Source organism: Nostoc sp. DedVER02 (assembly GCF_034530675.2).
Lineage (GTDB): Bacteria > Cyanobacteriota > Cyanobacteriia > Cyanobacteriales > Nostocaceae > Nostoc.
Map to the genome: position 1 here is coordinate 57,672 of NZ_JAVRCP020000005.1, position 199,213 is coordinate 256,884.

Genomic DNA, 199,213 nt, shown 5'->3' on the forward strand with positions numbered 1-199,213 from the left:
TATTTACTAACAGACGAAAAAGGCACTCGTCCCTTCAAAACTTCTGATAATTTAGCAGAAGATTTAAAAGCAGCAGATATTGTCTCAGACAAAGAAAAACTCAATCTAGTTTTAGAGATTTTAGTTGGTTCGGGACTGGTGTTAAATATCCCTGAAGACCCTGCTAATTTATATCAACTGGTTCATGATTATCTAGTATCTTTTATCCGACAGTCACAACAAGCAAGAAAACTAGAAGAACAGAAAAAGGAAAAAGAACAACGACAACACGCTGAAGCAGAACTCAACCGCGTTCTCAAACGACAACGCAATGATGCAAAACGACAACTAAATTTTGCGATCGCAGGAGTCACTATAATGTCTATTCTGGCAGTTATAGCAGTAGGATTGGGGGTACGGGCAGAATCTGAAAGGCAAAAAACAGAACAAGCTGAGACAACTGCTATTACTAAAGCTTCGGAAGCCCTTTTCGCCTCAAATCAAAAGTTTGAAGCACTTAAAGAAGCCATTAAAGCAGCTAGAAAACTCCAAGCTACAGACTGGGGAAAAAGCGATTCGGAAATTCGTACCCAAGTTATAGCGGCATTACAAAAATCAGTTTACTGGATAGTGGAGCGCGATCGCCTGGAAGGACACACGGCGCTAATCTGGGGTGTGACTTTCTCACATAATGGTCGGTTGATTGCCTCAACTAGTTATGACCATACGATAAAACTCTGGAATCTAGATGGTAGCGTGTATAAGACGCTCGAAGGGCATAAAGATAAAGTCTTGGGTCTAAGTTTTTCACCTGACGATCAAACAATCGTCTCAGGCGATTTCCAGGGCATCATCAAATTTTGGAAGCGAGACGGCACTTTATTAAAAACCCTACCAGCATATCAAGATCGAGTCAATACTGGCGAGAATAAGGGAGTTTATAGTATCGATTTCTCACCTAATGGTAAGACAATGGCTACAGGAAGTCGGGACGGTACACTTAAACTCTGGAAGCCAGATGGTACTTTATTAAAAACCATACCAGCGCATCAAGATGGAGTGAATAGTGTCGCTTTCTCGCCAAACGGTAAGATGATTGCCACTGGTGGCCGGGACAAAACTGTGAAACTCTGGACAGATGATGGTAAGCTTTCAAAAACTATAAAAGGCTATGACGACTTTGTTTGGGACGTTTCTTGGTCAAGTGATAGCCAGACAATTGCAGCTGTGGCTGGTGGTGCTGCTGCTACTGGTAATGACAACAGGGTAAAACTCTGGAATCGAAAGGGCACTCCTTTAAAAGATTTTAAAGCGCATAAAGATGGAATCAATAGTGTGGCTTTCTCACCAGACAGAAAGATGATTGCTACAGCTAGTGACGACAAAACTGTAAAGCTTTGGAAGCCTGATGGTACTTTACTCACAACCTTATCAGGACATACTAATGGGGTTTATGCTGTCAGGTTTTCACCTGACTGTAAGACCCTAGTTTCTGCCAGTGCTGACGGTACAATCAAACTTTGGCAAGTTAGTAATAATAGTTGCTTACGCAATGGCAGAATTCCTACTTCTCCTAGCGCTGACAGCACGATGAAGATTCAGTATGGTAGTGGCGTGGTAAGTATTCTTAATGGTCATAGCGATCGGGTTAATCAGGTACATTTCTCGCCTAATGACAAAATAATTGCCTCAGCCAGCCGTGACAAGACAGTGAAACTTTGGAAGCGCGATGGTACTTTATATACAACTCTTGAGGGGTATAGCGATAACGTAAGTTTCTCACCTGATGGTCAAACAATTGCTACCGCTAGTGATGATAACACAGTAAAACTCTGGAACCGTGACGGTAAATTACTGAGAACCTTTGATCCGCAAAGCGATAAGATATTAGACTTGAATTTCTCACCCAACAATCAGTTCCTTGCTTTGGGTAGCATGGACAACAAAGTGATAATATTGCGGCTAGATAGCAACAAGTCTCATATTCTCAACAAGCATCAAGACTGGGTAAGGGCTGTAACTTGGTCGCCAAACGGTCAAATGCTTGCCTCAGCTAGTGATGACAACACGGTGAAACTTTGGAAGCAAGACAACAAAGGCGAGTTTCATATTTACAAGACTCTCGCAGGCGAAAACGGTCATAATAGTTGGGTTTTGAGCGTCAAGTTCTCACCTACTGGCGATACGATTGCCACAAGTAGTAATGATAAGACGGTAATACTTTGGAAGCAGGATGATCAGGGGGAGTATCGCTGGTATAAGAAGCTGAAAGGGCACACCGATCAGGTTAATAGCGTGAGTTTTTCACCAAACGGTAAGATGATTGCTACCGCTAGTGATGATAAAACTGTAAAACTCTGGACGCACGATGGTAATTTAATTACAACTCTGACTGGGCATAGCGATTACTTATTAAGCGCGAATTTCTCAGCCGATGGCAAGATTCTTGCTTTGGGCAGTGCTGATGGGGCTATAATTCTCTGGAATTTAGATGAGCTAAATCATCTCCAAAATCTAGATAGCTTACTGGCGCGCGGTTGTGATTGGCTGCATGATTATTTGAAGAATAACCCAAATGTGAGTCCGAGCGATCGCTATCTCTGCGACGATATCAAGTAAAAGTTAAGCATTGGTACTCTCTCAAATTATCTTGTGCGATCGTTTAGCACAACTATACACATCTCTAGATGCATATAATAAAGCTGATAGGCAAAACAGAGCGAAAAATTATGCATCGCCGGATTAACATCACCTTGCCAGATGAGACAATTGAACTAATTAATCAAGTCATTGAAAAAGGCGATTCTCCAGAGGAAACGCTACGCGAACGCAGTCGATTCATCAATGAAGCTGTACAATATTATATTGCTGAAAAAGCCTTAGTCAATCTTAGAGAACAGTTAAAAAAGGGAGCCATCCAACGGGCGGAACGCGATTTGGGGTTAGCGGAAGAATGGTTTGACTTGGAAGAAGAATTGTGGAACAAGAACGAAAAGTAAACTACCCCAAACGCGGTGAAATATACTTAGTCAATTTCGAGCCAACTATTGGTGCAGAGATTAAAAAAACACGCCCAGCTTTAATTTTACAAAATGATGTTTCTAATAAACACAGTCCAATCACAGTTGTAGCTGCCATCACCTCAAAGTTTACAGAACCTTTGTATCCTACTGAAGTGCTGATTAAAGTACCAGAAGGCGGTTTGAAGGTTGATTCCGTTGTACTTCTCAATCAGATTCGCTCAATTGACAAGCAAAGGCTGATTAAACGTCTGGGAATTTTGGGGACAGAAGCAATGGCACAGGTAGATAGAGCAATTCAAATCAGCCTGGGTATAGTGAAACTTTGAGGTGAGGTCGCGTCAACGCTCTCTTAAATTATCTCAGGCGATCGCCATCTCTTCTCTTGTTTAACCCTTTTCTCTTCTGCTGGGACGATGAAGTAAATTATTTGCCATGTCATCATCAATGAAACAAAACGTCAGTTGAGGTTTTTCATGGCATTAGAGGGCGTGATTTTAGATGTTGATGGCACACTGGTTTTAAGTAATGATGCTCATGCAAATTCCTGGGTAGAGGCATTTGCAGCTTATGACTTAGAAGTGCCACTTGAAACACTCAGACCACTTATGGGCATGGGTGGAGATCAACTAATTCCCAAAGTAGTGCCAGAATTAAATGATGAAGAAGGAACTGGCAAAGCGATCGCTAAACTACGCAAAGAACTATTATTTGACAAATATATACCGCAAATTGCTGCTGCAAATGGGAGCAGAAACTTAATATTAAAGATGCAAAAATCGGGATTGCATCTAATTGTTGCTAGTTCAGCAAGTTCTGAAGAACTTGATATCATGCTCAAAATTGCCCAAGTAGATGATTTGCTATCAGAAGTAACTACCTCCGATGATGCCGAAGCATCTAAACCTGCTCCTGACATTGTAGAAGCCGCCTTGAACAAAGGGAAAATGACACCCGAAAAAGTAGTGATGCTAGGAGATTCCCCCTACGATATTGAGTCTGCCGGCAAAGCAGGGGTAGGTGTGATTGCTTTGCGTTGCGGTGGCTTTAGCGATGAACAACTGTCGGGAGCGATCGCAATTTACAACGATCCAGAAGATTTGCTACAGCACTATGATTCTTCTATCTTGGGCGGAAATGCTTAAATACTAGCGTCAACGCACTTTCTAGAATTATTGCAGGCGATCGCAAACCATACACTACTAAACTAGAAAGTAAAGATGTTCAGGATAGGTTATGGACGCTGTTACAACCACGTTCCCTTGTACACTGAAATTGAAAATCGATTTAACTGACGAGCAGTTTTTCCAGATGTGTCAGAAAAACCGCGATTATCGATTTGAGCGTACAGCATCAGGGGAATTATTAATTATGCCACCTACAGGTAGTGATACTGGCAGACGTAATGTTAAGATTACCACTCAATTAGCTATTTGGAATTCAGAAAGTAATTTAGGCGAAGTTTTTGATTCTTCAACTGGCTTCACGCTACCCAATGGTGCAGAACGTTCTCCTGATGCTTCTTGGGTAAAAATTGAACGGTGGAACGCTTTAACCCCAGAACAACAAGAAAAATTTGCCCCTATTTGTCCTGATTTTGTAATAGAGTTGCGTTCTCGTACTGATTCTTTGAAAGAGTTACGGGAGAAAATGCAGGAATATATCGAAAATGGTGTTCAACTAGGATGGTTAATTGATAGGAAAAACCAGCGAGTAGAAATTTATCGTCCAGGGAAAGATGTAGAAATATTAGACAATCCAGCTAGTTTATCAGGAGAAAATGTCTTACCTAGATTTGTGTTGAATTTACAGTATATTATGTAGCTTTATCGATTCGGATATACATGGCGCATCTCAAAGCGACTTTGTTCCCAAAGTGGTAGCACAGCCTGTTTAGCAGCATTTAATTGAGCTTGCGAGAAAGAAATTTTTCCATTTTCTATAATCCAAATAAATGTTCGAGTTATTAAATCTGCATTTAAACTATTCTCGTATTCACAATTATTTATTCTTGCTACTTGCTTATCTAAGCAGTCAATAGCATGTTTAAAAGTCAAGTTTTTCCAATCTGTGATGTTCGACATTCCTTCTGGTGTATTTTTCCATTCAATCCGACGCAAATTTCCTACAATATAGTCTATACCTGTTATGGAAGAATCAGTATTACGCACCAAATTCGTATAGGCTTGATAATATACTTTCAATAGAGAAGCAGCAATGTTTTCTATATATATATGTAGCCAAGATTGGATATCACGAAGATAAGGTGCAAAATCTTTAATATTATCAATTTCTGAAATAAGCACGCGATCGCTTGTATAATTTGTTATTTTTGCTAGCCATTCGGCTTCAGATATCTGAGACTCTTGTGAGTAATAATTAATCACTTTGGGAATATATTTCTCTAATAGCCACTGCTTAGTATATCTAGCCGTCCAAGTTCCCCGGACTCCAATATCTTGCTGCCATGAGGTAAATTTCTCTCTATCAATGGATTGTAAATTAACATCATTTAGCTCATAAATTATATTAATTTGATTGTTAGGTAATAACGAAGAATTTATATCAATTTTAGAAAAGATAAATGTATGATCGCGAATTCCTCCACTCACTCGAATTGACATATTATTTCTATGAAACAGATGCCATTCTGACTTGCCTTTAGTATAATCAAATTCATTAGCAAACTGCTGCATTAAATTCCATAGTTCTTGTCTTACAGAAAAAAGGATAAAACCTCGACTCCCTGAGAAATTTACAAATTCAAAATTCCATGTTTCTAAACTATTTTCAAATTCAATGATTAAATTTTTATATTCTTGACAAACACCATCAATACATAAACATAATTCTGCTGTTTCTTTATCTGATAAAATTAGAGTTGTTTGACCTAAATATACCTCAAAATTATTTCTATCTAACTGTTTAAAAAACCGACGACATCCCCAATTTGGTTGGGTGTGCAATCCAGTCATTAATTGACCTAAAATATCTTGATGATTTAAGTAAATTTTTAAACCTTTCAAAATAAGGCTGCTGAACTCTATTTCACAACTACCCTCTCCAAAAGCCTTGGGTAAATTACATGCGATCGCTACTTTCTTCTTCACAACAACTAAGCGGTAGCCTTCTTTAGTAGAATAAGGCTCAAAATCACATTTTTCTAAAACATCCTGTAACTTAGGATATTGTCTGAGGAATCTTTCGATTAAATTATATTTATTAGCAGTTAAAACACTTACCGTATTCTTATCAAGCTTTTTAACAAAATTAAAGTTTAGTTTATTATAAAAATTTAATGCAATATCATGATTTTTTAGCACATCTATATTTATATCAAATATTAGCTTTTGATCACAACACGACCGTTGAAAAACCTTTATTTCATATCCGTTAGTAATAATAAAAAATAATGTATTAAAATACTCACTATAAAATTTAGCTTGGTCAGCAGGATCATCTAATTTGTTTTTTTGTGGTTCTCTAAGTTCAATAAAAACAAGGGAAGTATCTGTATTTTGTTGCTCAAGCTCATCTGTAGCATAATAAATCTGAGCAATTTCGGAAGTTTTGCCGTACTTTCCTAATTTAGATGTTTTTAAAGGGTATTCACGATAACATTTCTCTGGATAACAGAGATGGTGAAACATTGGCAAAATAAGCTTTTCTTTTACATCAGCTTCATTCTGTAAAAGATGATGGTCAAAACCTTGTATCCATCTGATAAATTTTTTAATTGGCTCTGGAATAATCATCAGATAATCTACCCGCTATTATAATTTGCTATGGCTTATTTTGTTTGTGTAATTAGCAATTTATCAACTCAGGTTAGATAGGATAGTCATTTTCAATACCATAATGAAAGTAAAGTATTGAGCGAAGAGAATTTTCTACTAAGTAAGTAGGCGTAATTAAATATAAGATCAAACCTCACCCTCAATCCCTCTCCAAAGTATCGAAAAGGGAAGCTGGAGGCAGGGTGAGGTATTTAATTTGACCTACTTACATAAAATTACTTTAGCTACGCCAAAAACATGAAAAACTAACCCACGTTTGCCCTTAGCATTCCCGCAGGCTAGTGGGTAAAATCTCGTATAGCCAAGACTTCTAGGAGCTAAATTAGACTTTTGAAGCAATCTCTAAGAGAGAAAATAAAAAACCACTAATTCCACTAATTAAGCAAAGGCAAAAATTTGCGAATTAACCCAATTGTGACTGCCGGTACTTCCAACTGTGGTGTTAACCCTACATTTTCCAATTGTTGAAAAAATCGGATTGCTTGGGGATTCATTTCGGCGAGGCGGCGACCAATTGATGGCCCTGTAAATTCTGACTTTTGTCCCCAAATAATTGCAGTAGGCGTGGTCAACTGTTGAATGTAAAGAGATAAATCAAAGCATAAATCGCCACGGACAAATGACAGTGCTGCATACTCAGCATTCGGCTGTTGGGCGGATTGTAAATAAGCATCTACAATTTCTTCATACACTCGATTAGATTGAGCAAATTGCCGTTGCTCTAAGAAACTGCGAATACCTCCACTGGTAGCTACTCCAGTGCTGTAAATTAAACGGTCAACAACGGGAACGCTGACTAACTGGGCAAAAAAGCTACGCGAGTAGTTTTCGCCAAAGTCTGAAAGTCCAGCAGGGGTAGTGAGAATTAAAGACTTGAATAAATCAGGATTAGCTGCTGCTACCCTAATTGTAAAGGCTGCGGTCAAAGAAGAAGCGATCGCAGTTACTGGCCCAGTACAAGTCTGCTCAAAAAACTCCCGAATCGTGGTTAAATAATCATCAATATTATAATTCCGTACCGGATGCTCAGACCTACCCCAGCCAATTAAATCGGGCGCAATGACTCGATATTCAGCAGCAAAAGCCGGATAAACTTTCGACCACTCATAAGCAGAAGATCCACCACCAAAGCCGTGCAGAAATACCAAAGTTTCCCGCTCCTCGTTGGCAGTTATATTGTCCTGCCAAGGCGATCCAGAGGCAGTATAATATACCATCCTACCTAGTGAGGTATTTATCGAGCTTTGGTTAAATCCTACTGGTTGAAACATAATTATTTTTTGTTGATTGTAGTAATTAATTGCACAAGTAACACAATAGACCTGTGAATGCGGGGACACTGAGAGAGGATTTGATCGTTGCCTTGCCTCACCGCATCTTCTTTGGTCATTCCAGAATACTTACTTATTTAGTTCAAACTCCTCACTCCTATTATCAGCGAACCAACCACTCTAGAGCTTCTCGCTCTCGTTAGATTAAGTAAATATAAAATTATTGGATTACTTATAAAGATTTGGTGATTTTTTTTAGCAACAAAAAGTAAATCAACGTTGTAACTACTGTTTTATAGGCATTTTATCTGGTAGCGAGGATCACTAAACCGTGAATAAAACATAAGTTTTTATGGTAGTCTATCAGAAAACTCATAGATTATTTTGAGCATCAAGAAAACTCAAAATGCTTATCTTCACAAGCTATTAATTCTAGTTTTGTATATAGAAACAGTAGTTTTTGATATATTACTAAATCTGATTATTCATTTAATTAATTGTAAAGGCGGGATGTCATGGGAAAGCAGGCTACTCTTCAATCAACTAAACTACTAATGATTGAAGACGCTCAATTTGCGCTTGACAAGTTTAATATACAAAATGAAATTAAAGCTTCAGCTTGGGCAAATCAGGGCGAGTCAGCTATTGATGATGTCAGTGTGGCTGTACCTACTTGTATTTGTTTAGACTTAGAAGACTTGAAGTGTTTTGAAGCAGTAGAGCGCCAGTATGAACACTGGGGAGTAATCTTTCACAATTCTCTGGCCATACAGCCATCAAATCCAGCATTTCCCAGCTATTCAGGGCTAACAGTCTTAATGGGAGCGCCCAAAAGCGGATTTTTAGAAGCTACTTTTTTACGTCCGGTGAACTCGGTTAGCGCCTTTGTAACGAGTTCGCAACGGCTAGTACTTTCCGCCTACGATCGCGATCGCCAACTCCTCGGACAATCTGCACTACCAACCGCTAATCTTGCCAATTCAGACTCCGCAATTTCCCCCAATACCTTATTATCTATAAATGTGAATAACATCTACAGCGTTACCTTCTGTGCTTTTGATGGTCAATTCACCCTTGATAACTTTCGTTTTTGTCTGTAAAAAGCTTTGATCGTAAGTCAAAGGGTTTAATACCTAAGACCCATCTGCTATACGTAGTCTTACTTACCCTACGATGATCTTGCTACAGTTAAAGTTTAAATCCGCGTCTGTTTGCGATCGCGTAGCGTAGGCAAAATGTCTTTAATTTTGAATTTTGAATTGTTAAGCCCTTGCTTTGAGCCATTTTAAATGGTATCTTTATTTGCGCCATGCTGTACTAGTCTACTATCCGTCGATAAAAACCGGATATTTCGTAGTTTGGGTCTTCACCCTTGCTTCATTTCTAGTCAAACTTAGACAATATGTAATTTCGTAATCAAGTAGGTAAACACTTTGGCACAGGCTTCGTCTTATTGGCAGCAATTGATCAACCAAATCCCCAACTGGAACTGGTCGCATCCATTGTTCAAGACAAAGGGAGCTACAAAGCAACAATTGAAGCGTTTCTCTGGGCCTGGGGGCTTTCTTGGGTTCCTGACAATTTTTGTTGCAATGTTCTTGTGGAACTGGATGCTGCTATTGGCTCTCTTAATGGGCATTGGGGTAATGGTATTGGTTTACTCAATGCAGAAGTGGGACTGGCAATTGCACTGGTCTAAAATACGTAAGTTCTTAAATAGTTCAAATCGTCGATTAGTTTTAGCAGTTATTAGTGGTGGTCTTGCGACTGTTATCACTTACATGGCCGCGGCAATTTGGATCGACTCTCGCAGTTCTTGGATCGCTGCTGGTGCTATCGTCCAAGGTGTAGGAACCCTATTAACTTTAATTTTATTGGTATGGCAATTTGTCAACTTCTATGAAAATCGAGAAGAAGACCACCTAGATCGGTTGTTGGTGAATTTAACAGACAAAGATCCATTGAAACGATTGATTGCCCTACGTCAACTAACTAAATTCATCAGCCGTCAGCGAGTTGATCCTTCAGTGCAGCAAGATGTAGTTGAATGCTTACAACTCTTACTAAGTCGAGAAGAGGAAGTTGCAATCCGAGACGCAGCTTTTAAGAGTTTACAAGCTTGCGATCAACAGGATGCGATCGCAGACCATCGCCTACAAGCACTCCCCTTGAAAACAGCAGTACCTTTTGTACCCATATCACCAAAAGTTAAACATCACGTTTATTAGTCATTTGTCATTTGTCATTTGTCATTTGTCATTTGTCATTTGTTGAATGATGAGTCCTAATTAATTCCCAATTCCCCAATCCCCAATCCCCAATCCCCAATCCCCAATCCCCAATCCCCAATACTTATTTTCGAGACAGCAGTCCATTACGAACTTGCACTACCGGATGATTGCACCGCCGCACTAATTGTTCATCATGGGTGGTAACAATTACCGTAGCGCCAAAGGAATTTAACTTCTGGAGGATTTGGATCACTTGCCAGGAATTATCTGGATCGAGATTTCCAGTCGGCTCATCTGCCAACAGCAGGGGCGGTGTACCAACGATCGCCCTAGCAATACTCACCCGTTGTTGCTCTCCTCCAGACAGTTGATCTGGGAAGCAGTCAGCTTTACTCAGCAAACCCACTAGCTTTAAGGTTGGTTCTAAACGTCGTTGAATTTCTTTACGGGTATACCCTTGAGCTTGCAGTACAAAAGTTACATTTTCTGCGACTGTTCGTTGGCTAATCAGTTTGTAATCTTGAAACACAATGCCAATGCGTCGCCGGAATAATGACAAGCGATCGCCCCGTAAACCCGCTATATTACACTCATCAACAATTACTTCCCCCTCTGTAGGCAACTCCTGGCCATACAACATTTTCAAGAGCGTAGATTTACCAGAACCACTTGGCCCAGTAATAAACAGAAATTCTCCCTTTTTTACCTCAAGGTTTGCATTCAACAAGGCGTGAGTGCCATTAGCATAGGTCTTGCTTACAGATTGTAATGTTACCTTTGCAATAGTATTACTACCGTGCTGTTGAGTTTTACAGTTCTCTCTATGAACGGATTTGTTTGTCTTAACTTGAGTCGTTAATACTGGCATTGTTAAATTTTCCTTATACCCACAACTAAACAGCTAGTCAGCTTAGATGTGACATTCCTCTCAAAAATAAGGATTCCCAGGTTTCGCCTGGGAATTTAAAATTCAACAAAGAAAATTTAAAATTTTTACAGCCTTTAAGATTAACCAAGTAATAACACTTAGAATTGGGAATTGGGCATTGGGAATAGTTATTCTCCTTGCTCCCCTGCTCCCTGCTCCCTGCTCCCCTGCTTCTTACCCATGCCCCACTCTTAACTAATTGCCCCTTTTGCCGTCAACCGATAAACAAACGATTTCATTGCAAAAGCTGGCAAAGCCAACATTCGCCGCCAACGCCAAGGTTCTTGATAAAGGCGATACAACCATTCCAAATTATTATTTCCTAACCAGGCGGGAGCGCGAGTTTTAGTTCCTGACCAAATATCAAGACTACCACCAACCCCAATCCAAATTGCTTGGGGACACAAATGGCGGTTTTCGGCAATCCATAACTCTTGACGTGGCACTCCCAAACCGACAAAAATCACTTGCGGCTGCAATTGAGCGAGAGTTTGTTTCAATTGTGCTTCTTCTTCTGGGGAATGGTAGCCTGAATGAGTGCCTACTATATTCAAATCTGGAATTTGCTGCCGCCAAAAATCTGCCGCACTTGAGGCTACTCCAGGCGCTGCTCCATAAAAAAATACCTTTGCCCCTGTCTTCTGTTGTCCAAGTTCTTGCAAAAGTTTTTCTGCTAATTCAATCCCCGGAAAACGCTGCACTTTTTGCCATAATAACCATCGCAAATACAGAACAACCCCGGCTCCATCTGGAATTACTAGTTCAGCATTTTTAATGATCTGGGCGAGGAGTTGATTCTGCTCTGCCTGCATAGTCATTTCTGCATTGAGCGTTACTACATGAATTCCTCTGCCTTGCTGGAGACATTCTAACAACCAGGCTGGATAGTTAGCCATCACATGAACTGGTATTCCCAATACTGAAAATGCTTGATTGCCTTTAGACATAGCCTATTGTTGAGTAACTCTCACACCAGATTTCCTTGAACGTTAAGTTTATCAAATTTTTTTTTAGGTTAGAACTCAACTACAGAAAGATCCCTATTACCCTGCAAGAATAGAAAACTTCACATCCTCTCCAACTTAAGATTTAACTCTACAAGCCTGCGGTTGTAGAAGTGAGAATTCCTCAGAACCCTTGTGGTTATGCTAAATCAGTGCAAATTTTACTATCAAGGTGTAATATTCACTCAGTATAAAACGTTAAACTCACAACTCTGGTTTCGGGAACAGAAGTCTCCACTATACTGCTTGCAGTGAGTGTGGAAGTATGTCACGAAACTAGACTTTATGGTTAAGGTAGTGTAACGGGCTGAAGTTGGCTATGAGTAAAATTCGTATTGTTTTGATTGAAGATCATGACCTCACTCGTGTAGGTATTCGGACAGCGTTAATCCAAAAGGATGAACTTGAAGTTGTAGGTGAAGCTGCTAATGCTGTTGAGGGACTAAAAATGTTAAAAATGCTACAACCAGATATTGCTATTGTAGATATTGGTTTACCAGATAAAGATGGCATTGAGTTAACACGGGAGGTAAAATCTACTACTAATGGACAGCAGCTAGCCACAAAGGTGTTAATTTTGACGCTGCGGGATAATAAAGAAGCTGTTTTGGCAGCTTTTGCTGCTGGTGCAGACTCTTACTGTATGAAAGATATCAAATTTGAGAATTTGCTGGAAGCAGTGAGAGTAACTTACAATGGCAACGCCTGGATCGATCCAGCGATCGCTCGAATTGTATTACAACAAGCTCAACAAAATCCTCAAAAGTTGGAATCAGCTTTTGTAGATAACAAGACTATTGCTTCTAACCCGGATGATGTCGAGAATCTGGAAGGAATTCAACCTTACACCCTGACAGAAAGGGAATTAGAAGTGCTACAGTTGATTGTCGAAGGTTGTAGTAATGCACTAATTGCCGAAAGACTTTATATCACTGTTGGGACTGTTAAAACTCACGTTCGCAATATTTTGAATAAACTATGTGCCGATGACCGTACCCAAGCAGCAGTCCGCGCCTTGCGTTCTGGGTTAGTTGGGTAAAGGTAATTTTGATGTGGAGCAATTGAGAACGATCTAGAGAAACTCACAACTTTGAGAAAGCGATTTTTTGAAAGTGAATGACTTCTCTAATTTTCTATGATTTATTAGGTGGGATAAACATCACACTATATCGCCATTCAAACATCTGAAAACTAAAGTCTAATATGGCTGAGACAGGGGTCGAAAAACTTAAGCTCATGGTGGTAGATGATGAGCCAGATAACCTAGATTTACTCTACCGTACTTTTAGAAGAGATTTTCAAGTATATAAAGCCAATCATGCCTTTGGCGCTCTGGAAATCTTAGACCAATTTGGCGAAATGGCCGTAATTATTTCTGACCAAAGAATGCCAGAAATGAATGGCACCGAATTTTTTAGTCGAACAGTGGAGCGCTTTCCAGACACGATTCGGATTTTGTTAACTGGTTTTACTGATGTCGAAGATTTGGTGGATGCTATTAACTCTGGTCAGGTATTTAAGTATATTACCAAACCCTGGAATCCAGATAAACTCAGGGCATTAGTTGAGCAAGCTACCGATACCTATCGCGTAGTCAAAAAGCGCACACAAGAGTTGCGTCGGGCTTTACGGCGAGAATCTTTGTTTAATGCCGTAACAACCGCAATTCGGGAGTCTTTAGATTACGATAGTATGCTGCAAAAGATTGTAGCAACCATTGGACAAACATTTGATGCTAGCAGTTGCTTGCTCAGACCAGTAGAGGGCGATCGCCTGATCCAAGACGAGTTTTCATACCGCGACCCTAAATCCAATGTATCAGATTGCTTCTTCGACCCCAGTGTTTTAATTGAAAAAGTGCTGGAAACGGGTCATTATCAACTTACTCAAGAAATATACGAGGGCAACCCCTGTCACCATTTGGTTGTGCCACTTAGCTACCAACAGCATTTGTTGGCTGTGCTAGCTCTCCATCAATGGGGACGCGATCGCCCCTGGCAAGATGAAGACATCCAACTCATTGCAGGTGTTGCCGAACAAGCAGCCTTAGCCCTCTCTCAAGCAAAACTCTACCAGCGCCTTCAAGAAAAGCAACAGCAGATTCATAATGAATTGGAAGTGGCTCGGCAAATTCAATACAACCTGCTGCGCCAAACTTTACCTGACATCAAAGGTGTGAAAGTGCAAGCCTGCTGTTATCCGGCGCGGGAAGTAGGAGGCGATTTATTTGAAGTGTTTGTTCATCCCAAAGGCGATTTATGGTTAGCAGTGGGTGATGTCTCTGGGAAAGGTGTGCCAGCCGCTTTATTTATGGCTAGTATTATTTCAGTTTTGCGCCGGGAATTATCTCAAGAAACACCAGCCGAGCCGAATGTGGTTATGCAAAACCTCAATCACGCTCTGAGTGAAGATTTAATTAGCAACAATTATTTCGTCACTCTTGTGTTAGCTTGTTATACCCCTAGCACTAAGGAACTAGTCTACACTAATGCCGGTCATATCTATCCACTGCTATGGTCACGCAAAGACGCTTTAGCCAACAATCCTAATTACCTCAAAGTCCGCAGCGTTCCTTTGGGAATCTTACCCAAGTGGCAGGCACAGTCTGGTCGTTTGGTTCTCGCTGCCGGAGATACATTGTTACTAGCCAGTGATGGAATTACAGAAGCAATGATCTCAAATGATTCTGATTTAACAGTAAAAACCGGGTCTGGTGGTGAGGACGTGAACCGTTCTATGTTAAATCAAGATGGTCTTTGGCAACTTTTACAACAAGAGGAACAACCGCTTTCTCTCAACCATTTACTAGCTCGCATCCAGGCAGATAACCACATTCAAGAAGACGATCAAACTATACTTTCACTGGAGATTTTGTAAGTGATGAAAAGTGAGCTTCATGTACCAAGTGACTTGAGTTTTCTGAATATTGTCGAAAACTGGTTGCTGGGATGTTTGAAAATCCAGCTAGGAGAATCTGTAGATTGGTCGAGGCAATCAAGTCGTTTGAGATTGGCTTTGGTGGAAGCCTACTCAAATGCAGTCCGTCATGCCCACAAAGATAAACCAAATTTACCAATCTTACTACGTTTGGAAGTGCAAGACCGGGATCTGGCTCTAGAAGTTTGGGACTACGGCGAAGGTTTTGATATGTCTAACTATTACGCTCCAAACCCTCTGGAAAAACAAGAAGGTGGTTATGGATGGCTAATTATGAATCGTCTCATGGATAAAGTAGATTACCAGTTGCAAATTGATGGTGCAAACTGTCTTAAATTACAAGCTACTTTACCCGAATTAGTCAAATAGACAAAAGTTATTTATAGGAATTTTTGATGCCTAGATTTGAATTTGGGTAGTATCAAACATTTCCTAACAGATTATAATTATTTGCTATTTTTCCTGACGTAAAGAAAGTAGTTCTTGGGGAGAAGCTAAAAGTTTGATTCGAGTATAGGAAATTTGCCGTTGTTGGTTGAGGATAAATAGCCACAAGACATTGACACTACACCAGGAAGTTTGGGCTTTACCCGTCACCTGGATTTGAATCTCGCCAGTGTCTAAAGTCTCGGCTATTCCTGTGCTGGGGTAAGCTTTAATGTTTTGCCCTTCTTGTTTTAAGTAGGTTGCGATCGCATCTGTCCCCACAATATCAGATTCAAATGGTGGACGCATCACACCATCTACCGCAAACAAGGCGGCAGTTTCCTCAAATTCTCCAGCATTTAAGGTTTCAAAATAACGCAGTACGCTGGTTTCCGTAATTCCCTCGATCTGGAATTCTTCTTTTAACTGCGCTGGCGATATAAATTCAGCAGAGGTCACGTCGCTTCGCTCCGAATTCAAAATTCAAAATTCAAAATTAATGATCCCCATAAATAAATTTAGGGGTTTCTATTCTTTGCATTTTCGATCATAAAATTATCTAGATTATGCTAGCTAAATATTAATTTCACTACAAAAATTGCTAAAAAGAAAGCTGCTGTTGAGGTAGATTACTATATACTGGTAAATCTTCCTCACGATAGAAGTAGAGGTGTTGCATTGCAATAATAGGTCTTACGCAACAGTATACCTGGTAGGGGCAATTCATGAATTGCCCTTACTAGAAATCAAAGTTTGGGCTATTTTTTGTGTAAGTCCTGAATAAATAAAATTTATATCTAGAGAAAGTAACAAATATTAATTAAAGCTATTGACTAGGCAATGTATAATAATCAAGCCTTGATTTAGGCAAGATCCAAATAAAAAAATGAGTCAGTATTCCGTAACAAGCAGCAATGTAGTGAAAGAAAAAGCCAGCGAGTTGGGCTTTCACAAAGTTGGAATTGCTGCTGTAGATAGTATAGATGCTACAGAAGCGCAGAGGTTACAAGCATGGATTGAACTGGGTTATCACGCCGATATGAAATGGATGGCTAACCCAAAACGTCAGGATATCCGTTTAGTTATGCCAGAAGCGCGATCGCTAATAAGTGTGGCGTTAAATTACTACACACCACATCAACGTCCCAAAGGCAAGGCTTATGCCAAAATCTCCCGCTATGGTTGGGGAAGGGACTATCACAGAGTGATGCATAAAAAACTCAAGCAGCTATCGACATGGCTGGAATCGCTAGATGAAAGTGTAAGAGTTCGTTATTATGCAGACACTGGCCCGGTGCAAGATAAAGTGTTAGCTCAACAAGCCGGAATAGGTTGGATTGCCAAAAATGGTAATGTGATTACACGGGAATATGGCTCTTGGGTATTTTTGGGAGAAGTGTTGACCAATTTGGAACTAGAGAGCGATCGCCCGCACACAGAACACTGCGGTAGCTGTACTCGTTGTCTTCAAGCTTGTCCTACAGGTGCAATTACTCAGCCTTTTGTGGTCGATGCTAATCGCTGCATCGCTTATCATACAATTGAAAATCGGGATGACAAACTGCCAAAGACACTCACACCCCATTTGCAAGGCTGGGTTGCTGGTTGTGATATTTGCCAAGATGTTTGTCCTTGGAATCAACGTTTTGCCCAAACAACTGATATTTCAGAGTTTCAACCAAATCCAGTGAATATTGCTCCCAAGCTGCTAGAATTAGCCCAAATCTCAGATCGGGAGTGGGATAACAGATTTCCAGCATCTGCCTTGCGGCGGATTAAGCCAGAAATGTTACGACGCAACGCCCTAGCTAATCTTGACGCATCCAGGCAAATAATGACCCCGAAAGTAATTATTTTTGATTTTGATGGCACTATTGCTGATACCGTAGATGCCCTTGTAAGTATTGCTAATCGTCTAGCTGTAGACTTTGGTTATAGGCATATCAGCCCAGAGCAATTAGGCTTCCTTAAAAACTTAACATCTAGGGAAATTATTAAGTATTCAGGAGTTTCTCTATTTAAAATACCTTTTCTAGTTAAAAAAGTTAAAGGAGAATTAAAAAATAAAATCCCAGAATTAAAGCCAATTCCGGGAATTAAAGAAGCACTAATAGAACTACAAAATCAAGGATATAAACTAGGAATTATCACTTCTAACTCTAAAGAAAATGTTACACAATTTCTCACAATTAATGATTTAAATCACCTCTTTGATTTTATCTACTCAGGAATTACAATTTTTGGTAAAACAACCATAATTAATAATGTACTGAGGCAAAATCAACTCCAACCTCAAGAAGTTATTTATGTTGGAGATGAAACTAGAGATATAGAAGCATCAAGGAAAGCAAATATTCAAGTAATTGCAGTAACTTGGGGTTTTAACTCACCTGAAGTACTAGCCAAACAAAATCCAGATTATTTAATTAAGCAACCTAGTGAACTATTAGAAGTGATGAATAGTCATTAATTAGTTAATATTAAAAATTCGATAGTCCAAATTTTTACTATCGATTTTATTTATCGAGCAAAACAGTAGGGCGGGACATGTCTACCAATACCGAAAATTTCAATTTTAATACCTGTGAGATTGCCCACCCTACAAAATAGCAAGATATCAGAAAAACTTAATTTTTCCGTTCGCCTTTTTCCAAAGCTTCTTTTACTAGATCGTCACTGACATTAGCTACACCCTCAGTCTTAGAAGTCCCAACTTCTTTAGCTAACTCGACATAATCATCAGGATTACCAGTTGACTGCGCTTGAGTTTTTGTGTCTACTGGTGTAGAGGTTTGATATTTAGGTGCAGTAGCTGCTTCAGCGGCGTTTGCACCTTCACCTGTGCGATCGACTTCACTCACGCTGAATTTTTGTGCAGCTGCATAATCAGCATCAAAATTGACACTTGGCGCTTTTTCTTCACCACTAGCTATGTTTTCGGCAGCTAATTGGGCATCATGAGTGGGAGCTTCATTAACATTGGGCTTTACTTCATCAGGCATAATTAAATTCCTTAAGTTAAATTTTTATTGCTTACTAGAAAAAGCATAACAAGATAATTGGCTCTTTCCCTGCTCCTTTAGGAGAGACTTTACCTCTATTAAAAGACACATTAAAGCCGTAATTTGCAATTAATATAACTCTTTCTCTCGATAGTAGAAGCTGATACTCAAACTTTGGTAGTCCTTAGTTTGGCATGTAAAATTTCTTTGGAAATACAATTATGACTGCAAGTTACGATAAAACTATTTCTCAAGCCCAGAGCAATGAAACTCAAAAATTGGTAGATGCCTTTAACAATTTAGATACCGATGCAAAGTTAGCTTGGTTCTATTTGGTTTATAAAAAAATGGGTGATTCTATTACCCCAGCGGCTCCTGCTGCTGCTGAACCTGAGTTAGCACCGCTTCTGCTGGGAGATTATTTTGAGTTATCTGATGAGCAGCAACTAGATATTATGCGGGATATTGTTAACCGCAAAGATACAGAATATTCTCGTGCTTATGGGGCGATAAAAGAAAATAACCAGCTGTTAGTTTGGTATGCTTGGGCAGTAGCTATGGGCGATAAGGTGGTTGACTTACCAGCTAGCTACGAGCCGAGTCAGGCAATTAACGATTTGCTTTCTCAGATTGAAGGATTAGATTTTGATGAGCAAATTTCGATTTTTCGGACAATATCTGGTGAAGTAGGTTACACCGATGTTAAGCCGATCGCAACGCAAGCAGAAACTGGAAAAACACCGAGTTTGTAAGCTCATCCCATCTCTAAAAGAGATTTCATGTTGACTGTTGAGTGTTACCTGTTAAGCATGAAGAGTGCTGAGTACTGAGTACTTTTTTTCTTACTCAGCATTCAGCACTCAAAAGCTTAATCAGGACATTGCCAGCTGAGTTAAGTCAGATGGAGTTAGGTTAGAGTGTACCACTTGACCATCGCGGAACCAAACGATGCGCTGAGTTTGACGGGCAACTTCTGGCTCATGTGTCACCATGACAACGGTGATTCCAGTGGTATTGAGTTCGCTAAAGATATCTAAGACTTCTTGGGTTGTACGTGAATCAAGTGCGCCGGTGGGTTCATCGGCTAGGAGGACTACAGGACGATTGACAATTGCTCGAGCGATCGCTACTCTTTGTTGTTGTCCACCAGATAGTTGAGTGGGTTTGTTGTTGAGGCGATTTGCTAAACCCACTCGCGTCAATGCTTCGGTGGCGCGATCGCTTCTTTCTTTTGGATTTACGCCAGCATACAACATTGGCAGAATCACATTTTCTAATGCTGTTAGTTGGGGTAATAAATGGAATTGTTGGAAGACAAACCCCAGCTTTTTATTGCGAATGTGCGCTAAGGAGCGATCGTCCATTTGGGCCACATCAATATTATCTAAGTAATAATGTCCGCCTGTGGGTCGGTCTAGACAGCCGATAATATTCATAGCTGTAGATTTACCTGAACCAGAAGGCCCCATAATTGAACAATATTCGCCTTGGTGGATAGTCAAATTTACATCGTTGAGTGCTTTGACTTCGGTTTCACCAATACCATAAATTTTAAAGATATTCTCTAAACGAATAATTGTTGATTTAGGGACGTGATTGGGAACTAGAGAATCGGTAATTGAAATAGTGTTTGCCATAAGGATTTTAGTTATTAGTTGGTAGAGATGTGATTATAGCGATCGCTAACGTATTTTAATCAAGTAATGTCTTAGATTTAGCGCACTGTAGTAAAATACAAGTTCCGGAGATAGAACAGCAGATTCGCACATTATCCATCGCTCAACTAGAAGATTTAGCTGAGGCGCTGTTGGATTTTAATAGTCAAAATGATTTAGTGAATTACCTAACAAATATCTCTTTACGTCAATCTAATCAGGAAGATTAATTATCGCCATCAAGCACTTCTCAAAGCCACAATGGGGTCGAGTTTAGCAGCGCGACGTGCAGGAACAACGCCAAAGAATAAACCAATACCACCAGAAACACCAACTGCCATACTAATCGCTACAGGAGAAAGACTTGCTTCTAAAGGTGTCAAAGCTCCAACTAATAGGATGCCGCTGATACCAACCGCAGTCCCAACTAAGCCGCCAGCTGCGGAAACTATCACTGCTTCAATGATGAACTGGAGCAAAATATCTTGCTCAGTTGCGCCGATCGCTTTTCTCAATCCGATTTCTTGGGTGCGTTCGGTAACGGAGACTAGCATAATATTCATAATCCCAATGCCGCCGACAAACAATGATATACCTGCGATCGCAGCTAGCATAATTGTCAATGCACCTGTAATTTGACCAACAGTTTGCAAGGCATCCTTTTGAGAGCGAAGGGTGAAATCATCTTCACCATTAATTTTGTGCCGTAGACGCAGCAAATTAGTAATTTGAAACTCTGCTGCATCCACGCTCTCTGAATCACGAGCGGCTGCAACGAGGTAATCTAAAGAAATACCATAGGGAGAATTCTTTCCTACAAGTCGGTTTGCTGAAGTTGTAATCGGTATTAAAGCAGCGTCATCATAATCTGCTCCTACACTAGAACCTTTGGCTGTTAACGTCCCGATCACTTGAAAGCTGGTATTTCCAACTCGCAATTGCTGACCAATCGGGTTACTATTACCGAATAGTTTTTCTGCTAAGTCTCCACCTAGCACCACGACTTGATTGCTGCGTTTGATGTCTACCTCAGAGAAAAACCGACCCTTAGCAGTTTCAAAATCCCGCACTGATATGAAACTGGGAGTTGTACCAATGATGTTGACATCAGTGTTTCTATTGCGATATGTAACTACCTGTCTTCTATTTAGTTCTGGTGCAACTCCTACTACTGTTGGAACTTGAGAAGCGATCGCTTCCGCATCTTGTAACACCAGAGTTTTTGGTACTTCAAAGGAGATGCGCTGAGTTTCTTGATTACCTGGCAGTACAAACAGCACATTTGGCCCTAATGACTCCAACTGTTTATTAACGTACTTTTGCCCACCTTCACCAATGCCAATCATGGCAATTACTGAGGCGTTACCAATAACGATACCCAACATAGTGAGGGCACTACGCAATTTATTTGATAACAGGGTTTTCCCTGCCATTTGGACACTTTCTAAAAAATTCATCTTTTAATAATTACGAATTACTCTTTTCTTTTGCCTTTTCGATTTTGTAGTCTTTGGGTGGATTAACAAAAATGCGATCGCCTTCTTTAAGCCCTTCTAATATCTGAGTTTGATCTTGGATTTGTGCCCCAACTGTAATTTCACGGAACTGGGGTTTATTATTTGCATCTGGTACAAGTACGCCAGTTTTGCCTTTTTCAGTGACAATTGACACCGTTGGTAAGACTAAAGCATTATTAACGCGATCGCCTAAAAAAGTCAGATCCACATTTAAGCCAGAACGCAGTTTATCAGTACCAGTATCTAGAGCAACCCGCACCTGAAAGGATGTCACACCTTGTTCTACCACTGCTTCTGGAGCAATCAGCCGGACATGACCTTTAAAAACTCGATCGGGATAAGCATCAGCGACAATTTCCACTTGCTGCCTTTGTTTAATTCTGCCAATATCAGCTTCGGGAACTTGAGCTAATATTTCTAATCCGCGTGCTACGGCGACAATTGAACTAGAAGTTGCCGACGCACTCGTAGAAGCAGAAGTTGTAGGTGTGACAAAGGCTCCCGGTTCGGCATACTTTTGCGTCACAATTCCCGAAAGCGGGGCGCGAATAATTGTATCTTCCAACTGGACTTGCACGCCCTTCAATTGAGCTTCAGCACTGGCAACAGCTGCTTGGCGCTGAACAATTTCTTCAGAGCGAGTGCCATCTTGTAATAGTATCAATGCAGCCCGGGCTTCATTTACAGCAGCTTGGCGTTGATCGATTTCCTCAGTCCGAGTGCCACTTTGGACTAATGACAATCGTTTTTTAATTTCTTCTAAACTGGCTTTAGCACTTTTGTCTTCGCTGATAGCTTGATCGAGTAATTGTTTTTTCTCTGCTCCCTCTTTATATAGATATTGGTAACGCTTTACCTGTTCGCTGGTGTAGTTCACCTTTGCTTGAGCCGCATCCACTTGGGATTGAGATTGGGCAATCTCTTGGGGACGATTACCGGCTCTGGCTGCGGCTAGCTGGGCTTGAGCTTGTGCTAACCGCGCCTTTGCTTGAGCGATTTCTTGAGGACGACTACCAGCAAGGGCTTCGGCTAGTTGTGCTTGACTTTGGGCTAAGTTAGCTCGGTACTGACTCCTCTGGGCTTCAATGCTGGCACTATCCATGCGGGCGAGGATTTGCCCTTGTTCAATGCGATCGCCTTGTTCTACATATAATTGCGATAACACTCCAGGGTTCTTGGGACTAATATTTACGCTCTGAACTGGTACGACTTTACCACTAGCTGTAATCCGCAAGGTGACGTTTTGCGCTGCCACTGGCACAGTTAATTGAGCAATATCGTCTTTGTTTGTTGCTTGATTTATCAGGGTGTAGGTTGTGACTGTACCAACAACCAAAGCACCGCCTGCTATCACCCCAATTAGCCAGCGTAATGGATACTTAACTTTGCCAATAACTGGAATTTCTATGTGAGTAGCCATAGTATTTTATAGAAGCCTGTAAATATTGCTGTGTACTAGTACCTTTTAGTTAAAGGGCAAGTGTAGAATAGCGAGTTGGTATTTTGGGATTAAATTTTTATTACTAAACTAATAACTAGACGTATAATTAAGCTTCATGGTTGCTTAATATTCCTTTATCCTATGTATTAGTATTTGTGTATGTCTTCACCTGAATGGGTGACTTTAGGGACTAGTGAGTAACATCTAAAGATTACTATTTGATTTTTGAACGAAATTAGATATTGTAGAGGAGCCAGTGCGTTGCGGAGGTTCCCGACGCTCAATGACTCGCTAACGCTGCGCTATCCGTTGTAGCAACTGGCGTTGTGTTAGAACGGAGTTCGTAACGCACTATTATCATGGGTTTGATGCCGTACTCTTTGCGCTCACATCCTACGGATATTTTCTTCAAATCAAACCGGATTCCTATAGTTTGATTTACTTTCCAGCGATCATCCCAGATCCGCGACTTTTTGCAGAAGTCGCGGATCTTTTTATTCGTAGATTTTGCGTAGTTAAATTAAAGAGGTATTTTAATTAAGCCTTTTCAGTTTTTCAAAACTACATTGAAGGAATTTAAATACCCAGTAATAGTTTTAGCTAATGTTTTTTGCTGTTTTTTTGTAGTTATTGCCATTACTTGATATAGTCTTCCTTGGGCAATATACATTCTATTTATAGTGATTTTCCCTCCAGAATTGATGTACTTAATTTCTTTACCAGGATGATTATTATAACTACGAATATTTCGTTGACTAATTAAATTGCTTTTCGTAGTCTTTAAAGCCATATCCCTGGCATTATTAAGTACAGCTTGGGGGTCAGTTATTTGACCATAACTATAAGGAAAATCATTGTAAGCAACTATGTATGCTACTTCCTGTTTTGGCGGTTGGGCGGCAAATATTTCTAAAGTAATTTCCCCCATGTAAGTTTTTTGGTATTCGGTATTTCTGTTGGGTCTTCCCGGCATCAAAATAGTAAAGCGCCCATCTGGAGCCGTGTATACTTTCCATTGTGGCTGCACGGGTTTCGAGACGGTTGGCTTAGGTTTAACAACAGCCGAGGGAGGTTTGGGTTGACGCGCTTCCACGAGAACAGAACCACCACAGATAAGGGTGGCGGCGATTAATGGTAACAGACTTTTAACTGTCATAAGTTTTACCTTTTGAGATACCAATCTCACTGATGATGCTAGCTGTTATAACCTAGCAGCGCATAAAGCAGCACCTATTAGCCCCACTTGCGGGTTGAGAATAATATACACGGGTATCTCTTCGAGGAGGCGGCGCATCCTGCCTTTTTGGGTGAAGTTTAACAAGAAACCGTTATTTTGGATTAAGGGGAGAATTTTGGGCGCAATCCCACCAGCGATGTATAAACCACCATAAGGTAGGAGTTTAAGGGCGAGATTGCCGGCTTCTGCACCATAAGCCTCGATAAATAATTGCAAGGTTTGTTCGCAAAGGCGATCGCGCCCTTCTAGTGCGGCTGTACCAATTACAGCACCAGGATCGACACTTTTCTCTTCTTGTCCGGCTTCTTGTTCCCAAGTTCTGACGACTTGGGCAATATCTGGTGATTCTGTGGCAAATTTGCGATCGCGCAAAAATTGGTAAATTGCCACAATTCCCATTCCAGAAACTACCCGTTCCACAGAAAGGCGCTGGATATCATGTTTACCCAGCAGGTATCTCAACAGTTGAAACTCGATCTCGTTCCGAGGGGCGAAGTCAGCGTGTCCACCTTCTGATGGAAAAACTTGATAGTAGTTTCCCTGTCTAATTAAAAATCCTTGTCCTAAGCCAGTACCAGCACCAATAATCCCAATGGGGGCTTCAGGTTGAGATTTACCAACTTGCAACGTCAGCAAGTCTTGTTCTTGTAAACCTGAAATGCCATAGCCAATGGCGGCGAAGTCGTTAATCAAAGAAATATGCGGGATACCCAATTCTTCTTGTAGACGTTCGGTATCTAGAAACCAGGCTAAATTGGTCAGCTTGGCAGTATTTTTGACAATGGGGCCTGCGATCGCAAAACAAGCCTTTTCTGGTATTTGTGTATTAGCTTTGACCAAAAACTGCTGCACTATCGGTACTAAATCGGGAAAATCAGCACTGTGGTAACTTTCCTGATAAATAGGATGTAAAGCTGGTGAATCTGATGTTTCAACCAATCGCAGAATAGTTTTCGTACCGCCGATGTCTCCTGCTAGTAACAATGTCATAGAACTTATTCGGGGATTAATTACTTGATTTGTGGGATATACCCAAAGTAGCAGAAGCTATGAACACAAATATCTATCAGAGGTTTAGGCAAATCGAATCACTTCCTCTATGTGGGTTAAATGGGAAGTATCTCCCTTTAGTTCCAATAACCATTCTGGATCTTCGCGTACCACTTTTACCAACGAACACAAAGAAGCCTTAACTTCTGTTTTGGCAATTTCCCCCACTAGCCCCATTGCTCCCCCCAATACAGATGCCCCATGTGCTACAAGCAGGATATCTTCTGGGAAGAACTCAGTAGCTAAACATCTGGCAGTTTGCCCAGAACGTTCTCGCACTTTTTCATGAGTTTCAGGATATTTGGCGGCGATGCGCGAAGTATAGCTGGTGTCAATTCTGGGGAATAATTTTGCTAAAGCTGGAGTTGAGAGTCTTTCGGGTTCTTCTGTCATCCAAACTGGATTTAGCCATTCACTCAAGCCTGTTTCTAATTTAATTGGCAGGTTAAGCACTTCTGCAACTGCATTTGCCGTTTGTACGGTTCGCAGGAAAGGCGAAGCGAAAATATGGCCAATATTTTCTCTTTTCAATCGTTTAGCTAAATGTTGTGCCTGCACTATGCCATCATCAGACAAGGGCGGATCGTAGCGTCGTTCGGCTGTGAGAAACCAGTCGGGGTTTACAAAATCGAGGCGGTTGGCGTGTCTTGCGATCCAGACTATTTGACTCATAGGTTTGATTATTCCGGTGAATAGAATTCGCCGCTAAACAAATATATAGATATCTGCAAGGAGGGCTGCAAATATTAATATATGACAAAAATCGTAATAATATTTAATAATACTAATGATTTGGAAAACTTATAAATGTTGTCAATATAGTTTTACTTAAAGCCTTTTTAGCCAAGTATCTAAAGCAATATCGACTATAGTAATCTGCTGAAATGTTTAAGATTGCAATAGTAATACTTTTGCTATAGCCTTTTTCGCCATTTTTCTAAAGCTAAATCAACTAATCCATTTAGAGAATCATAGCGATCAAATTTATATGTGTTAAGTCTTCCACCCCCGATAACCAAAGTAAATTCATTTGCATCAATTTCTAGTAACTGCCTTTCCTCATGTGTTAAAGGTTCTAAGTTATTAAGTTTTCTCGTTATCCTGTTTCTATCCTTAGAATATTGGCTAAAATATTTATTTGTTCGATAAAGTGAATTTTTATTTACTGCTATTTCATTCATGATTTCTACTCTATTTGAAAGTGTTTTCTTGTATGAATTCATCTTTGCTCCAATTCCAATGGCTACATATCCTTCTAACAAAGCATTACCTTGCCAATCTGTCCAAATTCTTGCTCGACTTATGCGATCGCTACTATTATTTTTTAAACCTAACCATAAAAATATGATTGGTATTCCTTTACTATCAAAGTAAAATTCAACACAAAACTTACTTGTTTTACTATTACCATTCCCATATTTAAAACTAACACCAGAAGCTATTTCTTCCATCCGTTTATCAAAGCTAAGAACCTTTTGACGAATTTTCAATATTCCTTCTTGTTGTTCAGAAGAGCATTTAGCTAGACGGTTAATCAGCCCTCTAGAAGGTGAAGGTATATTTTCATTTCTCTCTCTGTCCTGATGAGAAATTTCTATTTTGGAAACTTTTTCATTATGTAAATCCAAATTTCTTATCTGGAAATAATAGTTAAATTCCTCTGCTAAAATAGTGAATTCAAAAAAATCGATAGATAAATTATGATATTTTTTATCTATAAAGTTATCTCTATGGAAACTAGGCTTGATTGCTATTAAGCTTATAGGTTGTTGATAGTCTATTTCGTCTTCTAAAGGTTTTACTTCCAGTAAAGCGTCATAATATCGAGTTAGCTGCTGAACAATATATCTATCTTCAGAATTTTTCAATTCCAACACTACTAACTGTTTATTTTCCCTCAATGCTAAAATAAAATATCGCAAATTTGACCTTTAACATAATATTGTCGCTTTAGCGGGATTAATCCGAAAAGCTCTTTTAAATTCGCCCAGACAAAATCTTCTAAATCAGCTTCAGTTGCAAATTCCCAACTATCACCCGTTTTTCTTAAATTTACGAAATCCATTATCTCGCTCTAACTTCGGTAAATTACTACTTTTAGTATTCCCAAAGCAAGATATGATTGATACAACTGTTTATAACTTAAGCCATCCAAATAATTGCCCTACAGTTAACTGAAACCCGCTAACTAAATCTGGAACTGGTAATATTTATTGTTCTTCTTGTAAAAGTTCTGGTTGCTGCTTTGGTGGATAGACTAAAACAGAACGCTCATCTAGATCAATCAGCCAACCGAAGCGACTACCATGTTTTAAGCAATGTAGAATATTTCCGGTTACTTTAGTCTGGCTTTGATCTTGCGAAAGAATCTCAATCGTCCAGTCTGGATAAGTATTGAAGACATTAGCAACATCTCCATGTTCATCTATGGGAATCCGTTCCCAAGCAAACACAGCTACATCTGGCACAATTGAACGTCCGCCAAATGTACACCGCAATTCTGGGAAAGCAAAGGCAGTTTTTCGACTTTCAACTAGTTCATTGATAGCACTAAATAACTCACCCCGTAATTTGCTATGTTTTCCTTGTGGCATTGGTTTTTGAATAATTTTACCGTTGATGTATTCTAAACTAGGCTTTGTTTATGGTAGTTTCAAAAACTCTTCTAAGGTTAAAGTTTTAGTTGGTGATTTTACCATTTACTTGTACCTTCCAAATTATCATTTAATTATCCTAAATAAGCTTTTTTAACTCGCTCATCACTAATTAATTCTGATGCTGCGCCTGTTAAAGTAATAGAACCAGCTTCTAAAACATAACCGCGATCGGCAATTTGCAATGCCAGATTAGCGTTTTGTTCAACTAACAAAATAGTCACCCCTGTATCACGGAGATTTTGAATAATTGAGAAGATTTCCCGGACGATCGCAGGGGCTAAACCTAAGCTAGGCTCGTCTAAAAGTAAGAGTTGTGGTTTACTCATTACAGCACGAGCGATCGCTAACATTTGTTGTTCGCCACCGCTAAGAGTTCCTGCTAGTTGATTGCGTCTTTGTGACAAACGTGGAAATAGCTCAAACTGTCGCTGAATATCTGCTTTGATCTCAGCTTGATTGGAGCGAATATAAGCACCCAAAAGTAAATTATCAAATACTGTTTGTCGTGCTAATACTCTACGTCCTTCAGGACAATGGGCAATACCAAGTTGTACAACTTCGTGAGTTTGGCGGCGGGTAATATTATGTCCATTATAGATAATTTCACCACTCTTAGGATTAACTACTTTACTTATGGCACGGAGTGTAGTGGTTTTACCAGCACCATTAGCACCAATTAGAGTAACTACTTCACCTTTTTGAATAATTAAATCAATCTTTTTTAGAGCTTGAATACCGCCATAGTTAACATCAAGTTCTTGAACTTCTAGAATTGTATAGTTTGGTCTACTATCGGCTTTCATCGGCGGTTTACATCCAGAAATGTTGATTCAAAACCTAACATACATCAATCATACATTTCTTAAAACAGTGTATCACTGTACCCCATCGTAGACATTGCTTCAACTTAAAAAAAACGCCAGAATACTGCAATCTTTATGATGTACTATTAATTACTGATAAATATATCAAGCGTCCTGTGGCAAAAGCAGCAGATATTGGTAGCAAGGGACTAATTAATTTAGCTCCCGATGCATGGGTACAGTGGGTAACACAGCGTCCTGAAGTCGTGGCGAAAGAAATTTTGGGTTCTGAGTTTCACTGGATTAGTCGGGAGACAGATGTGTTGGTGAAGGCATACAGTGCCACCCACGGGGATTTTCTAGTATTAAATGAACTACAACTGCGTTACACAACACAGATGCCTCTAAGGATGAGAGCATACACAGCCCTAGCACAAGAACGCTACCGCTTGCCAACTTACCCAGTACTGATCAACATTTTACCGCCTTCATCTACCTTAACTATTGTCAACAGTTACGAACAGGAATTTTTGGGATTACGTGCCATCCAAGATTATCGCGTGATTAATTTGTGGGAAATCGATGCTGAAATAGTGTTTCAGCAACCACTACCGTCGTTGTTACCCTTTGTGCCAATTCTGCGAGGAGGGGGAGAGGTATCAGTTGTGCAACGCGCATTACAGGCGCTACGAGCAGATAGACAGTTGAACGAATTAGAATCATTGCTGGCATTTTTTGCTAGCTTTGTTCTAGACACGCCTTTAGTGCAACAAATGATGAGATGGGATATGGCAGTATTGCGAGAATCGCCTTGGTATCACGAGATTGAGCAAAGAGGTATTCAAGAGGGGGCGCGACGGCAGTTAATCCGAGTATTGGAACAACGCTTTGGCGAAATTTCTCATGAGGTAGAAGTAAGGCTTGAGGGCAAGAATGTGGAACAATTAGAAATTTTAATGGATAGCGCGATCGCTGTAAATTCTTTAGATGAATTTGTGCAAATTTTGTCTACATGAATTCCATCTAAGATTTCAAGTTACCATAAATCTCACTTACTGAGTGCATCTATACCTTAATGACGCAGCCTGCTGATGTTAGTACCAAAAAATTAATCAGTCTCGCACCTAATAACTGGGCAAGATGGGTAACACAAATTCCTGATATTGTTGCTGGGGAAATTCTCAATAGTGAATTTCAGTGGATTAGCCGGGAAAGTGATGTTTTAATCCGTGTCAGTAGTCTCCAACATGGAGAATTTTTGCTTCTCAACGAATTGCAATTACGCTATAAATCCCAAATGCCGCGTCGGATGCGTGCTTATGCTGCACTTGCGGAAGAAAAATATAACTTACCAATATATCCCGTTCTGGTCAATATTCTGAAAACTGGTAACAACGAAATACCCACAAGCTTTACATCAAATATTGCCGGATTACGGGCAATACAAGATTATCGGGTGATTAATCTGTGGGAAATTGATGTCAATATTGCTTTTCAACAACCCTTACCATCCTTACTGCCATTTGTACCTATCCTCAAAGGTGGTGAAAATGAATCTATTATTAGAGAAGCATTGCAAATTCTCCGTGCTGATGAAGAACTCAACCAACTGGAAACAGTTCTAGCTTTTTTTGCTACGTTTGTTTTAGAGAATACACTCGTTCAAGAAATCATGAGGTGGGATATGACGGTATTACGTGAGTCACCTTGGTATCAAGAAATTTTACGCGAAGGGGAAGCACGCGGAGAAGCACGCGGAGAAGCACGCGGGGAACTGCAAGGAATACTTTCTGCGATTGAAATTAATTTAGAGTTGAAATTTGGCGATCGCGGCTTAAGCTTAATGCTACAAATTAACCAGATTCAGGATTTAGAGCGTTTGAAGACAATTTTACGAAATATTGTAACTGCAAATACTATTGAGGAATTGCAACAGATTTTGTAATTCTCAAGTTAGCTATCAATCATTTCCCAAATAAGCTTCAATCACAGCCGGATCGTTTCTAACTACAGATGGTTCACCCAATGCAATCAATTGCCCAAAATCTAACACGGCAATGCGATCGCACAAACCCATAACCAAGGGTACATGGTGTTCAATCAAGATGATCGTCAAATTAAACTGTTCTCGCAGACTACGGATAAATTCACTTAGCTGCTGCTTTTCGTTGGGGTTCATCCCCGCCGCAGGTTCATCGAGGAGTAAGATTTGCGGTTCTAAGGCTAAAGCGCGGGCAATTTCCAGCCGACGCTGATCGCCGTAAGCAAAGCTTTTGGCTTTTTCGTCAGCGCGATCGCTCAATCCCACCATTTCTAATAATTGTAAAGCTTTTCGCCTGCTTTTTTTCTCTTCCCGACGGGCTGGTGGTAATCCCAAAACTCCTGTTAATAGATTACTTTTATTATCCAAATGTCGGGCAATTATGACATTTTCTAATGCTGATAATTCACCAAATAAGCGAATATTTTGAAAAGTCCGAGCAATACCTAAACCTGCAATTTGATGCGGGCGTAGCTGGGAAATATTAGCACCTTGATAGCGTAATTCTCCACTAGAAAGGGGAATAAAAGCTGTAATCAAATTAAACAGTGTTGTTTTACCAGCACCGTTAGGGCCAATTAATCCAAAAATCTCATATTGATTGACTGTAAAAGATACATTATTCACCGCCACTAAACCCCCAAAGCGGCGAGTTAGTGATTTGGCTTCTAAAACAATATTATTTGTCATTTGTCATTTGTCATTTTAGTCCTGGCTTTTGTGTTTATTAAGTTGTCTGTTTGGATATTTTTGAAATTAACTTTATCAATACAATTTTACACTTTTTTAAAATATCTGGAGTTACAAATCCTTGGGGGAAAAATATAGTTCCTAAAACTATTAATATACCATAAATAATTAATCTTCCATCTCGGAAGAATTGGGATAACCAATTGGGTAATCCCGCTATATCGGCTATTCTTCGTAAAACGATTTCTAATAATATTTTCAATACAATAGCACCGACAACCGAACCTAAAAAAGTTCTAGAACCACCGATTAGCACAATTGTTAAATAGGTAATACTGGCATCAAAAGTACCTTGTCTAGCATTCCAGGTATTGAGAAAATGAGCGCTGATGACACCTACAATTCCGGCAAGAATTGCTCCGAGAGTAAAAGCTAAAACTTTGTAATAAGTGGGGTTAATTCCCATTGCACTGGCAGCCAATTCATCTTCGCGGATAGCAATGAATGCCCTACCTGCGCGAATGCGTTCTAAACGGTAAAATAACACCATACTAATTAATAGTAATGGTATGGCAATCCACAAATATTCTATTTGGCTTTGGAATGGTTGAGGAATACCAAAAATCCCGACAGCACCGCCTGTAATATCTAAATTTAAGGATACAACTCGTAAAACTTCTACAAAAGCAATAGTTGCGATCGCTAAATAAATTCCCCGTAACCTTAATGCCGGAATTCCCACTATTACAGCTAATATACCGGAGATTAAACCAGCAATCAACATTTCTAATAAAAGTAATGGAATCGGAAATAAATTATTACTAGATGGGAAAACTTTTGTAGATAAAATCGCGGCAATATATCCACCTAAAGCATAAAATCCTGGACTTGCCAAAGATAGTTGTCCAGCCATTAGTGGTAAATAAAGCGATAATCCTAATAAAGCCTCCAATACCATGTAGACTAATGGTGATTCATAAGTAGAGAAAAATTCAGCCATTGTAAAATATTTTGATTAAGCTGTTAATATTTGCTCTGCTGTTAACGCCAGTTCAGGAAAAGTTCGTGACACGATTCGTTCAGAACCTCTAAAATATGTGCGTTGATATTTACCCTCAGCATCTAATACAAAAACAAACACAGTCGGAACTTTGGGATTTCCCAAATACTCTCTATAACCAATTGCCAAATAATCTACAATCCAATATTCTGTAATACCTAACCGTTGATATTCATCCAATTTATCAATGTAGTCATCTTCCCAATTAGTTGATGTTACCTCGATAGCTAACTGGATGGGTTCTTCAAGTGCAGAATAAGCAGAACGATTTGAGCGCCATACATCTTTATCTATAACACTTACATCAGGCTTGCGTCCTTGTTCGATTCCATTGGCAGTTACAGTTCTAAAAACTGCTGTGTTATTAACTACATAATTGAGGTTGAGTCGTCTAATTTCATCATTTAAACCAAACAACATAAAATTGGCGACATCATCATGATTTCTAGTTGCACGCACTTCTACAATTTCTCCATCTACAAGTTCATACAAGCCTTCTTCTGGGCACTGTTCCAAAAAATCATCAAAAGTTAATTTTTGTTTGGTGTATGTTTTCATCGCGCTACGTCTCTTTAAACTTTTTGAATAAACCGACGACCTAGCAAGCCTTGGGGTCTAACTAACAACATGATAAATAATATTCCGTAGGCTACGGCTTCTTTGTAACCGGAATATTCTGCCGGCACAAAAGCTTCAACTAACCCAATGAGTAATCCTCCTAAAACTGCGCCGGGAATACTACCTAAACCGCCTAAGACAATTACTGCTAAACCCCGCAATCCAAATGCAATACCGAAATATGGGCCAGCAATACTAACACTAGAAGCAACTAAAGTCCCTGCTAATCCTGCTAAGAAACTGCTGATGAAGAATGTGAGGATGATAAAGCGATCGCTATTAATCCCTAATAAACTAGCTGTAGTTGGATCTTCTGCGATCGCTTGCATTGCTTTACCATACTTAGTTCGATTTATAAAGTAGGTAATAATTGCCACAATCGCAACAGATACAGCAAAAATTATTATTTGAACGGTGCGAATAGGAATTTCCTTTTCTGGAGTACCAAAGTTAATCGAAGGTGGTAAATTACCATAAGTATCTGCGGGATATGTGTAACTTTCTGCGCCTATTAAATACTGAATTAAGTTCACAATTACCACTGCTACCCCCAAACTGGAAACAACAGTTAGTAAGGGATCAGATCCTTGACGGCGTAAAGGTTGAAAAGCAACCCGTTCCATCACAACCCCGATCAATCCTGCTAAAGTACTTCCTAAAATCAAGGCTATAGCAAATGGTAATTTAATCGGCAAGGCTGCATTCGCTAGTAAGCCATTAAATCCAAAGCTACCACCCATGAGAGCATAGGTAAAATATGCGCCCAAAGTGAAAATCGCACCATGAGCTAAATTAATGATGCCTAAAATAGAATAGACTAAGGTATATCCCAATGCAAAAATTGCATAGATACTACCAATAGATAATCCGTTTAAAAATTGCTGCAAAAATAGAGTTATATCCATGTTGCAACTATTTTATAAATACGAATTTTCCAGTGTTTCCATCTTTATCCATCTTAATTTGGGCGACATAAAATTCACTTTGAACCACATCACCTACTGGTGTAAAACCAATCTTACCTAAAGGAGTATCATACTCTCCAGAGATGATTTGCTTGTTCAATTCTGTCCGCAGTTTATCAAGAGGTAATGTGCTAACTTTGGTCTTTTTATCCAACTCTTTAAGAGCTTCAACATATACCTGCACCGCCGCAAAAGCTTGACCTGTAAATTGGGCTGGTTCTTTCTTATATTGCTCAATGTAAGTTTGGCGAAATACCTTATTAATCTCACCAGGATATTCAGGACTATAAGCTTGAGCAATCAGCACGCCATCGCAAAGGGCTTTACACACTGATAAAACATTGGGTGTATTCAGACCGTTACCACCAATAATTATACCTTTATAACCCAGTTCTCGCAGTTGCCGCACTAAGTTACCACCATCAGCAGCTAGTCCCGAAATAATTACTAAATCTGGTTTTAAGTTAATTGCATTGGTAGCTTGGGCTTGAAAATCTGTATCAGTAGTTTGGAACTTTTGAACTGTTACTAGTTCTAGCCCTTGTTCTTTAACTGCTTGTTGAAAAATCTCCGTTTCTGATTTGTTAAAAGCATCATTTTGGGCGTAAAAAACTGCTACTTTTTTAATTTGAGGATTCTGCTTGAGTGCAGCTTTCAACGAATTAGGGGCAACTTTAGAAACGGGGGCAGATACACGAGCTACATAATCACCAATTTCTGGAATTCCGTTTGCGGTATTCGATGCTCCAATAACTGGAACTTTAGCACGCTCGGCGATGGGATCAGCACTAAAAGCTTGCTGTGATAAAGTGGGGCCAACAATCCCGACAACTTTATCTTTGTTAATTAAAGTTTGAAAAGCGTTAATTGCTCCAGCTTCATCACCGCTAGTATCTTGGGCTATTAATTTAATTGGAGTGCCATTAATGCCACCTTTGCTATTGAAATACTTTTCGGCAATCCTAGCTCCTACAAATCCCTCTTGACCAAGTAATGCTACGTTGCTAGTTTGTGCTAGAGCGATACCAATGGGAATAGCACCCGATGTAGTTGTTGTCTGAGCAGTGTTAGTTGTAGTGTTACTTGTAGTACTGTTTGGAGTATTAGTTACAGAGCCACCGCCACCACCACAGCCTGTTAGTAGCAAAGCGCAAGTTGATATTAATGCTGTTGTCTGAGCGATCGCGTTATTCATCGTTAAATAATCATGCAGTTATTAGATGTTCTGCAAAAATCAATAAGGTCTGCAAACTAAATTAGGCAGATTTATATTTTTGCAAGAATTTTATTTTATTAAATCATTTTTATTTGATTATGCAAATAAAAAGATTCCAAGTATTTGTCATTCAATTTATTATAATTAATAATAATTTAACTATTCACAGCTACAAAAGAAGGATGCATTACAGCTATAGGAATCATATTTGATTTCTGAAAAATCTAAGTATTTGTAGGATATGTTAGGCGTAAGCCGCAACGCACCAAAGCCTTAAGAATTGTGCGTTACGCTGTCGCTAACGCAACGCCAGTGACGCTCCTGCGTCGCTACCGCTACGTTAACACTCAAGTCGTGAAACCCGCCCACGCGACTGGCTCCCCTACGTATCTTTTCAAAAATCAAAAAGTAGTCCTATATGTAAATATTTTATGTTTAAGATGGTAAAAATTAGTACAGAAATTAAAAGCAAAAAATACTTAATATTGCAAGCTTTTTACCTATTTCAGATAGTAGGCTTATTTCCGCCATGATGTACTCTACAATGTAAGATTTACTTTAAAAATCATGTCCTAAAGAATGTTTAAGAATTCCTTTTATCGGTATCAAAAATTTTAGATTTATCTAAATTTCTCACTTTAACTAAAGTTCATTGACAAGGGAATTAAGGAAGATATAAAGGTGCTTAAAGTCACAGTTAAATTTTTTTAAAACAACCTCTTAAAAAATTATGTGCTTGATGGAAAAAGTAAGTTGATAATCCCTTAGAGAATGTTTGAAAAGTAGTGTTATTAACAGCAACTTTTGAAACTTACCCTGATGTTCAAGTTTTTTTTATTTCTCCCTAATCCTCTTATTTTAGGAGAGGATTAGAGAAAAGTTTTTGTTGATGAATGGGGGTTTCAAAGCCTCTCACTTGTGAGAAATTTAGGTTGGAGAGGGGTGATATTATACTTTACAACTTTTACAACTTTTCAAACACCGTCTTCTGATTACTTAACCTTGTGTGTAATTTTATTATCATTCATGCAGTCAATGTTTCCGTATTGACTATTAAATAATCCTAAACGCTGTTTGATTACCAAGTAAATCAAAGCAGGATTACCAAAGATATAACGCTTCCACAAGCGTCGAGGCTCTGTTAAAAGTCGAAATAACCACTCCAGACCTACTTTTTGCATCCAAACTGGCGATCTTTTCACCATATTGCTAACTAGTTCAAAGCTGACACCAATACCGACAGAAATCGGTATACCTAAATGCAAATAATTAGCAGCTATCCATTTCTCTTGTTTAGGCGCTCCCAAACCAACAAATAAAAGATCGGGAGATGCCTCTGCAATTTTTGAGTTGATTGAAGCTAATATTGTTGGCTGAGATTCAAACCCGTAGGGAGGACAGTAAGTACCTACAATCTGCAAGCCTGTCTGGCAACAAGAATTTCTTGAGCTTTTTCGGCAGCACCAGGGCGACCTCCTAACAAAAAGACCTTTAATCCTTTTTCAGCAGCAATCGCGCATAGTTTCTCGAACAAATCTGTACCATTAACTCTACCATTAAGGGGAGTTTGTAAGAACTTGGCTGCCCACAGGAGCGACACCCCATCTGGTACTACTAAAAAAGCCTTGCGATAAATTTCTCGAAAATTGGCATCTTCCTGTAATGCCAAAATATGCATAGCATTAGGAGTAACTACATATTCTGGCTTACCCTTAGATAGTATATGTTTGACAATTCTCTCTACAACTTCATCAAAATTGTAGTTATCAATTTCAACCCCGCAAATGTCGATTTTCATTAGTATTTCCAGCTTAATTCACTTTTGATAAGGAACGATAGATATCTGCTAAACGCATGGAATAGTTTTTAATATCAAATGGTTCAACACTTTTTCTTGCAGCACTCCCCAGAGAGAGCCTTAAAGTTTCATTTTCAATCAATAATTGAATAGCTTCTGACAATTGTTGAATCTTTCCTTCTGTAACTAGCAGACCATTCTGATTTGAAATCACTAATTCAGGAATGCCTCCTACGGGGGTTGAAATCACGGGTAATCCCCAACCCATAGCTTCCAGAATCGCCATAGGCAAACCTTCATTGTAAGAAGGCAAAATAAACACATCTGCTTTTGACAACACTTCATCCCGTTTTTCAGAATTAATCCATCCCAAAAAAGTTATATTAGTTATTAGGTTGAGGCTCACAGCTAATTGCTGCGCTTTTTCGATTTCACCATCTCCTGCTAGAATTAGCTGGGCAGATTTTTTTTGATTGTCTGGTAGGTTAGCAAATGCCTGAATTAAATCAAATGCGCCTTTGCGTTGCCCGACTCGCCCACAAAATACCAATATGATTTGAGTCCGATTTTGGCGATCGGGAAGCTGTATAGGTAATTCGCAGGGGTTAGGCAAGATAATGACTTGCTTCGGATTTAAACCCAGATTTAAGACATAGTAATCATGCCAAGTTTTTGAGAGAACAATAAATCCTTGGCAACGCTGAAATACTTTATTTAAAAGTTTTTGCGCTAGTTGAGGTAGTTTAGCGTAGGTTACTTGAAATTCTGCACCATGAGCGTGTATCAAGAAGGGCTTATTAAATATCAAGGCAAAAACACAAAAAATAGCTTTTCTCAGAACACTACCACCATCAGACATGTGAATATGTACAGCATCTATTTTTTGAGTAAGCATTATCCTTAAGAATTTTGCTAAAGCTTTAGCAAAAACAATTATTCTGTGGTATACCGATCCTTCGTCATGAGTGGTGATATGCTGAATTTCAATATCGTGAATAATATGCTGAATTATCAGTTTTTCAACTGATGCTATTCCTCCATTTTGTTCTAGACTAGCCCCTAACATCAATATCTGCATTTGGTTCATTCACATTAACCTATGTAATTCTTAAGTAATAATTCAGGTCTAAAGCAAAAGAATTCAAAATATAGCAGGTTGAAAATCGCTAATAATGTCTTGAATAGCCTGTTAAAACAAGTTAATCATGGAACCTCGCTGATGACATAGGCTTATAGTAATCTAAATTACTCAGTATAGCGGCTGTAAGACCTTAAGAATTTTACTATTTTTTACAAATTTCTACAAGTTTTTACACAAGTACCATCCATCCTTAATCTTTTACCTGTATAAATTTGTCAATGATGGCTCTTAAGGCTATTTTATATCTCTGAGAAAAGAAAAATAAGATTCTGTTCTTGAATATTTTTCAAAGCCTTGCTCAATTGCCAAAGCTAAAGAAATCTTGTTTGGAGCCAAGCACCCAGAAACAAGTTTTAAAATACTAAACCCCCTCCAGAATTATTTTATGGTAAGTAGAACCTTTTTAGCTTGCTTCAATTGACATCTGCGATATAAGCACAGAAAAATCTCTCAAATAGAGAGCTAACTAACTTAGGATTTTTTCAATCTACAAAAATTGCTTGCAAGATGTATATTATTTAATGACAGTAATATAAAAAGCGTTAAAGCTTATTTTCATTGCCAGCTAATTCTTTTGGTTCGTAGTGACGGCAACCGTTACACGGGCCGTCAGGATTGACAGCACAACGCATGTAGCCAGATCGAGCATTAAATTTGCAGCTGATGTCGCCAATCAGATAACCCACCCCTTCTAAATAATAGCGATCGCTCTCAACTGGTCTAAGATTTTGCCGTCCCTGCACCACTGAAAAATTCATGGCTGCTTGCCTCATCCGTAAGCGCGATCGCGTATGGGTTTTACGGATCGCCCACAGAGAAATCAGGGACGGTAAGAAACCAACGGCAATTACTAAAAGTGTCTTTAACACCTTCTTTTTACCTCTTCTGTGCGCTGATTGATTCTCCCTGATATTGCACTTTGGTTTACGGAAGTGCAAATATCAGGGCAGTTTTGTCTAATTGCAACCATAGTTGGTGGCCATTAGCAATGGCAGTGTAGTATCTAGCAATTTTAACGAAGAAGTTCCTTCTGCCACTTCAATCAGCATAACTGTTACAACCCCAGGCGTGAACTGCCGTTGAATGTTGATAATTTTAAGATTTGTTGTCAGAATTCAGGAGTCAGAAGAGTTTAAGAATCAGGTGGAGATTTGATATATCAATATCTTACTTGATACCAGAATCAGTATAAATTCTGACTTCTGACTCCTGAGTGCTGAATTCTTACGATTTGTTGATTAATGCCTTTTTGCACAAGTGTCTTGTGTCAGCTTCCGCCCCACTCTTGTTTTTTCTATTTCGCTGCGATGCTAATCTTTTTTTGGTTTGTTGACGAAGTTGCTGTGCTAACAGTGCAGCTTCCCTTTCGGCTCGGAATAAATCAACTTTTCGCGTTGTCAAAATAAATGATTCATCAGGCTTTCGTTTTATCCAAGGGACGCTAACTGCGAAATACTGACAAATGTGTTTGCCTATCTCTTTCTTCAATAGTGGGTAACGTTTTTGACTATTCAGTGTGTTAGCGATCGCTTTTAACTCCAATATTGCTGCTTCTAACTCTCGCGCCATCTGATTGATGCGCTCGACTTGTGTTATTAAACGCTCCCGTTCACTGATAATTTTTTCCTGTTGGGGTTGCAGTGGGACTATTGCAGTAGTTACAGGTGGAGGCTGCAATAACGAAACTTTCAGCAAAATGGGCTTTTTGTCCGTGTCTAGAATTTTTTTCATACTACCTCAAGTAAGGCTAGCTGACTTTTAAGGCATTTTAACAGCAATTTAGTATATTTGTACTATATGTATATATATGAGCTTTAAACTGAGGAATTATGCGTGCTACTTGCGTAAAACTATACAGTTTCTAAGATAATTTACTTAGAGGCAAAGCGGTATTTCTTTTAACGTATTATTTGCGTAATTTCTGCTGCTGTATAAAGGCAAAGGACTCACCAGCACTGATAATATTTCTATAGAATTCATATTTAGTTTTAAAAAAATGAGATTAAGAATATACGAAATAGCTGATACTGAAGAAATTATGAAATTGTTCTACGACACTATTCATGAAGTAAATATTCACGATTACACAAAAGAACAAGTAGATGCTTGGGCATCAGCAAATATGGATATTGACCTTTGGATTAAAAGTTTAGGAAGTAAGTTTACTTATGTAGCAGAGGAGCAGGGTAGAATTATTGGTTTTGGGGAATTAGAAGCTAATGGACATATTGACCGTTTTTACTGCCATAAAGATTTTCAAAGAAAAGGGGTTGGTAAAAAAATCTTAGAACAGCTTGAATCGAAAGCAAAAACTTTAGGGATTGAAAAGTTATTTACAGAAGCTAGTATTACAGCTAAACCGTTTTTTGAAAACCAGAATTTTACTGTTGTGAAACAGCAAGAGGTAGAACGTAGAGGGCAAAAGCTGATAAATTTTATTATGGAAAAATCAATTTAATCATTAATAAATTTGGTAGGTTCGCCCATTTAAAAAATTAGAAGAGGAATTAATGCGCTGTAAAGGGCTTAAAAAGCTCTATATGCGATCGCTACCATTTTGCTTATCATCTACCAACTGACACAAAACTGGTAGAAAAACTTGGTGTATGCGGCTATCTAAAACAAAATATAGGATTACTATTTGATTTTTGAACGAAATTAGGTATTGTAGCGTGTGTTAGAACGGAGTTCGTAACGCACTATTATCGCGGGTTTGGTGCCGTACTCTTTGCGCTCACATCCTACGGATATTTTCTCAAAATCAAACCGGATTCCTATAGCAGGACTGATATCAGAAGTATTTAACTCCGTTATTCTTTAACGAAGTACTTATGAGTATTGCATAGCCGCGACTTGACTTACTCTGACACAGAAACCGTAACAGAAAACAATGGCTAAACCAACATAATTGGTATAGTGCTTGCAACTGTGTGTCAGTTTTTATGTCAGAAGGCTTTACTGCTGTAATGTATGCCAGGAACCGGACTTGAACCGGTGACACGAGGATTTTCAGTCCTCTGCTCTACCAACTGAGCTATCCCGGCTGGGGCTTTTGTGAGCCACGATTAATAAATGTAGCAAACATCCCAAAATATAGCAAGCCCTTGGAGAAAAAAGATTTATGCAGCTTTTAAATTCAGCTTAAACCAGATGAAAACGGCTATAAATAGCAGGAATTGGACAAGAACAATACTTGGGCCAGAAGCAAAGTTGAAAATACCTGAGACAATGATGCCAGCAATGCTGCTCATGGAACCAACTATCACGGACATGATTAAAAAGCGGCTAAAGTGGTGACTCATCAGCTTGGCGGTGGAGGCGGGAATAACCAAAAAGGCGTTCACCAGTAAAACGCCGACAGCTTTAATCGCTACAGCAACGGCCAGTGAGAGCAAAACCACAAACACGTAGCGGTACAATTGGACGGGAACACCTTGAACTTGGGCTACATCGGGATTAAGGGTCAATAAAATTTGCTGACGCATGGTTGATAGTAAAAATATGCTACCTCCCACAAGTACTAGCAGCGTCAATATTAAATCTGTGGTATCGATCGCTAGAATATCGCCGAACAACACAGCCATCAAGCTGCCACGATACCCTTTAATTAGACTTGTAAGAATTACACCGATCGCTAGTGCCCCAGATAGTACTATGCTAAGGACGCTATCGCTACCTAAGTCGGTTTTATCGATAAAGTAGAGGACAATAACCCCGAAAACCAAGGTAAAAGGTAACAGCATCCAAGTAGGATTTATTTGTAGCAGCACACCTAACGCCACACCTACTAATGCTGCATGACCAACGGCGTGGCTAAAAAAGGACAACTGGCGCAAGGTGACAAAACTACCCAACATCCCGCCAAGTATTCCCATTAACACAGCACCAACGATCGCACGCTGCATAAAGGGAAATTCTAACAACTTTATCAAGTCATTACTACTAGCGATCGCAAGCCCCGCTATCTGACAATCATTGAAAAAATAATCCATACTTATGGGCATTAACTAATTCTGGAAATTGAATTACGAATTACCGTAGCGAGTCCGCGAACGTCATTAAGAATTACGAATTACGAATTACGAACTACGAATTATCTTAATGTTGGTGCTGGTAGCGACTGAAACCTGGGCCGTAGGTTGCTAACAGGTTTTGCGGTGAGAGGGCAATTTCTGGCTTCCCAGTACAAACAATGCTTTGGTTGAGGCAAAGCACGCGATCGCAATGGCGATTTACCATATCAATATCATGGGAAACTTGCAATACCGTCCAACCTTCCTCCCGCTTTAATTCATTTAGTAAAGCGTAAAAATCTGCTGAACCTTGGACATCAACGCCAGCAAAGGCTTCATCTAATACCAATAGTTTTCGAGGCATTACCAAACAATAAGCCAACAACACCCGCTTGAGTTGACCGCCGCTAAGAGTACCAATAGCTTGATGCTGTAAATGATAAGCATCGGTTCGCCGTAAAGCTTCTACTACTGCGGCTGATTTTTCTCTGTCTTGTCTCCACAGTTTGGAGAAAAATAAATCTCCTTTTTTTCTTTCCTTGACCCATCCTAGTCCGACTAATTCGCTGACAGAAATAGGAAAGCCTCGGTCAAAGATGAAATTTTGCGGCATATAGCCCAACAAATCACGTAAGCGCCCCAGCCTTGAAATTGGGCGACCAAACATTTCAATCGTACCAGCACTTCGAGGTATCAAATCTAAAACTGCTTTTACCAAGGTACTTTTTCCAGCACCATTAGGGCCAACAATGGCTGTATCTGTTCCTGGCAATAATTCAAAGGAAACGTCTCGAACAGCTAGATAGCTGCCTTGATAGACAGTTAATCCTTCCACTTTCAAAATAGCAATGTCATTAGGCATTGGAAATTGGGAATTGGGAATTGGGAATTACAAATTACAAATTACAAATTACAAACTTATTTACATGAAGTTTCCAGAATTTGTAGGTTAGCTTTCATCGCCTTAAGGTAGTGTTGTGGATCTGTTTCGCCAGTTTCCAGGGAATCCAGAGGACGCAAAGTTAAATTTAAGTCTTTCGAGAGACTAGTTAAGAGTTTGTTATCTACTCCTGGTTCACTAAATAAAGCTTTAACTTTATACTTTTTTACTGCATTGATTGCATTTTGCACATCCGTTGGTGAAAGTTGATCTTCGGGAATTTGCACTACAGCAACTTGCTTGAGGTTATAGCGTTTGGCTAAATAGGGAAATGCATCATGAAAGGTAATAAAGGTGCAACTAGGAGTTTTTTGTAAAGTCTGTTGAAATTCACTATTTAAACTTTCTAATTCTTTAATATAAGCCGCAGCATTGGCTTCATAAGTAGCTTTATTTGCAGGGTCGGCAGCAATTAATCCATCTCGAATATTTGTTACCTCTTGTTTTGCCAAAACTGGATCTAACCATACGTGAGGATTACCTTGGGCGTGGTCGTGGTCTTCTTCCTCTTTCGCTGTTTTCACAACAGGCGAAATTTTATTTAATGGTTTAATACCAATGCTGGCATCAATTTCAACTAACTTGGTATTTTCGGCATTTTTGACAGTATTTTCCAGAAATCCCTCCAAACCTAAACCATTTTTTACTAACACATTCGCAGTTGCGATCGCTTTGACATTTTCTGGTGTCGCTTGGTATTCATGTACCTCCGTACCAGGTGGGACTAGAATTTCTACATCTGCTACATTTCCGGCTACTGCCTTAGTAAACAAATATATCGGCAAAAATGTCGTCACAACTTTAGTTTTTCCTAACTGCGCTACTGGGGTGGATACAGCCCCCTGTGCTGGCGGCGACTGTTCAGGTATTGTTCCCTGATTCGGATTCGATTGGCTACAGCCAGCAATCATTGACAACGTTAGCAGAGTCATCATGGACAAGATGCCGCTTTGTCTGCCTGTTATTAGCCCTCTGTAATTCGTCACCAGGGTGTTTTCTCCTCAAAATGGATGCAAGTTTATGAGACTTATTCTAAGCTCTAGACTATAATAATTCTCATTCTCATTCAAAACACATGATATCATTCCCAGTTTCCTGTGTAATGAGTAACAACAAAATTTTGTCAAGTGGTACAGCCTTTGCAATTTAGTTTTCCCTAACTAATTAGGATTTCCTGACTTTTTTTGTTAAAAAGGTTGCTTATTCCTGATAAGATTGCTGACAAATATTTGCATGAAATAGACGTTAAATAAGCGTGCTTTAGGTGTGAATTGGAGATCAGTGTGAGGAGAAAAATGCAACAATTCTGTAAATATCTGCTAGTTAGTCCAGCAGTCTGCTGTGCAATGCTATTTTTAAATACTGCTGTATTTGCAGGTGAAATATCCGGTGCTTCAGAAATTAATCAACCGCAAGTTTCAGCTAATCCAGACACACAAACTCAGATAACGGGGCAAGTTACTTCCGTATCTCAATTTTCTGATGTACAACCTACTGATTGGGCATTCCAAGCATTGCAGTCTTTGGTTGAGCGCTATGGCTGTATTGCCGGCTACCCAAATAGCACTTATCGCGGTAATCGGGCGTTAACGCGATATGAGTTTGCTGCTGGTTTGAATGCTTGTCTCGATCGGGTTAACGAACTGATTGCTACAGCTACAAGCGATTTAGTTAGCAAACAAGATTTAGCCACATTACAAAAGCTGCAAGCAGATTTTTCCGCAGAACTGGCGACACTCCGAGGTCGTGTAGATGCAGTAGAAGCAAAAACTGCTGAGTTGGAAGCAAATCAGTTCTCAACCACAACCAAACTGCAAGGACAAGTTGTTGCTGTGGTTAGCGATGTTTTGTCAGGAAATACAGTTAACGGTGCAGAAATTACAGATAAAAATACAACTTTAGGGGCACGAGCGCGAATAGAACTTGTGACCAGTTTCACTGGGAAAGATACGTTGTTTACCAGAATCCAGGTTAATAATATTCTTACCCCTGACATTGGTACACCAGAGGGCAATTTATTTTTTGCTGGTGAGGATGGTACTACTGATGCTTCTATAGATGCATTGTTATACAGATTTCCGTTGGGCCAAAAAACAGAGGTTGTTGCGATCGCCAATGCAGGTGCAGCAGACGATCTTACCACCACTGTTAATATCTTTGATGGTGATGGCGCTTTTGGTGCTTTGTCTACCTTTGGTACACGCAACCCAATTTACAACCAAATAAACGGCGCGGGTTTGGGAGTAAACTATGAGTTCAGTGATAAATTGGCACTCAGTTTAGGGTATTTGAGCGGTACAGCTAACGATCCTACGCCTAGTAATGGGTTATTTAATGGTTCTTATGGTGCGTTGGCACAGTTGACAGTTAAACCAAGCGATCGCATTACCATTGGTTTTACTTATATCAATTCTTACAACCAACCACTACTCACAGGTAGCAATGCAGCAACTTTCGCGCCCTTAGATACAAATGGCGATGGTACACTAGATTCACGATTTTCTAGTAATTCTTACGGTGTTCAAGCATCCATTGGCATTACTGATAAAATCGTCTTGGGTGGTTGGGCTGGATACACCAACAGCCAAATATTGAATGGGAATCGTGGAGATGTTGACATTTGGAACTATGCCGTTACCCTCGGCTTTCCCGACCTTGGGAAAGAAGGTAACTTAGCAGGTATTATCGCTGGTGTAGAGCCTAGATTAACCAGTTCTAATATTGCCGGATTAGATAGAGATCAGGATACATCCTATCATCTTGAGGCGTTCTACCAGTACAAGGTGACTGACAATATCACCATTACCCCAGGAGTCATTTGGCTAACATCCCCAGATCATAATAATGACAATGATGATGTTGTAATTGGCGCACTGAGAACTACATTCAGTTTCTAAGTTTCAAAATCTTCAAAAAAGACGCAAATTTATCTTTTGCGTCTTTTTTTGTGTGCGGGCTAAAAAGTAAAATCCAGCATTAAGGGAACACATCGCAATACTGCTCGCTTTGTGCATTTTTAACTCGGAATTGGAAAAGGGGAAAAGGTTAAAGGGTAAAGGGTAAAGGTTAAAGGTTTTTTCTTTTCCTTTTCCCCAAAACCCGACAAGTAGTGGAACACATCGTTGTGTCCCCTTAGTTAGCAGTAAAAGTATCCCTCAATCTGCCTTTTGATGTCAGTACTTTCTAAGCTAACAACGTCCTTAGAGGATGTTTTAAAAGTAGTTAGCCGTGATTTGAATCGAATTATTACCCCCCTTAATCCCCCCTTATAAAGGGGGGAAACCGGAAAATTTTGTTCCCTCTCCTTTATAAGGAGAGGGATTGAGGGTGAGGTAAATGTATGTTATTTAATTCTTATCCCTCAAGTAAAGCTAACTTGTAGCGTATAAGAAATAGGATCGAAGCCACTACTAGAGAAAGTTCCGCCATTTTGGGGGAAGGCAGGAAAGTCGCTTACTGAAATTGAGTAAGTACCTGCACTTAGGAAAGTGCTGATTAATGACGAATTGCCACCGCCACCATCGTCGTTACTAGTTACTAAATTCCCCGCACTGTTAAACAATCCGAGAATTGTATCTCCCGATGTCACTGTTCTAATATTGACAGTTCCTGAATTTGTTAGGGTAAATTTAAAAAAGTCAAAATCCTCATTATTCCCCGATTGAACTGTTGCTAACTGAGCTTCGATATTAATGTTTGAGCCTGATGACAAAGAACCCAACCCTTCCGCGCTGCTCAGTGTATTATTTATACCTTCTCCAGCATTTTCTAGTTCACCGAAAAGAAAGTCATCACTATCAAGTCTGAGATTAGTTTTCCCCTGTAAAATACCTATGAGTTCATCTGGCTCTGTTCCTGGTTTGTCTACGAATATTCGTGTATTGCTACCAACAACTTGCAGGCGGTAGTCTTGAGGCGCTCCTTTTAGTCGAATTAAATCTTGGCTAGAGTCGAAGTCAGTAATAGTACTGTAGTCGTCCAAACCAGGATTTGCACTATTATTATCGTCGTAGAAAATATTTACAAGGTCTCCTAAGATAAACCTATCTGCCCCAGTCCCACCAGTGAGGGTATCGGTTTCTTTCAATCCAGGTGGAAGCAGGTTCTCAGGGAAAACACCGATGAGAATGTCGTCTCCAGCCCCCCCATTGAGTATGTCATTGTCTGGCCCACCCTGTAGACTATCATTGCCGTCGCCACCATTGAGGATATCATTGCCTAAATTACCATCTAGGGTGTCATTGCCTTCTAAGCCATTCAAAGTGTTGTTAGCAGTATTACCAAAGAGAAAGTTGTTAAGAGTATTACCTGTCCCACCGATGAGGCTAGTTCCTGTCAGTGTCAGGTTTTCCACATTTGTACCGAGTGTGTAGCTGATAGAAGACCGAACAATATCTGTGCCTGAATTAGCAGCCTCGATAATAGTATCACCAGCACTGGTAATGATGTAAGTATCGTTGCCTGCTGCCCCATTCAATGTATCAGTACCCGTACCTCCATCAAGTGTATCACTGCCATTTCCACCGTTTAAACTATCGTTGCCACCATTACCAAACAATTGGTTATTTTGGTCGTCACCAATAATAATGTCATTTGCATTTGTACCTTTGACATTATCAAAATTGACTACACTAAATGTTAATGTTCCTAAATTAGGAACATTATTTGCAGATAAACTTTGGGTTTGCAAGTTAACAGTAATCGATACTCCAGATGAAGAATCGGATGCATCTATGGTGTTGTTAGCAACATTAGCATTAGCAACAATTTTTTCTACTCTAAAGAGCGTGTCTTGCCCCAAACCGCCAGCTTTTTGAAGCTTTCCAACACTTGACAAGGTAATAGCTTGACTTAATTGGCTATAGTCTGCGGTATCAAAGCCATCTCCACCGATTAGACTGTCGTTACCCTGACCACCTTTCAAGGTGTCGTTTTCTATGCCTCCATCAAGTGTGTCACTGCCATCTCCACCAATTAGACTGTCATTTCCTCTCCCACCAGCGATGGAATCGTTACCACCTTCACCATTCAAGGTGTCATTACCAGATGTAGTAGTGGCATCACCACCAAAAGCCCAACCAACTATTGTGTCACTTCCTGAACTGCCAGAGAGACTGTCAGGACTTGTACTGCCAAAAATAAATGCCATTTTATTTCTCTTGAATTTCTCACTAAGTTAAGTTCAGTCTTAGCCAATAAACTATTTATCAGTTAAATGTAGATTACTTATCATTTGAGTAATCCTCTTTATAAATCCATTAATTACTAATTGAATTAAGAAGGTTCAAATAAAAAATATCTAACTTTTTTAGGCTAGCTCGAAAATTCCTGCTGTGATTACGGACAGACAAGATATCTACTTTACACAATTAGATAATTTATTCTCTGAAAATTCTTGGATGGATTCATCAAATGATAAGTAACTAAGTTTAAATATTTTGAGCGAACAGTATTTAAACTTAGTTATTAATTACTTAATTATCATAAAGTAAACAGCGTATCAATTTATTTATCAAATCTTTAAAATCTCAATAAATGCAATTTGTAATACATTGAATTATTTTTGTAAGGTAGTGATTCAATATATTTTCAAAACTACTTATTTTTTAGTCCATATTGCAACTATTTTCAGCTTAAGACAGTTTTGGTGATGAAATTAGGTTTCAGTATGAGACTTTTTGGTAAACAAATATTATCTCTAGATAAAAAAAATACTTTTGTATTAAGGAGATTTATTTCACAATACATAAGTTAAATTTATGTCTTAATCCATAGAACTTTAGTACTTAATAAGACTGAACTTTACATAAATTTTATATATAGCAAGGGACTGGGGACTGGGGACTGGGGACTGGGTGAAAAGTCCTTTTGCATCTAAGTTTCACCATCTGTTGATGTCCTAAACACCAAGGCTTTTGCTATGACTCCTTTAGAAAGCACCTCAATGAAAAACTCCACGCCACTTGCGGGATGGAGTTTTTGGGCATTGGGCATTGGGCATTGGGCATTGGGAAGAAGTTAGTAATGCCCTGTTTTGTTTGGCTAATGCTCCAGGCTATCCCTCTCCACCGATCTTTTAACTCAGCACTCTGAACTCAGCACTCAGGACTTTTCACGCCTATCTACTTACGCTTTTCGATTCACCTGTAACCAAATTTCTAAACTCACAAGTAACCAAAGTTTTACGCCATAACGACTCCAAGTATCTCCTTGATAGTTTAACCAATTACGAATTGGTAACTGGTTCAAATAAGGAGTGATAGCTGCATTCTGATTTAGCAATAAATCTCTGGCTTGTTGCTGCCAATATTTCTTAAATCCTAATTGCACAGGAACCATCATGCCGCTTTTGGGACGATGGATAATTGCCTTTGGTAAAATATCTGCGTTTGCTTGCTTTAAAACTGCTTTTTCTTCCACTCCAGAAAGCTTATACTCTGGAGGAATTTTCATGCTTAAGTCTACTACTCGTTGGTCAAATAGAGGAGAACGACCTTGTAAAAGGGCTGCTTGAGTCAAGTTACTAACTTTAGTCAGAATTTGGTCAGCGCCTTTAAATTTGATGTTCATTGCCATCAAACGATTGAGATAGCTGGCTTCGGAGTATAAATCTTCTTCAAAAACCCAAGGTGCTGTTTGTACTGCTTGCCAAACTTCTGGCTTTAAAAGTTGCGGCAAGTCAGTAGCACACTTTTGAAAGGAAATTAAATAAGCTTGTAATGCATCTTGATTGGTGACAGAACCATATAAACTATTAATTAGCATTGGCTGATTTTTTGGCCCACCAAAACAGGGATCGCCACCTTCACCATTTAAAACTACTTCTACACTTTCTCTCGCCAGTCGCCCTAGTAAAAGGTTGGGAACAGTTAGTGGGTCGCCAATGGGGTCATCTAAATAGGCCATTGTAGACTGTAGGTGTTCCCACATATTCTTAAAAGTAATTTCTAAAATGTGGTGCTGCGTCTGACAATGGGATGCAACAAGACTGGAAAATTCTAATTCATTGGGACATTCGGAACCAAAATGAATCGAGAAGGTGTGAACTGGTGCTTGATGAAATTTCGCTGCTAAAGCCGCGATCGCGCTAGAGTCCAAACCGCCAGAAAGAAAAACACCCACGGGTTCATTTGCTGGTGGTAAATATTCTTGAACAACTTGGTCTAGGAGTTCTCGCAAGCGATCGCCATGCCATGATAAAGGTTGATCTATAGCTGTAATCTCTTCTTGAAGCTGCCAATAAGCCTCAACTTTGTAGTCGGGAAATTCTAAAACAGTTCCAGGTCGCAGTTCGCGCACCTGTTCCCAAAGGGTTCGTTCGCCTGGAATAAAGGCACAACAGAGATAATCTCGCAACGCCACCAAATCTAAATCAGATGAACGATGAGGTGATAAAGTTCTCAATTGAGGCGCAATCCAACGAACCGAACCAGTGGTAGTGTAATAGATAGTACGAACACCGATGCGATCGCGGACTAACCTCAACACCTGTTTTTCTCTATCCCAAACCACTAGCGCAAACATCCCTACAAGTTGGCTAAGACTTTCATTGCCCCATCGTTCCCAAAGATAAGCAATTAGTTGTAAAGAATTTCCTTGAAAGCTATGTGGTTCAATTCCCAACTTTTGCAGTAAATGCACTCTGTTAGTTAACCAAATATCACCAACAACAACAAATCGTCCTCCAGGACTGATTGCTAATTTTTCAGTCTGAAATTCAGAATCGGTGCGTGGTAAAATTACAGAAAATTTTTCATCTCGCCAAGCAATATTTTCATAATTTGCATTAGCCGTTCCCCAAGCTACGCGCCAAGTTGGGTTAGTTTCAACGAATTCGATTTTAGGAGATTTACGTTTTTTAAACGCATCAAATAGCATAGAATATTTTCAACGCCTAAAGGACAACTGAAACAATATTTAGCTTAACTTTTAATTTTTAATTTATTCTCCAACCAGCCAATTGCATAGTCAGCCAGTAATGCAATTACCGTCGCCGGAACTGCACCAGCTAAAATTAACTGATTATTCACTACTGATATGCCGCTAAAAATAAAGACTCCCAAACCGCCAGCACCAATTGCGGCTGCAATGGTTGCAATACCAATTGCAATTACCGTTGCTACTCGCACACCTGCCAAAATTACTCCCATAGCCAAGGGGATTTCAACTTTTAATAACAATTGTCTATCAGTCATTCCCATACCTCTGCCAGCTTCCCGAATCGCTGGATCTACACTAGTAATACCTGTATAAGTATTACGAATTATCGGCAGCAAAGAATATATAGTTAGAGCAATGATTGCTGGAACTGTACCAATTCCGCCAATTAGAGGAATAGGAATGAGTAAGCCAAAAACTGCTAAACTCGGAATAGTTTGGAAAATATTGGCTATGCCAAGAATTGGTTGGCGAAGAGAAGTTTTCCGTGTAATTAAAATACCTAAAGGAATGCCTATGATTATGGCAATTCCAATAGCAATACCTACTAAAAATAGGTGTTCTAGAGTATGCTGAAGAATTTCTGGAGCATACTTAACGAGAAAGAAGTCTTTCATAAAAAGCAGAGGGTAGGGGGCAATATTTGTCGGTTAAAGGGAAAAGGGAAAGGGGAAAAGGGAAAGAAAAAACCTTTAACCTTTACCCTTTAACCTTTACCCCAAATCCAATTCCCAATTCCCAAGTCATAAATTTTCTTGGAAAGGACGCAGACATTCAAGAAAAGCTAGGCTTTCTGGGTGTTGCGATCGCATAAATTCATCTGTTGTCCCTAATACTACTAACTCTCCGCCATCCATTAAACCAATTCTCGATGCCAAAACTAAAGCTTCTTGAATATCGTGGGTGACAAACACAACTGTTTTGCCTAATTCTTGTTGCAAACGCCGAAACTCTTGTTGCAATTCTAGGCGCGTAATCGGATCGAGTGCGCCAAAGGGTTCATCCATCAATAGTACTGGTGGATCTGCTGCCAAAGCCCTGGCGACACCGATTCTTTGCCTTTGTCCGCCCGAAAGTTCGTGCGGGTAACGCCCTGCAAATTGTGCTGGTTCTAAACCCACTAATTTTAACAACTCATAAACCCGCGTTTTAATTTGTTTCGGTTGCCAACCTTCCAAAGCCGGGACTAAACCCACATTGCGTTCTACAGTGAAATGGGGAAATAAACCAATTTCTTGAATTACATAACCAATTTTTCGCCGCAGTTTAATTTCATCCCATTGAGTTGTGGGAATGTTATCAAAAAAAACTTCGCCTTGTGTAGGTGTAAATAGGCGATTAATTAATTTCATTGTTGTAGTTTTGCCGCTACCACTGCGTCCAAGTAATACCAGCGCTTCTCCTTGGCTGATGGTGAAATTGAGATTTGACACCAAGGGGCGATGATTGCGGCTAAAAGTGACATCGCGGAATTCGACAGCAGTTTTTTGGTTATTTTGCGGCATGAGTAACTTTTAGTGGACGCTAGCTATATGTATAAGAATAATATTTGATTTTTGAACAAATCTAAGTATAGTAGGGTGTGTTACGGCTTCCGTAACGCACCAGAAGCTTAGAATGGCGCGTTACGCTGTCGCTAACACACCCTACGTATCTTTTCAAAAATCAAATACTAGTCCTATATTGTATTATCTGCTGATTTTGCTAGGCTGCTAACGTCCAATTTTTTGTTCATAATTAGTTTAAACCATTTATCGTAAATAAAAGATTTTAAGGCTTCTACCTCTATACAGCACTTTCTGCTGCTATGAGGTACAGATACTTGGAATGCTATTAGTCAAGCTAGTAATTAAAAGTTTGTAGTAAGCACTTTAGTGCTTACTACAAACTTTCTTACCCATCAATTTAAACTTGACAGACTATTAACACAGACAAACAATAATTCGAGCAATTAATGTACCTTATAACTTCGGGAAGTGCTGTAAGTAGCCTTAATAATTTTTAATTTTTAATTTTTAATTGTTAATTGTTAAGTGTGGCTCTAGCTTGACGCACCGCAATATACCATAAAAAAGGTGCGTTAGCTTTTGGCTAACACACCATATTATACTTTTATGCAGTTTTAGCATTTTCATCTAATGCTTGTTCTACAACATTTTTTAAGCGGCTCGACCTAACTTTGCGGGCGCGATCGCTATTGCGAACACCACCCGCCATCTCATACTCACGGCTGTCTTTACCGTATTTGATCGCAACCACCATCAGCATTTTTTCAGAAAGCTGACTTAAGTTTTTTTCCATTTCATCAATTTCAGTTTTAGAAGAGTCAACTACAGAAAGAGCAGTGTTATAAACATCAATTTTGTTCCGCAATTGCTCGATTGACTCAATTAGTTTTTCCAGATTATAATCTTCATCAAATTTGATCTTTGGAACAATCGATTTCATTCCAGCCGATCTTAACTCAGCTTTTTCTAAAACACGCGATGTCCGTTTTGGGCGGGGCATAATATTCTCCTTTAAGATGCTGCTATAGCTAGCTTGCCTCAATTAAAGAGTCTTCCGGTTCAGCAGAATTCGCAATTTTATCTTATTAAATTTTCAGTTTATATCGGTAATTTTTCGGTATTTGAAGGGTAAAGGTAAGAGGATATTTAAGGAGCAGGGGAGCAGGGGAGAGTTCAAATACCAAGTTCTTTCCCCTCTTGCCCCTTTGCCCCTCTGCTCCATCAAACGCCTGAAGCTTGTGAGAAATGCGGGCCAGTACCGCAAGGCGGAATTAAAAATTAAAAATTAAAAATTAAAAAAAGCCTTTCAACATGAGTGGAGTTGCTCCCGTCATGAGTGAAGTTGCTCCCGTTATGAGTGGAGTCGCTCCCGTCATGATTGGAGTCGCTTCCGTCATGATTGGAGTCGCTTCCGTCATGATTGGAGTCGCTCCCGTTATGAGTGGAGTCGCTCCCGTCATGAGTGAAGTTGCTCCCGTCATGATTGGAGTCGCTCCCGTCATGATTGGAGTCGCTCCCGTCATGATTGGAGTCGCTCCCGTCATGAGTGATACCGTAAACGCAAAGCAAAATGGGCGGTTAGAAACCAATGCAGTTCAGATAAGACCAAAACACTTGTAGAGACGGCGATTTATCGCGTCTCAAAAAACCAAAATTTTTTACCAATAGTCTTTAACTGAACCGTATTGGGTTAGAAACCGCGTCTACACAAACAAAACCCACTTCTGTGGGTTAAAAGCATTTTTTTTCCATTAGTCTGCTTTCTAATAAGGTGTGATGTTAAGATACGCCATACTTCTTAAACCAAGCTAAAAGACGTTTCCATCCATCTTTAGCTTCTTTCTCGCGGTAGGAGGGGCGATAATCGGCAAAAAAAGCATGGGGTGCATCGGGATAGACGATGATTTGAGATTTGCTGCTGCTGGATTTTAAGCGATCGCGCATTTGCTCTACTGTATTAACAGGAATACCTGTATCTTTGCCGCCGTAGAGTCCGAGAATGGGGACTGTCAGTTTTGATGCAATATCGACGGGATATTTGGGCTGAAGTTTGGTAGCATCGCCTACGAGTCGCCCGTACCAAGCTACACCTGCTTTCACTTTGGGATTGTGTGCTGCATACAACCAGGTAATACGTCCGCCCCAGCAAAAGCCTGTAATTGCTAATTTATCGGCATTCCCTTTTGCTGATTTTACAGCCCATTTCACTGTGGCATCGAGATCGGATAACACTTGGGTATCTGGTACTTTGGCAACAATTGGGCGAATTTCGTCTATACTACTTAACTTAGTGACATCCCCTTGACGGATAAATAATTCTGGTGCGATCGCTAAGTATCCCAACTGAGCAAAGCGACGAGCAACATCTTGAATATGCTCGTGTACACCAAAGATTTCTTGAATTACCAAGACAATTGGGAAATTTTCACCAGTGGCAGGTACTGCTCTATATGCAGGAATTTCGCCATCTTTGACGGGAATTTTCACTGCACCAGCTACCAATCCCTTAGCGTTGGTGGTGGTGACTTGAGCAGAAATGGGTTGTACCGCCAAAGCAAAACCCGTCGCCAAGGTGGTTGTAGCGATAAATTTGCGGCGTGTTATTTCTTTCATTATCTTTACCTTAAATTGGCGGAAACTTTATTGTTGGTTATCAGTACAGTAGTACAACAAGAAATATTACAATTTATGAATCAGTTTACCGTATTATTTATTCGGTTGCTGTTTAAGCGTTCTTTCTGTGGAACTGTTGTCAAGAAAAAGTCGCACGTTCAGGCACATAATAATTAATTTCTTGTGTGTCAAATGCGCGGAAGGGTAGGTGTACAATTTACCCAGCCCCAAAAAAGTGCTTTTATCCCAGTTCCAGTAAGGCTTTTAACCCATTAATTATCCGATCCTCATCCGCGCAATCTCTGAAATGCCGATCAAAACACGGTTTCAGCTTTGAAATTTTCCTGGCACTCTTTTCAAACAAATTCTGTAATGCTATGATTGCTCTTAAGTCGCGCAACTGCACCTTGAAAACTAAATACAGCTTAAGTTTCAGCCTGCCGCTATTGCAATTCATCTAAATCCCTATTAGGGATTGAAACGGTTAAATTTTCCTTGTATTTTTTGACCCATTGAAATTGCAATTCATCTAAATCCCTATTAGGGATTGAAACGCTGGAAAAAAGGAAGTGGTGGAAGAACCGGAACCATTGCAATTCATCTAAATCCCTATTAGGGATTGAAACACCTACATTGAGGGAAAGCGCGATTTTTCAGAAGAATTGCAATTCATCTAAATCCCTATTAGGGATTGAAACTAATTTCAGCATCATTTTGAATAGTTGAAATTTGAATTGCAATTCATCTAAATCCCTATTAGGGATTGAAACTTAGCCACGCAAAACTTACCGCATCAGTTCCCGAAATTGCAATTCATCTAAATCCCTATTAGGGATTGAAACTTGCCTCAGCAGTTCCAGCTAGAGCTAGAGCAGTTATTGCAATTCATCTAAATCCCTATTAGGGATTGAAACGCAGCAGAAGTATATGGATCACCTGCTTGAAGATAAAATTGCAATTCATCTAAATCCCTATTAGGGATTGAAACATGTCGATTGAAAGTATGAAAAGAGCGATCGCTGATTGCAATTCATCTAAATCCCTATTAGGGATTGAAACCTTCATCATAAATAAAACCCTGGAATATTGGACTAATTGCAATTCATCTAAATCCCTATTAGGGATTGAAACCCAATGGTGACATCTTGACATTTAGCGGGAACTCATTGCAATTCATCTAAATCCCTATTAGGGATTGAAACTACTGAAACTTCCTGATCTCCTATACGTTCAGCAATTGCAATTCATCTAAATCCCTATTAGGGATTGAAACAGTAAGTCAAGCGTAACTTGTCATATTTTAACACAAATTGCAATTCATCTAAATCCCTATTAGGGATTGAAACATCGAGCGCCGCCTTGCTCAAATTCGGCAAGATAATTGCAATTCATCTAAATCCCTATTAGGGATTGAAACACAATCCTTGTGTGGTGGTGATAAGCTAAGATTAAAAATTGCAATTCATCTAAATCCCTATTAGGGATTGAAACCCTATCAAGGAAATAATGCCAGAGTATTCCTCATTATATTGCAATTCATCTAAATCCCTATTAGGGATTGAAACAGAGCGACTTCTATCATTTTCTTATTTTGCTATGATTGCAATTCATCTAAATCCCTATTAGGGATTGAAACAGAGTCTTCTGCAATATGTGTGTTATAGGTAAAGAAATTGCAATTCATCTAAATCCCTATTAGGGATTGAAACATACGACTGACCACTTGAGATAGATGACTCATTTTATTGCAATTCATCTAAATCCCTATTAGGGATTGAAACTAGTAACTAAATCTGCTGAAAGTACAGGTAAATTAATTGCAATTCATCTAAATCCCTATTAGGGATTGAAACAAAGTTTGGAGTACCTTATGTACTTCCTGTACTAGAATTGCAATTCATCTAAATCCCTATTAGGGATTGAAACGCAAACCTGTTGTATCCGTGAGACAGGAAGTAGTCAATATTGCAATTCATCTAAATCCCTATTAGGGATTGAAACATAAGCGCTAATCCCACTAAAGATGCAGCCGCAGATTGCAATTCATCTAAATCCCTATTAGGGATTGAAACTTATGAAAACTACCATATAGAATTAGTAGTCAAAAAATTGCAATTCATCTAAATCCCTATTAGGGATTGAAACCTCTCAATCCGCAACCTTGACTAAAAGCGTCTACGATTGCAATTCATCTAAATCCCTATTAGGGATTGAAACAAAGTTGATACTGCATTGTTTGTTGATAATCTCATTGCAATTCATCTAAATCCCTATTAGGGATTGAAACAAAGATAATTTAGACCTTGAACAACGTAAAAAAATTGCAATTCATCTAAATCCCTATTAGGGATTGAAACACAGAATTGATTTGTTCTGGTATTGAATATACATATTGCAATTCATCTAAATCCCTATTAGGGATTGAAACGAGAAACTATCAGGGAATGCTTGAGTAACATCCAATTGCAATTCATCTAAATCCCTATTAGGGATTGAAACAGCTAAAGCTCCGAGTAAAAATGCTATGATTCCAGTTATTGTAATTCATCTAAATCGCTATTAAGGATTGAAACCTTGCCATGAGGGTGTCGGCGGTGGGTATCCTGAAATTGTAATTCATCTAGATTACAGCACTGTGAAGTTTTTATATCCATAATCAGGATGAAATAATGATTCAATCACTAAAAAAACTATTTACATTTGATGAATATTTAGAGTTTTTAGAAACACAACGGGAAAACATTCGTTATGAATTATACGATGGAGATATTATTCAAATGCCGCCACCATCAGGTAAACACGAGCAAATAGTAGCATTTTTAACAATGATGTTAGGGCATGAGTGTCTTCGTCTTAAACTTTATTACGGCATACCTAAAACCGCGACAGTGAAGCCAGAAAATAAAATGTCAGGGTACTATCCTGATGTTTTACTAATGAATTTTTCTAACTTGAGTAATGAACCATTATGGGAGAAACAATCTATCCTTAGTAAGCCAAATTCAATTCCATTGGTGATTGAAGTAGTGAGTCAGTGCGTTGCGCGGGTTCCCCGCGTTGAAGCAACTGACGAACCCGTAAGGGTGAGTACTAATTGGAGAGATGATTATCATAAAAAGTTTGCTGACTATGAAGAAATGGGTATTCAAGAATATTGGATTGTGGATTATGCTGCTTTGGGTAGCAAGGAATTGATAGGCGACCCCAAACAGCCAACAATCACAATTTACTTTTTAAGTGATGAGGGTGAATATCGTGGTAAACAGTTTAGAGGAGATGACCGTATAGAGTCCCCAACATTTCCAGATTTAAATCTAACTGTTGAGCAAATTTTTTCAGTGCGTTATTAATAAATTAGACAGCAACCGCCATAAATAACTTTATCTCACTGTACAAGTAGCGCTCAGATGCGCGAAGTCATGCTTTAAAAAAATTTTCCCTGTCCCCAATCCCTCATACATAATTTGTTCGTACACATCACTACTATCAACACTGCTCGGTTAAGATAAGAGACGCGATGAATCGCCGTCTCTACAATAATCAGACGCGATGAATCGCCGTCTCTACCAGTGTTTTGGTCTTATCTGAACTGTATTGTATTATAGCCCCCTCCTCGCTTGCGGGGAGGGGGTTGGGGGTGGGGTTCTCATATCTCACTAGACCGGAAAACGCTATATTATCACCACTATTGAATCAAAATTATGCAAGATTGAACTTTGTTAGAAAGGCTTTTTTGAAGCCCTTGCTCAACTTTAACAATCAGTTTGTCAAAAGCCTCTCGATCTGCTGTGAGTTGTTCTTGAATAACTTTCTCTAACTCCGGCTTTATTTGCTCACACATATCCTCAATTTTTTTGTCACTTAAAAAACTAGAACGAACCCAACTAGGTACATCCACATTTGTCTTGATTACATCTTGAACACCTTTGCGATTTAGCTCCATTCCTGCTGCCATAACCGAAGCCCCATATACTAATGCAATAGGCCAGGTTAAATGTCCAGTTAAAATTAGAGTGATGATGCTAGCTACAGTACCTCCACCAATTACTACATTGACAATAAATGCCACTGTTTCAGCAAGGATCGCATCTCCAATTCTTAGTTCGGGGTTAACAAAATTTGGGTCAATGCTATCCTGAAACCTTAAGCTACTTCTCGGTATCTGAAACTTTCGACAGATTGGATCGGTTTGTGCGGCTAAATCTGGTTGGATTTTATTGCTAAACCAAAAAGCACATTGATTATTAATTATCTGCACAGCAAGTTCGCTTTTGAGCCACTGTTCTGCACGAGTAATCAAAGATGTTTCCAAATCTGCTAAAGTTCGTATTTTGTTTTTTTGCCAATCTTTTAAACCTGGTTTAACTGCGTTGACAATCAAACCATCTGTCAAAGGCTTTGTTAGCGATTTGATTAACTCCGGGATATGCCTCTCAATCAAACTTTTAAGCTGATTGGAGGTAAATAGTTTGTTGACTTCTTGCTTAAAAGCAGCAGCACGCAGATCCCATCTTCCCACTCGTGCTAAACCCAGTGCAATGCACCGTTCCGGTTCAGGATCGGGACGAAGTAGGGTTTCTGGTTCGGGAAACATTTCCTGACAAAGAATGTGCGTAAATTTCATCCGAGATGCACCACCTGTCATCAGCACAAGTTTCGGCACAATTCCAAGTTGTTTTAACTTTTCTTGCGCCTCATTTAAAGAGTCGCTAAAAGTTTTAATCCAACTCTGAAACCCCAATTCAGCTAAGGGTTGATTTAAAATTTCCTCCATCAGCAATTTATTTACTTGGGGAATAAAATAAATCTGTTCGTTGATCGACTCGAACCCACGCGCAAAGGATTCAGGATCGCTGTATAGCTGTTCGTTAGAAAAATAATCTTCTTTGGCTTTGCGACAAGCAAGTTCACAACGAGCCTGGTGATGGGGATATTCTTTAAATACTTTTTCGAGTAATGTTTTTTGTTCGTGGTTGGCGAGAGTCTGGGCAAAAATAGCTTTGTCTATTAGAGATGCACCTAAAGTATTACTCCCGAAATCTATGGGAATCTCTTCTAAATTCTTAACCAGAGTAAAATCTGTGGTTGAAGAACCAATATCGACAATTAGCACCGATGCAACAAGTTTGTCATATTCGAGCTTCCCGGCTTCCTTGGCTTGCATGAAAGCAGCCCGCGATTCTGGTACAACATTTATTTGAGAAATGCCAGCTTCTTGGAGTAGCTTTTGGTATTCTGTGCGATCGCTAACTGACCATCCTGAAGGACAACCAATGTAAAAATAGCTACTTTCCCCACTCTCAATTTGTTTGCTTTCTTTCAAAAGGCGGTAGTAGGTGGCGACAAAAGTGCTAATTGTTTCCCGATATTTGGGATCGTTGTTGGGTTTTTGCTTGAAAGAAATTGTCAGTTGAGTAACACCAGCTTGAATTAATGCTTGTTCCCCCACAAGATAACCAAGTTTAGGATGCCAACCAAGAGCCGTAATTTGGTTCTTTCTGTTATTAATCTCCAGCATTTGGGGGGGTTCGATGCTTTCCACTACAGCTTTTGCTAAAGCCGTCTCACCGTGCCCCAAATCAAAACCGATTGTTTCTAAAATTTCCATAGCCTTATTATCTATTATTCTCTAGAAGCGGAATATGCAGGCTCAATTACCCTACCGCGCCTGAGTAAGCGATCGCCTTTTAACAAAGCCGGAGTTAGAGTGACATGATCTTTGGTATCGGGGTCAATACTTGGCTCAAAGTCAAAATATTTGCGATCGCTATCAGGGTCATTTGGTCGGTAAACTTGAGCGTTAATTCCCTGAGACATTAAAATCTGTGGCAAGAGTTTCGCCAGTTCATAAGCCATTTGGGGTTTATCAAGTTTTGATGCGCCCATTAGTCTTTGCAGAAAATTTAATAGTTCTGGCAGTTCTTCTATTGCTAAATCGCCTTCATGTTTATTCGATTCTTCTACTCTAGCCACTGCTAAGTCAATCGTGTTAAGAGCATCGCCAAGGCAATCTAAAAATACTTGACTATCAACCTTAAGAATAGGTTGAGGTAATTGTAATAGTTCTAAAGACATAGAATTTTGCTGATTTTTTAAGTCAAGTTGCAGCACAACTTCTAGCCCCAGAAGTATAAAGGTTAACAAGATCGCCATCCATGCACCTGGGGTATTTTTAGTTAGAGAGAACAACAAACTTAAGATACCTATATAAATGAGTCCTCGGAGGAATTTCAAAATTACTCTGCTAGTAAAAAAACTTGTACCTGGGTTCGTAATTTGTCCTTTTTCTGTGGGAACAACTTGAGAATAGTTAGCCGCCGCAAGAGTGGCAATAGATTGTCGCAGCGTATCTAGAAAAAAGGAAGCTAGACGAACTTGAGCCAGATTAAGTTTTTCAATGTAAATTCTTTCAAAACCATCGAGTCGGTTTTGAACCAGTTTAACTGTCTCCTCAATATTGGTTGTGTTCTCAATATCTGTCTGAAGTTGGTTGCGTTCTTCGCTAAAAAGTGAAATTATTGTTTTCATTGCGTTGGCTAAGACTTGAACGTTACAAATAGCAGTAAAAGGAACAAACAACTGTTAAAATTAATTCTGAATTCTGACTCCTGACTCCTGAATTCTATTTCAATAATTATGATTATGAATTAAGTTGATTGCAAACTACTAGCTAAAGAAGGAGAAGCAGAATGTTTATCTGCGTCATTGCAGACTACGGTACAGGAGATCCGGCATTTACAGAAGTTACACAACGTTTGCTGATAGCTTTTCCTGATGCCCAAATTCATTTGCTTTCGGTTCCAGCATTTAGTACCTTAGCAACAGGATTCTGGATTGCTCAACTTGGACTTAACTCAGGCCCTAGCGATCGCTTAATTTATCACAATTGTGCCCCTCGCCAAGACGATCCCGAAGCCCGTCGAGACAATGAAGGTGAAGGGCTAACTTATGCCCTTTTATCCAATGGTGTAAAAGTAGTAGGTGTGAATGCAGGCTACACCCTCTCTTTTATCAAAGACTATACAAAAGAGTTGCGAGTGGTTAACGTTTCTCGTGGTGGTTCGCAGTTTCGCTCACGAGATGTTTTTCCTCCGGCGGCGGCGGCCATTATGAATGAAGACTTTAGCGTTCTGGGAGATAACCTTAAGAGTGAGCAAATCCCAGATGTTCCACCAGATAGAATTGCCTGGATTGATGGCTACGGTAACATCAAAACCACTATTGGGGCGCATACGCTTAACTTGGAGCCTCAAAGCAAAATTGTGATTCGGATTGGAGATGTAGTGAGCGATGCAGTGTATTCTGATGGCAGCTTTAAAGTATCTGAAGGAACTTTAGCCTTTGCTCCTGGGAGTTCCGGTTGGCCAAGAGGCGAATCAGCACCATTACGCTTCTTAGAATTGTTTCTGCGCGGAGGGAGTGCTTGGGAGCGCTTTGGCCGTCCCCGTGTGAATCAGCAAGTAACTCGAATCGCGTGACAAGAGACGATGGAAATTTTAGTCCATAAATTCTTTTTTAACCTCTTCTCTCTGTGTTCTCTGTGCCTCTGCGGTTAAATAAAATACTTTTTAACCGCAGAGACACAGAGAACGCTGAGAAAAAGAAGAATTGTAAACGTCAAATACTATTAACGCTCCTTGTTTTCATTTAAAGAAGATAACTTAACCCGCCGACTTTCACGTGAGAGTGGTACTAAAAGTGGGGCTTGACTTTGAAGATTGCTTTGTTTAAAGCTTTCCACTATCTTAGAAATTTGTGCAATTGTCGGTGCTTCAAATACGCTACGCAAAGGTAACTCTATATGCAAGGTATCGCGCACTCTAGAGACAAGCTGAGTTGCTAGTAATGAATGACCACCTAATTCAAAAAAATTATCATAAATTCCTATCTGCTTAACTCCCAAAACCTCAGCAAAAATTTTCACCAACACCTGTTCAACAGGAGTGCGAGGTGCGATGTAATTTTCAGACAATTGGGGTTTAGTTGCATAATACAATGCTCTTAAAGCGCGACGATTGACTTTACCATTAGCTATTAGAGGCAAAGATTCTAATATTACAAAAGCTGATGGCATCATGTACTCAGGCAGTTTTTGGGCTACGTCAGTCTGCAACTGCGGCACTAAATTACGCGCAGCTTTGGCTTGTAAGGGATTATTAGCGTAAGATTGCCAAGGACGCGAGTGAGTCGTGCTATGTGCAAGAATAGTTCTCTTTCCTATTTCCTCTTGCCGTACAAAAAGCACATCATAGTATCCTTGAATATTTGCATCTGACCAAGTAATCTCAACTCTGTAAGGTACATCCAATATATAAAAATCTTCTGGCTCTACTCCTAAAGATTCAAGTCCTTGCAAAGCCTTACGCATTTGACCTACAGTTTTAAAACCTTCTACATCTGATAGCCATTCTGCGGTTTTAACTGCTGCCATCACCCGCGCATTAGGTACATTTTTAATACATAATATTTCTGGTTTATTCTCAATTAATAACTCACGCACTGCTGACACGGTTAAATTATCTTCAGACCAGTTCAACACTGAAGAAATTTCAGTATTATTAATTTCATCACCAATATTAAGAATCACATTATACCGAAATTGAGTTAACTCGTTGCATTCCCGGCCTCGCAGCAGTTGAATTTGTACATGGCTAATTTGGGGAAAGCTTTGCTTAATTGCACTAAAAAAAGCTGGGTCAATTACCAACTCTGTTTCTTGGAAAATTTGCATTTGAACCCGTTGCTGTAACTCAGAGCGGGTAAGGGAAGGTTCAGCTTGGTACAACTGCACTGATGCATGGAAAGCTTGCAATAATGGCAAAGAACGCACATCTCCTATGAAAATAAAGCCACCTGGAGCAGTTGCTTTCACAGCACCTTCTAATACATTAATCAGATAATCAATGGTAGGAAAATATTGTACAACTGAGTTGAGAATTACTGTATCAAAAGCTGCTGTTTCTACTTTCTCAAAGTCAGTAGCCATTTGCTCATACAGCGTTACCTGCGGCATTTCTTGTTTTTCTAACTGCTGCTGAATGTAGTTAAGTGAAACCGGGGAAAAATCTGTTCCACAATATTTAGTGCAGTGAGGTGCAATTCTGAATAAAATTAAACCTGTTCCACAACCAATTTCTAACACTCGCTTGGGTTGTAAAGCCAAAATCTGCTCAACTTGGTTATTCACCCACTCATGCATCTGCTCTGCTGGAATCGGCTGATTTGTGTAACTACTGTTCCAGCCGATAAAATTGGATATTGCATCGGAATCAGCAGCAGGCTGATTATAAGTTTCGTTATAGAGCATCTGCCATTGCAAAACCTGCTCATTCTGCAATTTGCTTAATTGCAGATTCTCTTGCTCGCTGCTGTATTCAGCTTTAGGTACTACATAAGCTACTAGCCGCTTTTCTTCTTCATGCTCATTAATTATGACTACAGTTTGCTGTACTGCTGGATGCTGATTCAGTACTGCTTCAATTTCGCCCAATTCAATGCGGTAGCCACGAATTTTTACCTGCTCATCAAGGCGGGTTAAAAACTCAATGTTACCATCTACTCGATAGCGGACTAAATCACCTGTTTTATAAAGTCGTGGTTTTAAATTATTAGTAAAATGATGACAACTAAAGCATTCAGCAGTTAAATCAGGACGGTTTAAATAACCTCTTGCTAATCCATCACCACTTATATATAACTCTCCTGAAACGCCAATGGGTACAGGTTGTAAATGTTTATCTAGTATGTAAACTTGGGTATTGGCAATCGGACGACCAATTGTAGGTACTACATCGTTATTCTTCACAGAAATATAACCGGAAGTTGTCACGACTGTATTTTCTGTAGGCCCATAATTATTAATTACCTGGAAAGAATGGGAAGCTAAAGGATATTGATTTAGTTTATCTCCACCTATAAGTAACATTCGTAAAGCTGCATCTTGAGGAAAATCTAATAATAAAAACTTTTCTGCTAGAGGTGTTGGTAAGAAAGAAATTGTGATTTCTTGTGAGATTAACCAATCTCGGAGATATTCAGGCGATCGCCTGATTTCATCATCTACAATATAGATACTTGCTCCAGCACTAAGATAAGGCCAAATTTCCCAGCCACAAGCATCAAATCCAACACTAGCTATTTGTGTTACTCGGTCAAGAGGTGAAACTGTAAATACTTTTTGATGCCAAAAAAGTAGATTGAGCAATCCTCTATGTTCAATTTGTACACCTTTAGGCTTTCCAGTTGATCCAGAGGTATAAATGACATAAGCAAGGTTATCTGCTGCTACTTCACTAGGAAGATTATCTTCAAATTGTTGAGCAATGATTTCATAATCTTTATCTAAACAAATAATTTTTGCATTATTGTTTCCCAAAGGTTCAAGCCATTGCTCGTGAGTTAATAAAACTGAGACTTGAGCATCTTCCAGCATAAAATTCAAGCGCTCAGATGGATAACTAGGATCTAAAGGCAGATAAGCTCCACCTGCTTTGAGAATGCCCAACATCCCGATTACCATATCAAAAGAGCGTTCTACACACAGCCCTACTAAAACTTCGGTTTTAACTCCTAGTTTTTTGAGATAATGTGCAAGTTGGTTACTACGTATATTTAAATCTTTATAGCTGAGTTGCTTATTACCAAATACTAGTGCAGTTGCATCAGGGTTCTGTTCTGCAATGCTCTCAAATAACTGATGGATACACTTATCTTGAGGATAATCTAGCTGAGTATTATTCCATTCAAATAATAAGTTATTTAGCTCAGATTCACTTAATATCGGTAATTGTGCAATTCGTTGTTCTGGATTTACAACTATACCCTCAAGCAATACTTGAAAGTTTCCTAACATCCTAGTTATAGTAGCATCATCAAATAAATCAGTGCTGTAAATTACAAAACCACTAATTCCTTCTGAGCTATCTACCCATAAACCATTTTGAGTATTTGGTTCCCACAGGTGGAACTCCAAATCAAAGCGTGTGGTTTCCGTATCAAATGGTAGCGGGCTTAAAGTTAAACCAGTCAACTCCAATGCTGACATCGGCGCATTTTGCAGAGCAAATACTACTTGAAAGAGTGGGTTTTGATTCAAATTACGCTCTGGATGTAGTTCTTCTACAAGTTTCTCAAAAGGCAAATCTTGATGAGTGTATGCTCCTAAAGCTACCTCTTTGACTCGATTCAATAATTCTCGAAAACTTGGGTTTCCAGTTAAGTCGGTACGCAGGACTAAGCTATTGACAAAAAAACCAATTAATCCCTCAATTTCACTCCGGTTTCGATTGGCAATTGGTGAACCAATCGCAATATCTTCTTGTTGTGTGTAGCGGTAAAGTAAAACTTTAAATGCTGCTAAGAGGGTTATAAACAAAGTTACCCCTTCTTGCTGTCCGAGAGCTAAAAGTGCTTTGCTCAAACTTTTTGATAATTGTAGAGGTAGCCTTGCACCCTGGTAAGTTTGAACGGCTAGTTTTGGTCTATCGGTTGGCAGATTTAACATACAAATGCCGTCTAATTGCTTCTGCCAGTAACCAAGTTGCTTTTGTAATACTTCCCCTTGTAACCATTGACGTTGCCAGTACGCAAAGTCTGCATATTGGATTGTAAGTTCTGGTAGAGGAGAAGGCTGATTATTAGCAAAGGCTGTGTAGAGTGCTGCTATTTCTTGAATTAACACCCCAATAGACCAACCATCGGAGACAATATGATGCATATTCAGCAACAGGATGTATTCTGTCTCATCCAACCGCAGCAATTTTATTTGCAACAATGAATCAGTTGATAAATTGAAAGGACGTTGAGCTTCTTGGTTAGTGAATTGTCGTGCTTTTATTTCTCGTTCGGATTGTGGCAGTTGCCGTAAATCTATTATTGGTAAAGGTATTGTTAGCGTCGGATTAATTATCTGAACTGGTTGCCCTGGCTGGATAACAAAAGTAGTGCGTAAAGCTTCATGTCGCCGCACAATTTCGTTAAAAGTTTGCTCTAGCGCGGTTAAATGTAGCGAACCTGTTAAATGTAAAGCTACTGGAATGTTATAGAAAGGATTATTAGGGATTAATTGGTCAAGAAACCACAATCGTTGTTGAGCAAAGGAGAGGGGAAGATTTTCTGACCGCGAAATAGGTAGGAGAGGTTTAAAACTGTGGTTGTTAGTATGATTATTTACTTTTAAAAATTCAATAATTTCTGCTTTCCGCTCTTGAATTTCTGCACGTAGTTCTGCTGTCAGAATTCCTTCAGGTGCGTTACAACGAAACTTTTCACTATCAATAAAAACTTGAATATCTAAGTTGCGAAGATAAGATAAAAACTCAACCGTATTCAAAATTTCACCTCTTCACAACTGTTTTTACTTTGTAGTTATTAACTCAAGACTTACGCACAGGTAACGGAAAATCGAACCGCAGAGGACGCAGAGGGCACGGAGAAATAAGAGTTTCAGAGAGTTTTTGCGTAAATATTATAACTAACCCAGCATTTTTATCATGCTTACAACACTATATAAATCATACTTGGGAGTGAAAGTTGGATGATTCTAATTATGGTATCAAGCTAAAAGACAACGCAGTTAACAAGGTCTTGCAAGGTTTAGGCTTATGATATTCATGCCTCATAATTTTCTATTTGTATGGCTGGTTCAACTGTTGTCTGTTGGAGTACTTGGCGGAGGAATTTACATTCTTTATGAGTGGTACGAACGAGAACTTGTAGGAACTTCTTACTTAGTGGCTGGATTAGTAATGGTTCTGTGGACTTTTGGCGGCCGTTTTATTAGTTTGCCACTGCTGCGCCGTCCTGGAAGGGAGGAACCCAAGTTTATGCGTAGCGAAACCGTGCAGCGCTTGCCACGTCCAGATGGGAGCGTGTTGCAAGTAGAGTTTTTTGGCCCTGAAGATGGTCAACCAATTATTTTGTCACACGGTTGGGGGCCAAACAGTACTGTATGGTATTATGCTAAACGACAATTAAGCGATCGCTTCCGAGTAATTGTTTGGGATTTACCAGGATTAGGAAAATCCGCCAAACCCAAAAACAACGATCACTCTATAGAAAAATATGCCCGTGACTTAGAAGCTGTTGTTGCTATAGCAGGGGATAAACCAGTCATCTTGTTGGGGCACAGCATGGGTGGAATGATTAACCTGACATTCTGCCGTCTGTTTCCAGAGCAATTGGGGAGTCGGGTGGCTGGCTTAATTCTTGTGGATACGACTTACACCAATCCGGTAAAAACTTGCATCTTTAGCAATCTGGTGCGTAAATTGCAGAAACCGCTACTCGAACCTGTGTTGTACCTGACTATCTTGCTGTGGCCGATTTTTTGGTTGATGACTTGGCTTTCGTATTTCAATGGTTCGCTGTATATCACCGTTGAACTATCTGGATTTACGGGTACTGAAACCCGCGGTCAACTAAGTTTTGCAGGTCTATTATCAGCATTGGGTTCGCCTGGTGTTCTGGCTCGTGGCACGCTGGGAATGTTGAAGTTTGACGAAGCCCAAACACTTGCAACTATTAACGTACCTGTATTGGTCATGTGTGGCGCTTCAGATATCGCAACTAAACCTGTGGCGAGCGATCGCATGAAAGCAGAATTGCCTTACTCTGAAAGAGTGACCATCAAACCAGGTGGACACATGGCATTGATGGAACAAAATCAGCAGTTTAGCGAAGCAGTCAGTACGTTTTGCGCTAGCTGCTCATATCCTTAAAATTCAACGTCTTCTCGCTCTTGTCCTGTAGTTTCAATTTTATCAGCACCTTTTGCTGCCCAACACATAGTATCAATGCACTTAGCAAGTTGTTCAATAGTTGGTGCTTCAAATAAATTGCGTACAGTTACATCTATTTGAAAGGTATCTCGGATTCGGGAAATTAACTGAGTCGCTAGTAGAGAATGACCGCCCAATTCAAAGAAATTATCATGAACGCCTATCTGCTCTTTTAGCAAGACTTTAGCCCAAATTTCTGTAAGTAACTCTTCAACTTGCGATCGCGGTGCTACATAATCATATTTATCGATTACTATATCGGGTCTAGGTAAAGCGCGACGGTTTACTTTACCATTAGCTGTTAATGGTATTGATTCTAATAATACATAAGCTGTTGGCACCATGTATTCTGGTAACTTTTCTTTCAAAAATTTACATAGCATAGATGCCAAATTTGATACTTCTACTACATTAAGAATAATATAAGCCACCAAATACTTATTATCAGCTATATCCTCATCAGCAATGATCACTGCTTCTTTTACTGCTGGATGTTCGCTCAACACCGCTTCAATCTCTGATAATTCAATGCGGAAGCCACGAATTTTTACTTGATTGTCAATCCGTCCTAAAAATTCAATATTGCCATCTGGTAAATAGCGGGCTAAATCGCCAGTTTTGTAAAGACGTGTTTGGGATTTATGACTAAATTTTGTAATAAAGCGTTCAGCAGTTAATTCTGGGCGATTGAGATATTCTCGCGCCAGACCATCACCACCAATATATAATTCGCCAAAAACGCCAATAGGCAAAGGCTGTAAATGGGGATCTAATATATAAATTTGTGTATTATTTATCGGGCAACCAATGGGAATAAATGTAGTTGATTCTGGCAAGTCTTGTATATGATAATAAGATGAAAATGTTGTATTTTCAGTAGGCCCATAAACATGAATTAAATGCTTTGGCGCACCATATTTTATAATTTTTTTAACCCATCTTATATTAACAGCCTCGCCACCGAATAATAAATATCGCAAAGAACCAAAAGCTTGCGGAACATCTCTAGTAATCTGTTGAAATAAAGCTGTTGTCAAAAACAAGACACTAATGCCTTTCTGTTGTAGATATAATGCCAACTCGTGAGGCGAAAGGATTACATCTTTGCTAACACCCACGAGTTGAGCGCCGTTAAGTAGCGCTCCCCAAATCTCGAATGTTGCTGCATCAAAAGAAGTGTTTGAGGCTTGGGCGATTTTATCTGAGGGTGACAATTTTATATAATTTGTATTGCACACTAGCCGATTTACAGCTTTGTGAGTTATAGCCACTCCTTTAGGTTTTCCTGTAGAACCAGAAGTGTAAATAACATAAGCTAAATTGTCAGACGTAACGCTACTTTTAAGGTTATTTTTGTTTTCTTGAGTAATAAGTTCCCAGTTTGTATCTATGCAAACAATTGGATTTAAGAACCATTCAAAAGACTTGAGCAAATTTTCTTCTGTTAGCAGTAATGAAACCTGTGCATCTTCCAGCATAAACTTTAGGCGTTCTTCAGGATAGCTAGAATCTAAAGGAAGATATGCTCCCCCTGCTTTCAGAATGCCTAATAAACCAACTATCATTTCTATAGATTGAGAAATACAAATTCCTACCAATATTTCTGAACCTACCCCGACTTTTTGTAAGTATTGTGCTAGTTTATTGCTGCGATTATTCAACTCTTGATAAGTGAGTTGCTCGTTCCCAAAAATTAATGCTATAGAATTAGGATGATACTGTACCTGTTCTTCAAACAATTGATGAATACACTTATGATGAGGATAATTTACCTTAGTATTATTCCATTCCACTAATACCTGATGTAGCTGTGTTTCATTTAATAGCGGTAAATTTGCAATACGTTGTTCTGGATTTGCGACAATACTTGACAATAGAGTTTTAAAATGTTCCAGCATCCGGCTAATAGTAGCTTGCTCAAACACATCTGTGTTATAAACTATTACGCCACGGAGTCCTTCAGAATATTCCCAGTTTGCACCCCATAAACTCCTAAAATCGTCAGAACACTTCCATAAATGTAGTTCTAAATCAAAACGGGTTTTTTTTAAGTCAATATTCATAAAGCTAGGCACTAATCCAGATAGCTCTAGTGCCGACATTGGCGCATTCTGGAAACTAAACACTACTTGAAACAACGGATGATAGCTCAAGTTACGCTCTGGATGCAGTTCTTCAACTAGCTTGTCAAATGGCAAATCTTGCTGGCTATAAGCTCCTAATGTTACTTCTCTAACTCTACCTAACAGTTCTCGAAAAGTTGGGTTTCCAGATAAGTTGCTGCGTAGGACTAAACTATTGACAAAAAACCCAATAAGACCTTCAACTTCGCTACGGTTACGATTAGCAATTGGCGAACCTACCGCAATATCTTCTTGATGTGTATAGCGATAGAGTAAAGTTTTGAATGCTGCCAGCAACGTCATAAAAAAAGTGACTTCTTCTTGCTGTGAAAGCTTTTCTAGTGCATCAGTTAACTTTTTTGGTAACTCAAAAAATTCTGTTGTTCCTTGATAGCTTTGTATCGCTGGTCTTGGTTTATCGGTAGGTAAATGCAGCATAGAAATACCATTTAATTGCTGCTGCCAATAAGTTAATTGCGTTTGCAGCACTTCTCCTTGTAGCCACTCACGTTGCCAGTGGGCAAAGTCGGCATATTGAAGAGGCAATTCTGATAGCAGCGCAGTCTGGTTCTGTGCAAAAGCTGTGTACAGCGTTCCTAATTCCCGAATCAGCACCCCAATAGACCAATCATCGCAGATAATATGATGCATATTCAGTAATAGAATATGTTCTGTGTTAGAAAGCACAAGCAACTTCACCCGCAGCAATGCCCCGGAGGATAAATCGAAGGGATGTTCTATCTCTGCGTTAACAATCCTCCTTGCTTCAACCTCCCTTTCACCATCTGGCAGTAGTTGGAGGTCTAACACAGAAATAGGTATCGTCAAGCTGGGTGCGTTAGCGCAGCTTTCCGCAGGAATCGCCTGTAGAGGTTGCCCATCCAATACTACAAAGGTAGTACGTAGGCTTTCATGGCGGCGCACAATTTCATTAAAAGTCTGCTCCAGTGCCGTTAAATTAAGCGAACCTGTTAAGCGAATTACTGTCGGCACATTATAAATAGTATTGTTAGGAATCAACTGGTCAAGGAACCATAACCGTTGTTGGGCAAAAGAGATTGGAAAGACGAAAACCTCTTCAGAAGACATATAAAATCCTAAATCATCCGTGAAAATCTCTCTTTATTCTCTCTGCGTTCTCTGTGCCTCTGCGGTTCGTTATAAAAAATTATTTTTCACAAATCACATAGGATCGCCTAAAATTTGTGCCTCCTCAATACAGCCTCTTAACTCTGCGGCAAGAACCTGGATATGGGGTTTTCTAAGCATAGTTAAGTGATTGCCAGGAATATGATGAATTTCCGTTCCTCCCACAGCTAGCCGATCCCAACCCATACTCGACTCCTCCTCGGCAACATTTAACTGAACTTTTGTTCTAAAAAGATTAATTCGCTTAGGGTAGACTTGCGGAACGTAATTGAGAACTGCTTGGCTATTGGCATAAAAAACACGAAGCATAGGAACAATTGCTGACTCACTTAAAAGTCTTAACTTTGATTCTTCAGATATAAGGTCGGCTGTGACATCCTCCTTTTGGATGAACTGCGAGAACAGATTTGTTTTTAGCGATCGCATCAGCTTCTTAAAATTAGTTAATCCAGAAGTTAAACTGTTATCCCGGTTCTTACTAGGAGCAGTAATTAGACGCAAATAATCGAGGAAAAATGGCCACATATATGGTACTACTGTAGTAAAAATAAACTTAAAAGTATTACTCAAAGAAGGTAGATTGCTCTTAATTGGTGCTACAGTGTCAAGCACAGCAACCAAAGCTACCTCTTCCCCAGAATTTTGGAGTTGTTGAGCCATCTCAAAAGCAACCCATCCTCCAAAAGACCAACCCCCAATAAAATAAGGGCCTTTCGGTTGTACTGAGCGCAACGCTTCAATATAGTGGCTAGCCATATCCTCAATGCGGTTTAGTGGAGTTTCCCCATCAAGTCCAATAGGCTGTAGTCCATAAAATGGTTGATTATTGCCTAATTGATGAGCTAATTCATAATAAGGAAAGACAACCCCAAATATTGGATGAACGCAAAAAAAAGGTGGATTTGAACCATTCGGTTGAATCGGAACCAAAGGAGAACACGTCAGATAATCTATTTTTGAAGATAGAGCAATTGCTAAACTTTCAATCGTTTGATTTAAAAACAGGTTAGATAAGGGTAGATCGCGCTCAAACTCTTTGTTTATCTGGTCTAATAAACGGACAGCTAGCAGCGAATTACCTCCCAAATCGAAGAAATTGTCATGAATACCTATATTCTCAACGTTAAGGACTTCAGCCCAGATTTTTGCCAAGGTTGACTCAGTTGGAGTCCGAGGAGGAATAAAAATTTTATCTATTGAGCGGCTCCGAATATTAACTGCTTTTAGTGCAGAACGATCTACTTTACCATTAGCTGTTAGCGGCAGAGAATCCAGAATTACAAAAGCTTTTGGTATTATGTATTCTGGTAATTTTTCTTTTAAAAATTCACGTAGTTCAATAATTGTTTGCTCTTGCGGTGATTTAGAAACAATATAAGCTACTAAATACTTATTTTCAGATAGATTCCCTTGAGAAATTACAATTGCTTTTTGTATATTTTTATGCTGAATTATAACTGTTTCAATCTCGGACAACTCAATGCGGAAGCCGGTAATTTTTACTTGATTATCGATGCGTCCTAAAAATTCGATATTACCGTCTGGTCGATATTTGGCTAAATCACCTGTCTTGTAAAATCTTGCTCCCTTTTTATCATTAAAAAGATTGGTAATAAACTTTTCAGCAGTTAATTCAGGACAATTAAGATAGCCTCGTGCTAGCCCATCACCACCGATATATAATTCGCCTAGAATACCAATTGGTACAGGTTGTAAATGCTTATCTAATATATAAATTTCAGTGTTGGCAATTGGGCAACCAATGGGAGGTTTTTCACTCACAGATTTAACTTCTGTAACAGTTGACCAAACGGTTGCTTCAGTAGGGCCGTAAGCATTAAAAAACTTCCGGCTAGAACTCCACCAACGTTTTACTATATCCTCGGAACATGATTCGCCTGCACTAATAATAGTTTGTAATTCGGGGAGTGATTCTGTAGGTAAGACTGCCAAAACCGCAGGTGGGAGAGTAACGTGAGTAATAGCTTTTTCGCGTAATAGTTGGAGTAAAGCTTTTCCAGGTAGAAGGCATTCTTGATCTGCCAAATAAAGAGTTGCTCCTTTTTGCAATGCCATCACAATCTCAAAAATTGAGGCATCGAAACTCAATGATGCAAATTGCAGAATGCGGTTACTCGGTTGTAAGTTAAAAACCTCAATTTGTGCTGCCAAATTAGACAGCCCTCGGTGTTCTATCAAAACGCCTTTTGGCTGCCCTGTTGAGCCAGAAGTGTAGATGACATAAGCTAAATTTTCAAGTGTTACATAACTCTTTGGGTTTTCTCGGCTATGTTGTGTAATAGTTACCCAATCTTTATCTATACTAATAATTGGTTTTGAGAATTCTGTAAAATGCTGAAGTAATTTTTCTTGTGTTAGCAATACTGAAACTTGTGCATCTTCCAACATGAAGTTAAGACGCTCTTGAGGATAACTAGGATCTAAAGGTAGGTATGCACCGCCAGCTTTCAGGATAGCTAATAACCCAATTATCATCTTTGGCGATCGCTCTATACAAATGCCAACTAAAGATTCAATTGTTACACCTATCTTTCTGAGATAATGTGCAAGTTGATTGCTGCGTATATTTAACTCTTTGTAGCTGAGTTGTTGATTACCAAATCCAATTGCAATTGCATCTGGATTTTTCTCTACCTGTGCTTCAAATAACTGGTGAAAACATTTATTATCTGAGTAATTTTTTTTAGTGTTGTTCCAATCAATTAATAACTGCTGTCGTTCTTCTTTAGTAAGCAAAGGCAAATCTGAAAGACGCTGTTTGGGATTGACAACAATACCTTCTAACAGTATTTGGTAATGTCCTAGCATTCGCGTAATAGTGCTTCGATCGAATAAATCGGTGCTATATACCACTTCTCCTTTAAGAGTTTCCAAGTCTCGCCACAGATGAAACTCTAAATCAATCTTTGCAATTTTGCTGTCGAAGTCGAATAGCGAAAGCTTTAGTCCAGGTAATTCTAGCGCTTCAATGGGAGTATTTTGCAGGCTAAATACAACTTGAAATAATGGATGACGGCTCAAATCTCGCTCTGGGTGAAGTTCCTCTACCAGTTTTTCAAAAGGCAAATCCTGATGGGTGTATGCTCCTAAAGTTACCTCTCGCACTCGATTTAATAATTCTTGAAACGTCGGGTTCCCTGAAAAATCTGTACGTAGCACCAAACTATTGACAAAAAAACCAATCAACCCTTCTAGTTCGCTCCGGTTGCGATTAGCGATCGCAGAACCAACTGCAATATCCTCTTGCTGCGTGTAGCGATAAAGTAAAGTTTGGAAGGCAGCCAGCATTGTCATGAACAACGTAACATTTTCTTGGTAGCTAAGTGCTTCTAAGCCTTGAGTTAAGGACTGTGGTAGCTCTAAAAATTGTTTTGCACCCCTGTAGGTTGGAACTGCTGGTCTTAGTCGATCGGTGGGGAGATTTAGCGCTGAAATTCCGTCTAATTGCTTTTGCCAATAAGCTAACTGTGTTTGTAGAGGTGAATACCCGTTTCCCCCTAAGCCTTGTAGCCACTCCCGTTGCCATTGGGCAAAATCTGCGTACTGAATGGGTAGTTCTGGCAGAGGCGTAGACATTAGACATCGCTGATCTTCTACAAAAGCTTTGTATAGTACCCCCAATTCTCTAATTAACACTCCAATTGACCAGCCATCGGCAACAATATGATGCAGATTTAGCAGCAGCACATATTCTGCTTCATCTAGTTGTAGCAGTTTCACTCGCAGCAATAGCCCAATAGCGAGATTGAAAGGATATTGAGCCTCTGCGGTTGCGATTCGCTGCACTTGTGTCTCACGTTCTTGGCTCTCGAAATTGCGTATATCTATTAGGGGAAAAGGTATAGTTAAGCTGGGTGCATTAGGGCAGCTTTGTGCAGCGATCGCCTGTACTGGTTCTTGGTCTACCATCAGAAACCTAGTGCGTAAGATTTCGTGGCGACGGACAATTTCATTGAATGTCTGCTTCAAGGCGGTGAAGTTCAGAGAACCTGTCAGACGAAGTGCTGTTGACACATTATAAAATGGATTGCCCGGTGCTAACCGATCGAGAAACCACAATCGTTGCTGGGCGAAAGAAGTGGGGAAGATAAAAACCTCTGCATCTTCAGAAAAATTAAGTTCATCATCTGTAAGGCTACTAAAAATATACTTGCTCATCAGAATATCTTCCCCAAAAAAAGAGCATGAAGAGAGAAGGATGGTTAAAAAAAGTTAACTAAAATTTAGCGCAGCTTTAGAAAAAAAATCACCCACTACACCGTTAGGTTAGCGGGTGATTGTCAACTATCGGATTCAAGGGGCAGGGGGCAGGGGGCAGGGGGAGGGAAAGTCTTACTGAAGTTCAGAAATTGGATAATTTATTTTTTGGAGTTCCTCAAACGGAAATATCTAATCGTTTTGCCAAATCTAATGCCGATATTCCAGAGAAAGTTCTGCCATGATTTTCTTGCTCCTTGATGAGAAGTGCGATCGTATCGTTTATCGGTGCAGACAATCCGTTCTTTTTCGCTAACGTCACTATCTCCCCGTTAAGATAATCAATTTCTGTTTCTCGACCTCGTTGCACATCTTCCCACATAGAGGAACGGGCCTGCGGATCGATTTTAATCATGCTGGAAGCAACTCGAAAGAACAAAAAGTTGGGAAGTTGCAAAACAATAGGAACAATACTTGGAATCATGCTGCCAGACCTAAGAGGGCGAATGCCACTCTGCTTTAACACCGATAACGCTTCAGACATCGTGGCAGCAAGGATTTTACGGTAAAGAGGTTGTGAAAGTTCCTCACGTAAGGGAATGCCAGATAAAGCATTGATGGAATTATTCAGATTAAAGATCAGCTTCCCCCAGAGGATACCGGGAAGATTTGAATGAGTTTTAGCGGCTAGCCCAGCCAATTGTAATCCTGAAAGCACAGCCTGGGAAATAGTATTCTGCTCCTCTACAAGCAAAGCACCACTGGTTCCACAATGAAAATGCGCCTTGGCATTTCGTACCACATTATAAGGAACCATTCCAGCTAGAACATGCTTTTCTGGCAAGATAGACCTCAGCTTCTCTGCATTACGTACTCCGTTCTGGAAACTAACGATGATTTTTCCAACTGGCAAGACTGTATTCAAACGATGTGCTGCGGCTTCCGTTGCCAGACTTTTGAGAGTTACCAATACAATATCCCGGTCAGCCAGAGACTCTGTTTCAGTTGTATAGCGGATTTGATCTGGTTGCAGATGGAAGTCTGTTCCTGTGAAATCTGTAATCCGTATACCGTTTTCCCGAATCTCTTGCGCCAGGTTTTCGCGTCCTACCAATATAGTATCGATTCCCGCACGAATAAGATGTGCGCCGATATAGCAACCAATGTTCCCAGCACCCAGAATACCGAACTTGAGTTTGCTTTCCATCATGGATGTTCTAGTGGTTCAAGTGATACCAATTTTGGATTTTGGATTGAATACCTTGATTTATCGTCTATTCCAGCCGTTTGAATCAAGATAGCCTATCCCATTTTGGTGTGAGTTGAAATCCTCCCACGGGCGCAATTAATACTCCCGCAAAATATGAAATAAACACAACTAGTAGTCTGCCAATCCAAAAATGCGCTTGTGAGGGCTGGGGAAAGGGGAAAGGGAAAAGGGTAAGGGATTTAAACCTTTCCCCCTTTCCCCTTACCCTTTACCCCGCCAAGTCACGAAAGCGTACTACTAGTGTTTCACCATATCGTTCCAAGGCACAAAGGCATTGTCTAGACCGTACAGTGCCGGGGCGAGTTCTGGATGGTGGCGACGCAGGATCGAGAGCAAACTGTTATCATTGACCCACTCGATCCCTTCGGGCGTGAAAATATTGGCGTTAAAGCCCGCAGCCATGAAGCGATCGCTTTTAATCCGGCGTGATGCCATCAGAATAAACACTCGAAACGCGGTGTCGCTAAAGCCAAAGCCTTCGGGTGGCACTTCAGCGAACATACCGACCATGAGATCGAGTGCGTCTACATTATCTTTGCCGTTGGTTTGACCGTAAATAGCGCGGAGTTGTTCGGGAAGTCCCTGATGGGGAGAATTGCGGAATTCGTCAAAACTCTCGATCGGTTTGAGATGGAACAACTCACGGAACCGATTGTATCGAGGCACACCACGTTCGCGATCGCGGAGGATATCGATAGTGGCTAAATCGATAGTTTCGGTGTTAATTTCCCGCTTTCCATCAGGTTTGGTTAGCCCTGGAGTCTCGCGCGTCAGATCGCGCATATAGTTCGGGTAATTGTGTAGGGTAATTGCCCCAGGGTTTGCTCTGCCGAAGGAGTACCAGAGATTGTTTTGCCATTGTCGCTCGGTTATCCGATCTGGCATTTGCACCTTTGGATGACCCAGGTGGATCAAGTCTCCTTGTGCGCCGATGATTCCCTCAATCCCGTTCTTCTGTGTCAAGTCGAAGTTTTGTAAGAGATTTCCATCTTGAATATTCAGAATCTCTAAGTTGTCGGGCATCAAAGGATGTAAGCGGTACACCGAAACGAATTCCTCGGTTAGCGTGAAATCTACCTTGTGATGATCTACGCCGGAGTTGGGAATTCCGCTAAAGGCTTCCGTGGGGCTGATGCGTCCAAAGGTCTTGGTAAAATTCTCGGTTAACAATCCCCACCAGTTGGCTTTCATCCCGATCTGCAAGGCGGGATTTTGCAAAATCGCTGGTGTCCACTCGACCGTATGGATTTTCGCGATCAAGGCACTGTTGATCGTGCGAGCTTTGGCAAAGAGTTCGTCGTCAGAGAAAGACGGATACAACTGAGCCAAGCGATCGCAAATCGCGTTATGTTCTTTAACGAAAAGCGCGTGCAATAAGCTCAAACCCAGCCACCAGTTACCGACGAAGCCAGAAACGGCTAGTCCTTCCGGGTCGCCTGGATCGTAGGGAATATTTCCTTGTGCATCAATGTATAGTTTACCTCCGGGGACAAGTTGCTTGGTGGTGGGGTCGGTTCTTAAAATCTGGCAGGCTTGGAAATTGTTTCCATATATCTGGGAAGCATCCCACCAATGGGATTCCGAATTGACGTAAGTCTGCGGATATTGTAGCTGACCGTCAGCAGACTGCTGTCGCTCTCGTTCGTAATCGCGGGTGGGATCGGGACGAGTCCGACCTACAGACATTTTCTCTTGATTCCAACTGTCTCCTTCCGGTAAGGGAATATTGATCGGATTGGTGCGATCCGGTTCACCATGATTGAACCAGTCGTGGGTTTGGAATTGAATCCACGCCGCCGCGATTAGGTTTAAGGTTGTTGCCGGAATAAACTTTTCACGGGACAACAATTCTCGGCTGATCCTTCGTGGGTTGGGAGTCAGTAAGTTTTTCTGATCGGGAAAAGCGTCTTTCAGGGGCACATTTCTGCCGAACCGCGCACAGGGATGAGAACGGTTATGCAACATTGCGTCTCCCGATGGGTCAGTAGTCTCGCTACCGCGTCCCATACTGGGTTTTTCGAGATCGTTGTAACAGCCGTCGTCACGCCGTTCTATCAGGTCACGGGGGTGTGGGAGTGGATCTTGTCCATTGTCGATCAAACCACTGGGATTGGTAACTGGAATTTGCTCAGTTCCATGTAAGTTCTTAGCCCGTAGAACTTCTCGAACCGCACCCAAGTTGATGACACCGAACCAAGTCGGCAACTCGTACCACTTGAAAAATCGGTTCAGTAGCGAGAACGCGCCCATATAGAGCTTGCCGGAGAGGGATTCGGCGTAAAACTGTCGTAACAAAACTCGTGCTACTAAAGCCAACAAGGTAGATATCGCAAAGATATAACCTAAAACGCGCACAAGTCCATGCCCCTGCGGGATTGAGGCAACTACCCAGGCTACATACATAATCAGATGCAATAAGCCCCGTTCCCAGCGCACAAAAGAAAAAGAATCTGAGAATGGTTCGACATGAGGCGTTTGATCTCTGAGGGAAACGGGCTGTGGGGTTCCTAATCCGTTGATTCTGCCTGGGAACCAAGCAATAACAATATCTAATGTCCACCACAAAGTCACTAAGAGATCGAAGCGCGGACTACTGAGGAGATCCGGGGAATGGAAGATTGCCCGCTCTAGAGTCTCCCAAGTCCAAACATTGGCCGTAAATCCTTGCTGTTCCAAGAGAAGCTGTATAGACCAGTACAAATGGGTAGCGTAGGCTACGTAGCTCATCGTCCAAAAAGCTCGCCATAGTGAAGACGGCCCTTGTCGATGTTGTAAGAGAAACAGCCAGTAAGCGGGAATCAGCAAAAAGAGAGAGACTGCGGTAGCCAGAAAGGTACGCTCGTAAGTGACATTCGAGAGCAGGCGGGCGATCGTGGGTTGTTGTTGGGCGACACCAGGAGCCACTATATAGGCCACTGCCAACAAAACCAACCCTAATAGACCAACGATCAAAAATTGAAAGACCCACTTCGGTTTGGGTTGCGTAGATAGTTGATGATTGTTAACCATGATTGCCTTCGATAAATCGAGGAATAGAAATGTTGAGCGCTCGACTTGGGAATATTTGTTTAGGGACTTCCAGAAAATCCAGAAAATAAATTATCCAATTTACTCAGATAATATTTTTCTTTCTCCCCCTGTCCCTAATACGGTTCGGATAAGCACAATGAACTTTCCTTGTGGTCTGGGAAAAGGTTACTGGGTTTGGGGTAAAGGATTTATTTAAAACCTTTCCCCTTTCCCCTTTCCCCTTTAACCGAACCGTATTGCCCCTGCCCCCTGCTTCCCTGCCTACACAGTGATGGGATATTTGTTAGAAGTCCCTTAGTCATGTTATTGATGCGGTTCATCATGCCAGTGCGCTTGATGTTCTCGTTGTGTATTCGTGTAGCCGACTCCAGAGGCGAATAGGTCGTCGTAATAAGAAAGGTCTAGGTGGTGCGCCTGTAACCAAATACCTGGCACGAACAAACCATCGGCATGGGCGGGTAAACGTCCGTGGGTTTTCATCAAGTAACGGCAAATGTCCTTAGCACACTCGATGACTTCGGGGCGATAGGGGGGAACTTCTCGAATGTAGGTGTTCTCTTTTCCGTCGCGGAAAATGTGACTGAATAAGGTGCGATCGCTGTAAAGTTCGTGCTTCTCTTTGACAATAGTATCTACGGCTTCCTCGACAGTGTAATTCGGCGGGCATAAACACTTAATCAGCCAGTCATCCTCGGTAGCTGATTTTGGGTCTACTCCGGGACGCAACAGACCGCAAGGATTCGCTCTCATCGCCGGTTTCGGGGTTGCCCAACGCAACAAATCGACGGTGAATTGCTGTAGTAATGTCCGTTGGGGAATTTCCCATCGCACGTTCAGCACTCCTTGGGTTTCGGGGGAGGCGAAGGGATCTCCCAAAAGATACGGGGGGCCAATCGAGGCATGAATCCAGCCCCCTAATCCCATAGCTTGTAGGCACAGTGCTAGATTCTGCAAGAGAAAATAGGACTCGTACTCGGTTCGCATATTGCCGAGTTTGCCTAGCGGTAACTTCAGGTTTTTGTTGAGGGCGAATTCGTCTTCTTTAATATCTGATGGGTCTTTTATCCACTTCTTGACTCCCGCCGGTTGGTAGAAATTGCGATCGTCTACGAAGGTCGGACGTGCAAGTGGGTCTTCGGTTAACACGTACATTAAGGCGTTGATGTACTGCCGGGACAAATCTACAATCGGCAACAACACCGTGCTACCAGGTACGTTGGATAAAAAGCGGTTTGAGTCGAGATAGAAGGGAAAACGCCGATATTTTTCCGAGGAGAAAATTCTTTCGTCGCTAATCTTAACTTTTGCCGCTTTAGCCCGCAATATTAATGATTCTGGAGAGAATAAAGTATTTTCTGGTTCTGGGTCGAGGTGCTTAAGAAAGTATGTGCCAGTGTCGTTGAGCAACAGAAAGTAGGTTGGCTGGGAGTTATCGGTGCTTCCAGCAGCACGACCTTTGAAATTTAAATTGGGTGTTCCAAGAATCGGTTTTCCCTTTGGTGCTGGCGCGTCTTCAAAGGGGCGGTCTGGAAACGTTATTCCAGTCGCGCCCGTGGCGGCGATGAGTAATGCTTCTTCCAATTCGCTCAGGGGTTGCACGCGATCGAATGGAGGACGCGGGCTGTGTGAAAGCGAACCAGCGTTGATTGATGGTAAGCCGGATGAAATCCGCCGGGAGCGACGATGAAAAATGGCATCTAATAAGGGGTATTTACTTACAGACTCAAATCCTAAGTGTTCTGATCCCATATTCCAACCTCAGTCTTAATACAGGTTTTTGGTATTTCTGCATACAGTTTAATAGGGGGAAATATGTAATGGGGACTAACGCAAAGAGTTCTTAATAATTGACGTAAAAATCGCTGTGTTGCAAAAATTTCTGTCGAGATAGAGCTTATATTAACTGGCGTTGCATAAATGTGGAATGAATTAGCGGTTGAAACCATTGAAAATTCGTTCAAAATTGACTTAAATCATCCTAATGATTTAGCAACGCCCTTTTATTAACAGATTATGAGAGGAGTTGTTGACACAGTTCGTCCCACTCGCGTTTACTCATTGCTCCAATAATCTCGTCTGCTAGGTCTTCTAAATTCTTGATATTTTGAAGGTCTGTGACATCGATATTATCATTACCCTTACCCTTATCTAAGAATCCTTGAAAGCGATAGTATTGTGAGGGTTTATCCTGAGCTTTTGGTAGCAATTGTTCTAGTTGCACAGCTACCGATTCACTTGAACCATCAAGGGTAATATTGAGAAGCGGCTCTAACCATCCAAGTAATCCCCAATTTTTTGCCTGCTCGTAAGGGAATCTACGGGTAAGGGAACCAGTACCTACTGAGACAACTAAAATCTCATCCAAGTCTATTTTTTCCCCGACTTTTTTCTTGTCAATTATAACTTCCATAATTGCTAGTGAAGCCGGATTATTCGCAAAGACACCACCATCAACTAACACATAGAAACCATTGGTATCTGGGTGATTTGTGGGTACTTGGTAAGGTTCAAAGTAAGTTGGAGCGGCAGAAGATGCCATTGTTGCTTGTTTCATCTTAAAGCCGGTAGATATCTTGCGGAAAAATCTAGATTTCTGTTCTTCTTTGGATACTTTACTTGTAAAGAAGACAGGCAGCCGTAGTGTAATATCGTAACTAGTGATGAACAATTCCGTTAACGCTTCTTCGATGTGAATGTCTCCAAAATATTTTGTTAAAACCTCATCTCTACCCTTTGAAGAATACTTTGGTCTGATGATGTCGTCTACTTTAGTCAAACGCTCTAGAAAAGGTTCGTAGAAAATATCTTTTCCATCTTGTCCTCGAAATATCTCGACTAGCTGTTCAGCAGTGTAAGCAGGTTCTTGAGGATTATTTGGATTTGGCTTAGTTAGACCGGCAGCTAACAAACTTCCTGATGAAGTACCAGCGATTAGATCAAACATTTGGGAAATTTTCTTCCCTGTCAATTCCTCAATCTTCGCTAAAATCTTTGCAGATATTAACCCGCGAATACCGCCACCATCAATTGATAAAATCTTAGATTTATAAGGCATATCAATCTCCTTATTTTTTGTCAGACTCTAACTTGAATAGGACTTACGCACGAGTGACGGAATAACGAACCGCAGAGGCACAGAGAAGCCAGTGCGTTGGGCGGGTTCCCCGACTTGAAGCAACTGGCGCGGCGCAGAGAAATCAGAAGTTGAGAGATATTTTGCGTAAGTCCTATTGAAAATTCGATACATTTACTAGTGCTTGTTTACAAACTACAAAAGTAATGATTTCTCATATCTTGTAGCAGTTTATTTTTGACAAAATAACAGTCTGAAAAGCTGACTATTGTGTAGATTGGGTATTGCCCATTCCATGCTTATTGAGAATAATTTTGAGCTTGTGAATATTACTTCACAGCTCAAAGTTTCTTCATCAATCTTCATCTTCTACAATTTTATGGTTTGGATTAGCCTGATTTCAAATTATCAGACCTGTCCGAAAATTAAATTTACATAAAGATAGGATATAAAATTAAAATATTATTAATTTTGATATTTCTCCTATCTAGCTTTTGCCGACCATATAGCATAATAAATCCTATTAAAACACAAAATTTGAAAATCCTATTTTTGTTTATAAAATATAACTAATTATGTCAAAGCCTTATTTATAGGTTAATTTAAGACATATAGGCAGCGTTGAAAACCCTTGTATAGACTGGGTTATAAGTTTATAGACAAGTCTATTTAGAAGGTTCAAGATATCAGCCCCCAACTAGCGCAGGGACGCAAAGCGCAAAAAATATGAATGAAGCACATTCTTATAATATTTATAAAACCTTATATATAAGGGGTTTAAAATGTGCAAGTTAAAACTGTTCCACTGGCAGCGATCGCTACTCGTTACTGATGTAGAAAAACTTGTATCTCAGAACAGCTTTTTCCCTAATATTAACAGTGGTAATAAATTTACGATAATAGATAAGCTAAAAAAAATCTAAAGAAATTGATTGCTCTTAAAAACTTGTTGTTTCCTGAAAAACTCGTGGTTTTCACCTTTTCCCAATATCTTCACCCACGGGCAATAATATAGCCAAACCCTCGGCTGCTCGCAATACCTGATGAGGCTGTGGAGTGATTACTCCAGCCGATACATATAGCCAAGCGATCGCGCTCTGATTTATCCCTACAAATATACAATTTTGGATAATTTATTTTTTGGAAGTTCCTAAGAACATCAAACTTGATGTTCTTAGATTACATCTTCAGCATCTTTTTTGCTTAAGTTGACAGCAATACACAGATGTGAATCCCTACGGAAAATCTATCTGTCTCAAGATTTTAGAGAAATGGTATTATGCTGTCGCCTTACCACACCCCAAGAAATAATTTATTTTTTGGAAGTCCCCAAATCTAAAATCTCGAATTGGTATATCGAATCAAACTTTACTCAACCACTCATTTTCTTCTGGATCTTTGAACAGTGAGGTGCTAAGGTAGCGTTCGCCGAAGCTAGGCTGCACCATGACGATTAAACGACCTGCATTTTCTGGACGTTGTGCTACTTGAATAGCCGCGTATAAAGCAGCGCCAGTAGAAATCCCCGATAATAATCCCTCTTCTTTTGCTAGACGACGGCTGTAAGCGATCGCTTGCTCATCCGCTACCTGAATCACTTCATCCACTAGTTCTGAACGGTAAATTGCTGGGACAAATCCCGCACCGATACCCTGAATTTTGTGAGGCCCTGATTTCCCACCTGCTAATACTGGGCTATTGCTTGGTTCAACTGCGATCGCTTGAAAACTCGGTTTCCGTTTTTTAATAACTTCTGAAACTCCCGTAATTGTCCCACCAGTACCCACTCCCGCTATCAAAATATCCACCTCTCCATCGGTATCATTCCAGATTTCTTCTGCGGTGGTTTCGGCGTGAACTTTCGGGTTAGCTGGGTTGCGGAACTGCTGCAACATATAAGCATTGGGCGTTTTAGCTACAATCTCCTCTGCATGAGCGATCGCTCCTCGCATCCCTTCTACCCCTGGCGTTAACTCTAATTGAGCGCCATAAGCTTTGAGCATCGATCGTCTTTCGTGGCTCATTGTGTCAGGCATCGTTAGAATGAGATGGTACCCTTTAGCGGCCGCCACCATCGCTAGCGCAATTCCTGTATTCCCAGAAGTCGGCTCTACTAAAACAGTTTTTCCGGGGTGAATCAAGCCTGCTTCTTCCGCCACTTCCACCATACTCGCGCCAATCCGATCTTTCACAGAAGATGCTGGATTCATGCTTTCTAGCTTCACCACAATCCGAGCAACCGCTCCTGAAGCTTGGGGAATTTTGTTTAATTGAACTAAAGGAGTCCGTCCGATTAACTCTGTGATATCTTTTGCTATCCGCATGTGAATACTCCGTCGTGTCTAAATATAATACATCGGGCTTTGCTGTGCGCGAGTTTCTCTTTCCTGGCACAAGTCTTGGAGTGTATAGCGACCCAAAACCTCAATTGAGGCAGCGTTAGCTTGCTCCCAAACTTCATAAACCAGAGTCTTTTCTAGAGTCTGAGAGTCAGAAGTATCTTTCTCTTTCCGCTCGCCTTCAACAAAAGTGACAATTTCTAGTAGTGTAATCTGCCAAGGTTCACGAGCTAAAACAAAACCTCCTTTCGAGCCGCGTTGACTCTGCACCACACCAGCCCGCCGGAGGTTGGTCAAAATTTGTTCCAGGTAGCGTTCAGGTATGGGTTGTTTGGCAGTGATCTCGCTCATGGTTAGAGGAAGTTTTTTTCCGTGGTGGCTTGCCAGTTCTAAGAGTGCCAGCAGCGCGTATTCCACTTTGGAAGACAGATCCAAGAGAGCGTAGTTTTGGCTATTCAAGACTGTACTCAACATACTACGGTGAATTGGGGGACTTATCGCAGTTAATGCGAAATTAATTTTTCTTAAAGTGTGGAATGTGATAGCATCCCACTTAGTAGCCACAAAAGCACTATATTCTATCGACTTACCGTAGTTTATTATCCTACACAATTCCCATAAATGACTCGATTTTTTTGTGGGAATTATCCTGAGTTTCTGTTTTCAGAGCCTCACTTACCAACGAAAATCTCAAAAGAGTATGTTACTAACTGATTTGCGAACCATTTTTGAGCGCGATCCAGCAGCCCGTAATTGGCTAGAAGTATTGTTCTGTTACCCTGGACTTCAAGCTCTAATATTCCATCGATTGGCACACTGGCTGTACAAAATTGGAATTCCCTTTATACCTCGCTTCATCTCTCATATTAGTAGATTTTTAACTGGGATTGAAATCCATCCTGGAGCATTAATTGGCCAGGGAGTGTTTATCGATCACGGTATGGGAGTTGTGATTGGTGAGACTGCGATCGTGGGCGACTATGCCCTGATTTATCAAGGTGTTACCCTTGGCGGGACTGGGAAAGAAAGCGGCAAACGCCATCCAACTTTAGGCTCTCATGTAGTTGTGGGAGCGGGTGCGAAGGTATTGGGAAATATTGAAATTGGCGATCGCGTCCGTATTGGAGCCGGTTCTGTGGTGCTGCGAGATGTACCCAGTAATACTACTGTCGTTGGGATTCCAGGACGTGTGACTCGTCAGAACAACTCGTCTACCAATGTTCTGGATCATAATAAAGTCCGCGACGTGGAAGCTGAAGTCATCCGCGCTTTATTTGAGCGCGTCAAGGCTCTAGAGAAAGAGTTTGAGCAGTTGCAACAATCAAGTTTGTCTCCAACTGAGCTTGGCGAGGAAGAAACATCTTCTAAGAACAATAATTCTGATGGGATGATTGAAGATTTTCTTGATGGTGCAGGAATTTAATTTTGGGAATTGGGAATTGGGCATTGGGAATGGGGAATTGGCTATTGGGTATTCCTCCTCATCTCCCTCATCCCCCTATTCTCCACTCCCTATTTAAAATGCCCAGATGCTCTTAGAACCTGATATAAATATAATACTACGGTTAATTTATCGGAGAATAGTTATATAAGTATGGTATCTTTATATGCGAATTTAACTAGCTTAAACAGTAATAATACTAAAGAAATTTTTGCCCGGAGGTCATTTCTGCCAGAGCATCAAAATAGTCTTTGGAAAATTGAAACGGGTTTTGTCAGGACTTTCACCTATTTGGAAGATGGTACAACCGTCGCTTTGGGATTGTGGGGGCCTGGAGATATAGTTGGTAAGTCTTTGTCAAAATTAGAACCTTATCAGATGGAATGCCTAACTAAAGTGGAGGCGACAGTCTTACCTTTAGAGGAGTGGACTCAACTAACAGAAACTCTACTTACTCATATCCAACAGGCTCAAGAATTAATGGTTATTCGTAGCCATAAAAAAGTTGATACCATGCTAATCAAGTTGTTGGCATGGTTATCTAAAAAGTTTGGTTCGGAAGTTGAGAAGGGACGTTTAATAGATATGCGTCTGACTCACGAAGACTTAGCAGAAATGCTTGGTTCCACTCGTGTGACTATCACTCGTGTTCTTGGACAGTTTGAGCAAGAGGGCTTGATTGCTCGTCTCTCTCTGCATCGAATTGTGGTGCGAGAAGAAGAAATTTGGTACTACGAAATTTAGATGATTTCTGAATTCTGACTCCTGTTAGCGGATAGCTAAGGTTTAGCCCATTCTGAATTCTTCCCTTAGCGATCGCTATAAACGCTAGACAAATCCAGCCAAATTGGTAATCCCAGCTTTTCTAAATAACTCAGACTAGAGTAAAGTTGCTTTGTTCTCCCCCACAAATCTAAGTCAAACCAGCCGTCATCTTCCGTATCGGGTTGAAGTGTTGCACTGGTAATATTTACTGTGAGTCCATAACGAGAAACTAACTCGGAAATTACTGGCTCTTTGTAATAAGATTTTAAAATGCACAGTTGCAGGCGTACCCGATTAGTTTGACCCAGAGAAATCCATTGCTGGAATTGTTCTTGCCATTGATTTGTCAGCAATGCAGAATCTTTTGGACTCAATTTGCTAACTGGGTTTGGGAAAGGTAAAGAGTGCTGTTTGGGTTGAATGTGGTTTGCGATCGCAAATTCCAGTAAATTTACTCCCAATCCTTGCAAGTAAGATAGGCTATTTGTCAATTTTTGGGGATTTCCCGAAAGTTCCAAATCAAACCAGCCATCGCTGTCACTGTCGGATGTCAGGGATGCGGCTTTGATATTGACGGTTAAACCATAACGAGACACTAATCGAGAAATAACAGGTTGCCTGTGATACCTCTGAGGTACGAGAATGCGGCTTTGGACTGAAGCCGGTTCTACAGATTTACTCTGAGACATCAGATTAATCCCCAATAGCGGTTGCAATTTTTGGGTTCGGTAGAGAATCTTGGTATACCGTAACCCTAAAACTCAACTTTGCCTGGTTGAATGTCAGCCTCATAGAGATTTTCATCTTTTTGGCTTTTATAAACTACTTTAACTTGGTGTAGATACTGTATTTAATTGTTATGTAGAGGAACATATCATAAAGACTGCAAATAAACAACAAGTAAATTTACTTAGATTTAGCTCAATGAGCGATCGCACTTCTAAGCACTAACGCACTTTTATCTTGCCACTAACCAAGCTTGTAAATCAGCCAAGCTGGTAAAATCTAACACTGCTTCGCTCAAATCTTCCAAAACAGGTAGGGATAAGCTAGCAATTGAGGAGTGTATTTCTTCAGAGAGTTCTCCTAACCGCTTAGTCAAAAGTCGGATAATAAGGTTAGCAGCCTCTTCTCTTCGCCCTTCTTCTCGTCCTTCTTCCTTAATTTCGCGGTAAACCCTTGTTTCCTTGAGCGTGATTCCTAGCATAGACTCTACCTCTATCCGGCTTAATTGTTCAAATCTGTACACCATTATCGTCGTCACTAATTCCATTATGACGCTACTTGATGGTTGAGGTTGTTCTTGGCGCGATCGCTCAAGTAAATATCTAGCTTCTTGTGGTGCTTGTTCTTCTTCGAGGGTAGTTAACACCATCAAAGCTACCCATAAAGGTAATTCACGAATATTCCCCAATTCATCTAAATACACCCGATGTATTTGGTTACTGTTAAGCAATCCACGATGAGGGTAGATGTTACTTTGTTCAATATTGCGAGATGGATAAATTATTACTGCTTGCCAGTCGCTAAATCTGGTACAGTTGCGGTAGAAATATAGTGAAGATTCTGCAAATACTCTTTCATAAAGCTGTTCATCTCTTTGAAACTGTACTTCACAGAAATATACAACTCCTGCGCTTTCATTTTCTGGTGGGAGAAACACTCCGTCTATCTCAAATTTAGGTTCTTTGACAGCTACCGAATCAAATCGATATGCATTTGCATTGGTGGGCGGATTTGTCAATAATTCAAATAATAAAGTAGGAGATTGTTGAAAGAGTTTATAAAAAATCGAGTCTCGACGCATGAAGCATTATGCTTAATTTATTCAACGTGCAATACATTTAATCACATATCTCCTTACATATAGCAAGTCTAAATCATTCGTGAAAAGTTATATCCCCGACTTATTTGATAAATCGGGGATCTGGATACCTCGGATTTTTATAAATCAGATAGGATTGCTATAGCTATTCCCTAAACCTGATAATAAGTTTTTAAGCGGACACGATATTATTAAATGTTCATCCCGCTAGCCGATACACAATCACTTTTCCTTTCCAGTTTTCTTCCACAAATACCAGATACTCTCCATCTGAACGACGAAAAGCGCGGATACCGTAAGGTATATCAATCCAGCCACTTTCACTGCCAACTTCTGGGCCTGGTTTTAACAGTTGTACTTGCACTCCCGTCTTGGCATTATAGACATATACCTCTGCGGTTTTGACTGTCACGGCAAATACGCGATCGCCCGCCACACTCATGGCTGCTGTAGACACTTCGCGTTTACCAGTGGTGTCATAGGGAATCAGAATTCGCCAACGGGGAGTACGATTACCTTTACTCCAATTATCAAAACGGGCAATTTCAGATCCAGCAACTCCAGTATCATCACCGAATGCGGGATGATCTGCTGTGAAACCTGACAAATACATACTATCTGTTTCGGGAAAATATTCGATCCGTCGCAAGTCGTTAAACATGCTGGGAGTAGCTTGCTTTTCCATCGAACTATAGTTGTAGATGGGGTTGCCTTTAGGATCTATTCCCTTTAAAGGATAGTGGCGAATGCCATCTTCTGTTCGCAAAGCTTTCCAAACATCTCCTTTGCTGTCTACCCACCATCCCCCGATATAGGGATAATCTTTGCTGGTATCATATTCGTCATTTTCAAATTTGCCATTACCGTTGCGATCGCGCCAAATCCACTCACCTTTTTGTGGTTGATTAGGCGGCCAATTTCCGGCGAGAAATGGTTTATCTGCGCCATTGCTACCAACAAACATTCCGGCTGGGATAGCAACTTTACCATCCGTGGCTGGATTGAAACGATATATTTGCAGGAAGCTGTTATACATATCTGTGAAGAACAAAAACGGCTTCCCTTGGATGCGGCGAACAAAGGTTCCATCGGGTGATGTATGCAGTCGGGGATCTTGAGGATATTTGAAAGGATTTAAGGTGTAGGCTTTGTAAGTCCACTGCTTACCAGCAGGCTTACCATAATCCATGAGATAGTGTTCTTGTTTGGTGAATAAATCTACACCATCAGTTTTAGGATCGGCATCTGCATTATCAACGAATATCAATCCTAGCGATCGCCATATTAGTTTTCCCGATGGCGAAAATTTCCGCAAATCTGTTCCCGATTTATTGAAACCATTACTATTTATATAGATATTACCTGAAGCATCTTTACCAACTCCGGTAAGTCCATAAAGTTTTAAATCTCGAACTTCACCAGCAATTCCTGTATAGATACCGCCTTTACAGCCAAAACTACCCACTTCCACTGGTTTATCTTTGATGTCATAAACCAACATTTGCTGACGCGGCCCATTTTCTGCCACTAACAGCTTACCTTCACGATCGATTGCGATCGCAGTTGGTTCAACGATATCTGCAATCTGTTGGGGCAATTGCTTTCCATTTTGGGAATAATGTAAAATTTTGGCAGGTTTACTACCATTTTTATTTTGAATAATCCACAGATTTTTCTGTGAATCAATAGTTATTGCTCCCGGATTGTTAACAGTAAAGCTGCGTATTTCCTTCATTGTCTCAGTATCGTAGACACGAATGCGGTTAGCGGCAAAATCACTCACATACAACTCACTTCCTACAGTTGCTAATCCAGTAACTTCACTTTTAGTACTGGTAATTAACATACTTTTATCCCAGCCACGCCCTTCAGGAAACGGTGCAGGTTTTCCCGACAAATCATAGCGTCTAACGCAGTGCCAAGTTGTACCTTCAGGAGGGTAATCTTCATCAGTTTTACCCTTCGATCCCTGAGTCATGGCAAGGTAAATATATTTACTATTTGCGGTTACAGCTATACCACCTCCACGACTCCAGCCGTGAGTATCTCCAATAGCACCAATAACCTTACCATCTTTATATATCGCTGCTTCCATTCCCGCTTCATCCCAATGGCTGTTGGTATAAACTGTGCCATCAGGAGAAACATACATTGCCTCAATATTGTTTTGTACTCGCAGATTTCCACTGCCAATTGTGTTACCTATCCACGATGTTTTGTATGTAAGCGTGGAGGTTCCAGTTGTCGCCCAGTCTGTTGTAATTCCAATAGTAGTAACAATGACTCCAACAGCGACACTGAGTAACAAATTAAAGGTTTTACTCTTTTGCAAATATCGAGTTTTAAATAATTTTTTGATGTGCTGATTCAGTTTTTGACGTAATTTTCGTAACCGCACCAGTAATTTATTTTTCATATAGTTTTAAGCTTTTAATTATTTATATACATTCATTTTTTGGGAAATCAGTAAAAAATATAATTATTATAAATGAGCAATATTTTTACACTATCTTTACAAAAATCCTTTTATTATTTAATTTTTCAACTAATATAGTTTCAAAGTATTAATAGTTACTCGTTGACAGACAAAAATGGTAAACACTAATACATAATATTTCTATAATTCTCAATTTATAGGGAGCATTGACTCTCTCTATCTAGCTTTTGCCCTTTTTAATTGACAAGTATCATATATACCCCATCAGTATTATGTAGTTAATAAAAACACCATCTCTCGTCCCTTATTGACGTTGGCATATAAATAGTTTATAAATTGGTGTTCTATATAAATATATTATTGAAAATGTGTATTTAAAAATACTAATAATTCATCTTTAGAACATACCGTAGGGTCTTACAGTTATAAGTTTCCACTGTTTTAATATATTTATAGGACAATACAGTTCAGTTAAGCAATTTTTTCCTTCTCTTTCTTCTCTCTGCGTCCTCTGCGCCAACTCTTGGAGACGCTGCGCGTTGGCGTAAGCCTCTCGTAGAGATGGCGGTTCGTTAAAAAATTGACTTGATAACAGAGTTTTAGCCTTAACTGAACCGTATTGATTTACAGGAGACATATTAGTGAAAAACAAACCAGAAAATTTCGCTTCATCATCTGCATCTATTCTCACCTTGGGATTAGGTTGGTTTCCCAAAACTCCGGGAGGATTGGAAAGATATATTTATGAATTAACTCATAAATTAGCAGCAAATAAAGACCAGGTTGAATTGTGTGGAGTTGGTCTACCAGAGACAGAAATAAATTTGCCAATTAAGCTGACTAATTTAGCTTCTCCCGATAGTGCTATTTGGCAAAGATTATGGTCAATTCGCACTAACTTTCAAAAAACGAGAACAAACAAACCAGATGCTATTAATTTGCACTTTGCATTATACAGCTTTCCTCTTTTAGATATTTTGCCAAAGGGAGTTCCAGTTACTTTTAACTTTCATGGCCCTTGGGCTTCGGAAAGTCAGCAAGAGGTAGTTAATAAAAACCTCAGTCTTTTAATTAAGCATCAGCTAATAGAAAAAAATACTTATAATCGCTGCGATCGCTTCATTGTTTTAAGTCAAGCTTTTGGTAAAATTCTACACGATAAATATCAAGTACCGTGGAGCAAAATTAATATTATTCCTGGTGGAGTTGATATTAACTGGTTTCAACCAAATTTATCACCCCAAGAGGCTTGTAAACATCTAGGCTGGCCAAATGATCGCCGGATAATATTTACATCCCGCCGTTTAGTGCATCGAACAGGAGTTGACAAATTATTGGAGGCTTTGGCTATAATTAAGCCCAGAATACCAGATGTTTGGCTAGCGATCGCAGGTCGTGGTCACATCCAAGCTGCACTACAACAACAGGCTACAGAATTAGGACTAGATGACAACGTTAAATTTTTAGGTTTTCTCCCTGATGAGCAATTACCTATAGCTTACCAAGCTGCGGAACTGACTATAATGCCTAGTCAATCTTTTGAAGGGTTCGGATTAGTAATAGTGGAATCTCTGTCCTGTGGTACTCCTGTGATATGTACCCCAGTTGGAGGAATGCCAGAAATTTTATCAGAATTTTCACCCGATTTAATTACAACTTCAACAGAAGCCTCAGCTATTGCTGAAAAATTAGAACAAGCACTTTTAGAAAATATCCCCATACCTTCACGATCGGATTGTCGCCAGTATGCCACTACACACTACGACTGGAATCAAATTGCCCAAAAAGTACGGAATGTTTTACTAGCTTAAACAAGCGATTGTAATGATATTAGGGGTGCTGTATGGATCAAATTAGATAACAAAATATAAACTTTATGAGAATTTTTTTCTTAGACCAAAGCGGTAAACCAGGCGGTGCAGAATTATGTTTAATAGATATTGCTAAACCATACTGTAATCGCGCTTTAGTAGGTTTGTTCGCAGATGGCCCATTTAAAGAATTACTACAGCAAAATGATATTCTTGTAGAAATTCTTGCAACTCAAGCAATTCAAGTTCATAAAGAAAGCAGTTTAGTGCAAGGATTAAAAAGTGTCAGACAACTTGCACCTTTGATTACTAAGGTAATTAAAAAAGCGCGTGAATATGATTTAATTTATGCTAATACTCAAAAAGCACTAGTTGTAGGAGCATTAGCAAGTTTTTTTAGTCATCGTCCTTTGGTTTATCATTTACACGATATTCTTTCCAAAGAACATTTTAGCCAAACGAATCTTCGCATTGCCATTAACTTAGCTAATCGTTTTGCCTCATTAGTAATTGCTAATTCCCAAGCTAGTAAAACAGCCTTTATCCAAGCGGGAGGACGGCCAGATATAATCGAAGTTGTTTATAATGGCTTCGATCCAAAAATATATCAGATTGATAAATCTGATATTAATAAATTGCAAGAAAACTTAGGATTACAAGGTAAATTTGTAGTTGGGCACTTTAGCCGTCTTGCACCTTGGAAAGGACAACATATTTTAATTGATGCCCTTGCCCAATGTCCGCAAGAGGTGACAGCGATTTTAGTGGGTGATGCCCTATTTGGCGAACAAGATTATGTCAAACAATTACACCAACAAGTTGCGGATCTCGGACTAGAAAACCGCGTCAAATTTTTAGGATTTCGTTCAGATATTCCTCAGTTAATGGCAGCTTGTGATTTAGTTGCACATACTTCTACTTCCCCAGAACCCTTTGGTAGAGTGATTGTAGAGGCAATGCTATGTGAAAAACCTATAGTTGCAGCCAAAGCTGGGGGTGTAATGGAATTGGTAGAACATGGACTTAATGGTTTTTTGGTGACACCAGGAGAACCCCAGGAACTTGCACAAGTAATTACCACCTGTCTTCAGGAGACGGAAATAACTGCAACTATAGCTAATAATGCTAGGACTACTGCTACTAGGCGTTTTGATATTGCAACTATTAATCAGCAAATTGCTCAACTGCTGTCTGACAGATTTTAGTACACTGTGGCAGAATTAGGGGATCTTGGGCAAGATCCCCTACAAATAATTTTGGATAATTTATTTTTTTCCAAGCGATCGCATTAAGCCGCTTCCCGCAGTTGTGGTTGTGACGGCACACTCACCTCTGGAAACGAAAGTGAGAGTTGTTCTGCTTGAGGAACTGCGGCTTGCTGCAAAACTTGAACTTCGATATTCACGCTTACCAAATAACTGCCTGTATCAGCACCAACCGCTTCAGCAATTAATTTGGCGATATCTGGGCGTTTGGCAGTCAACGGATCGCGTAAAATACACCGATCCCATTCATGCTTGGCAGTCGGATTGAGGTTGAGAATATAATGCTTCATCATCGAACTAACCCTTAAATCCATCTTCCAGAAGGTTGTCACACAGCCGTTAGGTATTTCATTAGGCTTTGTGGACGCTATCCATATTATAGTATATTTGTACTAAAAATGGTGATGTTTGAGTAAAAAAGTAGTGCAGATAGACTATTCGTAGCAGTACACCTGTGTCAATACTTGTCGGGTTTTGGGGAAAAGGTTAAAGGGTAAAGGTTTTTCTTTCTCCTTTTCCCCTTTCCCTTTCCCCTTTAACCGAAAAGTATTGCCCTATCTGCTACTCAAAACCTGTAGCTTTAAACTTCATCCAAAGAAAAACTGCTGTATCTATTCCCTTGTTCTCCAATTTGGTGGTGCATCTGAATCTTTAATCATTAATTTCAGAAAATATGCCCATTAGGTAATGCTAATAAAAAGCTATTGCAATTAAGCTTACAAAGCAACGCCTAATTTTATACAAATCGCTATATGCCAGATATCTATATTATTGACCTATTTGTAATTGGTCTACTGCTGCTGATGGTAACATTAGGGTCAGGTTGGATTGCTCGCCTACCTCTTTCTTTTGCCATTATCTATCTCATAGTTGGTATTTTTCTAGGCCCTTATGGCTTTGGGCTGATTCAATTACGTCGAGATGAAGTTTTTAATGCTGAAGTGCTGGAAAGAATAACAGAACTTGTAGTAGTTATTTCTGTGTTTAGCTGTGGCTTAAGAATTGTTCGTCCTCTAAGGTTGGAGACTTGGGCTATTACAGCCCGATTAATTGCATTTCTGATGCCAATTTCAATTTTTGCTTTGGCTGTTGTAGGTAAATTGTTTTTAGGGATGAATTGGGGAGAAGCAATTTTATTAGGGGCAATTCTTGCACCTACCGATCCAGTATTAGCATCAGAAGTACAGCTAACCGATATAAACGACCAAGATGAGTTGAGATTTGGTTTAACTTCTGAAGGTGGCTTAAATGATGCTTTAGCTTTTCCCTTCGTTTATTTTGGTCTTCATGCGTTAAAAGATGACAACTGGGGTAATTGGTTTAAACAGTGGATTACAGTTGATTTAATTTGGGCGATCGCAGCTGGCATTGTTATGGGATTTGTGGTTGCCAAATCTATAGTTTGGATTGAAAAGAAAATTCAAAAACGCCGTCGTGCTGATGAGTTAATGGAAGATTTCATTGCTATCAGCACGATTTTACTAACTTATTCTTTAACAGAAATGGTTAATGGCTATGGATTTCTGGCAGTATTTGTTGCTGGATTAGTTGTCCAACGCAGTTATAGAAACCCTGAAAAACCGCTAGGACAATTGGAATTTATTGAGCAAGTTGAAAAGCTGCTGGAAGTCGGAACAATTTTACTCTTGGGTTCAATATTGTTATTCCAGCCAATGCTTAATTATGCTATGCAATCTTTGTTAGTAATAATTTTGTTATTCTTAATAATTAGACCAGTAGGAGTTTGGATTAGCACAATAGGTAAACGCCCTGTAGAATCACACCGCCGAACATTTCATCCAGGAACTCGTTGGTTATTTGGATGGTTTGGTATTCGCGGTGTCGGCTCTTTATATTATCTTGCCTATGCATTTGGTAATGGTTTAAAAGGTGAAGCTGCCGAACAAATTGCTTGGATAACTTACACTACTATTGTAGCCTCTGTGATTATACATGGCATTAGTGCGACTCCATTAATGAAGTGGTATGAGCGCAATATCGGTAATCAAAGAAAACCTACTTCTCCTTCCACAGTTGATGAATTTGAATAAATTTTTGCAGGGTGTGTTATGCCGAAGGCTAACGCACCATCAAAAACTTAAGGTGCGTTACGCTAAAGCGATAACACACCTTACAATTTAATTTTCTAAATCTGTGACTTTAAAACATATAGAGGCTTTAAATCTTAACTACCAAACCTCGTACCAAAGGGCTTGGTAGTTTAACCTGTATTATCTATTTACCTGTCACCTTTTCAAGAACTTCTTTCGCTTTTTCACCAAAACTTTCTGGAGGATTTTGTTTTTGTTCAGCCTTCAAATTCCTTTCGTAAGTTTTCTCTATAGTATTAAGATTTCTGGAATCTTTTTTTGCTTGCTCATAAGCTTTTTGTCGTTCTTCTTCTTGAACGCCAACACCTGGGTCAAATTCATTAGCACGATTAATTTTTTCTTCAGAATTTGGTTTATACTCTGGGGGAATTAACTTTAATTCTTCAAGAGTAGTTGCATAACTAGCTTGCTGAACGAATATAAATGAACCAGATAAGCTGATAGAAATCATCAAGCAAACAACTAAAAAGCTTGAACGTAACGCTTGTTTTAAAGTTAATAGAATTTTTTGCATGAAAAACTCCTCCTATTGTTCTGTTATCAGCCTTAATTATGTATAAATATATTCAATATTTAAGGCTCACAGGCATCCTAAATGTTTAAGTACAGTTTTTCCTTCTATCTCAAGGTATATTAATTTTTACCTATAGTTCAGTTAATGCTATCTGAAGGTTTTAGGAGCTATATCCATAGACAAAAGCGGCCAAGATGCTCACCCCACAGGATTTACATTTATTTGTTGAAAATCCCTTATAACCAACTGTGATTAATTTTAATTCCTCGACTTTGTATTACTTCTTCAAATAAATCTGTTGGGAGTGCTTCTTCCACAGCAAAAACACCTGGTTTATTGAGTTTACCTTCTAGTAATAATTGGGCAATGCTACCTGTGCCACAACCAGAAATCGCGGCTGTATTTTCATGCACTACAGTTGAACAATAAACGGCGGTTTCACCATCTTTTTGCCCTGTTACTTCTGAACGAACTGCTACCCCAATTCCAGTAAAATTGTTAGTCACATCTGTCATCGAATGGCTGACATGAGATAGAAATTCAATCATGTAACGGCGCTGCATTAACCACTTGGGAAAAATGTGTGCCGCAATCCAAGTTAGGTGATTATAAAAATCGGGAATAGAGCCAAACTTAGTAATTACAGTTTTTACTGATGGGAAAGCTTTGGGCAATGTAAAGGTTTCTGGCATATCAAACCAATAAACTCCACTGGGCCCATAAGGAGGCGGAAATTTAACTACTTCTCTTTCACTATAAGGCTTGATGATCTCCCATTTTCCATCTATCCAACTCTCAAAAGGATACTGCAACCCTAGAAAAGTTGTCCGCATCACTGTAATGCCAGCACCGCCAGAACCCGAAACTAAATAACTTAAATGGATTTTTTCTGGTTTATCAAATTGTTCAACACCTTGACGTACCATGCTGTTAGAAATACCAGGAAAAATACCAGTATTAATAATTGCTGTTACACCAGCAGCAGCAGCTTGTTCGTGATAATTGAGAGCTTTACTAGTATAAGAACGATGGTCGCTAACATCTACATAATTAACGCCTTCGGCAATACAGGTTTCGAGAACATTAGTATCTCGATAGTGAAATGGCCCAGCACAATGAATGACTAAGTTAGAGTTTGCGATCGCATCTCGTAACTTGTCAACTTCTGCCAAGTCCAATACCAAAAACTGCACTTGTCCGCCTGAAGACAAGCTGACAGCCTTCCCAAACTCCGCAGAACGTCCAGTAATCGTAATTTGAGCCTGCGTATGGGTGGCTAGATCCTGAGCAACACTGCTACCAATCCGCCCTCGTCCACCAAGAATTAAAACTCTGTCTGTCATTACTCCAGATTGGCAACACTAACCTTATTTCATCAGTTTTGCGTCCTCTTTGCCATCGGTTATAAGTATGATTTATAGCATTCCACAAAATTTATTGAACAGAATTCAGGGGTCAGGAGTCAGAATTCAGTTGGGTATTCTGTACGACTGGCAGATAGCGCAGCGTAAAGCCTACGGCATGGCTTCGCTATGAGCGAGTCTGCGATAGCGGAGCGGTAGCGAGTATTTTCGAGTCGCGTCTTGATTCTGACTTCTGAATTCTTCTTCAAGCTACATTTGCGATTCAATTTGTCTGACTACTGTTAGCGCCGAATAACTCACTCCAGCAGTACCTTCGCCGGGATGGGTGGAGTCCCCAACTAACCACAGATGTTGAATTGGTGTCCGATTAGCAAACCCAAAGGGGCCAAAGGTGGGAATTCTTTGACCAATACCGCCAACTATACCGCGATCGCGGGCTGTGAAATGGGCAAAGGTGCGCGGTGTTGCGGCTTCTTGATGAATAATCGTTTCTGGTTTGAGATAGAAATATTGAGCAAGACGAGCGATCGCTTCTTGGGTAAACTTTTCTTTTAGTCCTTCATAATCTTCAGTCTCCCACCACTGTGCAGGATCGACAAATGAAGAAGCAATAATTGTCGCTTTCCCCTCCGGTGCGCGGCCGTCTCCTGGATGACTGACGGAAACAAACAGGGAATTATTCTCGCCAATGGGGCCATTAGCATCATACATAAATTGCAAGTGGGGAGGGCATTCAGGCGGAATGGCGCTAGCATCTACACCCAAATACACCACAAACGCACCCGATGCTTGGGGTAGTTTTTCCACCCGGTTTTTATATCCAGATGGCGCTTGTCCCAATAACTCCACCAAGTTTTGCACGGTGACGTTGCTAATTATGTGGTCTGCGGCTTCTGTCCAGACTTCGCCAGTTTTCTGATTTCTAATAACTACAGCAGTAGCTTTGCCGTTTTCTACTTTGATTTGTTCTACAGTGTGGCGCATCAACAATTTGCCGCCATCTCTTTCTAAGGATTGTACCAAGCGATCGCTTAATACTTGCATACTTCCCTGGAGGTGAAACAATCCTTGGGGCAGTTGGGATACACTCAACGCTGTGGCGGCATAAAGTAACGCTGTGTTCTCTGCATCCACCTGGGAGTATAGCTTCAGTTGCAAATCTAAAAAAGTCCTTAATCGTTGGTCATTTCCCAATCCACACAATCGTAAAGCATCTCCTACCGTAAACAAAGTGAAGGGTACGGTAATTAATGTACTAGGACGTACCGCTTGCGTTAGCTGCCACAAATCCCATAAATTACGCGGTGGTAGCACCGGGTCGCGTCCTTGAAATTCCCAACTGGCATCAAACAAAGTTGCCATCAATTGCCAAAAGGGTTCGCTACCAGGAAACTGTTTTTGTCGTTCCGCTTGCCATTTTTCTTGGTCGCGCCAGACGTTAATTGGTGTGCTTTCCCCAGGTAAATACACCGCACAAGCAGGATCGCAAGGCGTTGCTTGTGGTAAATCTATTTGCAATTCTGAGAAAATGCGGTGGTGAATTCCTCCTGGTTCCAACCCCGCTACCTGAGTTGCACCCACATCAAAGGTAAATCCCTGGCGTTTAAATGTTGAAGCACAGCCTCCTGGTACGAGGGCCTGATCCAAAATTAAGACGCTGTAACCTCTATGAGCTAATAATGCTCCAGCAGTCAGTCCACCTATTCCGGCACCAATAACGACGATACGAGAGTTACTTTTGTCAATAGTAATGCTGGACATTGATTAGTTTCTTTAAAATTCTTAACATTTTTACTTATAATTTTACCTTAATCTCTAAGTTGAATGGAGTACGATTTCTCAGTTGATATAATACAGACCTAACCTCCAACCCCTTCCCTACTAGCGTTGAGGAGTAAGATTCAAAGCCTCTCTCCTTTGAGGAGAGAGGTTTGGAGAGAGGTCAAAGTGTATTGCAGAAGGATTATCCTAAACCTAAAAAATTGGAAATCAACGGCAATAGATTGCTGCATTGTTCAACCAACTTTGTAGCACTGGGTAAACTAGAAATTGTCCCTTTTAAAATCTTTATAGCCGTTTTCGCCGCCTTTTGCATCGCCCCTTCTTGAGGACTTTTCCCCGCTTCTGCTAAGGCTTTCACTTGTTCTAATGCCTCTGCTTTATCTTCTTTAGATAAATTTGTATCAGCCTCAATTGCTGCTTGCAATTGCGTCAACAATTCTTTAATTCCTGGTTTATCTGGTTCGGGTGATGCTGCTAACTCGTTGATGGTATTTGTTACCGTACCGCTAATATCACCTAAATTTAAAGCTTGTCCACTAGCATTAAAGTCTCTGCCAACATTACCAATTTCAATCTTGCGGCTGGCATCATTGCTGTTAGTCATATTTTTATTCTCAACTTTATTATAAACTTGAACATTAATTGGTTTATTCGCTAATAATTTTACAATCTCTGTTATCTCTCCACTTTGTTTGCGATAAAAGACTATTTGCTCATCTTTAGCCTGTAATTGTGCTTTATATTTTTCTTCTACAGCTTGCAATGCCAGTTGATAACTTTGTGTAAAATCGCTATGAATCTTATCTTTATCAGCACCATCTGGCACACCAACTTTAACGATTACTACGCCATCACCTTTATTTTCAATACTCTGTAGAGCTAATTCTGTGTCTTCATTCTGTTTTTGTACTGTTTGAAAAGCATTAACAAAAGCTTTCCAATCAATGCCATTACGGAAAATAAAATCAACAGTATTTAAAACCTCTTCAAAGAGCTTAGTAAATTCTCCTGGTTGAAATTCTCCACTACTGGGACGACATTCACGGTCATCAGTTCCAGGCTTGGGGTTTTCGAGAAGATAGATAAAGCGACAATCTACATTATCTAATTTAGTTGTGCTTTCAATATTCCAAGCTTCAATACAAGCACCAGTCATTTGGGCGCTAGTTAAGTTAGTACCTACAGCTTGAACTAGAGTTAGATTTGCCCACTCTAAACAAGCGCCTTCAAAGGTGGCTTCTGTAATATTAGCATCTTTTAAATTCGCTTTTTTTAAATCTGCACCTATCAGGTTAGCACCTCTCAGGTTTAAACCAGCATAAGATTTTCCCCTACCATTGCAGGTAACAAGCAAGTTGAGAACAGCGCGGTTAACCAGTATAGTGTCGTCTACTCTGGCAAAGTCTAGTTTTTTGGCTTCATAAAAACGAGTGCGGGTTAGATTTGCTTTTCTAAAGTCTGTGTTTTTGAGAATCGCACCAGTAAAATCAGCATTAATTAGGTTAGTACTACGAAAACTTGTGCCACCTGTAGCAGAAAATGTATTAATAACTGAATCAAACCAAACGTTTTGGTCATATCTATTTCTAATGCTCCACCCAATAAAAATACTAAATAATATAAAGGCAACGCTGAAGACTAAACCAAAGATTAAGGGAAAACCTTTGGGTGATGTTCTAATCACAGAAAAGCCATTGGGAAAGGCAACAACTAAAATAAAGACTGTGGGTAAGACAAGAACAAGAATGACAGCTACCACTCCTAAACCTGCTATTAAATTATTGCGAAGAGTAACAATACAAAAAACTGCTACAACAATAATGCAGACTGAACCAATGAATACGCTTCCAGTGTGTTTAGTGTCAAAAATATATGCTGCTGATAAACCAAGACTGATTGAATAAATCACTGCTGATGCTAATGGCAGTAATGGGACTATGAGCAACAAAATTACCCAACGTCGCTGTAGTCCAGCCTTAGCATTATTGAAATTAGCATTTTTAAGGATAGCATTAGTAAAGTTTGCCCCTCTAATATCCGCATTACTAAAGTTTGCCCCAGTCAAGTTTTGACCTTTAAAAGAACGACCTCGGAGATTATGACCTGCGTAGGATGGTGGCATAATTGCGTACTAATTTTTAATTCATAATTCGTAATAAAGAAAGCCAGATTAAATCTGGGTTTGGGTGTTTGAATCTGATGACGGATTTTAGATAATTTGTATAACCGAGATTTTATACTAGTTTGCTGGACAATATTCCGGATTTTGGCAAAATAAGGAAATACATAGAATTTTGGGTGTAATACGCAGTACAAGCACATGATTGCGTGCTTTTAACCTTGAATGCTTAAGATATCATCAATAATATTGAAGCTGGCATCGCCATACTTAAACTGTAGTTCTCAATATTGCAACTGTAGCGGTCTAACTCGTAATGGTAACGGTCTACCTTGCAATGTGCTTGCACGTGTGCCGAGGTAATACACCAACATCTCGCAGATATTCCAGCACCGTCGACATTCCAACGACTTGCTGCACATAATACTTAAGTTATCGTTATTAATGTTACAAATTTAGCGGTCTTTGGGTTCTGAGGAGCGGTCTTCGATTTCACGGAGGCGGTTTACAAAAATAGGTAAAACTTACCCTTCCTGTGTCATGGACTTCTCTATATATAGTGTGAGATTATTTCATTTTTTCTTCAACTAGAACTACTACAATTACTATTGATGCTAGATAATGGGAAAGCTTTGACATTTTCTTCCCAATCTAGCCCGGAAACAATAACTAAGACTTATGCGAACTCACTATTGCGGCGAACTCCGAAAAGAACATATTGGAGAAACTGTTACCTTTTACGGATGGGTAGACCGTCGCCGCGATCACGGTGGTGTGATATTTTTAGATTTACGCGATCGCTCTGGAACTGTCCAAATCGTCAGCGATCCGCAACGCACCCCAGATTCTTACGACCAGGCGAACGCCCTGCGAAATGAATATGTTGTCGAAATCACTGGTAGGGTAACGCAACGTCCCGAAGAATCGTTGAATACCCGCATTCCCACAGGCGAGGTTGAAATCTACGCCGATAAAATTCAACTCCTCAATGCTGTCCGTAAACAGTTACCTTTCCAAGTTTCCGTAGCTGATACTGAGACAGTGCGCGAAGACTTGCGGTTGAAATATCGTTATTTGGATTTGCGACGCGAACGCATGGCGCAAAATTTGCAACTGCGTCATCAAATTGTCAAAGCCATGCGTCGTTATCTGGAAGATTTGGAAGGTTTTATCGAAGTCGAAACCCCAATACTTACCCGTTCTACCCCAGAAGGGGCGCGGGATTATATTCTACCCAGTCGCGTCAATCCTGGTGAATGGTATGCTTTGCCGCAATCACCCCAGCTATTTAAACAATTGCTGATGGTATCTGGCTTAGACAGATATTATCAGATTGCCCGTTGCTTTCGTGACGAAGATTTACGCGCCGACAGACAACCGGAATTCACCCAATTGGACATGGAAATGAGCTTCATGTCCCAAGAAGAAATTATCGAATTAAATGAGAAACTAGTTTGCCATATCTTTAAAACCGTTAAAGGCATTGAGTTACAGCGCCCTTTCCCCCGCCTCACTTACGCCGAAGGGATGGAACGCTACGGTAGTGACAAACCAGATACCCGCTATGGTTTGGAATTAGTTGATGTCTCAGATATTGTCAAAGAGTCAGGTTTCAAAGTCTTTCGGGACACTGTGACTAATGGTGGTATCGTCAAAATCTTGCCAATTCCCAACGGTAACGATGTAATTTCTAACGTCCGCATTAAACCAGGTGGCGATTTATTCAAAGAAGCCAGCGAAGCCGGTGCTAGAGGTTTAGCTTATATCCGTGTCAGGGATGATGGCGAAATTGACACCATTGGGGCGATTAAAGACAACCTTAGCGTTGAACAAAAACAAGAAATCTTGCGGCGTACAGGTGCAAAAGCTGGACATTTGTTGTTGTTTGGGGCAGGGGAAGCTGCTACAGTTAATAAAACATTAGATAGATTACGGCAAGCGATCGCTAAAGAATTTAACTTAATCGATCCAGAAAAAATCAACTTGCTGTGGATTACAGATTTCCCGATGTTCGAGTGGAATGCTGACGAAAAACGTTTAGAAGCATTACACCACCCATTCACAGCACCCCATCCTGATGATTTGAGCGACTTAAAAACAGCACGCGCCCAAGCTTACGACTTAATACTCAACGGCGTAGAAGTTGGCGGCGGAAGTCTGCGGATTTATCAACGAGAAATTCAACAGCAGGTGTTTGAAGCGATCGGTTTATCTCCTGAAGAAGCACAAAGTAAATTTGGCTTTCTTTTAGAAGCATTTGAATATGGTACACCCCCGCATGGTGGCATCGCCTACGGTTTAGATCGTTTGGTGATGTTGCTAGCTGGAGAAGAATCTATTCGAGATGTCATTGCTTTCCCCAAGACGCAACAAGCGCGTTGTTTATTAACAGATGCACCTTCGAGTGTAGATGCTAAACAGTTGAAAGAATTGCATGTTGCTTCGACTTATAAACCAAAGTCTTAAACAAAGCGCAAGGGGAGTACAGAAAGTGAAAGTAAGCCTTTATAGGTCAGTTTCTCTCTAACTCTAAAGAACCCCACCCCGCCAAAGCTATGCTTTGTCTCCCCTCCCCGCAAGCGAGGCTAATCTTTACCCCCTTTTTAAGGGGGTCGCCGCAGGCGGGGGGATCTTATCCGAACCGTATTGATTCAAATCGGATTCCTATATTAGTTAAATATACTATGTACTGAAAAAACACCTTTTTTGGGAATGCTGCTGAGAAAGCGTTCTCGAATTGAGTCTAATTTATAGCCACAAATTAAACTTAATATACCCAGTAAAACTGGTATAATAACTATGTTTGTAGGTAGATTAATTCCGATTAGCAACAACGCTATAATTGTCAATCCGAGCGTAAAATTTTGACAAAAGTTTTTGAATTGATTTATCAAAACTAAAGATTGCCGACAACTAGGGCAATGCTTTGTATGTCTGTGCCAGATATCGTATAATTGTTCATCACTTAATTCTTGAAAAGGTGCTTCTACTACTCCCTGCCATGCAGGTTTACCACCGCCAAACTCATCTAACCATTTGCGAAAAGTAACGATGCCAACGTCCGCTATTGAAGGCATAAAATATGACTTTTGCCAAGTTTTATCGATCGCAGATTCGTTAACAGCTTGGGAGTGCATCATTGATAAATCTTGGTTACTCAACTTGTAACTAGATGAATGTTTTAACCCAGTTTGTAAATATTTAGGCAGAAGCTCAAACCAGAAATTACGTTTTTGTGGAAGGCTATCAGCAATAAACTTACCAATTTGCCGACAATAACCTGATTTCGTAGGCACAAAATATAACTGAAATAAAGCAGATTTACCGTTAGAATATTTGTAGATTGTTGTATTACAACAAGGTGGACTGAACTTCCGAGTCGCATCCATATCTTTGTTAAAAATATTGTAACCAGAATGCTTTAAAGTAAAACCATCTTCAGCAGAGACTTCTCCCAATACTTTAAAATGTTCTATGGGGATAGCTCGCTCTGGTGAAAATCCAGCAATTCCTTCATGCAAAAATTGGGCATGAGAAGGGTCAAAACTGCTTTCAACAGAGACAGTGTAACCAACAGGAACTTCTGACATAAACCAATCGGTCAACGAGCTATCAAGTTTAGATTCTGGCATCAGGGCAGGTTGCTTGGAAGTGCTATCTTCAAAAGCAGTAGGACTATTATCTGCCCAGATCCATAGTAATTCTTGTAGCACTTGAGTCGGGTATGTTGTTACTTGCGATCGCTCGCTATTACAGGCAGCTTTTAAAGCCTTTTCATCACTCAGCATGGGAATATTTGTACATTTTCCTGCCCCATCAAAACACCAACCATGATGACGACACATTAGGTTTCCATTTTCATTGATACTTCCTAAAGATAACTGCGCCAATTTATGGGGACAAGTATCATCCATCACTACCCAGTTTTGATGTTTGTCTCTCCAAATTACCAGCTTTTTTCCAAGCAAAGTAATGGGGGTTGGATGAGAGGGTTCCAGATAGCTGAGGGGAGTTATTGGATACCACTGTTTAGTCCAGGAGAAGTTATTTACCATCAAATTCGCTAATGTATTCAACTTTTTTAATTAGGATTGCGATCGCCTACTTCCACCCCCATCACCATGACTGATATTATAAGGGATTAGCCTCTACTACCACTTCTGGCAGTGGAATAAACTCTGTTTCATCTGCCACGCTAGCAAAGCGGTAATCTCGCCAATCGGCTTTTGCTTGCTCTATCCTTTCTGGTCGGCTAGAAATAAAATTCCACCATTTGTAGCGTGTACCCAATGGTTCACCACCAATAACAATACACCGAGCAGCAGCACTAGCAGAAACCCTGACTTCATCTATTGGATCTAGGATGGCGAGGCGATATGGCTCTAGCGGTTGCTCATTAATACTCAAACCTTCTGTAACGCTGTATACTGCTCTCTCGGAATAACCAGTGGGGATAGTAAAGTGAGCATTGGCAGACAGCACTACATCTAAATAGAGAATAGGTGAGAAAACTTGGACGGGTGAAGTGTAGCCAAATGCTTCTCCTGCGATCAATTTGATGATAGCGCCATTTTCTTCCCAGGTAGGAAGGGTAACAGCCGGATAGTGAGTGAAGCTGGGATCGGTTTCTTCGTATTCCACAGGCAAAGCGACCCAGGTTTGAATACCATGAATGGTAGCTTCATTTTGACGATCGATATCGGGCGATCGCTCTGAATGTACAATCCCTTTTCCTGCCGTCATCCAGTTTACAGCACCCATTTGAATTTCCTGCACAGTGCCTAAACTATCGCGGTGCATCAAACCACCATCAAATAAGTAAGTTACGGTGGCGAGATTAATATGAGGATGTGGTCGAACATCGATGCCTTTGTTGGGTGGTAAAACTGATGGGCCAAGATGATCGAAGAAAATAAACGGCCCAACCATTTGACGATCGGGATATGGCAAACTGCGACGGGCAACAAACCCACCCAAATCTTTAACTTCAGGTTCAATCAGTTGAAGTATTGCCATAATTGATGGGGGCTAATTGGTAAATGCTGGAATTATTATAAGTAGATCCACCAGAAAAAAGCTAACCTTTGTGATTTATCTGTTTGTGCGATCGCTCTAGTTATAATTATCACAGCCATTGCACCCCACACGCCAGTTATTTTGCTTAATCTCCTCACGTGATTTTTGGAGAGAGAAGACAAAGTGTAGCTTTGGTGGGTTTATTGGAATTTAAGAAGTAATCAAGCGGATATGATATTAGTTACTAATAATATAGGCATCCGGTTTGATTTATGAAAATATACGTAGGATGTGAGCGCGGAGAGTACGGCATCAAAGTCGTGATAATAGTGCGTTACGAACTCCGTTCTAACACACGCTACAATACCTAATTTTGTTCAAAAATAAAATAGTAATTCTATATATGATTTGGCGTAGATTGAATCGAAAAATAAGGCTAGTATTTCCGATATTTTTACTTGTAGTATTTATAGTGGTAATCGCGTCGCCGGGTGTCTCCGCAAGAGAACCACAGCTACTACAAAAAGAAAGTAATTACGCGATACATACTCGACAAAACTTTAATCAACCTGGTTTTTATCCAGTTGCACAAATTCCATCTACCAAACTTTATAAACCTGTTGGTGACTGGGTAGGAAGATTAATCTTACCAACAAAACAGCAATTACAAGATGGTTTAGATTGGGTAGGGATGGAAGTGCAATATGCACCACCCACAGCGCAAAGTTTGCTAGGTAAAATTGTGCGTCTAGAGTGGAAGAATGAAGATTTACTTGCTATTAAAGCTGTAACGCGAGATATAAATTTCAATTCAGAAGTAATTAAAAGTCAAAAACAAGGAAATATTCATCCTTTTCGACTAAATAAAGTTCGTCAAGTAGGTATTTTACGTTCTTTGGCTGGTGCAAATCCTAATGATGATACAATTGTTGCTTTGGATGCAGATACAGTCATCAATATAAATGCAGAAAAACCAATATTACAAATTGAACGCGAACCTGTTTTAGCAACTGGGAGATTTTATAGTTTAGTAAAAATAATTAAACCGATTAAATCAAGCAGTAAAAGCCTTTCATCTACAAAAGATAAGCAAAATAGTGATTATTTTTCTGTCCAGCACTATAACTCTAACTCAAATAAATTTGATGGAATTCAAGAAACTATTCGTATTCCCCAACAAGTAATAGATACGCGAAACTTTGCGCCTTCGAGTTCGCAGCAAATCGAAAAATCACCTGCGGGCGAGGATGGTTGGTATATTTATGGTGCTAAAGATGCAAATGCCGTATTTACAGTAAACGCCCTTGCACCTCGTTCTTTGTTTCAAATTCAACCCCGTCAAATCATCACTGGGAAAGAATTAGGGCTAAATTATATCCAAGAGGTAAATTGGCAAAATACCGAAAAAAATAAAGGTAAATTCAATACTGCCTTGTTAAAACCTGAAAAAACATCTATATCAAAATGGCAACAAGGCGATAAAGCGATTGTACTACATTTATTTGGGGGAATTGGCGGACGTAAAGCTGAAGCGATCGCAGTACCTTATACTATCACCGGACATTTCGCTTTTGGAATTGCAGAAGTTGTCCGTGATGAGTTTACTAAGGAATTACGTTTTGAAACTAAATACCACCAAATTTATGCCCATAACCCTGATGGAATTATTGCTGGAACGCATACATGGGCTGATTATATGGGTAATTTGCAACGTGGCTGGCTAGCAACACGTCCAGTATCAGATATTCTGATTAAATTCGACCCTGTAACGCAAGATTATGATTTTAATGGTATTAAACTTTCGCCTTTAGAGCAATTCCAGCAACAATTACAGCTAACAATGGCACGTTATCGCGTCGGCGATGGTACTGGTGGGGCAATGGTATCACCTGGTACATCATGCGTCCAAGACTCAAGCCAAGCACTTTATGCTGCGATAATGGCAATTAAAAACCAAGTTGCTAAAACTCCTCAAATTCAAACTTGGGTACGCAAAAACCCTAATCATCCGCAAGCATTACGTTTTCAGCAGCTAATTGAATTAGGTAAATCTTTAGAACAACAATTAGCGCCCTTGGGGATAATTCGTGCTGATTGGCAGAGTCAAGCAGGTATACTCGCAGGTACGGGAATCGGAGAAACAACTAAACCATTTCAAGATGGTAGTATTTGGGCTGGTTTGACAACATGGCGAACAATAATGCCACGACAAGTACATGACGATCTCGCCACAATATTTTTCAAACATGGTGCGACAATGCAAGTATTGCGAACGAATCAAGTCGGTGGTTGGCAAGCTAATATTATACCCATTGCACCAACAATCTTTTTAGGACAACTTAAGATTCCCTTTACTAATATTTCACCGCTTTCAATTCTTATAAATCGTATTTTAGGGTCGTTATCAATTCCTACACAACAAGATTGGTTAATTCTTGCTTTTTTGCTAATATTTTATAGTATTATTGCCCTACCTTATGGCTGGAGATTTGGATTCTTACAGCTACATTTTTGGTCTGCAAATTGGATTGATACATCCTTATTAATGTTGCGTTGTTTATTTACACCTGCAATAGTTGAAGAACTATTTTTTCGTGTTATATTGCTTCCTCATCCTACCGAAATCACCAATTGGTTACGATGGAGTTTGTGGGCAATCGTGAGTTTAGTATTGTTTGTTTTGTATCATCCTTTGAATGCGAAAACATTTTTTAAAGCTGGAAATCCTACATTCTTTAATCGTGTTTTTCTTACTTTAACTTTATGTTTAGGAATTATATGCACTGTTGCATATACCTTAACCGGATCTTTGTGGGTGATAGTTTTAATCCACTGGGTTGTAGTAGTAGTTTGGTTAATTGTTTTTGGGGGAATGAAAAAATTAGATAATAATCAAAAAAATCAGAAAGCTTAGAGGTGATTTTTGAAGAAGAAAACAGATACGCCAGAATGGGCTAAGGGACTTCCAACTAAAAAAATATCCCATCGCTGTCTAGGCAGGGGAGCAAGGGGCAGGGGGAGAAAGAAAAATATTATCTTAGTAAATTAATTTATTTTCTGGAAGTCCCTAAACGCCCCGCTACCGCTAACAGGAGCGGAGGCGGAGACGCTCCGCCTCCAGTCAGAATCAATGAGTGGGGGATTCAGACCCGCCACTCATTGTAGACCACCAAATTTTCAATTTGGTGAGCAGTGCGGTGGACGGGTTTCCCGGCATAAAGCAACTGCGAACCCGTAGGGTGGGGGTATTAAACCCATTTATTCAGACGCTCGTGTGTTAGACACATATTTCGATCTTATTTGTCACAAAAATACAACAATCGCGCCTAACGCACCCTAAGAACAAAAAAAACCCGCTGTAGCGGGTTACACAACAAACTAAGAACAATGAAAACTTGATTTAGCTGGAATATCTCATTTCAGCTTCCAGTTGACGAATCAGTTGTTCGTCACCCTTTGCTCTGGCTACTTGCAAGCGATGCTCTAGGGTTTTTTGAATATTCTCTCTGTGGGCTTCTTGTGCTTTTCTTGAACTTTGTAGTCTACCTTGATTCATAGTGATTACCTTCTTTAATTTTTCACTTTATGTCTTCTATTGTTAACATAACACATATTTTGTAGCTGTTGCTACAGAATTTTCTGACTTCATGTAGATTTTAACAAAAATATGTCTGAAAAGCAGATAGCTCAACAACGACTCATGACTTTTCTAAGCGATTTTGGCGATCGCGATCCCTATGTAGGCATAATGAAGGGAGTCATCGCCCAAATCAACCCCAGAGTGGCGGTAATAGACTTAACGCACCAAATTCCGCCGCAAGACATCGCCGCAGCCAGATTTTCCCTGATGAATGCTTATCCCTATTTCCCCATTGGGACAGTGCATCTGGCAGTAGTAGATCCGGGTGTGGGAAGCAAGCGACGAGCGATCGCAGTTGAATTTGATCAAGGGTTTTTAGTCGGCCCAGATAATGGTATCTTTAGCGGGGTACTTAGTCAAAGCCCTGCGAGCGCAGCCGTCGAACTTACAAATCTTAACTATTGGCGAACTCCTCAACCAAGCAACACTTTTCACGGTAGAGATATTTTTGCACCAGTAGCAGCTAATCTTGCTACTGGTGTCCCCCTCAAACAGCTAGGACAAGAAATCGATCCAGCAAGTTTAGTCAAACTAGATATAGCCGAGTGCAAGCAGACAAGCTGTGGTGTAGAGGGTTGCATTCAATATATCGATCGCTTCGGCAACCTCGTGAGCAACATTCCAGCGAGTTACGTACAAGGTAAAGCTTGGTATGTGCAAGCTGCTGGTTTGAGGATACCAGGCTGTGAAACTTACAGTGATGTCAATGTGGGAGAGATACTAGCTTTAGTTGGCAGTCACGGCTGGGTAGAAATTGCCATTAATAGCGGCAATGCTCACTCAAAGTTGCAGTTAGATTGGCAAGAACCGCTTCAACTTATGGTTACTTAAATCTTGTATCTCGTGAGGGCCACATAAAAAACAAGATTTGCTATACAAAGCCGTATATATAGCAAGGGACTGGGGACTAGAAACTGGGGACTGGGTGAAAAGTCTTTTTGCGTCTAAGTTTCATCATCTGTTGATGCTCTAACCACCAAGGCTTGTGCTATATTTTTCCGAAATATTTATTTCTTGGTTTGTAGAAATCTATATGACTGTATGATTCTCATCGAAAATATTAAGGAGAAAATCTATGAAATCGATCAAACTTCTCTCTCCCATTGTTGCTACCACTACTATTGCTATTTCCACTCTTTCCTTTTTCTCTATTGACTCAGCTATGGCTGCTCATGTTCGTGTTGTTAGGAATTGTATAACTTACAACAATGCAGGAAGACCAGTAGGAACACTAAAACAAGGCTTGTATCCTCTTGTAGGATACATGAAATTTGCTAGGAGTGGATATAACGGAGCTAGAATTCGAGCAGACTTTACTTCATCAGGAAAAGGTATAGGCACTGTAAACATTGCTAATCGTTGCTTGCAAAACTCTGGAGGAAGAGTGATTGAATTCAATTAGGGACTTCTAAATTAAAATCACATCCACCCCCCAACTTCCGCATCAGTTAAAGGTTTCTCTAACTTACTATATTCCGTCTGAGCAGCCCGCAATACGTGTTTCATTTGCACTGCTTCCCCAGCATCGGCAGCGAGGAAAGCTGCATTTAAGGCTATGTTACGGATATTACCCCCAGCTACATTTAGCCGTGCTAGTTGCAGGGCATCTAAGTCTGCGGTTGGGGTGTCGGCGGGAAAAACACGCCGCCAAATCTCGGCTCGTTGTGTTGTGTCGGGGAAAGGGAACTGCACTACAAAGCGAATCCGGCGCAGAAAGGCTGTATCAATTGCACTTTTCAGGTTCGTTGTTAGGACTGCTAAACCTGGATAGCTTTCCATCCGTTGCAATAGGTAGCTAACTTCAATATTGGCATAGCGATCGCGCGCATCTTTAACTTCACTGCGTTTACCAAATAAGGCATCAGCTTCATCAAATAACAAAATCACCCCACCTTGTTCAGCAGCATCAAATACCCGACGCAAATTCTTCTCTGTTTCCCCAATATATTTGCTAACTACCGATGATAGATCGATGCGATATAAGTCGAGGCGCAATTTCTGAGCTAGCACTTCTGCCCCCAAGGTTTTCCCAGTGCCGCTAGCACCTGCAAATAAGGCGCTGATTCCCAATCCTCTAGCACTCTTGCCACCAAAACCCCAATTGTTATATACAGTGCTGCGTTGACGTACATGAGCCGCAATGTCTCGGAGAATTTGTTTCTGTGCTTCTGGTAATACCAAATCTTCCCAATCACCAGAAGGCTCAATTCGTTGGGCGAGTTCATCCAAGCGCGGACGTGCTTGCACGCGGCAGGCATCCCATAGAATGCTAGTGATATCATTTTCTGGTGTTTGGGCTAACTGTCCTGCGGCTTCTGCACAAGCAGCACGGATAGTTGCGGCACTGAGGTTAAACTGATCCACTAGAGTTTTTACTTGCCCGTTCATTTGCGGTGCAATTGAACCTAGTGCATCTTGCCAAACTGTACCTTGTTCTTTGCTAGTTGGTTGATGTACGTCAAAATTAACTACCAGGCGTTGTCCTAGCCCAATACGTTCCCGACTTGTAACTATTAAAAAGCCTTTTGTGCGTTCGATGAAACGGGCGATCGCATTTAACCGCGCTATATCATTAGTATCCAGTTCATTGCAATCTATAAGTAACGCACACTGACTTAAAATCGTCTCACGAGTCCACAGGCGGATAAGATTATCTAACTCGCCTGGTGCTAATGGAATCATTTGGGCAGGCATTACCCACAAGCTTAAACCCTGAAATTGACAAATTTTCGCGGCAATGGCGCGTTTGCTAGTATTTTCGTTACCACATAATTGGACAATTGGTAAACTATTAAGCTTGTAAGCTTGCGACCAAACTGCCGCTATTCGTTCGGCTAAATCTTGGTGCGAGGGGACTAGATCGCTAACCTCTGGTAATGGTTCAATTATGCCAGCTAATCGCTCGTCAAGATATTGAATCCCCGTGAGATAATGTAAAATTCGTTCGTCAATTCTTACGGGGCTGAGAGTTAGGGAATGACCATCACCAAGCTGAATTAACCGCCAATAACGTAAGGGAGAATTTGGAGCGATCGCATCCCAGTGGACATTAGGGAAAGCTGCCAGAGCTAAACTTAGAGTTGGGTAAGCTCGTTGTAAATCCCCATGCGTCATAGCACATAATTTAGCAAAATCTCCATTTAATTCCATGCCTGCACACAACAGCAACAAATTGCTCTCAAAGGATGAGAGGCTAAATATTTTGCATAGTCTTTCTAATGCCGATGGTGCTGGCATTGCAGCAGCAGCTTCCTGTAATACTTGCTGTAAATGTTCTTGGTCTTTCTCTACAGATTGATTTTGCTCTTTTGCCGTGTGATTTTCTAAAATACCACGTACCACGGCGAGAGCGGCTGATAGATAGCGGTAGTTTGCCTCATCCCAATTGCGATTTGTTGTGGCATTCATAGAATAGTCACCTCTGGCGAATCATAACCTCCAGACTGATTTTTGTGCAGTGGACTTTCTGCCCCATCTACCTGCACCCGGACAATATAAGTTCCTGGTTTAATGTTTTTGACAGGAACAGTAATTGCATCGGTGTCTTCAGTGCGTGATGCAACCAAGAAAGAGTAAGTTGCCGGATTCTTACCTGAAGCCTCATTAAGTAGCAAAACTACTCGTTGTGCCTTACCAACTTTGGGCTGGAATTTTACGGTAATTTCTGCTGTACGTAAATTATCGCCGCTATTTTCCACTTGAGCGACAAATACGGTAATTTTTGGATGGAGGACAAAAGCCGCAACGTTTGATTCAACGACATAATCTGTTTGCCCACTATTGTTCATTGTGAGATGGACAACTTGGATACCTTGCACACTTGCGGATAAATCTGATGGCACTAACAGGCTGATTTGGGTTTCTTTAACATCATGAGGTACGATTAAAGTTTCCGTATTACTCAAACGGATTCGGGTAATTTCACCGCGTAACCGTTTACCACGAATTACTAATGTTGTGCCCGGAACAATCATTTGCTCGGTCTTTGCCGATGTCATGACTTGCTCTATAGTGGGTTGAGACAAGGGCATCACGTAGAAACCTTCTGAATTTTCAAGTTTGCTACTCTCAATCAACACCATTGATGCCAGATAGGTAGCTGAAGGTCGATAGTGTGTTTGTAAAGCAGACCATAGTTTAGAAGTCTCTTCCATGTTAAAAAACTCTGGAGTCAATTTAATCTGCCCAATTTGTTCAGCTAAATCGGATACAGACACACTTGCGACGGCTTGCGAAAAAGCACTTGAGGTATTAGTTGTAGATGCATTTATCAGAGTATTTTCAATAATATCCGATGTAATAACTGATGTTTTGTGTAATAAATGCATAGCATAGCCCAATAAAAGCTCCGCCTGAAAATCCTTGGCCCCATAAGCTGTTAGCAAGTAATGGAGGTCAAGAGCTAATGGTGGACTTTGAGAGGGGATGTTTCCATTAATACGTGAGTGCCTGCTCTTAAATTCCTGAGATACCCAATCGACATTACGATTCTGCGTTACTTGATAGAGAAAGAGGTTGATTTGAGCGCGTTCGTCAGCTTCAACTGAAATTCGATCGGGTGGTAGGGCAGTTACAATCACATCACCAACACTAGCAGCGATCGGATCGCTGACTAAGCCATTTTCCAGCAAGACTTTTAGTACTGCTGTCACGGCGGCTATAGAGAGTACATTACTCATCCTCTTTTCTCATGGCAATAGCACATATTAATCATGTACGCCAGAGTACAATGACAGAATATATTTTGCAAAACTTTAAATATTCTGTAACAGAGATTATCCGCACAGCATACAAAGTATCGGCACTACTAGAGCTTAATACCTTGTATAATTTACGTTAACTTTACATCAGGAACCAATTTCAACTGTCATAGGTCTTAAACTTTAAACATTTTATCAAATTGCTAACATTATTTTAAATAAGTAATATGTTAAGCTGAGTATAATCAGATAAATGCTAAGTAACATATATTACTAATTAATCGAGGTTGCGAAGTAAGTAAAATATTTGTAATACTAGTAGTATATCTGACTAAAGTTAACACCTGAAAGTAATTAGAATGGGTTCCGCCAGATGAAATCCCCACCCCCTTCAAATTCTTGGATTGGTCGCGTCGTAGGTGATAACGAGCGATACCGTTTAGATAAACGGTTAGGCGGGGGTGGCATGGGAGATGTCTTCCTAGCAACGGATACCCGTGTAGGTCAGCAGGTAGCGTTGAAGTTGCTCAAAGATACGCTGGTGGCATCACAAGAAATGAGAAAGCGTTTTGAGCGAGAAGTGGCAGTGTGTGCTGCTTTGCAAAGTGACCACATTGTTAAGATTAGTGATTGTGGATTCACCCCGGAAGGCTTTCCATTTTATGTAATGGAATATTTGCGCGGGCAAACGCTCAGACAACTATTGCTGCGCGAAAGGCGGCTATCTGTTGAACGAACGGTAAAAATTATGACCCAAGTTTGCAAGGGTCTACAGCTTGCCCATCAAGGAGTGACTCTCCAACGGGATGGCACAAAAAGCACTGAACATATTCAGGTAATTCATCGTGACCTGAAACCAGATAATATATTTTTAGTGCCTACAGATTTGGGTGAATGGGTCAAAGTTTTAGATTTTGGTGTTGCCAAAATTCGCAGTGAATCTTCAGAAAATACTAATATTACAAATATAACCAGTACATTTATTGGTACATTTCGTTACGCACCTCCTGAGCAAATCCAAAGTGATAAAAACCTGGATGCTAGGGGTGATATTTACAGTTTAGGAATTATTCTTTATGAAATGCTGAGTGCTGCTGACCCTTTTGGAATCAGTATTAAGGGTAATCAAATCAGCGAGGCTTCTTGGGTATTAGCTCATGCTTATGAGCCACCGAAACCACTGCGATCGCAGCCCGGTTGCGATCATCTTTCTGTACAATTGGAAGCCGTGGTGATGAAATGCCTCCACAAAAATCCAGCTAACCGATTTGCAACGGTAGAAGAACTGAATCTTGCTTTGCAAGCTGCTGCCAAATCTGTCACAGGCCCGATTAACTTACCCGAACAAGCTACCGAGCGATCGCAACCTTCCTATAATCAAGGCTCAAATCACGAAACTGTTCCCAGACAATCGAACGACGAAACCGTTCTACGTCCCCCATCTGGATATAATCAGGGTTCAAATCACGAAACTGTTCCTAGACAGTTTAACCCGATTCCGCAAAACCAATCTGAGGAAACAGTTCCTCCTCTTCAGCCTGGACACAACCCAGGTTCAAATAACGAAACCGTTCCAAGACAGTTTAATCCAGTTGAACCAAGTCAACATCCTGTGAATAATCCCAACGTTAGCAAACCGGATGCAACTTTGTATCAGCCACGATCTGCATCTAATCAAGGCGGACAACAAGTACCACCAGATAAAACGTTGTATCAACCGCGACCTAGCTCTAATCAAGGCGGACAACAAGTATCACCAGATAAAACCTTATTTCAACCGCGACCTAGCTCTAATCAAGGCGGACAACAAGTATCACCAGATAAAACCTTATTTCAACCACGACCTGGCTCTAATCAAGGCGGACAACAAGTACCACCAGATAAAACCTTATTTCAACCACGACCTGGCTCTAATCAAGGCAGACCTCAAGTACCGCCAGATAAAACCTTATTTCAGCCGCGACCTGCATCTAATCAAGGCAGACCTCAAGTACCGCCAGACGTGACATTGTATCAACCACGATCTGCATCCAATCAAGGCAGACCACAAGCGCCAATGGATGACACTATTTACCAACCAAAGCTAAGTGAGCAGATAGGTACAAAAATCACCCCCAATTTTTTACGAATCCTGGGAGTGGTCTTTGCTATTGGGCTGGTCTTAGCATTAGTGACCTATGTATATACTCAATCTCGTAAAGAGCCAAGCAACCAGCAAATACCTAATAGCGATCGCATTCAGAATTAGCCTTTGGGAGAAGACAGCATTGCTTCCCCCTACAATACTTACTAATGGTGCGCCACACAAACTTTGTATGGTGGTTAGCAGAGGGGCAGAGGGGAAAGAACTTGGTATTTGAACTCTCCCCTGCTCCCCTGCTCCCCTGCTCCCCTGCTCCTCTGCTCCCCTGCCTGCCCTCACCTAACAATTTTAGTTTGGCAGACTACTAGTTTCTGCCAAACACACTGCCAAGGGCACGCGCCATATTTTGCGGTTGCATTGCATCCATTGCGGCGGTGGGTTCGTAACCGCAATGAACCATGCAATCGGCACATTTAGGATTACCACTCTTCTGGCCGTATTGACTCCAATCAGTTTGTGCTAGTAATTCGTTGAAGGTAGAGTAATAACCTTCGTTCAATAGATAGCAAGGTTTTTGCCAACCAAGAACGCTATAACTAGGGCTACCCCAAGGTGTGCATTCGTAGTCCTTCTCACCCGTGAGAAAATCTAAGAACAGTGGATTGTGATTAAAGTTCCAGTTTTTATCACCAGCTTTGTAGGGAGCCAGAATTTGCCGGAAGAGGGCGCGGGTTTGTTCGCGGTGCAAGAAATGATCTTGATCTGGTGCCCACTCGTAACTGTAGCCGGGAGAAATCATCATCCCGTCAGTATTTAGGGTTTCCAGAAAGTCGAAGAACTCTTGCATATCTTCGGGTTTAGTACCCTCAAAGATTGTTGTGTTAGTGGTGACACGAAAACCTTTAGCTTTAGCGGCGCGAATTGCTTTGACGGCAATATCAAAAACGCCTTGGCGGTCTACACAACGATCGTGTAACTCGCGCATTCCGTCTAAATGCACGCTAAAAGTTAGATAAGGAGAAGGTTGAAACTTATCCAGACTCTTTTCTAACAACAAACCATTGGTACACAAGTAAATATATTTCTTGCGCTCAATTAATCCTTTAACAATCTGATCGATCTGGGGATGTAGTAGAGGTTCTCCCCCAGGAATTGAGACAACCGGTGCGCCGCACTCTTCCACTGCGGTAAAGCACTGTTCTGGGGTGAGATTTTGCTTTAATATTTCCTTGGGATGTTGAATTTTACCACAACCAGTACAAGCTAGATTACAGCGAAAAAGAGGTTCCAACATCAATACTAAGGGGAAGCGTTTACGTCCTTTCAAACGCTGAGTAACCAGATACTTCCCAATATCTATAGCTTGTTGTATATTAACTGCCATTGTTGCGATCGCTCCTCTTTATATATCTAAAAACACCACAGTAGGGACGCACATCTGTGCTAGCTAGCCCAATACGGTTCGGATAAGCACAATGAACTTTCCTTGTAGTCTGGGAAAAGGTTACTGGGTTTGGGGTAAAGGATGTATTTAAAACCTTTCCCCTTTTCCCTTTCCCCTTTCCCCGAAACGTATTGCTAGCTAGCCTACTATATTTACTTGATGTGCAACTTATCTTAAAACTCCACTTCCATTCCTCTCCCCCACAGCGCTATGGTGTACACAAGTCTCTTTACCTGCAACTTTGTTGCATCAACTCGTACCTTTGATGCATTGACTCGTACCTTTGTTGCATTGACTCGTACCTTTGATGCATCGACTCGTACCTTTGTTGCATCGACTTGTACCTTTGTTGCATTGACTCGTACCTTTGTTGCATCGACTCGTACCTTTGTTGCATTGACTCACACCTTTGATGCATTGACTCACACCTTTGATGCATCGCCCTGCACCTTTGTTGTATCGACCTACAAAAATTAACCCACCCTACGTTACGCAGCAACTTTAAAAGACTTGTGTGTACACCGTAGTCCCACAGGGAAAGAGACATTGATTCTTGCTCCCCAACGCTAGTAGGAAAGGGGTTTGGGGTTTGGTCTGAGAGAAAGTTGCACATGGCGTTATTATTTTTCATTTCACATAACCCTGACCAACAAACCAATCCACGGCTTCCTTGAGTGCTGCTTTTAGCGAAGATTGAGGTAGACCCAACTCTCGTACAGCCTTTGCTGCATTGTAATACATCGGTTGTTTCGCCATCCGCACGCCATCCAATGGTACTGAGGGGGATTTCCCCAAGGGTGCGAGAATCTTTTCATCAACCCAAGCAACACTAAGAGGCAACCAAGCGGGTACTGTTCGTTGAGGTGCTATCAAACCTGTAATCTCGGCGAGTTGTTCAAGTAGTTCTTTGAGACTGAGATTTTGATGACCTAAGATATAGCGATCGCCTGACTTCCCCCGTTGCAAAGCTAGTAAATGCCCCCACGCTACATCCCGCACATCGATAAAATTCAGACCAGTATCCAAGTAAAAGGGCATTTGCCGTCGTAAAAACCGTAAGATTATATCACCTGTGGGGGTAGGTTTGATATCTAACGATCCAATGGGGCTACTAGGGTTGACTATAACAACCTCTTGACCTGTAGCAATAGCTTGCATGGCTTCTTGTTCAGCCAGAAACTTAGACTTTTTGTAGTTACCCACCAACTTTTCTAGGGGACTCTGATGTGTTTCATCGACCACTTGACCAAACGATCCTACCCCAATTGCCGCCACTGAACTGGTGTAAACGGTGCGATCGATGCCAGCTTTTCTAGCTGCTGCCAAGATATTGCGCGTACCGAGAACATTATTTTGGTGAAGCAACTCTTGGTCTGTTTGCCACAGGGAATAATGGGCTGCAACATGAAATAGGTATTGACAACCTCTCATCTGTTGCCAGAGATTTGGATCGTTCAAATCGCCTTTGACAATTTCCACCTCCAAACCTCGGAGATTTTCTAAATTGCTACTTGAGCGTACCAGCGCTTTGACTGTGTAACCCTCTTTTAGTAACAACCGTACCAAGTGGGCACCAATAAAACCTGTACCCCCGGTAACAAAAACTTGCATCAAGCTGTCCCTCTCTGCTTAAATCGGGGAAACCAATCATCTAAAATGGTGTAGACTACCGGCACAACAATCAAGCTGAGGATAGTTGAAGTTACGAGTCCACCAGCGATCGCTACAGCCATAGGCGATCGCAATTCGGAACCAGCACCAAAACCTAATGCGATCGGTAACATCCCTAAAATAGTCGAAGCAGTGGTCATCATAATTGGTCTGAGGCGCACTAGTCCAGTGTCGAGGATTGCCTCGGTGCGTTCTATGCCAGCATTGCGTAACTGGTTGATATAATCCACAAGCAAGATCGCATTCTTATTGGCCAGTCCCAGCAAAAAGACGAAACCAATCAGTGAGATCATCCCAAAATCGCTCTTGGTAATCAGTAGTGCCAACATTGCCCCCACCAGTGCTAAAGGCAAAGAGACACCAATCACCAGAGGGTCTACCCAGCTTTTAAACAGCAAAATTAGTACTACAACAATACACAGGGCAGATAAAGCCAAAGTACTGCCGAAACTGCTAAAAACCTCGCCTTGGCTAGCAGAGTCTCCTCCTAAATTTAAGGAAACATTAGATGGTAACACCGCCTTCGCTTCAGCCACTACTTTATCAGTAGCATCACCTAAAGATAGATTCTTGCCAAGATTTGCACTCACATAAGCGACTCGCTGATTATTCAGTCGCTCGATTTGAAAAACCTTACCCTGTGAATTCGTTTCACCTGTAACTGTGACATCGGCAAATCCCGGTAGCCTTTGAATTCTCTCTTTAATTGCCTTGACTGCTTTACTCAAGGCTTGGAGATCGTCACCGCGTAAAGCGATTTGCAGAGGTTTTTGCCCCCCAGAATCAACAAATTGAATATCTTCCACACTGGTAGTTACTCCGGGAAGGATAGGTAAAGAAGAGCGCAATTGGTCTTGTAGTTCTCCAGTTGTGATTGTGCGGTCTTCCTTTAACTTTATATATAGTATGCCTTTGTTTGGCTCACCCTCACGAGAACCAACAGTAGTAAATACTGTTTCAACTGCTGGTGATTTTCTGACTACATCTTCCAGTTTTTTGGCAACCTGAAGAGAATCGTTTAAGGGATTGGGGATTGGGGACTGGGGATTGGGGAACTCGGGGCCCCCTTTGGGGATTAGGGGCGATGGGGATTGGGGATTGGGGATATTGCTTCCTTGTCCTCCTTGTGCGCCTCTAGCAAAATCGGGGATATTTGGTAAAGGAGCAGTATAAGCAATATTGAATTCGCCGCGATCGAGTTTGGGAATAAAACCTTTGGGAATGAGTGGAATCAGCGCTATTCCGGCGATGAAACTCAGAACAGCTAACCCGACAACTATCTTGCGGTGATTTAAAGACCAACTCAGCAAGTTTCTGTAAGATTGGGCAAATGCTACCCAGATTTTTCCTTCCCGACGCGGGGAGAGGGAGGATTTAGGTTTTAGCCAGTAAATGGCTAAAACTGGAGATAAAGTCCGAGCAACTAACATAGAAGCAAGCATCGCGGCTGAAACAGTGATGCCGAAGGGCTTGAAAAACTGCCCAATTACTCCACCCATTAAACCTATGGGCAGAAAAACCGCTATTGCTGTCAAAGTGGCGGCGGTAACTGTTAGTCCGATCTCATTGGTGGCTAAAAGCGCTGCTTGACGAGGAGTTTCCCCATCTTCAATGTGTCGCATGATGTTTTCCACATCGACGATCGCATCATCAACAATACTCCCAATTACCAAAGCTAAAGCTAACAGCGTAATCGTTTCTAAGTTAAAGCCGAAAATTGCCATGACGATAAACGTCGCCAAAATAGACGTAGGAATCGCCAAGGCAGAAATTAGGGTGGCTCGCCAATTCCACAAAAAGGGAAAAATTACTACTATTGATAGCAAGACTGCTTCCAGCAAAGCATCAATAGTTGATTGGGTGGCTTGGCGGATATATTTTGCTTGGGTAGCAGCTAAGGTGAGGTTGACATCCTTGAGGGTAGAACGTAGCCTTTGGACTTCTTTTTCAACTAAACTCACCACTTCTAAGGTGTTAGCGTTACCGCGTTTGATTACCTGAAATGCGAGTGCATGTTGGCCGTTAAACCTGACTAATGTTGCGCCTGCTTGGGGAATGGCTGCTGCACTTAGATTCGCTGGATTGACGGGAATTGCAGTAGCACCACCCAACAGGGAGACTTTTAGGACTCCTGGTAGTTTAGCGATCGCACTTACAATCTCGTCTTGCGCCAACTTTGTCAAATCTGTGAGATTCCGTTTGGAACTTTCAATGGCATAGCTAATGGCGGCTGACTCATTTAAATTCAAAGGAATAATTTTAGAAGTCGCTCCTTGAGGCAAAGTTAGCTGCTTGAGGGCAGTTTCAACTTCTTTTGTTGATGTTTCTAAATTTGTACCAACGGCGAAAGAAAGTGCAACGGCTGTTTGACTAGGATAGGTAGATGAGCGGATATTCTCCAGTCCTTTTAAGGAACGAAGGCGTTCTTCTAGAGGTTGGGTGAGCTTCGCCTCTGTATCCAAGGCAGTTGTCAGAGGGGCTGTAGCATTCACAACCACCACTGGAAAGGTAATATCTGGAAACAAAGCATACTTGAGAGAACTGAAAGCCAGAATCCCAGCTACAGTTACGGCAATCCAAAAACTCACCGTCAGCCACGAAAATTGAATCGCCAATTTAGAGATATTGAAGAGTTCTCGTGCAGATTTTGAGTTACGAAGCTTAACCATCTTGGAAAATTATCGTGTGGGTGACACAATTATTTAGTCATGCTACAGCAATCACCTTCGGTTTGCGAGTTTTGGTTACAAGAGATGTCCTATTTTTTGCCCGTCAACACAATTCTGGTTCCTCAAGGAGCAGAATATAAAGCTGTTTGTCGCGGATTAAGCGGCGTTACTGGTTCTATGCCAACAGTAGTAGCTATACCTGTTGGGATGAAGCCTTTACTTAAGTATCTACACCAAGGACAATTTTTAGTTCCCAAATCCAGGGTGTTGATTATGGGTATATGTGGCAGCTTGAGCGATCGCTATACAGTTGGTGATATTGTGTTGTATCAAGATTGTGTTTATCAAGGGAAGCGGCAAGAATGCGATCGCACTTTCACAACACAATTGCACTCTTCACTATCAGAAAAAGTATCTTTGGTCAAGTCACTGACAAGCGATCGCGTGATTTGGTCTGCTGCCGAAAAACGTCATTTGGGTGAGACTTTGGCGGTTGATGTTGTTGATATGGAAGGATTTACTGCTTTAGAGTTTTTTAATACTGCCAAGGTATCTGTGGCAATGCTGCGAGTAGTCAGTGATAATTGTCAGCACGATATCCCCGATCTCACACCAGCAATTAATGATGGTTCCTTAAACCCTTTCCCCTTAGCGATGGGAATGCTTCGACAACCCCTTGCTGCTACTCGGTTGATTCGAGGTTCGTTAACAGCATTAAAGGTGTTAGAGCAAGTTACAAATCAGCTTTTTTCTGCGAATAGCCTGGAATAATTTGTTGCAAACTAGGTTAAGGTTAGTTGATAAAAATAATACGATCCTAAAGACGCGATAAATCGCCGTCTCTACAATAATCAGTCCTTTGTAGAGACGGCGATTTATCGCGTCTCTTACCTTAACCAAACAGTATTGAGTGAGGTTTGATTTTATATTTAATTACGTCTACCTACTTAAGTCGGGATTTGTGAAATCGAAATATATCAAAATATTTGTGTTGCTCATAATTATATTTGCTTTGAGATCGCATAAAAAAAGAATAATTACTGTCAGTATAAGAATACAACTTTAATTTTGACTATACAATTGCTTGTGCAAAAAGTTTTACATAAACTTTATCCACATGCATATTAATTAGAAAAAAGATTGGGAAGGATAATATATGACCTTTTCAGGGTTGGGTTCTATAAGAGCTAATTCTTTTTACTTTGAATCAAAAATCCTCTTTTGGCAGAATAGCTCGGAACTAATTTACCAACTGATAGAACAAAATTTATGACGTTAAATCACAAGCTCTACCTGTACTCGTTCCTAGCTAATTTCAGATGGCTCAAAAAAAGTTACACCGCTAAAATCATGTTGGTGGCTTTTTTAGGTACTCATGTACCACTTCTCAGCTTACTTTTGAGTTTCGTCATCTCAAACTCCTATTCCTTCGAGATGGCGGCGCGAGTGATGATTATTGCTCTATTGGCGACATTAGCGGGTACAGCTGCCACCCTTTATGCACTAAACCATCTCCTCAAACCAGTCATTTTCACATCTGCGGCATTACAAAATTATCTCAATACCAAAACATTACCTGAATTGCCCACAGAATTTGCTGATGAAGCGGGTACGTTAATGGCGGATACTTCACAAACTCTTCACAAATTAGATGAGTTAATTCACTACATCACTAATTATGATGAAGTGACTGGATTACCCAATCGTGATTTATTCCGCGATCGCCTCCATCAGATTTTATCCCAACCTGAAAACAACCAGCGTCTTATAGCTGTCTTTTTGCTCGGTATTGATGACTTCACTGGTATGAGTCATGGGTTGGATCATCAGACAATAAATTTATTGTTAAGAGCAGTTAGCCAGAGATTATCAACCTGCACGGCACAAACAGATATTATCGCCCATTTGAGTGGAGATGAATTTGCCCTTGCTCGAATTGATATTAATTCTTTAGAAAGTGTCATTAAGCTATCTCAGGTGCTGTTGAGTACCATGAACAAACCCTTTTCTTTAGAGGGGAACTTGATTCATATTACCGTCAGCATCGGTATCACAATTAATAACCTAACCGATCCTAATAGCGTAGATCAACTCTTGCAACAGGCTCATATCGCGCTGTACCAAGCCAAGCAGCAAGGGCGTAACCAATACCAATTTTATTCGCCAGAAATAAATGCTCAGTTGCAAGAGCGACTGACTTTAGAAAAGGAATTACATGGAGCGCTTGAGCGTGGTGAAATGCTGGTTTATTATCAACCTCTGATTGATTTAAATAGCAGACAAGTTATAGCGATGGAAGCATTGATTCGCTGGCAGCACCCAACATTAGGTTTGGTTTCTCCAGTCAAATTTATTCCCATTGCAGAAGCCAATGGTGCGATCGTACAAATTGGTGAATGGGTTTTGCGAACTGCTTGCACTCAAACCCGTGCTTGGCAGCTTGCTGGATTTACCCCAATTCGGATATCTGTGAATCTGTCATCTCGACAGTTTGAACAACCCTATCTGGTTGAGATCGTCAACCAAATTCTTGAGGAAACTGGACTTGAAGCATCTTCCTTGGAACTAGAAGTGACAGAAAGCTTCTTGATGGCTGATATTGATCGTTCAGTTAAAATCTTAAAACAATTAGGAGAACTGGGTATCTACTTGGCTTTAGACGATTTTGGTACTGGTTATTCCTCCCTGAACTATTTGAAACGCTTTCCTGTGAATATGCTCAAAATTGATAAGTCATTTGTGCATGATGTCATGTCTAATCCTGATAGCGCCGCTGTCACCGATGCGATTATTGCCCTAGCAAAGAGCCTGCGGTTGAAAATCACAGCCGAAGGTGTGGAAACCCAAGAGCAGCTTGAATACCTGCAAATGCGTGGATGTGACGAAGGTCAGGGTTACTACTTCAGTTGCCCTGTACCTGCTGATATAATTGCCCCAATGTTGCACAAAAGTTCTCAGCAGATGGAGATTACTACAACATAGGTGGAAAGCAATCACACTTCTGCACTTATCTCGGTAGCCACCCGAATCTCAATCTAGCGCTACGCACCTAGATTGAGATTCTTTTTGTATGGAAGCCCGCTTTCACACAAAATTGTCCGGGTTTAGCCGCATTAGAATCCATTGGCAAATTCGCAGTAGTAAAAGGCGAGGCTAATCTTCTGGGGAACTGCGATCGCACAGATAAAATAACTGAAAAATATTCACTCATTTCTGTGCGTATGTGCAATGCCTACGGCGGGCTACGCCTACGCAATATCTCTTCATCTTTGGCTTGAGCAATTGCATGAAATAGAGCTTTCAATAGTTGAAGCACCTGAAATCCTTCAACTACCTGCCCCAGGAGTGTCAGCACATGCAGCAGATTAGCGATCGCATCAGTAAGCTACGGGAAAATGAGAGCTTAGAAGAAGCTGCCCGTGCTGTGCTGAAGCACTTGCGGGAGTTGAAGCGGCCGTATTCGCCGGCTGTGGAGGAGAAGCTGTTAAGTGTGATTGAAAAAGAATACGGCATCATAGATGAGATACCACGTAATTTTCAATCAACCAAAGACTAGGAGAAAACAGTAATGCAGAGTATAAAGTTATGTTCTCATGTTGGGGCTGATGGCATTTTGCACCTTGAGATTCCCGTTGGCATCACAGACAAAGAAATGGAAGTCGTGGTGATTTATCAACAAATAGAACCATCAACACCTACAAAAACACCAGAAGAAGTGGGATGGCCACCCGGCTTTTTTGAGCAGACTTACGGTAGTTGTCAAGACGATCCAATTGTTCTTGACTATGAAGGTGATTTTGAGACAAGGGAAGAAGTTGTGTGAGGTACTTATTAGATACCAATGTTTGCGCTCGTTATCTCAACGGTAGGTCACTCTTGATCCGAGAACGCTTACAGTCAACGAATGTAGAAGAGATTGCTGTCTGTTCACTAGTAAAGGCAGAGTTGTTTTATGGTGCGATGAAAAGCAATAATCCCCAAATTACTTTAGCTCGACAACACCAGTTTCTTAATTTGTTTGTTTCATTACCTTTTGATGATGTTACTGCCCTCACTTACGGTAGAATTCGTGCAGAATTATTCGCAAAAGGTACTCCAATAGGCCCTAATGATTTCCAAATAGCTGCCATTGCTTTGACGCATAACTTAACATTAGTCACGCATAACACCAGAGAATTCAGTCGTGTCAGTGGATTGGTGATTGAAGATTGGGAGTAAGAGCAATGAAAACCAATGCTGCTCGACTACTGGATAAACTAGGTATTCCTTACCAAATTTTCAGCTATGAAGTAGATCCTGATGATTTGGCTGCTGAGAGTACAGCACAGAAAGTCGGTCTTCCGCCAGAGCAAGTTTTTAAAACTCTAGTAGTCAGAGGTGACACAACAGGTATCTGTTTTGCTGTTGTGCCAGGAAATGCTCAGTTAGACTTGAAAGCCTTGGCGCGGATTTCAGGAAACCGCAAGGTTGAGACGGTTGCTCTGAAGGAAGTCCAGCCACTAACAGGATACATCCGTGGGGGTGTAACAGCTTTAGCGAGTAAAAAAGACTATCCAGTTTATCTTGATGAGACGGCAACTCTATTTGAGCAGATCACTGTTTCTGGTGGAATGCGAGGAATGCTGCTTCTGCTATCGCCAGATGATTATTTACGTGCTGTCAGTGGTACTTTGGGAGCAATTGTACAAAATTAGTATTAGAGATTTTCGTGAGTTTAATCCTGAAAGTGTAAGGCGATTACTACTTCAAATAATCTAATTGGTAAGCAAGACCTGCGCCAATTTACGAGGCTGAGTTGATATATTAACGTCCTGTTGTCAATCATGATTGGCAAATTGTACCCTTTCGAGGTCTAGGCGCAGTATAGCAACCAGATTTATCTTAGCTTTAGTCACATCAAGTATTTTCTCTTGTCTGCTTTTTTGGGATTACTTAACCATGACTCTAAATTCTGGCATTGATGATACACAGACATCCGGGCGCTGGATTCAAATCAGTTTTTTTATCGCAGTAGTGTTTTTCAATCTCTGTTTAGCAATCCAAGTATTCAGTGTTGGACTGGCTTACTTTTACAACTCTGATTGGTGGAACCTACATGTTTGGCTGGTGCGAGGATATAGCGGACTCTCATTAATTTTGTTGATATGGGTATTCTTGATGCCATTTCCCCCAAGAGTCCAGCGCTTGACAGCAGTTATCCCAGTACTGTTGGGGCTGCAATTTCTCACAATTCACTTGAAAACTTCTTTTCCTTTAGCAGTTTTCCACCCACTCATCGGCTTCTCCTTATTTTCTATTTCTTCAACCCTAGTTCATCGGACATCACACATCGTATTTCCCAAGCACAACCAAGATTAAATCCTTAAACTTTCACTTCTTTTAGCACTAAAATGTCTCAATACGCTCATCCATCCGTTCTCGTTGATACCCAATGGCTAGCAAATCATCTCAACGATCCAAATATCCCCTACGGTGTACACCTAACATAAATTAAATTCTCCCCCTGATTCAGGGGAATTTTGAATTGCTATAAAAGTCTTTGATACATCACAAACAACTTTTAAACATCCTCATAAATCCAAATCTCATATCGGCTTGATTATCTACTAGAATTTTCGCCAATTTCCTCTACATTTTTATCGTTTTTCACTAAAACCATCACACAAAAACAACTAGCAGCTAACTTGATTAAGCTCAAAGCTTCACTTTCTAATACAATAAAAGCGCCTAATCCTATAAGAATAAAAGGCACAATATTATTAATATAGCGAGTCAATAAATCAGCTATTACTCTGTAGTTAGTTAATTTATATGCCGTATAACACCAAATTCCTAACAATAGAAAAAATAATCCGATAATTATCACAAATTTTTCTAAGTTGCTGCTAGCAAATAAAGGTACATAGATACTAATATTATCGCTACCATTAGCAATTGTAACGGCTGCCACACTGTAAGCTTGTGAAGAAAAAAAACTCGTAATGGTTGATGCTTCAATTTCTTCTGTTGCAGCGAAAACTTCTTGTGATGAATCTTCTTGCTGATTCACCAAGCTACTGATACCTATGGATATTGGCAGTAAACCAAGTAATCCAATCCAGTTTTTGGATAAAACTAACCCACCAAATAAACCAGGTAGGCTAAGAATTAACAGAACTGTAAAACCTAGAAACTGACCAGCAACTATATGCCGGGGACGAAAATTAGCATTTATTTGAGAAAAAAAGAATAATAGAATGACAATATCATCAATGTTAGTGGCAATGAACGCAATTGCCCCTGTAGTAATTGCAGTAACTAACTCGTTCATATTTTCAAGATAAATATAGAATAATACAGTTCAGTTAATTATAAAAATCTTAACCTGCGTAGGTTGGGTTGAGAAACCCAACAATTAACTTTTGATGTTGGGTAACAATAAAGTTCAACCAAACCTACTCATATTTGTAAACTTAAAACCTTTGTGCTGAAATCTTTGTAATTGTGCCAGAAGGTTAATTTGGTATGGTTATAAATCGTAGGTTATAAAAATCCAGCATGAGTAAGCTAGGGACTGCCGCCAGTGAAGGGATAATTGCCTTCATCGCTACTAACATAGATGACATTATTATCTTGTTAATATTTTTTTCGCAGGTAGATGTTAATTTTCGACGACGGCATATCTTACTCGGTCAATATTTAGGTTTTGCAGCCATTATCATCGCTAGCTTACCAGGATTTTTTGGTGGATTGGTCATACAGCGAGAATGGATAGGGTTGCTAGGATTGCTACCAATAGTAATTGGTCTTCAGCAATTACTATCTAGAAAAGAAGAAACCGCAACAGTTCAAACAGTTAGTAGTGATTTTAGTCAATCCACACCGACTAACCCCGTATTGTCTTTTCTTTTGAGTGTTTTGCACCCCCAAACCTATAAAGTGGCAGCAGTAACGATCGCAAATGGTGGTGACAATATTAGTATATATATTCCCTTGTTCGCTGGTCATGACCTTGCCAGCTTGGGAGTAATTTTAAGTATATTTTTTATCATGGTAGGGGTTTGGTGTGCGATCGCTTATTTTTTAAGCCTTCAACCTACCATTGCTGATATTTTAAGTCGCTACGGTAAAGCTGTTGTACCTTTTGTGTTAATTGGCTTGGGTTTATTCATTATGTATGAGCGAGGTACATTCACTCTACTGCCTTGGGTGAAAATTTAATCAATGTTTGGATGTTGAATGCTAGATTTAGGATCTAAAATCCGTCACACCTGATGAACTAATTTCCAACTCACCATCATCAAAATGGCGTAAATAATAAACCGTAGTGGGCGCTGGGGAGCGACTTGGCAGATTTTAGCACCTAGCAAGACTCCTGGTACAGAGCCTAACCAGATAGGTAATACCAAACTCCAATCAACTGTTCCCAAGCTGAGATGACCAAGGGCTGTAAACAGCAGTAAAATTGCTGCGTGTGAAATATCAGTTCCGACTAACTTCCGTGCATCAAGGCGGAAAAACCCAATCAGGACTAGGGCAAACATTGATCCTGATGAGATGCTAGTTAGACCAACGAAACAGCCTAAAATTGATCCCAAAGTGATTGTTAAGAAGCGACCTACGTTAGTTTCTAAGTCTAACTTTGGCAGTTCGGGTAAATTAAATTTGGGGAAAAAAGTCAATAACAACAATTGCATTAGTGCTAACACTGTGACTAGCAAAATCATCACGCCAAGCAAACGGAGCAAGATGTTATCCAGGTTATACTCACCTGTACGTTTCAGAAAGTGCAAAATTCCCACCCCAAACAATGAGCCTGGAACACTCCCCAATGCCAACCATTTGACAACTTCTGTATCTAAGGTTTTCTGTTCCCAATGCTTGACGCTACCAACAATTTTCATCAATGTGGCAGCCACAACATCAGAACTGACAGCGATGGAAGGCGGAACCTGAAAAACAAAAATCAACATTGGGGTGATAAGAGAGGCTCCACCAATTCCCGTCAAACCAACTATGATGCCAACAAAGAAGCTTAAGAACGGTAGTAATAAATAATCCATACTCTTTGGGGATTTAAGAAAGTCAGCTAGAGCTTCACTACTAGAGAAAAACAACTCACTCGAACTACAGCCCAGTCGTAGACAGAGCTAGTCATAGCAAGTTATTGTGTTTTTCAAGGCATGAGTGACACAAAGAAAGATTATCCAGCTAAAAGTTAGGACAGAGGATTACTGGATAACTTAAAACCTGTCTAGAAGTTTTTGTAAGCACTACAACTTGTACTTAGCTGAAACAGACTTTGATAACTGCTTATCGGTCAGTTGCTTTGCTAAACTCAACTTCTAACTGGTTTTTTGCGGTTTTACATGTAAAAGCCGATAAAACGATGTACTTACCGTATTTTACTTGTAAACACGATCAAACGTCTAGCGTATTCGCGTTGTATATCGTTAAATTCTTTGGATAATACACCGTAGCTCGTTAAACTTCTTAGGAGCAGTTGATAAAAAATCACCTCAAGGTTAATAAAGATAGGGATAATTCACCGTTTGGATAATTCCAAATCTTATAGAAAAGATATATTGATGCTGCGATCGCTATGTGATGGTAGATAAACCGCATCTATCTTAGGGTCAATTCATAAAATAAACCTAAGATAGATGATTTTTGTTTACAACTAGGCAGCCAAAACTACTTGACTTGCAAGTATGTATCATGCAAAAATAATCAAACCGTTCGGTCGGTAATATTTAATTTATAGCAATTTTCAATCAATAGACATACCATTCCCTACTCTCATAAATCGCTGTAATGTCCAAAGGCGAAGAAACAAAAAGCAGAATTCTTTACCAAGCAGCCGAACTGTTTAATCAACAGGGGTATGCAGGCTCATCGATGTCAGACATCATGCGTGTGACTGGATTGCAAAAAGGAGGAATTTACAATCACTTCCAAAGTAAAGACGATCTCGCGTTACAGGCTTTTGATTTTGCGATCGCTCGTATCAAACAGCATACTAGATTTGCGTTACGAAGCAAGCGCCACGCAGTAGAACGCCTGCAAGCAATCATTGAGATATTTAGTAGTTTTGCAGAAAATCCACCTATCAAGGGAGGCTGTCCACTACTGAATACTGCTGTCGAGAGTGATGATAATCATCCGGCGTTGCGGGAACGCGCTCAACACGCGATGAACTCATGGCTGCATCTGATTCGGCGAATTATTGAAACGGGAATTAACAAGGGTGAAATTCGTTCTGAAGTGAGTGCTGATGAAATCGCTACTATCATAATTGCAACATTGGAAGGAGCCATCATGATGAGTAAGCTTTATGGAGATTCAATTCACATGCACAGGGTAATTAATCATCTTAATCAATACTTAGAAACTAACCTTTAAATGTATGGTACAAATCAAGGTATATGCTTTAGCAGACAAATTAAATCCTATTAAAACGGAGCTATCTAACATAATTCATACTTCACTTCTAGAAGTTTTACAGCTTACTCATGAAAAAAGATTTCACCGTTTTTTCCCACTCGATAAATCAGATTTTTACTATCCAACTGATAGAACAGATAATTATCTGATTATCGAGATTATTATGTTTGACGGGCGCTCAGTTGAAACGAAAAAAAATTTGATTCGTTTGCTGATTAAGAATATTAATAGAACGTTTAATATTCATCCAGACGATATTGAAATCACAATTTTTGAAACGCCTAAATCTAACTGGGGTATTAGAGGTTTACCTGGCGACGAGTTAATTTTAAACTACAAAGTAGAAGTTTGAATTTTTTGTGGGTAATTGGTTATTAGTCAATTACTAATTATCCATGCTTGAAAAGAGTAAAATTGGAACTTTACAGACCGATCGGTTTTTAAATAACAAGAGGAATAATGCTAACAAATAACAGTTTGCACAGACCATTAGAGGTAGTATTAGAAATTCCTGTAAGAACATACGACATCGACTTTATGGGAATTGTGAGTAATATTGTCTATATCAGATGGCTAGAAGATTTACGTTTAAAGTTTTTAGATGAACATTGGCAACTCAATCAGCAAATTGAACAAGGATATGCACCTGTTCTAGCTGGAACTGAAATTGAATATAAACGCCCGATAAAAATTATTGACCAAGTAATTGGACATTTATGGCTAAGTAATGTAGGACGCTTGAAGTGGACTGTACAAGCTGAAATTTTATCTAACAATGAGTTGGCAGCAGTAGCTAGTCAGAAGGGCGCTTTTATCAGTTTACAAAATAGTCGTCCTATTCCCATTCCAGAGGAATTAAAGAACAAATATTTAGGGAACCAACAAGGTAATATGAAAGACTATTTATAAAGTTATAGCGGTTCTCGTTTACGTGAGGTGCAGCCGCGCCTTCTAGTCATTTGAATTTATACTAATTTTAGTTAGCACTAGTCAATATCTTTTCGATATCTGCTAACTGCACTACTCCTGAAAAAGCTGGACTATTAATGACAAAGAAAGGTGTGCCAGCAACACCCAACTTCTCTGCTAATTGAATATCTTTTGTAATTGCGGGAGTAGCAAGAGTCAGATCGCGTTTAAATTTACCCAAATCTAGATTTAGTTTTTTAGCAATATCTAAATATAACGCCTTACCTAGTTGCTTTTGATTAGTAAATAGTGCATCATGATATTCCCAAAATTTGCCCTGTTGATATGCTGCCCAAGCTGCTGTCGCAGATGGTAATGCTTCAGCATGAATTGAAACAAGGGGTAAATTCTTGTAAACTAATCTTACTTTATCTGGATACTTTACTAACAATTCTTTCAATGTTTTATGCGCTTCGGCACAGTAAGGACATTGAAAATCGGAAAATTCTATTAGCACAGTTTTTGATTGAGTTGAACCTGTGGTGGGAGACTCACCAATCACTGTTTGAAGATTTGTCTTTAAATCCTGTAAAAATGCTTGCCGTGCTTGCTTGAGTTCCTGTTGTTGTAGCTGCTGATAAGCTTGAACAGATTCAATAATCGCCTCTGGATGTTCGCGGATAATCTGTAATACTTGCTGTTCCAATTGTGGATCGATCCGGGTAGCAGCTTGAGCAGGAAATGACCAGGTAAAAACTAAACATAGTAGACCTATTGCTGCCCAATTCCGCACATACTGAATTAATGAATCAAAGAATGCACTCATAGAAAAACTCATGAATATTTATTTTTTTTAACTTATATAGGAATCCGGTTTGAGTTCTGAAACTATCCGTAGGATGTGTTAACGACAGCATAACGCATCAAACCCTATAGTGCGTTATGAACTCCGTTCTAACACACTCTACAATACCTAATTTCGTTCAAAAATCAAATAGGAATCCTATAGATGCACAGGTGCTTCAATTAAAAATCCCATAATTAAAGTTATAGAAATTATTTAACTCAGTAAACACTTGCCTTCTACCTCCTAAAAAGACCCAGCAATCATCCCAGCAAGTAAAATAAAACCAATCCACACGTTTTGCCGGAACATCTCACCATAAACATGATTAGGTAAGTCTCGCCGTCTTAATCGTAGAGACTGCCAAACCCATCCAATAGTAGCAACTGCAAGGCTAATCCAAAAGGCGAAGTGCAGATGTATGAGTACACCTAGCCAAGCCAATAACAAGATTGTACCAGCAAAGAAAATTCCAATAGCTACAGGGGCGTAATTACCAAAAAATAGAGCGCTTGAATTAACACCAATGCGGCGATCGTCTTCCTTGTCGCTCATAGCGTAAACTGTATCAAATCCCAGTGTCCACAACACAGTCGCGCCCCAAAGTAACCAAGTTGGTTGTGAGATGCTTTGGGTAACTGCACTCCAGCTAATTAATACCCCAAAACCCCAAGCGATGGAAAGTACTAGTTGCGGTACAGGAAAAACTCGCTTTGCACCTGGATAAAGCAGAATTACGGGCACTGCTGCGACACATAGCCAGAAACTCAAGGGATTAAGGTAAAAGGCCAGGATGGCTGCACATAGTAATGATACGATCGCAACTACAATCCCAACTTTCACAGATAAGGCGCGAGAAGCGAGGGGGCGATCGCGTGTTCTCTCCACTTCTGGATCGATATCCCGATCCCACAAATCATTGACAACACAACCCGCCGCACTCGTCGCCAGAGTCCCCAATATAATCACACCAACCAGAGGTAAAGGCGGTTTCCCAGAAGCTGCTAAAAACACAGCCCAAAGAGCAGGAATCATTAAAATCAACCGTCCTTCTGGTTTATGCCAGCGTAAAAGCCGGATAATTACAAGCCAAACTGGTGACTGGGGGCGTTCTGGCATCCTGAACATAGAAATCAACAAATAACTTTAGATAAATTAATTCACACATCTTTACATCTATAGAATAACGTTATTTGTTATTTGTAAAAACATCCGTCTAAAGTGGCAACTTTAAACATTTTTAAATAGTCACTAGCGTTAGAAACATTAGGGTGAATATACTTAGCTCAGTTTGAGTAAGTAGGTAGGCGTAATTAAATATAAGATCAAACCTCACCCTCAATCCCTCTCCAATACTTTGGATAGGGAAGCCGGAGGCAGAGTGAGATTTTATATTTAATTTGACCCACTTACTTAAGTGTGTTGCAAAAATTATCAGTGCCAGCTACCCCGACATACCACTGTTTGCCATCATTTCTTATAAAGAGAGAATAAGTAGATGCAGGATTTAGTTTCGGCTAGCTGGGAGAGTTCTCCGACTCAACCATCTAAGCAACATCGGATTATTGCTGCCATTGACCTGGGAACAAATTCTCTACACATGGTAGTAGTTAAAATTGACCCCACGCTACCAGCCTTCAGCATTATTGCCAGAGACAAAGAAACCGTTAGACTTGGCGATCGCAATCTTACCACTGGAGAACTCAAACCAGAGATCGTTAAAAAGGCGATCGCTGCTTTAGGACGTTTCCAAGAAGTTGCCAAAACCATCAACGCGGAAACAATTATTGCTGTGGCGACTAGTGCTGTGCGCGAAGCCCCTAATGGTAAAGATTTTTTGCACAAAGTAGAAAAGGAGTTGGGTTTAAGCGTTGACTTAATTTCTGGTCAAGAAGAAGCGCGACGAATCTACCTTGGCGTGCTGTCAGGGATGGAATTTCACAACCAACCGCATACCATTATTGATATTGGCGGTGGTTCCACAGAATTAGTTTTGGGCGATAGTCAGCAAGCGCGGACTCTCACCAGTACCAAAGTCGGTGCAGTACGACTCACTGGCGAGTTAATCACCACCGACCCCATCAGTAATACGGAGTTTCTATATCTGGAATCCTATACACGCGGTATGTTAGAACGTTCCGTGGATGAGGTATTAGCAAATTTGCAACCTGGGGAATCTCCCCGTTTGGTGGGTACATCTGGGACGATTGAAACCCTAGCAATGATTCATGCACGAGAAAAGTCTGATGTTATCCCTTCCACTCTTAATGGCTACGAGTTGAGTCTTAAAGACTTACGAGAGTTGGTAAAACGCTTGCGGAAACTGAGTAATTCAGAAAGGGCTGAGATTCCTGGGATGCCAGATAAACGGGCTGAAGTTATACTTGCTGGTGCGGTAATATTACAGGAAGCAATGACCCGCTTAGGCAGTGAATCGATTACTGTTTGTGAGCGTTCTTTGAGGGAAGGTGTAATTGTAGACTGGATGTTAACCCACGGTTTAATTGAAGATAAGCTGCGCTACCAAAGTTCAGTCCGAGAACGGAATGTTTTAAAAATCGCTAATAAATACCAAGTTAACTTAGAGTATAGCGATCGCGTCGCTAAATTTGCTGAAAGTTTATTTGACCAAACTCAAGGTACTTTACACCATTGGGGATCTGGCGATCGACAACTGTTGTGGGCAGCTGCAATATTACATAATTGCGGTCATTACGTCAGCCATTCGTCTCATCACAAACACTCTTACTATCTAATTCGCAATGGTGAATTACTTGGTTATACAGAAACCGAGATTGAAATCATAGCCAATTTAGCTCGTTATCATCGCAAATCGCCACCCAAGAAAAAACATGAAATTTACCAGAGTTCGCTGACTAAAGAACAGTGTCAAATGGTTAGTCAATTGAGTGCAATTCTAAGATTAGCAGTGGCATTAGATAGACGACAAATTGGTGCGATCGCTAAAGTGCAATGTGAATATTATCAACAGTTACAGCAAGTCAACCTGCTGATTTTTCCATCTCAAGCTGATGATGACTGTGCTTTAGAACTTTGGAGTTTAGATTATAAAAAAGGAGTATTTGAGGAAGAATTTGGAGTGAGGTTAGTAGCGACTTTAGAAAAATCTAACGTTGCTAACTCGTTTTAGAAAGTAGGGTGCGTTAACGTGGTGTAACGCATCTGTTACAAAAATAGATTTTTCAGTTAAACAAGAATTCAGAAGCGGAGCTGGAGACGCTCCGCCTTGAGTTTGAATCAAGACACTTTTTACTAAACCTTGTGTGTAACTTGCTATGCGCCAGTCTTACAGAATTCACAATGAATTCTCGCTCCTGGCTCCTGAATTCTGTTTTGGTCAACATGCTTTCAGAATTACAATACACCTTAGATATAATTTTGGCATCCTACTTAAGGAGCAATTTATAAAGTGTCCTAAGACGCATTTCAAAATAAAAATTAGTAACTAAAATATAAATAACAATCTATTTTTTATAGGTTATGTTGCTATTCAATACCTAAGCCGGGAAAACTTAGGTATTTTTGTAATATATAAAAAAAATATAAAATTTCAATAGGGCAGGTGAGACTGCTTATTTCTATGTACTGATCTGCTCAAAATGCAGAGAAATAAGTGTGTTGTTCATGTGATTGAAGTTTTAAGAACTGGCGCTACACAAATGTAATAAAAAGAATCGTTTGAAATTAGGACTTACAGCAAAATCATGATCAAACGAACCGCAAAGGACGCATTCGCGCAGCGTCTCGTTAGAGAAGAACATAAAGGAAGAAGAGTTTCAGAGAGTTCTTGCGTAAGTCCTGAAAATTATCTGTCTTATTAAAAAAATATTCAGCATCTTGTAACTTGAGTATTCCTTCTCTTTGAGACGCTGCGCGATGGTGGAAAGTACCCGTCAGAGGCGATGTCTACGCAAAACTACATAATTCGGTAAAATTGGGTAAAGCAATTTTTGCGCTTGTTAAACAAAGGCATCAGCAAACCCATGCAACTGAAACTCAGTGCATCTCGATTTCCCTTCGCTCCCCTTTTGTTAATTGCCCCCTTTTTCCTATGGGGGACGGCAATGGTAGCCATGAAAGGAGTAATACCCCACACCACACCGCTATTCATGGCAGGTGTGCGTTTGATACCAGCAGGAATGTTAATTCTGATAGCAGCAGCTTTCATGGGTAAACCCCAGCCCAAAGGTTGGTCTGCATGGCTGTGGATTAGCTTATTTGCTCTAATAGATGGGACGCTGTTTCAAGGCTTTTTGGCAGAGGGATTAGTCAGAACCAGTGCGGGGTTAGGGTCTGTGATGATTGACTCGCAACCCTTAGCTGTGGCCTTGCTATCTTTGTGGCTATTTCAAGAACACATTGGTTTTTGGGGATGGTTAGGGCTAGCTTTGGGAGTCACAGGTATTAGCTTAATTGGCTTACCTGATGAGTGGATTTTACATTTTCTCGATTCGGGGGCAAATATTACAATTGGCAGCTGGCAAGATTTGTTTGCTAGCGGTGAGTGGTTGATGTTATTGGCAGCTTTATCGATGGCTGTGGGAACAGTGTTGATTCGGTTTGTGTGCCGACATGCTGACCCGGTAACCGCTACGGGATGGCACATGATTTTGGGTGGATTGCCACTATGGGGAGTTTCATCGGTTGTTGAATCCCAGCAGTGGGAGAACCTGGGAGCATCTGATTTAGTGGCTTTGGCTTATGCTACCGTATTTGGCAGTGCGATCGCTTATGGGTTATTCTTCTACTTTGCTTCTAGTGGCAGTCTCACCAGTCTTAGTTCCCTTACCTTCCTCACACCCGTATTTGCCCTACTATTTGGTAATCTCTTCCTTTCAGAAGTCCTCAGTCCGGTGCAGTGGGTGGGTGTTTTCCTCACTTTAATCAGCATCTATCTGATTAATCAGCGTGATACTTTAGGAGCGCAAAACGACACAATTACTGTCGGCGAAATAGCTAATATACAGCAACCAGTTTTAGATTCCTCTACTCAAAAATTGAATCCTCTCAGCCTAGCAGTTAGAGAATCTGAACCAGAAATTTAACCCTAACTTGTGATTCGTAATGACGCTCTCGGACTCGCTACGTCTACGCTAACGTAATTCGTAATTAAGTAGGGAGATGAGGGAGAATAAATAATACCTAATTAAAGTTAACATTTGGTCATCTAGAAGGTATTGTGGGATCGAAGACTTCAAAAGCACGTTCAGGCTAAAACTTTCAATATGAGGCTATGCCGTTCCTCAATTCTGATATTTACTTGTATTTCTTGCATGGGTTTTTACCCAAATCGCGCAAGTACAGCCACACCTAACCTAACGCCTAAAATTTTAGAACTTGCACAAGCTAGTTCGAGAGTTACTGCTAGTCCAAATGTTTTGAGATATGGTAGTCGAAAATCAGATGTGCAGAGATTACAAACTCAATTAAAGCAGTTGGGATATTACAGTGGCGTGATAGATGGACAGTATAACGCCAGTACGGAAATCGCTGTCGCTAAATTCCAGAAAGTAAATGGTTTAAAAGTAGATGGTCTTGCTGGTCTAGGGACTAGGGAGAGACTGAAAATAGCAATGGAAGGCAAAAATCAGATTGTTACTTCTCCAATTCTTGCCTCTCCAATTGTTACTTCTCCTATTTCGACTTCCAAACCAATTCCAACACCAAAGCCAACTGAGAGAGGTTTTATCTGGTGGTTAATACTTGCCTTCGCAGTTCTGGGATGTATTGGCGCACTTATTTACCTGCTGAGATGGTTTCGTGAGGTTAAACAGGTGCAATCAGAAGTATCAAATGCTAAAAGTTTGAGTGAAGCTGACGAAGAACCAATAAAAACATCCTTAGCAAAGGCTGTAACTAGTCCACAAATAACTACACCACCACCACCACCACCCGCAGAATTGCTGTTACCAGAAAAAACTTCCAGGCTTGCCAAACTTAATATTGTTGACGAATTAATTCAAGACTTACGCAGTCCTGACCCAACCAAACGGCGCAAGGCTATTTGGAATTTGGGGCAGCAGGGAGATTCGCGGGCTATTCAGCCGATGGTTGACTTGATGATTGGTGCTGATTCTCAAGAAAGCAGCTTGATTTTAGCAGCTTTGGCAGAAATTGGCATCCGCACACTTAAACCGATGAATCGGGGTTTAGCAATTTCAATGCAAGATGAAAGTCCACAAGTACGGCAGAATGCGATCCGTGACTTGACGCGCGTTTATGACATGATGGGTCAAATGAGTCAGATGTTGCGCCATGCGTTAAACGATCCAGATGCCGAAGTGCAAGCAACAGCACGATATGCTTTAACTCAGATGAATCGAATGCGTGGCTTGCCAGAACAACAAGGTTTACCAGAAGATTCACACAACGATTCACGAGAAAAAAGCTAAAAATATTTCAACTGGATTTTGATATTAGTGTCTGGGCCTGCGACTAAAAATGCTGCTTCGCTAAATTTAGGCGCTCCTGTGCGGATTTCTGGGTTGCTAGAAAATCCAAAGCCTTCCCTTGGTATACCGAGGCCATTACTATTGATAGTGCCGTCATTATTTTGATCGTGGAAGACAGCAACGGCGTAACTACCTGCTTTCAAGTTATCAAAGGTAATGGGTAAGGGAGTGTTAGTAATCTTGATACACTGCTTTTGTAAGCCACGATTGCGATCGCTAGGAAACCCCTCACTGCTAGCAAATATACTGGCACAAACTTGTCCTTGTTTATTCTTCAAGCCATCAATTTCCACGGTGAGTTTGCCGTTAAAATTTGCCTTAGCACTAAATGACCATGCTAAATTACTTATAACTGCCAATAGCAGCACACTAACTCTCAACCCTTTAACCATAAAATTTTCATCAGTAAAATAATTTTTCACTTTTATTGCGATCGCACAAATTCATGTGGTTTGCGTAGCTTTCCACTCGATCTTGGAGTTTGATCCTCATCATTGTCACGGCCTAAAAATTCATCTCATGACTAGCAATACTGCTCGGGTAAAGCATTTTTAACTCAGAATTGGATTTTGGGAAAAGGTTAAAAGTTTCCCCTTCCCCTTTTCCCCAAAACCCGACAAGTATTGAGATGGTTAGGACATCAACAGATGATGAAACTTAGATAGACACAAAAAGACTTTTCACCCAGTCCCGAGTCCCCAGTCCCTTGCTATAGCTAAAATCTCCCAATTGAGCTTTCTTCCTCAGAAAATCGAGTTGCATCACCTTCTAAGAGAAATCCACTGTAGGCTTCCATACCGTGTTCGCCGATATCCAAACCTTCAAGTTCCTCTAGTTTGGAGACTCTAATACCTAAAGTAGTTTTTAGTACTAGCCAAAAAATGCTACTCACTAAAACGGTAAAGCCGCCTACTGAGACAACGCCCAGTAGCTGAATACCGAACTGTCCAAAGCCACCACCTGCAAATAAACCTTTTTCTGGGCCAAGTGTATACCAGGAATAAATACCAGGGCCAACAGACCATAGACCCACTGCGAGAGTTCCCCATATACCACAAACTAGGTGAACTGAGGTAGCTCCCACTGGGTCATCAATACCTAGTTTGTCAAAGAATGTTACTGAGAAAACTACTAGTACCCCAGCAATCAAGCCAATGATTAAAGAAGCAGGAATACCTACGTAAGCACAAGACGCTGTAATGGCAACCAAGCCAGCCAAAATACCATTGATAATCATTGACAGGTCTGGTTTGCCTAAGTAGAACCAAGCTGTAATTGTGGCAGCAATTCCACCAGCAGCACCAGCCATGTTAGTGGTGACAGCAATGTGACTGATTGCACTAGGATCGGCAGCCATCACAGAACCGGGGTTGAAACCAAACCACCCCAACCACAGGATTAGACAACCCAAGGTAGCGATACTCATGTTGTGACCGGGAAAAGCCACAACTTGCTTGTCTTGATATTTACCAAGGCGTGGCCCAAGAAATGCTGCTCCCATTAAAGCTGCCCAACCACCTACAGAGTGAACTACTGTAGAACCGGCAAAATCCCAAAAGCCTCTGTCTGCTAGCCAACCACCACCCCAAATCCAATGTCCGGTAATGGGGTAGAGAATACCTACAAGTAAGAGGCTAAAAATTAGAAAGTCAACAAACTTAATCCGTTCGGCTACTGCACCAGAAACGATTGTTGCTGCTGTTCCAGCAAACACTAGCTGGAATAAAAACTTGGCAGCTAGGGGTATACCAGTCCAATTAAGAGCAGCGAATACACCTTTATAAGTGTCTCCTGTGGCGGGGCTGTTATCTGCTCCTCCTAAGAAAAATCCACTCAATCCAATGAAGTCGTTGCCATCACCGAACATTAAGCCAAAACCGATGGCCCAAAATGCAATGGTGGATAAAGCAAATACAATCAAATTTTTGGAAAGAACGTTGACAGCGTTTTTCTGGCGGCAGAAGCCGGTTTCTAACATACAAAAACCAGCGTTCATAAAGAATACCAAAAAGGCTGCGATCGCAACCCACAGAGTGTCAAGAGCAACTTTGAGTTCTGCTGTTGTTGGCCCTGTGGCTGGTGTTTGGGCAACTGCGGCATAACTCCAACCCAAAAGAATCAGACAAGCTATAGGTAAACAAGCTTGCCAACTTGGAGATAGTCGCTTAATTGCTAAATTAAACAGTTGGAATTTTGAGTTGGACTGTGAGTTTACAGCATAATTTCTTCTAGACTGATGCCTATTTTTTGTTTTAGATTTTTGTTTGTACATAAATTTGAACATCATCCTCAAAACCATCCTTAAAAAAGTGGAAAACAGGTTGATTAGAAAAAACCAGCGTCCGAAGTTAGTATTTTTCCTTCAGAACACTTGATTAAAACCAGAAATTTAAATAACCTTCATAGGAGTTTAAAAAACTATTGGTACATTTGTAAATATTTTTCGTAGTTCTTCTTCAGAAATTTATGATGTTTTTTCGCAAATAGTCAAGTCTTCTTCATTTAATCTTTAATCTTTCAAAAATAAAGTCGGATCTTCTGGCAATTGAACCGATCGCTAGCACCAGTAGGCGATGTCAAGATCGAATATGCTTATTCATTGGTTATTCTTTACCATTGGAAAAGCGCCAATTTATTTTGTCAATATATTTAACAACATCAATTAACTTAATTTTGCCGACAAATAAGGTTTGAGCCAACACTTTTAGGAAATAATTATCTCATTATCTGTGTCAGTTATTTATTTTCTTGAAAACACACTTTTTCTAACATTAAAAACTCCGAGCGGAGAAAAATATCAATCGTTCACAGAAATTATGAGATTATTTTTTGATTTCACTTTAGTAAATTTATTCCTATACGGATAAATTTGAATAATATTCTATTGACTGTGACCAAAAAACTGTATCTTAAAATACATTTTTTGATTAAGTTAGGGAAAATATTTTTTGATACAAAAAGTAAAGCAACTATATCCTTTATGGTTAAGTATTTTCCAATATCAGCATCGGAAAATACTGTATGTTGTTAATTTTTTATACGAACGATTAATTGTTTGTTACTTTCTTGGGAACTACCTTGAAGATTGAGTAATTCTCCTTTAAGCTGACTACTGACTGTAATTAAGAATTGATCTCTGCAACAAAGAATGTATTAAAAGTAACGCATATTTGTCAGATAGCGGATTAGTCGAGCTATTTACAGAAAAAGTAAATCTCGTTACAAGTGTAAACTTATAGGCGATCGCTAGCTGATAGCGCTTTTCAAGTAATTGAAGTACATTACTCCCCATTTCACCTGAGTTAAACAGAACCGTAGCAGTAAATAAGATTAACAAACCTAATTTCCTTCAACAAACTGGGTTTAGAGTACCTGTAATATGGGAAACTTGGCAATATTCCCTATAAATCAGATTCAAGATGAGTAACACAATTTCAGATATCGCAGTCAAGACAATCAACGGTGAAGATAAGCAATTAAACGACTATGCCGGGAACGTACTCTTAATTGTGAATGTGGCTTCCTACTGCGGTTATACTTCTCAATACGACGGGTTAGAAAAGTTAAACCAGAAGTATGGCGAAGCAGGATTAAAGATTTTGGGGTTTCCTTGTAACGATTTTGGAGCGCAGGAACCAGGAAGCAATGAAGAAATTTTGCAGTTCTGCACCAGTAAATATGGTGTTACATTTGAACTCTTTGATAAAGTCCATGCTAAAGGCTCACAGCAGCATCCACTTTATGAGCGACTTACCAAAGCCGTTGAGCCAACAGGAACTGTTGCTTGGAACTTTGAAAAATTTTTAGTTAATAAACAAGGTGAAGTAATAGCTAGATTTAATAGTAGTGTTCAACCAAATTCACCAGAAATAATTGCCATAATTGAAAAAGAACTAGCAAAATAGTCATTGATCATTGGTCATTAGCACTAAGTCAAAATTTCGGGACTATTGACTGTTAACTCTGGACAGTTAAATCTATTTACGCCTACTCCCTTAATTGAGAATAGCGTCTCAACTAGTAGTTTAATTTATTTGTGTTTAATTTGTCATGAACGTTGCAATCATTGGTTGTGGTTATGTTGGTTATCAAATTGCTCAATATTGGCAGCAAAAAATGAATTTTGTTGTCAGTGCAACCACAACTTCTTCTGAGCGTGTCTCTGCACTACAATCAGTATCTCAAAGAGTTGTCGTGACCTCCGGGAACGACCTAGATAGTCTAAAATCATTTTTGCATAATCAAGATGTTGTACTTTTGAGTGTTGGTGCAAAAAGTGGGGAAGTTTATGAAGAAACATATCTACAAACTGCCCAAAATTTAGTTTCATGCTTACAGCATAGTAAAAGTGTGAAACAACTAATATATACAGGTAGTTATGCTGTATATGGTGACAGAAATGGTGTATGGGTAGATGAAGAAACACCGCTTGCACCTGCTAATTTAAATGCCCAAATTCTCCGTAAAACAGAGGATATATTATTATCAGCATCGTGCGAAAATCTTCGCGTTTGTATCTTCCGCTTAGGAGGAATCTATGGCCCTGGTAGGGAACTGTTGAAAATATTTGGTAGATATTCTGGTACAACCCGTCCCGGCGGCGAAGATATCACAAATTGGATTCACCTGGATGATATTGTTGCAGCGATAGAATTTGCCCGCCATCGTCGTTTGCAAGGGATTTACAATCTGGTAGATGATGCACATCTCACCAGCCGAGATTTACTAGATAGCCTCTTTGAAAAACATAATTTACCCAAAGTTATATGGGATACTTCTATTAAGAGTACTCGCCCATATAATGCTTGGGTATCGAATGAAAAGCTGAAAGAGGCTGGATACAAGTTAATTCATCCACAGATGATTTTTTAGCAAGTATTAAAACTAGGAATTATGCAACCATCTGCTGTAACTAACACAACAAATCTGACAGCATCTCCTACTCAGTTTTACACATGGCAGAATTATCGTTGTGCCTACGAAGTTCATCAACCAGTTAACTCAACATCTGAGGGTATTCCCTTACTATTAATTCATCCTATTGGTGTGGGATTGTCGCGGCAATTTTGGCAGCGATTTTGTCGTGAATGGTATGATTCAGGTCAGCGTAATTCCATTTATAACCCTGATTTACTAGGATGTGGTGAGAGTCTGATGCCTCATCTGGCTTATACTCCTAATGATTGGGCAGACCAGTTACAGTACTTTTTACAAACAGTAGTACGGCAACCTGTAATTGTAGTAGTACAAGGGGCATTATTACCAGTTGCTATCCAATTAGTCCAAAAAGAATCAAACTTAATTGCTAAACTTGTCCTTTCAGGGCCTCCAGCGTGGGCTTTGATGGCAAATAAACCACCAGAATGGCAGCAAAAATTTCTTTGGAATGCCTTAGATTCTCCTTTTGGGATTCCTTTTTATCGCTATGCACGCACCCCTAAGTTTTTACGTTCTTTCTCAACTCGCCAACTCTTTGCTTCTGAAAATGCTGTGGATACAGAGTGGTTGAATACATTGGTTGCAGGTGCAGAAAATCCTGCTAGTCGCCATGCAGTGTTTTCTTTTTTAGCAGGGTTTTGGCGAGATGATTATACTAACTCTATAGCCTCAATTCAGCAGCCAACACTAGCAATTATGGGGGAAAGTGCATCAAGTATTAGCCAAAAAAGTAAAAAAGAAACGCCAGATAAACGCTTGGCTGACTACCTCGCCTATTTGCCTCATTGCCAAGGTATAAAAATAAACGGGCGGAATGTTTTACCCTATGAATCAACTGCTGAATTTGTTGCAGCGATCGCTCCATTCATTAATGAAGTCTCTTAACTGATTGATAGTCACATTATACTAGTTCTCCCATGCTAGGTTATGACTGGGATTGATTACTTGAGGAAGCAAGAACATGGTTACGAATCGCCGAGGACAGAGAGTTCCTGATGTTACTTTTCATACTCGTCTGGGCAATCAGTGGGTAGATGTGACAACCGAGGAATTGTTTGCTAATAAGACAGTAGTTGTCTTCTCTTTACCAGGTGCTTATACTCCGACTTGTTCATCAACTCATCTCCCTGGCTATAACGAGTTGGCTGGGGTTTTCAAAGAAAATGGTGTCGATGACATTATCTGTATTTCTGTCAATGATGCCTTTGTGATGAACGAATGGGCAAAGGATCAAGAAGCAGAAAATGTTACACTAATTCCAGATGGCAATGGTGAATTTACTGAAGGCATGGGGATGCTAGTAGATAAATCAGACTTAGGTTTTGGTAAGCGATCGTGGCGCTACTCGATGCTGGTAAGAGATGGTGTAATTAACCAAATGTTTATTGAGCCAGATGAGCCAGGAGATCCCTTTAAGGTATCCGATGCTGAAACAATGCTCAGATATCTTAACCCCCAAGCAGTGAAGCCCGAAGTAGTTTCTCTATTTGCGAAAGTTGGTTGTCCCTTCTGTGCGCGTGCTAAAGCCATGCTCAAGGAACATGGCATTAATTACGAAGAAATTACCTTGGGTAAGGATATCACCACACGCTCATTACGAGCAGTTACAGGGGCGACAACAGTTCCCCAAGTATTTATTGATGGTAAATTAATTGGTGGTTCCGAGGCGCTAGAAGCCTACTTTGCTGCGAAATAGTTTTCAGTTAGGGCACACAGCCGCTACCTATATCAACTTCAGGTGGAAGTCATAATATTTTTGACCATAGCCTGATTTGTGAAAATTGAAAGCTACAAATCCCTGACTTCTTTGAGAAGTTAGGGATTTGTTCATATTCAAAAATTAACAAATCTTGAGATGAATAGATGTATTTTATTCCAGCTATTCAGTATTAATCATATAGAATTGATTCGGATTAAATTTCTATTTATTTAAAAGACAATATGTTTGCCAGAATTCGCCGATTTTTGAGTCAATTTTGGAGTCAATCAAGAACAATCAACAACGAACCACTGAATAAAGTGAGTTTGATTGTGATCATTTTAATTGACATTTTTATCTTGATGAATGTTTTTACGGGACTGGATGATATTAGCAGATGGCATATCAGCCCGACCGAAGCTTATCCATGTTATTCAGAATGGCAAAATTACCGGGCAAAAACCACTAAAGATAAAGACTATGAAATTGTGAGACTTTCATTGTCAGATTACCAGAATAATCAACCCAGTTTTCAGGAAAACTATCAAAAAGCTGAAGCCGGACATTTAGGTAAGGTTTCTCAAACGTGTTTGCAATATGCCAGCTACAAAGATAAAATTGACAATCCTGAAAAGCAGCAAATCATCAAAACTATCGATCGGGAACAAGCGAAAATAACTTCCCTTGAACAAGCCAATCGCACTATTAAAGCCCAATATGACTCAACGTTATTAGAAAAAATTGCAGGTCAGGGTCGTGAACAATCAATTAATCAAGTCAGTGCTGAAAAAGCTAAACAGACCTTAGAACAAAATAATCGCCAAATTTATCTTCTTAAACAAGAAATTTCTACTATTAAAAATGAACTGCTTACTAAACCGGAAAACATTAGTTTTATAACCTTTCTTAAAGATGACAATCAATTCCAGGAAGTTGACAAAGGTTATCAGCACGCATCATTCTGGTATCCAAGTATACAGCTTGGTTTTCAGTCGCTTTTTCTATTACCTCTGATTATCATTGCTTTATCAGTTCACAAATTTGCTCAGAGAAGAGGATATGGACTTGTATCGCTAATTAGCTGGCATTTGCTAGTTATATTTTTTATTCCACTAATTGTTAAAGTATTTGAATTTCTGCAAATAGGTGCAATATTTCAATTTTTCTTTAATATCATTAGTACCCTTTTTGGTGGGTTAGTTTTCCTGATAAATTATGCTTATATTTTGCTGATTCCAATTATTGGTTTTGGAATTATCCAGTTTTTTCAAAAAGTTGTCTTTAATACTAAAGTTCAGGCAGCTAATAGAGTCCAAAAATCACGCTGTGTCAATTGCGCTAAGAAAATTCGACAGATTGATACTTACTGTCCGCACTGTGGCTATTACCAATACGTTGAATGCCAAAACTGTCATAATCTTACTTATAAACATTTGTCGTATTGTAAACATTGTGGAACTTCTCAAGATTCTAGTATTTTGTAATCGGTAAAGTTGGACAACTTTCAATATCCTTGCCTAAGAAAAAAAAGATTAAATTTGTTTAGTATTAAGGAGTCAAAGTAACTAAAACTATCTAGTGATAGATGACATTAAGAAAAAACTTGTACGTTAATTGATTACAATAACTTAATATGCAAACTGTGAAAAAAGCTAATCAAGAGAGTCAGTCACCGCTTTCTTTTCTCAAAAATCTATTGATTGCTCGTTGGCGATCGCTCTTAATCCTCTTGATAGGAGTTTATTTACCTTTCCAGGTCTTTGAAATCCTGACAGTGAAGATATGGGAAAATCAAGCAGGCTTCCCGTGGGATGTGCCTATTTTATTAGCAGTTCATTCCACAGCCAACCCACAGTTAGATGTTTTAGCGGTGACACTGGCTATAATTGGTTTGCCTTGGACGGCGATACCGATTTTAGGTGCGATCGCACTTATATTACTACTACAAAAACGCTGGCGATCGCTAGCTTATTTACTCACCGCCTCATTAGGAAGTACGATCATCAACCGCACAGCAAAGCAATTAATGCATCGAGTACGTCCCCAATTGTGGCAGTCCATTGCACCTGAGTATACTTTTGCATTTCCTAGTGGTCATGCCATGACGAGTATAACTTTGGTAGCAATTTTGCTATTCTTAACTTGGGCTAGCTCTTGGCGCTGGTTGGTTCTCACCTTGGGTAGCTTATACATCATAGCTATTGCATGGTGTCGTCTCTATCTGGGGGTACATTTTCCTAGCGACATTCTCGCAGGTTGGACGGTTGCATTAGGTTGGACAATTGGTGTTAGCTTAATAATCAAACCGTATATAACTACAGCCAAAGCCGTAGATAGCGAACCTCCGAAGGATGAAACTACCTTACTCCCTGAAGAAAGAAAGTTGATAAGTAAGGAATGATATTGTGTCTGCTTAAAAACTTCTATATCTTCCTGAATCCCCCTTAAAACATAGGACTTTCATTCTTTCCCCCTTTTTAAGACGGATTAGGGGGATTAATGAGTGCCTAAAATCACAAAAAATATTTTTCAAACAACCTCTTAACTCTAAGCTATTTAAATGCACCCTGAAATAATTTTTTTACGATCCTTGCAACAAGTCATTAATTGAACCTATACTCTGTTTAATTTGTTCTGTTAGAGAAGTCCTCAACAGGTCAATAGTTTCAGTTGAAAAACTTAGTAGTCCCAGAGCATAGAATAAGCTTGAAATACCAATAATTAGAGCCAAAAATCTCCCAAAACAACCGGGATTAATTTCGACAAACCCTAATTTAGATTGTCCAATGACGGCAATAGTTATAAAAACAATTCCTGCTATTAGAAATGTACTATTCGGAGTTAAATCTGTCATTTTCTTAATAAAATACTTTAATAGTTTTATTGTAGCTATTATTATCGAACATAATTCAGGAGTCAGGACAATACTGCTCGGTTAAGCATTTTTAACTCGGAATTTGATTTGGGGTAAAGGTTAAAGGTTTCCCTTTTTCCCTTTAACCGACAAGTATTGGGAGTCAGGAGTCAGAAAACAGACATGAATTTTGACCGAAAAAGCGGACTCGCTAATACATAGATTGAACAGTCAGATCCTTTTGGGTGATACTAAAGTTACGCTGTTCTGCTGTGGCAATGAATGAAACGATCGCTTCACACGCCACAGCAACAGTTAAAATCACTAGGTTTCGCGCTAACGGATAATCGCAAACATCATCATTAGCCTCGGAAGGAACGCGATAAACGTCATTCCAAATCACTTCTGCATAATCAGCCGATAGTCCGGCATGAAGACAAGGTATGCTTAATTGGTCAGCATAATCTTTCACCGCTTGACGCGCCACGCTATTGTCAAAGACATCGATAATTAGCTGACTGTCTTTGAGTAGTTGAGTTGTATTTGCTGATGTTAACTCCTTTGTTTTGGCATCAACTTTAGTACCAATTGCTCGATATAAATTGTTCGCCAAGATTTTCGCCTTGAAAGCTCCAACATCAGAACGGTAGTAAGGCTGAGTTGAAAGGTTACGCTCCTCAATGCGATCGCGATCTATCACGGTAAGTTTATCAAAACCAGACCGAGCTAAGTTTTCCGCTATATTAGCTCCTAATGCTCCAGCACCACAAATGGTTACAGGATAGTTTTTCAGCTTTGTCATCACAGCATTGGTGCGGTAAAGCTGTTCATGAAAAAAGACACTCATAATAATTCGTAATTCGTAATTCGTAATTAACTACTCTTGTTGTTCTATGACAGCTACTAAGGATTGCAAGTCGAAATCGCGATCGCGTCCACTTAGACAAATGCCAGAACTAACAACAGTTAAATCAGTTTTGGCGATCGCGCTACTATGGCGAACCCCATCAGAAGTTGTCCAATCAACTGTCCAGTAGTCGTTGCGATCGTGGAATTGATTTAATTCACCGCCACCCATTTGCAAAGCTTTTCTCAATCGCTTTTCATCCTGTTGGGGTTGAGTAAATCCCTCAATGCGCCGAGTTGCTAATTCATACACTGTGCGGATTTCTGGAGTAATGCCCTTAAACTGTAATTCCTCAGCCGGAATTAGTTGCTTAACGGCAGATTGCAGAGTTTCAACAATTACCGGATCGGTACGGCGATCAACTTCCTCGAACCAGCATGAATGTCCATTCCATCGGGCAATGATTTGCTCAAAGGTAACGCCCTCGGTAATTAAGTGGACTGCGATCGGCTTAACCACCTTCAACCGTTGACGCATATCTGCTTCATTCACAGGATATGCTAACCAAGTTTGTTTTTGCAGTTGATGTGCTAACCGCAGTCGTATTTGGGGAAAGTGTTGCAAGTATTCTGCAATTTGGGGTAAGTCTGCTTCTTCTATAACCGTTGCTGTTTTTTCATCCACAGCCTGAAAGATGCCCCAACCTTGAAATTTACTAGGTTTTGGACTGAAGGTGTAAACCATCCCGGCTACCCGTGTGCGAACTCGTCCACCTTTGACGCAGGGTGCTAGGAATTGGGTGCTGTGTAATTGTGCTTCTGCGATCGCAATTTGGTTAATTAGCTTAAATATATTAGTCATAACTAATACCAATTTTCACAAATAAGGCTACCAATGCAACCCTATAAAATCTGACTTTATTAATTACGAATTACGAATTACGAATTACGAATTAATAAAATTCTGCGTGCAAGTTAGTGGAGCATTACGTGTTCTCAGTTACTAGAGGGACTCCACTGGTGAGTTATTACACACTCTTTAAAGGATGGCTACTTTTAAGCCAACCTCCCAGGTTCTTCGCACTCCCCGTTCACACACGCCCACTGCATTTGGCAGTGTTACCTTCCTCTCGTACTAGTATGTAGGCTCACACGAGTTAGGGCACGCAGGATATTTATATAATACAATATACTACATAAAATTAGAAGAGATGAAAAGAGAGATTTTGGAGTAGAGCGATCGCTGTTACTTGATATCACTCACTAATCTACTGAAATACTCATTGATGACGCTGGTAATACGGCTAAACTGCCAAGAAGCCAATCTAATATAAAATAATAAATAAAATCAAGTGTAATCCTTTAGATGGCAGAATATGATAACCTTTGTAATATCCTTGCAGAAAAGTATCCCCTTGATTTTATCCGTTGGTTATTAAATCAAGAACCGCAAAAAATTGAAATTTTAAAAACTGAATTGAGCATCGAACCCATACGCGCTGACTCAGTAACATTTCTGCAAACAGAAAATCGGATTTTACACCTAGAATTTCAAACTACTATCAAATCACAAAAACCAATTTCTCTGCGGATGCTAGATTATTACGTTAGATTGACACGTAAATATCAAGTTCCTGTCACACAAGTAGTAATTTTCTTGCAACAGACAAGTGACGCGATCGCTTTTACTGATGAATATGTCAGTGAAGTAACAACCCACCGTTATCGAGTTATACGGATGTGGGAGCAAGATTCAGCACTATTTCTTAGCAATCTAGCATTATTACCTTTAGCACCGCTAACACAAACAGATTCACCCCAAATGTTATTATCCCAGGTTGCCCAGGAAATTGCTAAAATTCCAGATATCGAGACAAGACAAAATACTGCTGCTTATACTGAGATTTTAGCAGGGTTAAAGTTTGAGCAAGATTTGATTCTGCAATTATTACGGGAGGCAACTATGCAAGAATCAGTGATTTATCAGTATATTTTGCAAAAGGGAGAACAAAAAGGAGCGTTTAAATATACTTTACGTCTTTTAAATAGACGCTTTGGTAAGATAGATTCACTAATAATCGAGCGTCTCCAAGTATTATCTACTGAGCAATTGGAAAGCTTAGGAGAAGAATTTTGGGATTTTTCAAATATATCTGATTTAGTTGCTTGGCTTGAGCAGAATACAAGCGGTTAAAATTTACAAAAAAATCAATGCTTACTATTTATAATAATAAGCATTGTTATAATTTTAGAACTTATTTATCATCTCGCACAGGCAAGGGCATATCCAGAATCTCCATCAGTAAATCCAGGCGAGAGGGGCGTGTTAGAAGTGGGACGATATTCGGCAAACTGTAGTAATCACCCGCAAAAGTAAACGTATCTACAGGTGCTTGCTGCTGTTTCAATTGACTCTCCACCCAGTCGTAATGACCACCCACACGGACAATCACCACATTGGGCATTATCGCCAACTCCCGGCAGTAGTTCTTGTAGACTTCACCGAAGTAAGGAGCAGCATTTTCGCCCTCATCCGTCACCAAAATTATCTGGTCAACTACCTGCTTCTTCTTCCGCATTGCTTCCAATGCACAGCCGATGCTAGTACCACCACCTGCATTGATGTGCTGGAAGGCACGCTCCCAGTCGGTCAACTCCTTGCCCTTTGCTGTAATAGCGTAAGGAATGGTGTCAAAGGCGTAGACAAACAGTTCTGCCTTAGTGATACCAGAGATTAGGGCAGCGAGTTGTTTACCGATCGCGATCGCATTTTCCATTGAACCAGACTTATCCACCAATAAAGCAGTTGGACGAGCGATCGCACCACGCCGCTTTACCTGTTCGTTTGTCACCTTTTCTAGTTGAGCAACGGTGTCTGCGTCAAAATCTCCTGCGTCTGCGGCAACCTGTGCTTTAAATGCTGAGACACGGGTACTCTTAGACGCTGCCTCCAGCTTGGAATCAATCAGCTTCTTGACTTCTGGATGATCCATTGCGCCTCTAGTCTGGAGAGACTTGAGGTTATTGATCGCTTCTTGAGGAGTCATACTGTTGATTAATGCCACCAAGACAACAGGTGTAAGTTGCTTGATTGCACCAACTGCGATCGTATAGGGAATTTTGAACTCCACAATCAGCCGTGCCTGTTCTGCCGCATTTTCTGCCTTAGCAAGCTGCTTCAGGACATTTGCTAAAGAACCCTCTGGAGGAGTATCGCCAAACAAAATCGCATTTGCCCGTTCATTTGGCTTGATGTGCAGTGAAGCATATAAGTGCTTCATTGCTTTACGACCTCGCAAAGCGGCGCGATCGAACAGAGCCGGATTGCTCTCCCGTACCTTCAAGTAACGCCGTACCGCAGTCCGAGCCGAACGAGGCAGCTTATTTTGCTGCTGCTTCATAAAATCCACCACACGAGCTACTTGATAGGGCGGAAACTCTTGCAGCATCATAAATCCAGCATCACGGTGTTCAATCAAATTGCTGGTTAGTAAATGAGCTAGGAATACTTCTTTATGGTCGCGGACATCGCCATAACGTTGATACCAAACTGCGAGATGTCCGTAGAAAATGGGATCGAGTTCAACAATTAACTGGTGAATTTCTGCGACTTGCTCAAGTTTGCGGTGAGGAGTTGTGAGCAAACTATTGAGCATTTCTAAACGCAGATCGCGTTCTGCGGTATTCATGGGAACCTCCTTTAGGAATTTTGGATTTTGGATTTTAGACTGCGATCTAAAATCCAAAATTGAAGGAGGCAGGTGTTGCACGCGGGGCGATAAAGTCACCGCGCAAGTTGTAGAAGCATTGTGTATAATTTGTGCAAAATTATGTAAGCTTCTGCGATCGGGGCGCGGCAACAACTGCCAAGTAAAAGGGACTGGGGACTAGGGATTGGGTACTGGGTAATGAAATGAGCGGAAAATTATCGAATTTGCTCTTACTTCCTAAAAGTAGTAGCTGCGTAAGCTGCCATCATATCTGCCGCTATTGCGACAGCACTTCTTGAAAGCAGCGACCAGAACCACAAAGACAAAGGTCATTGTTACCAAGCTTTTCCTGTAGTTCCTTGTCGCCATGAACAAGGCGATCGCCACGTTTAACAGCTTTTTCAGATGGGAAGCCACGACGACGTTTGCTTGATGGTTCAAAAGCAGAAATCGTCAAAATCTTCAGGCTCGATGTTGAAAGAATTAATCTTTTTCATCGTTCTCACCTCCATATTTAAATGAAATTAAATCACCTCGTGCAAGTCGAAGAAGCTGTTGATTCACACACGGGATTTGAACCAGTAGTTGCTTGATCTTAAGTCAAGTGCCTTACCATTCGGCTAGTATGTAAGCTTTTTCAGTTAGGGCACGAAGTGAAAATTTTATGTTTTAGAAAGTTGATTTAAAATAAATCGAATTTCTTTCTTGTTACACTGCTTTTTACTAACAGCGTAAATCGTTTGACCTCTACATATCACAGCAGAATAATGAATTCTACCCTTGACAGCATCCATCACATAATGAGTGTGTGGCGGAATATCTTCAAAGGTAATTAAATACCAAATCTCGTTTAGCTTTTGGTATTGATGATAATTATCAATGATGAGAATATCAGTTTGTTCCGGCTTTTGCTTCTGCTTTCGAGGTATTTTTTCGACTGCACAAAGAATTCCGGTTTCAGGATGGATATAGAAGCGATCGCGATAGCTTACATCTAGCTGATTTCGATACCCTTGATAAGGCTTGCTATAAAAACCACCATCAATTATTTCCACATGGCGTTCAACGTAGTCCCATACATGATCGATAACATGCTGTCCTGCCATTGTGTTGGGATCTAATCGTTGACACAATTGGCTGTAAACCTCATTCCAAGGTTGTCCGATTTTTGAACGCAAAAACCGACGCAGAGGGCCGAGATGGTCTGAAAGATACTTGGATTTATTTATTGGTTTAATCAGGTAAGAATTAAACAATCCATCCTGAATTGCATCCTCGGTGATTTTGTATAATCGCTTTTTAAAGCCAGTCACCTTTTTGAGGCTAATTCTCCTCCCACCGCGAGGACGCTCAATCACAATTTCGCTCAAACGATGTTCGCTCATATCTCACGTTGTTTAAATTCAGTTGTTCTAATTGAGTTGTTATTAAACATGAGTTAGCTAACATCATTGAACTCACCTCCGTATTGGGTAAAAATTATAGACAAATAGGATTTAAATAATTAATTGAAATTCCGCGCAAGTTAGCAAAGCAGTTTTCACGATTGCCTTTACCAGTTTGGCTACGCTCCCATTAACGGGAGCGGCAGGAATCGAACCTGCATTCCGTTGCCGGAGTGTGTGTAGACTTCACAAGTTAGGGCGCAGAATTGAGTCTTAAATCACTCCGTGCAAGTTCAAAAAGCTTTTTACAGCTACGGCCGCTCTTGCCAACTATTGGCAGTGGGCACGTATCTTAAATCTGCGAGAGACTTAATCATACTTCGCTTGCTCGATCGCTCGAATTTCGCTACCTTAGAGCCGTTATCAATGTGTATGTATGCTTCTTCTGTTGGGGCACGGATGACTCTAAAATTTAACCGTAGACAGCTTCAGGACGGACGATCAAATCGCCACTAGGACGGCGATCGATTACGTAAGCAGAAAGGCGATCGCTATTTACATCTAAATGTCGAGCAACACGCTCCTTCACCGCCACATCATTCATCCCTGCTGCAATTCCCAATTGGGTTTTTGGCACATCAACAGAACGTCCTTCAAATCGAATATGAACCATTCCAATCACCTCTTTTTTAATTACGAATTACGAATTACGAATTACGAATTCGTATTAGTGGATCTGATCGGGATTGAACCGATACCCTCCCTGTGAGAGTTACACTCACACCTCATGCAAGTTGAAAAAGCTGTAGTAACACCGCAGGAATTGAACCTACACTTATCGTTTTAGAGACGATCGCTCTACCATTGAGCAAGTATGTAAGCTTTTTCTGTCAGGGCACAAGTGACATCTGGGAACTCTACCGTTAGAGCTACAGACCCAAGTTTGTATAATTGCGATGCTCTGAATCTTGCGAAGGAAGCGTCTACACAACTTCAACCGCAGTCAAGTTTGGTGGAGCCGTCGGGAATTGAACCCGAATCCTGCAACCGTCCGTTTGTTGGCTTCGGAGCAGTCGAACACCAATCGCGGCCCCAAAAGTAGCATCTATGCAATTGTCAAGCTTCTGAGAGGTTTTAGTTTTGCCTTTTGTTGTCGTCTTTGTCTTTATACTACAAATGTAGTACATGCTCTCCATGATGTCAAGGGGATACTACAAATTTCGCATTTCAATGCGTGTTAGTTAGATTCTCTCTTCTAAAAGGCTTATTCCCCATCCCTTGTAGGGAAGGGGCTGGGCGCTAGGTCTTTTTTATAGTCTACTCAACTGAAAATTGCTGTATTACAAAATTAACTGCGGTTATCAATTTGAGCGCGTTGCAAACTTCCAGAGAAGTCAACATAAACGCTTTTCCATTCTGTGAAAACATCCAAAGCAGTAGTTCCAGCTTCGCGGTGTCCGTTACCGGTTTGTTTCACACCACCAAAGGGCAAATGTACTTCTGCGCCGATAGTGGGGCCGTTAATATAGGTGATACCTGCTTCGATGTCGCGCATGGCAGTAAAAGCCCGGTTGATATCGCGGGTGTAAACTGAAGAAGAAAGACCGTAATTGCTATCGTTGAGAATTGCGATCGCATCCTCAAAGGAAGTAACCTCAATTAATGCCACCACTGGCCCAAATATCTCTTCACGGGCAACTCGCATATCGGGAGTTACATCATCCAAAATAGTTGGTTGAAAGAAGTAACCATTTTTCAATTCGCCTTCACTGGCAATTTCTCCACCAATTAAAACCTTTGCTCCTTCTTCACGGGCAATATCCAAATACTTGCTCACCTGTTTGAGTTGCTTTTCATTGACAATCGGGCCAATATCTGTATTATTGTCAGTGCCAGCACCCAAACGTAACTTACTAGTACGCTCATAAAGCATGGTAGTAAATTTTTCTTTAATATCACGATGCAAAATCAGGCGACTAGTAGCCGTACATCGTTGACCGGTTGTTCCAAAAGCACCCCACACTGCGCCATCGAGAGCAAGTTCTAAATCAGCATCTTCCATTACCACTTGGGCATTTTTACCACCCATTTCCAAACAGACGCGCTTGTGAGTACGTCCGCAAGTAGCGCCAACAAAAGCACCCGTTTCTGAAGAACCGGTAAAAGATACCAAATCAACATTAGGATGCTCAACTAAAGCTTTGCCTACTTCTTCTCCTACACCATGCACCAAGTTAATTACTCCTGGTGGTAAACCTGCTTTTTGGAAAATCTCAATCAATTTAGTTGCACAGGCAGAGGTATCTTCGGCAGGTTTGAGGATGACTGTATTGCCACATACCAAAGCTGGCATAGCTTTCCAGCAAGGAATTGCCACTGGGAAATTCCAGGGAGTAATTAAGGCACAAACTCCGATGGGCATTCGCACAGTCATAGCGAATTTATTAGACATTTCCGATGGTGTAGTTTGCCCGAATAGTCGCCGTCCTTCGCCAGCAGTGTAAAAGGCACAGTCAATACCTTCTTGCACATCTCCCCTAGCTTCTGTTATTGGTTTACCCATTTCTCGACTGATTAACTGGGCAAGTTCTTCTTTATGCTGGAGTAATATTTCCCCGACGCGAAAGATATATTCTGCCCTAGCTGGGGCGGGGACTTTGCGCCAACTGTGGTAGGCTTTACGGGCTGCGGCTACTGCTGTATCTACATCATTAACTTGCGATCGGGGAAATGTGGCAACGACTTCGGTTTTGTTTGCAGGGTTGCGACTTTCTAAAGTTGCTTCCCCTACAGCACTCAACCATTGACCATCAATGTAATTGCGGCAAGATAGCGGAGTTGTCATCTTAAAAATCCCTGGATGTACTAATACAACTTCTATATGAAGAACGAACCACAAAGGACGCATTCGCGCAGCGTCTCGCCAGAGAAGGACACAAAGAAAGAAATAAAAAGCCAAGAAAATTTGGCAAGACTCTGCGTACCTTTGCGTTTACTTTGCGTTCCTCTGCGTTTAAAAACGCTACCGATTTTACATAAAGCTATACTAAGTTTGCTTGCTTTCTAGATTATCCTCAAGTTTAGGAAATTGGTATAAAAATTAAGGCACTAACGCCAAGACACCCACGGGAGAGCCAGAACCACCACGCAACCGAAGAATCCCGATCGCTAATGTAGTACCTTTAGGTGGTAACTGATCCAAATTGGTGAGATTTTCTAAAACAATACGCGGTTTTTCCAATACCAGGCGATTAGTAGCAAAGGTGTTATCCTGTCCCGGGTCTACACCATGAGTATCAATTCCTACCCCAGCGATTTGCCGTTCCTCCAGTAAAAATTGAGTTGCGTCGCTACCAAAACCTGGAAAGTGTGCAATACCTTGAGCATCATGATTTAGAAATGCACTTTTATCAAACCACTTTTTTTGCCAGCCAGTATTCAGTATAACTACGCAGCCTTGAGGAATTTCACCGTATTCTTCTTCCCAAGCTACAACATCAGCAACAGTCAGGGCATAATCAGAATTTATGGCTGTGGCTTGGCGAATATCTATAACCACCGCAGGTACAACTAGAGATTGAGCGGGGTATTGGTCAATTCCCATACTATAGCTATGAAAGCTATTAGGAGCGTTGATATGGGTAGCGCTATGTTCTCCCAAGGCGAAACCTCGGAGATAATAGCCATCATTATTGAGTTCAGCCACAGTTTCAAATTCTACGGTCGGATCTCCCGGCCACTGGGGAATATCTATGTCAATTACATGACTTAGATGGATAACGCGGGTGTAGGTGATACTATTTTGACCTTGAGGTTGTATCATCCCAGTCTTTTAATTTACTTGTGTATTTAGGGATTTTTTTAAAGGTGCGATCGCCTGAGTTGGGCTATGCCAACGCAAAGATAGTACTACCATTACAACGTTTTTCAATCAATTGAACTGTAATATTTATAGTCATAACTCACTCTATTAGTACAAATAATCCCCCCAATTCCTGTAAATTTTAGGTTTTGGGGGGTTAAAATGTTGCAGCAAAAAGTGAATTAATCTTAGTTAACAACCAATAGGTTAACTTTTTGATTAAGAAAAGATTAAAGTTGTATCTATGTTGAAGGCTGCTGATGTAATGGAATCATGATGACAAACTCCGCACCTTCTCCTGGCGCTGAAATACACTGAATTTGTCCGCCGTGTTTTTGTACGACAATTTGGTAGCTAATTGACAACCCCATACCTGTACCTTTCCCCACAGGTTTTGTAGTAAAGAAGGGGTCAAATAAGCGTTTGCGTATTTCCTCAGTCATGCCTGGGCCATTGTCGGCAATGCTAATGATTACACGGTTTTCTTGAATGAGCGTGCGAATGCGAATCTGAGGAGAAGTCATTTGTCCTTGGTCGTTTGTCCTTTGTTTAGATTTATTTGCTAATGACAAATGACAAATGACAAATGACTCTTCTAAAACATCGATCGCGTTTGTCAATACATTCATAAACACCTGATTCATTTGTCCAGCGTGACAGACTACCGGTTGCAGGTTGCCGTAATCTCGGATTACTTGGATTTCAGGATGTCCTGGTTTGGTTTTCAGACGATTTTGCAACAGCAGCAAGGCACTATCAATACCTTCATGAATATCCACTCGTTTCATGCCATCTTCATCAAGGCGAGAAAAATTGCGTAAAGATAGGACAATCTGCCGAATGCGTTCGGCTCCCATGTTCAGAGAATCCAAAATTTTGGGCAAATCTTCTTTGAGAAAGTCTAAATCTATGTTGTAGATTTGTTGGCGAATCTCTGGTGTTGGTGGGCAGTAACTTTGTTGATAAAGTTCTACCAAGTCCAGCAAATCTTTCGTATATTCACTGGCATGAGCAATATTGCCGTAGATAAAATTAACAGGATTATTGATTTCGTGGGCAATACCTGCAACCAATTGTCCCAAACTCGACATTTTTTCAGTTTGAATCAGTTGCGCTTGGGTTTGTTGAAGTTCTAATAATGCTGCTTCTAGCTGCTGGGCTTTGTCTTGGGCGGTTTGGGCGGCAATGCGACTTTGGGTGTAGAGTTTAGCTTGGTCAATGGCGATCGCTAGTTGAACTGTAACTGCTTGTAGTAAATCTACTTCGTTATCCAGCCAAGGACGGAAGCCCTGATAAGAACCACAACTAAATGCACCTATTTCACCAGATTGGGTGTGTACGGGTAGCGACATAAAGGCAGTGAAACCGAACTTCTGCAAAAACAACTGGGCAGTGTGATTGTTCACAGTCTCAACATCATTAATGCGGATGATTTCTCTATTCAAGGTTTTGGCGGCGATGAGTTCGATTTCTGCATTAGTTGCTTCTCGATCGTCAAGCAGACAGGCTAAAGAGGAACTTTTCGCTTCGTATACTCTTTCCCAATGAGGAACTTCAGAATCTTGTCGATACCAAAAGAAGGCGCAGCGATCGATCTGGAATAAGTTACGGATCTCCTGCACTGCGGTTTCTACAATGTAATTCAGATCCAAGGAAGCTCGAATCTGGTTAGAAAGACGGTTGAGTAATGCTTCCCGTTGGACGCTTTCTCTGAGTGCGACTTCTGCTTGTTTGCGATCGGTGGTGTCATGGCAAATGCCAACGAAGTTTAAAACATTACCATTGCCATCTCGAATAGCAGATGAGTTGCTTGTATGCCATCGCCAAGTGCCATTTTTGTGTTTTACCCGATATTCAATTGGGTCTTGCTTTTGGGTTGTTGTCGCAATTCTTTGGAAATAATCTGCACAGATAGGCACATCGTCAGGATGTATGAAGGGAACAAAGGATTGGCCTTCAACCTCTGCAACCTCATGCCCAAAAATTTCAGTCCAGTTAGGAGAAACGTAAGAAAATATTCCTTCAAGTGTCAGGGCAAAAATAATGTTATTGGCATTTTCAATAATGGTACGAAATTTGGTATCGCTTTCTATTAATGCTGCTTGTACTTTGTCGCTGGTGTCGCGCACAAGAACTATGATTTGTTGCTCTGGTAATGGTAATAACCTAGCTTCAAAATTATTCTTTCCTTGTGGAAGCGGTAAGGTATATTCAAAACTGACTGGAGATTGAGTTTCAAGTACTTGAGTTATTGCTTGCTGTAAGCGATCGCTAATAACAATCGGTAGGCATTCTCGCAAACTCTTACCCTGACAATCTTCTGTTGTCATATACAGGTTATCTATTTTTCCTGGCTTGTAATCCAGAATATTTCCATCAGCATCAATACGAAAGTACAAACCAGGAAGCACTTGCAAAATCGCTGCAAATTCTGATGTTTTTTGGCGTAACTGTGATTCAACTAGTTGGCGTTTTGCTGTTTCGGCTTGTAGTTGCTTTTGGGCTTTTGTTAATTCTGCCGCCTGTTTTTGTTCTGTTAGTTTGCGTAGACGACGAGATGAATTTGTAAACACCGAACAGGCTTTTCCCAGGAGAGGTCGCACTTCTGTTACATCCACACAATAACCGATGTAACCGACAAAGCTACCATCTGCTGCAAATCGTGGCACGGCTGTATCTAAAATCCAGCGATATTCACCATCAGCCCGACGCAAACGATATTGCCTCTGAAAGGAGTTATGACTCGTAAATGCTTTTAAGTATATATTTTTACATTGTCGTCTATCTTTTGGATGGATGCTAGAAGTCCAGACATTGCTTATCTCTTGTCCTCGCGCAGATGCAGACCTGTCTATTTTTAGATGAGTTCCAGTAAATTCCAGCCAATTTGAATTTAAGTAACAATAAAGTGCATTGCATCCAGCCATCCAAATCATTAGAGAAGCACTATCTGCCTGCTGGCAAAATACTTTTTCATCTTGTTGTATTACTTTCTCTTCGACTATGATTTGGTTAATGTAGCTCTGCACCTTTTTAGAAAACACTTTTGCCTGCCTGCTCTGCCTAAATTATTAAGGTAATAGTCTGAAAATAGGATTTGTTAATAAACGGATATCATCTACAATTACGGTCTATTACTTATTTTAATACTTTATTTATTTTTATATCTGCAATAATTCCTGTTTTATTGTAAATAAAATTCAAAAATGCTGAAGTTATGATTAAGATTAACTTCATCATTTTGCGTAAAAATTAAACTATTTATCTGTTAGTAAAATTCTTCGACTATATTTATGCTTAAAATTAGCTTTAAATTCATCTTAGCTATATAATCACATTGGCAAAACCTTATTTAGCTTCACAAAAACTATATGAATTGCCATGCAATACTGCTCGGGTAAAGCATTTTTAACTCGGAATTGGATTTGGGGAAAAGGTTAAAGGTTTTTTATTTCCCTTTTCCGCAAAACCCGACAAGTATTGACTTGCCATGAGGCAATTACATCTTTATCAAAAATTCATAATAATTAATAATTTCATATCAAATAAATATAGGATTACTATTTGATTTTTGAACGAAATTAGGTATTGTAGCGTGTGTTAGAACAGAGTTCGTAACGCACTATTATCGTGGGTTTGATGCGTTATGCTGTCGCTAACACATCCTACGGATATTTTCTCCAAATCAAACCGGATTCCTATATTGATTTTTTATCAAGAAGATTTCAGCATGAATTAAAGTCCTGGCTACTATAAGTCACGGCTATACAAACAAAACCCACCTCCGTGGGTTTTAAATTTTTGATATTTCATATTTTCCGGGTAAGTAAACTTTGCTTGTGTAGTAGCAAATTATATTTACCTAATGTTTTTCATAAATCCTCTTAGAATGATTAGTCTAAGAATTGAATGCCCCCATCTATACTAACTAAGCTGTTCTCAACTTATGACTGTATAAAAACCTACTTTAATTATTCGGATTTCTGTTAGCGGTAGTGGGGCTTTAGCCCATTCTGACTTCTGAATTCCTTTTCAACTTTCCTGAAAACCCGATTTTTCAAAATGCTTCATCCTAAAATCGCAAATCAAATGAGAGAGATGCTAAATGTGATATCAACAGGTTGCAACAATGGCTAGCGATCGCATTTTATATGTTATAAAGCTCACAGAAATTCATGTTAGGCGGGAACTACTTTATGGAACCAGATAAACTGGGCCGTTTTAAGGAGTACGGCGAATTCATCCTCCGAAAGATAGATTCTGTGCCCCAGCACCCTTCAAAACAAGAAGATTGGGTTCCAGCTAGTCTTGATGACTGTCTTCTGCGTTTGCGGTCAGCTGCCCAGAAAACTGTAGACCTGGCAACTTCACCTGTCAAAATTGGGGTGATGGGGGAATTCAGCAGTGGGAAAACTTTACTTTTAGGCAGTCTAATTGGATATGCAGATGCTTTACCAGTCAGTGAAAATCCCACTACAGGTAATGTTACTGCAATACATATCATTCCGCAAGACGACTTCGCAACTACTCAATTAAGTAATTTCACTGTAGAGTATCTTTCTCACGAAGGTGTACATGAGTGTCTACGCTTCATGCTAGGAGAAGCCCATAAACGCACGACAGCAGCAGGGCTTCCTCCGATACCAGTATCGAAACTCAACTCTGGCAAAGATATTATTGGTTGGTGTGAGGAAGCTTGGAATAGTAGTAACAATTTGGAGCTACGTTATTTACTACGGGAGTTGGTATTATTCCTCCGGGCTTATCAAGCTTATGGAGAAGTGATGTGTGGTGGGCACTACCAGATTGATGCTACTACCGCCCGCGAAGGGCTACAACTGGTTGAACAGCCAATGGCAATCCAAAGTCTGAAATTTGAAGATTTACCCCCAGAGCATATCCGATTGCCGAGTCCACCCCAAAGGCTACCAACAAAATTATTACAGAATAGCTTTCCACTGATCCGGCGTGTAGATATTGATGTGAAAATCTCACGGGAAATTTGGGATCTTACAGGTGCAGCTAAATTTATTCTGATCGACTTTCCAGGATTGGGGGCTGCTAATTCGGGGGCTAGGGATACCTTTTTGTCGTTGCGGGAATTAGCAGAAGTACAAACAATTTTGGTATTGCTCAATGGTAAATCTCCCGGTAGCGATCGCGCCAATAAAATCTTCACCATGATGCAGCAGCAGCGACCGGGACAAGACCTGAAAGATTTGATTCTCGTCGGTGTGGGTCGCTTCGATCAACTCCCCCTAGACAGTGAAGGCGGCGAAAGAGAACTCGACCAACTGATTGAAGATGGTTCACATTTAAAAGAGGAAACCGTTTTCCAAAAACTCAAAGTTCTGCAAACTACCATTGACGGTGCAGAAGCCTTTACAACCCAAAAAGACCGCATCGTTTTACTGTCGCCATTGTTGGGACTGGCTGAATTAGCGAAACGTTCTAGTACAGTCAAAGCCGGCTCACCAGATTTTTTAGCTAACTTGGACTATCCTGATTACCTAGACCGGTCGAAACGCCTACAAAATAAATGGGAGCTATTAAGCGAACGGCTGTTAGACACCGATCCTCGTAGTAATTTAGGCAAACAGCTAGGTTATTTTGGCCAAGATGGCGGACTTAGTAAGCTGCGGGAATTAATTCAAACTCACGTAGCAACTCACGGTTTGAAGCAACTGTATGAAGATACTCGCAGAGCTTCTGATGTAGTGAGTCAGCAACAAGACCACTTGAAAGACATCATAGATGAAATTCACGAGCAAGGTATCCCTACAGGAGACAGCCCCGCCTTTCTTGAGTTGCGCTATGTGGTCGAAAGCTTGGATAAAATCTATAGGAATTTTCAAAAAGATTTAGGGACAGAACCACTTAAAGATCGGCGCGGTGTTGTCGTCAGCGATGTAGTTAAAGATGAACTCACTTTTAGAATCCTTAATTGGAACCAGTGGACTTTACTCTTCAACAAAGCCAACAATGGAGCGATCGCTCTGGCGGAATCTAAAGGTGCAGCCGGGAAATTATTCGATCGGGGAAATCGTGTAAATACTTCCCTGCCAACCAAGAGCGATGATTTTTATCCAGTATTTGAAAAAACCGTTAAGGAAGTAGAAGATTTTGCCCGCGATCGCATCTATCAAGCAGTGGTAGATTTGTTGAACCAATTGTCAAATTATGTAGCCCCAGAACGCGAACAATTGCAAGCATTTTTCCATCTAGATATGGAACAAGAAATTGAAGAAAAATTTGGTTTTGAAGATGCCGATCTCTTTTACAAGTTATTACTAGGGTGCGATCCTAACGAATGGAAAGAAGCGATCGTTTCGGAAATTAGTAGTAGAGATAAAACCGTTGCACCTGAAACCATCTTTCCCCTAGCGCGTCAAGACGAGAAACACAATGTTGGTCAAATCTTTGACTGGGCACCAGAAAAAAGTCAGGGTTTATCTAGGTCGAGCAATCACCAACTTTTAGTACTACGGCTACGAGATGAAATTACTGCTAGCGCTAGTCTCCATCTTGTGCAGTATGTTAGCGAAGTTAATCAGCAAATTAATTCCGAAATAGAAGGCATTTTGGATCAAATTATTCCTAGTTTGCAAAACCTTTCAAAAAAAGAAACTTTGCTCAGATATTTAGCGGCTGGGGACATGCCAACTGAAGTAGCAATTCCTACTTGGTTACAGATTCTTTCAGAAATTGCTACTGTTTCTTACTTAGATGTTTGAGATGAGCTAACTCAGAAAATAACTGATTGCGATCGGGTGATATGAGGATGTTTTTGTGAGACGTGATGCTATTTTTTATACAATTTTCAAGCGTGTCCCTGGGTTGTTATTCGGTAACTACTACAATTTTCATAGCGTAGCCCAATCTACGCATCGCGCCAGATAAAAAAGCCAGTGCTAAGGAGAATCAGTGGTACAAGACCTACGATTAAAAGTCTTCACCACAAATATTCTCTAAATTTGTCATTTTTATGATACGAAACCAGAGTTTTAGCCAGCTATAAAACAAACAACAGAAAGTGATATTGTAATGAACCCTTTCCAACTCAACAAATATAGCGATCGCGAACCAAGCGAGAAACAACAAAAAAGATTTCCGGGATGGTTTGCTTTAGATTTCGGTACGTCAAACTCCACAGTCACACTCTTCGATCCAATTGAAGTACCGATCGCAGAAATTCTACCCAAAGAACAGGAAATGCGGTTGCGCGATCGCTTATCACAATGGTTGAGTTCTCCTGCTTCAGTAGCTTTACCAGATGTCAGCGATGATGATTGGGCAAAATTCATCACCGAAATTAGCAAAAATTTGGAGATAGATCCAAGAAAGTTGAGTGAAGTATTTGAAAGTGACAATAAAGAGCGATTTTTAGAAGCAATTCGCCAAATTGAGCTTTCTTTAGGAAACAGCGAGAGATTCCGCCGTGCTGTCAGCAAAAAACTTTACCAAATCTATCATGAGGTATTTCGCGTTCCTACCCTAGAGTCGCAAAATCTGATCCCAGTTGTGCTGGATATCGATCGCCGCGATACGGAAATTCCCAGCGAGTTAGAAATTTCGCAGTTGGGGGATTTAAACCTGCGGATGGGTAGGGAAGCTAGAGATAACCGCAAAAAAGCGATCGCCCAAGGTACAAACAGTTCTTTAAAGGAAATTATCAGCAGATTTCACCATTCACCCAAACGTTATTTTGGCCAGGAGCGATCGTTTTCAATTATTTTGGATGGTAAAGAAGAAATAATTACTGCAAATCAACTGATCCAATCTGCTTGGGCGCATTTAATCGATTTAACTGAAGATTACCGCCAACGCGCCCAACGCAGGTTTTCCGAAGGAACTTTTTTAACAGCAGTTGTCACCTACCCCACTGTCGCCCCACCAGTTGTTCGCAAGGAAGTTAAGGAATTTGTTGAGCAATTGGGAATCGATGATGTTCAAACTGCTTATGATGAAGCCGTTTCTGTAGCGATATTCTTTTTGTGGCGAGAATTTGGTGGTAATCTGAATATTGGCATCGAGTCATTCAAAACTCGTTGCCGTCAAGTCGGAAATAAATGGTCACAAAATGTCCTCGTTTTAGATATTGGCGGCGGAACCACAGATTTAGCTTTAATTGAACTGACTTTAGAAGATAAAACCCCAGCTTTTGCCGATTATGAAGACCGGGGTTTAGGAGGACGTTACTATAAACTCACACCCAAACTATTAGGTTCATCTGGTCATTTACAGTTAGGTGGTGAATTAATTACACTGCGGATTTTTAGATTATTAAAAGTTGCGATCGCAGACTTTTTATTGACAGCAGTAACAACAGGTAATATTGAAAGCGAAAAGCTAGAAGATTTAATTAGCTCTGGATTAAACGAGCGCTTTTTAGAACAAGGCAAATTCAAAAGTGGCAGTCTTTTAAAATGTCTAGATAAAGAAAATCCAGAAGGCGATATTGCTTACAAAGAAGCTCTAGATACTGCCGAGAAAGTATTACCTACTCGTTGGCAACAAGCACCACAACGACTGCAATCATTTTATATCTTGTGGGATTATGCAGAAGCAGCGAAACTTAAACTTGGGCAAAAGGCACCAGCAGAGAATTCTCTATTAACCTTCACACTTTCTGAACAGCAAATTTCCGAAATGCTCACCCAAAGCGGCGTTAAATTGCAAATTCAAGATCCAAATAGCATCTGCATTACCCTAGATAACCAGCAATTTGAACGAGCCGCCATTTCAGGAATTAAAGAAGCGATCGGTATTGCTAAAGGATTAATGGAAAGTCGATTGCATCCCGATGATATCGCCAAAGATTCATGGAATTCTCAAAAAGTTGATTGGTTAATTCTATCTGGAAAAACTTGTAATTTAGACATAGTGCAGCGCCAAATCTATCAAGAATTTAGTAAGTCTCCATATTTTGTGTGGAATCCAGAACGGATTACCTTTGTGTTGGAATTCACTAAATTAGCAACCTCTGCCGGTGCTTGTTATGCCGAAAAGTTGCGAAGATTGAGATTCGATCCAGAAGAGTCTAAAAGCTTGCTGCGGAAGGGAGCCAACCAACTAGAAATTGATGTCAAAAACCTATTTTATTATTTACCCTGCAACTTTAAACGCAAAACCCAAAGTAACGATTTACTAACTATATTCAAAGCTGGACAAGAACTCTATCAACTTGCACCTTGGGAAACTGTCGCCAAAGTTCGTACTGCATGGCAAGGGATACAATTAACTAATATTATTTACCGTCAAGACTACGAGGATGGAGATTTACGACTATGGGGTAGCTTTGACGGTAAAAATCTCATGAATAAACTGGGAATGCAAGAGGCAGAGTTTCTAAAAAAAATTAAAGTCCAGTTTGAAATTGACCAAACCCTTGAATTTAGTGTGTTGCTTTGTCAGGGAAATCCTCATTATTTAATTGATCTTACTGGCATTGATTTGGAATCGGTTATTTCAGAAACATCGCCGCTATTTGCTGATGGTAAATTGAACTGGAATATTGCTGTAGAACGCTTCAATAAAGATTTAAATGATGGTGATATTGCTGTCAATGTTATTGAGTCTGCAACTGTCGATCAACCAGATGCCTATCATCTTGTATTTGAAGTAGGAAATGATGGTAGTAAATTGTTTCAAAAATTTCACTATCTACGTGATGGCGTGACAGAACCAGGAATTGGATTAATTAGTAATCCTTTACCTCCCTTCCCGCAAACTGGACAACACACCTTCTATATTTATCAAATAGATGCCGAAACTAACAGCAAAAAATGGATACGAATTGGCGCACTCAGCAAACCAGATGTGACAACAGATTACCCTTGTCAATATCGTGTAACTCTCGACGATAAAGGTATCCTACGGATGCACGCTGGTGAAGTCCCTTACTGGACATCAAACAGTCAAGAATGCCTTAAAGAAGAGGGATGCGTTTATATTGCTGAATTAGAATTGCAGCCCAACGAAGTTGATAAAGAACGCGATCCATTTTGCGGTATACATTAAACCTTTGCATTCCTCTGCGTTGAAAAAATTAAGATTTTTAAACGCAGAGGGGCGCGGAGTAAACGCAAAGGGGCGCAGAGGTTTGCCAAGTTTAATTCGCTATAAAAATATTTGGAGGTGATATTCATGCAGCATTTACGTCAATTATTAGAGATAGAAAACTCAGAGTTAGCCCAATTACTGCGGTTTAGTTTGTATGGGCTAGAGGCTACTTTAAATCAGGCTCGTACAGAATTACCGCTAGATCCAGGATCTAAAATATGCGATGAAGTGCTGCAAGAACTTCATAACCTGTTGCAACCTTCACCTCCACAGCAAAATACTGGTTGGGAAGATCCGCCAGATGATTTAAAACTAAGTCACCTGCGGGAAGTTTTTGATTCTGACTCAGAACTTAATTATTATCTGGGTAATTCCCAACTGCAAAGCACAACTGACTCAGATTTGTGGAATGAGATTCAACGCAAGCTGCTGCGAGTACCAGAAGATTTGGCTGCAATTTGGCGATCGCGCACCTTAAATTTAGCGCAAGAAGTTGGTGCGATCGCAGATAATTCTAACTTCTTTCAACTTCCCTTTATCCGCGACGAAATTATCTACCCCGGACTTAGCGGTACTGTTCAAACTCAGGGATTAAAACTGTATCAACAAGCACTTTCAATTCCCCAAAATACACAAAGTAATGCATCCGATTTACCAGCGGCATTCCTATTTTTATACATGAATTTTATCGAAATAGATCCAGATTTACATCATGCTTTAAAGAGCGTTTTTAGCTTCGATGTGATTTCCTTACACTCCAAAACAGAACAGCGCGATCAATATATTGATGCTTTAAGCGATCGCTTCCAACGCACCCAAAAAGCTGAAAAAAACACCGATCCCCTGTCAATTCTCCGTGCTTGGATTGATATGGACGAAGCAATACATTCCCTAGTATTTGTACCACCGGCTGAACGCTATTCTTGGTGGGGAAAGCTACAACATGAATCACGACGCATTCTAAAGAAAGTCGCTGATGAAGCTATTAATGCAGGTAATGAAGTACGAATTCGCCAATTATCGGGACTTTATGCAGATATCTGTGCTTCATCCAAGGATGACTTACAACTAGACTGTGGTGGTATTCCTGGCGAAGTCTTAACTTGTCTGCGAGTATATGCGCGAATTAATCAAGAAGAATCTCCAGGCCGTGTAATATTTCGCTCATCACGCTAGCACCGCAAGGCGGAAGTCAAAAGTCAAAAGTCAAAAATATTATGGAATAAACTCTTTAAGGATTTTAGATGGTTGCTCTATTTACGCTGTGGCGTACTAGTAGTCTGTCAAGAAATAATTGACGAATGGATTCCTTGTAGAGACGGCGATTTATCGCGTCTCCCTAACTATGAGGCAAGGCAGAAGATTTTGCCAATCCTCGCCTTGCCTCATAATCTAATGAAGTTAAAAACGTTTAAATTTATAAAATACCCCAGAAGTGTAGAATCCCTTGGCCAGAAAACACTTCAAGCGCAACAGCAGATAAAAAACCGATCATTGCAAAACGACCGTTCCAATTTTCGCTCTGAGGAGTGAAGCCCCAGCGCAAAGCATTAGGATCTTCTGAAACCGAAGGCGTAGTCTTTTTAACATCTGCCATAAATAATACTCCGAGCTTTTATGTTGTAACAGTTATAACTGCCTGTAAAGTAATGTAACAGATTTTTAAGAGATTGCAACATAAACTCGATATAAAAGTAATGTGTTGGTAGATTTGCGATCGCCTATGTACAGTGACTTTTTATTTGTCGCTGTACATCAACTGACAAGTAGACACTAAAAGAGCAGCAAATTGGAAAAACTTATGAATTCGCGGAAGAATGAGGATTACAGACAGCGCGATTGATAAGCATTATTAAACGATGTGGAGTTCCAGTGTACTCTTCATGGGAAATAAAGTTTGGGGGCGATTAGGCTATCTTATTGACAAGAGATCATCTGTTGGAGCTTATAGTTAGGTATTGGCCAAGATACGTGTAATTTTCGGCAATATAATCTGAAAACTCTTCCTATATCTAGGTTTCTGTTATTATGTCATTCTTCAACACGACTTATCGCATAGTTGATGGCGTAACTATTCCTGGCGTATTTCTGCAAGCCTTTATTAATAATGGAGACCACTATTTTGTCACCGAAATTAAGGTCTACAAAGACGGCAGAATTGATTGCTGGGGGATGGTTGACTTTGATGGTTTCAAAGAAAAGGTGAGCAAAGGTTGGGTTAGAACTCATCTGCCTGAAGGAGCAAGAGTCTCAATGATGGTGTCTGGTCTTCATTTCACCGTCCATCAAGTGAAATCAAGAGTTGAGGAGCAGGAGTTTGTTAAAGAAGTTGAAGACGAAATCCGACGACTTAATGGGCAGCTAACAACAGGAGAGATTTGCCGACAGGCATTAACACAATACAAGCATGAGCTAAGTGAGGCAAATAAGGAGTATTTGCGCCAAGCCTATGACGCTGTTCCTAAACACTGTCGTATGTATTTAGGTGATATGGACGACAGAGATTCGGAATATCGCTCAATTCTAAATAGATGGAGCGATTAGAAGGAACTAACATCGGCACAATATTTCGTTAAAAAGATAAATTCAAACTATTTTTCAGATATTTGAACTTTCTTTTTTTCTAAATATTTGAATAATTAAATATATTTTAATCTATAAAAATTACTTTTATGCTCAAAAGTCCTCTCCGATATCCTGGCGGTAAATCCAAAGCAATAAATCAAATAGTTGAATACTTGCCAGAAAGCTTTTTGGAATTTCGAGAACCTTTTGTAGGTGGTGGTTCTGTATTTATTTATTTAAGACAAAAGTTTCCTCATATCAAGATTTGGATTAACGATTTAAACCGCGAACTCTTTTTATTCTGGAAGTTTGCTCAATCTGATTTAGCTCAGTTAGTTCAAGAAATTCGGCATATTAAAGTTAAATATAGAGATGGTAAATTACTCTTTACAGAATTAGCTAGTGTAGATGTCAATAGTTTATCTGATTTAGAAAGAGCAATTCGGTTTTTCGTACTCAATAGAATTACTTTTTCAGGAACTGTAGAATCAGGTGGCTTTTCCCAAGAAGCTTTTCATAAAAGATTTACTAATTCTTCCATAGAACGATTAGAAAAATTAGAAGGCATTTTATCAGAGAATGTCCAAATTACGAATCTTGATTATAGTCATCTATTAAAATCAGCAGGAGAAAATGTATTTTTATTTTTAGATCCACCATATTTTAGTGCTACAAAATCAAAGCTATATGGTAAAGATGGTGACTTGCACACCTCTTTTGAGCATCAAAGATTTGCTGAACTTTTGCAACAATGCCATCATCGCTGGCTAATTACCTACGACGACTCATCGCAAATTAGAGAAAATTTTCAATGGGCTAATATCTCAGCATGGGAATTGCAGTATGGCATGAATAACTATAAACAGAGTGGTGCAGCGAAAGGAAAAGAGTTATTCATTACAAACTACGAACTTAAACTTGATTTGGAAAAAAAATCACAAGTTGCGAATCTTGCTAATCCAGCTTTGCAATTAAGCCTTGAGATTTAAACCTAACTTTGATCGCTTCCAATTTTCCGGTAGGATAACCCCATAGCTCTCAATATAGCTACAACATACAAACCTTAGCTATGATAACTTCCCCAATCCCTGCTCAAGAATCCTCTGCTAGCTGGTGTGTCCTGCTGCAACAATTAATCGATGGCCAATCCTTGTCTCGTACTCAAGCTGCTGAATTGATGCAAGGTTGGCTCAATGAAGCGGTTCCCCCAGAGTTATCAGGGGCTATTTTAACAGCGCTCAACTTTAGAGGCATTTCTGCCGACGAGTTGACCGGCATGGCTGAAGTATTACAATCTCAATCAAAACTAGGGACTGAGGACTGGGGACTGGGGACTGGGCAAGAATCTACCCAATCCCCAATCCCCCTAATAGATACCTGTGGCACGGGTGGAGATGGTTCATCAACCTTTAATATTTCTACAGCCGTGGCTTTTGTTGCTGCTGCATCTGGCGTACCTGTGGCTAAACACGGTAATCGTTCAGCTTCAAGTCTCACGGGGAGCGCAGATGTATTGGAAGCCTTGGGTGTAAACTTAAGCGCATCCAGTGACAAGGTGCAAGCCGCATTACAAGAGGTGGGGATCACTTTTTTGTTTGCCCCTGGTTGGCATCCAGCACTTAAAGCAGTTGCCCAATTGCGGCGGACTCTCAGGGTAAGAACGGTGTTTAATTTGCTGGGGCCGTTAGTAAATCCTTTGCGTCCAACTGGGCAAGTTGTGGGGCTGTTTACTCCTAAACTTTTGGCGACTGTTGCCCAAGCATTAAACAATTTGGGCAAGGAAAAGGCAATCGTTTTACACGGGCGAGAAAAACTTGACGAGGCTGGGTTAGGAGATGAAACTGATTTAGCGGTTTTATCAAATGGACAAGTGCAGTTAACTACCATTAATCCCCTCGATTTGGATCTAACGCCTGCTCCCATAGGTATGCTTCGGGGTGGCGATGTCCAAGAGAATGCGGTGATTCTCAAGGCGGTATTACAAGGTAAGGGAACTCAGGCGCAGCAAGATGCGGTTGCCTTAAATGCGTCGTTGGCGCTGCAAGTAGCAGGTACGATCGCACTCTTAGATCACGCCCAAGGGATTAAAATCGCTAAGGATATCCTACAAAGCGGGGCTGCTTGGACGAAGTTGGAGCAGTTAGTTGAGTTTCTGGGGAATTGATTTGCGATCGCAATTGCGGGCGAAACTCTACTACATTCCGTTTAATGGTGACATCGTAGTTACCAAAAAAGTCATGTCCTAAAAGTCCAGTTTCTAGATCCGCACCTGCGATCGCTACTGGTACTTTATTTACTATTACCCCACCAACTGCCATCGAATTTACATAGCCCACAGGAAATTCTACAGCCCTGGAACTCGCGGTATTTGCCTTAGCTCTCCCCACTGTCACGATTCCTAAAGCATTGGCCATCTCTTGGGTGATGACAGTGCCACTAGCTCCTGTGTCCACAATCATCTCAAATTTTTGCTGGCCATTGAAAGTAACTTCCACAATTGGCGTTCCACCAAGTCGCCTTTTAATTGGGGCTGTAAACACTTCCTGATCTGGAATTACTACTGCTGATGACGGCAAAGCTGGTTTTATTGATAACGGTTTTGTTTCTTGTGGAGGCGAAGTATACTTTGGTGTAATTGCTGTTTGGGGAACCACAACTACTATCCTCTTCGGTTCAACAAGGCGAACAGGGCGAGGAGCAGCTTGTTGTTGAGCATATTTAATTTGGCGGCGATACTCAGTGATTTTGGTTTGAGCGATCGCAAATTCCGGGCTTTGTCGCCGCACTCTTTCCATCAGCGCGATCGCATCCTGGTACTGATTCGCCACCAAAATCCAATCACCTGGAGATTGAGCAGAACGGCTGATACTCCAAGCGCCAACTGCTTTGTCTAAACCCTGTTCAAAAAGACTTGGTTCGCTTTCAGAAGGTTCTAGCGGCTGTACTTCTGGGGTAACTGCTGGTGTTGGTGGTTCGACGGCAGGTTCTACTGATGCCAAATCCCCAATTGGCGCGGGTTGCTCATTGCCACCAGCCACAGTGTTCTGTTTGTCTTCACTACAGGCAACACACAAAATCGCAAGAGCGCTTGATACTAAAATTAGGGTTGCACGGGATAAAAAAGACTGAAGCATAATTAATTTTAACCGTCCAAGCTTTGCCTGATCCACTCCCGCCACTTTAAATTCTCAATTTAATTTTAATTAACTATCCGAAAAACTCCCAATTGCCCAACTCATGGGATAATTAACAATCGCAGTATTGGGGACTGGAGACTGGAGACTAGGGACTGGGGACTAGTAGTACGCCAAGGGAACTTGGCGGGGTAAAGGGTAAAGGCGAAGGGGGAAAGGGTTTAAATCCCAAACCCAGTACCCTTTCCCCTTTCCCCAGCCCTCACAAGCGCATTTTTGGGTTGGCAGACTACTAGGTGGGGAAGAGTTTTCCCAATCCCCAATCCCCAATCCCCAATCCCCAATCCCCAATCCCTAATCCCCCAATTTACTATGCCCCTGACTGACGCAATACCTGCTTTACTTGTCTTGGCAGATGGAACTACTTATCGCGGTTGGTCTTTCGGTGCGACGGGAACCGCGATCGGAGAAGTGGTGTTTAACACTGGCATGACCGGATACCAAGAAGTCCTAACTGACCCTAGTTACTGCGGTCAGATCGTCATTTTTACCTATCCTGAATTAGGTAATACCGGGATTAATCTTGAAGATGAGGAATCAGATGGCCCCCAGGTGCGGGGTGCGATCGCCCGAAATATTTGTCCGCGTCCGAGTAACTGGCGATCGACACAATCCTTACCAGACTACCTCAAACAAAACCAAATACCAGGGATCTACGGCATCGATACCCGCGCCCTCACCCGCAAAATTCGGATGTTTGGAGCCATGAACGGTGGTATTTCCACAACCATTCTCGATGAGGCGGAATTGTTAGAACAGGTACTAGCGGCTCCCAACATGGCTGGATTAAATCTGGTTCGAGAAGTCACCACCTCAACAGCTTATGAGTGGTCAGATCCCACAATTCCAGCTTGGGAATTCAACTCTGAGGCTGCGGAAAATCCTGGGGAAGCCTTTACTGTTGTTGCTCTTGACTTTGGCATAAAACGCAATATTTTGCGACGCTTAGTAAGTTACGGCTGTCGGGTAATTGTTGTGCCTGCTGATACGCCACCAGAAGAAATCCTCAATTACAATCCAGATGGTGTGTTTCTCTCTAATGGGCCGGGCGATCCTGCTGCCGTTGCTGGAGGGATTGCAACTACCAAAGCGCTTTTGTTAAGTCAAAAACCCATCTTTGGTATTTGTATGGGGCATCAAATTTTAGGTCATGCATTAGGGGCAGAAACCTATAAACTAAAATTTGGTCATCGTGGTTTAAATCAGCCTGCGGGTTTACAACAACGGGTAGAAATCACTAGCCAAAACCATAGTTTTGCTATTGACCCAGATTCTTTACCTACAGCAGTTGTGGAAGTCAGCCATCTGAATTTAAACGATCGCACCATTGCCGGGGTACGTCATAAATCTCTACCTGTATTCTCTGTACAGTATCACCCAGAAGCCAGTCCTGGCCCACACGATGCTGATTACCTGTTTGAGCAATTTGTTCAAGCCATGCGAACAGCACGTCAAGCCGCAACAGCCGAGGTTAGGTAAATGGGGACTGGGGACTGGGGACTGGGGACTAGGGACTAAGGGAGGGGAAGAGATTTCCCAGTACCCAATGCCCAATGCCCAATGCCCCAAAAGATCGTAGACAACTTGCTCAAAAACCATTTATACTTGAGCGTTCACTTTAACTCATGAGGAGGGAATTATTGCTGAACCACTGAATCTAACCGTTAGCCTGAGGGGTACTCGTGAAGTCCGGGATAACTGCCAGCTATTCCGCCTCACAGGTTTGTTAGATGCCTTTTCTGAGCCTACATTTCGCAAAGTGCTTGGCAGTAAGATTGAAGAGGGCCCTAAGCACATTATTTTGGATCTCTCACAAATCGACTTTATTGATAGCTCTGGCTTGGGCGCTCTGGTGCAGCTGGCCAAGCAGGCTCAAACTGCTGAGGGTACTTTGCAAATTGTCACGAATGCCCGCGTAACTCAAACGGTCAAGCTTGTTCGTCTAGAGAAGTTTCTCTCCCTGCAAAAATCAGTTGAAGAAGCTCTAGAAAACGTCAAGTAGTCTTGATTGCTGGAACCGAGAGATCAATTTTGCTATCCAGATTCAACATCGGGTAGCTTAATTTTTAAAACTTCTGGTTTTTTCCCTCTCTTGTTATGGGAGAGGCAAAAAGCCAGTTGAGCTATAATTTAGGAATATAGACACCCAATTATCGGGTATATAATTATTGGCTAGAATTATTGGCTAGAATATCGGATAAATAATCAAGTCGGAAAAAGTTATTTATAAAAATACAAATAACATGTTTGTATATATCAAATCGACTTGATCGTGTACAATTGAAAATTGTCGCTTACTAAGTAAGTATGACAATGGGATCGCGTAACAGGGTGTATTTGATATTCAAATTTTACCCTATCTTAAATACAGACTACAATAAGTAGGCAAAATTTGGTTTATGGGCGTTAACATCAGGGTGATTTTAAATGCCAAATCTCAATCAAAAAGATGAAATTAGTAAGTAATTCTGATAGTATTGATTATGCTAAGTATACTATCATGGCATACTTCCTAAAAATCAGTCTTTGCGAAGAATGCCTACCAAATCTAGCCCGTCAAGGAATGATTTATTTGTGAAGTCACAGGAGGAACTATTAGATGGACAAGATGAAACTCCTAAGCAGAGTTTATCTTGGACTCAAGCACTCTTGGCAACCACAGGGCCATTCCAACAGATTTCCCTCTCACAAGTGCAACAAATTTCTCCTACTGCTTTAGCATATTTGGGGGATGCAATTTATGAGTTGTATGTTAGAATGTTCTATCTGCTGCCATTGCAGCGGTCAGGAATTTACCACAGTCTGGTAGTGGAGCAGGTAAGAGCAGAAACACAAGCGCTACATTTGCGATCGCTAACTCCCCATTTGAGGGACACCGAATTAGAAATTGTCCGACGGGGTAGAAATGCCGCTACAGGCCGCCCTAAGCGACTTAATCCCGAAATTTATCAACAGGCAACTAGTCTAGAAACTCTAATAGGCTACTTATATCTCACCGATTACCCGCGTCTAACCGAACTGTTGCAAATGCTTCATGTAGAAAAAGAGTGAAAACTCAATTTCACAACAATTAGGTACAGCAGTAGATGAAGTTCCAGAAATTACGCTAATCGGTATGTTCAACCATAAGTTATATCCATAAATCAAATGCAGAATCAACCCAGAAAAATCATTAACACTCCTACTGGCGAACCAAAGCGTGGGAAACCCATAAAAATTAAAGGTAAGCGTGTTATTAGTAATCCGACTCGCAATCCCCGAAAAATAGATAGTAACCCCATTTCTGCGGCAAATCCGACTCGCAATCCCCGAAAAATAGATAGTAACCCCATTTCTGCGGCAAATCCGACTCGCAATCCCCGGAAAATAGATAGTAACCCCATTTCTGCGGCAAATCCGACTCGCAACCCCCGGAAAATAGATAGTAACCCCATTTCTGGTAATTCCCGACAACGAAATAGCAACTTCTCCGAGTCGCCTGTATCTGCACAACCGACAGAAGAAGATAACGATCTCATCTACGGTCGCCATCCAGTATTGAGTGCGTTGCAAAAACAGCGCAACCTCAACCGCATCTGGATTACTACCCGTCTGCGCTACGATCCCAGCTTTCATCATTTTCTCCTGCAAGCTAAGGAAAATGGCACAGTTATTGATGAAGTTGAACCCAAGCGCTTGGACTATCTCACCAATGGGGCGAATCATCAAGGTGTGGCGGCACAAACTGCTCCCTACGGCTACATCGAATTGCCCGATCTTATTGAACAATCTAAATCTGTAACCGATCCCGTTATTATAGTCGCTGACGGAATTACCGATCCCCACAACTTAGGAGCCATAATTCGCACCGCCGAAGCAATAGGCGCTCAAGGATTGGTAATTCCCCAAAGAAGAGCATCTGGAATCACTTCTACTGTGATGAAAGTGTCAGCAGGTGCATTAGAAAACTTCGCTGTATCTAGAGTTGTAAACCTCAGCCGCGCTTTAGAAGAATTAAAAGAAGCTGGCTTTTGGATTTACGGCACTGCTGCAACTGGAAGCGAACCCTTGCATACTGTAAACTTCAGAGGCCCAATCGTTTTGGTAATCGGCTCAGAAGGCGAAGGTCTGGGTATGTTGACTCAACGTTCCTGTGATTTTTTGGTGTCGATTCCTCTGCAAGGTAAGACTCCCAGCCTGAATGCCTCCGTAGCAGCAGGAATGGCGCTTTATGAAGTTTATCGCCAGCGATCGCTAAATACGCATTATTTAGATAAGTTACAAAAAATTTCTTTGAAAAAATAACAGTAACAGAGTATAAAGAAATGTAAAAGATAATAAAGCAACCATATCGTTTAACACCCTGTAGACGTTCATAAATCAACGAAAATCATGAAAACCCTTTGGCATAACCTCAAGGAAGTGTTGATTAACACATTCGACTCCATCGGCTTGGCTTGGTGGGTAGAGATTGTGACGCAAAATCCCCGATGTACTTACTACTTTGGGCCGTTTCTGACTTCTTCTGATGCAAAATTCTCAAGCATTGGATACATAGAAGATTTGGAAGTCGAAGGAGCTACGGGAATTACCGTGCGTGTCAAACGTTGTAAACCTAATACCTTAACAATTGCTGAAGACTTGGGGGAAAGATTTGACCGCAAAGTACAGCCTGCCTTTGGCGGTCAGATTTAAGTTAGGCGAAAATCAGGATAATTCATAATTCGTAATTCGTAATTCGTAATTTCGAGTTTTAATTATGAATTATCTGATTGAGAGTTAAAAGCCCTTGGACTATTAACAATTGGTAATTACGTTATGGATGAGAGTTTAAATTTCAACCATAATGGGGCGAGTAATAGATGTCTTTTACTCTAACCCGATTTTTAATTACGAATTACGAACTACGAATTACGAATTACCTGCGGATATTCTTCCAGCCAATGATCAATGTCATTCAGCATCTGCTGGGGGACTTCCCAAGGGAAAAGATGGGCGGTGTTTGAATAGCACTGCCACTGAGAATTTTGGAGGTGTCGAGCAGTTTCTAAGCTCGAATCTGATGTGATGTGACGGTCTTGCTCGCCAGCAAGTACCAAACTAGGACATTGGATTTGTGGCAGGTCTGAAAGCCGATTGTATCCCGATTGAATGGCACTATAGAGGGCACGAGTAGCAGCCGGTGAGGTTTGTAAATAAGCTGTTACTGCTTCTTTAGCGATATATTTGTAAGTTGTGGATGTATGTTGTTGAACTAAGTAGCGGAAAAGCGATCGCTTGCCAAAAGTTTCAATATTCCATTGCCAACTCGGTTTTATATAGTTTAGTAGACCAGCAACGCCAGTATATAAATTATCTTGCCAAGTGATAGGAGGATGACTACCACGGGGTTTTGCGGCTGTCGCTACTAAAATCAGCCCTGTAATGCGCTCTGGTAAACGCAATGCCAATTCCATTGCCAGAATGCCCCCAAGTGACCATCCCAATACTAGGCATTTTTCAATATTTAAGCGGTCTAGCAGCGCTTCTAAATCAGTTAAATGGTCATTCATATCAAAATTGCCATTCCAGCGACTTTTGCCATATCCGCGTAAATCAGGGGCAATAGTTTGATAGCGTTTTGATAAATGATTGGTAAAGACCGAAAGACTACGACCAGTACCAGGATGACCGTGTAAACCTAGAATGGGGAATCCTTGACCTTGGATGTAAACATTGAGACGTGCAGCAGTGGTAAGATAGCGATCGCTCATTACTTCTCGTTCTCCTGTTTAGCGAAGACAGCGATCGCTTCAGTATTTTGTCCCGTCTGTTCTAGAATCGCTTCAATCTGGTCTAACCTTTCTTTCATAGTAGTTAGTTATATTATTCTTCTTGACAAATGACCAATGACCTATAACTAAGATATTAAGAAATCGGTTCAAAAACCATTTGAGGGATCAACACTTCATCTTGCAATTGTCCAATACCTAAAAAGCGAGTTTCTTGATCATAAACTCGCACTATTTCAGGAACATCAAAACTTAGAGAAATTCGCTGACCTTGGCACCACTTTTGAGCAGATGTTACTGGTAAGGTAACAGATGATAAATGTTGTAAAGCTGCATCTGGACAAACGGGTTGAAATGTTCCGGCTTGTAGTTGTGCTTCCAAATCAGTCAAGGTGAGACTATCTGTTAAACCGAAACCACTACTTTCGGTACGGATTAAAGCCGCAAGAGTACCACCAGTTTCTAAAATTGCACCTAAGTCACGAGCGATCGCTCTAATATATGTACCACTCCCGCAGGCGATCGCCACATCCAATTCCGGAAAATCCCCTTCTCTCCAGTCCAAAATATCTATCCGAAAAACTTCCACTGTTCGCACTGGAACTTCCACCGTTTTCCCTTGGCGTGCTAAATCGTAGAGGCGTTTACCATCAACTTGAATTGCACTGTAAATAGGTGGTATCTGCTCAATTTTGCCTTTAAATTGTGCTAATACAGTTTTCACCTCTGCCAAACTCAATCCAGCACAAGCTTGAGAAGTGACGATTTCACCTTGCAAATCATCAGTTGTAGTACGCACACCCAGTCGAATAGTGGCAATGTACGCTTTGTTCTCTGGCAGATATTGTAATAATCTTGTGGCTTTACCAAGGGCGATTGGTAAAACCCCTGTAGCAGCTGGATCTAAAGTTCCCGCGTGTCCTACACGTTTGAGGCGTAACAATTTTCGCACCCGCGCTACGCAGTCGTGGGAAGTCCAGCCAAATGGTTTGTTTAAGTTGAGAAAACCTTGGGATAACACAAAATCAATACTTACTGTATAGCTTTTACATACACTATTAGTGACGAGATTGGAGCGTAAACATATATTTAAACCCTACTCTGCGGCAAATAATAGCCAGAGCAATAGGTGCATAAAGACCAATTATTGTTCCCAAGACAATATGTGTGATTGGTTCTGTAAAATTAAAGATTTTGTAAAGCCCTAACCGAAAAACGGATGTAAAAATTACATGAGCCAAAAAAATCTCTAAAGATAAAAGTCCCCACTTTTTTATAAAGCTGGCAACATTTAATTGCGATAGTAAAATTCCCATAGCTATTGAGGCGCTTATGCCGATGAATGCGATTATGGGAGTAAAGAAATAGTTCTGGTTAATTTGTAATTTAACTGCTAGCGCTACTGCAAGATATCCACTTAAACTTATTAAAATGAGCATATAAGTGTTAACTTTATCAGCTGTTAGCATTAAAGTACTGCTACCAAATATTACACCTAAAGAAAAATAAACGGAGCAGTGAATGACAGCTTCCAAAACGCTCCAATCACCAAAATTCACACCTAATGTATCTAAGTATGAAACTAAAGTAGAACCAATAAAAAATATAACTGGGGAGACTTTTAGCTTATAGGCAATACCGTAAAGTACAAAAATGATAAATAGGCTATATAAAAACCAAAATTGCATTACTGGATTGTAGACAATTTTCCAGATAGAACTTAATGGTATTTTAGTATTAGCGTACCGAGATCCAAATATTTGAAGTAGTGACTGCAATATTGACCAAAGAAAATAGGGATAGACAATTACAGCTATTTTAGAACTGACAAAATCTCGAAATGGTTTTGTTGATAGCGATCGCTGAACAAATAACCCAGAAATGAAAAAGAATAAAGCCATGTGAAAGGCATAAATCCAATCCACAATCAACTTCAATCCTTGTGATGACTCTAGTATTGAACTGTCTCGCAAACCACCAAGAGTATGTCCTAACACTACCAAAAATATACCAATACCTTTGGTATAATCAACCCAATCTATTTTTCGTTTAGTGGGCAGCGAATCAAGTTTGAGTGCTGTCATAATAATTTAAGTGTTTTTACTTGAACAAATTTACAGGTGAATAGATTTTTTCACCTTTATTTACTCAGCAATTTTTTGCTTAAACCCTTATTCCGCGAAGGGTTCAAATAATCAAAATTCATCATGACGCGATGTGCGACTTAATATTTTGACCTCTTATCAAACCTCTATCTTTTCAGGAGAGAGACTTTGATTTTTGCTCCCCAAGGCTAGTAGGGAAGGGGTTGAGGGCTACTTTCAGAGAAAGTCGCACATGACGATGTGAAGTTTAGGTTAAGTACACAATACTATGGATAGAATACTTAAGTAAAGTATAAATTTTTGAGAAATAAATGTAAAAAAGGTTTCAATTATCGCCAAAAACAAGTATTTAGCATTGGTTTAATAGCGATTGCCTAAAAATACTTAGTATTAACAGAAGAAATACTAATAGATTATATTTTATTGTCCAAAGCTACACTAAAATAGCCGTGTGGTAAGGCTTGTGCAAAACTTTTTAGCTTTTGATAAGCTGTGGTGCATTTAATTTGCATAACTAATGGCAAGATGCCCACCCCACAAGAGATTTATTTTTTGAAGGATGCAAATTAAAATATTTTCAGTTTCTAGGGGACTTCCAAGAAATAAATTATCCAATTTCACTGCATCAAAACGATTTTTTCTCCCCCTGCTCCCTGCCCCCTGCCCCCTGCCCTAAAAGCGTACCCCTTTGGGGAAGCAAGCTACGCGTAGCGTCCCGTAGGGATGGGATATTTTTTTATTTGAAAGTCCCTAGTCGGGGAGCATAGGTCAGGTTGATGATGAAGAGAGTTGTCCAATTGGGAATATCTTCGGTAAGCTAACAGTAACTTTCGTTCCTTGCCCCACTTCACTAGATAAGGTGATATCGCCACCATGTAACTCGACACAACCTTTAGCGATCGCAAGTCCTAAACCTGTACCGGGGATTGTATCAACGTTACTTCCGCGACTGAAGGATTGAAATAAATTTTCTTGATCTCTAATCGGGATACCAATTCCCCGATCTTTGATGTGAAAAATTACTTGTGATTCTTTACCAATCAGATGGAACTCTACAGTCCCTCCATCTGGGGAATACTTAATTGCATTAGACATTAAGTTAATAAAAATTTGCTGCAAAAGCCCGCGATCGCCCCAAAAGCCTTGGGTATGCCCAGTAATTTGAAAAATTAATTCGTGGCGATCGCCTGTTGTTTCTCGCTCTTGTTCGATCAGATCGGCAAAAAATTGCAGTAAATCAAGCAGAATTGGCTTAAATTTGGGTTTTTCTAGTTCAAATTGGTTAACCAGAAGCATATTATCCACGAGTTTGGACATATACTTTGCTTTCTGTTCAATAATTCCTAGAAACCTCTGTTGTTTAGACTCATCCAGTTGCTGGCTATGTTTTGTCAAAGTTGATGCAGCCGCCAAAATTGAAGTTAGCGGCGTTCGATACTCGTGAGAAACCGTTGCAATAATTTGGGATTTAAATACATTGAGTTGCTTTTCTTTGACAAGGGCTGCTTGAGTTTGAGCTAGCAATTCAGCTTGTTGGATAGCGATCGCTAACTGTACCGAAACTTCATTGAGCATTTCTGCATCATCAGTTTGCCATTGTCGTTCCTCAGAATTATGGTGAGCAATCAACAAACCCCAAAGCTTGGGAGTTGGGTTGCCATTGTTACTCAAATTAATGGGAACCACCAAATTTGCCTGAGTATTAAATTGCTCTTTCAGGCTGATACAATTACACAACCCAAGTTCATAAATATAAGGGATTGGGGATTGGGAATTGGAAATTGGGAATTGGGAATTGGACATTGGGCATTGGGAAACGTCTTCCCTATTCATCAGTTCTCTGTCTTCTTGTCTCCCTTGTCTCCTCGTCCCCTTGTCCCTAGTCCCCAGTCCCCAGTCCCCAGCCCCCAGCCCCCGATCCCCGACGCGATCGCACAATGCCACAGTGCGGAATGACTCAACTGATGAGGCAACTATCTTACCCTCGGTATCTGGGGCGAACTGATAAACCATTACGCGATCGCACTTCAAAAGTTGCTGTACTTCTGCTACAGCCGTATTCAAAATTTGCTCTAGGTTAAGAGACTGGCGAATTCGTAAAGCAGTTGTGGCAATTAAGCGTTGTCGTTCCTGAGTTTTGCTGAGTTGGGCTTGCAAGCACGATCGCTCAATCGCATTGCGGACTGCTAATTGCAGTACATTTTGTGTCAGATTGTGCTTAACCAAATAATCCAGCGCACCTCGTTTCATCACCTGCACAGCGATCTCTTCATCACCCCGCCCTGTCAACATAATTACAGGTACAGAAGTCTTAAATATCTCCTGCTGCATCCGATCGAATAGTTCGATCCCACTCATATCAGGTAGGCAAAAATCCAGCAGAATCGCATCGCAACGGATTTTTTTGCACAAAGCAAGTCCTTCTTCAGCACAGTCTGCCTCAAAAATCTGGTAGGACTGATGCGGATCTTTCAACAGATATCGGCGATAGATTTTCCGATCTGCTGCACAATCATCAATGATGAGTAGCGTCCTTATGTCCAACATATACAAGTATGAGGATTGGGAATGTAGATCCCTTTTATCCAGATTAGTTTTTATTGCATAATTCTAAAAATAATATAAAATAAGTGTAAATAAAATTTAAATTCTTTAGTAATCCTAAAGAAACATCAAATACTGAAAAACAAAAAAATGGAGAAAAAGAATTTAAAAGAGACAAGCAGACACAGTGACTCAAAGAGGTAAATGTCTTCGTGCCCTCTGAGCCGTCTCTTTTATTATCCTTTTTTTCTACTATCTCAGCAACGGACAATAAAAAAATTAATCCAACACTGGCGGCATATTGGCTTCAAGCCAGTAGTCCACAAATGCCTGGATCGTCTTTTTTAGTTCCTGAGCATCCATCGGCTTTACCAGATATCCATTTGCACCCTTTTGGTAGCACAACTCAATATCCTTGGGGTTAGATGATGTGGTAAAAACAACGATGGGGATTTCCTTGAAACTCTTGTCTTGCTTGAGCCGATCTAAAATGTCACGGCCATCGATACCTGGCAAATTCAGATCGAGCAAGATTACAGAGGGTCGTAATGCTACTTTAGAGTTGGGTAAGTTTTCGCCTTTGCTATGGGCATCGCTCCCCTGTCGATACAGGAACTCTAAAACCTCATCCCCATTAGTACAACGATGTATGGGGTTCTGGACAGACATGAGCCGCATCAGACGTTGTAGCATCCGAAAATCTTCATTGCTGTCCTCAACAACAAGCAGAGGTTCATGAAGTTTTTTTATCATTCGTGGTCTTAAAAGAGCTTAACAAAAATATATATTTGGTTACTATATTAAACTATTCCAGCGTGAAATAGAAAATAGAGCCAACGCCTACAGTAGATTCAACCCAAATTCGGCCGTTATGAAGCTCAACAATCTTTTTAACAATAGCTAATCCTGCACCTGCTCCTCCACCGTATTTTTCCTGGGAATGCAGGCGCTTGAATAATCTAAAGATAGTTTCTAGGTGATGCTGTGGAATGCCAATACCGTTATCTCGGATATAAAAGATTGGGGATTGGGGATTGGGGATTGGGGATTGGGGATTGGGGATTGGGGATTGGGTATTCTCCTTTTCCCCTTGTCCCCTTGTCCCCTTGTCCCCTTGTCCCCAGTCCCTACTCCCTAGTCCCTCATCTAAGTAGCCAATCTCAACCCATTGCTCTGCTTTATCGTTGTATTTGAATGCATTGCCAAGCAGGTTACTGAAGACTTCATTAACAAGAACCCGATCGCACTGAATGGTTGGTAAAGGACGGGGAATGCGAATATCCACAAGCCCAGAGTCTTGGCGACTCGCACGAAAAACATCAATTACTTGGTTGAGCAATTCGTTGAGATCGGTTGCTTGCTCTCTCAGATGTGCTTGTCCTAACTGCGAGAGTCGCAGCAAAGCATTAATCAGAGTTTCCATGCGTACAGATAAGGACACTACTGTTTGCAAGCACTCAATTCCATCATCATCTAAGACTTGGGCATAGTCTTCTAGCAGCACCGTAGAAAAGTTATAAATGCCCCGCAAAGGCTCTTTGAGATCGTGAGAAGCGGCGTAGGCAAAGGATGCTAGTTCTTGGTTGCTACGTTCTAACTCCAAGTTAATTTTCGCTAATTCATCCGCTTTTGAGAGGACAATACCAACGATCGCATTACTCAGAGCGATCGCACTCTCAACTTCGCAAGCTTTCCAAGGTAGAGAAGTTAATCTAACTGTTTCTTGCCATTCTGCAAAAGATTTTCGCACAGGTAGGCTAAAGTTACCATCTGTCTGGGCTTGAATTGATTCTTGTGGATTTCCTGCCCAGTGTACCGTTTGGATGACTTCAGGGCGAAACCAAAGAATATAATAGCGCTGGACTTTAGAAATTCGCAGCAGCAACAAACCACTAGCAGTATCTTTAAATATCAGCGCTTCCGGGTAAAGCTTCGGTAGAGAATCGGTAGAAAACAAGTTGTCACTAACTTGATTATCTGCCCATTCTATTAACGCCCGCACCTCATCTATATTTGGTGTTACTCCCACGAGGTTAATTTCATTATCCAGACAAACCGCTGCTCCAGAGGCACTGACAAAATCCAGCAAGCGGATTTCGGGTTTTATTAAGGCATCGATAAAATTGTCTGCTTGGGAAATAGACTCTAAAAACTCCGACTGTAGGGATTTGAGCTTTACCTTATAGTCCCATTCTGAATTACTAATTTTGTGCGCTAATTCTGAAGACACAATTTGTCCCAAAAATTCGCACATCTTGCGTACTTCATAAGAAATATACTTTGTCGTTTGATGATGGCAAGATATTAATCCCCAAAGCTTTTGATCTTGAATGAGTGAAATTACTAAAAGACCCTTCACTCCCATATTTTGATGATATTCAGCACAACACCAATCAAAACTCCGTAGCACAGAGTAGCTTAAATCAAGAGGCTGATGTGTTATCGGATTTTGCGTTGGAATTAGCTGGATAGGTTCAGCCGTCAAATCAGGAAGAAATCGGAGAAAGCAGCGCGTGTATAACTCTCTAGCCTGCGCTGGAATATCTGTAGCGGGATAGTGGAGTCCTAAATAAGGTGATAAATCTTCCCGTTTAACTTCTGCAACAACAGAACCCGCTCCCGACTCATCAAATTGATAGACCATCACCCGATCAAAACCGATGATTTTTTGGACTTCTTCAGCCACTAGATGCAAAAATTCTACCAGGTTTGATGTCCTTTGCATTTTTGCGATCGCAACACTTGCCAAAGCATGGAAGTCTAAGAAACTCACTTCAGATTTTGAGGCTGTCGGTTCTAACTCCAAAATCACAGCCTCTTCTGTACGATGAGCGATCGCATCAAAATCTCGTTCTTGATCTAAAGTATTTATTGATACTTTAAAAGCATTCGCATTGCCAATTTTTTTTGCCAAGCATTGCTTTACAATTTCCACTTGTTGAACTTCGAGTAAATAGCTCAACGGCTTACCGAGCAAATCTTCTGGCTCTTTACCTAAATATGCTTGGGTATTGTTGCTAACTTGCAGTATCTCTAGCTGAGTACTGAGTGCTAGTAGTACACCATGAGGTTGAATAGAGCCAGGTATATGAATAGGTTTGTGATCGTGGTTAGTCAGAGCAGTCGCTTGGGCAGTAGTATTTTTAGGCTGGCTCATAAATCAACTTATGTAAAGCTGAATTTTACAATAGCGCAATTAAATGTCACATTTCTTTAAAGTATATGCTGATAAGGATGAATGCGATCGCATATCATCTGTGCTTGTTATGGTTTTTCGAGGTAAGTAGGTAAGGGCAAATAATTAGAAGATCGGGTAGAGTATGTTACCGCTTCCATAACAAGTTAATCTAAAAGAGGGGACAGACATAACTTTCAGTGTCTCAGGCAATAGTATTGTAATCACGCCGCAGCAGCGAAAAAAATATACCCTTGATGAATTATTGGAAGGTATGACTCCAGATAATTTCTATTCTGAAATAGATACTGGATCTGCTGTGGGGAATGAAGTTTGATAGTTAAACCATACGTTCCAGATAGGGGTGATATTGTCAAGTTAGACTGTGGAACTACAAAGCAAATTAGGGCTGATTCTATCCGACGTGTATTAGCACTAAAAACATCAGGAATATCATTTGAAGATATTGCTGAAACACTTAATGCTGAACTACAACCTCAAGAGCGTGAGCAAATCGGCTATCGTTCTTTTTTAGTTATGTCGCCATAAAAATACAATCGAATGGTTTCTATTGTTATAGTTTGTCCAATTACTAATCAAAAAAAAGGTCTTAACTTTGAGGTTCCGCTTCCTGGCAAAATGATAACTAGTGGCGTAGTGCTAGCCGATCAGATCAAATCACTGGACTGGAAAGTTAGAAAGGTTTTGTTTGTAGAAAAAGTTGAAGAGGCTCTAATTGAAGAAGTGCAAGCAAGAATTGAGCCTCTGATTTTATAAAGACGCAAATAAACTTCACAGATGTAATTAATTACGTCTGTTCAAATCAAATAAAAATCATCACATGCAGCAATGCAACACCAATATCCAACATCCAAAATCCGAAGCTGACTATGGTGTTGGGAACTTTTTTTTTACAGTTTTGGCTCCTTTTATATCCAGTAATTGTGTTAATTCGGTTGTATTTAATGACTTGACGAGACTCAAACCAAGAGACTTACTAGAAATACTTTGAGTGTAAGCGGCGTTTAGATAAGGGGTGTATTGCGGCTTTCCTGCAACGTAGGTTTGGAAGAAAGGTAAACTCAAAACATTCATGTAGCGACGCGCTTGAGAAGCATCACCAATCATATCGGCAGGTAATGCTACTTGTTGATTTGCAGGGTTGCCATTACCAATGGTGGAAAAGTGAGTGCCACCTTCAAGCGTCACGAGATACTTTTGTGAGTTTGCAAACCAGGAGAAAGGTAGAATTTGCTCAGATAAAGCTGGTGCAACGGTATCATCACTACTGCTGACAATCATTACTGGAGTTTTGATTTGACTTAAGCCAGCTTTGCCGAAAATAGAACTAGTAATAGGATTAACTGCGATCGCAGCTTTCACTCTCTCATCCCGCAGGTTATAATCCTTGCCAGACTTGCTAATGCTCAATTCTAAAGCGCGACACTGGAGCAGTAAAGACATATTCCAGGTTTTTTGTAGTGCTGCTGGTTGACAGTCTTGTTTTAGCTGCTCAAAGTTGATTTTAGCGCCTGCTAGGGCTAAGGCTGTGTAGCCTCCCAAAGATTGACCAAATACTCCGACTTGTTGCAGATTTAAGCGACCTTTAAACCGTGAATCAGATTGATTATCTTTTTCCAATTGATTCAGTATATATGTGATATCCAAAGGTCGGTCTTTGAATTCACTTGGTTCTGCTATTTCATTGTCGCGTCCCTTTAGTAGAGAACGCAATTGTCTAGCATCGCTACCAGGATGATTGGGAACGACAACGGCAAATCCGTAAGAAGATAGGTGCGTAGCTATATATTGAAAGTTGCTACTATCTAAACCCAAGCCGTGAGAAATCACAATTACGGGTGCGGTTTTCTTTTCATTAGGAATGTAAACATCAGTCAATAAAAGCCGATTGCGCTTTGAGTCGAAAAACTTTAAGGTGTATTTTTGCGACTTAAACTTGCCCGGAACCTTTAAATTAGGTAATTGTGAGAAATTTGGTTGTGAAATGCTAGCAGCTTCTATTTTAGACTCTTGAGAAACTGCTGCGATCGCACTATGGGTTTGGTTAACAAGTTTCTCCAATTCTGTAGCTATTTCTAAAGTCCCTGCGACATCAAGATGAATGCTGCTGTTGGGATACTTACGCAACACGTTCAAAAGTGTCAAGCCTCCCGATTCAGCAGAGGCTGAAATTAGCGCTGAACGCAAATTACCAAATCCTGGTTGATTGGTTTTAATAACTTGTGCCAACCGATGCAGTAAAAATTCTCCTTGCGGTGTGTAGAGAAGTTGCGAAAGTACTACTGGAGTAACTTTCACGCGTTCAAGTAAAATCTGCCGCAATTCTTGAAGCTGTTCTAGAGGCAGATATTGCTGATACGCTGCCAAGTCTTCGTTAATTACGCCTGTTTTGGCATAGTTTTCTAAAGTGTTAACTGAAATGGAAAGCTCTAAAGCTGAATAAGATGCATAAATCCGCTCTGCTGCCAAAACAGAATTACTAATTCCAAACATTGGCAGCAGTGTTGAAAGAACCAGCAATAGGGAATTTTTTCTTAGGCTGCTGGCCCATTTACCAAACAAACTATTCATCGCTCAACTGTTTCGGTGATCTTGTTTTATCAAGTGTTGGCTTTGGTAGTTATTCGGACACCCTGCTTAGTTTACTTAAAGTTTTTAGCCTCAATTTTATCAAAACAGAATTTAGGAGTCAGTCGTTATGATTCAGTATGAATTATGTATGACTTGCGAATGTAGAAAGCTTTATCTGACTCCTAAATTCTGATTGTTGAATTCTTCTTCAAGAATTTTTTTGGCTATAAAATCAAAAATCAGATACTACAGAGTCACATAGATGGGTAAAATATTTCTCTTACAAGAAGCTGACCCCGTAGTTTGCCTTCACTATCAAATCATAACAAATAAAAAATACTCTGCCTCAGTGTTTATGTTGTAGCTTTAAAGATGGTACAAATTCACTAGATGGAAATAATCAGTAAAAATTCTGAAACTTATTCCTATTAATTAGCTTTTCCCAGTGCGATCGCTACTGAGCCTGTAACTACTAAACCCGCTCCTAATATTGCGATAAAACTGAAGTGTTCTGCTGGTATCCAAGTAGGTGCAATGACTGATACAACTGCAACTAAGATTAATGTCACAATGGGAGCTAAAGCTAATACTGCACTTACTCGTGATGCTTCCCAATGTTCTAACGATTCCGCAAAAGCACCGTAAGCGATTAAAGTATTCAAAGCACAAAAAACCAACATTCCTAAATGGAAAGGGTCAAGTAGAAAAAGTGATTTTACTCTGGCTAGAGGAGTGAATAATAAAGCACACCCCCCGTAAATAATTAACATGATGCTGGGGGAAGATAAAGATTGTAATAACTGCTTTTGTGCTAAAGCATAAATCGCCCAAGCCGTCGCTCCTAGAGCAATCAAAATACTACCTAGTATATATGTGCCATGCGCTGTAATTAAATTTGTTAGTTGTTCACGAAAAAATAAAACATAACCACAAATCATTACACTGACACCAATCCATTGATACAGATGGTAACGTTCTTTAAAAATCACTAACCCTCCGAAACCTAATAGAAGGCTAGATAATTGAATGAGAACTTCAGCGTTAGCAGGTGATGTTAGTGCTAAACCTTGCATGAAAAAAAAGTAATTAATCCCTAAAAATAGTGTAGCGATCGCTAATAATTTCCAAGAAGCAGAATGCAGTTGTTCTAACTTTGGTAATTTACCATGTATTCCTAAATACAGGGCAAGTAACAAAAATGATACTAAAAAGCGAAACCAAATAACGGTATAGACATCAAGCACTTGCAGAGTTATTGCCAGAGCAATAGGTAAAATTCCCCACAATAAGACCGTCAATAGCGATAATGCTAGCCCTAAGCGCCAGCGACCAGAACTTTGATGTAGTGACATTCTAATATCCTACTCAAAGTAGGGCTGATGATAAATTAAAACATATCTGATTTGCCACAAGTATTTCTTCTAGTAGTCTGCCAACCCAAAAATGCTAAGTGAGGACTCTTGATTGGGGAAAGGGAAAAGGGCAAGGGATTTAAACCCTTTACCCCTTCCCCCTTCCCCTTTACCCCGCCAAGTTCACTTGGCGAACTACTAGTTTATTGATAATTGAGGCAGTTAACTTAGTTTTTTTCTTCTCATGTAATACACAGTAAGCTATAGCTATTGTTTCCATGTATTACACGATAAATCTACCGTTTTTATGCTAAGTAATATTTAGCCAACGGTATCTGCCTCTGGACACCTCTGCCCGATAACTTGCCACCACGCAAAATTCCCTTGCCAGACTAGTAGACATAATGGAATAGATATATGCCCCAGAATTCCTAAAGGTGTCAGTATGACTGTTATCACTCCCGATCTTTTCGTCGTAGAGGAAAGCCCTTCTCACACCGCGCACGAGCCAAATCGCACCCTCTGGATCAGCGAAGCAGGAGGGCTTACCCTGTTTGGCGCGTTCATCGAAGTTCTGCAACCTGGCTCTTGTTCATCTATCAAGCATTGGCATAGTGCTGAGGATGAAATGGTCTATGTTCTCGAAGGCGAGATCACGCTCATTGAAGGAGACACAAAGACTGTATTACGTCCTGGCGACGCTGCAACTTTTCAAGCAGGAGTGGCGGTAGGTCACTTCCTTGAGAATCGCAGCGCCAAGGCAACGCGATGCCTAGTAGTCGGCAACCGAGCGGCAGTAGACACAATCACGTATCCTGACCTCGATCGGGTATGTCACCGCGATCGATCGCTGCCAGACGACATCTGGACTAACAGTGTGGGAGAACCGGCTCCGAGTCCCTACTAGCAATAATTGCAGGATGCTTTTTGTACTATTTTTGTGGGTTTACATTGACCAAATCCTTTGCCAGACATGGTAGTTGGTATATTTGATACAGGGATTTTCGCAGGGTTTGAGAGTTGTGAGGGGGAGCGATCGCCATGCATCCTCTAAGAACGGCGCACTTCAACAGTTATTTTCGCGATCGGGCGATTAATCTCAAAGAGTAAAAAACGCATTATCCTTTCAGCGATCGCCCTTTTCATTTTCTTAGAGGAAACCCTGAACGCATCACTACCAGATTGCCTTATGGGAAAAGTTAGATTGAATATGAATGAGACTTTAGTAGCCACACTAGGGAAATGTCCTATTGATTCAACAATTATTACCCTAACAAGTAAATTTTTGCTGATTTGCATATCTAACATTTTATCAAGCTCTTATTGAGAAATCATCCTAACAGTTTAGATAATGCAAATTAAATGTATAACATTTTATCTACCTTACTGAATTTATTGTTAGCCTTATGACACTTTTTGTTTACATAAAGTTTGTAAATTGATTAGTTACTTTATATGAATATTATATTTAAAAGTACTACGTAAGTATATACTTATATAGGTGTTATTCTATTACAAAAACTATGGGGATTATACCCATATTAAGCTTAGTAATCTTTATTACAGGCTTATCAATTTACTTGCTACTGATCTCAAAAGATCGATTCTTATTCAAATCTTTGGTGACAAAAATAAAGCGCCAAAAGTGGAGATTTAAAGATAGCAAGCTTAACTATTTGAGATCAAGATTTTCCAAGACTTTAACAATTGCTGTCATTATTATGGCGGCAGTAATAGCTGGAAATACTGTATCCGCACAGGTTACGCCGTCAATAGCTTCACTCAAAAGCATATCGGTTCCTGAGCCTGACAATCTTGGAGACTTTGTAAAAGACAAAGTAGCCGCTATCAAGTTAGGAAAAACTCTTTTTTGGGATATGCAGGTTGGGAGCGACGGAATAACCGCCTGTGCTAGTTGTCACTTCCATGCTGGAGCCGACAATAGATCCAAAAATCAGATTGCTCCTGGACTTTTGCGGATTAACTCTGATGGTACAGAGAATCCAGATACGGTTTTTAATGTTGGCGGTTTACCAAATTATCAACTAAAACCAGAAGATTTTCCGTTCCATAGTAATGATGTCAGTTCATCTCAAGGGATCTTCAATACTAAATTTGTTGATGTCAGACCTGGTAATGCACAAGACCAAGTAACAAACGAGCCAGATGCAGTGTTTAACGTGGGAGGCGTTAATGTGCGCCGCGTCGAGCCGCGTAACACCCCAAGCGTGATTGATGCAGCATTTAACTTTCGTAACTTTTGGGATGGAAGGGCACAAAACATATTTAATGGGGTGAATCCCTTCGGTTTAAGAGATCCTAACGCTGCGATCGCCAAAGCTGCAAACCCAAGTCAACTAGAATTTGTCAAAATCAGTCTGAAGAATTCATCTTTGGCATCCCAAGCAGTAGGCCCGCCACTTAGTTCCTTTGAGTCGTCTGCTGATGGTCGGACTTTTCAAGAAATTGGTGATAAGTTCGGGCGAATTGACAAAAGATCCGTCAGCGCTAGCAAGGGTAAAAAGCTCCCTCGAAAACTTGCGAAAAAGTTATTACCTCTCAGACCGTTAGGTAAGCAGGTTGTGCATCCACAAGACAGCGTGTTAGGTGCAGATAGTAGATCGCCCAAACCTGGACTCAAAGATAAAACCTATGAGCAGCTGATTCAAGATGCCTTCAAGTCTGAGTGGTGGAAGTCTAATCGACTTATCCAAGTTGATGCTGAAGGTAGAAGGACTTTTATCAAAAAGCCCGATCGCTCCTTGAATACTAATGAGTACACCTTGATGGAGTATAACTTCTCGCTATTCTTTGGGCTAGCAGTTCAGTTATACGAGTCTACACTCATTGCTAATGATACGCCTTTTGATCAGTTTTTAGAAGGAAAGGCTCCCCTAACTCTTGAACAGCAAAAAGGTAAACAAGTGTTTGAGGGCAAAGGTCTGTGTATTGGTTGTCATGCTGGATCGGAATTAACAGCTGCTTCAGTAAGCAGTGTTGCTAAAGACGGACGGCTCAAACGTGCGCCATTTGGTGCAAGATCCGCTGAAGACAATGGGTTCTTTAATATCGGTGTTACACCTGTTACAGACGATCCGAGTTTAGGTAGTAATGACGCTTTCGGTAATCCGCTTTCAGAAGTACGATTAGCTCAGTTGGGGAAATTTCAACTCCTCCTTGGTGAAAATCCTCCCACCCTCACTCCACCATTGGATTCTAGTGAAACTATTTTTCCAGCCGGAGCTTTTAAAGCACCTGGACTTCGCAATGTAGAACTCACTGCTCCTTACTTCCACAATGGAGGTTACGCGACCTTAGAGCAAGTGGTTGATTTTTACAATCGGGGTGGTGACTTTGGCCTTCTTCCCCCATTGGGTCTTGTAGAGGAAGAAAAACAGCAATTGGTCGCCTTTTTAAAAAGTCTGACTGATGACCGAGTTCGGCATGAAAAAGCGCCTTTTGACCATCCGCAACTGTTCGTCCCCAATGGACATCCAGGTAGCTCTACATCCGTTATCAATGACGGTAGTGGCAAAGCCACAGATGAACTACTGGAAATTCCTGCTGTTGGTAAGGATGGTGGTAATGGTACTTTAAATTTCCTGGAAAAACCTTAATTTTTCTAAGCTTTGATCGACCTAAGTGTAAGTGTAGGTTGGGTGATGCATTACCTCAACCCGACCTACAAAAACCACTTTTATAGCAAGGGACTGGAGACTGAGGACTGGGGACTGGGTGAAAAGTCTTTTTGTGTCTAAGTTTCATCATCTGTTGATGTCCTAACCACCTTGACTGTTG

General features: G+C 40.5%; 157 protein-coding genes, 3 tRNA genes, 2 pseudogenes, 1 CRISPR repeat array and 1 other annotated feature (1 of these 164 running past the window's edge). Of the genes and pseudogenes, 70 read left to right on the forward strand and 92 right to left on the reverse strand.

Features of this window, described 5'->3' with window-relative positions; all coding sequences use genetic code 11:
- The 5 genes from RMZ41_RS08350 to RMZ41_RS08370 form a co-directional block, all read left to right on the forward strand.
- On the forward strand, positions 1-2,598 hold the end of the coding sequence (locus RMZ41_RS08350; RefSeq protein WP_409874950.1) for a tetratricopeptide repeat protein. 2,634 nt of this gene lie to the left of the window's left edge; the window shows 2,598 of its 5,232 coding nt (coding positions 2,635-5,232); the start codon falls outside the window, past its left edge; it ends in the stop codon at positions 2,596-2,598.
- A 110-nt stretch (positions 2,599-2,708) separates the two neighbouring features.
- Entirely contained in the window at positions 2,709-2,978 is a 270-nt protein-coding gene (locus RMZ41_RS08355; RefSeq protein WP_322644530.1) for a hypothetical protein, read from the forward strand.
- Positions 2,957-3,328, forward strand: a complete 372-nt coding sequence (locus tag RMZ41_RS08360) for a type II toxin-antitoxin system PemK/MazF family toxin (protein ID WP_322644529.1) — start codon at positions 2,957-2,959, stop codon at positions 3,326-3,328. The genes RMZ41_RS08355 and RMZ41_RS08360 overlap by 22 nt, the downstream gene beginning before the upstream one ends.
- Positions 3,329-3,475: 147 nt before the next feature.
- Entirely contained in the window at positions 3,476-4,144 is a 669-nt protein-coding gene (locus tag RMZ41_RS08365; protein ID WP_322644528.1) for an HAD family hydrolase, read from the forward strand.
- 91 nt (positions 4,145-4,235) lie between these two features.
- On the forward strand, positions 4,236-4,823 hold the full coding sequence (locus RMZ41_RS08370) for a Uma2 family endonuclease (protein ID WP_322644527.1): 588 nt from the start codon (positions 4,236-4,238) through the stop codon (positions 4,821-4,823).
- A gap of 2 nt (positions 4,824-4,825) precedes the next feature.
- Here RMZ41_RS08370 and RMZ41_RS08375 read toward each other — a convergent pair whose 3' ends face one another.
- Both RMZ41_RS08375 and RMZ41_RS08380 read right to left on the reverse strand, forming a co-directional pair.
- Complete coding sequence (locus RMZ41_RS08375; RefSeq protein ID WP_322644526.1) at positions 4,826-6,754, reverse strand: type I restriction enzyme HsdR N-terminal domain-containing protein; 1,929 nt, start codon at positions 6,752-6,754, stop codon at positions 4,826-4,828.
- Between the two features lie 416 nt (positions 6,755-7,170).
- Entirely contained in the window at positions 7,171-8,067 is an 897-nt protein-coding gene (locus RMZ41_RS08380) for an alpha/beta hydrolase (RefSeq protein WP_322644525.1), read from the reverse strand.
- Between the two features lie 515 nt (positions 8,068-8,582).
- Between RMZ41_RS08380 and RMZ41_RS08385 the strand changes: the two genes are divergently transcribed.
- Entirely contained in the window at positions 8,583-9,167 is a 585-nt protein-coding gene (locus RMZ41_RS08385) for a hypothetical protein (protein ID WP_322644524.1), read from the forward strand.
- A gap of 333 nt (positions 9,168-9,500) precedes the next feature.
- Complete coding sequence (locus RMZ41_RS08390) at positions 9,501-10,295, forward strand: armadillo-type fold-containing protein (protein WP_322644523.1); 795 nt, start codon at positions 9,501-9,503, stop codon at positions 10,293-10,295.
- A gap of 124 nt (positions 10,296-10,419) precedes the next feature.
- Here RMZ41_RS08390 and ftsE read toward each other — a convergent pair whose 3' ends face one another.
- A complete protein-coding gene (gene ftsE / locus RMZ41_RS08395) occupies positions 10,420-11,166 on the reverse strand; it encodes a cell division ATP-binding protein FtsE (protein WP_322644522.1) in 747 nt (248 codons plus the stop codon).
- Between the two features lie 251 nt (positions 11,167-11,417).
- Entirely contained in the window at positions 11,418-12,173 is a 756-nt protein-coding gene (locus tag RMZ41_RS08400) for a WecB/TagA/CpsF family glycosyltransferase (RefSeq protein ID WP_322644521.1), read from the reverse strand.
- A 376-nt stretch (positions 12,174-12,549) separates the two neighbouring features.
- Between RMZ41_RS08400 and RMZ41_RS08405 the strand changes: the two genes are divergently transcribed.
- From RMZ41_RS08405 to RMZ41_RS08415, 3 genes are all read left to right on the forward strand, one after another.
- Entirely contained in the window at positions 12,550-13,269 is a 720-nt protein-coding gene (locus RMZ41_RS08405; protein WP_322644520.1) for a response regulator transcription factor, read from the forward strand.
- A gap of 164 nt (positions 13,270-13,433) precedes the next feature.
- Positions 13,434-15,107 carry a SpoIIE family protein phosphatase gene (locus tag RMZ41_RS08410; RefSeq protein ID WP_322644519.1) on the forward strand — a complete coding sequence of 558 codons (1,674 nt, stop codon included), beginning with the start codon at positions 13,434-13,436 and terminating at the stop codon, positions 15,105-15,107.
- Between the two features lie 3 nt (positions 15,108-15,110).
- Positions 15,111-15,536 (forward strand): anti-sigma regulatory factor, encoded by a 426-nt coding sequence (locus tag RMZ41_RS08415; RefSeq protein WP_322644518.1) that lies wholly within the window; start codon positions 15,111-15,113, stop codon positions 15,534-15,536.
- 84 nt (positions 15,537-15,620) lie between these two features.
- On the opposite strand, the gene RMZ41_RS08420 is transcribed toward RMZ41_RS08415, so the two are convergent.
- Positions 15,621-16,052: a ketosteroid isomerase family protein gene (locus tag RMZ41_RS08420; protein ID WP_322644517.1), complete on the reverse strand. Its 432-nt coding sequence runs from the start codon at positions 16,050-16,052 to the stop codon at positions 15,621-15,623.
- Between the two features lie 427 nt (positions 16,053-16,479).
- Here RMZ41_RS08420 and queG point away from each other — a divergent pair.
- Positions 16,480-17,453 (forward strand): annotated as a pseudogene (queG, locus tag RMZ41_RS08425) (tRNA epoxyqueuosine(34) reductase QueG).
- Positions 17,428-18,063, forward strand: a complete 636-nt coding sequence (locus tag RMZ41_RS08430; protein ID WP_322644516.1) for an HAD-IA family hydrolase — start codon at positions 17,428-17,430, stop codon at positions 18,061-18,063. The pseudogene queG and the gene RMZ41_RS08430 overlap by 26 nt, the downstream one beginning before the upstream one ends.
- Before the next feature lie 157 nt (positions 18,064-18,220).
- Here RMZ41_RS08430 and RMZ41_RS08435 read toward each other — a convergent pair whose 3' ends face one another.
- A complete protein-coding gene (locus tag RMZ41_RS08435) occupies positions 18,221-18,595 on the reverse strand; it encodes a hypothetical protein (protein ID WP_322644515.1) in 375 nt (124 codons plus the stop codon).
- A 221-nt stretch (positions 18,596-18,816) separates the two neighbouring features.
- Between RMZ41_RS08435 and RMZ41_RS08440 the strand changes: the two genes are divergently transcribed.
- Positions 18,817-19,347, forward strand: coding sequence for an orange carotenoid protein N-terminal domain-containing protein (locus RMZ41_RS08440; RefSeq protein WP_322644514.1), 531 nt, complete (start codon positions 18,817-18,819; stop codon positions 19,345-19,347).
- Positions 19,348-19,467: 120 nt separating this feature from the next.
- Here RMZ41_RS08440 and RMZ41_RS08445 read toward each other — a convergent pair whose 3' ends face one another.
- Entirely contained in the window at positions 19,468-20,232 is a 765-nt protein-coding gene (locus RMZ41_RS08445; RefSeq protein WP_322644513.1) for an ABC transporter ATP-binding protein, read from the reverse strand.
- A gap of 110 nt (positions 20,233-20,342) precedes the next feature.
- Between RMZ41_RS08445 and RMZ41_RS08450 the strand changes: the two genes are divergently transcribed.
- Positions 20,343-20,480 carry a DUF4351 domain-containing protein gene (locus tag RMZ41_RS08450; RefSeq protein WP_322734523.1) on the forward strand — a complete coding sequence of 46 codons (138 nt, stop codon included), beginning with the start codon at positions 20,343-20,345 and terminating at the stop codon, positions 20,478-20,480.
- A gap of 9 nt (positions 20,481-20,489) precedes the next feature.
- Here RMZ41_RS08450 and RMZ41_RS08455 read toward each other — a convergent pair whose 3' ends face one another.
- The 9 genes and pseudogenes from RMZ41_RS08455 to RMZ41_RS08495 form a co-directional block, all read right to left on the reverse strand.
- Entirely contained in the window at positions 20,490-21,707 is a 1,218-nt protein-coding gene (locus RMZ41_RS08455; RefSeq protein WP_322644512.1) for an ABC transporter permease, read from the reverse strand.
- A gap of 10 nt (positions 21,708-21,717) precedes the next feature.
- Positions 21,718-23,187, reverse strand: coding sequence for an efflux RND transporter periplasmic adaptor subunit (locus RMZ41_RS08460; protein WP_322644511.1), 1,470 nt, complete (start codon positions 23,185-23,187; stop codon positions 21,718-21,720).
- A gap of 568 nt (positions 23,188-23,755) precedes the next feature.
- Positions 23,756-24,364, reverse strand: a complete 609-nt coding sequence (locus RMZ41_RS08465; RefSeq protein ID WP_322644510.1) for a hypothetical protein — start codon at positions 24,362-24,364, stop codon at positions 23,756-23,758.
- A gap of 45 nt (positions 24,365-24,409) precedes the next feature.
- Positions 24,410-25,435, reverse strand: coding sequence for a glucokinase (locus RMZ41_RS08470; protein ID WP_322644509.1), 1,026 nt, complete (start codon positions 25,433-25,435; stop codon positions 24,410-24,412).
- 84 nt (positions 25,436-25,519) lie between these two features.
- Entirely contained in the window at positions 25,520-26,167 is a 648-nt protein-coding gene (locus RMZ41_RS08475) for a histidine phosphatase family protein (protein ID WP_322644508.1), read from the reverse strand.
- Between the two features lie 242 nt (positions 26,168-26,409).
- The gene (locus RMZ41_RS08480) at positions 26,410-27,363 is read right to left on the reverse strand and encodes a hypothetical protein (protein WP_322644507.1); all 954 of its coding nucleotides are present in this window, start codon (positions 27,361-27,363) and stop codon (positions 26,410-26,412) included.
- A 35-nt stretch (positions 27,364-27,398) separates the two neighbouring features.
- Positions 27,399-27,560: a hypothetical protein gene (locus RMZ41_RS08485; RefSeq protein WP_322644506.1), complete on the reverse strand. Its 162-nt coding sequence runs from the start codon at positions 27,558-27,560 to the stop codon at positions 27,399-27,401.
- Positions 27,561-27,630: 70 nt separating this feature from the next.
- Positions 27,631-28,194, reverse strand: a pseudogene (locus RMZ41_RS08490) (Uma2 family endonuclease).
- Positions 28,195-28,223: 29 nt separating this feature from the next.
- A complete protein-coding gene (locus tag RMZ41_RS08495; protein WP_322644505.1) occupies positions 28,224-28,955 on the reverse strand; it encodes an ABC transporter ATP-binding protein in 732 nt (243 codons plus the stop codon).
- 176 nt (positions 28,956-29,131) lie between these two features.
- On the opposite strand from RMZ41_RS08495, the gene RMZ41_RS08500 reads away from it, so the two are divergent.
- The gene (locus RMZ41_RS08500) at positions 29,132-29,971 is read left to right on the forward strand and encodes an Rpn family recombination-promoting nuclease/putative transposase (RefSeq protein WP_322644504.1); all 840 of its coding nucleotides are present in this window, start codon (positions 29,132-29,134) and stop codon (positions 29,969-29,971) included.
- A gap of 59 nt (positions 29,972-30,030) precedes the next feature.
- Positions 30,031-30,900 (forward strand): Rpn family recombination-promoting nuclease/putative transposase, encoded by an 870-nt coding sequence (locus tag RMZ41_RS08505; protein WP_322644503.1) that lies wholly within the window; start codon positions 30,031-30,033, stop codon positions 30,898-30,900.
- A gap of 15 nt (positions 30,901-30,915) precedes the next feature.
- Here RMZ41_RS08505 and RMZ41_RS08510 read toward each other — a convergent pair whose 3' ends face one another.
- The 10 genes from RMZ41_RS08510 to RMZ41_RS08555 all read right to left on the reverse strand — a co-directional run bounded on the left by RMZ41_RS08510 (position 30,916) and on the right by RMZ41_RS08555 (position 40,215).
- Positions 30,916-31,686 (reverse strand): ABC transporter ATP-binding protein, encoded by a 771-nt coding sequence (locus tag RMZ41_RS08510; RefSeq protein ID WP_322644502.1) that lies wholly within the window; start codon positions 31,684-31,686, stop codon positions 30,916-30,918.
- A 37-nt stretch (positions 31,687-31,723) separates the two neighbouring features.
- The gene (locus RMZ41_RS08515) at positions 31,724-32,686 is read right to left on the reverse strand and encodes a branched-chain amino acid ABC transporter permease (RefSeq protein ID WP_322644501.1); all 963 of its coding nucleotides are present in this window, start codon (positions 32,684-32,686) and stop codon (positions 31,724-31,726) included.
- A gap of 15 nt (positions 32,687-32,701) precedes the next feature.
- A complete protein-coding gene (locus RMZ41_RS08520; RefSeq protein ID WP_322644500.1) occupies positions 32,702-33,304 on the reverse strand; it encodes a Uma2 family endonuclease in 603 nt (200 codons plus the stop codon).
- A gap of 14 nt (positions 33,305-33,318) precedes the next feature.
- The gene (locus RMZ41_RS08525) at positions 33,319-34,269 is read right to left on the reverse strand and encodes a branched-chain amino acid ABC transporter permease (RefSeq protein WP_322644499.1); all 951 of its coding nucleotides are present in this window, start codon (positions 34,267-34,269) and stop codon (positions 33,319-33,321) included.
- A 7-nt stretch (positions 34,270-34,276) separates the two neighbouring features.
- Positions 34,277-35,524 carry an ABC transporter substrate-binding protein gene (locus RMZ41_RS08530; RefSeq protein WP_322644498.1) on the reverse strand — a complete coding sequence of 416 codons (1,248 nt, stop codon included), beginning with the start codon at positions 35,522-35,524 and terminating at the stop codon, positions 34,277-34,279.
- Between the two features lie 1,013 nt (positions 35,525-36,537).
- Positions 36,538-36,966 (reverse strand): WecB/TagA/CpsF family glycosyltransferase, encoded by a 429-nt coding sequence (locus tag RMZ41_RS08535; RefSeq protein ID WP_409874962.1) that lies wholly within the window; start codon positions 36,964-36,966, stop codon positions 36,538-36,540.
- On the reverse strand, positions 36,954-37,343 hold the full coding sequence (locus tag RMZ41_RS08540) for a WecB/TagA/CpsF family glycosyltransferase (RefSeq protein ID WP_409874964.1): 390 nt from the start codon (positions 37,341-37,343) through the stop codon (positions 36,954-36,956). The genes RMZ41_RS08535 and RMZ41_RS08540 overlap by 13 nt, the downstream gene beginning before the upstream one ends.
- A gap of 13 nt (positions 37,344-37,356) precedes the next feature.
- Positions 37,357-38,421 carry a glycosyltransferase family 4 protein gene (locus RMZ41_RS08545; RefSeq protein ID WP_322644496.1) on the reverse strand — a complete coding sequence of 355 codons (1,065 nt, stop codon included), beginning with the start codon at positions 38,419-38,421 and terminating at the stop codon, positions 37,357-37,359.
- 605 nt (positions 38,422-39,026) lie between these two features.
- Positions 39,027-39,353 (reverse strand): DUF6464 family protein, encoded by a 327-nt coding sequence (locus tag RMZ41_RS08550; protein WP_322644495.1) that lies wholly within the window; start codon positions 39,351-39,353, stop codon positions 39,027-39,029.
- Positions 39,354-39,708: 355 nt separating this feature from the next.
- Positions 39,709-40,215: a hypothetical protein gene (locus RMZ41_RS08555; RefSeq protein WP_322644494.1), complete on the reverse strand. Its 507-nt coding sequence runs from the start codon at positions 40,213-40,215 to the stop codon at positions 39,709-39,711.
- A 265-nt stretch (positions 40,216-40,480) separates the two neighbouring features.
- On the opposite strand from RMZ41_RS08555, the gene RMZ41_RS08560 reads away from it, so the two are divergent.
- Positions 40,481-40,942, forward strand: coding sequence for a GNAT family N-acetyltransferase (locus RMZ41_RS08560; protein WP_322644493.1), 462 nt, complete (start codon positions 40,481-40,483; stop codon positions 40,940-40,942).
- Positions 40,943-41,455: 513 nt separating this feature from the next.
- Here RMZ41_RS08560 and RMZ41_RS08565 read toward each other — a convergent pair.
- From RMZ41_RS08565 to RMZ41_RS08580, 4 genes are all read right to left on the reverse strand, one after another.
- A tRNA-Phe gene (locus tag RMZ41_RS08565) sits at positions 41,456-41,528 on the reverse strand.
- A gap of 75 nt (positions 41,529-41,603) precedes the next feature.
- The gene (locus RMZ41_RS08570) at positions 41,604-42,476 is read right to left on the reverse strand and encodes a metal ABC transporter permease (protein ID WP_322644575.1); all 873 of its coding nucleotides are present in this window, start codon (positions 42,474-42,476) and stop codon (positions 41,604-41,606) included.
- A 106-nt stretch (positions 42,477-42,582) separates the two neighbouring features.
- Complete coding sequence (locus RMZ41_RS08575; protein WP_322644492.1) at positions 42,583-43,359, reverse strand: metal ABC transporter ATP-binding protein; 777 nt, start codon at positions 43,357-43,359, stop codon at positions 42,583-42,585.
- A 56-nt stretch (positions 43,360-43,415) separates the two neighbouring features.
- Positions 43,416-44,372, reverse strand: a complete 957-nt coding sequence (locus tag RMZ41_RS08580) for a metal ABC transporter substrate-binding protein (protein ID WP_409875003.1) — start codon at positions 44,370-44,372, stop codon at positions 43,416-43,418.
- A 360-nt stretch (positions 44,373-44,732) separates the two neighbouring features.
- Here RMZ41_RS08580 and RMZ41_RS08585 point away from each other — a divergent pair, with 360 nt between their 5' ends.
- A complete protein-coding gene (locus tag RMZ41_RS08585; protein WP_322644491.1) occupies positions 44,733-46,334 on the forward strand; it encodes an iron uptake porin in 1,602 nt (533 codons plus the stop codon).
- Positions 46,335-46,798: 464 nt separating this feature from the next.
- Here the strand turns inward: RMZ41_RS08585 and RMZ41_RS08590 are convergent, their stop codons facing one another.
- The 5 genes from RMZ41_RS08590 to RMZ41_RS08610 form a co-directional block, all read right to left on the reverse strand.
- Positions 46,799-48,586 (reverse strand): DVUA0089 family protein, encoded by a 1,788-nt coding sequence (locus RMZ41_RS08590; RefSeq protein ID WP_322644490.1) that lies wholly within the window; start codon positions 48,584-48,586, stop codon positions 46,799-46,801.
- Between the two features lie 977 nt (positions 48,587-49,563).
- Positions 49,564-51,315 (reverse strand): asparagine synthetase B family protein, encoded by a 1,752-nt coding sequence (locus RMZ41_RS08595; protein ID WP_322644489.1) that lies wholly within the window; start codon positions 51,313-51,315, stop codon positions 49,564-49,566.
- A 44-nt stretch (positions 51,316-51,359) separates the two neighbouring features.
- Positions 51,360-51,992: an ABC transporter permease gene (locus tag RMZ41_RS08600; protein WP_322644488.1), complete on the reverse strand. Its 633-nt coding sequence runs from the start codon at positions 51,990-51,992 to the stop codon at positions 51,360-51,362.
- 126 nt (positions 51,993-52,118) lie between these two features.
- On the reverse strand, positions 52,119-52,880 hold the full coding sequence (locus tag RMZ41_RS08605; RefSeq protein WP_322644487.1) for an ATP-binding cassette domain-containing protein: 762 nt from the start codon (positions 52,878-52,880) through the stop codon (positions 52,119-52,121).
- A 607-nt stretch (positions 52,881-53,487) separates the two neighbouring features.
- The gene (locus RMZ41_RS08610; RefSeq protein WP_322644486.1) at positions 53,488-53,883 is read right to left on the reverse strand and encodes a hypothetical protein; all 396 of its coding nucleotides are present in this window, start codon (positions 53,881-53,883) and stop codon (positions 53,488-53,490) included.
- Positions 53,884-54,194: 311 nt separating this feature from the next.
- On the opposite strand from RMZ41_RS08610, the gene RMZ41_RS08615 reads away from it, so the two are divergent.
- Positions 54,195-54,503 (forward strand): hypothetical protein, encoded by a 309-nt coding sequence (locus RMZ41_RS08615; protein ID WP_322644485.1) that lies wholly within the window; start codon positions 54,195-54,197, stop codon positions 54,501-54,503.
- A 159-nt stretch (positions 54,504-54,662) separates the two neighbouring features.
- Here the strand turns inward: RMZ41_RS08615 and RMZ41_RS08620 are convergent, their stop codons facing one another.
- A complete protein-coding gene (locus RMZ41_RS08620) occupies positions 54,663-55,496 on the reverse strand; it encodes a dienelactone hydrolase family protein (protein ID WP_322644484.1) in 834 nt (277 codons plus the stop codon).
- A 445-nt stretch (positions 55,497-55,941) separates the two neighbouring features.
- Positions 55,942-58,069: direct repeats of the CRISPR family, unit length 37 nt; unit sequence ATTGCAATTCATCTAAATCCCTATTAGGGATTGAAAC.
- A 96-nt stretch (positions 58,070-58,165) separates the two neighbouring features.
- Between RMZ41_RS08620 and RMZ41_RS08625 the strand changes: the two genes are divergently transcribed.
- Positions 58,166-58,846 (forward strand): Uma2 family endonuclease, encoded by a 681-nt coding sequence (locus RMZ41_RS08625; protein ID WP_322644483.1) that lies wholly within the window; start codon positions 58,166-58,168, stop codon positions 58,844-58,846.
- A 335-nt stretch (positions 58,847-59,181) separates the two neighbouring features.
- Here RMZ41_RS08625 and RMZ41_RS08630 read toward each other — a convergent pair whose 3' ends face one another.
- Positions 59,182-61,104, reverse strand: coding sequence for a plasmid segregation protein ParM (locus RMZ41_RS08630; RefSeq protein ID WP_322644482.1), 1,923 nt, complete (start codon positions 61,102-61,104; stop codon positions 59,182-59,184).
- Positions 61,105-61,118: 14 nt separating this feature from the next.
- Positions 61,119-62,024 (reverse strand): hypothetical protein, encoded by a 906-nt coding sequence (locus tag RMZ41_RS08635; protein ID WP_322644481.1) that lies wholly within the window; start codon positions 62,022-62,024, stop codon positions 61,119-61,121.
- 161 nt (positions 62,025-62,185) lie between these two features.
- On the opposite strand from RMZ41_RS08635, the gene RMZ41_RS08640 reads away from it, so the two are divergent.
- Positions 62,186-62,974, forward strand: coding sequence for a hypothetical protein (locus RMZ41_RS08640; protein WP_322644480.1), 789 nt, complete (start codon positions 62,186-62,188; stop codon positions 62,972-62,974).
- A gap of 149 nt (positions 62,975-63,123) precedes the next feature.
- Here the strand turns inward: RMZ41_RS08640 and RMZ41_RS08645 are convergent, their stop codons facing one another.
- Positions 63,124-67,827, reverse strand: coding sequence for a non-ribosomal peptide synthetase (locus RMZ41_RS08645; protein WP_322644479.1), 4,704 nt, complete (start codon positions 67,825-67,827; stop codon positions 63,124-63,126).
- 280 nt (positions 67,828-68,107) lie between these two features.
- Between RMZ41_RS08645 and RMZ41_RS08650 the strand changes: the two genes are divergently transcribed.
- Positions 68,108-69,214, forward strand: coding sequence for an alpha/beta hydrolase (locus RMZ41_RS08650; RefSeq protein ID WP_322644478.1), 1,107 nt, complete (start codon positions 68,108-68,110; stop codon positions 69,212-69,214).
- Here the strand turns inward: RMZ41_RS08650 and RMZ41_RS08655 are convergent.
- The 6 genes from RMZ41_RS08655 to RMZ41_RS08680 form a co-directional block, all read right to left on the reverse strand.
- Complete coding sequence (locus RMZ41_RS08655) at positions 69,211-72,486, reverse strand: amino acid adenylation domain-containing protein (protein WP_322644477.1); 3,276 nt, start codon at positions 72,484-72,486, stop codon at positions 69,211-69,213. The two genes, RMZ41_RS08650 and RMZ41_RS08655, sit on opposite strands and share 4 nt — an antisense overlap.
- Positions 72,487-72,579: 93 nt before the next feature.
- On the reverse strand, positions 72,580-76,725 hold the full coding sequence (locus tag RMZ41_RS08660; protein ID WP_322644476.1) for an amino acid adenylation domain-containing protein: 4,146 nt from the start codon (positions 76,723-76,725) through the stop codon (positions 72,580-72,582).
- A 217-nt stretch (positions 76,726-76,942) separates the two neighbouring features.
- Complete coding sequence (locus RMZ41_RS08665; RefSeq protein WP_322644475.1) at positions 76,943-77,974, reverse strand: 2-dehydropantoate 2-reductase; 1,032 nt, start codon at positions 77,972-77,974, stop codon at positions 76,943-76,945.
- Positions 77,975-78,271: 297 nt separating this feature from the next.
- Entirely contained in the window at positions 78,272-80,950 is a 2,679-nt protein-coding gene (locus RMZ41_RS08670; RefSeq protein ID WP_322644474.1) for a peroxidase family protein, read from the reverse strand.
- Positions 80,951-81,367: 417 nt separating this feature from the next.
- A complete protein-coding gene (locus tag RMZ41_RS08675) occupies positions 81,368-82,813 on the reverse strand; it encodes a hypothetical protein (RefSeq protein WP_322644473.1) in 1,446 nt (481 codons plus the stop codon).
- 262 nt (positions 82,814-83,075) lie between these two features.
- A complete protein-coding gene (locus RMZ41_RS08680) occupies positions 83,076-84,119 on the reverse strand; it encodes a patatin-like phospholipase family protein (protein ID WP_322644472.1) in 1,044 nt (347 codons plus the stop codon).
- Between the two features lie 800 nt (positions 84,120-84,919).
- Between RMZ41_RS08680 and RMZ41_RS08685 the strand changes: the two genes are divergently transcribed.
- Positions 84,920-85,060, forward strand: a complete 141-nt coding sequence (locus RMZ41_RS08685) for a hypothetical protein (protein ID WP_322644471.1) — start codon at positions 84,920-84,922, stop codon at positions 85,058-85,060.
- Between the two features lie 438 nt (positions 85,061-85,498).
- Here RMZ41_RS08685 and cysK read toward each other — a convergent pair whose 3' ends face one another.
- Together cysK and RMZ41_RS08695 are read right to left on the reverse strand one after the other, a co-directional pair.
- The gene (cysK, locus tag RMZ41_RS08690; RefSeq protein ID WP_322644470.1) at positions 85,499-86,461 is read right to left on the reverse strand and encodes a cysteine synthase A; all 963 of its coding nucleotides are present in this window, start codon (positions 86,459-86,461) and stop codon (positions 85,499-85,501) included.
- An 18-nt stretch (positions 86,462-86,479) separates the two neighbouring features.
- Positions 86,480-86,950 carry an Rrf2 family transcriptional regulator gene (locus RMZ41_RS08695; RefSeq protein WP_322644573.1) on the reverse strand — a complete coding sequence of 157 codons (471 nt, stop codon included), beginning with the start codon at positions 86,948-86,950 and terminating at the stop codon, positions 86,480-86,482.
- A gap of 226 nt (positions 86,951-87,176) precedes the next feature.
- Between RMZ41_RS08695 and cysE the strand changes: the two genes are divergently transcribed.
- Both cysE and RMZ41_RS08705 read left to right on the forward strand, forming a co-directional pair.
- The gene (gene cysE / locus RMZ41_RS08700; RefSeq protein WP_322644469.1) at positions 87,177-87,899 is read left to right on the forward strand and encodes a serine O-acetyltransferase; all 723 of its coding nucleotides are present in this window, start codon (positions 87,177-87,179) and stop codon (positions 87,897-87,899) included.
- A gap of 171 nt (positions 87,900-88,070) precedes the next feature.
- The gene (locus RMZ41_RS08705) at positions 88,071-88,661 is read left to right on the forward strand and encodes a Crp/Fnr family transcriptional regulator (RefSeq protein WP_322644468.1); all 591 of its coding nucleotides are present in this window, start codon (positions 88,071-88,073) and stop codon (positions 88,659-88,661) included.
- Between the two features lie 65 nt (positions 88,662-88,726).
- Here RMZ41_RS08705 and RMZ41_RS08710 read toward each other — a convergent pair whose 3' ends face one another.
- The 3 genes from RMZ41_RS08710 to RMZ41_RS08720 form a co-directional block, all read right to left on the reverse strand.
- Positions 88,727-89,371, reverse strand: coding sequence for an NIL domain-containing protein (locus RMZ41_RS08710; RefSeq protein ID WP_322644467.1), 645 nt, complete (start codon positions 89,369-89,371; stop codon positions 88,727-88,729).
- Between the two features lie 269 nt (positions 89,372-89,640).
- On the reverse strand, positions 89,641-90,489 hold the full coding sequence (locus tag RMZ41_RS08715) for an Rpn family recombination-promoting nuclease/putative transposase (protein ID WP_322644466.1): 849 nt from the start codon (positions 90,487-90,489) through the stop codon (positions 89,641-89,643).
- 217 nt (positions 90,490-90,706) lie between these two features.
- Positions 90,707-92,923, reverse strand: coding sequence for a hypothetical protein (locus RMZ41_RS08720; protein ID WP_322644465.1), 2,217 nt, complete (start codon positions 92,921-92,923; stop codon positions 90,707-90,709).
- 662 nt (positions 92,924-93,585) lie between these two features.
- Between RMZ41_RS08720 and RMZ41_RS08725 the strand changes: the two genes are divergently transcribed.
- A complete protein-coding gene (locus RMZ41_RS08725; protein ID WP_322644464.1) occupies positions 93,586-94,755 on the forward strand; it encodes a glycosyltransferase family 4 protein in 1,170 nt (389 codons plus the stop codon).
- A gap of 65 nt (positions 94,756-94,820) precedes the next feature.
- Entirely contained in the window at positions 94,821-95,960 is a 1,140-nt protein-coding gene (locus tag RMZ41_RS08730) for a glycosyltransferase family 4 protein (RefSeq protein ID WP_322644463.1), read from the forward strand.
- 83 nt (positions 95,961-96,043) lie between these two features.
- Here RMZ41_RS08730 and RMZ41_RS08735 read toward each other — a convergent pair whose 3' ends face one another.
- Positions 96,044-96,313 (reverse strand): hypothetical protein, encoded by a 270-nt coding sequence (locus RMZ41_RS08735; protein ID WP_069069307.1) that lies wholly within the window; start codon positions 96,311-96,313, stop codon positions 96,044-96,046.
- A gap of 459 nt (positions 96,314-96,772) precedes the next feature.
- Here RMZ41_RS08735 and RMZ41_RS08740 point away from each other — a divergent pair, with 459 nt between their 5' ends.
- Entirely contained in the window at positions 96,773-98,071 is a 1,299-nt protein-coding gene (locus tag RMZ41_RS08740) for a sodium:proton antiporter (protein ID WP_322644462.1), read from the forward strand.
- A gap of 184 nt (positions 98,072-98,255) precedes the next feature.
- On the opposite strand, the gene RMZ41_RS08745 is transcribed toward RMZ41_RS08740, so the two are convergent.
- From RMZ41_RS08745 to RMZ41_RS08760, 4 genes are all read right to left on the reverse strand, one after another.
- The gene (locus RMZ41_RS08745) at positions 98,256-98,645 is read right to left on the reverse strand and encodes a hypothetical protein (RefSeq protein WP_322644461.1); all 390 of its coding nucleotides are present in this window, start codon (positions 98,643-98,645) and stop codon (positions 98,256-98,258) included.
- Positions 98,646-98,881: 236 nt separating this feature from the next.
- Positions 98,882-99,988, reverse strand: a complete 1,107-nt coding sequence (locus RMZ41_RS08750; protein ID WP_322644460.1) for a saccharopine dehydrogenase family protein — start codon at positions 99,986-99,988, stop codon at positions 98,882-98,884.
- 270 nt (positions 99,989-100,258) lie between these two features.
- On the reverse strand, positions 100,259-101,770 hold the full coding sequence (gene crtD / locus RMZ41_RS08755; RefSeq protein WP_322644459.1) for a C-3',4' desaturase CrtD: 1,512 nt from the start codon (positions 101,768-101,770) through the stop codon (positions 100,259-100,261).
- A 202-nt stretch (positions 101,771-101,972) separates the two neighbouring features.
- A complete protein-coding gene (locus RMZ41_RS08760) occupies positions 101,973-103,913 on the reverse strand; it encodes a pentapeptide repeat-containing protein (protein WP_322644458.1) in 1,941 nt (646 codons plus the stop codon).
- A gap of 675 nt (positions 103,914-104,588) precedes the next feature.
- Between RMZ41_RS08760 and aspS the strand changes: the two genes are divergently transcribed.
- Positions 104,589-106,376 (forward strand): aspartate--tRNA ligase, encoded by a 1,788-nt coding sequence (gene aspS, locus RMZ41_RS08765; RefSeq protein WP_322644457.1) that lies wholly within the window; start codon positions 104,589-104,591, stop codon positions 106,374-106,376.
- Between the two features lie 203 nt (positions 106,377-106,579).
- On the opposite strand, the gene RMZ41_RS08770 is transcribed toward aspS, so the two are convergent.
- On the reverse strand, positions 106,580-107,965 hold the full coding sequence (locus tag RMZ41_RS08770; RefSeq protein ID WP_322644456.1) for a Rieske 2Fe-2S domain-containing protein: 1,386 nt from the start codon (positions 107,963-107,965) through the stop codon (positions 106,580-106,582).
- Between the two features lie 76 nt (positions 107,966-108,041).
- A complete protein-coding gene (locus tag RMZ41_RS08775) occupies positions 108,042-108,926 on the reverse strand; it encodes a pirin family protein (RefSeq protein WP_322644455.1) in 885 nt (294 codons plus the stop codon).
- 403 nt (positions 108,927-109,329) lie between these two features.
- Here RMZ41_RS08775 and RMZ41_RS08780 point away from each other — a divergent pair, with 403 nt between their 5' ends.
- A complete protein-coding gene (locus RMZ41_RS08780) occupies positions 109,330-111,840 on the forward strand; it encodes a type II CAAX prenyl endopeptidase Rce1 family protein (protein ID WP_322644454.1) in 2,511 nt (836 codons plus the stop codon).
- A 486-nt stretch (positions 111,841-112,326) separates the two neighbouring features.
- Here RMZ41_RS08780 and RMZ41_RS08785 read toward each other — a convergent pair whose 3' ends face one another.
- Positions 112,327-112,482 (reverse strand): hypothetical protein, encoded by a 156-nt coding sequence (locus tag RMZ41_RS08785; protein WP_322644453.1) that lies wholly within the window; start codon positions 112,480-112,482, stop codon positions 112,327-112,329.
- 111 nt (positions 112,483-112,593) lie between these two features.
- On the opposite strand from RMZ41_RS08785, the gene RMZ41_RS08790 reads away from it, so the two are divergent.
- Together RMZ41_RS08790 and RMZ41_RS08795 are read left to right on the forward strand one after the other, a co-directional pair.
- Positions 112,594-113,397, forward strand: a complete 804-nt coding sequence (locus RMZ41_RS08790) for an SAM-dependent chlorinase/fluorinase (RefSeq protein WP_322644452.1) — start codon at positions 112,594-112,596, stop codon at positions 113,395-113,397.
- A gap of 244 nt (positions 113,398-113,641) precedes the next feature.
- Positions 113,642-113,968: a hypothetical protein gene (locus tag RMZ41_RS08795; RefSeq protein ID WP_322644451.1), complete on the forward strand. Its 327-nt coding sequence runs from the start codon at positions 113,642-113,644 to the stop codon at positions 113,966-113,968.
- A 17-nt stretch (positions 113,969-113,985) separates the two neighbouring features.
- Here RMZ41_RS08795 and RMZ41_RS08800 read toward each other — a convergent pair whose 3' ends face one another.
- Positions 113,986-115,974 carry an ATP-binding protein gene (locus RMZ41_RS08800; protein WP_322644450.1) on the reverse strand — a complete coding sequence of 663 codons (1,989 nt, stop codon included), beginning with the start codon at positions 115,972-115,974 and terminating at the stop codon, positions 113,986-113,988.
- Entirely contained in the window at positions 115,971-117,245 is a 1,275-nt protein-coding gene (locus RMZ41_RS08805) for a DUF4255 domain-containing protein (protein ID WP_322644449.1), read from the reverse strand. Before RMZ41_RS08805 ends, RMZ41_RS08800 begins: the two co-directional genes overlap by 4 nt.
- A gap of 394 nt (positions 117,246-117,639) precedes the next feature.
- On the opposite strand from RMZ41_RS08805, the gene RMZ41_RS08810 reads away from it, so the two are divergent.
- Positions 117,640-119,514 carry a serine/threonine protein kinase gene (locus RMZ41_RS08810; protein WP_322734521.1) on the forward strand — a complete coding sequence of 625 codons (1,875 nt, stop codon included), beginning with the start codon at positions 117,640-117,642 and terminating at the stop codon, positions 119,512-119,514.
- A gap of 199 nt (positions 119,515-119,713) precedes the next feature.
- Here the strand turns inward: RMZ41_RS08810 and hpnH are convergent, their stop codons facing one another.
- Entirely contained in the window at positions 119,714-120,733 is a 1,020-nt protein-coding gene (gene hpnH, locus RMZ41_RS08815) for an adenosyl-hopene transferase HpnH (protein ID WP_322644447.1), read from the reverse strand.
- A gap of 270 nt (positions 120,734-121,003) precedes the next feature.
- On the opposite strand from hpnH, the gene RMZ41_RS08820 reads away from it, so the two are divergent.
- Positions 121,004-121,270, forward strand: a complete 267-nt coding sequence (locus RMZ41_RS08820) for a hypothetical protein (RefSeq protein WP_322644446.1) — start codon at positions 121,004-121,006, stop codon at positions 121,268-121,270.
- A 150-nt stretch (positions 121,271-121,420) separates the two neighbouring features.
- Here the strand turns inward: RMZ41_RS08820 and hpnA are convergent, their stop codons facing one another.
- A complete protein-coding gene (gene hpnA, locus RMZ41_RS08825) occupies positions 121,421-122,404 on the reverse strand; it encodes a hopanoid-associated sugar epimerase (protein WP_322644445.1) in 984 nt (327 codons plus the stop codon).
- A complete protein-coding gene (locus tag RMZ41_RS08830; RefSeq protein ID WP_322644444.1) occupies positions 122,404-125,133 on the reverse strand; it encodes an efflux RND transporter permease subunit in 2,730 nt (909 codons plus the stop codon). The genes hpnA and RMZ41_RS08830 overlap by 1 nt, the downstream gene beginning before the upstream one ends.
- Positions 125,134-125,217: 84 nt before the next feature.
- On the opposite strand from RMZ41_RS08830, the gene RMZ41_RS08835 reads away from it, so the two are divergent.
- The 7 genes from RMZ41_RS08835 to RMZ41_RS08865 all read left to right on the forward strand — a co-directional run bounded on the left by RMZ41_RS08835 (position 125,218) and on the right by RMZ41_RS08865 (position 130,491).
- The gene (locus tag RMZ41_RS08835; protein WP_322644572.1) at positions 125,218-125,904 is read left to right on the forward strand and encodes a phosphorylase; all 687 of its coding nucleotides are present in this window, start codon (positions 125,218-125,220) and stop codon (positions 125,902-125,904) included.
- A gap of 498 nt (positions 125,905-126,402) precedes the next feature.
- Positions 126,403-128,115: a putative bifunctional diguanylate cyclase/phosphodiesterase gene (locus RMZ41_RS08840; protein ID WP_322644443.1), complete on the forward strand. Its 1,713-nt coding sequence runs from the start codon at positions 126,403-126,405 to the stop codon at positions 128,113-128,115.
- 373 nt (positions 128,116-128,488) lie between these two features.
- Entirely contained in the window at positions 128,489-128,689 is a 201-nt protein-coding gene (locus RMZ41_RS08845) for a hypothetical protein (protein ID WP_322644442.1), read from the forward strand.
- A gap of 12 nt (positions 128,690-128,701) precedes the next feature.
- Positions 128,702-128,956: a hypothetical protein gene (locus RMZ41_RS08850; RefSeq protein WP_322644441.1), complete on the forward strand. Its 255-nt coding sequence runs from the start codon at positions 128,702-128,704 to the stop codon at positions 128,954-128,956.
- A complete protein-coding gene (locus RMZ41_RS08855; RefSeq protein ID WP_322644440.1) occupies positions 128,953-129,351 on the forward strand; it encodes a type II toxin-antitoxin system tRNA(fMet)-specific endonuclease VapC in 399 nt (132 codons plus the stop codon). Before RMZ41_RS08850 ends, RMZ41_RS08855 begins: the two co-directional genes overlap by 4 nt.
- A gap of 5 nt (positions 129,352-129,356) precedes the next feature.
- Positions 129,357-129,827, forward strand: a complete 471-nt coding sequence (ybaK, locus tag RMZ41_RS08860) for a Cys-tRNA(Pro) deacylase (RefSeq protein ID WP_322644439.1) — start codon at positions 129,357-129,359, stop codon at positions 129,825-129,827.
- Positions 129,828-130,071: 244 nt separating this feature from the next.
- Positions 130,072-130,491 (forward strand): DUF6220 domain-containing protein, encoded by a 420-nt coding sequence (locus RMZ41_RS08865; protein ID WP_322644438.1) that lies wholly within the window; start codon positions 130,072-130,074, stop codon positions 130,489-130,491.
- Between the two features lie 241 nt (positions 130,492-130,732).
- Here the strand turns inward: RMZ41_RS08865 and RMZ41_RS08870 are convergent, their stop codons facing one another.
- Entirely contained in the window at positions 130,733-131,443 is a 711-nt protein-coding gene (locus tag RMZ41_RS08870) for a cadmium resistance transporter (protein ID WP_322644437.1), read from the reverse strand.
- A gap of 227 nt (positions 131,444-131,670) precedes the next feature.
- Here RMZ41_RS08870 and RMZ41_RS08875 point away from each other — a divergent pair, with 227 nt between their 5' ends.
- Complete coding sequence (locus RMZ41_RS08875; RefSeq protein ID WP_322644436.1) at positions 131,671-132,333, forward strand: cadmium resistance transporter; 663 nt, start codon at positions 131,671-131,673, stop codon at positions 132,331-132,333.
- Between the two features lie 44 nt (positions 132,334-132,377).
- On the opposite strand, the gene RMZ41_RS08880 is transcribed toward RMZ41_RS08875, so the two are convergent.
- Positions 132,378-133,175, reverse strand: a complete 798-nt coding sequence (locus RMZ41_RS08880) for a sulfite exporter TauE/SafE family protein (RefSeq protein ID WP_322644435.1) — start codon at positions 133,173-133,175, stop codon at positions 132,378-132,380.
- 751 nt (positions 133,176-133,926) lie between these two features.
- Here RMZ41_RS08880 and RMZ41_RS08885 point away from each other — a divergent pair.
- From RMZ41_RS08885 to RMZ41_RS08895, 3 genes are all read left to right on the forward strand, one after another.
- Positions 133,927-134,514: a TetR/AcrR family transcriptional regulator gene (locus tag RMZ41_RS08885; protein ID WP_322644434.1), complete on the forward strand. Its 588-nt coding sequence runs from the start codon at positions 133,927-133,929 to the stop codon at positions 134,512-134,514.
- 4 nt (positions 134,515-134,518) lie between these two features.
- Positions 134,519-134,908: a tautomerase family protein gene (locus tag RMZ41_RS08890; RefSeq protein WP_322644433.1), complete on the forward strand. Its 390-nt coding sequence runs from the start codon at positions 134,519-134,521 to the stop codon at positions 134,906-134,908.
- 107 nt (positions 134,909-135,015) lie between these two features.
- A complete protein-coding gene (locus RMZ41_RS08895) occupies positions 135,016-135,465 on the forward strand; it encodes a thioesterase family protein (protein WP_322644432.1) in 450 nt (149 codons plus the stop codon).
- Positions 135,466-135,532: 67 nt separating this feature from the next.
- Here RMZ41_RS08895 and RMZ41_RS08900 read toward each other — a convergent pair whose 3' ends face one another.
- Both RMZ41_RS08900 and RMZ41_RS08905 read right to left on the reverse strand, forming a co-directional pair.
- Positions 135,533-136,291, reverse strand: a complete 759-nt coding sequence (locus RMZ41_RS08900) for a DsbA family protein (RefSeq protein WP_322644431.1) — start codon at positions 136,289-136,291, stop codon at positions 135,533-135,535.
- A gap of 264 nt (positions 136,292-136,555) precedes the next feature.
- Positions 136,556-137,437 carry a 4-hydroxybenzoate solanesyltransferase gene (locus RMZ41_RS08905; RefSeq protein ID WP_322644430.1) on the reverse strand — a complete coding sequence of 294 codons (882 nt, stop codon included), beginning with the start codon at positions 137,435-137,437 and terminating at the stop codon, positions 136,556-136,558.
- Positions 137,438-137,807: 370 nt separating this feature from the next.
- On the opposite strand from RMZ41_RS08905, the gene RMZ41_RS08910 reads away from it, so the two are divergent.
- From RMZ41_RS08910 to RMZ41_RS08920, 3 genes are all read left to right on the forward strand, one after another.
- Positions 137,808-139,460, forward strand: a complete 1,653-nt coding sequence (locus RMZ41_RS08910) for a Ppx/GppA phosphatase family protein (protein WP_322644429.1) — start codon at positions 137,808-137,810, stop codon at positions 139,458-139,460.
- An 853-nt stretch (positions 139,461-140,313) separates the two neighbouring features.
- Positions 140,314-141,375: a DMT family transporter gene (locus tag RMZ41_RS08915; RefSeq protein WP_322644428.1), complete on the forward strand. Its 1,062-nt coding sequence runs from the start codon at positions 140,314-140,316 to the stop codon at positions 141,373-141,375.
- Positions 141,376-141,555: 180 nt separating this feature from the next.
- A complete protein-coding gene (locus RMZ41_RS08920) occupies positions 141,556-142,722 on the forward strand; it encodes a peptidoglycan-binding protein (RefSeq protein WP_409874986.1) in 1,167 nt (388 codons plus the stop codon).
- Here the strand turns inward: RMZ41_RS08920 and RMZ41_RS08925 are convergent.
- On the reverse strand, positions 142,719-143,174 hold the full coding sequence (locus RMZ41_RS08925) for a DUF2141 domain-containing protein (RefSeq protein WP_322644571.1): 456 nt from the start codon (positions 143,172-143,174) through the stop codon (positions 142,719-142,721). The two genes, RMZ41_RS08920 and RMZ41_RS08925, sit on opposite strands and share 4 nt — an antisense overlap.
- A gap of 323 nt (positions 143,175-143,497) precedes the next feature.
- The gene (locus RMZ41_RS08930; RefSeq protein ID WP_322644426.1) at positions 143,498-145,054 is read right to left on the reverse strand and encodes an ammonium transporter; all 1,557 of its coding nucleotides are present in this window, start codon (positions 145,052-145,054) and stop codon (positions 143,498-143,500) included.
- Between the two features lie 1,147 nt (positions 145,055-146,201).
- Here RMZ41_RS08930 and RMZ41_RS08935 point away from each other — a divergent pair.
- From RMZ41_RS08935 to RMZ41_RS08960, 6 genes are all read left to right on the forward strand, one after another.
- Positions 146,202-146,687, forward strand: a complete 486-nt coding sequence (locus RMZ41_RS08935; protein ID WP_322644425.1) for a glutathione peroxidase — start codon at positions 146,202-146,204, stop codon at positions 146,685-146,687.
- Between the two features lie 145 nt (positions 146,688-146,832).
- Positions 146,833-147,654 carry an SDR family oxidoreductase gene (locus RMZ41_RS08940; protein WP_322644424.1) on the forward strand — a complete coding sequence of 274 codons (822 nt, stop codon included), beginning with the start codon at positions 146,833-146,835 and terminating at the stop codon, positions 147,652-147,654.
- Positions 147,655-147,675: 21 nt separating this feature from the next.
- A complete protein-coding gene (locus RMZ41_RS08945) occupies positions 147,676-148,605 on the forward strand; it encodes an alpha/beta hydrolase (protein WP_322644423.1) in 930 nt (309 codons plus the stop codon).
- Positions 148,606-148,681: 76 nt separating this feature from the next.
- Positions 148,682-149,416 carry a redoxin family protein gene (locus RMZ41_RS08950; RefSeq protein ID WP_322644422.1) on the forward strand — a complete coding sequence of 245 codons (735 nt, stop codon included), beginning with the start codon at positions 148,682-148,684 and terminating at the stop codon, positions 149,414-149,416.
- 245 nt (positions 149,417-149,661) lie between these two features.
- A complete protein-coding gene (locus RMZ41_RS08955) occupies positions 149,662-150,903 on the forward strand; it encodes a hypothetical protein (protein WP_322644421.1) in 1,242 nt (413 codons plus the stop codon).
- A 149-nt stretch (positions 150,904-151,052) separates the two neighbouring features.
- The gene (locus RMZ41_RS08960) at positions 151,053-151,820 is read left to right on the forward strand and encodes a phosphatase PAP2 family protein (protein WP_322644420.1); all 768 of its coding nucleotides are present in this window, start codon (positions 151,053-151,055) and stop codon (positions 151,818-151,820) included.
- A gap of 180 nt (positions 151,821-152,000) precedes the next feature.
- On the opposite strand, the gene RMZ41_RS08965 is transcribed toward RMZ41_RS08960, so the two are convergent.
- The 3 genes from RMZ41_RS08965 to RMZ41_RS08975 all read right to left on the reverse strand — a co-directional run bounded on the left by RMZ41_RS08965 (position 152,001) and on the right by RMZ41_RS08975 (position 153,981).
- Positions 152,001-152,273 carry a hypothetical protein gene (locus tag RMZ41_RS08965; RefSeq protein ID WP_322644419.1) on the reverse strand — a complete coding sequence of 91 codons (273 nt, stop codon included), beginning with the start codon at positions 152,271-152,273 and terminating at the stop codon, positions 152,001-152,003.
- 211 nt (positions 152,274-152,484) lie between these two features.
- Positions 152,485-153,120, reverse strand: a complete 636-nt coding sequence (locus RMZ41_RS08970) for a ThiF family adenylyltransferase (RefSeq protein WP_322644418.1) — start codon at positions 153,118-153,120, stop codon at positions 152,485-152,487.
- 30 nt (positions 153,121-153,150) lie between these two features.
- Entirely contained in the window at positions 153,151-153,981 is an 831-nt protein-coding gene (locus RMZ41_RS08975; protein WP_322644417.1) for a hypothetical protein, read from the reverse strand.
- 155 nt (positions 153,982-154,136) lie between these two features.
- Positions 154,137-154,192, reverse strand: a sequence feature (23S ribosomal RNA rRNA prediction is too short).
- A gap of 293 nt (positions 154,193-154,485) precedes the next feature.
- On the opposite strand from RMZ41_RS08975, the gene RMZ41_RS08980 reads away from it, so the two are divergent.
- A complete protein-coding gene (locus tag RMZ41_RS08980) occupies positions 154,486-155,313 on the forward strand; it encodes a DUF4351 domain-containing protein (protein ID WP_322644416.1) in 828 nt (275 codons plus the stop codon).
- A gap of 61 nt (positions 155,314-155,374) precedes the next feature.
- On the opposite strand, the gene RMZ41_RS08985 is transcribed toward RMZ41_RS08980, so the two are convergent.
- The 9 genes from RMZ41_RS08985 to RMZ41_RS09025 form a co-directional block, all read right to left on the reverse strand.
- Entirely contained in the window at positions 155,375-156,808 is a 1,434-nt protein-coding gene (locus RMZ41_RS08985; RefSeq protein WP_322644415.1) for a vWA domain-containing protein, read from the reverse strand.
- A gap of 298 nt (positions 156,809-157,106) precedes the next feature.
- Positions 157,107-157,286 carry a hypothetical protein gene (locus tag RMZ41_RS08990; RefSeq protein WP_322644414.1) on the reverse strand — a complete coding sequence of 60 codons (180 nt, stop codon included), beginning with the start codon at positions 157,284-157,286 and terminating at the stop codon, positions 157,107-157,109.
- A 104-nt stretch (positions 157,287-157,390) separates the two neighbouring features.
- Positions 157,391-157,459: transfer RNA gene (locus RMZ41_RS08995), tRNA-Leu, on the reverse strand.
- A gap of 32 nt (positions 157,460-157,491) precedes the next feature.
- A complete protein-coding gene (locus RMZ41_RS09000; protein ID WP_322644413.1) occupies positions 157,492-158,214 on the reverse strand; it encodes a hypothetical protein in 723 nt (240 codons plus the stop codon).
- A gap of 472 nt (positions 158,215-158,686) precedes the next feature.
- The gene (locus tag RMZ41_RS09005; RefSeq protein ID WP_012407952.1) at positions 158,687-158,887 is read right to left on the reverse strand and encodes a hypothetical protein; all 201 of its coding nucleotides are present in this window, start codon (positions 158,885-158,887) and stop codon (positions 158,687-158,689) included.
- Between the two features lie 337 nt (positions 158,888-159,224).
- A tRNA-OTHER gene (locus tag RMZ41_RS09010) sits at positions 159,225-159,308 on the reverse strand.
- Between the two features lie 254 nt (positions 159,309-159,562).
- Positions 159,563-161,059: an aldehyde dehydrogenase family protein gene (locus tag RMZ41_RS09015; RefSeq protein ID WP_322644412.1), complete on the reverse strand. Its 1,497-nt coding sequence runs from the start codon at positions 161,057-161,059 to the stop codon at positions 159,563-159,565.
- A 255-nt stretch (positions 161,060-161,314) separates the two neighbouring features.
- Positions 161,315-162,037 carry a cyclase family protein gene (locus RMZ41_RS09020; protein ID WP_322644411.1) on the reverse strand — a complete coding sequence of 241 codons (723 nt, stop codon included), beginning with the start codon at positions 162,035-162,037 and terminating at the stop codon, positions 161,315-161,317.
- Between the two features lie 281 nt (positions 162,038-162,318).
- Positions 162,319-165,120: a PAS domain S-box protein gene (locus RMZ41_RS09025; RefSeq protein ID WP_322644410.1), complete on the reverse strand. Its 2,802-nt coding sequence runs from the start codon at positions 165,118-165,120 to the stop codon at positions 162,319-162,321.
- 1,152 nt (positions 165,121-166,272) lie between these two features.
- Here RMZ41_RS09025 and RMZ41_RS09030 point away from each other — a divergent pair.
- From RMZ41_RS09030 to RMZ41_RS09040, 3 genes are all read left to right on the forward strand, one after another.
- The gene (locus RMZ41_RS09030; RefSeq protein ID WP_322644409.1) at positions 166,273-168,810 is read left to right on the forward strand and encodes a proteasome protein; all 2,538 of its coding nucleotides are present in this window, start codon (positions 166,273-166,275) and stop codon (positions 168,808-168,810) included.
- A gap of 310 nt (positions 168,811-169,120) precedes the next feature.
- Entirely contained in the window at positions 169,121-172,096 is a 2,976-nt protein-coding gene (locus RMZ41_RS09035) for a molecular chaperone (RefSeq protein ID WP_322644408.1), read from the forward strand.
- 126 nt (positions 172,097-172,222) lie between these two features.
- The gene (locus tag RMZ41_RS09040) at positions 172,223-173,314 is read left to right on the forward strand and encodes a hypothetical protein (RefSeq protein WP_322644407.1); all 1,092 of its coding nucleotides are present in this window, start codon (positions 172,223-172,225) and stop codon (positions 173,312-173,314) included.
- A 241-nt stretch (positions 173,315-173,555) separates the two neighbouring features.
- On the opposite strand, the gene RMZ41_RS09045 is transcribed toward RMZ41_RS09040, so the two are convergent.
- The gene (locus RMZ41_RS09045; protein WP_069071239.1) at positions 173,556-173,735 is read right to left on the reverse strand and encodes a high light inducible protein; all 180 of its coding nucleotides are present in this window, start codon (positions 173,733-173,735) and stop codon (positions 173,556-173,558) included.
- A gap of 431 nt (positions 173,736-174,166) precedes the next feature.
- Here RMZ41_RS09045 and RMZ41_RS09050 point away from each other — a divergent pair, with 431 nt between their 5' ends.
- The 3 genes from RMZ41_RS09050 to trpD all read left to right on the forward strand — a co-directional run bounded on the left by RMZ41_RS09050 (position 174,167) and on the right by trpD (position 176,867).
- Positions 174,167-174,682 (forward strand): hypothetical protein, encoded by a 516-nt coding sequence (locus RMZ41_RS09050; RefSeq protein ID WP_322644406.1) that lies wholly within the window; start codon positions 174,167-174,169, stop codon positions 174,680-174,682.
- Positions 174,683-174,810: 128 nt separating this feature from the next.
- Complete coding sequence (locus RMZ41_RS09055; RefSeq protein WP_322644405.1) at positions 174,811-175,692, forward strand: DNA adenine methylase; 882 nt, start codon at positions 174,811-174,813, stop codon at positions 175,690-175,692.
- 80 nt (positions 175,693-175,772) lie between these two features.
- Complete coding sequence (gene trpD / locus RMZ41_RS09060; protein WP_322644404.1) at positions 175,773-176,867, forward strand: anthranilate phosphoribosyltransferase; 1,095 nt, start codon at positions 175,773-175,775, stop codon at positions 176,865-176,867.
- On the opposite strand, the gene RMZ41_RS09065 is transcribed toward trpD, so the two are convergent.
- Positions 176,797-177,837, reverse strand: coding sequence for a retropepsin-like aspartic protease (locus RMZ41_RS09065; RefSeq protein WP_322644403.1), 1,041 nt, complete (start codon positions 177,835-177,837; stop codon positions 176,797-176,799). The genes trpD and RMZ41_RS09065 overlap by 71 nt on opposite strands.
- A 372-nt stretch (positions 177,838-178,209) precedes the next feature.
- Between RMZ41_RS09065 and carA the strand changes: the two genes are divergently transcribed.
- The 5 genes from carA to RMZ41_RS09090 all read left to right on the forward strand — a co-directional run bounded on the left by carA (position 178,210) and on the right by RMZ41_RS09090 (position 182,571).
- Positions 178,210-179,376 carry a glutamine-hydrolyzing carbamoyl-phosphate synthase small subunit gene (carA, locus tag RMZ41_RS09070; protein WP_322644402.1) on the forward strand — a complete coding sequence of 389 codons (1,167 nt, stop codon included), beginning with the start codon at positions 178,210-178,212 and terminating at the stop codon, positions 179,374-179,376.
- Between the two features lie 157 nt (positions 179,377-179,533).
- A complete protein-coding gene (locus RMZ41_RS09075) occupies positions 179,534-179,899 on the forward strand; it encodes an STAS domain-containing protein (protein ID WP_083782327.1) in 366 nt (121 codons plus the stop codon).
- 572 nt (positions 179,900-180,471) lie between these two features.
- Positions 180,472-180,948, forward strand: a complete 477-nt coding sequence (locus tag RMZ41_RS09080; RefSeq protein ID WP_322644570.1) for a Mini-ribonuclease 3 — start codon at positions 180,472-180,474, stop codon at positions 180,946-180,948.
- Between the two features lie 96 nt (positions 180,949-181,044).
- Complete coding sequence (gene rlmB / locus RMZ41_RS09085; RefSeq protein WP_322734522.1) at positions 181,045-182,181, forward strand: 23S rRNA (guanosine(2251)-2'-O)-methyltransferase RlmB; 1,137 nt, start codon at positions 181,045-181,047, stop codon at positions 182,179-182,181.
- An 87-nt stretch (positions 182,182-182,268) separates the two neighbouring features.
- Positions 182,269-182,571, forward strand: coding sequence for a DUF1816 domain-containing protein (locus tag RMZ41_RS09090; RefSeq protein WP_114083179.1), 303 nt, complete (start codon positions 182,269-182,271; stop codon positions 182,569-182,571).
- A gap of 209 nt (positions 182,572-182,780) precedes the next feature.
- Here RMZ41_RS09090 and RMZ41_RS09095 read toward each other — a convergent pair whose 3' ends face one another.
- The 6 genes from RMZ41_RS09095 to RMZ41_RS09120 form a co-directional block, all read right to left on the reverse strand.
- Positions 182,781-183,629 (reverse strand): alpha/beta hydrolase, encoded by an 849-nt coding sequence (locus RMZ41_RS09095; protein ID WP_322644400.1) that lies wholly within the window; start codon positions 183,627-183,629, stop codon positions 182,781-182,783.
- A 154-nt stretch (positions 183,630-183,783) separates the two neighbouring features.
- Positions 183,784-184,668, reverse strand: coding sequence for a tRNA pseudouridine(55) synthase TruB (gene truB, locus RMZ41_RS09100; protein ID WP_322644399.1), 885 nt, complete (start codon positions 184,666-184,668; stop codon positions 183,784-183,786).
- A gap of 37 nt (positions 184,669-184,705) precedes the next feature.
- The gene (locus tag RMZ41_RS09105) at positions 184,706-185,731 is read right to left on the reverse strand and encodes an acyltransferase family protein (RefSeq protein WP_322644398.1); all 1,026 of its coding nucleotides are present in this window, start codon (positions 185,729-185,731) and stop codon (positions 184,706-184,708) included.
- Positions 185,732-186,520: 789 nt separating this feature from the next.
- Entirely contained in the window at positions 186,521-188,299 is a 1,779-nt protein-coding gene (locus RMZ41_RS09110) for an ATP-binding protein (protein WP_322644397.1), read from the reverse strand.
- Positions 188,300-188,575: 276 nt separating this feature from the next.
- Positions 188,576-189,049: a response regulator gene (locus tag RMZ41_RS09115; RefSeq protein WP_322644396.1), complete on the reverse strand. Its 474-nt coding sequence runs from the start codon at positions 189,047-189,049 to the stop codon at positions 188,576-188,578.
- 52 nt (positions 189,050-189,101) lie between these two features.
- On the reverse strand, positions 189,102-191,453 hold the full coding sequence (locus RMZ41_RS09120) for an ATP-binding protein (protein ID WP_322644395.1): 2,352 nt from the start codon (positions 191,451-191,453) through the stop codon (positions 189,102-189,104).
- A 351-nt stretch (positions 191,454-191,804) separates the two neighbouring features.
- On the opposite strand from RMZ41_RS09120, the gene RMZ41_RS09125 reads away from it, so the two are divergent.
- Both RMZ41_RS09125 and RMZ41_RS09130 read left to right on the forward strand, forming a co-directional pair.
- Positions 191,805-192,020, forward strand: coding sequence for a hypothetical protein (locus tag RMZ41_RS09125; protein WP_322644394.1), 216 nt, complete (start codon positions 191,805-191,807; stop codon positions 192,018-192,020).
- 12 nt (positions 192,021-192,032) lie between these two features.
- Positions 192,033-192,248 (forward strand): type II toxin-antitoxin system PemK/MazF family toxin, encoded by a 216-nt coding sequence (locus RMZ41_RS09130; protein WP_322644393.1) that lies wholly within the window; start codon positions 192,033-192,035, stop codon positions 192,246-192,248.
- Between the two features lie 111 nt (positions 192,249-192,359).
- Here RMZ41_RS09130 and RMZ41_RS09135 read toward each other — a convergent pair whose 3' ends face one another.
- From RMZ41_RS09135 to RMZ41_RS09145, 3 genes are all read right to left on the reverse strand, one after another.
- On the reverse strand, positions 192,360-194,063 hold the full coding sequence (locus RMZ41_RS09135; RefSeq protein ID WP_322644392.1) for an alpha/beta hydrolase: 1,704 nt from the start codon (positions 194,061-194,063) through the stop codon (positions 192,360-192,362).
- A gap of 428 nt (positions 194,064-194,491) precedes the next feature.
- Positions 194,492-195,415, reverse strand: coding sequence for a DMT family transporter (locus RMZ41_RS09140; protein ID WP_322644391.1), 924 nt, complete (start codon positions 195,413-195,415; stop codon positions 194,492-194,494).
- A 310-nt stretch (positions 195,416-195,725) separates the two neighbouring features.
- The gene (locus RMZ41_RS09145) at positions 195,726-195,995 is read right to left on the reverse strand and encodes a hypothetical protein (RefSeq protein ID WP_322644579.1); all 270 of its coding nucleotides are present in this window, start codon (positions 195,993-195,995) and stop codon (positions 195,726-195,728) included.
- 18 nt (positions 195,996-196,013) lie between these two features.
- Between RMZ41_RS09145 and RMZ41_RS09150 the strand changes: the two genes are divergently transcribed.
- Together RMZ41_RS09150 and RMZ41_RS09155 are read left to right on the forward strand one after the other, a co-directional pair.
- The gene (locus tag RMZ41_RS09150) at positions 196,014-196,322 is read left to right on the forward strand and encodes a cupin domain-containing protein (protein ID WP_322734524.1); all 309 of its coding nucleotides are present in this window, start codon (positions 196,014-196,016) and stop codon (positions 196,320-196,322) included.
- A 616-nt stretch (positions 196,323-196,938) separates the two neighbouring features.
- A complete protein-coding gene (locus tag RMZ41_RS09155) occupies positions 196,939-199,032 on the forward strand; it encodes a cytochrome-c peroxidase (protein ID WP_409875000.1) in 2,094 nt (697 codons plus the stop codon).
- The last annotated feature ends 181 nt before the right edge of the window (positions 199,033-199,213 follow it).

What these genes read in the sequence shown, in the direction of transcription:
- RMZ41_RS08515 (WP_322644501.1), bottom strand. Translation starts at nt 32,686, where the DNA reads ATGGCTGAATTTTTCTCTACTTATGAATCACCATTAGTCTACATGGTA.
- RMZ41_RS08595 (WP_322644489.1), bottom strand. Translation starts at nt 51,315, where the DNA reads ATGCTATTTGATGCGTTTAAAAAACGTAAATCTCCTAAAATCGAATTC.
- RMZ41_RS08810 (WP_322734521.1), top strand. Translation starts at nt 117,640, where the DNA reads ATGAAATCCCCACCCCCTTCAAATTCTTGGATTGGTCGCGTCGTAGGT.
- RMZ41_RS08380 (WP_322644525.1), bottom strand. Translation starts at nt 8,067, where the DNA reads ATGTTTCAACCAGTAGGATTTAACCAAAGCTCGATAAATACCTCACTA.
- rlmB (WP_322734522.1), top strand. Translation starts at nt 181,045, where the DNA reads ATGCAGAATCAACCCAGAAAAATCATTAACACTCCTACTGGCGAACCA.
- RMZ41_RS08405 (WP_322644520.1), top strand. Translation starts at nt 12,550, where the DNA reads ATGAGTAAAATTCGTATTGTTTTGATTGAAGATCATGACCTCACTCGT.
- RMZ41_RS09140 (WP_322644391.1), bottom strand. Translation starts at nt 195,415, where the DNA reads ATGTCACTACATCAAAGTTCTGGTCGCTGGCGCTTAGGGCTAGCATTA.
- RMZ41_RS08780 (WP_322644454.1), top strand. Translation starts at nt 109,330, where the DNA reads ATGATTTGGCGTAGATTGAATCGAAAAATAAGGCTAGTATTTCCGATA.
- RMZ41_RS08705 (WP_322644468.1), top strand. Translation starts at nt 88,071, where the DNA reads ATGGTATCTTTATATGCGAATTTAACTAGCTTAAACAGTAATAATACT.
- RMZ41_RS09030 (WP_322644409.1), top strand. Translation starts at nt 166,273, where the DNA reads ATGGAACCAGATAAACTGGGCCGTTTTAAGGAGTACGGCGAATTCATC.
- RMZ41_RS08925 (WP_322644571.1), bottom strand. Translation starts at nt 143,174, where the DNA reads ATGGTTAAAGGGTTGAGAGTTAGTGTGCTGCTATTGGCAGTTATAAGT.
- RMZ41_RS09090 (WP_114083179.1), top strand. Translation starts at nt 182,269, where the DNA reads ATGAAAACCCTTTGGCATAACCTCAAGGAAGTGTTGATTAACACATTC.
- RMZ41_RS09105 (WP_322644398.1), bottom strand. Translation starts at nt 185,731, where the DNA reads ATGACAGCACTCAAACTTGATTCGCTGCCCACTAAACGAAAAATAGAT.
- RMZ41_RS08840 (WP_322644443.1), top strand. Translation starts at nt 126,403, where the DNA reads ATGACGTTAAATCACAAGCTCTACCTGTACTCGTTCCTAGCTAATTTC.
- RMZ41_RS08520 (WP_322644500.1), bottom strand. Translation starts at nt 33,304, where the DNA reads ATGAAAACATACACCAAACAAAAATTAACTTTTGATGATTTTTTGGAA.
- RMZ41_RS08400 (WP_322644521.1), bottom strand. Translation starts at nt 12,173, where the DNA reads ATGTCTAAAGGCAATCAAGCATTTTCAGTATTGGGAATACCAGTTCAT.
- RMZ41_RS08790 (WP_322644452.1), top strand. Translation starts at nt 112,594, where the DNA reads ATGTCTGAAAAGCAGATAGCTCAACAACGACTCATGACTTTTCTAAGC.
- RMZ41_RS08445 (WP_322644513.1), bottom strand. Translation starts at nt 20,232, where the DNA reads ATGGCAAACACTATTTCAATTACCGATTCTCTAGTTCCCAATCACGTC.
- RMZ41_RS08460 (WP_322644511.1), bottom strand. Translation starts at nt 23,187, where the DNA reads ATGGCTACTCACATAGAAATTCCAGTTATTGGCAAAGTTAAGTATCCA.
- RMZ41_RS08625 (WP_322644483.1), top strand. Translation starts at nt 58,166, where the DNA reads ATGATTCAATCACTAAAAAAACTATTTACATTTGATGAATATTTAGAG.
- RMZ41_RS08885 (WP_322644434.1), top strand. Translation starts at nt 133,927, where the DNA reads ATGTCCAAAGGCGAAGAAACAAAAAGCAGAATTCTTTACCAAGCAGCC.
- RMZ41_RS08615 (WP_322644485.1), top strand. Translation starts at nt 54,195, where the DNA reads ATGAGTGGAGTTGCTCCCGTCATGAGTGAAGTTGCTCCCGTTATGAGT.
- RMZ41_RS09000 (WP_322644413.1), bottom strand. Translation starts at nt 158,214, where the DNA reads ATGAGCGAACATCGTTTGAGCGAAATTGTGATTGAGCGTCCTCGCGGT.
- RMZ41_RS08485 (WP_322644506.1), bottom strand. Translation starts at nt 27,560, where the DNA reads ATGGATTTCGTAAATTTAAGAAAAACGGGTGATAGTTGGGAATTTGCA.
- RMZ41_RS08800 (WP_322644450.1), bottom strand. Translation starts at nt 115,974, where the DNA reads ATGAATGCCACAACAAATCGCAATTGGGATGAGGCAAACTACCGCTAT.
- RMZ41_RS08975 (WP_322644417.1), bottom strand. Translation starts at nt 153,981, where the DNA reads ATGACTAATATATTTAAGCTAATTAACCAAATTGCGATCGCAGAAGCA.
- RMZ41_RS08940 (WP_322644424.1), top strand. Translation starts at nt 146,833, where the DNA reads ATGAACGTTGCAATCATTGGTTGTGGTTATGTTGGTTATCAAATTGCT.
- RMZ41_RS08680 (WP_322644472.1), bottom strand. Translation starts at nt 84,119, where the DNA reads ATGCCTTATAAATCTAAGATTTTATCAATTGATGGTGGCGGTATTCGC.
- RMZ41_RS08695 (WP_322644573.1), bottom strand. Translation starts at nt 86,950, where the DNA reads ATGTTGAGTACAGTCTTGAATAGCCAAAACTACGCTCTCTTGGATCTG.
- RMZ41_RS08875 (WP_322644436.1), top strand. Translation starts at nt 131,671, where the DNA reads ATGAGTAAGCTAGGGACTGCCGCCAGTGAAGGGATAATTGCCTTCATC.
- RMZ41_RS08795 (WP_322644451.1), top strand. Translation starts at nt 113,642, where the DNA reads ATGAAATCGATCAAACTTCTCTCTCCCATTGTTGCTACCACTACTATT.
- RMZ41_RS08910 (WP_322644429.1), top strand. Translation starts at nt 137,808, where the DNA reads ATGCAGGATTTAGTTTCGGCTAGCTGGGAGAGTTCTCCGACTCAACCA.
- RMZ41_RS08715 (WP_322644466.1), bottom strand. Translation starts at nt 90,489, where the DNA reads ATGCGTCGAGACTCGATTTTTTATAAACTCTTTCAACAATCTCCTACT.
- RMZ41_RS09045 (WP_069071239.1), bottom strand. Translation starts at nt 173,735, where the DNA reads ATGGCAGATGTTAAAAAGACTACGCCTTCGGTTTCAGAAGATCCTAAT.
- RMZ41_RS08610 (WP_322644486.1), bottom strand. Translation starts at nt 53,883, where the DNA reads ATGCCCCGCCCAAAACGGACATCGCGTGTTTTAGAAAAAGCTGAGTTA.
- RMZ41_RS08580 (WP_409875003.1), bottom strand. Translation starts at nt 44,372, where the DNA reads ATGATGACTCTGCTAACGTTGTCAATGATTGCTGGCTGTAGCCAATCG.
- RMZ41_RS08965 (WP_322644419.1), bottom strand. Translation starts at nt 152,273, where the DNA reads ATGACAGATTTAACTCCGAATAGTACATTTCTAATAGCAGGAATTGTT.
- RMZ41_RS08880 (WP_322644435.1), bottom strand. Translation starts at nt 133,175, where the DNA reads ATGGATTATTTATTACTACCGTTCTTAAGCTTCTTTGTTGGCATCATA.
- RMZ41_RS08950 (WP_322644422.1), top strand. Translation starts at nt 148,682, where the DNA reads ATGGTTACGAATCGCCGAGGACAGAGAGTTCCTGATGTTACTTTTCAT.
- RMZ41_RS08545 (WP_322644496.1), bottom strand. Translation starts at nt 38,421, where the DNA reads ATGCAGATATTGATGTTAGGGGCTAGTCTAGAACAAAATGGAGGAATA.
- RMZ41_RS08365 (WP_322644528.1), top strand. Translation starts at nt 3,476, where the DNA reads ATGGCATTAGAGGGCGTGATTTTAGATGTTGATGGCACACTGGTTTTA.
- RMZ41_RS08730 (WP_322644463.1), top strand. Translation starts at nt 94,821, where the DNA reads ATGAGAATTTTTTTCTTAGACCAAAGCGGTAAACCAGGCGGTGCAGAA.
- RMZ41_RS09035 (WP_322644408.1), top strand. Translation starts at nt 169,121, where the DNA reads ATGAACCCTTTCCAACTCAACAAATATAGCGATCGCGAACCAAGCGAG.
- RMZ41_RS08510 (WP_322644502.1), bottom strand. Translation starts at nt 31,686, where the DNA reads ATGACAAATAATATTGTTTTAGAAGCCAAATCACTAACTCGCCGCTTT.
- RMZ41_RS08410 (WP_322644519.1), top strand. Translation starts at nt 13,434, where the DNA reads ATGGCTGAGACAGGGGTCGAAAAACTTAAGCTCATGGTGGTAGATGAT.
- crtD (WP_322644459.1), bottom strand. Translation starts at nt 101,770, where the DNA reads ATGTCCAGCATTACTATTGACAAAAGTAACTCTCGTATCGTCGTTATT.
- RMZ41_RS08430 (WP_322644516.1), top strand. Translation starts at nt 17,428, where the DNA reads ATGACCCCGAAAGTAATTATTTTTGATTTTGATGGCACTATTGCTGAT.
- RMZ41_RS08920 (WP_409874986.1), top strand. Translation starts at nt 141,556, where the DNA reads ATGAGGCTATGCCGTTCCTCAATTCTGATATTTACTTGTATTTCTTGC.
- RMZ41_RS09135 (WP_322644392.1), bottom strand. Translation starts at nt 194,063, where the DNA reads ATGAATAGTTTGTTTGGTAAATGGGCCAGCAGCCTAAGAAAAAATTCC.
- RMZ41_RS08835 (WP_322644572.1), top strand. Translation starts at nt 125,218, where the DNA reads ATGTCCTATTTTTTGCCCGTCAACACAATTCTGGTTCCTCAAGGAGCA.
- RMZ41_RS08585 (WP_322644491.1), top strand. Translation starts at nt 44,733, where the DNA reads ATGCAACAATTCTGTAAATATCTGCTAGTTAGTCCAGCAGTCTGCTGT.
- RMZ41_RS08720 (WP_322644465.1), bottom strand. Translation starts at nt 92,923, where the DNA reads ATGAAAAATAAATTACTGGTGCGGTTACGAAAATTACGTCAAAAACTG.
- RMZ41_RS08970 (WP_322644418.1), bottom strand. Translation starts at nt 153,120, where the DNA reads ATGAGTGTCTTTTTTCATGAACAGCTTTACCGCACCAATGCTGTGATG.
- RMZ41_RS08475 (WP_322644508.1), bottom strand. Translation starts at nt 26,167, where the DNA reads ATGAGTCAAATAGTCTGGATCGCAAGACACGCCAACCGCCTCGATTTT.
- RMZ41_RS09005 (WP_012407952.1), bottom strand. Translation starts at nt 158,887, where the DNA reads ATGGTTCATATTCGATTTGAAGGACGTTCTGTTGATGTGCCAAAAACC.
- RMZ41_RS08495 (WP_322644505.1), bottom strand. Translation starts at nt 28,955, where the DNA reads ATGAAAGCCGATAGTAGACCAAACTATACAATTCTAGAAGTTCAAGAA.
- RMZ41_RS08470 (WP_322644509.1), bottom strand. Translation starts at nt 25,435, where the DNA reads ATGACATTGTTACTAGCAGGAGACATCGGCGGTACGAAAACTATTCTG.
- RMZ41_RS08375 (WP_322644526.1), bottom strand. Translation starts at nt 6,754, where the DNA reads ATGATTATTCCAGAGCCAATTAAAAAATTTATCAGATGGATACAAGGT.
- RMZ41_RS09015 (WP_322644412.1), bottom strand. Translation starts at nt 161,059, where the DNA reads ATGACAACTCCGCTATCTTGCCGCAATTACATTGATGGTCAATGGTTG.
- RMZ41_RS08985 (WP_322644415.1), bottom strand. Translation starts at nt 156,808, where the DNA reads ATGAATACCGCAGAACGCGATCTGCGTTTAGAAATGCTCAATAGTTTG.
- RMZ41_RS08655 (WP_322644477.1), bottom strand. Translation starts at nt 72,486, where the DNA reads ATGTCTTCTGAAGAGGTTTTCGTCTTTCCAATCTCTTTTGCCCAACAA.
- RMZ41_RS08540 (WP_409874964.1), bottom strand. Translation starts at nt 37,343, where the DNA reads ATGAAAATCGACATTTGCGGGGTTGAAATTGATAACTACAATTTTGAT.
- RMZ41_RS08590 (WP_322644490.1), bottom strand. Translation starts at nt 48,586, where the DNA reads ATGGCATTTATTTTTGGCAGTACAAGTCCTGACAGTCTCTCTGGCAGT.
- RMZ41_RS08530 (WP_322644498.1), bottom strand. Translation starts at nt 35,524, where the DNA reads ATGAATAACGCGATCGCTCAGACAACAGCATTAATATCAACTTGCGCT.
- RMZ41_RS08555 (WP_322644494.1), bottom strand. Translation starts at nt 40,215, where the DNA reads ATGAAAAAAATTCTAGACACGGACAAAAAGCCCATTTTGCTGAAAGTT.
- RMZ41_RS08650 (WP_322644478.1), top strand. Translation starts at nt 68,108, where the DNA reads ATGCCTCATAATTTTCTATTTGTATGGCTGGTTCAACTGTTGTCTGTT.
- RMZ41_RS08930 (WP_322644426.1), bottom strand. Translation starts at nt 145,054, where the DNA reads ATGTACAAACAAAAATCTAAAACAAAAAATAGGCATCAGTCTAGAAGA.
- RMZ41_RS08945 (WP_322644423.1), top strand. Translation starts at nt 147,676, where the DNA reads ATGCAACCATCTGCTGTAACTAACACAACAAATCTGACAGCATCTCCT.
- RMZ41_RS08415 (WP_322644518.1), top strand. Translation starts at nt 15,111, where the DNA reads ATGAAAAGTGAGCTTCATGTACCAAGTGACTTGAGTTTTCTGAATATT.
- RMZ41_RS08505 (WP_322644503.1), top strand. Translation starts at nt 30,031, where the DNA reads ATGACGCAGCCTGCTGATGTTAGTACCAAAAAATTAATCAGTCTCGCA.
- ftsE (WP_322644522.1), bottom strand. Translation starts at nt 11,166, where the DNA reads ATGCCAGTATTAACGACTCAAGTTAAGACAAACAAATCCGTTCATAGA.
- aspS (WP_322644457.1), top strand. Translation starts at nt 104,589, where the DNA reads ATGCGAACTCACTATTGCGGCGAACTCCGAAAAGAACATATTGGAGAA.
- RMZ41_RS08605 (WP_322644487.1), bottom strand. Translation starts at nt 52,880, where the DNA reads ATGCCGCAAAATAACCAAAAAACTGCTGTCGAATTCCGCGATGTCACT.
- RMZ41_RS08660 (WP_322644476.1), bottom strand. Translation starts at nt 76,725, where the DNA reads ATGAGCAAGTATATTTTTAGTAGCCTTACAGATGATGAACTTAATTTT.
- RMZ41_RS08830 (WP_322644444.1), bottom strand. Translation starts at nt 125,133, where the DNA reads ATGGTTAAGCTTCGTAACTCAAAATCTGCACGAGAACTCTTCAATATC.
- trpD (WP_322644404.1), top strand. Translation starts at nt 175,773, where the DNA reads ATGATAACTTCCCCAATCCCTGCTCAAGAATCCTCTGCTAGCTGGTGT.
- RMZ41_RS08750 (WP_322644460.1), bottom strand. Translation starts at nt 99,988, where the DNA reads ATGACAGACAGAGTTTTAATTCTTGGTGGACGAGGGCGGATTGGTAGC.
- RMZ41_RS08770 (WP_322644456.1), bottom strand. Translation starts at nt 107,965, where the DNA reads ATGGTAAATAACTTCTCCTGGACTAAACAGTGGTATCCAATAACTCCC.
- RMZ41_RS08820 (WP_322644446.1), top strand. Translation starts at nt 121,004, where the DNA reads ATGGTGTACACAAGTCTCTTTACCTGCAACTTTGTTGCATCAACTCGT.
- RMZ41_RS08575 (WP_322644492.1), bottom strand. Translation starts at nt 43,359, where the DNA reads ATGCCTAATGACATTGCTATTTTGAAAGTGGAAGGATTAACTGTCTAT.
- RMZ41_RS08785 (WP_322644453.1), bottom strand. Translation starts at nt 112,482, where the DNA reads ATGAATCAAGGTAGACTACAAAGTTCAAGAAAAGCACAAGAAGCCCAC.
- RMZ41_RS08775 (WP_322644455.1), bottom strand. Translation starts at nt 108,926, where the DNA reads ATGGCAATACTTCAACTGATTGAACCTGAAGTTAAAGATTTGGGTGGG.
- RMZ41_RS08630 (WP_322644482.1), bottom strand. Translation starts at nt 61,104, where the DNA reads ATGGAAATTTTAGAAACAATCGGTTTTGATTTGGGGCACGGTGAGACG.
- RMZ41_RS08870 (WP_322644437.1), bottom strand. Translation starts at nt 131,443, where the DNA reads ATGAACGAGTTAGTTACTGCAATTACTACAGGGGCAATTGCGTTCATT.
- RMZ41_RS08675 (WP_322644473.1), bottom strand. Translation starts at nt 82,813, where the DNA reads ATGGGATCAGAACACTTAGGATTTGAGTCTGTAAGTAAATACCCCTTA.
- cysE (WP_322644469.1), top strand. Translation starts at nt 87,177, where the DNA reads ATGTTACTAACTGATTTGCGAACCATTTTTGAGCGCGATCCAGCAGCC.
- RMZ41_RS08355 (WP_322644530.1), top strand. Translation starts at nt 2,709, where the DNA reads ATGCATCGCCGGATTAACATCACCTTGCCAGATGAGACAATTGAACTA.
- RMZ41_RS09055 (WP_322644405.1), top strand. Translation starts at nt 174,811, where the DNA reads ATGCTCAAAAGTCCTCTCCGATATCCTGGCGGTAAATCCAAAGCAATA.
- RMZ41_RS08915 (WP_322644428.1), top strand. Translation starts at nt 140,314, where the DNA reads ATGCAACTGAAACTCAGTGCATCTCGATTTCCCTTCGCTCCCCTTTTG.
- RMZ41_RS08525 (WP_322644499.1), bottom strand. Translation starts at nt 34,269, where the DNA reads ATGGATATAACTCTATTTTTGCAGCAATTTTTAAACGGATTATCTATT.
- RMZ41_RS08760 (WP_322644458.1), bottom strand. Translation starts at nt 103,913, where the DNA reads ATGCCACCATCCTACGCAGGTCATAATCTCCGAGGTCGTTCTTTTAAA.
- RMZ41_RS08640 (WP_322644480.1), top strand. Translation starts at nt 62,186, where the DNA reads ATGTTTATCTGCGTCATTGCAGACTACGGTACAGGAGATCCGGCATTT.
- RMZ41_RS08955 (WP_322644421.1), top strand. Translation starts at nt 149,662, where the DNA reads ATGTTTGCCAGAATTCGCCGATTTTTGAGTCAATTTTGGAGTCAATCA.
- RMZ41_RS08635 (WP_322644481.1), bottom strand. Translation starts at nt 62,024, where the DNA reads ATGAAAACAATAATTTCACTTTTTAGCGAAGAACGCAACCAACTTCAG.
- RMZ41_RS08710 (WP_322644467.1), bottom strand. Translation starts at nt 89,371, where the DNA reads ATGTCTCAGAGTAAATCTGTAGAACCGGCTTCAGTCCAAAGCCGCATT.
- RMZ41_RS08900 (WP_322644431.1), bottom strand. Translation starts at nt 136,291, where the DNA reads ATGAGTGCATTCTTTGATTCATTAATTCAGTATGTGCGGAATTGGGCA.
- RMZ41_RS08600 (WP_322644488.1), bottom strand. Translation starts at nt 51,992, where the DNA reads ATGAAAGACTTCTTTCTCGTTAAGTATGCTCCAGAAATTCTTCAGCAT.
- RMZ41_RS08685 (WP_322644471.1), top strand. Translation starts at nt 84,920, where the DNA reads ATGTGCAAGTTAAAACTGTTCCACTGGCAGCGATCGCTACTCGTTACT.
- cysK (WP_322644470.1), bottom strand. Translation starts at nt 86,461, where the DNA reads ATGCGGATAGCAAAAGATATCACAGAGTTAATCGGACGGACTCCTTTA.
- hpnA (WP_322644445.1), bottom strand. Translation starts at nt 122,404, where the DNA reads ATGCAAGTTTTTGTTACCGGGGGTACAGGTTTTATTGGTGCCCACTTG.
- RMZ41_RS08370 (WP_322644527.1), top strand. Translation starts at nt 4,236, where the DNA reads ATGGACGCTGTTACAACCACGTTCCCTTGTACACTGAAATTGAAAATC.
- RMZ41_RS09065 (WP_322644403.1), bottom strand. Translation starts at nt 177,837, where the DNA reads ATGCTTCAGTCTTTTTTATCCCGTGCAACCCTAATTTTAGTATCAAGC.
- RMZ41_RS09110 (WP_322644397.1), bottom strand. Translation starts at nt 188,299, where the DNA reads ATGTTGGACATAAGGACGCTACTCATCATTGATGATTGTGCAGCAGAT.
- RMZ41_RS08735 (WP_069069307.1), bottom strand. Translation starts at nt 96,313, where the DNA reads ATGATGAAGCATTATATTCTCAACCTCAATCCGACTGCCAAGCATGAA.
- RMZ41_RS09120 (WP_322644395.1), bottom strand. Translation starts at nt 191,453, where the DNA reads ATGAGCCAGCCTAAAAATACTACTGCCCAAGCGACTGCTCTGACTAAC.
- RMZ41_RS08570 (WP_322644575.1), bottom strand. Translation starts at nt 42,476, where the DNA reads ATGGATTATTTTTTCAATGATTGTCAGATAGCGGGGCTTGCGATCGCT.
- RMZ41_RS08440 (WP_322644514.1), top strand. Translation starts at nt 18,817, where the DNA reads ATGACTGCAAGTTACGATAAAACTATTTCTCAAGCCCAGAGCAATGAA.
- RMZ41_RS09095 (WP_322644400.1), bottom strand. Translation starts at nt 183,629, where the DNA reads ATGAGCGATCGCTATCTTACCACTGCTGCACGTCTCAATGTTTACATC.
- RMZ41_RS09130 (WP_322644393.1), top strand. Translation starts at nt 192,033, where the DNA reads ATGGTTTCTATTGTTATAGTTTGTCCAATTACTAATCAAAAAAAAGGT.
- ybaK (WP_322644439.1), top strand. Translation starts at nt 129,357, where the DNA reads ATGAAAACCAATGCTGCTCGACTACTGGATAAACTAGGTATTCCTTAC.
- RMZ41_RS09020 (WP_322644411.1), bottom strand. Translation starts at nt 162,037, where the DNA reads ATGATACAACCTCAAGGTCAAAATAGTATCACCTACACCCGCGTTATC.
- RMZ41_RS09050 (WP_322644406.1), top strand. Translation starts at nt 174,167, where the DNA reads ATGTCATTCTTCAACACGACTTATCGCATAGTTGATGGCGTAACTATT.
- carA (WP_322644402.1), top strand. Translation starts at nt 178,210, where the DNA reads ATGCCCCTGACTGACGCAATACCTGCTTTACTTGTCTTGGCAGATGGA.
- RMZ41_RS08890 (WP_322644433.1), top strand. Translation starts at nt 134,519, where the DNA reads ATGGTACAAATCAAGGTATATGCTTTAGCAGACAAATTAAATCCTATT.
- RMZ41_RS08385 (WP_322644524.1), top strand. Translation starts at nt 8,583, where the DNA reads ATGGGAAAGCAGGCTACTCTTCAATCAACTAAACTACTAATGATTGAA.
- RMZ41_RS08455 (WP_322644512.1), bottom strand. Translation starts at nt 21,707, where the DNA reads ATGAATTTTTTAGAAAGTGTCCAAATGGCAGGGAAAACCCTGTTATCA.
- RMZ41_RS08935 (WP_322644425.1), top strand. Translation starts at nt 146,202, where the DNA reads ATGAGTAACACAATTTCAGATATCGCAGTCAAGACAATCAACGGTGAA.
- RMZ41_RS09040 (WP_322644407.1), top strand. Translation starts at nt 172,223, where the DNA reads ATGCAGCATTTACGTCAATTATTAGAGATAGAAAACTCAGAGTTAGCC.
- RMZ41_RS08960 (WP_322644420.1), top strand. Translation starts at nt 151,053, where the DNA reads ATGCAAACTGTGAAAAAAGCTAATCAAGAGAGTCAGTCACCGCTTTCT.
- RMZ41_RS08905 (WP_322644430.1), bottom strand. Translation starts at nt 137,437, where the DNA reads ATGTTCAGGATGCCAGAACGCCCCCAGTCACCAGTTTGGCTTGTAATT.
- RMZ41_RS08740 (WP_322644462.1), top strand. Translation starts at nt 96,773, where the DNA reads ATGCCAGATATCTATATTATTGACCTATTTGTAATTGGTCTACTGCTG.
- RMZ41_RS08465 (WP_322644510.1), bottom strand. Translation starts at nt 24,364, where the DNA reads ATGACAGTTAAAAGTCTGTTACCATTAATCGCCGCCACCCTTATCTGT.
- RMZ41_RS08620 (WP_322644484.1), bottom strand. Translation starts at nt 55,496, where the DNA reads ATGAAAGAAATAACACGCCGCAAATTTATCGCTACAACCACCTTGGCG.
- RMZ41_RS08745 (WP_322644461.1), bottom strand. Translation starts at nt 98,645, where the DNA reads ATGCAAAAAATTCTATTAACTTTAAAACAAGCGTTACGTTCAAGCTTT.
- RMZ41_RS08865 (WP_322644438.1), top strand. Translation starts at nt 130,072, where the DNA reads ATGACTCTAAATTCTGGCATTGATGATACACAGACATCCGGGCGCTGG.
- RMZ41_RS08895 (WP_322644432.1), top strand. Translation starts at nt 135,016, where the DNA reads ATGCTAACAAATAACAGTTTGCACAGACCATTAGAGGTAGTATTAGAA.
- RMZ41_RS08665 (WP_322644475.1), bottom strand. Translation starts at nt 77,974, where the DNA reads ATGATGGAAAGCAAACTCAAGTTCGGTATTCTGGGTGCTGGGAACATT.
- hpnH (WP_322644447.1), bottom strand. Translation starts at nt 120,733, where the DNA reads ATGGCAGTTAATATACAACAAGCTATAGATATTGGGAAGTATCTGGTT.
- RMZ41_RS08560 (WP_322644493.1), top strand. Translation starts at nt 40,481, where the DNA reads ATGAGATTAAGAATATACGAAATAGCTGATACTGAAGAAATTATGAAA.
- RMZ41_RS08845 (WP_322644442.1), top strand. Translation starts at nt 128,489, where the DNA reads ATGCAGCAGATTAGCGATCGCATCAGTAAGCTACGGGAAAATGAGAGC.
- RMZ41_RS09115 (WP_322644396.1), bottom strand. Translation starts at nt 189,049, where the DNA reads ATGATAAAAAAACTTCATGAACCTCTGCTTGTTGTTGAGGACAGCAAT.
- RMZ41_RS08435 (WP_322644515.1), bottom strand. Translation starts at nt 18,595, where the DNA reads ATGCCTGATGAAGTAAAGCCCAATGTTAATGAAGCTCCCACTCATGAT.
- RMZ41_RS09155 (WP_409875000.1), top strand. Translation starts at nt 196,939, where the DNA reads ATGGGGATTATACCCATATTAAGCTTAGTAATCTTTATTACAGGCTTA.
- RMZ41_RS08980 (WP_322644416.1), top strand. Translation starts at nt 154,486, where the DNA reads ATGGCAGAATATGATAACCTTTGTAATATCCTTGCAGAAAAGTATCCC.
- RMZ41_RS08805 (WP_322644449.1), bottom strand. Translation starts at nt 117,245, where the DNA reads ATGAGTAATGTACTCTCTATAGCCGCCGTGACAGCAGTACTAAAAGTC.
- RMZ41_RS08850 (WP_322644441.1), top strand. Translation starts at nt 128,702, where the DNA reads ATGCAGAGTATAAAGTTATGTTCTCATGTTGGGGCTGATGGCATTTTG.